206 protein-coding genes, 1 tRNA gene and 5 pseudogenes (2 of these 212 cut by a window edge) are annotated in these 225,847 nt (G+C 73.6%); 127 read left to right on the forward strand and 85 right to left on the reverse strand.

Annotation, left to right across the window (positions count from 1 at the left end):
* On the forward strand, positions 1-397 hold the 3' portion of the coding sequence (locus RMN56_RS16745) for a TetR/AcrR family transcriptional regulator (RefSeq protein ID WP_313718365.1). 89 nt of this gene lie to the left of the window's left edge; 397 of the gene's 486 nt are visible here — the last part of the coding sequence; the start codon falls outside the window, past its left edge; its stop codon occupies positions 395-397.
* 37 nt (positions 398-434) lie between these two features.
* Here RMN56_RS16745 and RMN56_RS16750 read toward each other — a convergent pair whose 3' ends face one another.
* The gene (locus RMN56_RS16750) at positions 435-938 is read right to left on the reverse strand and encodes a GNAT family N-acetyltransferase (protein WP_313718366.1); all 504 of its coding nucleotides are present in this window, start codon (positions 936-938) and stop codon (positions 435-437) included.
* 49 nt (positions 939-987) lie between these two features.
* Here RMN56_RS16750 and RMN56_RS16755 point away from each other — a divergent pair, with 49 nt between their 5' ends.
* Positions 988-1,557 carry a TetR/AcrR family transcriptional regulator gene (locus RMN56_RS16755; protein ID WP_313718367.1) on the forward strand — a complete coding sequence of 190 codons (570 nt, stop codon included), beginning with the start codon at positions 988-990 and terminating at the stop codon, positions 1,555-1,557.
* A gap of 9 nt (positions 1,558-1,566) precedes the next feature.
* On the opposite strand, the gene RMN56_RS16760 is transcribed toward RMN56_RS16755, so the two are convergent.
* The 5 genes from RMN56_RS16760 to RMN56_RS16780 all read right to left on the reverse strand — a co-directional run bounded on the left by RMN56_RS16760 (position 1,567) and on the right by RMN56_RS16780 (position 8,413).
* Positions 1,567-1,746: a DUF6104 family protein gene (locus RMN56_RS16760; RefSeq protein ID WP_089009804.1), complete on the reverse strand. Its 180-nt coding sequence runs from the start codon at positions 1,744-1,746 to the stop codon at positions 1,567-1,569.
* A gap of 92 nt (positions 1,747-1,838) precedes the next feature.
* Positions 1,839-5,576: a multifunctional oxoglutarate decarboxylase/oxoglutarate dehydrogenase thiamine pyrophosphate-binding subunit/dihydrolipoyllysine-residue succinyltransferase subunit gene (locus tag RMN56_RS16765; protein WP_313718369.1), complete on the reverse strand. Its 3,738-nt coding sequence runs from the start codon at positions 5,574-5,576 to the stop codon at positions 1,839-1,841.
* A 256-nt stretch (positions 5,577-5,832) separates the two neighbouring features.
* A complete protein-coding gene (locus RMN56_RS16770) occupies positions 5,833-6,657 on the reverse strand; it encodes a DUF2705 family protein (protein ID WP_313718371.1) in 825 nt (274 codons plus the stop codon).
* A complete protein-coding gene (locus RMN56_RS16775; RefSeq protein ID WP_313718373.1) occupies positions 6,654-7,592 on the reverse strand; it encodes an ABC transporter ATP-binding protein in 939 nt (312 codons plus the stop codon). The genes RMN56_RS16770 and RMN56_RS16775 overlap by 4 nt, the downstream gene beginning before the upstream one ends.
* 164 nt (positions 7,593-7,756) lie before the next feature.
* Positions 7,757-8,413, reverse strand: a complete 657-nt coding sequence (locus RMN56_RS16780) for a hotdog fold domain-containing protein (protein WP_313718375.1) — start codon at positions 8,411-8,413, stop codon at positions 7,757-7,759.
* Between the two features lie 171 nt (positions 8,414-8,584).
* On the opposite strand from RMN56_RS16780, the gene RMN56_RS16785 reads away from it, so the two are divergent.
* The 10 genes and pseudogenes from RMN56_RS16785 to RMN56_RS16825 all read left to right on the forward strand — a co-directional run bounded on the left by RMN56_RS16785 (position 8,585) and on the right by RMN56_RS16825 (position 17,794).
* Entirely contained in the window at positions 8,585-9,367 is a 783-nt protein-coding gene (locus RMN56_RS16785) for a GNAT family N-acetyltransferase (protein ID WP_313718377.1), read from the forward strand.
* A complete protein-coding gene (locus RMN56_RS16790) occupies positions 9,364-10,275 on the forward strand; it encodes a lysophospholipid acyltransferase family protein (RefSeq protein WP_313718379.1) in 912 nt (303 codons plus the stop codon). Before RMN56_RS16785 ends, RMN56_RS16790 begins: the two co-directional genes overlap by 4 nt.
* Before the next feature lie 110 nt (positions 10,276-10,385).
* Positions 10,386-11,225 (forward strand): DUF4097 family beta strand repeat-containing protein, encoded by an 840-nt coding sequence (locus RMN56_RS16795; protein WP_313718380.1) that lies wholly within the window; start codon positions 10,386-10,388, stop codon positions 11,223-11,225.
* Entirely contained in the window at positions 11,222-11,851 is a 630-nt protein-coding gene (locus RMN56_RS16800) for a PadR family transcriptional regulator (protein WP_313718381.1), read from the forward strand. Before RMN56_RS16795 ends, RMN56_RS16800 begins: the two co-directional genes overlap by 4 nt.
* Before the next feature lie 124 nt (positions 11,852-11,975).
* Complete coding sequence (locus tag RMN56_RS16805; RefSeq protein ID WP_313718382.1) at positions 11,976-12,677, forward strand: response regulator transcription factor; 702 nt, start codon at positions 11,976-11,978, stop codon at positions 12,675-12,677.
* Positions 12,674-12,839, forward strand: a pseudogene (locus RMN56_RS32675) (two-component sensor histidine kinase); the annotation flags it as partial. The gene RMN56_RS16805 and the pseudogene RMN56_RS32675, both read left to right, overlap by 4 nt.
* Before the next feature lie 272 nt (positions 12,840-13,111).
* Positions 13,112-14,227: pseudogene (locus RMN56_RS16810) on the forward strand (HAMP domain-containing sensor histidine kinase); the annotation flags it as partial.
* Between the two features lie 62 nt (positions 14,228-14,289).
* Positions 14,290-15,795: a S1C family serine protease gene (locus tag RMN56_RS16815; RefSeq protein ID WP_313718384.1), complete on the forward strand. Its 1,506-nt coding sequence runs from the start codon at positions 14,290-14,292 to the stop codon at positions 15,793-15,795.
* A gap of 133 nt (positions 15,796-15,928) precedes the next feature.
* Complete coding sequence (locus tag RMN56_RS16820; protein ID WP_313718385.1) at positions 15,929-16,600, forward strand: BON domain-containing protein; 672 nt, start codon at positions 15,929-15,931, stop codon at positions 16,598-16,600.
* A gap of 75 nt (positions 16,601-16,675) precedes the next feature.
* On the forward strand, positions 16,676-17,794 hold the full coding sequence (locus tag RMN56_RS16825) for a glycosyltransferase family 4 protein (RefSeq protein ID WP_313718387.1): 1,119 nt from the start codon (positions 16,676-16,678) through the stop codon (positions 17,792-17,794).
* A 4-nt stretch (positions 17,795-17,798) separates the two neighbouring features.
* Here RMN56_RS16825 and RMN56_RS16830 read toward each other — a convergent pair whose 3' ends face one another.
* Positions 17,799-19,250, reverse strand: coding sequence for a serine/threonine-protein kinase (locus RMN56_RS16830; RefSeq protein WP_313718388.1), 1,452 nt, complete (start codon positions 19,248-19,250; stop codon positions 17,799-17,801).
* Between the two features lie 176 nt (positions 19,251-19,426).
* Between RMN56_RS16830 and RMN56_RS16835 the strand changes: the two genes are divergently transcribed.
* From RMN56_RS16835 to cutA, 3 genes are read left to right on the forward strand one after another with little or no spacing between them, the layout of a single operon-like run.
* The gene (locus RMN56_RS16835) at positions 19,427-20,260 is read left to right on the forward strand and encodes a patatin-like phospholipase family protein (protein WP_313718389.1); all 834 of its coding nucleotides are present in this window, start codon (positions 19,427-19,429) and stop codon (positions 20,258-20,260) included.
* On the forward strand, positions 20,260-21,288 hold the full coding sequence (locus RMN56_RS16840) for a 1-acyl-sn-glycerol-3-phosphate acyltransferase (RefSeq protein ID WP_313718391.1): 1,029 nt from the start codon (positions 20,260-20,262) through the stop codon (positions 21,286-21,288). Before RMN56_RS16835 ends, RMN56_RS16840 begins: the two co-directional genes overlap by 1 nt.
* A gap of 54 nt (positions 21,289-21,342) precedes the next feature.
* Complete coding sequence (cutA, locus tag RMN56_RS16845; RefSeq protein WP_313718392.1) at positions 21,343-21,663, forward strand: divalent-cation tolerance protein CutA; 321 nt, start codon at positions 21,343-21,345, stop codon at positions 21,661-21,663.
* 61 nt (positions 21,664-21,724) lie between these two features.
* On the opposite strand, the gene RMN56_RS32680 is transcribed toward cutA, so the two are convergent.
* A complete protein-coding gene (locus RMN56_RS32680) occupies positions 21,725-22,171 on the reverse strand; it encodes a hypothetical protein (protein WP_376787190.1) in 447 nt (148 codons plus the stop codon).
* A 102-nt stretch (positions 22,172-22,273) separates the two neighbouring features.
* Entirely contained in the window at positions 22,274-22,690 is a 417-nt protein-coding gene (locus RMN56_RS32685; RefSeq protein WP_376787191.1) for a hypothetical protein, read from the reverse strand.
* 26 nt (positions 22,691-22,716) lie between these two features.
* Here RMN56_RS32685 and RMN56_RS16850 point away from each other — a divergent pair, with 26 nt between their 5' ends.
* From RMN56_RS16850 to RMN56_RS16860, 3 genes are all read left to right on the forward strand, one after another.
* Positions 22,717-25,395, forward strand: a complete 2,679-nt coding sequence (locus RMN56_RS16850; protein WP_376787192.1) for an SCO7613 C-terminal domain-containing membrane protein — start codon at positions 22,717-22,719, stop codon at positions 25,393-25,395.
* 121 nt (positions 25,396-25,516) lie between these two features.
* Positions 25,517-26,572: a fatty acid desaturase family protein gene (locus RMN56_RS16855; RefSeq protein ID WP_313718393.1), complete on the forward strand. Its 1,056-nt coding sequence runs from the start codon at positions 25,517-25,519 to the stop codon at positions 26,570-26,572.
* Between the two features lie 169 nt (positions 26,573-26,741).
* Positions 26,742-27,890: an FHA domain-containing protein gene (locus RMN56_RS16860; RefSeq protein ID WP_313718394.1), complete on the forward strand. Its 1,149-nt coding sequence runs from the start codon at positions 26,742-26,744 to the stop codon at positions 27,888-27,890.
* A gap of 61 nt (positions 27,891-27,951) precedes the next feature.
* Here RMN56_RS16860 and rocD read toward each other — a convergent pair whose 3' ends face one another.
* The 3 genes from rocD to RMN56_RS16875 all read right to left on the reverse strand — a co-directional run bounded on the left by rocD (position 27,952) and on the right by RMN56_RS16875 (position 31,015).
* A complete protein-coding gene (rocD, locus tag RMN56_RS16865) occupies positions 27,952-29,166 on the reverse strand; it encodes an ornithine--oxo-acid transaminase (protein ID WP_313724763.1) in 1,215 nt (404 codons plus the stop codon).
* Positions 29,166-29,981 carry a dimethylargininase gene (ddaH, locus tag RMN56_RS16870; RefSeq protein WP_262284897.1) on the reverse strand — a complete coding sequence of 272 codons (816 nt, stop codon included), beginning with the start codon at positions 29,979-29,981 and terminating at the stop codon, positions 29,166-29,168. Before ddaH ends, rocD begins: the two co-directional genes overlap by 1 nt.
* Positions 29,982-30,277: 296 nt before the next feature.
* Positions 30,278-31,015, reverse strand: a complete 738-nt coding sequence (locus RMN56_RS16875; RefSeq protein WP_313718395.1) for a DMT family transporter — start codon at positions 31,013-31,015, stop codon at positions 30,278-30,280.
* Positions 31,016-31,153: 138 nt separating this feature from the next.
* On the opposite strand from RMN56_RS16875, the gene RMN56_RS16880 reads away from it, so the two are divergent.
* Positions 31,154-31,963, forward strand: coding sequence for an Fpg/Nei family DNA glycosylase (locus RMN56_RS16880; protein WP_313718396.1), 810 nt, complete (start codon positions 31,154-31,156; stop codon positions 31,961-31,963).
* A 52-nt stretch (positions 31,964-32,015) separates the two neighbouring features.
* On the opposite strand, the gene RMN56_RS16885 is transcribed toward RMN56_RS16880, so the two are convergent.
* Positions 32,016-32,855: a helix-turn-helix domain-containing protein gene (locus RMN56_RS16885; protein ID WP_313718397.1), complete on the reverse strand. Its 840-nt coding sequence runs from the start codon at positions 32,853-32,855 to the stop codon at positions 32,016-32,018.
* A 114-nt stretch (positions 32,856-32,969) separates the two neighbouring features.
* On the opposite strand from RMN56_RS16885, the gene RMN56_RS16890 reads away from it, so the two are divergent.
* Positions 32,970-33,563, forward strand: coding sequence for an NADPH-dependent FMN reductase (locus RMN56_RS16890; protein WP_313718398.1), 594 nt, complete (start codon positions 32,970-32,972; stop codon positions 33,561-33,563).
* A gap of 39 nt (positions 33,564-33,602) precedes the next feature.
* Here RMN56_RS16890 and RMN56_RS16895 read toward each other — a convergent pair whose 3' ends face one another.
* A complete protein-coding gene (locus RMN56_RS16895) occupies positions 33,603-34,469 on the reverse strand; it encodes an aminoglycoside phosphotransferase family protein (RefSeq protein WP_313718399.1) in 867 nt (288 codons plus the stop codon).
* A gap of 87 nt (positions 34,470-34,556) precedes the next feature.
* Between RMN56_RS16895 and RMN56_RS16900 the strand changes: the two genes are divergently transcribed.
* Both RMN56_RS16900 and RMN56_RS16905 read left to right on the forward strand, forming a co-directional pair.
* On the forward strand, positions 34,557-35,078 hold the full coding sequence (locus RMN56_RS16900; protein WP_313718400.1) for a SigE family RNA polymerase sigma factor: 522 nt from the start codon (positions 34,557-34,559) through the stop codon (positions 35,076-35,078).
* Positions 35,075-36,322: a hypothetical protein gene (locus tag RMN56_RS16905; RefSeq protein WP_313718401.1), complete on the forward strand. Its 1,248-nt coding sequence runs from the start codon at positions 35,075-35,077 to the stop codon at positions 36,320-36,322. The genes RMN56_RS16900 and RMN56_RS16905 overlap by 4 nt, the downstream gene beginning before the upstream one ends.
* A gap of 44 nt (positions 36,323-36,366) precedes the next feature.
* Here RMN56_RS16905 and RMN56_RS16910 read toward each other — a convergent pair whose 3' ends face one another.
* The 3 genes from RMN56_RS16910 to RMN56_RS16920 form a co-directional block, all read right to left on the reverse strand.
* Positions 36,367-37,788 carry a WGR domain-containing protein gene (locus RMN56_RS16910; protein ID WP_313718402.1) on the reverse strand — a complete coding sequence of 474 codons (1,422 nt, stop codon included), beginning with the start codon at positions 37,786-37,788 and terminating at the stop codon, positions 36,367-36,369.
* A gap of 83 nt (positions 37,789-37,871) precedes the next feature.
* Entirely contained in the window at positions 37,872-39,251 is a 1,380-nt protein-coding gene (locus RMN56_RS16915) for an FAD-dependent oxidoreductase (RefSeq protein WP_313724764.1), read from the reverse strand.
* Positions 39,252-39,291: 40 nt separating this feature from the next.
* Positions 39,292-40,440, reverse strand: coding sequence for a carboxylate-amine ligase (locus tag RMN56_RS16920; protein ID WP_313718404.1), 1,149 nt, complete (start codon positions 40,438-40,440; stop codon positions 39,292-39,294).
* A 314-nt stretch (positions 40,441-40,754) separates the two neighbouring features.
* Between RMN56_RS16920 and RMN56_RS16925 the strand changes: the two genes are divergently transcribed.
* From RMN56_RS16925 to RMN56_RS16940, 4 genes are all read left to right on the forward strand, one after another.
* Positions 40,755-41,024 carry a DUF6412 domain-containing protein gene (locus tag RMN56_RS16925; RefSeq protein ID WP_313724765.1) on the forward strand — a complete coding sequence of 90 codons (270 nt, stop codon included), beginning with the start codon at positions 40,755-40,757 and terminating at the stop codon, positions 41,022-41,024.
* Positions 41,025-41,142: 118 nt separating this feature from the next.
* Positions 41,143-41,886 (forward strand): YidC/Oxa1 family membrane protein insertase, encoded by a 744-nt coding sequence (locus tag RMN56_RS16930; RefSeq protein WP_313718405.1) that lies wholly within the window; start codon positions 41,143-41,145, stop codon positions 41,884-41,886.
* Positions 41,887-41,964: 78 nt separating this feature from the next.
* Entirely contained in the window at positions 41,965-43,389 is a 1,425-nt protein-coding gene (locus RMN56_RS16935; protein ID WP_313718406.1) for a carbohydrate-binding protein, read from the forward strand.
* Positions 43,390-43,526: 137 nt separating this feature from the next.
* Entirely contained in the window at positions 43,527-45,092 is a 1,566-nt protein-coding gene (locus tag RMN56_RS16940; protein WP_313718407.1) for a cellulose binding domain-containing protein, read from the forward strand.
* Positions 45,093-45,105: 13 nt separating this feature from the next.
* On the opposite strand, the gene RMN56_RS16945 is transcribed toward RMN56_RS16940, so the two are convergent.
* Together RMN56_RS16945 and RMN56_RS16950 are read right to left on the reverse strand one after the other, a co-directional pair.
* Complete coding sequence (locus RMN56_RS16945) at positions 45,106-45,768, reverse strand: DedA family protein (RefSeq protein ID WP_313718408.1); 663 nt, start codon at positions 45,766-45,768, stop codon at positions 45,106-45,108.
* Between the two features lie 92 nt (positions 45,769-45,860).
* Positions 45,861-46,460: a DUF1349 domain-containing protein gene (locus tag RMN56_RS16950; protein ID WP_313718409.1), complete on the reverse strand. Its 600-nt coding sequence runs from the start codon at positions 46,458-46,460 to the stop codon at positions 45,861-45,863.
* Positions 46,461-46,532: 72 nt separating this feature from the next.
* On the opposite strand from RMN56_RS16950, the gene RMN56_RS16955 reads away from it, so the two are divergent.
* On the forward strand, positions 46,533-48,185 hold the full coding sequence (locus RMN56_RS16955) for an alpha-amylase family protein (protein WP_313718410.1): 1,653 nt from the start codon (positions 46,533-46,535) through the stop codon (positions 48,183-48,185).
* 55 nt (positions 48,186-48,240) lie between these two features.
* Positions 48,241-48,999 carry a 3-oxoacyl-ACP reductase FabG gene (fabG, locus tag RMN56_RS16960; protein ID WP_313718411.1) on the forward strand — a complete coding sequence of 253 codons (759 nt, stop codon included), beginning with the start codon at positions 48,241-48,243 and terminating at the stop codon, positions 48,997-48,999.
* Here the strand turns inward: fabG and RMN56_RS16965 are convergent.
* Positions 48,972-49,435, reverse strand: a pseudogene (locus tag RMN56_RS16965) (hypothetical protein). The gene fabG and the pseudogene RMN56_RS16965 sit on opposite strands and share 28 nt — an antisense overlap.
* The gene (locus RMN56_RS16970; protein ID WP_313718413.1) at positions 49,428-49,823 is read right to left on the reverse strand and encodes a hypothetical protein; all 396 of its coding nucleotides are present in this window, start codon (positions 49,821-49,823) and stop codon (positions 49,428-49,430) included. Before RMN56_RS16970 ends, RMN56_RS16965 begins: the two are co-directional and overlap by 8 nt.
* 168 nt (positions 49,824-49,991) lie before the next feature.
* Here RMN56_RS16970 and RMN56_RS16975 point away from each other — a divergent pair, with 168 nt between their 5' ends.
* Both RMN56_RS16975 and erm read left to right on the forward strand, forming a co-directional pair.
* Positions 49,992-50,891: a Gfo/Idh/MocA family protein gene (locus RMN56_RS16975; RefSeq protein WP_313724766.1), complete on the forward strand. Its 900-nt coding sequence runs from the start codon at positions 49,992-49,994 to the stop codon at positions 50,889-50,891.
* Between the two features lie 368 nt (positions 50,892-51,259).
* The gene (erm, locus tag RMN56_RS16980) at positions 51,260-52,078 is read left to right on the forward strand and encodes an ErmE/ErmH/ErmO/ErmR family 23S rRNA (adenine(2058)-N(6))-methyltransferase (protein WP_313718414.1); all 819 of its coding nucleotides are present in this window, start codon (positions 51,260-51,262) and stop codon (positions 52,076-52,078) included.
* 6 nt (positions 52,079-52,084) lie between these two features.
* Here the strand turns inward: erm and RMN56_RS16985 are convergent, their stop codons facing one another.
* Positions 52,085-52,276, reverse strand: a complete 192-nt coding sequence (locus tag RMN56_RS16985) for a DUF2795 domain-containing protein (protein WP_313718415.1) — start codon at positions 52,274-52,276, stop codon at positions 52,085-52,087.
* A gap of 81 nt (positions 52,277-52,357) precedes the next feature.
* Here RMN56_RS16985 and RMN56_RS16990 point away from each other — a divergent pair, with 81 nt between their 5' ends.
* Positions 52,358-53,614, forward strand: a complete 1,257-nt coding sequence (locus RMN56_RS16990; RefSeq protein ID WP_313718416.1) for an erythromycin esterase family protein — start codon at positions 52,358-52,360, stop codon at positions 53,612-53,614.
* A gap of 21 nt (positions 53,615-53,635) precedes the next feature.
* Here the strand turns inward: RMN56_RS16990 and RMN56_RS16995 are convergent, their stop codons facing one another.
* From RMN56_RS16995 to RMN56_RS17005, 3 genes are all read right to left on the reverse strand, one after another.
* A complete protein-coding gene (locus tag RMN56_RS16995; protein ID WP_313718417.1) occupies positions 53,636-55,816 on the reverse strand; it encodes an MMPL family transporter in 2,181 nt (726 codons plus the stop codon).
* A gap of 32 nt (positions 55,817-55,848) precedes the next feature.
* On the reverse strand, positions 55,849-56,394 hold the full coding sequence (locus tag RMN56_RS17000) for a TetR/AcrR family transcriptional regulator (RefSeq protein ID WP_262284773.1): 546 nt from the start codon (positions 56,392-56,394) through the stop codon (positions 55,849-55,851).
* A gap of 80 nt (positions 56,395-56,474) precedes the next feature.
* A complete protein-coding gene (locus tag RMN56_RS17005; RefSeq protein ID WP_313718418.1) occupies positions 56,475-56,870 on the reverse strand; it encodes a winged helix-turn-helix transcriptional regulator in 396 nt (131 codons plus the stop codon).
* A gap of 81 nt (positions 56,871-56,951) precedes the next feature.
* Here RMN56_RS17005 and RMN56_RS17010 point away from each other — a divergent pair, with 81 nt between their 5' ends.
* Entirely contained in the window at positions 56,952-58,451 is a 1,500-nt protein-coding gene (locus RMN56_RS17010) for an MFS transporter (protein ID WP_313718419.1), read from the forward strand.
* Between the two features lie 438 nt (positions 58,452-58,889).
* On the opposite strand, the gene pdxR is transcribed toward RMN56_RS17010, so the two are convergent.
* Positions 58,890-60,290 (reverse strand): MocR-like pyridoxine biosynthesis transcription factor PdxR, encoded by a 1,401-nt coding sequence (pdxR, locus tag RMN56_RS17015; protein WP_313724767.1) that lies wholly within the window; start codon positions 60,288-60,290, stop codon positions 58,890-58,892.
* A gap of 53 nt (positions 60,291-60,343) precedes the next feature.
* Between pdxR and RMN56_RS17020 the strand changes: the two genes are divergently transcribed.
* The 5 genes from RMN56_RS17020 (at position 60,344) to RMN56_RS17040 (ending at position 67,609) form a co-directional block, all read left to right on the forward strand.
* Positions 60,344-61,132 carry an isocitrate lyase/PEP mutase family protein gene (locus tag RMN56_RS17020; RefSeq protein WP_313718420.1) on the forward strand — a complete coding sequence of 263 codons (789 nt, stop codon included), beginning with the start codon at positions 60,344-60,346 and terminating at the stop codon, positions 61,130-61,132.
* Entirely contained in the window at positions 61,129-61,608 is a 480-nt protein-coding gene (locus RMN56_RS17025; protein WP_313718421.1) for a cupin domain-containing protein, read from the forward strand. Before RMN56_RS17020 ends, RMN56_RS17025 begins: the two co-directional genes overlap by 4 nt.
* 94 nt (positions 61,609-61,702) lie before the next feature.
* On the forward strand, positions 61,703-62,662 hold the full coding sequence (gene ligD / locus RMN56_RS17030; RefSeq protein WP_313718422.1) for a non-homologous end-joining DNA ligase: 960 nt from the start codon (positions 61,703-61,705) through the stop codon (positions 62,660-62,662).
* Positions 62,663-62,771: 109 nt separating this feature from the next.
* Positions 62,772-66,536 (forward strand): S8 family serine peptidase, encoded by a 3,765-nt coding sequence (locus RMN56_RS17035; RefSeq protein WP_313718423.1) that lies wholly within the window; start codon positions 62,772-62,774, stop codon positions 66,534-66,536.
* Between the two features lie 89 nt (positions 66,537-66,625).
* Positions 66,626-67,609, forward strand: coding sequence for a helix-turn-helix domain-containing protein (locus RMN56_RS17040; protein WP_313718424.1), 984 nt, complete (start codon positions 66,626-66,628; stop codon positions 67,607-67,609).
* A 65-nt stretch (positions 67,610-67,674) separates the two neighbouring features.
* On the opposite strand, the gene RMN56_RS17045 is transcribed toward RMN56_RS17040, so the two are convergent.
* From RMN56_RS17045 to RMN56_RS17060, 4 genes are all read right to left on the reverse strand, one after another.
* Positions 67,675-67,746 (reverse strand) — tRNA-Arg (locus RMN56_RS17045).
* 60 nt (positions 67,747-67,806) lie between these two features.
* Positions 67,807-68,502, reverse strand: coding sequence for a winged helix-turn-helix domain-containing protein (locus RMN56_RS17050; protein ID WP_313724768.1), 696 nt, complete (start codon positions 68,500-68,502; stop codon positions 67,807-67,809).
* A gap of 179 nt (positions 68,503-68,681) precedes the next feature.
* A complete protein-coding gene (locus tag RMN56_RS17055) occupies positions 68,682-69,356 on the reverse strand; it encodes a DUF305 domain-containing protein (RefSeq protein ID WP_313718425.1) in 675 nt (224 codons plus the stop codon).
* Positions 69,357-69,366: 10 nt separating this feature from the next.
* Complete coding sequence (locus RMN56_RS17060) at positions 69,367-70,173, reverse strand: thioredoxin-like domain-containing protein (protein ID WP_313718426.1); 807 nt, start codon at positions 70,171-70,173, stop codon at positions 69,367-69,369.
* Between the two features lie 99 nt (positions 70,174-70,272).
* Here RMN56_RS17060 and argS point away from each other — a divergent pair, with 99 nt between their 5' ends.
* The 10 genes from argS to RMN56_RS17110 all read left to right on the forward strand — a co-directional run bounded on the left by argS (position 70,273) and on the right by RMN56_RS17110 (position 88,431).
* Positions 70,273-71,937, forward strand: coding sequence for an arginine--tRNA ligase (argS, locus tag RMN56_RS17065; protein ID WP_313718427.1), 1,665 nt, complete (start codon positions 70,273-70,275; stop codon positions 71,935-71,937).
* Positions 71,937-73,322 carry a diaminopimelate decarboxylase gene (gene lysA, locus RMN56_RS17070; RefSeq protein ID WP_313718428.1) on the forward strand — a complete coding sequence of 462 codons (1,386 nt, stop codon included), beginning with the start codon at positions 71,937-71,939 and terminating at the stop codon, positions 73,320-73,322. The genes argS and lysA overlap by 1 nt, the downstream gene beginning before the upstream one ends.
* The gene (locus RMN56_RS17075; protein ID WP_313718430.1) at positions 73,319-74,629 is read left to right on the forward strand and encodes a homoserine dehydrogenase; all 1,311 of its coding nucleotides are present in this window, start codon (positions 73,319-73,321) and stop codon (positions 74,627-74,629) included. The genes lysA and RMN56_RS17075 overlap by 4 nt, the downstream gene beginning before the upstream one ends.
* Positions 74,630-74,743: 114 nt before the next feature.
* Positions 74,744-75,793 (forward strand): threonine synthase, encoded by a 1,050-nt coding sequence (thrC, locus tag RMN56_RS17080; protein WP_313718432.1) that lies wholly within the window; start codon positions 74,744-74,746, stop codon positions 75,791-75,793.
* A 121-nt stretch (positions 75,794-75,914) separates the two neighbouring features.
* Complete coding sequence (locus RMN56_RS17085; RefSeq protein WP_313718433.1) at positions 75,915-79,178, forward strand: efflux RND transporter permease subunit; 3,264 nt, start codon at positions 75,915-75,917, stop codon at positions 79,176-79,178.
* A gap of 171 nt (positions 79,179-79,349) precedes the next feature.
* Positions 79,350-80,171, forward strand: coding sequence for a polysaccharide deacetylase family protein (locus tag RMN56_RS17090; RefSeq protein WP_313718434.1), 822 nt, complete (start codon positions 79,350-79,352; stop codon positions 80,169-80,171).
* A 9-nt stretch (positions 80,172-80,180) separates the two neighbouring features.
* Complete coding sequence (locus RMN56_RS17095; RefSeq protein ID WP_313718435.1) at positions 80,181-81,425, forward strand: MFS transporter; 1,245 nt, start codon at positions 80,181-80,183, stop codon at positions 81,423-81,425.
* A 69-nt stretch (positions 81,426-81,494) separates the two neighbouring features.
* Positions 81,495-82,439, forward strand: coding sequence for a homoserine kinase (thrB, locus tag RMN56_RS17100; protein WP_313718437.1), 945 nt, complete (start codon positions 81,495-81,497; stop codon positions 82,437-82,439).
* Between the two features lie 294 nt (positions 82,440-82,733).
* Positions 82,734-84,845 (forward strand): transcription termination factor Rho, encoded by a 2,112-nt coding sequence (gene rho, locus RMN56_RS17105; RefSeq protein WP_313718438.1) that lies wholly within the window; start codon positions 82,734-82,736, stop codon positions 84,843-84,845.
* A gap of 139 nt (positions 84,846-84,984) precedes the next feature.
* Positions 84,985-88,431 (forward strand): phosphodiester glycosidase family protein, encoded by a 3,447-nt coding sequence (locus RMN56_RS17110; protein WP_313718439.1) that lies wholly within the window; start codon positions 84,985-84,987, stop codon positions 88,429-88,431.
* Between the two features lie 101 nt (positions 88,432-88,532).
* Here the strand turns inward: RMN56_RS17110 and RMN56_RS17115 are convergent, their stop codons facing one another.
* Positions 88,533-89,429, reverse strand: a complete 897-nt coding sequence (locus RMN56_RS17115) for a phosphatase domain-containing protein (RefSeq protein WP_313718440.1) — start codon at positions 89,427-89,429, stop codon at positions 88,533-88,535.
* A 240-nt stretch (positions 89,430-89,669) separates the two neighbouring features.
* On the opposite strand from RMN56_RS17115, the gene rpmE reads away from it, so the two are divergent.
* Both rpmE and prfA read left to right on the forward strand, forming a co-directional pair.
* Entirely contained in the window at positions 89,670-89,894 is a 225-nt protein-coding gene (gene rpmE / locus RMN56_RS17120) for a 50S ribosomal protein L31 (protein ID WP_091262200.1), read from the forward strand.
* Between the two features lie 112 nt (positions 89,895-90,006).
* Positions 90,007-91,095, forward strand: coding sequence for a peptide chain release factor 1 (prfA, locus tag RMN56_RS17125; protein ID WP_313718442.1), 1,089 nt, complete (start codon positions 90,007-90,009; stop codon positions 91,093-91,095).
* Positions 91,096-91,116: 21 nt separating this feature from the next.
* Here prfA and RMN56_RS17130 read toward each other — a convergent pair whose 3' ends face one another.
* Positions 91,117-92,670, reverse strand: coding sequence for a GGDEF domain-containing protein (locus RMN56_RS17130; protein ID WP_313718443.1), 1,554 nt, complete (start codon positions 92,668-92,670; stop codon positions 91,117-91,119).
* A 73-nt stretch (positions 92,671-92,743) separates the two neighbouring features.
* Between RMN56_RS17130 and prmC the strand changes: the two genes are divergently transcribed.
* The 4 genes from prmC (at position 92,744) to RMN56_RS17150 (ending at position 97,171) form a co-directional block, all read left to right on the forward strand.
* Positions 92,744-93,691 carry a peptide chain release factor N(5)-glutamine methyltransferase gene (gene prmC / locus RMN56_RS17135; protein ID WP_313718444.1) on the forward strand — a complete coding sequence of 316 codons (948 nt, stop codon included), beginning with the start codon at positions 92,744-92,746 and terminating at the stop codon, positions 93,689-93,691.
* Complete coding sequence (locus RMN56_RS17140) at positions 93,691-94,335, forward strand: L-threonylcarbamoyladenylate synthase (RefSeq protein WP_313724769.1); 645 nt, start codon at positions 93,691-93,693, stop codon at positions 94,333-94,335. Before prmC ends, RMN56_RS17140 begins: the two co-directional genes overlap by 1 nt.
* Positions 94,336-94,947 (forward strand): arsenate reductase/protein-tyrosine-phosphatase family protein, encoded by a 612-nt coding sequence (locus RMN56_RS17145; RefSeq protein WP_313718445.1) that lies wholly within the window; start codon positions 94,336-94,338, stop codon positions 94,945-94,947.
* Between the two features lie 112 nt (positions 94,948-95,059).
* Positions 95,060-97,171, forward strand: a complete 2,112-nt coding sequence (locus tag RMN56_RS17150; protein WP_313718446.1) for a transglycosylase domain-containing protein — start codon at positions 95,060-95,062, stop codon at positions 97,169-97,171.
* A 24-nt stretch (positions 97,172-97,195) separates the two neighbouring features.
* Here RMN56_RS17150 and RMN56_RS17155 read toward each other — a convergent pair whose 3' ends face one another.
* The gene (locus RMN56_RS17155) at positions 97,196-98,665 is read right to left on the reverse strand and encodes an SDR family oxidoreductase (protein ID WP_313718447.1); all 1,470 of its coding nucleotides are present in this window, start codon (positions 98,663-98,665) and stop codon (positions 97,196-97,198) included.
* A 35-nt stretch (positions 98,666-98,700) separates the two neighbouring features.
* Between RMN56_RS17155 and glyA the strand changes: the two genes are divergently transcribed.
* From glyA to RMN56_RS17225, 14 genes are all read left to right on the forward strand, one after another.
* The gene (glyA, locus tag RMN56_RS17160; RefSeq protein ID WP_313718448.1) at positions 98,701-99,990 is read left to right on the forward strand and encodes a serine hydroxymethyltransferase; all 1,290 of its coding nucleotides are present in this window, start codon (positions 98,701-98,703) and stop codon (positions 99,988-99,990) included.
* Positions 99,983-100,414: a hypothetical protein gene (locus RMN56_RS17165; protein WP_313718449.1), complete on the forward strand. Its 432-nt coding sequence runs from the start codon at positions 99,983-99,985 to the stop codon at positions 100,412-100,414. The genes glyA and RMN56_RS17165 overlap by 8 nt, the downstream gene beginning before the upstream one ends.
* A 211-nt stretch (positions 100,415-100,625) precedes the next feature.
* On the forward strand, positions 100,626-100,862 hold the full coding sequence (locus tag RMN56_RS17170) for an AtpZ/AtpI family protein (protein WP_313718450.1): 237 nt from the start codon (positions 100,626-100,628) through the stop codon (positions 100,860-100,862).
* A gap of 11 nt (positions 100,863-100,873) precedes the next feature.
* Entirely contained in the window at positions 100,874-101,671 is a 798-nt protein-coding gene (atpB, locus tag RMN56_RS17175; protein WP_313718451.1) for a F0F1 ATP synthase subunit A, read from the forward strand.
* 66 nt (positions 101,672-101,737) lie between these two features.
* On the forward strand, positions 101,738-101,974 hold the full coding sequence (locus RMN56_RS17180) for an ATP synthase subunit C-like protein (protein ID WP_151461930.1): 237 nt from the start codon (positions 101,738-101,740) through the stop codon (positions 101,972-101,974).
* Between the two features lie 28 nt (positions 101,975-102,002).
* Complete coding sequence (locus RMN56_RS17185; protein ID WP_154228419.1) at positions 102,003-102,542, forward strand: F0F1 ATP synthase subunit B; 540 nt, start codon at positions 102,003-102,005, stop codon at positions 102,540-102,542.
* Positions 102,542-103,363 carry a F0F1 ATP synthase subunit delta gene (locus RMN56_RS17190; RefSeq protein ID WP_313718452.1) on the forward strand — a complete coding sequence of 274 codons (822 nt, stop codon included), beginning with the start codon at positions 102,542-102,544 and terminating at the stop codon, positions 103,361-103,363. The genes RMN56_RS17185 and RMN56_RS17190 overlap by 1 nt, the downstream gene beginning before the upstream one ends.
* A gap of 85 nt (positions 103,364-103,448) precedes the next feature.
* Positions 103,449-105,101: a F0F1 ATP synthase subunit alpha gene (atpA, locus tag RMN56_RS17195; protein WP_313718453.1), complete on the forward strand. Its 1,653-nt coding sequence runs from the start codon at positions 103,449-103,451 to the stop codon at positions 105,099-105,101.
* A 2-nt stretch (positions 105,102-105,103) separates the two neighbouring features.
* Positions 105,104-106,033 (forward strand): F0F1 ATP synthase subunit gamma, encoded by a 930-nt coding sequence (locus tag RMN56_RS17200; protein WP_313718454.1) that lies wholly within the window; start codon positions 105,104-105,106, stop codon positions 106,031-106,033.
* Positions 106,033-107,469 carry a F0F1 ATP synthase subunit beta gene (gene atpD / locus RMN56_RS17205; RefSeq protein ID WP_262284740.1) on the forward strand — a complete coding sequence of 479 codons (1,437 nt, stop codon included), beginning with the start codon at positions 106,033-106,035 and terminating at the stop codon, positions 107,467-107,469. The genes RMN56_RS17200 and atpD overlap by 1 nt, the downstream gene beginning before the upstream one ends.
* A 216-nt stretch (positions 107,470-107,685) precedes the next feature.
* Positions 107,686-108,828, forward strand: a complete 1,143-nt coding sequence (locus RMN56_RS17210) for an LCP family protein (protein WP_313718455.1) — start codon at positions 107,686-107,688, stop codon at positions 108,826-108,828.
* 136 nt (positions 108,829-108,964) lie between these two features.
* Positions 108,965-109,243 carry a F0F1 ATP synthase subunit epsilon gene (locus RMN56_RS17215; RefSeq protein ID WP_091318756.1) on the forward strand — a complete coding sequence of 93 codons (279 nt, stop codon included), beginning with the start codon at positions 108,965-108,967 and terminating at the stop codon, positions 109,241-109,243.
* Between the two features lie 12 nt (positions 109,244-109,255).
* Positions 109,256-109,711 (forward strand): DUF2550 domain-containing protein, encoded by a 456-nt coding sequence (locus RMN56_RS17220; protein WP_313718458.1) that lies wholly within the window; start codon positions 109,256-109,258, stop codon positions 109,709-109,711.
* Positions 109,712-110,185: 474 nt separating this feature from the next.
* The gene (locus RMN56_RS17225) at positions 110,186-110,776 is read left to right on the forward strand and encodes a hypothetical protein (RefSeq protein WP_313718460.1); all 591 of its coding nucleotides are present in this window, start codon (positions 110,186-110,188) and stop codon (positions 110,774-110,776) included.
* A 68-nt stretch (positions 110,777-110,844) separates the two neighbouring features.
* Here RMN56_RS17225 and RMN56_RS17230 read toward each other — a convergent pair whose 3' ends face one another.
* Entirely contained in the window at positions 110,845-111,264 is a 420-nt protein-coding gene (locus RMN56_RS17230; protein WP_313718461.1) for a VOC family protein, read from the reverse strand.
* Entirely contained in the window at positions 111,240-111,812 is a 573-nt protein-coding gene (locus tag RMN56_RS17235) for a cob(I)yrinic acid a,c-diamide adenosyltransferase (protein ID WP_313718462.1), read from the reverse strand. Before RMN56_RS17235 ends, RMN56_RS17230 begins: the two co-directional genes overlap by 25 nt.
* Here RMN56_RS17235 and murA point away from each other — a divergent pair.
* Positions 111,811-113,250: a UDP-N-acetylglucosamine 1-carboxyvinyltransferase gene (murA, locus tag RMN56_RS17240; protein ID WP_313718463.1), complete on the forward strand. Its 1,440-nt coding sequence runs from the start codon at positions 111,811-111,813 to the stop codon at positions 113,248-113,250. The two genes, RMN56_RS17235 and murA, sit on opposite strands and share 2 nt — an antisense overlap.
* A gap of 77 nt (positions 113,251-113,327) precedes the next feature.
* Entirely contained in the window at positions 113,328-114,176 is an 849-nt protein-coding gene (locus RMN56_RS17245) for a 3-hydroxyacyl-CoA dehydrogenase family protein (RefSeq protein WP_262284733.1), read from the forward strand.
* A gap of 40 nt (positions 114,177-114,216) precedes the next feature.
* On the opposite strand, the gene RMN56_RS17250 is transcribed toward RMN56_RS17245, so the two are convergent.
* From RMN56_RS17250 to RMN56_RS17260, 3 genes are all read right to left on the reverse strand, one after another.
* The gene (locus tag RMN56_RS17250; RefSeq protein WP_313718464.1) at positions 114,217-115,029 is read right to left on the reverse strand and encodes an alpha/beta hydrolase; all 813 of its coding nucleotides are present in this window, start codon (positions 115,027-115,029) and stop codon (positions 114,217-114,219) included.
* Positions 115,030-115,111: 82 nt separating this feature from the next.
* Complete coding sequence (locus RMN56_RS17255) at positions 115,112-115,957, reverse strand: ABC transporter permease (protein ID WP_313718465.1); 846 nt, start codon at positions 115,955-115,957, stop codon at positions 115,112-115,114.
* On the reverse strand, positions 115,957-116,802 hold the full coding sequence (locus tag RMN56_RS17260) for an ABC transporter ATP-binding protein (RefSeq protein WP_313718466.1): 846 nt from the start codon (positions 116,800-116,802) through the stop codon (positions 115,957-115,959). The genes RMN56_RS17255 and RMN56_RS17260 overlap by 1 nt, the downstream gene beginning before the upstream one ends.
* A gap of 152 nt (positions 116,803-116,954) precedes the next feature.
* Between RMN56_RS17260 and RMN56_RS17265 the strand changes: the two genes are divergently transcribed.
* The gene (locus tag RMN56_RS17265) at positions 116,955-118,961 is read left to right on the forward strand and encodes an ethylmalonyl-CoA mutase (RefSeq protein ID WP_313718467.1); all 2,007 of its coding nucleotides are present in this window, start codon (positions 116,955-116,957) and stop codon (positions 118,959-118,961) included.
* Positions 118,962-119,173: 212 nt separating this feature from the next.
* Here the strand turns inward: RMN56_RS17265 and RMN56_RS17270 are convergent, their stop codons facing one another.
* On the reverse strand, positions 119,174-119,470 hold the full coding sequence (locus RMN56_RS17270) for a DUF1540 domain-containing protein (RefSeq protein WP_151465152.1): 297 nt from the start codon (positions 119,468-119,470) through the stop codon (positions 119,174-119,176).
* Between the two features lie 752 nt (positions 119,471-120,222).
* On the opposite strand from RMN56_RS17270, the gene RMN56_RS17275 reads away from it, so the two are divergent.
* The gene (locus RMN56_RS17275; protein ID WP_313718468.1) at positions 120,223-120,771 is read left to right on the forward strand and encodes a hypothetical protein; all 549 of its coding nucleotides are present in this window, start codon (positions 120,223-120,225) and stop codon (positions 120,769-120,771) included.
* A 71-nt stretch (positions 120,772-120,842) separates the two neighbouring features.
* Here the strand turns inward: RMN56_RS17275 and RMN56_RS17280 are convergent, their stop codons facing one another.
* A complete protein-coding gene (locus RMN56_RS17280) occupies positions 120,843-121,460 on the reverse strand; it encodes a DUF4126 domain-containing protein (RefSeq protein WP_262284725.1) in 618 nt (205 codons plus the stop codon).
* 71 nt (positions 121,461-121,531) lie between these two features.
* On the opposite strand from RMN56_RS17280, the gene nucS reads away from it, so the two are divergent.
* A complete protein-coding gene (gene nucS, locus RMN56_RS17285; protein WP_151460944.1) occupies positions 121,532-122,191 on the forward strand; it encodes an endonuclease NucS in 660 nt (219 codons plus the stop codon).
* Positions 122,192-122,210: 19 nt separating this feature from the next.
* Here nucS and RMN56_RS17290 read toward each other — a convergent pair whose 3' ends face one another.
* Positions 122,211-123,713, reverse strand: a complete 1,503-nt coding sequence (locus RMN56_RS17290; RefSeq protein ID WP_313718471.1) for an aldehyde dehydrogenase family protein — start codon at positions 123,711-123,713, stop codon at positions 122,211-122,213.
* A 252-nt stretch (positions 123,714-123,965) separates the two neighbouring features.
* On the opposite strand from RMN56_RS17290, the gene RMN56_RS17295 reads away from it, so the two are divergent.
* The 7 genes from RMN56_RS17295 to RMN56_RS17325 all read left to right on the forward strand — a co-directional run bounded on the left by RMN56_RS17295 (position 123,966) and on the right by RMN56_RS17325 (position 130,363).
* Complete coding sequence (locus tag RMN56_RS17295; protein WP_313718472.1) at positions 123,966-124,424, forward strand: FHA domain-containing protein; 459 nt, start codon at positions 123,966-123,968, stop codon at positions 124,422-124,424.
* A gap of 86 nt (positions 124,425-124,510) precedes the next feature.
* Positions 124,511-125,575, forward strand: coding sequence for an alpha/beta fold hydrolase (locus RMN56_RS17300; protein WP_313718473.1), 1,065 nt, complete (start codon positions 124,511-124,513; stop codon positions 125,573-125,575).
* A gap of 122 nt (positions 125,576-125,697) precedes the next feature.
* Complete coding sequence (locus RMN56_RS17305) at positions 125,698-127,488, forward strand: 3-hydroxyacyl-CoA dehydrogenase family protein (RefSeq protein WP_313718474.1); 1,791 nt, start codon at positions 125,698-125,700, stop codon at positions 127,486-127,488.
* 41 nt (positions 127,489-127,529) lie between these two features.
* Complete coding sequence (locus tag RMN56_RS17310; protein ID WP_313718476.1) at positions 127,530-128,024, forward strand: SigE family RNA polymerase sigma factor; 495 nt, start codon at positions 127,530-127,532, stop codon at positions 128,022-128,024.
* Positions 128,021-129,094, forward strand: a complete 1,074-nt coding sequence (locus RMN56_RS17315; protein WP_313718477.1) for a hypothetical protein — start codon at positions 128,021-128,023, stop codon at positions 129,092-129,094. The genes RMN56_RS17310 and RMN56_RS17315 overlap by 4 nt, the downstream gene beginning before the upstream one ends.
* A gap of 66 nt (positions 129,095-129,160) precedes the next feature.
* Positions 129,161-129,487 carry an Rv1322 family protein gene (locus RMN56_RS17320; protein WP_512699737.1) on the forward strand — a complete coding sequence of 109 codons (327 nt, stop codon included), beginning with the start codon at positions 129,161-129,163 and terminating at the stop codon, positions 129,485-129,487.
* A gap of 66 nt (positions 129,488-129,553) precedes the next feature.
* The gene (locus tag RMN56_RS17325; RefSeq protein ID WP_313718479.1) at positions 129,554-130,363 is read left to right on the forward strand and encodes an alpha/beta hydrolase; all 810 of its coding nucleotides are present in this window, start codon (positions 129,554-129,556) and stop codon (positions 130,361-130,363) included.
* A 3-nt stretch (positions 130,364-130,366) separates the two neighbouring features.
* Here the strand turns inward: RMN56_RS17325 and RMN56_RS17330 are convergent, their stop codons facing one another.
* From RMN56_RS17330 to mce, 5 genes are all read right to left on the reverse strand, one after another.
* Positions 130,367-131,461 carry an AI-2E family transporter gene (locus RMN56_RS17330; RefSeq protein ID WP_313724770.1) on the reverse strand — a complete coding sequence of 365 codons (1,095 nt, stop codon included), beginning with the start codon at positions 131,459-131,461 and terminating at the stop codon, positions 130,367-130,369.
* Between the two features lie 293 nt (positions 131,462-131,754).
* Positions 131,755-133,737, reverse strand: a complete 1,983-nt coding sequence (locus tag RMN56_RS17335; protein WP_313718481.1) for a coiled-coil domain-containing protein — start codon at positions 133,735-133,737, stop codon at positions 131,755-131,757.
* 172 nt (positions 133,738-133,909) lie between these two features.
* Complete coding sequence (locus tag RMN56_RS17340; protein WP_313718482.1) at positions 133,910-135,166, reverse strand: DivIVA domain-containing protein; 1,257 nt, start codon at positions 135,164-135,166, stop codon at positions 133,910-133,912.
* Positions 135,167-135,409: 243 nt separating this feature from the next.
* Positions 135,410-136,765, reverse strand: a complete 1,356-nt coding sequence (gene ccrA / locus RMN56_RS17345; protein WP_313724771.1) for a crotonyl-CoA carboxylase/reductase — start codon at positions 136,763-136,765, stop codon at positions 135,410-135,412.
* Between the two features lie 291 nt (positions 136,766-137,056).
* On the reverse strand, positions 137,057-137,533 hold the full coding sequence (gene mce, locus RMN56_RS17350) for a methylmalonyl-CoA epimerase (RefSeq protein ID WP_313718483.1): 477 nt from the start codon (positions 137,531-137,533) through the stop codon (positions 137,057-137,059).
* Between the two features lie 318 nt (positions 137,534-137,851).
* On the opposite strand from mce, the gene RMN56_RS17355 reads away from it, so the two are divergent.
* The 8 genes and pseudogenes from RMN56_RS17355 to RMN56_RS17390 all read left to right on the forward strand — a co-directional run bounded on the left by RMN56_RS17355 (position 137,852) and on the right by RMN56_RS17390 (position 145,667).
* Positions 137,852-138,184 (forward strand): hypothetical protein, encoded by a 333-nt coding sequence (locus RMN56_RS17355; protein ID WP_313718484.1) that lies wholly within the window; start codon positions 137,852-137,854, stop codon positions 138,182-138,184.
* A gap of 95 nt (positions 138,185-138,279) precedes the next feature.
* A complete protein-coding gene (locus RMN56_RS17360; protein ID WP_313718485.1) occupies positions 138,280-138,603 on the forward strand; it encodes a hypothetical protein in 324 nt (107 codons plus the stop codon).
* A 142-nt stretch (positions 138,604-138,745) separates the two neighbouring features.
* Positions 138,746-139,939: an acetyl-CoA C-acetyltransferase gene (locus RMN56_RS17365; protein ID WP_313718486.1), complete on the forward strand. Its 1,194-nt coding sequence runs from the start codon at positions 138,746-138,748 to the stop codon at positions 139,937-139,939.
* A gap of 2 nt (positions 139,940-139,941) precedes the next feature.
* Positions 139,942-140,945, forward strand: a pseudogene (gene meaB / locus RMN56_RS17370) (methylmalonyl Co-A mutase-associated GTPase MeaB).
* An 85-nt stretch (positions 140,946-141,030) separates the two neighbouring features.
* Positions 141,031-141,444 (forward strand): Asp23/Gls24 family envelope stress response protein, encoded by a 414-nt coding sequence (locus RMN56_RS17375; protein ID WP_313718487.1) that lies wholly within the window; start codon positions 141,031-141,033, stop codon positions 141,442-141,444.
* 95 nt (positions 141,445-141,539) lie between these two features.
* Complete coding sequence (icmA, locus tag RMN56_RS17380) at positions 141,540-143,228, forward strand: coenzyme B12-dependent isobutyryl-CoA mutase large subunit (RefSeq protein ID WP_313718488.1); 1,689 nt, start codon at positions 141,540-141,542, stop codon at positions 143,226-143,228.
* 138 nt (positions 143,229-143,366) lie between these two features.
* Entirely contained in the window at positions 143,367-144,287 is a 921-nt protein-coding gene (locus tag RMN56_RS17385) for a tetratricopeptide repeat protein (RefSeq protein WP_313718489.1), read from the forward strand.
* Between the two features lie 66 nt (positions 144,288-144,353).
* Entirely contained in the window at positions 144,354-145,667 is a 1,314-nt protein-coding gene (locus RMN56_RS17390) for an arginase family protein (protein WP_376787194.1), read from the forward strand.
* A gap of 6 nt (positions 145,668-145,673) precedes the next feature.
* Here the strand turns inward: RMN56_RS17390 and RMN56_RS17395 are convergent, their stop codons facing one another.
* Complete coding sequence (locus tag RMN56_RS17395; RefSeq protein ID WP_313718491.1) at positions 145,674-147,641, reverse strand: penicillin-binding transpeptidase domain-containing protein; 1,968 nt, start codon at positions 147,639-147,641, stop codon at positions 145,674-145,676.
* A gap of 287 nt (positions 147,642-147,928) precedes the next feature.
* Here RMN56_RS17395 and RMN56_RS17400 point away from each other — a divergent pair, with 287 nt between their 5' ends.
* Positions 147,929-152,995, forward strand: coding sequence for an NAD-glutamate dehydrogenase (locus tag RMN56_RS17400; RefSeq protein WP_313718492.1), 5,067 nt, complete (start codon positions 147,929-147,931; stop codon positions 152,993-152,995).
* 163 nt (positions 152,996-153,158) lie between these two features.
* Here RMN56_RS17400 and RMN56_RS17405 read toward each other — a convergent pair whose 3' ends face one another.
* A complete protein-coding gene (locus tag RMN56_RS17405) occupies positions 153,159-153,920 on the reverse strand; it encodes a class F sortase (RefSeq protein ID WP_313718493.1) in 762 nt (253 codons plus the stop codon).
* Positions 153,907-154,959 (reverse strand): hypothetical protein, encoded by a 1,053-nt coding sequence (locus RMN56_RS17410; RefSeq protein WP_313718494.1) that lies wholly within the window; start codon positions 154,957-154,959, stop codon positions 153,907-153,909. Before RMN56_RS17410 ends, RMN56_RS17405 begins: the two co-directional genes overlap by 14 nt.
* Positions 154,960-155,559: 600 nt before the next feature.
* Here RMN56_RS17410 and RMN56_RS17415 point away from each other — a divergent pair.
* Entirely contained in the window at positions 155,560-157,341 is a 1,782-nt protein-coding gene (locus RMN56_RS17415) for a glycoside hydrolase family 6 protein (RefSeq protein WP_313718495.1), read from the forward strand.
* Positions 157,342-157,439: 98 nt separating this feature from the next.
* Here the strand turns inward: RMN56_RS17415 and RMN56_RS17420 are convergent, their stop codons facing one another.
* The 5 genes from RMN56_RS17420 to RMN56_RS17440 all read right to left on the reverse strand — a co-directional run bounded on the left by RMN56_RS17420 (position 157,440) and on the right by RMN56_RS17440 (position 161,600).
* Positions 157,440-157,823, reverse strand: coding sequence for a hypothetical protein (locus RMN56_RS17420; RefSeq protein WP_313718496.1), 384 nt, complete (start codon positions 157,821-157,823; stop codon positions 157,440-157,442).
* Between the two features lie 96 nt (positions 157,824-157,919).
* Positions 157,920-158,240, reverse strand: a complete 321-nt coding sequence (locus RMN56_RS17425) for a hypothetical protein (protein ID WP_313718497.1) — start codon at positions 158,238-158,240, stop codon at positions 157,920-157,922.
* A gap of 16 nt (positions 158,241-158,256) precedes the next feature.
* Positions 158,257-159,912: a sodium:solute symporter family protein gene (locus RMN56_RS17430; RefSeq protein WP_313718498.1), complete on the reverse strand. Its 1,656-nt coding sequence runs from the start codon at positions 159,910-159,912 to the stop codon at positions 158,257-158,259.
* 133 nt (positions 159,913-160,045) lie between these two features.
* Positions 160,046-160,993: a hypothetical protein gene (locus tag RMN56_RS17435; protein WP_313718499.1), complete on the reverse strand. Its 948-nt coding sequence runs from the start codon at positions 160,991-160,993 to the stop codon at positions 160,046-160,048.
* Between the two features lie 13 nt (positions 160,994-161,006).
* The gene (locus RMN56_RS17440; RefSeq protein ID WP_313718500.1) at positions 161,007-161,600 is read right to left on the reverse strand and encodes a hypothetical protein; all 594 of its coding nucleotides are present in this window, start codon (positions 161,598-161,600) and stop codon (positions 161,007-161,009) included.
* Between the two features lie 436 nt (positions 161,601-162,036).
* On the opposite strand from RMN56_RS17440, the gene RMN56_RS17445 reads away from it, so the two are divergent.
* From RMN56_RS17445 to RMN56_RS17475, 7 genes are all read left to right on the forward strand, one after another.
* Complete coding sequence (locus tag RMN56_RS17445; RefSeq protein WP_313718501.1) at positions 162,037-164,457, forward strand: sensor histidine kinase; 2,421 nt, start codon at positions 162,037-162,039, stop codon at positions 164,455-164,457.
* Positions 164,457-164,873 (forward strand): roadblock/LC7 domain-containing protein, encoded by a 417-nt coding sequence (locus RMN56_RS17450; RefSeq protein ID WP_313718502.1) that lies wholly within the window; start codon positions 164,457-164,459, stop codon positions 164,871-164,873. The genes RMN56_RS17445 and RMN56_RS17450 overlap by 1 nt, the downstream gene beginning before the upstream one ends.
* Positions 164,863-165,249 carry a DUF742 domain-containing protein gene (locus RMN56_RS17455; protein ID WP_262284692.1) on the forward strand — a complete coding sequence of 129 codons (387 nt, stop codon included), beginning with the start codon at positions 164,863-164,865 and terminating at the stop codon, positions 165,247-165,249. The genes RMN56_RS17450 and RMN56_RS17455 overlap by 11 nt, the downstream gene beginning before the upstream one ends.
* Positions 165,230-165,832 (forward strand): GTP-binding protein, encoded by a 603-nt coding sequence (locus RMN56_RS17460; protein ID WP_107078959.1) that lies wholly within the window; start codon positions 165,230-165,232, stop codon positions 165,830-165,832. Before RMN56_RS17455 ends, RMN56_RS17460 begins: the two co-directional genes overlap by 20 nt.
* Positions 165,833-165,947: 115 nt before the next feature.
* Positions 165,948-166,982: a lactonase family protein gene (locus RMN56_RS17465; RefSeq protein ID WP_313718504.1), complete on the forward strand. Its 1,035-nt coding sequence runs from the start codon at positions 165,948-165,950 to the stop codon at positions 166,980-166,982.
* 177 nt (positions 166,983-167,159) lie between these two features.
* On the forward strand, positions 167,160-168,914 hold the full coding sequence (locus RMN56_RS17470) for a VWA domain-containing protein (RefSeq protein ID WP_313718505.1): 1,755 nt from the start codon (positions 167,160-167,162) through the stop codon (positions 168,912-168,914).
* A 203-nt stretch (positions 168,915-169,117) separates the two neighbouring features.
* On the forward strand, positions 169,118-170,602 hold the full coding sequence (locus RMN56_RS17475) for a sugar transferase (RefSeq protein WP_313718506.1): 1,485 nt from the start codon (positions 169,118-169,120) through the stop codon (positions 170,600-170,602).
* Positions 170,603-170,624: 22 nt separating this feature from the next.
* Here RMN56_RS17475 and RMN56_RS17480 read toward each other — a convergent pair whose 3' ends face one another.
* Positions 170,625-171,755, reverse strand: coding sequence for a PP2C family protein-serine/threonine phosphatase (locus RMN56_RS17480; RefSeq protein ID WP_313718507.1), 1,131 nt, complete (start codon positions 171,753-171,755; stop codon positions 170,625-170,627).
* 95 nt (positions 171,756-171,850) lie between these two features.
* Here RMN56_RS17480 and RMN56_RS17485 point away from each other — a divergent pair, with 95 nt between their 5' ends.
* Positions 171,851-172,375, forward strand: a complete 525-nt coding sequence (locus tag RMN56_RS17485) for a MarR family winged helix-turn-helix transcriptional regulator (protein WP_313718508.1) — start codon at positions 171,851-171,853, stop codon at positions 172,373-172,375.
* On the opposite strand, the gene RMN56_RS17490 is transcribed toward RMN56_RS17485, so the two are convergent.
* Together RMN56_RS17490 and RMN56_RS17495 are read right to left on the reverse strand one after the other, a co-directional pair.
* Positions 172,340-173,998 (reverse strand): PP2C family protein-serine/threonine phosphatase, encoded by a 1,659-nt coding sequence (locus RMN56_RS17490; RefSeq protein WP_313718509.1) that lies wholly within the window; start codon positions 173,996-173,998, stop codon positions 172,340-172,342. The two genes, RMN56_RS17485 and RMN56_RS17490, sit on opposite strands and share 36 nt — an antisense overlap.
* Positions 173,999-174,128: 130 nt before the next feature.
* The gene (locus tag RMN56_RS17495) at positions 174,129-175,388 is read right to left on the reverse strand and encodes an ROK family protein (protein WP_313718510.1); all 1,260 of its coding nucleotides are present in this window, start codon (positions 175,386-175,388) and stop codon (positions 174,129-174,131) included.
* 52 nt (positions 175,389-175,440) lie between these two features.
* Here RMN56_RS17495 and xylA point away from each other — a divergent pair, with 52 nt between their 5' ends.
* Genes xylA through RMN56_RS17515 form a run of 4 tightly spaced genes read left to right on the forward strand, consistent with a single transcriptional unit; the run spans position 175,441 to position 180,709 of the window.
* Complete coding sequence (gene xylA, locus RMN56_RS17500) at positions 175,441-176,628, forward strand: xylose isomerase (protein WP_313718511.1); 1,188 nt, start codon at positions 175,441-175,443, stop codon at positions 176,626-176,628.
* Positions 176,629-176,639: 11 nt separating this feature from the next.
* Complete coding sequence (gene xylB, locus RMN56_RS17505; RefSeq protein ID WP_313718512.1) at positions 176,640-178,085, forward strand: xylulokinase; 1,446 nt, start codon at positions 176,640-176,642, stop codon at positions 178,083-178,085.
* A gap of 44 nt (positions 178,086-178,129) precedes the next feature.
* Entirely contained in the window at positions 178,130-179,239 is a 1,110-nt protein-coding gene (locus RMN56_RS17510; protein WP_313718513.1) for a DUF5925 domain-containing protein, read from the forward strand.
* Positions 179,240-179,293: 54 nt separating this feature from the next.
* Entirely contained in the window at positions 179,294-180,709 is a 1,416-nt protein-coding gene (locus RMN56_RS17515) for an MFS transporter (RefSeq protein WP_313718514.1), read from the forward strand.
* Positions 180,710-180,793: 84 nt separating this feature from the next.
* On the opposite strand, the gene RMN56_RS17520 is transcribed toward RMN56_RS17515, so the two are convergent.
* From RMN56_RS17520 to RMN56_RS17540, 5 genes are all read right to left on the reverse strand, one after another.
* Positions 180,794-182,437 (reverse strand): glycoside hydrolase family 13 protein, encoded by a 1,644-nt coding sequence (locus RMN56_RS17520; protein WP_313724772.1) that lies wholly within the window; start codon positions 182,435-182,437, stop codon positions 180,794-180,796.
* A 36-nt stretch (positions 182,438-182,473) separates the two neighbouring features.
* Positions 182,474-183,544: a LacI family DNA-binding transcriptional regulator gene (locus tag RMN56_RS17525; RefSeq protein ID WP_313718515.1), complete on the reverse strand. Its 1,071-nt coding sequence runs from the start codon at positions 183,542-183,544 to the stop codon at positions 182,474-182,476.
* 63 nt (positions 183,545-183,607) lie between these two features.
* A complete protein-coding gene (locus RMN56_RS17530; protein ID WP_313718517.1) occupies positions 183,608-184,567 on the reverse strand; it encodes a carbohydrate ABC transporter permease in 960 nt (319 codons plus the stop codon).
* A 1-nt stretch (position 184,568) separates the two neighbouring features.
* Positions 184,569-185,615: a carbohydrate ABC transporter permease gene (locus RMN56_RS17535; RefSeq protein WP_313718518.1), complete on the reverse strand. Its 1,047-nt coding sequence runs from the start codon at positions 185,613-185,615 to the stop codon at positions 184,569-184,571.
* 71 nt (positions 185,616-185,686) lie between these two features.
* Positions 185,687-187,027: an ABC transporter substrate-binding protein gene (locus RMN56_RS17540; protein ID WP_313718519.1), complete on the reverse strand. Its 1,341-nt coding sequence runs from the start codon at positions 187,025-187,027 to the stop codon at positions 185,687-185,689.
* A 262-nt stretch (positions 187,028-187,289) separates the two neighbouring features.
* Between RMN56_RS17540 and RMN56_RS17545 the strand changes: the two genes are divergently transcribed.
* On the forward strand, positions 187,290-188,063 hold the full coding sequence (locus RMN56_RS17545) for a peptidoglycan DD-metalloendopeptidase family protein (protein ID WP_313718521.1): 774 nt from the start codon (positions 187,290-187,292) through the stop codon (positions 188,061-188,063).
* A gap of 36 nt (positions 188,064-188,099) precedes the next feature.
* Here the strand turns inward: RMN56_RS17545 and RMN56_RS17550 are convergent, their stop codons facing one another.
* The 5 genes and pseudogenes from RMN56_RS17550 to RMN56_RS17570 all read right to left on the reverse strand — a co-directional run bounded on the left by RMN56_RS17550 (position 188,100) and on the right by RMN56_RS17570 (position 190,511).
* Positions 188,100-188,594, reverse strand: coding sequence for a TspO/MBR family protein (locus RMN56_RS17550; RefSeq protein ID WP_313718523.1), 495 nt, complete (start codon positions 188,592-188,594; stop codon positions 188,100-188,102).
* Positions 188,595-188,738: 144 nt separating this feature from the next.
* Positions 188,739-188,885 carry a GPGG-motif small membrane protein gene (locus RMN56_RS17555; RefSeq protein WP_165949678.1) on the reverse strand — a complete coding sequence of 49 codons (147 nt, stop codon included), beginning with the start codon at positions 188,883-188,885 and terminating at the stop codon, positions 188,739-188,741.
* Positions 188,876-189,650 (reverse strand): annotated as a pseudogene (locus RMN56_RS17560) (metallophosphoesterase family protein). The gene RMN56_RS17555 and the pseudogene RMN56_RS17560 overlap by 10 nt, the downstream one beginning before the upstream one ends.
* A 13-nt stretch (positions 189,651-189,663) precedes the next feature.
* Positions 189,664-189,873 (reverse strand): hypothetical protein, encoded by a 210-nt coding sequence (locus tag RMN56_RS17565; RefSeq protein WP_313724773.1) that lies wholly within the window; start codon positions 189,871-189,873, stop codon positions 189,664-189,666.
* Between the two features lie 56 nt (positions 189,874-189,929).
* Positions 189,930-190,511, reverse strand: coding sequence for a nucleotidyltransferase (locus RMN56_RS17570; RefSeq protein WP_262284675.1), 582 nt, complete (start codon positions 190,509-190,511; stop codon positions 189,930-189,932).
* A gap of 152 nt (positions 190,512-190,663) precedes the next feature.
* Here RMN56_RS17570 and RMN56_RS17575 point away from each other — a divergent pair, with 152 nt between their 5' ends.
* Positions 190,664-191,395: a dTMP kinase gene (locus tag RMN56_RS17575; RefSeq protein WP_313718528.1), complete on the forward strand. Its 732-nt coding sequence runs from the start codon at positions 190,664-190,666 to the stop codon at positions 191,393-191,395.
* On the opposite strand, the gene RMN56_RS17580 is transcribed toward RMN56_RS17575, so the two are convergent.
* Positions 191,380-192,120 (reverse strand): SDR family NAD(P)-dependent oxidoreductase, encoded by a 741-nt coding sequence (locus RMN56_RS17580; protein ID WP_313718530.1) that lies wholly within the window; start codon positions 192,118-192,120, stop codon positions 191,380-191,382. The two genes, RMN56_RS17575 and RMN56_RS17580, sit on opposite strands and share 16 nt — an antisense overlap.
* Before the next feature lie 302 nt (positions 192,121-192,422).
* Here RMN56_RS17580 and RMN56_RS17585 point away from each other — a divergent pair, with 302 nt between their 5' ends.
* From RMN56_RS17585 to RMN56_RS17595, 3 genes are all read left to right on the forward strand, one after another.
* Positions 192,423-193,337 carry a MurR/RpiR family transcriptional regulator gene (locus tag RMN56_RS17585; RefSeq protein WP_151461072.1) on the forward strand — a complete coding sequence of 305 codons (915 nt, stop codon included), beginning with the start codon at positions 192,423-192,425 and terminating at the stop codon, positions 193,335-193,337.
* On the forward strand, positions 193,334-194,281 hold the full coding sequence (gene murQ, locus RMN56_RS17590) for an N-acetylmuramic acid 6-phosphate etherase (protein WP_313718531.1): 948 nt from the start codon (positions 193,334-193,336) through the stop codon (positions 194,279-194,281). The genes RMN56_RS17585 and murQ overlap by 4 nt, the downstream gene beginning before the upstream one ends.
* A 460-nt stretch (positions 194,282-194,741) precedes the next feature.
* A complete protein-coding gene (locus RMN56_RS17595; RefSeq protein WP_208602949.1) occupies positions 194,742-195,731 on the forward strand; it encodes a sigma-70 family RNA polymerase sigma factor in 990 nt (329 codons plus the stop codon).
* A 68-nt stretch (positions 195,732-195,799) separates the two neighbouring features.
* Here RMN56_RS17595 and RMN56_RS17600 read toward each other — a convergent pair whose 3' ends face one another.
* Positions 195,800-196,768, reverse strand: a complete 969-nt coding sequence (locus tag RMN56_RS17600) for a C40 family peptidase (RefSeq protein ID WP_313718532.1) — start codon at positions 196,766-196,768, stop codon at positions 195,800-195,802.
* 493 nt (positions 196,769-197,261) lie between these two features.
* Between RMN56_RS17600 and RMN56_RS17605 the strand changes: the two genes are divergently transcribed.
* Entirely contained in the window at positions 197,262-197,777 is a 516-nt protein-coding gene (locus RMN56_RS17605) for a DUF6232 family protein (protein ID WP_313718533.1), read from the forward strand.
* A gap of 9 nt (positions 197,778-197,786) precedes the next feature.
* On the opposite strand, the gene RMN56_RS17610 is transcribed toward RMN56_RS17605, so the two are convergent.
* Positions 197,787-198,116, reverse strand: coding sequence for a DUF3817 domain-containing protein (locus tag RMN56_RS17610; RefSeq protein ID WP_313718534.1), 330 nt, complete (start codon positions 198,114-198,116; stop codon positions 197,787-197,789).
* A 25-nt stretch (positions 198,117-198,141) separates the two neighbouring features.
* Entirely contained in the window at positions 198,142-198,561 is a 420-nt protein-coding gene (locus tag RMN56_RS17615) for a hypothetical protein (protein ID WP_313718535.1), read from the reverse strand.
* A 122-nt stretch (positions 198,562-198,683) separates the two neighbouring features.
* Here RMN56_RS17615 and RMN56_RS17620 point away from each other — a divergent pair, with 122 nt between their 5' ends.
* From RMN56_RS17620 to RMN56_RS17630, 3 genes are read left to right on the forward strand one after another with little or no spacing between them, the layout of a single operon-like run.
* Positions 198,684-198,983, forward strand: a complete 300-nt coding sequence (locus RMN56_RS17620) for a DUF6158 family protein (protein WP_313718536.1) — start codon at positions 198,684-198,686, stop codon at positions 198,981-198,983.
* Positions 198,983-199,306: a hypothetical protein gene (locus RMN56_RS17625; protein ID WP_313718537.1), complete on the forward strand. Its 324-nt coding sequence runs from the start codon at positions 198,983-198,985 to the stop codon at positions 199,304-199,306. The genes RMN56_RS17620 and RMN56_RS17625 overlap by 1 nt, the downstream gene beginning before the upstream one ends.
* Positions 199,307-199,337: 31 nt before the next feature.
* Positions 199,338-199,877 (forward strand): DUF1360 domain-containing protein, encoded by a 540-nt coding sequence (locus tag RMN56_RS17630; RefSeq protein ID WP_313718538.1) that lies wholly within the window; start codon positions 199,338-199,340, stop codon positions 199,875-199,877.
* 58 nt (positions 199,878-199,935) lie between these two features.
* On the opposite strand, the gene RMN56_RS17635 is transcribed toward RMN56_RS17630, so the two are convergent.
* The 3 genes from RMN56_RS17635 to RMN56_RS17645 are packed head-to-tail and all read right to left on the reverse strand — an operon-like array spanning position 199,936 to position 201,546.
* On the reverse strand, positions 199,936-200,145 hold the full coding sequence (locus RMN56_RS17635; protein WP_313718540.1) for a hypothetical protein: 210 nt from the start codon (positions 200,143-200,145) through the stop codon (positions 199,936-199,938).
* Positions 200,146-200,187: 42 nt separating this feature from the next.
* The gene (locus tag RMN56_RS17640; protein ID WP_376787325.1) at positions 200,188-200,421 is read right to left on the reverse strand and encodes a hypothetical protein; all 234 of its coding nucleotides are present in this window, start codon (positions 200,419-200,421) and stop codon (positions 200,188-200,190) included.
* Positions 200,422-200,460: 39 nt separating this feature from the next.
* Positions 200,461-201,546, reverse strand: coding sequence for a 3-deoxy-7-phosphoheptulonate synthase (locus RMN56_RS17645; protein WP_313718544.1), 1,086 nt, complete (start codon positions 201,544-201,546; stop codon positions 200,461-200,463).
* Between the two features lie 265 nt (positions 201,547-201,811).
* Here RMN56_RS17645 and RMN56_RS17650 point away from each other — a divergent pair, with 265 nt between their 5' ends.
* Complete coding sequence (locus RMN56_RS17650) at positions 201,812-202,027, forward strand: hypothetical protein (protein WP_313718545.1); 216 nt, start codon at positions 201,812-201,814, stop codon at positions 202,025-202,027.
* Here RMN56_RS17650 and RMN56_RS17655 read toward each other — a convergent pair.
* The gene (locus tag RMN56_RS17655) at positions 201,994-202,716 is read right to left on the reverse strand and encodes a phosphodiesterase (protein WP_313718547.1); all 723 of its coding nucleotides are present in this window, start codon (positions 202,714-202,716) and stop codon (positions 201,994-201,996) included. The two genes, RMN56_RS17650 and RMN56_RS17655, sit on opposite strands and share 34 nt — an antisense overlap.
* 81 nt (positions 202,717-202,797) lie before the next feature.
* Between RMN56_RS17655 and RMN56_RS17660 the strand changes: the two genes are divergently transcribed.
* The 7 genes from RMN56_RS17660 (at position 202,798) to RMN56_RS17690 (ending at position 210,271) form a co-directional block, all read left to right on the forward strand.
* A complete protein-coding gene (locus tag RMN56_RS17660; RefSeq protein WP_313718548.1) occupies positions 202,798-204,090 on the forward strand; it encodes a M16 family metallopeptidase in 1,293 nt (430 codons plus the stop codon).
* Positions 204,087-205,433 carry a M16 family metallopeptidase gene (locus RMN56_RS17665; protein WP_313718549.1) on the forward strand — a complete coding sequence of 449 codons (1,347 nt, stop codon included), beginning with the start codon at positions 204,087-204,089 and terminating at the stop codon, positions 205,431-205,433. Before RMN56_RS17660 ends, RMN56_RS17665 begins: the two co-directional genes overlap by 4 nt.
* A gap of 280 nt (positions 205,434-205,713) precedes the next feature.
* Positions 205,714-206,739, forward strand: coding sequence for an aspartate-semialdehyde dehydrogenase (locus tag RMN56_RS17670; protein ID WP_313718550.1), 1,026 nt, complete (start codon positions 205,714-205,716; stop codon positions 206,737-206,739).
* Between the two features lie 4 nt (positions 206,740-206,743).
* Positions 206,744-207,184 carry a PPOX class F420-dependent oxidoreductase gene (locus RMN56_RS17675; protein WP_313718551.1) on the forward strand — a complete coding sequence of 147 codons (441 nt, stop codon included), beginning with the start codon at positions 206,744-206,746 and terminating at the stop codon, positions 207,182-207,184.
* Between the two features lie 75 nt (positions 207,185-207,259).
* Positions 207,260-207,676, forward strand: a complete 417-nt coding sequence (locus tag RMN56_RS17680; RefSeq protein WP_313718553.1) for a CBS domain-containing protein — start codon at positions 207,260-207,262, stop codon at positions 207,674-207,676.
* Between the two features lie 163 nt (positions 207,677-207,839).
* Positions 207,840-208,208, forward strand: a complete 369-nt coding sequence (locus RMN56_RS17685) for an SCP2 sterol-binding domain-containing protein (RefSeq protein WP_313718555.1) — start codon at positions 207,840-207,842, stop codon at positions 208,206-208,208.
* Positions 208,208-210,271 (forward strand): amylo-alpha-1,6-glucosidase, encoded by a 2,064-nt coding sequence (locus tag RMN56_RS17690; RefSeq protein ID WP_313718557.1) that lies wholly within the window; start codon positions 208,208-208,210, stop codon positions 210,269-210,271. The genes RMN56_RS17685 and RMN56_RS17690 overlap by 1 nt, the downstream gene beginning before the upstream one ends.
* A 41-nt stretch (positions 210,272-210,312) precedes the next feature.
* Here the strand turns inward: RMN56_RS17690 and RMN56_RS17695 are convergent, their stop codons facing one another.
* Positions 210,313-210,705, reverse strand: a complete 393-nt coding sequence (locus tag RMN56_RS17695) for a VOC family protein (protein WP_313718559.1) — start codon at positions 210,703-210,705, stop codon at positions 210,313-210,315.
* A 19-nt stretch (positions 210,706-210,724) separates the two neighbouring features.
* A complete protein-coding gene (locus RMN56_RS17700; protein WP_313718560.1) occupies positions 210,725-211,372 on the reverse strand; it encodes an alpha/beta hydrolase in 648 nt (215 codons plus the stop codon).
* A 111-nt stretch (positions 211,373-211,483) separates the two neighbouring features.
* On the opposite strand from RMN56_RS17700, the gene RMN56_RS17705 reads away from it, so the two are divergent.
* Positions 211,484-212,233 (forward strand): lysophospholipid acyltransferase family protein, encoded by a 750-nt coding sequence (locus RMN56_RS17705; protein ID WP_313718562.1) that lies wholly within the window; start codon positions 211,484-211,486, stop codon positions 212,231-212,233.
* Positions 212,234-212,349: 116 nt separating this feature from the next.
* Here RMN56_RS17705 and RMN56_RS17710 read toward each other — a convergent pair whose 3' ends face one another.
* The 5 genes from RMN56_RS17710 to RMN56_RS17730 form a co-directional block, all read right to left on the reverse strand.
* Positions 212,350-213,093 carry a hypothetical protein gene (locus tag RMN56_RS17710; RefSeq protein ID WP_313718563.1) on the reverse strand — a complete coding sequence of 248 codons (744 nt, stop codon included), beginning with the start codon at positions 213,091-213,093 and terminating at the stop codon, positions 212,350-212,352.
* 74 nt (positions 213,094-213,167) lie between these two features.
* Entirely contained in the window at positions 213,168-213,884 is a 717-nt protein-coding gene (locus tag RMN56_RS17715) for a response regulator transcription factor (RefSeq protein ID WP_313718564.1), read from the reverse strand.
* A complete protein-coding gene (locus tag RMN56_RS17720; RefSeq protein ID WP_313724774.1) occupies positions 213,854-215,014 on the reverse strand; it encodes a hypothetical protein in 1,161 nt (386 codons plus the stop codon). The genes RMN56_RS17715 and RMN56_RS17720 overlap by 31 nt, the downstream gene beginning before the upstream one ends.
* A gap of 37 nt (positions 215,015-215,051) precedes the next feature.
* Positions 215,052-216,227, reverse strand: coding sequence for a sensor histidine kinase (locus tag RMN56_RS17725; protein ID WP_313718565.1), 1,176 nt, complete (start codon positions 216,225-216,227; stop codon positions 215,052-215,054).
* A 277-nt stretch (positions 216,228-216,504) separates the two neighbouring features.
* Positions 216,505-217,305 (reverse strand): class I SAM-dependent methyltransferase, encoded by an 801-nt coding sequence (locus tag RMN56_RS17730; RefSeq protein ID WP_313718566.1) that lies wholly within the window; start codon positions 217,303-217,305, stop codon positions 216,505-216,507.
* Positions 217,306-217,477: 172 nt separating this feature from the next.
* Here RMN56_RS17730 and RMN56_RS17735 point away from each other — a divergent pair, with 172 nt between their 5' ends.
* The gene (locus RMN56_RS17735) at positions 217,478-218,635 is read left to right on the forward strand and encodes a hypothetical protein (RefSeq protein ID WP_313718567.1); all 1,158 of its coding nucleotides are present in this window, start codon (positions 217,478-217,480) and stop codon (positions 218,633-218,635) included.
* Positions 218,636-218,655: 20 nt separating this feature from the next.
* On the opposite strand, the gene RMN56_RS17740 is transcribed toward RMN56_RS17735, so the two are convergent.
* On the reverse strand, positions 218,656-219,507 hold the full coding sequence (locus RMN56_RS17740) for an alpha/beta fold hydrolase (protein WP_313718569.1): 852 nt from the start codon (positions 219,505-219,507) through the stop codon (positions 218,656-218,658).
* A 73-nt stretch (positions 219,508-219,580) separates the two neighbouring features.
* On the opposite strand from RMN56_RS17740, the gene RMN56_RS17745 reads away from it, so the two are divergent.
* The 5 genes from RMN56_RS17745 (at position 219,581) to RMN56_RS17765 (ending at position 222,770) form a co-directional block, all read left to right on the forward strand.
* Entirely contained in the window at positions 219,581-220,225 is a 645-nt protein-coding gene (locus RMN56_RS17745; RefSeq protein WP_313718570.1) for a class I SAM-dependent methyltransferase, read from the forward strand.
* Positions 220,226-220,337: 112 nt separating this feature from the next.
* The gene (locus tag RMN56_RS17750; RefSeq protein ID WP_313718571.1) at positions 220,338-220,946 is read left to right on the forward strand and encodes a dihydrofolate reductase family protein; all 609 of its coding nucleotides are present in this window, start codon (positions 220,338-220,340) and stop codon (positions 220,944-220,946) included.
* Positions 220,947-221,069: 123 nt separating this feature from the next.
* Positions 221,070-221,630 (forward strand): hypothetical protein, encoded by a 561-nt coding sequence (locus tag RMN56_RS17755; protein ID WP_313718572.1) that lies wholly within the window; start codon positions 221,070-221,072, stop codon positions 221,628-221,630.
* Positions 221,631-221,663: 33 nt separating this feature from the next.
* Positions 221,664-222,218 (forward strand): GrpB family protein, encoded by a 555-nt coding sequence (locus RMN56_RS17760; RefSeq protein ID WP_313718573.1) that lies wholly within the window; start codon positions 221,664-221,666, stop codon positions 222,216-222,218.
* Positions 222,219-222,335: 117 nt separating this feature from the next.
* On the forward strand, positions 222,336-222,770 hold the full coding sequence (locus RMN56_RS17765) for a hypothetical protein (RefSeq protein ID WP_313718574.1): 435 nt from the start codon (positions 222,336-222,338) through the stop codon (positions 222,768-222,770).
* Between the two features lie 293 nt (positions 222,771-223,063).
* Here the strand turns inward: RMN56_RS17765 and RMN56_RS17770 are convergent, their stop codons facing one another.
* Both RMN56_RS17770 and RMN56_RS17775 read right to left on the reverse strand, forming a co-directional pair.
* Complete coding sequence (locus tag RMN56_RS17770; protein WP_376787326.1) at positions 223,064-223,600, reverse strand: hypothetical protein; 537 nt, start codon at positions 223,598-223,600, stop codon at positions 223,064-223,066.
* 138 nt (positions 223,601-223,738) lie between these two features.
* Positions 223,739-224,716, reverse strand: a complete 978-nt coding sequence (locus RMN56_RS17775; protein ID WP_313718576.1) for a phosphotransferase family protein — start codon at positions 224,714-224,716, stop codon at positions 223,739-223,741.
* A 557-nt stretch (positions 224,717-225,273) separates the two neighbouring features.
* On the opposite strand from RMN56_RS17775, the gene RMN56_RS17780 reads away from it, so the two are divergent.
* Positions 225,274-225,519: a hypothetical protein gene (locus RMN56_RS17780; RefSeq protein ID WP_313718577.1), complete on the forward strand. Its 246-nt coding sequence runs from the start codon at positions 225,274-225,276 to the stop codon at positions 225,517-225,519.
* Between the two features lie 82 nt (positions 225,520-225,601).
* A protein-coding gene (locus tag RMN56_RS17785; protein WP_313718579.1) for a DUF8453 domain-containing protein crosses the window boundary here: on the forward strand, positions 225,602-225,847 show its start. It continues 471 nt past the right edge of the window; only the first 246 of its 717 coding nucleotides appear in the window; its start codon is at positions 225,602-225,604; the stop codon falls past the right edge of the window.

The following is a 225,847-nucleotide window of genomic DNA, read 5'->3' on the forward strand; positions in this document are numbered from 1 at the left end:
GGAGATGGGCATCCAGGCGCCCTCGTTGTACAAGCACGTCGCGGGAAAGCCCGAGATCCAGGGCGCCCTGCAGGAGCGGGCGCTGCACCGGCTCGCCGCCGCTCTGGAGCCGGCGCCGGACCTGCCGTCCCTCGCCGCGGCATACCGCGACTGGGCCCGCCGGCATCCCCGGTTGTATGAGATCGCCACCCGGATGCCGCTGGCGCGCGAGCGCCTCGCACCCGGCGTGGAAGCGGCCGCTGCCGGACCGCTGCTGCGGATGACCGGCGGTGACCTGGCCGCGGCACGCGCGCTCTGGGGCCTGGCCCACGGGCTGGTCGATCTGGAACTGGCCGGCCGGTTCCCGCCGGGCGCGGACCTCGACGCGGTCTGGGCACACGCTTTCGCGGGGACGTGACGGGCGCCGTCCGTGTCAACGGTCGCTCGCCGCCGCGTCACCCGCCGGCCGGTGCCAGCTCCCGTTCGTACACCTGCCCGGTCAGCTCGGCGCCGAAGCTGTGGTGGGCCTCCTCCTCGACCAGGCGGAAGCCCCGGGAGAGGTAGATCCGGCGGGCGGCGACCAGCGGGTGGTTGGTCCAGAGCCGGATGCGGGCGTATCCGGCCCGCCGGGCGAAGGCGAGGCACTCGTCGACCAGTCGCTCGCCGAGCCGCCGACCCCGGGCCGCCGGGTCGACCAGCAGGATCCGCAGCTGGGCGGTCCGCTCGTCGGCCGCGACGCAGAAGACGCAGCCGGCCCGCTCGCCGTCGACCTCGGCGATCCAGGCGGCCTCCCGTGCCGGGTCGTGGCCGGCGGCGTAGTCGGCGACGATCCGTGCCACGAGCGCCTCGAAGCTGGTGTCCCAGCCGAACTCGGCCGCGTACGTCTCGCCGTGGGCCAGCACCACCCAGCCGAGGTCGCCGGGGCGACCCAACGGACGAATGAGAACCTGCGCGCTCATCGTCAACCCTCCACTACTGAAACAGTCGTTTCAGTGGCAGAGTAGCGCTGTGAGCCAGCACGAGCGACCCGGGAGCCCCCGCCGCGACGAACTCCTGGAGCGGGCGTACCGGTACGCCCTGGCGCACGGGCTGGCCGAACTCTCGCTGCGCCCGCTCGCCGCCGCCATCGGCAGCAGCCCCCGGGTCCTGCTGTTCCTCTTCGGCTCCAAGGACCAGCTCATCCGTGCCCTGCTCGGCCGGGCCAGGGCCGACGAGCTGGCCGCGCTCCGACAGGCCCGGGAGGCCGGCGGCGCCGGCGACTTCGCCGCGGCGGTACGGGCGACCTGGGGCTGGCTCGTGGACCCGGCGCACCGGCCGATGCTGGTCCTCTGGGTCCAGGCGTACGCCCGCTCGCTGGGTGAGCCGGACGGGCCGTGGGCGGGATTCGCCCGGCAGACCGTGGAGGACTGGCTCGGGCTGCTGGCCGACGTCGACGGCGGAGCGGCCGGCGGGGATCCGGCGCTCGGCCTGGCGGTGCTGCGCGGCGCCCTGCTCGACCTGCTGGCCACCGGCGACGCCGAGCGGGCCACGGCGGTCGTCGAGCGCTACCTGCGCCTGGTCGCGGCGGCGGCCCGCTGAACCGCCGACCTACTCGTCGTCCTCGTCGTCGAGTCGCGCCAGCCAGGTGGCGAACCGCTCGATCGGGGTCTCGAACTCCGGGTTCAGGTCGACGAAGTCACGGAGCCGCTCGCCCAGCCACTCCAGGCTGACCTGCTCGTCGCCCCGGCGTTCGACCAGTTCCTCGATGCCACGGTCGGTGAAGTACATGTGCGTCCTCTCGCGGAAGAAGGGGCCGCCACGGGACGAGGGGCAGCGGCCGTCGTACGGTCGCTGCCCCTCGTGCCGGCGGTGCGGTCAGGTCACGAGCGGGGGAGAGCCGCCTCGATCAGCGCGTTCTGCTCGACCTCGTGCATCTTCGCCGAGCCGACCGCCGGCGCGGCGGCGGTCGGGCGCGAGATGCGGCGCAGCCGGACCTCGGGCAGGTGCTCCAGCAGGTTGAGCGCCACGAACGACCAGGCGCCCTGGTTGGCCGGCTCCTCCTGGACCCAGGCGAAGTCCTCGGCGTTCGGGTACTGCGACAGGGCGGCCCGGACCTCCTCGACGGGGAGCGGGTAGAGCTGCTCCATCCGCAGGATCACCGTGTCGGTCACGCCCCGCTCCTGCCGGGCCTGGAACAGGTCGTAGTAGACCTTGCCCGAGCAGAGCAGCACCCGCTTCACCTGCTCCGGCGCCGGGGCGGCCGTGTCGGCCAGCACCGGCTGGAAGGTGCCGGTGGTGAAGTCCTCCACCTGCGAGATGCAGAGCTTGTGCCGCAGCAGCGACTTCGGGGTGAACACCACCAGCGGCTTGCGCTTCGGCGACAGGGCCTGGCGGCGCAGCAGGTGGAAGTAGCTCGCCGGGGTGGTCGGGATGGCCACCCGCATGTTGTCCTCGGCGCAGAGCTGGAGGAACCGCTCCGGGCGACCGGAGGTGTGGTCCGGGCCCTGGCCCTCGTGGCCGTGCGGCAGCAGCAGGGTGACCGCGGAGCGCTGGCCCCACTTCACCTCGCCCGACGAGATGAACTCGTCGATCACCGACTGGGCGCCGTTGACGAAGTCACCGAACTGGGCCTCCCAGGCGACCAGCGCGTTGATGTTCTCCACCGAGTAGCCGTACTCGAAGCCCATGGCGGCGTACTCGGAGAGCAGCGAGTCGTGCACGAAGAAGCGGGACCGCTCGCCGTCGCCGGTGAGCGACTTCAGCGGCAGGTAGTCGTCGCCGGTCTTCGCGTCGACCACCGACGCGTGCCGCTGGACGAAGGTGCCCCGGCGGGAGTCCTGCCCGGCGAGCCGGACGGTGACCCCGTCGTGCAGCAGCGCGCCGAACGCGATGATCTCGCCGAAGCCCCAGTCGATGCCGCCCTCGACGGACATCTTGCGCCGCCGCTCCAGCAGCTGCTGGATCCGCTTGTGCGGGGTGAAGCCCTCCGGCAGGTTGACGTGCGCCTCGCCGATCGCCTTGACCACGGCGGCGTCGGTGGCGGTGTCGACCTGCGGCTCCGGCTCCTCCTCGCGGCGCGGCCGGCTGAGCTGGCGCGGCGTGGTGGCGGCGTCCCGGGTGGCCTTGAAGACCCGCTCCAGCTGCGACTGGTAGTCGCGCAGCAGCTCCTCCGCGTCCTCCACGGTGATGTCGCCCCGCCCGATGAGCTCCTCGGTGTAGAGCTTCCGGACCGAGCGCTTCGAGTCGATGATCTTGTACATCTGGGGGTTGGACATCGACGGGTCGTCGCCCTCGTTGTGCCCGCGCCGGCGGTAGCAGACCATGTCGATGACGACGTCCTTGTTGAACGCCTGCCGGTACTCGAAGGCGAGCCGGGCCACCCGGACGACGGCCTCGGGGTCGTCGCCGTTGACGTGGAAGATCGGCGCCTGGATCATCCGGGCGACATCGGTGCTGTAGAGGCTGGACCGGCTGTATTCCGGGGCGGTGGTGAAGCCGACCTGGTTGTTGACCACCACGTGCACGGTGCCGCCGGTGCGGTAGCCGCGCAGCTGCGACAGGTTGAGGGTCTCTGCGACCACGCCCTGGCCGGCGAAGGCGGCGTCACCGTGCACCGCCAGCGGCAGCACGGTGTAGCCCTCCAGCTTGAGGTCGATCCGGTCCTGCTTGGCCCGGACGATGCCCTCCAGCACCGGGTCCACGGCCTCCAGGTGCGACGGGTTGGCCACCACGGAGACCTTGACCGAGTGCCCGCCGTCCGGGGTGGTGAACTTGCCGTTCTGGCCGAGGTGGTACTTCACGTCGCCCGAGCCCTGGGTGGAGCGCGGGTCGAGGTGCCCCTCGAACTCGGAGAAGATCTTCTCGTACGGCTTGCCGACGATGTTGGCCAGCACGTTGAGCCGGCCGCGGTGGGCCATGCCGATGACGACCTCGTCCAGGCCGCCCTCGGCGGAGCACTCCAGCACCTCGCCGAGCAGCGGGATCAGCGACTCGCCGCCCTCCAGCGAGAAGCGCTTCTGGCCGACGTACTTGGTCTGGAGGAAGGTCTCGAACGCCTCGGCGGCGTTGAGCCGGTTGAGCACGTGCTTCTGCTCGTCCGCGCTGGGCTTCTCGTACTTGCGCTCGACCCGCTCCTGGATCCAGCGCCGCTCCTCCGGGTCCTGGATGTGCATGTACTCGATGCCGACGCGGCGGCAGTAGGAGTCGCGCAGCACGCCGAGGATCGAGCGCAGCTTCATCCGCTGCCGGCCGGCGAAGCCGTTGACCGGGAAGACCCGGTCCAGGTCCCACAGGGTCAGCCCGTGCTGGAGGACGTCCAGGTCCGGGTGCTTGCGGATCTTGAACTCCAGCGGGTCGGTGTCGGCCATGAGGTGGCCGCGCACCCGGTACGCGTGGATCAGCTCGTGCACCCGCGCGGTCTTGTTGATCTGGCCCTCGGAGTCGACGGCCACGTCCTGCACCCAGCGCACCGGCTCGTAGGGGAGGCGCAGCGAGGTGAAGATCTGGTCGTAGAAGCCGCGCTCGCCGAGCAGCAGCTCGTGCATCACCTTGAGGAACTCGCCGGACTGCGCGCCCTGGATGATCCGGTGGTCGTACGTGCTGGTCAGCGTGATGATCTTGCTGACCGCGAGGTCGGCCAGGGTCGCCTCGCTCATGCCCTGGTAGGGCGCCGGGTATTCCATGGCGCCGACGCCGATGATGGCGCTCTGGCCCTGCATGAGGCGCGGGATCGAGTGGACCGTGCCGATGCCGCCCGGGTTGGTCAGCGAGATCGTGGTGCCGGCGTAGTCCTCCATGGTCAGCTCGTTGCGGCGGGCGCGCCGGACCACGTCCTCGTACGCTTGCCAGAACTGCCGGAAGTCCATCTGCTCGCAGCCCTTGATGGAGGGCACCACCAGGTTGCGGGAGCCGTCCGGCTTGGCCAGGTCGATGGCGATGCCCAGGTTGACGTGCTCGGGGCGGACCATCGCGGGCTTGCCGTCGACCTCGGCGAAGGAGTTGTTCATCTCCGGGTGCTCGACCAGCGCCCGGACCAGCGCGTAGCCGATCAGGTGGGTGAAGCTCACCTTGCCACCGCGCCCGCGGGCCAGGTGGTTGTTGATCACGATGCGGTTGTCCACCAGCAGCTTCGCCGGCACCGCGCGGACGCTGGTCGCGGTCGGCACGGCGAGCGAGGCGTCCATGTTCTGCACGATCTTGGCGGCGACCCCGCGCAGCGGGGTGGTGCCGGCGGCGCTCGCGGTCGGCGCCTTCGCGGCCGGCTTGGCCGGGGCGGCCTTCTTCGCCGGAGCCGGCTCCGGGGCCTTCGCCGCCGGCTTGGCGGCCGGCTTCGCGGGGGCGGGCGCGGGCTTGGTGGCGGGCTGCTGGGTGACCGTGGCGACGGCCTCCTGCTGCTCGCCCGGCTCGGGACGGACGGCCGGCTTGGCCGGGGCGGCCTGGGCCTCGGGGCGCGGGGTGGCGGCACCGGGCGCCGGCCGGTAATCGGCGAAGAAGTCGTGCCAGGCCGAGTCGACGCTCGAGGGGTCGGCGAGATAGCGCTGGTACATCTCCTCGACGATCCACTCGTTCGGGCCGAAACCCGCCAGTGGGTTCTCCTGCGAAGTCTGCTGGGTCGACACGGCCGCTAATCGCCTCTTTCACGCGGTTGTGAATGTCACGCGGGCGCTCCCGAGCCCGTTCCCGGGCGCACGAGAGACGGGTCCCAGGCTACGCCGTGCGATCGACACAGGCATTCTCGCCTCCGGCTGGTGGTCCGTTTCACAGAAGATGCCAGAAGTTCGGCAAACGCTGCGTGTCCCGCCCACTCCTGCTAGACAGCGACGGCCCCGGCCGGTGACAGAGGGTCACCGGTCGGGGCCGTGTCGGGTAGCCGACTCAGGAGATGTCGCGGCGCCGGATGGTCAGCACGCCGATCACCCCGGCCACCACGGCGTAGCCGACGAGCACGGCCGCCCCCGCCCAGCGCGGCGGGTTGCCCGGGATCTCGACGCCGCTCACCATCAGCGACGAGGCCAGCGAGGGGACGAGCAGCTGGAGCTGGTTGATCCAGTCACCGAACTTCGCGGCCAGCAGCCCGATCGCGATGGCCGCGCCGATGGCACCGCCCAGGTAGAGCAGGATGCCGGTCACCGTGGCGCCGATCTGGCTGCGGATGAGCACACCGAGCCCGACGCCGAGCACCGACCAGAGCAGGTAGGCCAGCCCGTTGAGGGCCACCGCCCGCCAGACCGCGCCGCTGCCGAATTGGGCGCCGACGTCCGTGGCGTTCAGGATCAGCGGCGCGAAGATCAGGTTCAGCAGCGTGGTGCCCAGCCAGAAGAGCAGTGCCAGCACGCCGGCGGCGACCAGCTTGGCCAGCATCACCGCGGTGCGGTGGGGCGCGGTGAGGAACGTGGTGGTCACCGTCTGGTGGAAGAACTCGCTGGTCACCACCACGATGCCGAGCAGCATCACGATGAGCAGGCCGAAGAACTGGCCGTTGGTGTAGAGGTTGGCGGCCAGGCTGTCGACGCTGGAGACGGCCTGCACCTGGTCGGCCTGGTCGGCCGGTACATCACCCATGTTGCCGCTGGTCAGGGCCTCGGTCTGCAACCAGTTGAAGGCCATGGCGAGGGCCCACAGCGGCACCGTGATCAGCGCGAAGATCCACCAGGTGTTGGTGGAGCGGATCTTCAGGAGCTCGGATCGGACCAGATTCATCGGATATCCGCCTTTCCGGCCGTCAGCTCCAGGAAGACCCCTTCGAGGTCGGGACGTTCGGTGGTCAGCTCGTGCAGCTCCACCTTGGCGGCCAGGGCCACCCGGCCGACCGTCGGCGCGTCCACCCCGGTCACCAGCAGCGCGCCGTGCCCGTCGGCGTCCACCGTGGCCGCCTGCTCGCGCAGCGCCGCGGTAAGCTCGTCGGCCTGCGGGGTGCGCACCCGGATCCGGGCGCCGTGCGTCATCGAGCCGATCACCTGGTCGACCGTCCCCTGCCGGACCAGCTTGCCGGCCGCGATGATCACCACGTCGTCGGCGAGCAACTGCATCTCGGAGAGCAGGTGGCTGGAGACCAGCACCGTACGCCCCTCGGTGGCCAGCCCCTTGAGGAAGCCGCGCATCCAGCGGATCCCCTCCGGGTCCAGGCCGTTGGCCGGCTCGTCGAGGATCAGCACCCGCGGGTCGCCGAGCATGGCCGCGGCGATCCCGAGCCGCTGCTTCATGCCCAGCGAGTAGCCCTTGAACTTGCGCTTCGCGGCCGGGGTCAGCCCGACCAGGGCGAGCGCCTCGTCGGCCCGACCGCGGGGCAGGCCCGCCGCCGCGCAGATCACCCGCAGGTGGTTGATCCCGGTGCGGCCCTTGTGCGCGCTCGACGCCTCCAGGACCGCGCCCACCGTACGCAGCGGGTCGGGCAGGTCGGCGTACCGGTGGCCGCCGATCGTGGCCTCACCCGCGGTCGGCGTGACCAGGTTGAGCAGCATGCGCAGGGTGGTCGTCTTGCCGGCGCCGTTCGGGCCGAGGAAGCCGGTGACCCGGCCCGGCTGGACGGTGAAGGACAGGTTGTCCACCGCCCGGACGTTCTTGTATACCTTCGTCAGTCCCGACACCACGATCTGGCCGGTACCGGCACTGGGGCTTGGCTGCCCGTCGGACATCGTTCTCCTCTCCTGCCCCGGCGGGCTCGACGCACGCCGGTGGGTGCGCCGTTGCGGGGGCGCCGTGCACAGCCTTCCAACCCGGCGCAAGGGGGTCAATCAGGCGGGATGCGTACGCCCTCCTCCCCCGGAGGCAGGAGCGGATCATCCGCAGGGAGGAGAGATCAGGCCGGCGGCAGCGCGATCCAGGTGGCGCGCGCCTGGCCGAGCAGCGCGCCGTCCGGGCCGTAGAGGCTCGAGTGCACCTCGGCCTTGCGTCCCGCGCCGCCGACCATCGCCCCGGTCACCACGCACTCGTCGCCGGGCCGCGGCAGCGCGGTGACCTGCGCGGCGATCCGGCCCAGCACGTACGGGCGGCCGGGCGCGATCACCGCCCAGCCGCCGGGGCAGTCCAGCGCCGCCCACACGGTCGCCGGTACCACCCCGGCCGGGACCCGGAACGGCGCGGCGGTCCGCCCGTCGGGCAGCCGGCCCGGGAAGATCCGCAGCCCCGCCGGGTTCGTCGGCCCGCAGACGTAGCAGCCGGGGAAGGGATGGTCCACCAGGCCCGGGTACGCGGCGGACGCCGCCTCGGCCGTCGACCGGTCCACCGGCGGGACCACGGCGCTGACCGGCTCGACCCGGCGTACCTGGGCGATCACCTGGCCGTCCGGGTCGCGGACCTCGCCGTCGACGGCGGCGAGCGGGGTCTCCAGCGGCGGCGGTTTGCGCAGCGTGACCTCCACCGGGCCCCGGTCGTCCACCGCGGCGGCGAAGATCCCGGCGCTCCAGCCGCCGTTGCCCGAGCCGTCCGGTCCGTGGAAACGGGACTCGATGATCACGTGGCACCTCCGGGGGGTCGGCCGGCCTCGTCGCCGGGTCCGCCCGGGCAGCCTCGCACGCCGGTGCCGGCCCGCCGTGGGTGAGGGGCGTGCCGGAGCGCCGACCGGCGTTCACCGGATCGACACCCCTCATCCCCGGTGCCGGCACCCGGGCACCCTACACAGATACCCATGGCCGTTCTGCACGCCGCTGGCGCACCCCTCACGACCAGCGGATACACCCTGCTGATCGCCGACGACCCGACCCTGGTCGCGGCCGCGCAACGCCTGCGTCACGAGGTGTTCGCCAGTGAGCTCGGCGCCACCCTGCACCCGGGGGCCGCCGGGCTCGACACCGACGAGTTCGACGCGTACTGCGACCACCTGGTCGTGCTGCGCGAGGGCACCGACGAGGTGGTCGGCACCTACCGGCTGCTGCCGCCCGGGCGCACCGACCGCCGGTACGCCGACGGCGAGTTCGACCTGACCCCGCTGGCCCCGCTCCGCGACGGCCTGGTCGAGGCGGGCCGGTCCTGCGTGCACCCGGACCACCGCTCCGGCGCCGTGATCAACCTGATGTGGGCGGGGATCACCCGCTACCTGCACCTGCGCGGCTCCCGGTGGCTGGGCGGCTGCGCCTCGGTGCCGGTGGCCGACGGCGGGATCGCCGCGGCCGAGGTGTGGTCCCAGGTCGCCGCGCGGCACCTGGCCCCGCCGCCGCTGCGCGTGACGCCCCGCCGTCCCTGGTTCGCCGAGCCGGCCGCCGCCGGACGCGCCGAGCTGGAGTTGTCGCCCGCCGAGCGGCGCGCGCTCGTCCCGCCGCTGCTCCGCGGCTACCTGCGGCTCGGCGCCTGGGTCTGCGGGGAGCCGGCGTACGACGCGGACTTCGGCTGCGCGGACTTCTACGTGCTGTTCTCCCTGGACCGGATGAACCCGCGCTACCTGAGGCACTTCCTGGGCGGGGCGGCGTCGTGACCGGCGACGGGCTCTGGCGCCCCGCCTCGGGCTGCGGGCCGGGCTGCCTGCCGGCGGCCCAGGCGCCGGACGTGTCGCTGCCGCGTCGGGTGGGGCGGCTGCTCGCCGTACTCGGGATGCTGTCGGCCGGGGTCGGCCTGGCCGCGCTGCTCCCGCTGCTGCCGGCCCGCGACCGGCGGGCCGCGCTGCGCGGCTGGGCCCGGGGCACGCTGCGCGCCCTCGGCGTGCGGCTGGCGGTACGCGGCCGGCTGCCGCGCCTTCCGGCGCTGCTGGTCGCCAACCACGTCTCCTGGCTCGACATCCTCGCGGTGCTCGCGGTCGCCCCGGCCCGGATGCTGGCGAAGCGGGAGGTCCGTGACTGGCTGGTGCTGGGCCCGCTGGCCGCCGCGGCCCGCACGGTCTTCGTCGACCGGTCCCGGCCGCGTGACCTGCCGGCCACCGTCGGCCGGGTGGCTGGCGCGCTGCGTGCCGGCCACTCCGTGGCGGTGTTCCCGGAGGGCACGACCTGGTGCGGGGTGGCGGCCGGCTGCCGGCCGGGCCGGGGCTTCCGCCCGGCGGTGTTCCAGGCCGCGGTGGACGCGGGCGCGCCGGTGGTCCCGCTCCGGCTCGCCTACCGGTACGCGGGCGACGCGAGCGCCCTGCCCGCCTTCCTCGGCGAGGAGACGCTCTGGGCGTCGATCCGCCGGGTGCTCGGCGCGCGGGACCTGAGCGTCGCCGTGACCGTGGCCGCCGCGCTGCACCCGGCCGCCGGGGCGGACCGGCGGATGCTGGCCCGGGCGGCCGAGTCGGCCATCCACCCGAGGCCGGTCCGGACGCCCGTCCGGCGGGCGGCGACCGGCGTACGGATCGTCCGGCCGGTGGCGCCGGTCCGGGTCGCGGCGGAGACGGAGCTGGACCTGGCCGCCTGACGCGTACGCGACACAGTCGCGACAGTCTTGTTCAGTCGCGATGTATCGCGTTATGCTTCTCCCGTCACTCGACGCGCCGCCGATCGGCGCGTCACCGAGGGGAGGACGCCATGACCACCTGGATGGTCGACAGCCCGCAACGGCTCACCCTGGACGAGCCGGTCACCCGGCTGGACGTCCGACTCGTCAGCGGCCGGCTCAACGTGGTCGGCACCGACGGACCGGCCCGGGTCGACGTCACCCGGATCAGCCGCCGGCCGGTCCGCGTCGAGCTGCGCGACGGCCGGCTCACCGTCGGCCACGAGCGGATGCCCCGCTGGCCGGGGATGCTCTGGTGGCTCGGCCAGCTCGGCCGCCGGTTCCGCGCCGAGGTCTCCATCGCCGTCCCCGCGCACGTGCTGGCCGACCTGCAACTGGTGGACGGCTCGCTGGTCGCCTCCGGCCTGCGCCGCGACACCCGGGTCGACGTCACCTCCGGCCAGGTCACCCTCATGGGGCTGCGCGGCCACACCTCCGCGAAGGTCATCTCCGGTCCCGTCGAGGCGCTCGGCGTCGGCGGCGACCTCAACCTGGAGACGGTCTCCGGCGAGCTGATCCTCGCCGACAGCGCACCCGAGCGCGTCCGCGCCCACGCCGTCTCGGGCTCGATCACCTGCGACCTGGACAACCCGCGGGGCAGCGACATCCGGCTCAGCGCCATCTCCGGCAGCATCACGGTCCGGGTCCGCGAGGACAGCGACCTCACCGTCCACCTGCACACCACCTCCGGCCGGATCACCAGCGGCTTCCCGCAGATCTGCGGCGGCCAGCACGGGTTCGGCGCGGTGAAGGACAGCCACGGGGTGCTCGGAGGCGGCGCCGGTAAGCTCTGGGCGTCCGCGACGTCCGGCAGCATCGCGCTGCTCGCCCGCCCCGTCGAGGACGCCGACGACCTGGAGGAGCTGCCGTGACCGCCGTGTTCAGTCACGGGCGGCTCCGGCTCTACCTGCTCAAGCTGCTCGACGACGGCCCGAAGCACGGGTACGAGCTGATCCGCCTGCTGGAGGACCGCTTCCTCGGCCTGTACGCGCCCAGCGCCGGCACCATCTACCCCCGGCTGCAACGGCTGGAGGTGGAACGGTTGGTCAGCCACACCGCCGCCGGTGGCCGCAAGGTCTACGAGATCACCGAAGCGGGCCGGGCCGAGCTGCGGCAGCGCGCCGACGAGCTGGCCACCCTGGAGTCCGACATCACCGCCTCGGTGGAGGACCTCTCCGCGCTGGCCGGCGACATCCGCACCGAGGTACGCGGCTCGGTGCGCGACCTCAAGCGGGAGCTGCGCGAGGCGGCCCGGCAGACCCGGCAGGCCCGCTGGGCGCCCCCGCCGCCGACCACCCGACCACCCGCCAACGGCGGCCCGGGCCGGACCACCGAGTCGCCCCTGCTGGCCGAGTTCGACCAGCGACTGGCCGCGTTCACCGTCGAGGTCGGCGCACTGGTGCGGGCCGGCCGGCTCACCGACACCCAGCTCCGCACGGCCATCCGCCTGCTCGACGGGGCCCTGGACGGGCTCCGCCGGCTGCTCCGCCAGACGTGACTCCGCGGGTGTCTCCCGGTGTGGAGACACCCGCGGCGGCCGGGCCGGCGGGGCGCGGCGGCTCACAGGTTGTTTCCAGGATCCACCCAGCGAGGCCGCAGCCGGAGCGCGGATGATGGGTGCCATGGTGGCTACCCAGACCGAGGCGCGACTGCTCGTCGTGGAGGACGATCCCAACATCCTCGAACTGCTCTCCGCGAGCCTGCGCTTCGCCGGTTTCGACGTCGCCACCGCGACCAGCGGCAGTGCGGCGATCCACGCCGCGAAGGACCACCGGCCCGACCTCGTCGTGCTCGACGTGATGCTGCCCGACCTGGACGGCTTCGAGGTCATCCGGATGCTCCGTGAGGGTGGCACGCGCACCCCGGTGGTCTTCCTCACGGCCCGGGACGCCACCGACGACAAGATCCGCGGGCTGACCCTGGGCGGCGACGACTACGTCACCAAGCCGTTCAGCCTGGAGGAGTTGACCGCCCGGATCCGGGCGGTGCTGCGGCGCACCGCCACCGGCGAGCACGCGCCCTCCCGGCTCACCTTCGCCGACCTGGAGCTGGACGAGGAGACCCACGAGGTGCACCGGGCCGGGCAGCGGGTGCAGCTCTCGCCCACCGAGTTCAAGCTGCTGCGCTACCTGATGCTCAACGCCAACCGGGTGCTCTCCAAGGCGCAGATCCTCGACCACGTCTGGAACTACGACTTCCGCGGCGACGACAACATCGTCGAGTCCTACATCTCCTACCTGCGGCGCAAGGTCGACAACACCCAGCCCCGGCTGATCCACACGCTGCGCGGGGTCGGGTACGTGCTGCGCAAGCCGGCGGCGTGAACGCCGTCCACGACGCGAAGGGCCGGCTGCGCAGCGTCCCGCTGCGGGTGAAGCTGGTCGCCTCGGTCCTGGCGCTGGTCGCCGTAGCGCTGGTGGTGATCAGCTCGCTCACCGCGTTCTTCCTGCACAGCTACCTGGTCGGGCGGGTGGACGACGAGCTGACCTCCTACCTCGCCCGGGTCGAGGGCTCGCTTCCCAGCGCCTCCGCCACCGAGAACGCGCTGCCGAGCGACTACATGGTGGTGGTCGCCAGCCAGCGGGCCGGCGGCGGCGACCTCGCCTACGACCGTTCCTTGAAGCGGGAGGACCTGCCCGGCTCGCTGAACCAGCTGTCCTGGTACCAGCAGCACGCGAACCAGGGCGCCTTCACCACCGACGCCGCCGACCGGAACCTGCGCTGGCGGGTGGTGATCAAGGAGATCGACAACGGGCAGTACATCGCGGTCGGCCAGAACATGATCGACATCGACATGGCCGTGAAGCAGCTCGTCTGGATCGATCTGCTGGTGGGTGGGGCGGTGCTGATCATCCTGGCTTCGGTCGGGGCCGGCATCGTGCGTACCAGTCTCAAGCCCCTCGTGGAGATCGAGCGGACCGCGGCGGCCATCGCCGGCGGTGACCTGACCCAGCGGGTGCCCGACCCCGAGGAGGGCCGGCCCTGCCCGACCTCCGAGCTCGGCCGGCTCTCCCGGGCCCTGAACGCCATGCTGGCCCAGATCGAGGCGGCGTTCACGGCGCGGGCGGCCTCCGAGGCGGCGGCGCGCAGCGCCGAGGTGAGCGCCCGGGACGCCGCCGCCGCGGCGCAGGCGTCCGAGGCGCGGGCCCGCCGCTCCGAGGAACGGATGCGGCAGTTCATCGCGGACGCCTCACACGAGCTGCGCACGCCGCTGACCACCATCCGGGGCTTCGCCGAGCTGTACCGGCAGGGCGCGGCCCGGGCGCCGGAGCAGACCGCCGGGCTGCTGCGCCGGATCGAGGACGAGGCGTCCCGGATGGGCCTGCTCGTGGAGGACCTGCTGCTGCTGGCCCGGATGGACCGCGAGCGGCCGATCGCGCTGGCGCCGGTCGAGCTGCCCGTGCTCGCCTCGGACGCGGTCCAGGCGGCGCGGGCCGTGGAGCCGGACCGGAGCATCACGCTGGAGATCGAGCCCGGCTCCGGCCCGCTGGTGGTGCTCGGCGACGACGCCCGGCTGCGCCAGGTGATCGGCAACCTCATGACCAACGCGCTCACGCACACCCCGCCGGACACCGCGGTGACCCTGCGGCTGCGGACGGAGCCGGGGAACCTGGCCGTGGTGGAGGTGGCCGACACCGGTCCCGGGCTCACCCCGGAGCAGGCCGAGCGGGTGTTCGAGCGGTTCTACCGGGTGGACGCGGCGCGCACCCGGCGGGCGGGCGGGCCGACCAGCACGGGTCTCGGGCTGGCCATCGTCGCCGCGCTGGTGGCCGCGCACCACGGCACCGTCGAGGTGGCCGAGACGCCGGGCGGGGGTGCCACCTTCCGGGTGAAGCTGCCGCTGCTGCCCGAGGCGCCCGAGCCCGGCGAGTGACTTTCAGAAAACATTCAGGCGGGTTCCAGCCTGGTCGCAGTGCCGAGGGAGAAGGTGGAGTCATGACCGACCACGAAACCGATCCGCAGCGGTCGCCGGTTCCCGCCGACGCCGAGCCGTCGCAGCCGACCGCCGAGCTGCCCCGCGCCGAGAGCGGGCAGTCGGAGCCCACCGTCACCCCGGCCGCCGCGCCGGTTCCGGCCGACTCCCCGGCCGCCGGAACCACCGCCCCCGCCGGACACACCGAGGCGGGCACGCCCGCCAGCCCGTACGCGCCGCCGGCGCCCACGCCGTACCCGGGGTCCGGGCAGCCGCAGCAGCCGCACCCCTGGTACGGGGCGCAGCAGCAGGGCGGCTGGGCGCACCAGGGCGGCACCGGCTACCCGTCGCAGACCGGCGGGCCGGTTCCGCCGTACCAGACGCAGCAGCCGTACCAGCAGCACCAGGCCGGGCAGCAGTACCCGCAGCACCAGGCCGGGCAGCCGGTCCCGCCGTGGGGCCCGCAGCAGCCGGCGCGGCCCAGCCGGGCCGGGAAGTTCATCGGCGCCGGGGCGCTCGCGCTGGCGCTGATGCTCGGCTCCGGCGTGGCCGGGGGCGCGCTCGCCCTCGCCCTCGACGGCGACGGGACCGTGACCCGCACCTACACGGCCGCTCCCGTGCTCAACAGCGCCGACCTGCCGAAGATCGCGGCCGCCGTCCAGGACAGCATCGTCACGATCATGACGGACAGCGGTGAGGGCTCCGGGGTGATCCTCAGCGCCGACGGGTACGTCCTGACCAACAACCACGTGGTCGCCTCCGCCAGCGGCGACACGGTGAAGGTGGTCTTCGCCGACGGCAAGACCGCCCAGGCGAAGATCGTCGGCACGGACCCGAAGACCGACCTGGGCGTGGTCAAGGCCAGCGGCGTGAGCGACCTGAAGGCCGCCAAGTTCGGCGACAGCGACGCCATGCAGGTCGGCGACCAGGTGCTCGCCCTGGGCAGCCCGCTCGGCCTGCAGGGCTCGGTCACCGCCGGCATTCTGAGCGCCCGCGACCGCACCATCCAGGCCGGCGAGGGCGGCCAGCAGCAGGCCCCGCAGCAGGGCGCCAGCTCGATCTCCGGCCTGCTCCAGACCGACGCCCCGATCAACCCGGGCAACTCCGGCGGCGCGCTGGTCAACACCCGGGGCGAGGTGATCGGCATCAACACCGCCATCGCCACGGCCGGGCAGGGCAGCAACGGCAACATCGGGGTCGGCTTCGCCATCCCGAGCAACAAGGCCAAGGACGTGGCCGAGAAGCTCCAGCGCGGCGAGAAGGTCAGCCACCCGTCCCTCGGCGTCAGCGTGGCCGCCGCGGAGGACGGCGGCGCGCTGGTCTCCGACGTGGTCGCGGGCAGCGCCGCCGACAAGGCCGGGCTCCAGCGGGGCGACGTGATCACCAAGTTCGGCGACAAGGTGATCAACGACTCCAACGACCTGGTGGGCGCCGTGCAGGCCGGCAAGGTCGGCGACCGGGTCGAGGTCCAGTTCAAGCGGAACGGTTCGGCCGAGACGGCAACCGTGACGCTCGCCGAGACGTCATAACACCAGACCTGCCTCCTCCACGGGCGGCGGGTGACGGAGCCAAGGGGGTTGGTTCCGTCACCCGCCGCCTATTTTCGTGCCTCACCCGGTCCGGGTGAGCCGGGCTCACCCCGTCCGGCGGCACCCTCGGGACATGACGACCACCTCCGCCGTCCGCACCGACCAGGACATCCAGCGGGACGTGCTCGCCGAGCTCGACTGGGACGCGCAGACCCGGCCTACCGAGATCGGGGTGACCGTCGCCGACGGCGTGGTCACGCTGACCGGTCAGGTGGACAGCTACGCCCGGCGCTGGGCCGCCGAGCGCTGTGCGCACCGCGTCCGCGGGGTCCGCGCGGTCGCCAGCGACCTGGAGGTGCAGTTGCCGGTCGCCGACGAGCGCACCGACGCCGACATCGCGATCGCCGCCAGCCGGGCCCTGGAGTGGGACAGCTTCGTCCCCGCCGAGCGGCTGGACCTGACGGTCGCCGACGGCTGGGTCATGCTCCGTGGCCAGGTGGAGTACGGCTTCCAGCGCCGCACCGCCGAGCGGGAACTGCGCCGGCTGCGGGGCGTACGCGGGGTGACCAACCTCGTCGAGGTGCGCCCGCCGACCCCGCCCAGCGACGAGCAGAACCGCCGGGACCTGCAGCGCCTGCTGTTCCGACGGACCGGCACCGAGCGCATCGAGGTGCGGGTCAGCGGCGACACGGTGGTGCTGGACGGGGTGGTCCGCCGGTGGTGGCAGCGGGAGGAGGCGGAGCGGGCGGCCTGGGCCACGCCGGGCGTGCGCGAGGTGCACGACCGGCTCGTGGTGGCCGGCTGAGCCGCCGTTTACCGCTCGGAGCGCCGGGAAACCGCCGCCGGTCACGTACGCCGGGGGACCCATCGGGGAGGACTCGTGGCCGTGAACCAGCCGCCGTCGGACCGTACCCGGACCGGGCACCTGCGGCTCGCCATGGTGGTGCCGCCCTGGCTGTCCGTGCCGCCGGCCGGGTACGGCGGCCTGGAGCACCTGGTGGCCGGGCTGGTCGACGCCCTGGTGGACCGGGGGCACGCGGTGACCCTGTTCGGCGCCGGCCGGGAGAACGGCACCGCCGGTGACTTCGTCTCCACCTGCGCGGACCTCCAGTTCCACCGGCTCGGCGAGTCGCTGCCCGAGCTGGCCCACCTGGCCCACGTGAACCGGCTGGTCGACCCGGCCGACTTCGACCTGGTGCACGACCACAGCACCATCGGCCCGCTGCTCGCCGGCCGCCGCCGGGTGCCCACGGTGGCGACCGTGCACGGCAACCCGGTGGGCGAGTACGGCACCGTGCTGAGCAACACCGACGAGGGGGTGGGCCTGGTGGCGATCTCCCACGCCCAGCGCGAGGCCAACCCGGACCTGCCCTGGGTGGGCACGGTGCACAACGCCATGGCGCTGCGGGAGGTGCCGCGCAAGCGGGGCCCCGGCCGCGGGCCGGTGCTCTGGCTGGCCCGGTTCAGCCCGGACAAGGGCCCCGACGTGGCGATCCGCGCCTGCCGGGCGGCCGGCCTGCCGCTCACCCTGGCCGGCAAGTGCAACGAGCCGGCCGAGCGCCGTTACTTCGAGCAGGTGGTCGAGCCGCTGCTGGGCGAGGACGTCACCGTGGTGCTCAACGCCGACCGGGAGGCCACCCAGCGGCTCCTGTACGACGCCCGCTGCCTCATCATGCCGATCCAGTGGGCGGAGCCGTTCGGCATGGTGATGGTGGAGGCCATGGCGACCGGCACACCGGTGGTGGCGTTGCGCCGGGGCGCCGTGCCGGAGCTGGTCCGGGACGGGATCACCGGGTTCGTCCGCGACCGCGCGGAGGAACTGCCGGCCGCGCTGCGCGATGTGGCCGGCCTCGACCCGGCCGACTGCATCATGCACGTGGCGCAGCACTTCTCGGTCGAGCGGATGGCCGCCGGTTACGAGGCGGTCTACCGGTCCTTCCTCGCCGACCGGGCCGCGTTCGCCGGGCGGCCCGAGGCCGCGCCGGTCACCGCCGGCTGACGTCTCAGGTGCGTCCCGTCGCCAATTCCGCGGCGGCGTCGTCGAGCTGGCGGGCGTACTCGGGGCTGATGCTGCCCTCGCGCCGCCGGTCGGCGATCTTGTCGCGGAGCCGGTCCACGGCGCCGGTGAGGGCGCCCTCGCCGGTCGCGGCGCTGGCGTTGCGCAGCAGGTTGCGCAGGTCCACGCCCACGTCGTCGCGGATCTGGCCGGCCGCCAGCCCGGCCTCGATGAGCCCTTCCACCCGGTGCGCCGCCTCGCTGAGGTCGCCGCCGGCGGGCGGGGTCGGCGCGCCGGTCGCGGGCGGGCGGCCGGTCGGCCCCGGCGGCTGGCTGGTGGCCGGCCCGTCGCGGCTCGGCGTCGCGGTGGACGGCACCACCACGGGCCCGGCGGTCGGCGCCGACCGCGACGGCGCCTGCCCGTCGGGCAGCAGCGCGGGCACCAGCAGGGCGGCGCCGGCGACCACCACCACGCCGGCCGCGACCAGGGGCAGCGCCCGGCGAGGTCGGGACGCCCCGGTGGGGACGGGCGTGGGGTGCGCGGGCTCGGCCGGTGGTCGGGGCGGGGCGGGCAGCGCGGGCAGGGTCACGGTCGGGGAGAGCATGGTGGCGGCCTGCGGGTCGGCGGGCAGCAGCTGGTCGCGGAGCACGGCCGCCACCTGGTGCGCGGTGGGCCGCCGGCGCGGGTCCCGGGCCAGGCAGCGCAGGCAGATCTCCGCGACCGGCGCGGGCAGCCCGGGTACGCCGTCCAGCGTGGGCGCGGCATCCTCGGCCAGGGCGGCGCTGAGCTGCTCCCAGGTGTCCGCCGCGTACGGCGGCTGCCCGGTCAGCGTCTCGAACAGCAGCACACCCAGCGAGTAGACGTCGGTGGCCGGTTGCGCCGGCGCCCCGTCCAGCCGCTCCGGCGCCACGTACGCCGGGGTGCCGAACGTGCCGCCGTCCTCGTCCTCGTCGGGCGCGCCGACCCGGGTGGCGATGCCGAAGTCGAGCACTTTCGCGCCGACCCGGGTCATCATCACGTTCGACGGGGTGATGTCCCGGTGCACGATGCCCAGCCGGTGCGCGGCGGCCACCGCCTCGGCCACCTGCGCGCCCGTCTCCACCGCCGCCGGCCAGGGCAGCGGCCCCTCGGTGAGCCGGTGTTCCAGCTCCTCGCCGCTCAGCAGCTCCATCACCACGAACGAGGTGATCGAGCCGTCCGGCGCCACCGTCTCGCCGTAGTCGTGCACGGCGGTGACGTGCGGGTGGACGAGCTGGGCGGCGGAACGGGCCTCCTCGCGCACCATGTCCCGGAACCGGGCGTCGGCGGCGAGCGAGGGGGCGAGCACCTTCACCGCCACCACCCGGTCCAGCACCTCGTCGCGGGCCCGCCAGATCACCGACATGCCGCCGGCCCCGATCTGGTCGATGAGCCGGTACCTGCGGGCCAGCAGCCGGCCGGCGTGCAGCGTCGCCTTCACATCGCACCTGCCTGGGCTTGGGAGCGCTATCAGGTTGCGGGAATGTGTCCGGCCTGTCAACGGGTGTCCGTTCTCCGGTCGCGATCCGCGCCGTGCCGGTCGCGCGCGGTGACGGGGCGACCGGCCCCGACCGGCTCGGCGGGGCGGACTGTGCGGGGCGTGCCAGGATGAACGGCATGGCAGGCGGTCCGGTGGCGTTCGTGCTCGGCGGTGGGGGAGTGCTCGGCGCCGTCGAGGTGGGCATGCTCCGGGCCCTGTTCCGGGCCCGGATCCGGCCCGACATGGTGCTCGGCACCTCGATCGGCGCGGTCAACGGCGCCCTGGTCGCCGCCGACCCCAGCGAGGCGGTCACCGACCGGCTGGTCCGGCTCTGGGCCTCGCCCGAGGCGAGCGAGGTGTACGGCGACTCGGTCGCCCGGCAACTGCGGCGTTTCGCCGCGCGTACCCACCTGCACTCGCCCCGGCCGCTGCGCCGGCTGCTGGAGAGCGAACTGGGCGAGGAGACCACCTTCGCCGACCTGAAGGTGCCGTTCCGCTGCTGCGCCGCGAACATCGAGCGCGCCGCCGAGCACTGGTTCCACAGCGGACCGGTGGTGCCGGCCGTGCTCGCCTCCGCCTCGGTGCCGGGCCTGCTCCCGCCGAAGGAGATCGACGGCCAGCACTACATCGACGGCGGGGTGGTGAACTCCATCCCGGTCGGGGAGGCGGTGGCCCTCGGCGCGCAGCAGATCTTCGTGCTGCAGGTGGGCCGGATCGAGCGCGAGCTGAGCCCGCCCCGCCGGCCCTGGGAGATCGCCCAGGTGGCCTTCGAGATCGCCCGCCGGCACCGGTTCGCCCGGGAGATGGCGGCGCTGCCGGAGGGGGTGGAGGTGCACGTGCTGCCGACCGGCGGCCTGGAGCCGCGCGACGACAGCCCCTGGGCGTACCGGGACATCGCGGCGGTGGGGCGGCGGATCAGCCGGGCGTACACGGCCTCCCGCCGCTACCTGGACACCGCGCTGGAACGCTGATGCCGCTGCCGCCACGGTGGGTACGCCGGATGCTGCTCGCGCCCGGCGTGGTGCTGCTCGCCGTCGCCGTGGTGACCACCCTGCCGGCCTGGGCGCTGCTGGCCCTGGCCGCGTCGCCGCTGGTGCCGGGGCACCTGCGCCCGCTGCGGCTGCTCTGGATCGGCACCGTCTACCTGATCTGGGACGCGACCGCGCTGCTCGCCCTCTTCGTGCTCTGGCTGGCCTCGGGCTTCGGCGCGCGCAAGCGGTCGCCGGCCTTCCAGCGGGCCCACTACGTGCTGGCCGGCCACTTCCTGCGGGTGCTGTTCTGGCAGGCCCGCTGGACCCTGCGGCTGCGCATCGACGTGGTCGGCACCGACCCGGACACCGCCCTGCCCGGCCGGCCCGAGCTGGTGCTCTGCCGGCACGCCGGGCCGGGCGACTCGTTCATCCTGATCCACGCGCTGGTCAACTGGTTCCACCGCGAGCCCCGGATCGTGCTCAAGGAAACCCTCCAGTGGGACCCGGCGATCGACGTCCTGCTCAACCGGCTGCCCAACCGGTTCATCGCACCCGGGCCCGACGGGCGGGAGTCCGCGATCCGGCAGATCGGCCACCTCGCCACCGGCCTGGACGACGACGACGCGTTCGTGATCTTCCCGGAGGGCGGCAACTTCACCCCGAAGCGCCGGCTCCGGGCCATCGCCCGCCTGCGCACCCTCGGCCTGGAGCGGATGGCACGGCGCGCCGAGCGGATGCGGCACGTGCTCGCCCCGCAGCCGGGCGGGCTGCTCGCCGCCCTCGACGCCGCCCCGGACGCCGGGGTGGTCTTCGTGGCGCACACCGGGCTGGACCAGATGCTCACCGTCGCCGACGTGTGGCGCGAACTGCCGATGGACAAGCGGATCGTGATGCGATTCTGGTCGGTGCCGCCCGAGGAGGTGCCGGTCGGCAAGCAGGAGCGCATCGACTGGTTGTTCGACTGGTGGGCCCGGATCGACACGTGGATCGCCGCCAACCGCAACGGGGCGCCCGCGGCCGCTGACTGACACCGGTTCGGTGCGCGTGCAGCGACCGGCCCGAACGCCACGTAGGGTGCGCTGGTGGAGCAGATCTGCGTGGTGACGACGGTGGTGGACGCCCGCTCCGTCGCGGACGTGCTGGCGGCCGCGGCCGTCGCCGGTCGGCTGGCGGCGTGCGCCCAGGTCGGCGGGCAGGTGGACAGCACCTACTGGTGGCAGTCGGCGATCCAGACCACCGCCGAGTGGTCGATCCAGTTCAAGACCGCGCCGGACCGGGTGGACGCGCTGGTCGACCAGCTCCGCGCCAACCACCCGTACGAGGTGCCGGAGATCCTGGTCACCCGGGTGGAGAGCGGCAACCCCGACTACGCGGCCTGGGTGCACGACCACACCCGTCCCTAGGTACGCCTACTCTGTCTCCCCGCCCCGCCGCTCAGGATGCTGGCGGGGTGGAGAACACCGGCTACCCCTGCCCCGGCTGCGGCGCCCCCGCCGACCTCGCCTCCGGCTGTCCCGGTTGCGGCCGTCCGCCGTACCCGCCCGCCGCCGAGGTGGTCCGGCTGGACCACGAGATCGCCGAGCTGGCGCCGCGGGTCGAGGCGGCCCGTTCCGCGTACCAGGAGCTGTCCGGCCGGCTGTCCACGGCCCGGCAGCGGCGTGCCGACCTGGCCGCCCGGATCCGCCTGGAGATCCCGGCCCCGCGCCCGGTCCCGGTCGCGCCGGCGGTGCGCCCGCAGCCGGCCGCCGTCCCGGCCCGCCCCGGCGGGGCGGAGACCTCCACCCGGGCCGTGCAGAGCCTGCTCTTCGTCCTCGGTGGACTGCTGCTCGGCGCCGCGGCGGTGGTCTTCACCGCCGTCGCCTGGGCCGCGTTCGGGGTCGCCGGGCGGGCGCTGATCCTGCTCGCCTTCACCGCCCTGGCCCTCGCCGCGCCGCTGGTGGCCCGGGCGCGCGGGCTGCGCGGCGCCGCCGAGACCTTCGCGGCGGTGGGGCTGCTCCTGGTGCTCCTCGACGGCTACGCCGCCTGGTCGGTGGACCTGTTCGGGGTGGCCGGCTGGCCGGGGAGCCGGTACGCGGCGCTGGTCGGGGGGATCGGCGCGGCGGTGGCGGCCGGGTACGCGCGCCTGAGCCGGTTGACCGTGCCATGGTTCGCGGCGCTGCTGACCGCCCAGCCGGTGCTGCCCCTGGCCGCGGCGGCCGCCGAGCCGTCCGCCGCCGGCTGGGCGCTGGTCCTGACCGCGCTGGCGCTGGGCGACCTCGTGGTGGTGGTCGCCCTGCGCGGCCGGGTCGGGTCGGCCGGCCCGTCGGGTCCCGGTGCCGGTCCGGTGGCCGGTCCGGTGGTCGGGGTCGGGTTGGCCGGTGGGGGGCCGGTCCAGCCCGACCCGGGGGCGGGGACCGGGGAGCGGCGGCCGGCGGGGGCCGGCCGCCGCACCGCCGCCCCTCCCGGTCCGGCCCGGTGTGCCGTCCGCGCTGCTGGCCGGGTGGGTGCTCGCCTGGGCCGGGCACGGCGTCGCGCTGGCCCTGGCGGCGGGCTGCGCGCTGGTGCCGCTGGCCCTCGGGCGGGCGGCCGGGACGCCGCTGCTGGCCGGCGGTCCGCTGCTGGTGGTGGCGCTCGCCCTGGTCGCCGGGGCCCGGGCGGCGGGCGGCCGGACCTACCGGGTGGTCACCGCCGGGCTGCTGGTGCCCGTGCTGGCCGCCGCCCTGATCCGGCCGGTCGCGGCGCTGCGGCCCGGGTTGCTGCTGCTGGCGGCGGGTCTGGTGGTGGTCGCGCTGGCCGGCGCGGTCCGGGCCCTGCCGGCCGGGCCGCGGACCGGCCCGCGACTGGGCGCCTTCCTGGTGGCCGCCGGTCTCGGCCAGGTCGCCACCGTCCTCACCGGACTGGTCGCCACGGCCACCGCGGCCGCCTCCTTTCCCGCCTGGCAGGGCGGGCGGGCCGCCGCGGTCCCGTCCTGGGGGTGGCAGCTGCCGGTCGCCGTGCTCTGCACGGCCGGCGCGGTCGCCCTGCTGGCACCCCGGGCGGCCCGGCCGCTGATCGGGGTGGTCGGTGGCGCGCTGGCCGTGCTGGCCGCGCCGGCCGTGGCGGCCACCCCGTGGCCGCTGGTGCTGGTCGCAGACCTGGTGGCGGCCACCGCGCTGCTGCTGATGGCCGTGGCCCGGCCCCGCCGCCGGTACCTCACCGTGCTGGTCACCGCGTTCACCGCGGCCGTCCTGCTCGGGCACGCCCTGCTGGTCGGCTGCGCCGCCCCGGGCGGCGCGGGCGCCGTGCTCGCCGTCCTGGCGGCGCTCGGCCCGGTCGTGGCGGCGCGGGGCCGCCGGGGCCGGGGCGCGCAGCCGGTCGTCGCCGGGGTGGCGCTGGCCGTGGCGCTGCTCGCCGTACCGGCGGGGGCGGCCGTGGCGCTCTTCGGCCTCGGCGCGCCGCCCTGGTGGCAGCTCCGGGGCGCCACCGCCGCCGTCGCGGTGCCGGTGGTCGCCGTCCTCGCCGTCCGTCGCCACTGGCCCGACCTGCACGGGTACGCCTCGACCGGCCTCGCCGTGGCGCTCGCGGCGGTCGGCCTCGGGCCGCTGGCCCTGGTGGCGGGGGAGCCCGTGGCGCTCTACGCGGCCGCCGGTGCGCTGCTGGCGCTGGCCGCCGGCGGCGGCGTCCGGCCCGGTCCCGCCCCGCGGGCGGTCGGCTCCGTGCTGGCCGGCCTGGCACTGCTCGCCGCCGCCCCGGCCGCCCTGGCCGTGCTCCTGGACCTGCCGGTCCGGCCCTGGTCCGGGGTGCCCGCCGTCGAGCCGGCGCCGGGGGCGGGGCGCGCCGGGCTGGTGTTGCTGCTGCTCGGGGCCGCCGCGGCGGCGTACGCCTGGATGGCGCCCGCGCCGGGTGACCGCGCGGCGGCGGACGCGCCGAGCTGGATCAGCCGGAGCGGCGACCGGTGGCTGGCCGCGCTGGCCGGGCTGCCGTTCGGCGCGGTGGCCCTGCCGGTGCTGCTGGCGGCGGCCGGCGCGCCGTGGCCCGTGGTACCCGCGCTGGTCTTCGGGACCGGGGTGGCCGCGCTGCTGCTGGCCACGCTCGCCGGCCCGCGCCCGGCCGCGCCGCTGGTGCTCCTGCCGCTGTGGGTCGCCCTCACCGCTCCCGGGCTGGGTGGGCTCGTCGCCACCCGGGCCGGAACCCTCGCCGGGCTGGGGGTGCTGGTCGTCGCGGCGGCCGTGGTTGGTGCGGCCGGCCGGCCGGCCGAGGCCCGGCTGGCCGGCTGGCTGAGCGCCGTGGCGACGGCCACCGGCTTCGCGGTCACCGCGGCGCTGGCCGGCGGGTTGCCGCTGCGTACCTCCGGGTTCGCGGTGCTGGCCGTCGCGGCGGTGACCCTGCACGCGGTGCCGGCGCTGCGCGCCCGGACCGCCGGCGCGCCCGGACCGGCCCAGCCGGCGGGTGGGGCGGCGGCCGGGCCGGCGGAGGCGGCGCGGGCGGCCGCTCCGGCCCGCGCGGGCGTGGCGGTCGGGGCCGTGGCGCTGGAGGCGGCGGCGCAGGCGGTGGCGCTGCTGGCGCTGCTGCTCACCGGCGGCGCGCTGCGGCACGCGGCGGCCGTCTGCGTGCTGTGGGGCGTGGTGGTGGCCGTCCGGGTGCTGCGCCGGAGCGAGACGCCGGCCCGGCGGTGGGCCCTCGCGGCGGTCGCCGGGGGCAGCGAGCTGCTCGGCGGCTGGCTGCTGCTGGCCGCCGGCGGGGTGGCGGTGCTGGAGGCGTACACCCTGCCGGCGGCGGCGCTCGCCCTCGGCGCGGGCCTGCTGGCGCTGCGGACCCGGCCGGGGCTGAACAGCTGGCTGGCGCTCGGCCCGGGGCTCGGCGCGGCGCTGCTGCCCAGCCTGGTGTCGGTGCTGGCCGCGCCGGACGCGCAGCCGGCCCGCCGGCTGACCCTCGGCCTGGTGGCGCTGGGCGCGGTGCTCGGCGGGGCGGTCCGGCGCTGGCAGGCGCCGGTCCTGCTGGGGACGGCGACCCTGGTCCCGCTGGCCCTGCACGAGCTGGCCCGCGGCTGGGACCTGCTGCCCCGCTGGATCTTCCTCGGCCTGGGCGGCCTGGCGCTGATCGCGCTCGCCGCGACCTACGAGCGGCGCCGGCGGGACCTGGCCCGGCTCCGGGCCGCGGTGGGCGGGATGAGGTAGGGCTAGCACCACCCCGGGCTGGGGGGTTGCCAGGATTACTTACCGCAGTCATTCCCCGAAGAATCGGTTACACAGAGTCGTGTCGCCGGCGTGGCGCGCGAACCGAGGAGCGGGGGAGCGGATGACCTCATCGACGTTGACGGCACCGGCGGAGACCCGGCGGGGCAGCGACTACGCGCGGCTGTCCCGCCGGGTCGCCGCCGCCGGCCTGTTCGACCGGCGACCCGGCCGGTACGCGGCCCGGATCGCGCTCACCCTGGGCGCCTTCCTGGCCGGCTGGGCCGTGGTGGTGGCGGTCGGCGACTCCTGGTGGCAGGTGCCGCTGGCGGCGCTCATGGCGGTGGCCACCACCCAGGTGGCGTTCCTCGGGCACGACGCCGGCCACCGGCAGATGTTCCGCCGGCGCGGGCCGAGCGAGGCCGCCGGCCTGGTCACCGGGAACCTCGCGGTCGGGCTGAGCTACGGCTGGTGGGTGGACAAGCACAACCGGCACCACGCCAACCCGAACCACGCCGACGAGGACCCGGACGTCGGGGCGGGCGCGCTGGTCTGGACGTACGAGCAGGCGGCGGCGACCCGCGGCCTGAGCCGGTGGATGGCCCGGCGGCAGGCGTGGCTGTTCTTCCCGTTGCTGCTCCTGGAGGGGCTGGCGCTGCACGTGGCCAGCGTGCGGGCGCTGGTCGGCCGGGAGCCGGACGGCCGGTGGCGCACCCCGGTCCGCCACCGCGCGGTGGAAGGGGTGCTGCTCCTCGCGCACACCGTCGGCTACCTCGGTCTGCTGTTCGCGGTGATGTCGCCCGGCAAGGCGCTGCTCTTCGCGGCCGTCCACCAGGCGCTGTGGGGCCTGTACATGGGCTGCGCGTTCGCCCCGAACCACAAGGGCATGCCGATGCCCACCGCCGAGGACGAGCTCGACTACCTGCGCAAGCAGGTGCTCACCTCGCGCAACGTGCGCGGCGGGCGGTTCGTCGACGTGGCGCTGGGCGCGCTCAACTACCAGATCGAGCACCACCTCTTCCCGAACATGCCCCGGGCCAACCTGCGGCGTGCCCGGCCGATCGTCCGCGCCTACTGCGCCGAGCAGGGCATCCCGTACGCGGAGACCGGGCTGGTCGAGTCGTACCGGCAGGCGCTCGCGCACATGCACGAGGTGGGCCGGCCGCTGCGGCAGGGCTGAGCCGCCGGTGAGCGACGAGGCTCGATTTCCGGCGTGCGTCGCGGGGCGCCGGTCGGGGCTGCCGGTAGGGTCGTCGCATGGCAGACCTGCTCACCGCGGCGGCGGTGCGAGCCGAGGCGGGGCGGCCGGCCCCGGCCCGGCGGACCCACGACACCGTCCGGAGCGCGGCATGAGATTCGAGATCAGCAAGGTGCTGGACGCCATCGAGGGTCGGGTCTGCACCGATCCCTCGCTGGCCCGGGCGGTGGTCGACCTCGCCGAGGTGATCCGCTGGCAGGACCTGGACGGCGGGCGGCCGGCCAGCCTGCTGCGGCTCGGCATGGTGATCGACGCGCTGTCCCGGCAGATGGAGGAGGACAGCGTCCCGGTCTACGCGATCGTGCACCGGGCCCTGCTCTCCGACGCGGACCTGACCTCCAACGAGCGGATGGTCGTCCGGCGGTGGGCCGACGACGGCCTGGTCGAGGTGCTCGACCACCCCGGTGACCGGATGCTGGAGGTGGCCGACCTGCTCGGCCTGCCGGTGCTCACCCGGGTCCGGTTCGACGGGCTGGGCGGCCGGTGGCCGTGGCTCGGCCAGGCCGGCCGGGTGCTCGCCCCGGTGCCGGGCGCCGGCGGTCCCGTCTTCATCGCCCATGTCGGCGGCGGGCAGACCCCGGCCACCGGCAGCCGCTCGCCGGTCGGCGCGAAGCTGCTCGCCCGCCAGTGGCGCTGCCCCGAGCCGGGCTGCGCGCTGTTCGGCGGCGGCGGGGGCGGGGGTGCCTTCGCCGACCTGGCCCGGGTGGACCGCGCCCCGGCCGGGCAGCCGCCACCCACGCTGCGCAACGGCGTGCCGACCTGCCCCCGGCACGGCACCCGGCTCGGTGACGCCGGGCCGCGGCCGCGTACCGCCGTGCTGGCGGTGCGGATCGGCGGGCTGGTCCGGCAGCGGTTCGCGCTCACCGAGAACCAGCCGGTCGCGGTCGGGCGGGCGCCCGAGGCGACCGGCGGGATCGTGCTCGGCCAGTGGCTCAACGACGAGGCGCGGCGCTGGATCAGCCGCAACCACATCCGTCTCGAACTCCGGGTGGGCGAGGTGGTGGTCACCGACACCAGCACCAACGGCTCGGGCGTGCGGCCGAACGGCTCGATGGCCGAGCCGGACCGGGTCGCGCTGGCCCCGCAGCAGTCCCGGGTGCTCGGCGAGGGCGACCTCGTCGAGCTCTATCCAGGCGTGCAGATCGGCCGCGCCGACGCGATGGCCAGCGACGCGAAGTTCAGCCCGACCTCGGTGATGGCCGAGGCGCCCACCATGGCGATGCGGCTGCCGCGCCCCTGACGCGACGCGGAAGGGCGCCGGGACCGTCGTGGTCCCGGCGCCCTTTACTCGCGTACGCGGATCAGCCGGCCAGCACGGCGGCGAGCTGCGCCACCGCGTGGTCGATCTCCTCCTCGGTGATCACCAGCGGCGGGGCGAGCCGGATGGTCGAGCCGTGGGTGTCCTTGGCCAGGACGCCCCGCTCCATGAGCCGCTCGCAGGCCTCCCGGCCGGTCATCAGCGCCGGGTCGATGTCCAGCCCGGCCCAGAGGCCCCGGCCCCGGACCGCGACCAGGCCCTTGCCGATCAGACCGCGCAGGCCGGCGTGCAGCCGCTCGCCCAGCTCGGTCGAGCGGCGCTGGAACTCGCCGGTGGCCAGCAGCCGGACCACCTCGGTGGCGACCGCGCAGGCCAGCGGGTTGCCGCCGAAGGTCGAGCCGTGCTGGCCCGGCTTGAGCACCCCGAGCACGTCGGCGTTCGCGGCGACCGCCGAGACCGGCACGATGCCGCCGCCGAGCGCCTTGCCCAGCAGGTACATGTCCGGGACGACACCCTCGTGCTCGCAGGCGAAGGTGGCGCCGGTGCGGCCCAGGCCGGACTGGATCTCGTCGGCGATGAAGAGCACGTTCCGCTCGGTGCAGACCTGGCGGACGCCGGGCAGGTAGCCCTCCGGCGGCACCACGACGCCCTGCTCGCCCTGGATCGGCTCGAGCAGCACGGCCACGGTGTTCTCGTCGATCGCGGCGGTCAGCGCGGCCAGGTCGCCGTAGGGGACCACGGTGAAGCCCGGCGTGTACGGCCCGAAGTCGGCGCGGGCGTCCTCGTCAGTGGAGAAGCTGACGATGGTGGTGGTCCGGCCGTGGAAGTTCCCCTCGGCGACCACGATGTTGGCCTGGCCCGGGGTCACGCCCTTGACCTGGTAGCCCCACTTGCGGGCGACCTTGATGCCGGTCTCCACCGCCTCGGCGCCGGTGTTCATCGGCAGCACCAGGTCCTTGCCGCAGAGCGCGGCCAGCTCGCGGCAGAAGTCGGCAAACTGGTCGTGGATGAACGCGCGGCTGGTCAGGGTGAGCCGGTCGAGCTGCGCGTGCGCGGCCTCGATCAGCTTCGGGTGGCGGTGGCCGAAGTTCAGCGCCGAGTAGCCGGCCAGGCAGTCCAGGTAACGCCGGCCGTCCACGTCGGTCAGCCAGGCGCCCTCGGCCGACGAGATCACCACGGGCAGCGGGTGGTAGTTGTGCGCCGTGTGACGCTCCGCGTCCCGTACCGCGGCGGGCGTCCGCAGCATGTCGTCGATGATCACTTGAGTGCCTTTCCCTGACGGAGTCGCAACGTGCAGCACTTCGGTCCGCCGCCGGCCTTGCGCAGCTCGGACAGGTCGATACCGATGGTCTCGTAGCCCCGGTCGCGCAGCTTCGCGGCCAGGTCGGTGGCCTGCGCGGGCAGCACCACGTGCCGGCCGTCGCTGACCGCGTTCAGCCCCAGCACCTCGGCGTCGGCCATCGTGGCGTGGATCGCGTCGGGGAAGAGCCGGCGGAGCACCGCGCGGCTGCCCGGGGAGAACGCCTCCGGCAGGTACGCCACGGTCCGCTCGTCGAGCACGGTGAGCGCGGTGTCCAGGTGGTAGAAGCGCGCGTCCACCAGCTGCATGGTGATCACCGGGTAGCCGAAGACCTCCTGGAGCTGCGCGTGCGAGGCGTGCGCGGTGCGGAACCCGGTGCCGGCGAGCAGGTGGTCGCCGACCAGCAGGACGTCGCCCTCACCCTCGTTGACGTGCTTCGGGTCGTACATCTCGAAGCCGGCGGCCTCGAACCAGGCCCGGTAGGCGGGCGCCTCGTCGGCGCGCTGCGGGTCGCGGAACTGCACGGCCATGGCCTTGCCGTCGATCACCGTGCCGCCGTTGGCCGCGAAGACCATGTCCGGCAGGCCGCTGACCGGGTCGATCAGCTCGACCTCGTGGCCCAGGTCCAGGTAGGTGCGGCGGAGCTGCTCCCACTGCCGGATCGCCAGGTCGGCGTCGACCGGTGCGGTGGGGTCCATCCACGGGTTGATCGCGTAGTCGACGGCGAAGTACGTCGGCCGGCACATCAGAAAGCGCTGGCGGGTCGCGTCCATCGTCATGTCGTGCTCCCAGGGTCGGGCGCGCCCGGCCACCGTGGCCCACGGGCTGGCGCCGTGGTCCAACGGTATGCGGCCCGGGTAGACGACATCCACCGCCGGAAGTTGCGTTGAGCGACGGATCGTTGCGTCTGCCCGACACTGCACGACCGATCGTTGCGTCCGGGGGCGGCGGACCCCGGACATACTTCGGGGGCGGCGAACCGCCGCCCCCGAAAGAGGTTGCCCGGCCGGTGAACCACCAGAGCTGATCGGGCGTGCCGGCGCTGCGCCGGCGACCGGGAAACTGCCCGTCAGAAGAGATCCGCAAACTGTGAGTCGAGCCACTCCCGGAACCGGCCGACCCAGTCGCCGTCGGTGGTCGGCCAGTCGAACTGGCCGGTCATCGCCACGATGCCGAGCACCACGGCGGCGAGCCCGACGACGATGCCGATCAGCGCGTCGGTCTTGCCGGCCACGTGCCGGCGGCGGGTGGCGATCAGACCGAGCACGGCGAGCACCGCGCCGACCGCGCCGAGGCCGATGCCGTAGCCGGCGAGGGTGCCGGAGAGCACGAACAGCGCGCCGACCACCGAGACGATCAGGCCCAGGGTGGCGAGCAGGCTGGCCCGGGGCCGCTTCGTGGTGACCGGCTCGACCCGCTCCACGGCCGGGTCCCGGTCGACCGGCCGGTCCGGCCGGCCGTCGCGGTCGAGGTCGACGGTGCGCTCCGCGGCCGGTTCCGGGTCGGCCGCCGGCTCCACGGGTCGGGAGCCCACGTCCGGCCGGTGGCCGGTGGCCGCGCGGGCCGCCGCGGCCCGGTCGGCCGCGCGCCGCCGCGAGTCCGTGGCGGGCTCGCCCTCGACGGGCGGGACGGCGTCGCGGGCGCGCTCGCCGTCGGTCGCGGTGGCGGCGCTGCGGTAGGTGGTCCGCTCCGCGTCCCGGTCGGCGACCACCGGCCGCTCGTCCACCCGGTCGCGGTCGTCGACCACCCCGTCGCCGTTGACGTCATCGGTACGCGCCGGACCGTTCCGGCGGGACAGAATCTTCACTGGGACACCTCCTGATCTCCGGCGCGGAGACCGCGCGTGACGCTCCTGAGGTACCCCGTGGCGGACACGTCGACACCCGTCGACATCGCCGCCGCTCCTGGTCGGCGGTGTCCCGCCCGGCGGGCTACCGTTGCCGTCGTGCCAGAGGGACACACCATCCACCGCCTGGCGGCCCGGCACGCCGAGCTCTTCGCCGGTGACAAGGTGCACGCCGCCAGCCCGCAGGGCCGCTTCGCCGAGGGCGCGGCCCGGCTCACCGGCACCGTCCTGGACGGCACCGAGGCGTACGGCAAGCACCTGCTGCACCACTACGCCGGCGAGCTGACCCTGCACGTCCACCTCGGGCTCTACGGCAAGGTCACCGACGGCCCGGGTGAGCCGCCGCCCCCGGTCGGGCAGATCCGGCTTCGGCTGACGAGCGACCGGCACTGGCTGGATCTGCGCGGGCCGACCGCGTGCGAGCTGCTCACCCCGCCCGAGGTGGCCGCCCTGCGCGACCGGCTCGGTCCCGACCCGCTGCGCGCCGACGCCGACCCCGAGCGGGCGTACGCCCGGATCCGGCGCAGCCCCACCCCGCTGGCGGCGCTGCTGCTGGACCAGTCGGTGGTGGCCGGCACCGGCCTGATCTTCGTGGTCGAGGCGCTGTTCCGGGCCGGGCTGCCGCCGCTGCTGCCCGGGCGGAACCTCACCCCGGCCGGCTGGGCGGAACTCTGGGCCGACCTGGTCGCGCTGATGACCGTCGCCGTCGAGCGGGGCCGGATCGACACCGTGCGCGACGAGCACCTGCCGGAGGCCATGGGGCGGGCGCCCCGGGTCGACCGGCACGGCGGCGAGGTCTACGTCTACCGCCGGCCGGGCGATCCCTGCCACGTCTGCGGCACCGAGGTGAGCCGGGGTGCCCTCGCCGGCCGCAACCTCTACTGGTGCGCCACCTGCCAGGCCCGCTGACCGGTCCGGTCAATTGACGTGTGCCACCTGCCGGCCGGGCTGACCGGCCCGGTCAGCCGACGGCGCGAAGGGTGCCGTGCCGGCGGTGCCGGAGCCCCTCGACGGCCTGCGCGGTCGCCTCGTCGGCGGGCAGGAGCACGACCAGTTCCTGGGCGTCGGTGCTCGGCAACTCCAGCTTCTCCCGGTGCCAGCGCAGCTCTCCTACGGCGGGATGGTCGAGCCGGAGCGGAACCTGTGGCGGCGGCAGGTGCCGTTGGAGCCGCCGGGTGAACTCCGGCCCGGCGACGGGGGCGAGTTGGACCCTGAACCACTCGGAGCTTTCCGCGGAGGGCCCGAGCCACAGGTCGAAGGCCCGCTCGTCGGCCACCTGGTCCCAGTCGGGGAACACGCTCCGGGCGCGCGGATCGGTGAACACGAAGCGGGTCAGGTTCGGTTCGTCGGTGTCGAGCAGCCCGATCCCGCCCATGACCAGCCCGAACCCGCCCGTGTGCGCGAGCACGTCGCCCAGCCGGTTGGTGACGAACGCCACCCCGGGTTCGAGCAGCCGGAGGGTCTCCCGCACGGTGGGCCGTACCTCGCGGTTGGGCGGCGCCGGCGGCCGGTGCCCGGGGCAGCCCCCGCCGGTGATCTTGGCGAGATAGCGCAGGTGGTGGCGCTCCCCGGCGTCGAGGCTCAGCCCGTCCGCGAGGGCGTGCAGCACCGCGTGCGAGGGGTTGCGGTCCCGGCCCTGCTCGATGCGGGTCAGGTACTCCACGCTGATCCCCGAGCGGGTGGCCACCTCCGCCCGGGTCAGGCCGGGGGAGCGGCGCCGGCCCCGATCGGGCAGGCCGAAGGACTCCGGCTGGATGCTGTCGCGCTTGGCACGGACGAAGTCGCCCAGTGGCGTACCCATGGGTGGGGAGTCTAGGCCGGATTCCGGCCGCACCGGCCGGCGCAGCGTGGCCCTGCGGGGGCCAGCCTGCGCCCGGTCTGGTTGCCGCCGTCGCGACGGCGGACCGTGGACCGCATGAACGAGAAGCACAGGTTGGTCATTGTCATCGGAAGCGTCCGCGAGGGCCGGTTCGGGCCGGTCATCGCGTCCTGGGTCGCCGAGCGGGCGCGCGAGCACGGCGGGTTCGACGTCGACGTCGTCGATCTCGCCGAGGTCGAGATCCCGCTGGCGCTGCCGGAGGTCTCCCCGAAGTACGCCGGCGACGCGTACCCGCGCCCGGCGGCGATGGCGCCGCTGACCTCCCGGCTGGCGGAGGCGGACGCGTTCATCATGGTCACCCCGGAGTACAACCACAGCTACCCGGCCGCGCTGAAGTCGGCCATCGACTGGCACTTCAGCCAGTGGACGGCCAAGCCGGTGGCCTTCGTCAGCTACGGCGGGGCGGCCGGCGGCCGGCACGCCGTCCTGCACCTGGAGAACGTGCTCACCGAACTGCACGCCGTGACGATCCGCGACGGGCTGGCCTTCCCGAACTACTACACGTCGTGGCAGGAGGGCCAGCCGCTCGATCCGGCGGCGGCCGGCTACGCCAAGACCCTGCTGGACCAGCTCGCCTGGTGGGCCGGGGCCCTGCGGGCGGCACGCGAGGCGGTCCCGTACCCGGCCTGACCGTGGCGTCCCGTGGCGTGGCCGGTCCCCGCGGACCGGTCATGCCACGTCGAGCAGCCAGCGGACCGTCTCGATTTGCTGGGGGAACACCTGGTCCTCCCCGATGCTCCAGGCCAGCGTCTGCCCGACCGCCCAGCCGCGGACCCGTTCCCGGTCCAGACCCAGCTCGGCGCTGAGCCGGTCGAGCCGGTGCCGCACCGCCGCCGGCGAGTGACCCAGCTCGGGACCGCGCACCAGCGGCACCACGGCGAACTCCGGCTCGCCGACCAGCGGCTTCGGGTCGATGACCAGCCACGGCTCGCGGCCGGCCGCCAGCACGTTGCCGGCGTGCAGGTCCTGGTTGACCAGCACCTGCGCGCCCTGGCTGGGCGCCAGGTCGGCGAGCATCCCGAGCGCGGCGTCGAGCAGCCGCCGCTCGTACGGCCGGTTCAGGCGTTCCCACTTGGCCGGCAGCCGCTCGGCCCAGCCGGCCGCCTCCTCGGCGAGCGGGGTGAACGGCGGGCCGGCCGGCACGCCGAGCCGGGGGAGCAGCCCGATCGCCACGTCCAGCGCCGCATCGGGGGACAGGCCGTGCAGCGGGGTGCCGGGGTCGCACCGCTCGACCAGCAGCGCGCGCCGCCTCGCGTCGTGGTCCAGCAGCCGGATGGCGCCCCGGCCGGCCCAGTGCACCAGCGCGGTCGCCTCGTGCACGCTGTCGTCGTCCGGGTACTGGAGCTTCAGCACCGCCCGGGTGCCGTCGGGCAGCTCCGCCGGGAGGGCCAGCGACGCGAACGCGTACGCGAAGGGTGGGCCGACCCGCAGCTCCCAGCGCGTGACGCACTCGGCCAGCCGGTCCGGCAGGGTGGCGAGCCACTCCCGGCCGGCCGGATACCGTTCGGTCCAGCGCAGCCCCTCGGGGATCTCCATCCGGCCATCCTGGGTTCCGGTGGCGGTCGCGTACAACCGATTCCGGCGCGATGCCGTCTGGAACAGCGAACCCACGGAGGTGGCCGGATGCCGGACGCATCGGACCAGGAATACATCGAGTACGTCACCGCCCGCCTGCCGGCGCTGCGCCGGCTCGCGTACGGACTGTGCGGCGACCGCGACCAGGCCGACGACCTGGTGCAGGAGACCGCCACCCGGCTCTACCTGCGCTGGGCGCGGATCGGCGAGGTCGAGCAGCTCGACGCGTACGTCCGCACGGTGCTGGTGCGGCACTTCCTCGACACCCGGCGGCGCGGCTGGTGGCGGGTGCACCTGTTCGGCGGCCCACCGGACGTGCGGTCCACCGAGGACCGGGGCGTCGAGGAACGGACCGTGCTGCGCGACGCCCTGGCCGAGGTGCCGCCCCGCCAGCGGGCGGTGCTGGTGCTGCGCTTCCTGCACGACATGCCGGTCGAGGAGGTGGCCCGGACGCTGGGCTGCTCGGCCGGCACGGTGAAGAGCCAGACCTCGCACGGCCTGGCGGCGATGCGACGGCTGCTCGGAGATCGTGAGATGGCAGGCCGGACCGGAGAGGAGCGGTGGGCATGAGGACCGATGACGAACACGTCGCCGAGCAACTGCGGTGGCTGGACGACGAGCCGGCCGGCCCGCCCCGGGTCGACCTGCCGGGGGCGATCCGGGAGGCCCGCCGGCGCCGCCGCAACCGTCGGGTGGCGGCGGCCGGTGCCGTCGCGCTGGGTGTGCTGGCGGTGGCCGCGCTGCCGACGGCACTGGGCGGGAACGGGCGGGCGGCCCCCGCGCCGGCCGCGAGCCCCACCTCGTCGTTGCCCGGACCGCAGCCGACGGGCCCGTGGCAGGGGGTGTGCAGGGCCGAGCTATTGCCCGTGCCGGGCGATCCACGGGCCGCGGTCACCGGCGGCGACCCGGACGGCCGGTGGCTGGTGGGCCGTCGGGCCCCGCAGGGGCAGGGCCTCACGGATCTCGGCCTGCTGATCTGGGAGGGGGACCGGGTCCGGGAGGTCGAGCTGCCGGGATCGATGCAGGAGTTGACGGATGTGAACCGGGCCGGCCTGGCGGTGGGTTCGTCGTGGGGGGCCGGCATGGAGTCGCGGGCGTGGGCGGTACGCAACGGCGAGGTCATCGGCCTGCCCGGGGGGACGGCCCGGGGCGCGACGGCCGTCAACGAGGCCGGGCGGATCGTCGGCTACCGCAACCTGGTTCCCGGGAAACCCTGGATCCAACGGCCGGTGGTCTGGGACTCCTACCAGAGCCGGCCGGTCGACCTGCCACTGCCCGGCCCGGAGTGGGAGGGCGCGGCCATCGGCATCGACGAGGACGGCACGATCCTGGCCGCGATGTCCGACGGGCACCCGGACAAGCCCGCCCGCGCGGTGGTGTGGCGTCCGGGCGCCGCTCGGCCGGAGGTGCTGCCGTTGCCGCGGGTGCCCGGCGGGAAGGCCGACCGGTTCTCGCCCCTGTCGTTGGCCGGTGGATGGGTGACCGGCACCGCCGAACGGGACACCAAGGTGGTTCCCCGGAGCGGCATACCCAGCTACCCGGTGCGGATCGACCTGCGGACCGGGCGTGCGGAGGTGCTGACGGGCGTGCTCTGGGCCGGGACCGGCAACGGTCGGGGCTGGCTGGCCGGGTGGGTCGCCGATGACGTCCCCGGGGTGATCACCGATACGAGGTCGGTGCGGCTGCCCGTGCCGGACGGCTGGCGCGGCGATCGGCAGGGCAGCGTGACCAGTTTCAGCGACGACGGCCGGGTCCTCGGCGGGAAGCTCGGCTCCGACGACCAGGTCCGGCCGGTGCGCTGGACCTGCCGGTGACCGGTCCGGGGGGCGGTCCCGCACCGCCCCCGGACCGGAGCCGTTCAGCGCAGCCGGCGGATGTCCCCGTACGCCCGGTAGAAGCCGCCCCGGCCGGCCTCCCGGACCTCGGCGACCAGGTAGCGCGCGCCCGGCTCCCGGATGCCCTTCGGGAACTGCACCGACCAGTCCCGCCGGTAGCCGTCGGAGAGCACCCGGATGCGCGTCCGGCCGCCCTGCTCGACGCACTGCACCACGACGCCGGCCCGGTCGTCGGTGGTCACCTCGACGGTGGTCCAGGCGGCCGGCTCGGGCAGCCGGGCCGGGGCCTTCACGTCGACCACCTCGGGCACGCTGCCCGCCTCGGCCGCCCGGATCGCCGGCTCGCTGGCGTCGATGCAGGCCAGGTAGCCACCGGTGGTCACCACGTACAGCCGCTCGTCGTGGTACTGCATGGAGTAGGCCGAGCCGCACCCGGTGCCGAGCTTCCACAGCCGGTTGCCGGCCTCGTCGAAGCAGTAGATCGAGGAGGCGCTGTCGCCTGCGAAGACGTACCGGCCGCCCTCGGCGGTGGCGCAGGAGAAGACCGCCGAGTCGCACCGGTAGGTGCGTTCGGCGCGCCCGTCCTTGCGCAGGCGCACCACCTCGCGGGTGCCGGTGCCGGCGAACACGGCGTCGCGCTCCTGCCAGCCGAAGAGCACCGCGCCGGTGCGGGTGTGCCACAGCTCACGCCCGGTCCGCCAGTCGTAGCCGGTGACCCCCTGAGAGTGGCCGTGGTAGAGGGCGTCGGGGTCGCACCGCACCATCCAGGCGGAGCGGCCGCGCCCGGGCCGGCGCCAGAGGAACTCGTCCTCGTGGTCGACCGCGGCGATGCCGCCCTCGCGGTCGGAGACACCCAGCACGCCGTCGTGGATGTCCAGCCAGTAGATGTCGATGTCCGGGGCGATCGCGTACGCCACGCGGGGCACCTTGCCGGAGAGGTCGTAGACGTTGCCGTCGTCGCAGCCCGCGTAGATCCAGGCGTCGTCGGCGACGATGCACTTCACCCCGTCGGGGAGGCGGACCTGGTGGAGCACCCGGGCGTCGTGGTCGAGCGTGGTGATCACGCCGTGCTCGTTGCCCACCATGCAGGTCCGCCCGTCGACGAAGATGCCGAACGCGGGCGCACCCGAGGCGTAGCGCCAGAGGACCGGTGCGGTGCGGGCGGTGGACCGGGTGCTGACGATCTGCCGGCGGGAGACCGCCCGCTTCTGGCGTACGCCGGGCACCGCCGGCGCGTAGCCCTTGCGGACCTTCTCGCCGATCTTCTTGGCGGCGGCGGCCCGGGCGCGGGCGTTGTCCGGATGGTTGCTGATCTTGACCTGGCCCTGGTCGCCGATCCGGCCGTAGCGCACGGTCATCGTGGTGTCGTCGACCACGACCTCGTAGAACTTGTGCGCTCCTCCGTCCACTTCGGACAGTTCGAGGTAAGTCGTCTCCTGCGACATGAAAGCCTCCGAGGGGAAGGGCCGGAACCGGCGACAGCGCCCACACGCTAACGACGCCCCCCGACAAAGATCGGGTCGTTCGGTCAGCGGCCGGCGTGGGAGAGGGCGTCGACGGCCTTGCGGGCGGCGATCAGCACCGGATCCCAGACCGGGGCGTACGGCGGCGCGTAGCCCAGGTCGAGCGCGGTCATCTCGTCCACTGTCATGTTGTTCCACAGCGCCACGGCCAGCGCGTCGATCCGCTTGGCCGCCTCGGACCAGCCGACGATCTGGGCGCCCAGCAGCCGGCCGCTGGGCCGCTCGGCGATCAGCTTGACCGTCATGGGCCGGGCTCCCGGGTAGTAGCCGGCCCGGTTGGTCGACTCGGCGAGCACGGTGACGAACTCGAAGCCGGCCGCGGTGGCGTCCCGCTCGCGCAGGCCGGTGCGCCCGACCTCCAGCTCGCAGACCTTCGTCACCGCCGTGCCGATCACGCCGGGGAACGTCGCGTATCCGCCGCCGATGTTGATGCCGGCGACCCGGCCCTGCTTGTTGGCGTGGGTGCCGAGCGGGATGTGCATCGGCAGGCCGCTGACCCGGTGCAGCGTCTCCACGCAGTCACCGGCCGCGAAGACACCGGGCGCCCCGGGCACCCGCATCCTCCGGTCGACGCGGATCGCCCCGGACGGGCCGACCGGCAGGCCGGCGGCCTCGCCGAGCGCGGTGTTCGGGCGTACGCCCAGGCCCAGCACCACGACGTCGGCCGGGATCGGCCCCTCGTTGGTGACCACCGCGGCGATCCGGCCGTCCCGCTCGTCGAGGCCGGTGACCGTCAGGCCGGAGCGGATGCCGATGCCGGTGCCGCGCATGGCCTCGGCCACCAGTTCGCCCATGTCCGGGTCCACGGTGGACATCGGCTGGTCGGCCTGCTCGACCAGGTCGACCGAGAGCCCGTGGTGCAGCAGCGCCTCGGCCATCTCGACCCCGATGTAGCCGCCGCCGACCACCACGGCGCGGCGGGGGCGGGGATCGCGCTCCAGCCAGTCCAGCAGGGCGGTGCCGTCGTCGAGGGTCTGCATGCCGAACACGCCGGCCACGCCGCCGAGGGCCCACTCGGGCTGGACGGGGCGCGCGCCGGTGGCGTACACGAGGGTGTCGAAGCCGGTGCGGACCTCGCCGCCGCCCTCCAGATCCCGGGCGACCACCTCGCGGCGGTCCAGGTCGATCTCGGTGACCTCGTGACGCAGCCGGACGTCGACGTCGAACTTGTCCCGGAACGTGGCCGGGTCGCGGGCGACGAGCTGGTCCCGCCCCGGGACCAGCCCGCTGACCCAGTAGGGGATGCCGCACGCCGAGTAGGAGGTGAAGTGGCCGCGCTCGAAGGCGACGATCTCCAGGTCGGCCCGGTCGCGGAGGCGCCGGGCCTGGGAGGCCGCCGACATGCCGGCGGCGTCCCCGCCGACGACGACCATCCGCTCCGCCACGACGCTCATCCTGTCACGCCGGCCCGGTCGGCGGGGGCGCTCAGCCCCGGGTCTGCCGCGCCACGTCCGCGACCACGTCGACCATCTTGCCGGTACGCGCGAAGACCGCCCGTTGCCGGGCCGCGCCGCTGCCGTGCCGGCGCAGCCCACCCAGCAGGTCGGTCACCCGGTCGAGGTCGCCGTGCCGCTCCAGTTCCGGGCGGACCCGCTCGACCAGCCCGTCCAGCAGCTCCCAGGCCGGGCGCAGCTCGCCGTCGGTCAGGTCGACGCCCTCGCCCTCCAGCCCGTCGTGGGCCGCCCGCCAGTGCGCGGCGACCAGCAGGTGGTGGTCGGTGTTGATGGCCGGCCGCCCCTCGGCGATCTCCGTCATGGCGGTGGCCACCAGGGCCCGGACCAGGGCGGCGACCAGCACCGCGTCGTCCACCGACGGGCAGACGTCACCGATCCGGATCTCCACGGTCGGGTACTTGGCGGAGAGCCGGGCGTACCAGTAGAGCATTCCCTCGTCGAGCATCATGCCGCTGGCGATGAGCTGCCGGATCAGCCGCTCGTAGTGCTCGTGCGACTCCAGCCAGGGGGTGGGCGCCACCGACGGCCAGCGCTCCCATTCCACGGAGCGCCAGCTCGCGTAGCCGGTGTCCTCGCCCTTGGCGAACGGGGAGTTGGCGGTGACCGCGTGCAGGATCGGCAGCCAGGGCCGGACGTGGTTGAGCACCTGCACCCCGATCTCCGCGTCCGGGATGCCGACGTGCACGTGCATGCCGTTGTTGCCCGGGCCGGGCACCAGCAGCCGGAACCGCTCGATCATCCGGTCGAAGCGGGGCTTGTCCACCACCGGCGGCACCGGCCCGTCCACCGGGCCGGTGCCGATGGCCAGCAGCTGGACGCCGGCCCGCTCGGCGGCGGCCGACAGCTCGGCGCGGAGCATGCCGAGCGAGTGCCGGATCGAGGAGAGTTCCAGCCCGGGTGGGCTGCCGATCTCGATCTGGCTGGTCTGGAACTCCCGCTCGACCTGGCCCCGCAGCTCGGCCGGCACCTGTTCCATGACCAGGTCGACGGCGGGCACCGCGGTCCCGGTGTGCGGGTCGACGAGAAGGAACTCCTCCTCCACGCCGACTGTCAGCAGGTCCGTGCCGCCCGGTGCGGCGCTCCGTTCCCGCTCCGCCACTGACCCGCTCATCGAGACCACCGTCCACTCCGTACCGGCCGCGGCACCGTGCCGCGCGGTCGACGCTCTGTTACCCACCGTGTCGGCGGGGGGAAACGCCCCGGACGGCGTGTCGTCGGCTACGCGCCGGTTCACGTCCCCCGTTCGGGTGGTCGCCGAGCCCCGGCGGGGACAGGGATTTCGCCCGCGCGGGCGGGCCGGCGGGCCGCGTGCCCGCGGTCGGGCCCGCCCCCGGCGCCCCGTCGCGGACGGTGACGACGGGGCCGAGAGGGCGGCGGCGTCGCGATCGTGTCCCGGGACGTGACAGCGGGTTCTAGAGTCAGCGTGTGATCGGGATGCTGGTGAGCGGGACGTGGGCGTACGCCCTCACCCTGCTCGCGGACCGCCCGGCCGGCCTGCTGGCCGGCGCGGCGGTGGCCGCGGCGCTGCTGCTGGCGACGCTGCTCGCGCTGCGGGTCCGGGCGCTGCCCGCGCCGCCCGCCGGCCCGCTCGCCGTCGCCCTGCGGGCCCGGGCCCGGCACCGCCGGGTGCCCCGCCAGGTCGACCCGGACGCACCGGGGCGGCCGCGTCCCCGCGCGCCCGGGCCGCGCCCCTCGGCCGCGTAGCCACCTCGCCGGGTCCTCCTCCGGCGCATGCTCGCCGCGCGGCCGGTTCCGTCGTCATCCGTCCCGCGGGACGCGCCGTCCCGCCGGGGCATCCGGAATCGGACCGAGGGGTCTTCCCATGCTCGCCTTCGCACCACTGCACGCCGCGGCGTCCGCCGCCGGCGCCGTCGTCACCTGGCTGGCCGACTCGCTCGCCCCGCTGGCCGGCGGGGCCGCCACGGCCGCCGCGATCGTCCTGTTCACCGTCGGGGTCCGGCTGCTGATCTCGCCGCTCACCCTGGCCCAGGTCCGCGGGGAGCGGCGCCGCGCGGCACTCGCCCCCGAGGTCCGCGACCTCCAGCGGCGGTACGCCGACGATCCCGGCCGCATGCAGAGCGAGTTGTTCGCGCTCTACCGGCGGGCCGGGGCGAGCCCGGTCGCGGGCTGCCTGCCGGCGCTGTTGCAGGCGCCGTTCTTCCTGGTCATGTACCGCCTCTTCGCCACCGGTGACGGCTACCCGCGGCTGCTGGACGAGAAGCTGGCCGGCGTACCGCTGGGGTGGCATCTCGGCGACGGGCTGACCGGCCCGGTGGTGGCGGTCTTCGGCGTGCTGCTGGGGGTGCTGCTGGTGCTGGCCTGGTGGTCGTCCCGGCGGGCGCGCCGGGCGGCCGCGGCCACCGGCACCATCGCCGGCGCGCCCACCGAGGGCCCGGGCGCCGCGGTGCTGGGCCGGCTCGTGCCGCTGCTGCCGTTCACCACGGTGCTGGTGGCGCTGGTGGTGCCGCTCGCGGCGGTGCTCTACCTGGTCACCACGACGGCGTGGACCGCGCTGGAGCAGGCGGTTCTGCGCCGGCCCCAGCCGGAAGGCATCGACGCACGTTGACAAGTGTGGGGACGGGCGCGTAGAAATCGCTCTCAAGAGAGCGCTCTCTCCTGCCCGTCCCCGCAGAGAGGCACCCCGATGAACCCTGTTCCGGCGGCCGCGGCCGCCCCCTCCGCCGTGCGCCGGTCCCGCCGGCGGCTCTCCCTGGCGGCCGCCGTGCTCGCCACCGCCACCGCCCTCGCGACCGTCACGATGACCGCGCACGCCGCCGTGCCGCCGCCGCCCACCGGCTGGAATCTGGTGTGGAGCGACGACTTCACCGGCGCGGCCGGCACCCTGCCCTCGTCGGCCAACTGGATCATCGACACCGGCACCAGCTACCCGGGTGGCCCGGGGAACTGGGGCACCGGTGAGATCCAGACCTACACCGCCAGCACCGCCAACCTGGCCCACGACGGTGCCGGCAACCTCCGGATCACCCCGCTCAAGGACGCCTCCGGGCGGTGGACCTCGGCCCGGATCGAGACGGTCCGCGCCAACTTCAAGCCACCGGCCGGGGGAGTCCTGGCCCTGGAGGGCCGGATCCAGATGCCCAACGTGACCGGGGCGCAGGCCGCCGGCTACTGGCCGGCCTTCTGGGCGCTCGGCTCCCCGTACCGGGGCAACTACCAGAACTGGCCGGGCATCGGCGAGTTCGACATCATGGAGAACGTCAACGGGATCAACTCGGTCTGGGGAGTGCTGCACTGCGGCGTCGCCCCGGGCGGGCCGTGCAACGAGTTCAACGGCATCGGGGCCTCCCGCGCCTGCCCGGGCAGCACCTGCCAGTCGGCGTTCCACACCTACCGCTTCGAGTGGGACGCCTCGATCAGCCCCCAGCAGTTGCGCTGGTACGTGGACGGTCAGCTGTTCCACACCGTGAGCCAGAACCAGGTCGGCGAACCGTACTGGGGTCAGATGACCAACCACGCCGGCTACTTCCTGCTGCTCAACGTGGCGATGGGCGGCGGCTTCCCGGACGGGGTGGCCGGCTCCGCGACCCCCACCGCGTCGACCGTCTCCGGCCGGCCCATGGTCGTCGACTACGTGGCCGCCTACACCCGCGGTGGCGGCGGCACGCCGTCGCCGACCCCGACCACGCCCCCGCCCGGCGGGGTGGTGGACGCGTACTCGACGATCCAGGCCGAGGCGTTCAGCGGGCAGAACGGGGTGCAGGTGGAGACGTGCGCCGAGGGCGGCCAGGACATCGGCTGGCTGGCCAACGGCGACTGGGCCCGCTACGACAACGTCGACTTCGGGGCCACGCCGCCGAAGGACTTCGTGGCCCGGGTCGCCTCCGGCGCGCCCGGCGGGGTGAGCGGGCTGGTTCAGGTGCGGGTGGACAGCCCGACCAACGCGCCGATCGGCAGCTTCGCGGTCGCCAACACCGGCGGCTGGCAGAGCTGGCGCTCGGTGCCCGGCAACCTCGCCGCCGTCACCGGTCGGCACACCGTCTACCTGACCTTCAGCAGCGGCCAGCCGGCCGACTTCGTCAACGTCAACTGGTTCACCTTCCGGCGCTGAGCGGCCGGCCCGGGGGTCCCCCGCGGGGGACCCCCGGTCTGCCTCTGGACAGAAACAGTTAACAGTCTTAATAATGAGCGCACGTCGACGGTCGTAAATGCCCACCCTCCACCACAACGGTCCCCCTGGAGGACGCCGTGAGACTCCGCTCCACCCGCCTGGCGACATTCGCCGTCGCGCTCGCCACCGCTCTGGTCGCGGGCACCGTGCTGGCCGCGCCGCCCGCCTCCGCCGCCACCGCGGCCTTCCTCCGCACCTCCAGCTGGAGCAGCGGGTACGAGGCCAAATTCACCGTCACCAACAACAGTTCGGCCGGCATCTCCTCGTGGAACGTCCAGTTCGACCTGCCCGCCGGCAGCACCCTCGGCTCCTTCTGGGACGCCCGGCTGACCACCTCCGGCCAGCACGTCACCGCCGTGAACCAGTCCTGGAACGGCGCACTCGCCCCGGGTGCCAGCACCAGCTTCGGCTTCATCGTCAGCGGCACCGGCGACCCGGTCAACTGCACGGTCAACGGCGGCTCGTGCACCGGCGGGGGCGGCGGCAACCCGGGCGCCCCGGCAACCCCGGGCGGGCTGCGGGTCACCGGCACCACCAACACCTCGGTCTCGCTGGCCTGGAACGCCGTCTCCGGCACGGTCACCGGCTACCGGCTCTACGAGGGCGGCACCGTGCGGGCCACCGTCACCGGCACCTCGGCCACCGTCTCCGGGCTGGCCGCCTGCACCGGGCACAGCTACACCGTGGCCGCGTACAACGCCAGTGGTGAGTCGGCGAAGTCGCCGGCGGTGTCGGCCACCACCACCGGCTGCACCGGCGGCGGTGGCGGCGCGATGGCCGCCGCGCCCTACCTCTACCCGGGCTGGGGCGACCCGCCCGCGCCGTCGACCGTGATGGGCGCGACCGGGATCAAGTGGTTCACCATCGCGTTCGTGCTCTCCGGCGGCGGCTGCACCCCGGCCTGGGACGGCAGCGGCCCGCTCACCGGCGGCGCGCACGCCAGCACCATCGCCGCGATCAAGGCGGCCGGCGGCGACGTCATTCCGTCCTTCGGCGGCTGGAGCGGCAACAAACTCGGCCCGAACTGCGCCTCCGCGAGCGCGCTGGCCGGCGCCTACCAGCAGGTCATCAACGCGTACGGCCTCAAGGCGATCGACATCGACATCGAGAACAGCGACGAGTTCGAGAACGAGGTGGTGCAGGACCGGATCCTGGACGCCTTGAAGATCGTCAAGCAGAACAACCCCGGGATCAGGACGATCGTCACCTTCGGCACCTCGACCACCGGGCCGTCGTACTACGGCACCCGGCTGATCAACCAGGCCGCCGCCAAGGGCGCCAACATCGACGTCTTCACCATCATGCCGTTCGACTTCGGCGGCGGCGCGAACATGTACCAGAGCACGGTCAACGCGGCGGAAGGCCTGAAGAACGCGCTGAAGACGGCCTTCGGCTGGTCCGACGCCACCGCCTACGCCCACATGGGCATCTCCGGCATGAACGGCCTCTCCGACCAGCAGGAGCTGACCTCCCCGGCCACCTGGACGCAGATCCGGGACTGGGCCAAGGCCCGCGGCCTCGCCCGGTTCACCTTCTGGGCGGTCAACCGGGACCGGCCCTGCCCGGGCGGCGGCGTGGTCTCCAACTGCTCCGGCATCGCCCAGAACACCTGGGAGTTCACCAGCATCACCGCGGGATTCTGATCCCGAGCCGCGGTCAGCGCCCGGCGGTCATCGACTGCCGGGCGCGCCGCCGGCGTACCTTCTTGACCACCCAGGCCGCGATGGTCACGCCGAAGACCGCGAAGATCGCGTAGTTGAACCACTGGCTGTAGCGGTCGACCTCCCGCCAGCGGGAGCCGAGCGCGAAACCCGCCCCGACGATCAGCGCGTTCCACACCCCGCTGCCCAGCGTGGTGAGCAGGATGAACTCGCCCAGCGGCATGCGGTTGGCGCCGGCCGGCACGGAGACCAGGCTGCGCACCACCGGCACCACCCGGCCGAACAGCACCGCCCACCGGCCGTGGCGCTCGAACCAGCGGTCGGCCTTCTCCAGGTCCTCCCGGTCCACCAGCGGAATGTGGTCCAGCCAGCGCTTCAGCCGTTCCTCGCCGAGCGCTGCCCCGAGCCAGTAGAGCACCAGCGCGCCGAGCAGCGAGCCGGCCGTCGCGGCCAGCACGATCAGCACCACGTTGAACCGGCCCTCGGCGGCGAGGTAACCCGCCATGGCCAGCACGACCTCGCTCGGGATCGGCGGGACGATGCTCTCCAGGGCGACCAGCAGGGCCACCCCCACCGCGCCGAACGAGTCGATCACGGTCGCCACCCAGCCGGTCAGCCCGGTGAACTGGTTCGGATCGACGTCTTGGGCGTGTGCCATGGGCGTCCTTCCGCGCGGTGCCGGGGATCCGGAACAGGTACCCCGACCCGGGCCGGTCACACCTGCCGGTGATCGGCCCCACGGGCGTGGGCTCAGCCCTCCGGGTGCAGCGCGGCGTCCGCCGGCCCCCGCCGCCAGCCGGTGAAGCGGACCACCAGGCCGCCCCGGCTCGGCGAGCAGCAGTACGGCCCGGCCGCCGCCCCGGCCCCCGGGTCCAGCGGGGCCACCCGGACCAGCCGCCACGGCTCGGCGTCCACCCGCGCGCGGACGGTCAGCGCGTCCCCGGCCCGGCTGACCCGGACCGTCACGTCCCGCCCCGACCATTCCGGCACCGGCGCCACCGACCAGTCCGACCGCTCGTCGGTGACCACGGCGCCGACCTGCGGCTGCCCGTCGCTGACCTCCACGCCGGCCTTGGTCCACCGCCGCTCGTCCACCCGGACCAGCACCCCGGCCTGGTCGAACTGGGCGGCGTAGTCGAGCCGGAAGCTCACCTCCACGGCACTGTCCACGGGGAACGGGGCGAGCAGCGCGGAGCCGTCGTCGTGCACGAAGCCGTAACTGGTCCGCCGCCAGAAGTCGCTGCCTCCGCGCGGCTGCACCAGCAGCGCGTCACCGGCGGGCTCAGCCCGCTCCGGCGGGTTGAGCCAGGTGCCCACGGACCAGTCGAGGACGTGCGCGTCGGCGTTCATGCGGGCACCGTACCGGCCGGGCGGCGGGCTGTGGGGTTTGCCGCAGCCGCGCGCCGGAGAAGTAGACGGAGCATGAGTGACAGGTGGTATCAGGAGGCGGTCGTCTACTGCCTCGACGTGGACACGTTCGCCGACTCCGACGGCGACGGGGTGGGTGACTTCCGGGGCCTCATCGGCCGGCTGGACTACCTGGCCCGGCTCGGGGTGACCTGCCTCTGGCTGCACCCGATCCACCCGTCGCCGAACCGGGACGACGGCTACGACGCCACCGACTTCTACAACGTCAGCCCTCGGCTGGGCACCCTCGGCGACTTCGCCGAGCTGCTGCACCAGGCGCGGAACCGGGGCATCCGGGTGATCATCGACCTGGTGGTCAACCACACCTCGGACGAGCACCCCTGGTTCCAGTCCGCGCGCTCCTCGCCCGACTCGCCGTACCGCAACTGGTACGTGTGGAGCGACGAGGCGCCGCCGGACCGGCACCAGGGCATGGTCTTCCCCGGCGAGCAGAGCGAGACGTGGAGCTACGACCGCACCGCGAAGGCCTGGTACTACCACCGCTTCTACAAGTTCCAGCCGGACCTGAACGTCGCCAACCCCGAGGTCCGCGCCGAGATCAAGAAGGTCATGTCGTTCTGGCTCCAGCTCGGCGTCTCCGGTTTCCGGATGGACGCGGTGCCGTTCATCATCGAGCTGACCGAGCCCGGCAACCCGGACTCGCCCAAGGACCTGGAGTTCCTCACCGAGCTGCGCCAGCACGTGCAGTGGCGGCGGGGCGACGCGGTCCTGCTGGCCGAGGCGAACGTCGAGCCCGACCAGCTGCCGGTCTACTTCGGCGACAGCGGCGGCTCGGCCAACCGGATCCACATGCTGTTCGACTTCATGATGAACGGGCGGCTGATGCTGGCCCTGGCCCGGCAGGACCCGGAACCGGTGATCGAGGCGCTGCGCGACACCCCGGCCCTGCCCGAGGGCGGGCAGTGGGCCACCTTCCTGCGCAACCACGACGAGATCGACCTGTCCCGGCTCACCGCAGAACAGCGCAACCAGGTGTACGCGCAGTTCGGCCCGGACGAGGACATGCGCCTCTACGGCCGGGGCATCCGCCGCCGGCTGGCCCCGATGCTCGGCAACGACCGCCGCCGCATCGAGCTGGCGTACGCGCTCCAGTTCTCGCTGCGCGGCACGCCGGTGCTGCGCTACGGCGAGGAGATCGGGATGGGCGAGGACCTGTCGCTGCCCGGCCGGGAGGCGATCCGCACGCCGATGCAGTGGTCGTACAAGGAGAACGGCGGTTTCTCCACGGCCGACCCGGAGAAGCTGGTCCGCCCGGTGCTCGACAAGGGCGAGTACGGCTACCAGAAGGTCAACGTGACCGCCCAGCGCAAGGACCCGAGGTCGCTGCTGGGCTGGTTCGAGCGGATGATCCGTACCCTCCGGGAGGCCCCGGAGATCGGCTCGGGGAGCACCAGCCACATCGACGTGGCGATGCCACCCGGGGTGCTCGCGCACCGGGCCGACGGGCCGACCGGGACGATGGTCTTCCTGCACAACCTGGGCACCGAGGACGCCGAGGTCGACCTGAGCGTCCTCGCCCCGGAGGCCGACCTGCCGATCGACGTGCTCACCGACCGCAACTACGAGGAGGTCGGCAAGCTGGACCGGCTGAAGCTCGCCGGCTACGGCTACCGGTGGATCCGGATCCGCCGGGGCAGCGGCCTCTGACGGCCGGCCCGGCGTTAAGCTCCTTCGATCGAGCCCAAGTTACCGGGAGGTAATCATGTCGGAGGAGCCCCGCGTCGCCATCGTGACCGGAGCCGCGCGCGGCATCGGCGCGGCCACCGCCCGCCGGCTGGCCGCCGACGGCATGGCCGTCGCCGTGGTCGACATCGAGGAGTCGGCGACCAAGGAGACCGTGGACGCCATCGCCGCCGCCGGCGGACGGGCGCTCGGCGTCGGCGCCGACGTGTCCGACCGGGCCCAGGTGGAGGCCGCCGTCGAGCGGGTCGCCGCCGGGCTGGGCGCGCCGACCGTGCTGGTCAACAACGCCGGCGTGCTCCGCGACAACCTGCTGTTCAAGATGACCGACGCCGACTGGGACACCGTCATGGGCGTGCACCTGCGCGGCGCGTTCCTGTTCAGCCAGGCCACCCAGAAGCACATGGTCGAGCGGAAGTGGGGCCGGATCGTCAACCTCTCCAGCACCTCGGCGCTGGGCAACCGGGGCCAGGCGAACTACTCGGCCGCCAAGGCCGGCCTGCAGGGCTTCACCAAGACCCTCGCCATCGAGCTGGGCCCGTTCGGGGTGACCGTCAACGCGGTCGCGCCGGGCTTCATCGTCACCGACATGACCGCCGCCACGGCGGCCCGCATGAAGGTCGACTTCTCCGCCCTCCAGGAGCACGCCGCCGCGGAGATCCCGGTGCGCCGCACCGGCCGGCCGGAGGATGTTGCGCACACCATCTCGTTCCTGGCCAGCGAGGGCGCGTCCTTCGTCTCCGGCCAGGTCATCTACGTCGCCGGCGGTCCCAAGGACTGACCCGGGCGAGTTCCACCCCGGCGCGGCCCCCTCAGGCGGGGTCGTGCCGGGTGCGCCAGAGCCAGAGCAGGCCGAGCACCGGCAGCACCAGCGGGATGTAGCCGTAGCCGCTGCCGAAGCCCGACCAGACCGTCTCGTCCGGGAACAGCTCCCGGTCGGCCAGGCTGAGGATGCCGACGCCGACCACCCCGACCAGCTCCACCGAGCAGCAGGCCAGCGCGACCCGGCGGCCGGCGTGCCCGGCCCGGGCCAGCCCGACCGCCGCCACGATGTAGATGAGCGCGGCCAGCGCGGAGAGCAGGTACGCCACCGGCGCCTCGTCGAACTTCGTGGCGATCTGGAGCCCGGCCCGCGAGGTCGCGGCGATGGCGAAGAGGATGTAGACCGCGATCAGCAACCGGCCCGGCCCCCGGTTCGTCGCCCGCTGCTCAGCCACCGACGACCTCCCAGGTCTGCTGCAACCGGACCACGACCACGGGGGTGACCAGGCAGACGGCGCAGACGATCGCCGAGCCCCACCGGGTCGGCTCCATCCGGGCCAGCACCCAGGCGAGCGGCGGCAGGCAGACCAGCGTCACCAGGTAGCCGAAGAACGCCCCCGGCTCGCCCGGCCGCTCGCCGCCGCCGATCGCGACCAGCGCGACCACGGCGAGCGCCAGCAGGGCCACCTCCAGCACGGCCAGGCCGACGAACTGGAGCCGGTCGGGCGCGCGGTGGCGTACGGCCGCCACCAGGGCCCAGACCGCGATGAGGAGCGACAGCACGATCGAGGCCGTCGCGAGGATCCCGTCCACCGGCGAGCCGGCCGCCGCGGCGGTGGTCATCGACGCCGTTCCGGCGCAGTCGAGTTCACCGGCACAGCCTACTAATCGGCGTAGTAGCCACCGTCGCCCGGCTCTCCGGCGGGGTCGCGGCGCGCCGGCCGGGCCGGGCGACTAGCGTGGATCACGGCCACCGGCGTACGCCGTGGCGGAGGACGACAGCAGGGGGTCCTGGTGCGGTTCGGCTTGTTCGGCACGGGTCACTGGGCGGCGGAGACGCACGCCGCGGCCATCGACGCGCACCCGCGGGCCGAGCTGGCCGGGGTCTGGGGGCGTGACGCGGCGAAGGCCGCCACGCTGGCCACCCGGCACGGCGTACCGGTCTTCGAGGACGTGGACGCGCTGCTCGCCGCCTGCGACGCCATCGCCGTGGCGCTGCCGCCGGACGTGCAGGCCGAGATCGCCGTCCGGGCCGCCACCGCGGGGCGGCACCTGCTGCTGGACAAGCCGCTGGCGCTGAGCCTCGCCGACGCCGACCGGGTGGTCGCCGCCGCGCAGGCGTCCGGGGTGGCCTCGGTGGTCTTCTTCACGCAGCGGTTCCACCCGAACGTCACCGGCTTCCTCGCCTCGACGGCGGCGGCCGGGGGCTGGCAGCACGCCCGGGCGACCATGTTCGCCTCGATCTACCAGCCGGGGAACCCGTACGGGAACTCGCAGTGGCGGCGCGACCGGGGCGCGCTCTGGGACATCGGCCCGCACGCGCTGTCGCTGATCCTGCCGGTGCTCGGCCGGGTCACCCGGGTCGCCGCCATGGACGGCCCGAGTGGCCTGGTGCACCTGCTGCTCACCCACGACGGCGGCGCGACCAGCACCCTCTCCCTCACCCTCGACGCGCCGGCCGAGGCGGTCACCCGGGACTTCGTCTTCTTCGGCGAGAACGGCACCGAGACCGTCCCGCCCGGCGACGGCAGCGTGCTCCAGGCGTTCGGCACGGCCATCGACCAGCTGCTGGAGGAGGTCGACGCGGGCACCCGCGACCACCGCTGCGACGTCCGGTTCGGGCGTGAGGTGGTGGCGGTGCTGGACGCCGCCGAGACCGCCCGCAGCGAGCGGCGCACCGTCGACCTCTGAGGAATTCCGTCGCGGGCCGGCCGGGTCGCCGCTAGCCTGGCCGGCATGTTCACGCATGCCCTGATCGACGTGGCCGTCGCGCCGGCCGCGCGGGGGCTCCTCCTGGTCGCCCGCCCGCGGGTCCGGCGCCCGGCCCTGGCCGGCCGGGACGCCCACCGCGCCTGACCTGACCGTCCGCACCGCCGGCCCCTGACCGGGCCGGCCGCCGCCGGCTGCCCGGTGCGCCGCCGCCCGCCCCGATCCGGGGTGTGGCCGCCGCGTCCCCGCCGAATCTCCAGGGTCGTCCGAGTCCCGATCCGCTCGGACAGGCCCGCCTCCGCGCCGCCTGTCCGTTCCCGTCGCCGTTAGGCGACAGACAGGACGATCCCGTGGCGCCCCGCCGATTCCGTACCACCGCACGCGACCGGTCCCGTCGCGCGCTGTCCCAGAACTTCCTCGCCGACCCGGCCGCCGTCGCGCGGGTGCTCCGGGCCGCCCGCCCCGGCCCGGACGACCTGCTGCTGGAGGTGGGCGCCGGGCGCGGCCAGCTGACCCGGCCGCTCGCCGCCCGGTGCGGCCGGCTGGTCGCGTACGAGGTGGACCCGGCCGTGCTGCCGGAGCTGACCGCGGCCTGCGCCGACCTGCCGCACGTCGAGGTCCGGGCGGCCGACTTCCTGGCCGCCGCCCCGCCCGCCGAGCCGTTCGCGGTCGTCGGCAACATTCCCTGGTCGCTGACCGCCGCCGTGGTCCGCTGGTGCCTCGCCGCGCCTCGCCTGCGGTCGGCCACCCTGCTCACCCAGCTCGACTACGCGCGCAAGCGCACCGGTGACCACGGCCGGTGGAGCCGGCTCACCGTCCTCACCTGGCCCGAGCACCACTGGCGGCTGGCCGGCCGGGTGCCCCGGGCCGCGTTCCGGCCGGTGCCCGCCGCCGACGGTGGGCTGCTGCGCGTGGAGCGCCGCCCGGAGCCGCTGCTGCCCCGGGCGGCGCTGCCCGCGTACCGGCGGATGGTGGAGCTGGGCTTCGGCGGGGTCGGCGGCTCGCTGGCCGCCTCCCTGCGCACCGGCTACCCGCGCCGGCGGGTCGACGGCGCGCTGCGGGCCGCCCGGCTCGCGCCGGACACCCCGGTCGGGCTGGTCTGGCCCGAGCAGTGGCTCGTGCTGTTCCGGCTGCTGCACGCCGGGCACCCCGACCGGGGCGGGTGGTGACCCGGCTCAGACCAGGGTGTTGAGCGCCTCGCCCAGCTCGGCGGGGCTGTCGAACTCCTCCGCCGGCAGGGCCCTGAGCATCTGCAACATCTCGGTGCTGGCGCCGTTCTCCTGGCCCCAGCGGACCAGGTCCGCGCGGGAGACCGGGTAGTCGAGCCCGGCCAGGAACTCCTGCAACTGCGCCCCGGTGACGGTCATGCCGGCGGGCTACCCGCTGTGCCGGGCACCATGCCCGCCGGCGTGGCCGTTTGTCCGGACGGGGCCCGGGTAGCCGCTCGCATGCTGGTACAGCGGCTCGGCGCGCCGAGCGACTTCGACCCGCTGCTGGAACGCGTCCGGGACGCGCGGATCGTCATGATCGGCGAGGCGACGCACGGCAGCTACGACTACTACCGGCTGCGCGAGCAACTGACCCGGCGGCTCATCGCCGAACAGGGCTTCGACTTCGTCGCGGTGGAGGGGGACTGGCCGGACTGCGACCGGGTGAACTGCTCGGTGGTGGGCGCACCGGGCGCGTCGGCCGACCCGCAGACCGCGCTGGAAGGCTTCGAGCGCTGGCCGACCTGGATGTGGGCCAACGCCGAGGTGGCCCGGTTCTGCCGCTGGCTGCGGGCGTGGAACCTGGAACGCCCCGAGGGGGAGCGGGCCGGCTTCCACGGCCTCGACGTCTACAGCCTCTGGGAGTCGATGCAGGCCATCTTCGACTACCTGGGCGAGGAGGAACCGGCCTCACTGGAGGCAGCGCAGGAGGCGTACCGGTGCTTCGAGCCGTACGGCAAGCGGATCGAGGACTACGGGGCGGCCAGCCGGTTCGTCTCGGCCCGGTGCGAGGAGGAGGTGGTCCGGCTTCTGGCGCGTACCCGGGAACAGGCCGCAGTGGACGGCGCGGACCGCTTCGCGGCCTGGCAGAACGCGGAGGTGGTGGCCGGCGCGGAGCGCTACTACCGGGCCATGGTCGGCGGCGGCCCGGAGTCCTGGAACATCCGCGACATCCACATGGCCGACACGCTGGACCGGCTGCTCGACCGCTACGGCCCGCAGGCGCGCGGGATCGTCTGGGCCCACAACACGCACGTCGGTGACGCCCGCGCCACCGACATGGCGGCCGACGGGTTGGTGAACATCGGCCAGCTCGGCCGGGAACGGCACGGCCGGGAGGCCGTGGTGCTGGTCGGCTTCGGCAGCTACCGGGGCACGGTGGTCGCCGCGCCGCGCTGGGGTTCGCCGGCCGAGGCCATGACGGTGCCGCCGGCCCGGGAGGGCTCGGTGGAACGGCGGCTGCACGAGCTGATGCCGGAGCGGGCGGTGCTGGTCTTCGGCGGCGAGGACCAGCCGGAGTGGGTTACCGGCGAAGCCGACCACCGGGCCATCGGGGTGGTCTACGACCCTAGCTTCGAGTCCTGGGGCAACTACGTGCCGACCCGGTTGGGCGAGCGCTACGACGCGTTCATCTGGTGCGACGAGGCGACCGCGCTGCACCCGCTGCCGGCGCTGGCCACCCCGGGCGAGATGGAGACCTACCCGGCCGGCGTCTGACCGGCCGGGCAGGTCCCCGCGTCACACCTGGGCGGGCTCGCGCTCGGCGAGGTGGGCGCGCAGGCCCTCGCCCTCGACGTCCACGTTGGGCAGGATCCTGCCGAGCCAGCGCGGAAGGCACCAGGCGGCGTTGTCGAGCAACGACATCACCGCCGGCACGATGGTCATCCGGACCACGAAGGCGTCGATGGCGACACCGATCGCGAGCGCGAAGCCCATCGACTTGATGACCGGGTCGTCCAGGAAGACGAAGCCACCGAACACCGAGATCATGATCAGCGCGGCGGCGGTGACCACCCGGGCGCCGTGGCCCATCCCGTTGATGGTGGCCTGGCGGGCGGTGTCGCCGTGCACGAAGTCCTCGCGCATCCGGGAGACCAGGAAGACCTCGTAGTCCATGGCCAGGCCGAACAGGATGCCGATGAGCAGGATCGGCAGGAAGCTGACCAGCGGGCCCGGGGTGTCCAGCCCGACCAGGTCGGCCAGGTGGCCCTGCTGGAAGACCGCGACCGTGATGCCGAAGGTGGCCGCCACGGTGAGCAGGAAGCCCAGCGCGGCCTTCACCGGCACCAGGATCGACCGGAACACCAGCATGAGCAGCAGCACCGACAGGCCCACCACCAGCAGCAGGTAGACCGGCAGCGCGTCGGAGAGCTTCTCCGACACGTCGATGCCGATGGCGGTGACGCCGGTCAGCAGCACGTCGGCGTTCTGGATGTCGCCGACCTGCGCGCGGATGTCGTGCACCAGCGTCTCGGTGGCCGCGTCGGTCGGCCCGGTCTTCGGGATCACCCCGAGCAGCGCGGTGCGGCCGGTCTGGTCGAGCTGCGGCGGCGCCACCGCCAGCACCCCGTCGGTCTTCTGGATCAGCGCGGTCACCTGCGGCACGGCGGCCTGGGTGGCCTGCGGCGAGTCGGCGGTGACGACCACCGCGAGCCGGCCCGTGAAGCCCTCGCCGAAGCCCTCCCGGATCAGGTCGTTGCTGACCCGGGCCGGGCTGCCCTCGGCGGCCGTGGCCGCGTCCGGCAGGGCCAGCCGCATGTCCTGGGCGGGGATGGCGAGCAGGCCGAGGCCGAGCAGGCCGACCAGGATGACCGGGATACGCAGCCGGGTCACCCAGTGCGCCCAGCGGAAGCCGAAGCCCGAGCGGTCCTCCGAGCCGGTGCCCGGATCCTCGACCGCCCTGCGGTCGCGCAGCTTGCGCGGAAGCACCTTCCGGCCGGCGAACCCGAGCAGCGCCGGGGCCAGGGTGATCGCCACCAGCACGGCCACGCTGACGGTGCCGGCGGCGGCGAGGCCCATCACGGTGAGGAACGGGATGCCCACCACGGCAAGGCCGGCGAGCGCGACCACCACGGTGGCGCCGGCGAAGACCACGGCGGAGCCGGCCGTGCCGACCGCCCGGCCGACCGCCTCCTCGGGGGAGAGGCCGTCGAGCAGGTTCTGCCGGTGCCGGGAGGTGATGAAGAGCGAGTAGTCGATGCCGACCGCGAGGCCGAGCATCAGGGCCAGGATCGGCGCCGTGCTGGTCAGCTCGACCGCGCCGCTGAGCGCGTACAGGCCGGCCATGCCGACGCCGACGCCGATCAGCGCGTTCAGCATGGTCATCCCGGCCGCGACGAGCGAGCCGAAGGTGACGATCAGGACGATCGCCGCGACCAGCACGCCGAGCGCCTCGGTGGAGCCGACCTCCGGTTCGCCGTTGAGCACCTCGCCGCCGGGGGCGATCTGCCAGCCCTGCGCCTCGGCCTGCGCGCCGACCTTCTCGTACGCGTCGCGCTGGGCGTCGGTCACGTCGTCGGCCCGGCCCTGGAACTGCACCTGGATGAGGGCGAACCGGCCGTCCGGGGTGAGCGCCTGCGCCTGGTACGGGTCGACCGCGCCGACCACACCGGGCAGCGTGGCCGCCTCCTGGGTGACCTGCTTGACGATCGCCTGTCCCTCGGGCGTGGTGAGCTGGCCCGCCCGGGGGGCCTTGACGGCGATGGTGCCGGTGGCGCCGCTGGCCGCCGGGAACCGGTCGGCGAGCAGGTCGATCGCCTTCTGCGACTCGGTGCCCGGCATGGTGAAGTTGCTCGCCGTCGGGCCCTTGAGGGTGGCCGCGGCGAGGCCGAGGCCGACGAGTACGACGAGCCACACGACGGCGACGAGTCGCCGTCGGCGCAACGATGCCCGGCCGAGCCGGTACAGCAGGGTCGCCATGGGTTTCCTTGTCCTCGGGGTCGGAACGGGGATCAGGTGACGGGTTCGAGGGCCCGCCGGACGACGGCCAGCAGGGCGGGCCGCAGTTCGTCGTCGGGGATGTCGATGAACTCGGCGCACGTCTCGGCGATGCCGGCGAGCACCACGAGCGCGGCGATCCGCGCGGAGGGCCGGTCGGAGTGGCCGGCGAAGGCCGCGACGAGCCGTTCGGAGATCTGCTGGATGTGCGCGAAGGCGGGCTGCTGGAGCAGGTCGGGGAACTCGCCCCGGAGCAGCGCGATCTGCCGGCGGAAGCGCACCGCCAGGTCGACGAAGCCCTCGCCGGCGATCTGCTGCGCCGCCGCGCCGGTGGTGCCGGCGAGGCGGGCGTCGAGCGCCTCCAGCACCGCGATGGCGGGTGCCATCAGCTCACCGAGGAGCGCTTCCTTGTTGGCGAAGTGGTAGAGCACGGTCGCCTTCGAGCAGCCCACCGCACGGGCGATGTCCTGGAGCGACGTGCCCTTGTAGCCGGTGACGGCGAAGCGTCGCGCCGCCGCCGCGAGGATCTCGCCGTGGGTCTCCGGTACCGCCCGTGCCATGCCCTCCAGCATGCCTGACCGATCGGTCAGCACCTGACCGATCGGTCAGACGGATCGGGTGGCCTTCGCCACAGCGGCACTCAGCCGACCGGCGCCCCGTGCTCCCGGTCGTACGCCGCCCGCGCCGCGCTGATCCCCTCGCGGTGCCGTTCCGCCCAGCGGGTGAGCGCCACCAGCGACTCGTAGAGCTCCCGCGCCATCGGGGTGGCCGTGTACTCGACCCGGGGCGGCACGGTGGGGTGGACGCGCCGGTGCAGCAGGCCGTCCCGCTCCAGGTTGCGCAGGGTCAGCGTGAGCATCCGCCGGCTGATCCCCTCCACCTGGCGCTCCAGTTCGGTGAAGCGGATCGGGCCCTGGGAGGCGGCGATCAGGATGCCGATGCTCCACTTCCCACCGACCCGGTCCAGCGCCTCCCGCACGGTGCAGGCCCGCGCCTGGTCGGCCTGGACGGACACACACCTGTTCCCCTGGGACATCAAAGTGCCTCCTTCCGCTCGGCCTCATGGTCACAGACGATGGCCTCAGTAACAAACCGTGCACCAAGGAGGCGCTCCATCATGACGGGGACCAACCGCTGGCCCGCGCTGCTCGTGCTCAGCGCCGGCAGCCTGATGATCATCCTGGACGGCAGCATCGTCGCCGTCGCGCTGCCGGCCGTCCAGGCCGACCTCGGCTTCCCGGCCGCCGGGCTGGCCTGGGTGGTGAACGCGTACCTGGTCGCCTTCGGCGGGCTGCTGCTCCTGGCCGGGCGGCTGGGCGACCTGCTCGGCCGGCGGCAGGTGTTCCTGGCCGGGGTCGCCCTGTTCACCCTCGCCTCGCTGCTCTGCGCGGCCGCCACCGGTCCGGGCACCCTGGTCGCCGCCCGGTTCGCGCAGGGCGTCGGAGGCGCGCTCGCCACCGCGGTCAGCCTCGGCATGATCGTCCGGATCTTCCCCGAGCCGGCCGAGCGGGCCCGCGCCATCGCCGTGTTCAGCTTCACCGGCGCGGCCGGGGCCTCACTCGGGCTGCTGGTCGGCGGAGTCCTCACCGACCTGACCGGCTGGCGGTCGATCTTCCTGATCAACCTGCCGATCGGCGCGGCGATCGTGGCCGGCGCCGTACGGCTCATCGCGCCGGACCGCGGCGCCGGGCTGCGGGCCGGGTTGGACCTGCTCGGCGCGGTGCTGGCCACGGCCGGGCTGATGGCCGCGGTGCTGGCCATCGTGGGCGCCGGGGAGCACGGCTGGACCTCACCGCGCACCCTCGGCGCGGGCGCGCTCGCCGCCGCGCTGCTCGCCGGCTTCGCGGTCCGACAGCGGCGTGCCGGCACGCCGCTGTTGCCGCCCCGGGTGCTGCGCGCGCCCGGCCTGGTCGCCGCGAACGCCACCCAGTTCCTCATGGTGGCCGCCTACTTCGGCTTCCAGTTCCTGCTCGCCCTGCACCTGCAACTCGTCCTCGGGCTGGACCCGGCCGCCACCGGCTTCGCCTTCCTGCCCACCCCGCTGGTGATCGCGGCCGTCTCGCTGGGGCTCGCCGGTCGGCTGGTGGCCCGGTTCGGCGCCCGGACCGTGCTGGTCGGCGGGCTGGCGCTCGCCGTGGTCGGGTTCCTGCTGCTGGTCCGCCTCCCGGTGGACGCCCGCTACGCCGCCGACGTGCTGCCCGCGATGCTGGTCTTCGGCGTGGCGGGCGGGCTCACCCTGCCGGCGGTCACCACCCTGGCCATGGCCGGTGCGGAGCCCGCCGACGCCGGGCTCGCCTCCGGGCTGGCCAACACCACCCAGCAGGTCGGCGGGGCGCTCGGGCTGGCCGTGCTGGCCACCCTGGCGGCGAGCCGCACCGACGCGCTGCGCGCCGCCGGCACCGACCAGGTCGCGGCCCTCGCCCTGGGCTACCGGTCCGCCTTCGCGGTCGCCGCCGCCCTGGTGGCCGCCGCCCTCCTGGTCGCGCTCCTGACCGCCCGCCCGGCCCGCGCCGCCGGCCCCGCCGGCACCGCCGGCCCCGCCGGCATCTTCCGCGCCGCCCGCCGGCCCGCCGCGCCTTCCACTTCCGCGGTCCCGGAGGCGCGCTCCGCCCGCTGACCCGTCGGGCGTCGTCACACCCGGCCGCGGAGTCGTGACGCGATCTTGGCGAGTTTCCGTTCCCAGCCGACGGAAACTCGCCAAGATCTGTGCGAGCACGGAGCCTGTTCGCACGGCGTCGGGGCCGGTGGCATGGTGCCCTTCGGTCGCTACAAACTTGATGTCGTAAATGGATCGGCTGGGTCGGGTCGGGGCGCGGAGGTCGGGGTCTTGTCGGGTCGGGGATTGTGGGCGGTCCGGGTCAGTGCCACGGCCTGAGCCGGGCCAGGACCGGAGCAAGGCCAGGGCCGCGACGGGCGCAGAGCGGTGCCGGTGAATCGCTCACGTCATCAAGTTCGTAGTCGGTGCGAAGCCATGCCGGTTCCACGGCCGCGACCGGGGGAGCCGCGTCGTGCCGATTCCCCGGCCGCGCGGGGCGAGGGGCGTCGTCGCGCCAGGTCAGGCGTCCAGGTCGTGCAACACCCCGGCCAGCAGGTCCACGGCGGCCGGATAGGCGTGCGCCGGTGGGTGGGCGTAGCCGACCACCAGGCCGGGACGCCCGCTCTCCGGGTGGTGCCGGTGCATCGCCAGCCCGCTGACGGCGAGACCGCGCGCGGCGGCCACGGCCAGCACCTCCGCCTCGGTCGGGCCGCCCGGTCGGAGGTGGACGGTGGCGTGCAGGCCGGCCGCCACCCCGTCGAGGGCCGACCGGCGGGCCAGCCGGTCCAGTAGCAGGTCCCGCCGCTGCCGGTAACGGCGCCGGACCGTGCGGATCTGCCGGTCGTAGCCGTGCCCGTCGATCAGCTCGGCGAGGGCGAGCTGGCCGATCGTCTCGCTCTGCAGATCCAGGTGGCGCTTGGCCTCCACCACCGGCTCCACGAGCCGGGCCGGCAGCACCAGCCAGGCCAGGCGGAGCGCCGGCCCCAGCGTCTTCGCCGCCGTGCCCACGTACGCGACCTGCTCCGGTGCGGTGCCCTGGACCGCGCCGACGGGCTGCCGGTCGTAGCGGAACTCGCCGTCGTAGTCGTCCTCGACCACCAGCCCGCCGGTGGCCCGGGCCCACTCCGCCAGGGCGTGCCGGCGGGTCGGGTGCAAGGTCACCCCGGTGGGGAACTGGTGCGCCGGGGTCACCACGGCGGCCCCCACCCGGGCCAGCGACCCGGCGCCGAGCAGGTCGGTGCGCGCGCCGAGCCCGTCGACCGGCAGCGGCAGCACGGTGCCGCCGTGCCGGCGGACCACCTCCCGGTGGAAGGCCAGCCCGGGGTCCTCCATGGCCACCGCCGGGCTGCCGGCGTCCCGGAGCACTCCGGTGAGCAGCACGAGGGCCTGGACGTACCCGGTGGTGACCACGATCCGTTCCGGGTCGGCCAGCACGCCGCGGGCCCGGCCCAGGTAGCCGGCGAGCGCCCGGCGCAGCTCCGGGCGGCCGCGCGGGTCGCCGTAGCCGTACGCCTCGGCGGGGGCGACGGCCAGCGCCCGCCGGGTGGCCCGCAGCCAGGCGGTGACCGGGAAGAGCCCGACGTCGGGGCTGCCCGGGCGCAGGTCGTACCGGAAGGTGGCGGACCCGGGCGGCGGCGCGGCCGGCGGCGGCGCGGCCCGGCGCAGCCCGCTGACCTCCGTGCCCGCGCCGATCCGGGCCACCAGCCAGCCCTCGGCGACCAGCTGGTCGTAGGCGGCGCTCACGGTGCCCCGGGACAGGCCCAGCTCGGCGGCGAGGACGCGGGTGGCCGGCAGCCGGGTGGCCGGCGGGAGCCGCCCGTCGCGGATGGCGTCCCGCAGCGCCCGTTCCAGGCCGGCACGCCGGCCGCCGGTGGCGTCCAGCTCCAGGTGCAGGTCGACGCCGAAATCGGCCCAGTCCATCGGCACGGAATTGGAGCTTACGGGCGGGCCGCCGGCGCGGCGAGACTGGCCGCATGACCGAGCTGAGCCCGCGGGCCGCCGCGCTGCGCGCGCTGCACCGCCCCGGGGACCCGCTGATCCTGCCGAACGCCTGGGACCCGGGATCCGCCCGGGCGGTGGTCGCGGCCGGCTTCCCGGCCGTCGCCACCAGCAGCGCCGCGGTCGCCGAGGCGCTCGGCCACGCCGACGGCGAGGCCACGCCGGTGGCCGAGATGTTCGCGGCGGTCGGCCGGATCGCCGCCGCCGTGCCGGTCCCGGTCACCGCGGACCTGGAACGGGGGTACGGGCTGCGCCCGGCCGAGCTGGTCGAGCGGCTGCTGGCGGCCGGGGCGGTGGGCTGCAACATCGAGGACTCCGACCCGCGTACCCGCGAGCTGTACGACGTCGAGGAGCAGGCGGACCTGCTCGCCGGCATCCGGGCGGCGGCCGGCGCGGCCGGCGTGGACCTGGTGCTCAACGCCCGGGTCGACGTGCACCTGCGGGCGTACGGGCCGGCCGAGGGGCGGCTCGCCGAGGCGGTGCGCCGGGCCCGCCGCTACCGGGCCGCCGGAGCGGACAGCGTCTACCCGATCCTGCTGGCCGACCCGGAGCAGATCCGCCAGGTCGTCACCGAGGTGGACGCGCCGGTCAACGTGATGGCCCGGCCCGGCACCCCCACCCCGGGCGAGCTGACCGCCCTCGGCGTGGCCCGGATCAGCTACGGCTCGGGCCTGTACGCGGCGGCCCGCGCCCGTATCGTCGGGATGCTCGCCGCGATCGCGGCGGGCCACGAGGCGTTCCCGACCGGAGAGGAGGCCCGGTGACCTACCCGCCGCCGCGTTACCCGGGCGACCAGGGCGAGCAGTCGGCCACCTACCGCCCGGCGGACCAACCCCCGGAGCTGGTCTATCCCTCCGGCGGCACGGCGCACTACCTGGCCACGGGCGCGTCGACCAACGGGCAGTTCGGCCTGTACCGCTGGGAGATGGGTCCGCAGCCGAGCGGCCCGTCGCCGCACTTCCACCGGTCCATCTCGGAGTCCTTCTTCATCCTCTCGGGCGCGGTACGCATCTACGACGGCCGGCGGTGGATCGACACCGGGCCCGGGGACTTCGTGCACGTCCCCGAGGGCGGCGTCCACGCGTTCCGCAACGAGTCCGGCGAGTCGGCGTCGATGTTGCTGCACTTCGCCCCGGGCGCGCCCCGGGAGGGCTACTTCGAAGGCCTGCTGGACCTGGCCGACCGGAGCGAGGAGGAACAGGCGGAGTTCTTCCTGCGGCACGACACGTTCTGGGTCTGATCCGGCGCCCCGCCGGCCGGGCCGGAGCCACCGCACCCCGCCGGGAATCCGTGTCGGGGTTGCCGACCCGGGCGCTGCCCGGGAAGGTGGGCGGATGGGTGCCGCTGACGAGACCCGGGCCGGGGTGTCACTGACCAACCTGGACCAACCGCTGTTCGACGGGGCCGGGGCCACCAAACGTGACCTGGTCGACTACCTGGACGCCGTCCACGAGCGGATGCTGCCCGGGCTGCGGGACCGGCCGCTGTCGGTGGTCCGGGTGCGGCCCGGCCAGGACCCGTTCATGCAGAAGAACCTGCCGAAGTACACACCGGACTGGGTGCGCCGCACCTCGGTCTGGGCGGAGGCCTCGCACCGCGACATCTCGTACGCCCTCTGCGACGACCGGCGCACGCTGCTGTGGTTCGCCAACCAGCGGGCGGTCGAGTACCACCCGACGCTGGGCCACGCCGGCAACCCCGAGCACCCCACCCACCTGGTGCTCGACCTGGACCCGCCGCCGGGCGACTCGTTCGGCGTGGCGGTCCGCACCGCGCTGCTGGTCCGGCAGGCCCTCACCGACGCGGGGCTGGCCGGTGCCGTGAAGACCAGCGGGGCGAAGGGCCTGCACGTGATCGTGCCGGTGGACCCGGCGACGACGGCCGAGGAGGCCGCCGCGGCGACCCGCGCCCTCGCGGCCCGGGCCGAACGGCTCGACCCGGCGCTGGCCACCACCGCCTTCATCGTCGAGGACCGGGGCGGCCGGGTCTTCGTCGACTCCACCCGGTCGTACGGTGCGACAGTGGTGGCCGCATACAGCCCGCGCATCCGGCCCGGCACGCCGGTGTCGTACCCGGTCGGCTGGGCCGATGTCGAGGCGGCGACCACGGCCGACTTCACGGTGAAGACCGTGCCGGGGCTGCTCGGCGACCGGGACCCGTGGGCGGAGGCGCTGCCCGCGCCGCAGCGGCTGCCGGAGGAGCTGGTTGCCGAGGGGCGGACCATCCCGGTGGCCCGGGTGCAGGCCATGCACGAGGGCAAGCGCCGCGCGAAGGCCCGCCGCGAGGCCGGCTGACCAGCCCCTGACCACGGCCGGCGGCAGCGCCGGCTGATCGCTGCCAAGTCAGCAGCCCGCCATCGGCGAAGTCTTCCGCGGTGCCCGCGGGGGCCGGTACTCCTTCACCATGCTCCCCCACACACCCCTGCGCCGAGCCGCCGCCACCGGTGTCGCCGGCGCCGTGCTGGCGACGACCCTCTTCGGCCCGCCGGCACCGACCGCGGGCGCCGCCGCGCCGTCCACTCCGGGCCGGGCGGCCCCGGCCAGCACCGTCACCCTCATCACCGGTGACGTCGTCACGGTCACCGAGATCGGCGCGGGCCGGTACTCGACCGACATCCGGCGCCCGACCGGCGCCCGGGGCGGCGTGCACGCGCAGACCATCGGCAAGGACCTCTACGTCATCCCCGACGAGGTGCTCCCGTACCTCGCGTCCGGGCGCCTCGACCGGCGGCTCTTCGACGTCACCGGCCTGATCGAGGACGGCTACGACGACCGGCACTCCGACGGCATCCCGCTGATCGTGAGCTACGCCGACGCGGCGTCCGCCCGGCGTCCCGCGCCGGCCGGCACCACGAAGGTCCGGCCGCTGGCGAGCGTCCGCGGCGCGGCGGTCCGGGCCACCAAGCGCCAGGCCCGCCGGGTCTGGGACGCCGTCACCCCGGACGTCGCCACGGTCGCTCCGGCCTCGGCCGCCGCGACCCCGGTGCTGGCCGACGGCATCAGCCGGATCTGGCTGGACGGCAGAGTCCACGCCCAGCTCGCCGACAGCACCGCCCAGATCGGCGCCCCGGCGGCCTGGGCGGCCGGGCGCGACGGCTCCGGCGTGAAGGTCGCCGTCCTCGACACCGGGTACGACACCGACCACCCCGACCTGGCCGGCCGGGTCAGCGCGAGCGCCACCTTCGTGCCCGACGAGACGGTTGAGGACGGCAACGGCCACGGCACCCACGTCGCCTCGACGGTCGGTGGCAGCGGCGCCGCGTCCGGCGGCCTGGAGAAGGGCGTCGCCCCGAAGGCCGACCTGATCGTCGGCAAGATCCTCGCGGACGAGGGCTACGGCGCCGACTCGTGGGTGATCGCCGGCATGGAATGGGCCGCCGGCCAGGGCGCCCGGGTGGTCAGCATGAGCATCGGCGGCGACCAGTCGACCGACGGCACCGACCCGCTGAGCACCGCGGTCAACCAGCTCACCGCCCAGACCGGCGCCCTGTTCGTGGTGGCCGCGGGCAACGCCGGCGCCGAGGGCGTGATCAGCTCACCGGGCGCCGCGGACGCCGCGCTCACCGTCGCCGCCGTGGACTCCGCCGACGAACTCGCCGAGTTCTCCAGCCGGGGACCGCGCTTCGGCGACTACGCCCTCAAGCCGGACATCGCCGCCCCGGGCGTGGACATCCTCGCCGCGAAGGCGGGCGGGACCGCGGCGGACGGCTGGTACCAGTCGATGAGCGGCACGTCGATGGCCACGCCGCACGTTGCGGGCGCCGCGGCGGTCCTCGCCCAGCAGCACCCGGACTGGCGCGCGGAGCAGCTGAAGAACGCGCTCATGAGCACCGCGAAGAAGCGGGACGGCCAGACCGCCTACCAGGTGGGCGCGGGGCGGGTCGACATCCCGGCCGGCCTCGGCGCCACGGTGACCGCCACCGGCTCGGCGTACTTCGGGTTCCAGGGCTGGCCCCACGACCATCCCGCACCGATCGACCGCACCATCACCTACACCAACACCGGCGACGCGGCCGTGACGCTCGACCTGTCGGTGACCGGCGAGATCGCCGGCGGCCCGATGGACGCCGACCCGCACGCCGACGAGGGCACGCCGGCGCCGGGGATCTTCACCCTGGCCGCGGAGACGCTCGTGGTGCCCGCGCACGGCACGGCCTCGGTCACCGGGACCGCCCACCCAGAGCTGGCCGCGGCCGGTCGCCGCTACCTCGGCGAGATCACCGCGACCGCCGCGGGTGGCACCCGCACGCACACCACGCTCGGCCTCTACGTGGAGGAGGAGCGGCACGACCTGACCTTCTCGATCAAGGACCGCGCCGGCCGGTACGCGTCGACATTCCTCGCGGTGCAGCGCTTCGGTGAGGCCGACCCCTACTTCCTCACCAGCAGCGACACCGGGCCCACCACGGTACGGCTGCGGCCGGGCACCTACAGCGTCTGGAGCTTCCTGGACGTGCCGGGCAACCACGGCCCCGACTCCCGTGGCACCGCCCTGCTGGGCGACCCGGAGATCGTGCTGGACCGGGACCGGACGATCAGCCTCGACGCCCGCAGGGCGGTGGAGGCCACCGCCACGGTGCCGAAGCGGACCGAGGACCGGATCCTCATGATGGACTGGTACCGGTCGGACGGCGCAATCAGCAGCATCGACGACAAGTACATCCTGGCGCCGTGGGCCGACACCATGTACGTCCTGCCGACCAAGCAGGTCACCCGGGGTGCCTTCGAGTACGAGACCCGCTGGCGCAAGGCGTATCCGCTGCTCACGATCACCGACCGGGGTCGGGAGGTGCGCTTCCTCGGCCAGCCGGGCTCGGCGCTGCACGAAGGCCGCAGGCAGGCCGACGGCGTCTTCGCCGGTTTCGGGCGCCCGGCGGACTACGCGGGCCGCGACGTGCGGGGCAAGGTCGTGCTGGTGAACCGCTCCGACGAGCTGAGCAACGCCGAGCGCGCGAAGGCGGCCGCCGATGCGGGAGCCGAGCTGCTCATCGTCGTCAACGACGCGCCGGACCCGTACTCGCAGTGGGTGGGCGACGACGAGGGCGGGCTCAGCGGCGTGCCGGTCGTCGGCGTCACGTCCACCACCGGTGGTCCGCTGATCGACCGGGCCAGCCGGGGGCAGTTGCGGCTCGGACTGGAGGGCACTCCCAGTTCGCCGTACACGTACGACCTGGTCGACCCGCACCCCGGCCGGATCCCGGCCGACCTCGCGTACCGGCCCCGGCCGGCGGACCTCGCCGTGGTGGAGATGCGGTTCCACGGTGACGCCCCCACCCAGGGCGGCGAGTTCCGGGAGGACTTCCGTCCCTACCGCACCTACTCGGCCGGCTTCCCGCTCTGGCAGGGCATGCAGCGGACCCGAACCGACTACGTCTCGACCCAGCCGGGCACCACTTGGCGGGAGAGCGCCATCGGCGGCCGGGAGATGGAGCTGGCCTCGGTCGGCGAGCAGCGGGCCTACCGGCCGGGCAGCCGCAGCACCGTCTCCTTTTTCGGGCCGGTCACCCGGCCCCGGGACAACGCCTCGTTCTACGCGTCCGAACGCAACGCGGGCTGGCTGACCTTCAACGTCCAGCCCTGGTCGGACGGCGACCGGGGGCACGCCGGGTTCATGCAGTGGGGCAGCGATCTCGCCTTCACCGTCCGGCGGGACGGCGCGGAGGTCGCGAAGGTGGACGGCTGGGCCCAGGCGACCATTGAGGGCAACCCGGACGGCGTCGGCCACTACACGCTCGACCTGGTGGCCAGCCGCGCCGGGTACCGGCTGTCCCCGCGTACCCACACCACCTGGGAGGTGAGCTCCCCGCACGTCGAGAGCGTGGACGACCTCGACGTCGTGGCGGTGCTCCAACTGGACTATGCGGTCTCGACCGACCTGCTCGGGAACGCCCCCGGCGGCGGCCAGCACCTCACCGTCACCCCGTCCCACCTGCCGGGTGCCGCCGGCGCCGGGACGATCGCCGGGACGGGGCTCGCCGTGTCGTTCGACGACGGGGCCCACTGGCGGGACGTGCCCCTGGTCCGCCGGGGCGGGACCTGGGTGGCAGACTTCGTGGCCCCCGACACCGGCTACGTCTCGCTGAAGGTCACTGCCTGGGACGACGCCGGCAACCGGGTCAGTCAGGAGATCACCCGGGCCTACGGCCTCACCACCCGCGGTCCGCGGTAGCGGTCCGCGAGGAGCGGCGGCCCCGGGGGACCCCCTCTCCGGGGCCGCGCTCCGGTCCGCGCCACACCGTCGCAGGAGATGAGACAGGCATGCTGGCACCGCTGGGACTCGACCCCGTCGAGGAGGAGACGTACCGCCAGCTCATCGCGTCACGGAGGGCGTGCGCCGCGGAGGTCGCCGCGGCCACGGGACGCTCCGACGCGGCGGTCCGGGCCGCCCTCGACGGTTTGGTCGAGCGCGGGCTGGTGGCCACGGCCACCGGCGCTCCGGCCGACGGTGGCTCGGTGTTCGTGCCGGCGCCGCCCGCCGTCGCCCTCAACGCCCTGCTCCGCCAGCGGCAGCACGACCTGCGGCAGGCCGAGTCCGACGTCGCCGCGCTGGCCGAGCAGTACCGCACCGCCGACCAGGCCCCGGGCGTCATCGAGGTGATCGCCGACGTCGACACCGTCCGGCGCCGCTTCTTCCAGATCCAGGAGGCGGCGCGCCACGAGGTGCTCTCCATGGTGCCGCCCAACCTCCGGGTCGTCCCGCACCGGGAGAACACCGCCGAGCGGGCGAGCATGCGGCGGGGGGTCCGCTACCGGGCCCTGCTGGACCGGCGGGCGCTGACCGGGCCCGGGATGCAGGCCGACATCCGCGCCAGCATGGCGCTCGGCCAGGACATCCGGATCGTCGACGCCGTGCCGGTCAAGATGATGATCGTGGACGGTGAGATCGCCATGCTGCCGCTGCACCACGACGCCGACGGAACGCCCGCGTCCATCCTGGTGCACCGCAGCGGGCTGCTCGCCGTGCTGGTGGCGTCCTTCGAGGCCGCGTGGGAGCGGGCGTATCCGCTGCGGCCCGCCCCGGCGCCGGACGAGGTGACCGAGTTGACCAGCGGCGAGCTGGGGGACGGGCACATGCAGGTGCTGGCGCTGCTGCTCTCCGGGCAGACCGACCAGGCCATCGCGACACAGCTCGACATCTCGCTGCGTACCGTGCACCGCCGGATCCGCCAGCTCATGGACGCGGCCGGTGTGGACAGCCGGGTCCAGCTGGGCTGGGCCGCCGCCCGCAACGGCTGGGCCTGACCCCCGAGCAGGCCATCCACCATGCCAGGAAGCCCGGGCCAGTGGCCCGGGCTACCTGGTGTCTGTGCCCCCGGCAGGATTCGAACCTGCGCCCCCGCCTCCGGAGGGCGGTGCTCTATCCCCTGAGCTACGGGGGCTCAGCGACCCGAGAAGAGTAGCAAACCCCTTCCCGGATCACCGAATCGGCACCCGGCGGGTCAGGCGGCGGCGACGGGGCGGCCGCAGCTCGGCAGCGGGTGGAGGACGATGCGGCGCGGCAGGCGGCGGGGCCACTCGTTGCGCGGCCAGGAACCGTCGACGATCAGGTGCACCGTGCGCTCCTCGGCGCCGCTGAGCCGCAGCACGAAGTCGCGGGGGAGCGGCGGGTCCACCGACGGAGTTGTGATCATGAAGCGCACCCGGCCGCGCGACGAGACCGCGGAGATCACGTCGGCCGCCGGCATGGTGCCGCGCAGGCGTACGCGGCCGATCCAGTAGACCTCCGCGGCGTGCTCCTGGGCGGCCCGGGTGATCGACGGGTACTCGCTGCGTACCCAGCGTTCGACCGCGCCGACGCAGAGCCCGCAGGCCCGCTCCCGGGGCTCGCGCGGACCCAACCCCCAGGCCCGCAGGTACGCCCCGACCGTGCCGGCGTCCATGGTCAGCTCGAACCGGCGCTCGATGAGGGTGGTGAGGCTCTGTCGCGTCCAGAGCTCCTCGTCCAGGCCGAACTCGTCGGGGTGGACGCCCCGGAGCGCGTCGATCAGTTCGAGTTCCTGCTCGCGGCTGAGCGTTCCCGGCTCGCCCTGCCGCAGTCCGCGACGGACGGCTGCCACCGCCCCGTCACCGCCGATGGTGTGACGTCGGCACCAACTGGTCACCGACCGCCCTGCGTCTCTGAGTGCAACCCCCACGTCCTGCGCAACGAGCCCGAATCGCAACTGGTCACGATATGTGTGGAGAAAAGTCTCCAAGCAGTGCAATGGGTTGTATGACCCAAACCGTTATAAACCGGCATAACGGGCATCGCCCGCTCCCGGTACGCGAAGGGCCCGCGTCGCGCACGACACGGGCCCTCCAGGACGATCAGGCGTTACACCGTGCCGCCCAGACGCTTGAGCGCCGCCGAGAGGTTGGCCAGGTCCTTCTGCTGGGTGTTCTTCATGACCTGCGCGACCGCCAGCACGTCGTCGTCGTGCCCCTGGTCGAGGATCCCGTCGATCATGTGCACCCCGCCGACGTGGTGGCGGATCATCATCTGCAGGAAGAGCACGTCGAACTCGCGCCCGGTGGCGCCCCGCAGCTTCGCCATCTCCTCCGGCGTGGCCATGCCCGGCATGAGGCCGTTCTTCACCAGCCCGGAGCCGTCCGACATCCAGGCCATCGGCGGCTGGTCGCCGGTCGGATCCAGCTTCCAGGAGCGCAGCCAGGTCTGCATGGTGCCGATCTCGCCCTGCTGCCCGGTGGCGATGTCGCCGCCGATCTGGCGTACCTCCGGGTCCTGGCCCTGCCGGAACGCCAGCAGTCCCATCGCCACGGCCTGGGCGTGGTGGCTGGTCATGTCCCGGGCGAAGCCGGCCTCCGCCGAGTTGTCGCCCGGACGGGTGAGCGTCGGGGTGAGCAGACCGCCCGCGTACCCGAGGAGGAGACCGACCACGACGGCGGCCGCCAGCGCCAGGACGCCGAAGCGCCGCGCGCCCCTCCGGTCACCGGGGTCGGTGACCGGGGCCTCGTCGAGGTCGGTGTCCGTGGTCGCGGCGGCGGTCATCGCGGCGTCCTCACTGGGTCGGCTGCTCGGGCATGTTGTTGCCCAGGTTGTCGCGCGGGGTGGTGCCGGTGGCGGTGACACCCTGGTCGCAGAGCGCCGTCGGGCCCTCGACGGAGGCGTTCACGCGCAGCGTCTTGATGAACTCGTCGATCCGGCCGTCGTCGGCGTTGTCGACCTTGAGCTGGAAGCCCCAGGCCTGGAGGGAGATCGGCTTGTCCAGCCCCTCGAACGGGCTGAGCATCATCTTCTCCTTGCCCTGCACCTTGGCCTTGAGCTTGGCCACCTGGTCGGCGGGCAGGTCGGGGCGGTAGGTGATCCAGACCGTGCCGTGCTCCAGGCTGTGCACCGCGTGCTCGTTGGCGATCGGGGCGTCGTAGACGTCGCCCATGCAGTTCTGCCAGGCCTGGTTGTGCGGGCCGCCCACCGGCGGAAGCACGTCGTACTTGAGCGGGCCGGCCTGGTGCTGACCGCCCTTGACGAGGTCCTTGTCCTTCTTGCGGAAGTCGACGATGCCGTTGATCGCGTCGGCCCGCTTCTCCCACGGCTGGGCGCCCTGGTAGACCGCCCACGCGCCCACGCCGATGATGCCCACCGCCAGCACGCCGACCGCGACGAAGAGCGCGATCGGACCCCACGCGCGACCCTGGCTCACCTTCACCGGGGTGACCGGCTTGCGGCCCTTGCCGCCGGTCGGCCGCGGGGTGCCCTTGCCGCCGGAGGGCTTGTCGGCAGCCGCGGGCCGGCCGGCAGCCGGCTTCTTGCCGGTGCTGACCACGGTGGGACGGCGTTCCGGGCCGCCCGGGGTGCTGATGCTCATCGTGCCTCGTCAGGTCGGTCGGTCAGGGGAGCCGCGGGGCCGGTGCACGTGCTGGGTCGCCGCCGCGGGGACCGAGTCTACCCCCGATAACATGGTTCGGTGACTCCCGCAGAACTCGCCGAGGTCGTCCTCGCCGCAGCCCACGCCGTCTTCGAAGACCGGGGCCTGGACCGCTCCGCGCTGCCCGCGCAGACCACGGTCGAGCGACCCCGCAGCCCCGAGCACGGCGACTACGCCTCGACGCTGGCGCTGCAGCTCAGCAAGAAGGTCGGCGTACCCCCGCGGGAGCTGGCCGCCGCCCTCGCCCACGAGCTGGGCAAGGCGTCCGGGATCAAGTCGGTGGAGATCGCCGGGCCGGGCTTCCTCAACATCCGGCTCGACGCGGCCGCCGCCGGCCAGCTCGCCCGGGTCATCGTCGAGGCCGGCCCGGCGTACGGCCGCAGCGACACCCTGGCCGGCCAGCGGATCAACCTGGAGTTCGTCTCGGCGAACCCGACCGGCCCGGTGCACATCGGCGGGGTCCGCTGGGCGGCCGTCGGCGACGCGCTCAGCCGGCTGCTCCGCGCCACCGGCGCCGACGTGGGCACCGAGTACTACTTCAACGACGCCGGCTCCCAGATCGACCGGTTCGCCCGCTCGCTGCTCGCCGCCGCGCAGGGCCAGCCGGCCCCGGAGGACGGCTACGGCGGCGCGTACATCGCGGAGATCGCCGCCGAGGTGGTGAAGCGCCGGCCCGAGGTGCTGGACCTGGCCGAGGACGCCGCCCAGGAGGTGTTCCGGGTCGAGGGCGTCCAGCTGATGTTCGCCGAGATCAAGTCGTCCCTGCGCGACTTCGGCGTGGAGTTCGACACCTACTTCAACGAGAAGGACCTGCACGACCGGGGCGAGCTGGACAAGGCGCTCGACCGGCTGCGTGAGCAGGGTCACCTCTACGAGTCCGAGGGCGCCACCTGGCTGCGCACCACCGACTTCGGCGACGACAAGGACCGGGTGCTGCGCAAGTCGAACGGCGAGTGGACCTACTTCGCCGCGGACTGCGCCTACTACCTGGACAAGCGCGAGCGCGGCTTCGAGCGCGTGGTGATCATGCTGGGCGCCGACCACCACGGCTACATCGGCCGGATGAAGGCCATGGCCGCCTGCTTCGGCGACGACCCGGACCGCAACCTGGAGATCCTCATCGGCCAGCTGGTCAACCTGCTCCGCGACGGCGCCCCGGTGCGGATGAGCAAGCGGGCCGGCACGGTGGTCACCCTGGAGGACCTGGTCGACGCGATCGGCGTGGACGCCTCCCGCTACGCGCTGGCCCGCTACTCCAGCGACTCGCCGATCGACATCGACGTCGAGCTGTGGACCCGGGCGACCCGCGACAACCCGGTCTACTACGTGCAGTACGTCGCCGCCCGCACGGCCAGCGTCGGTCGCAACGCCGCCGAGGTCGGGCTGACCCGGGGCGAGGCCGACGGCTTCCACGCCGAGCTGCTCTCCCACGAGAAGGAGAACGAGTTACTCAAGGCCCTCGCCGAGTTCCCCGCCGTGGTCTCCTCGGCGGCCGAACTGCGCGGTCCGCACCTGGTGGCCCGCTACCTGGAGCGGCTGGCCGGCGCCTACCACCGGTTCTACGACAACTGCCGGATCCTGCCGCGCGGCGACGAGGAGACCACCGACCTGCACCGGGCCCGGCTCTGGCTCAACGACGCCACCCGGGTGGTCATCGCCAACGGCCTGCGCCTGCTGGGCGTCTCGGCCCCGGAGCGGATGTAATGCGGGCGCACGAGGCCGGTGCCCTGCACGGCGACATCGGCAACCGGGGTCCGGCCTGGCTGCGTCCGCCGGTCGACGTCAACGAGCTGGTCCCGCAGCTGTGGCCGCGCAACGTGGCGCGCGGCGCGGGCGGCGCCCTGACGGTCGCGGGCCTGGACGTCCGCGACCTGGCCGCCGAGTTCGGCACCCCGGTGTACGTGCTGGACGAGGACGACCTGCGCACGCGCAGCCGCGAGTTCCGGGACGCCTTCCCGGACGCCGACGTCTACTACGCCGGCAAGGCGTTCCTCTGCCGGGCGGTGGTCCGGATGATCGCCGAGGAGGGCCTGTTCCTCGACGTCTGCACGGGGGGCGAGCTGGCCACGGCGCTGTCGGCCGGCATGGAGCCCGCGCGGATCGGCTTCCACGGCAACAACAAGTCCGTGGCCGAGCTGACCCGGGCCGTGGACGCCGGGGTGGGCCGGATCATCGTCGACTCGTTCGCCGAGATCGACCGGCTCACCGCGATCGCCCGCGAGCGCGGGGTGCGGCCGAGGGTGCTGGTCCGGGTGACCGTCGGCGTGGAGGCGCACACCCACGAGTTCATCGCCACCGCGCACGAGGACCAGAAGTTCGGCTTCTCCCTCGCGGGCGGCGCGGCCGCGGCGGCCGCCTTCAAGATCCTCGACGAGGACGTGCTGGAGCTGCGCGGGCTGCACTCCCACATCGGCTCGCAGATCTTCGACGCCAGCGGCTTCGAGGTGTCCGCCCGCCGGGTGCTGGCCCTCCAGGCGCAGATCCGCGACGCCCGCGGGGTCGAGCTGCCCGAGCTGGACCTGGGTGGCGGCTTCGGCATCGCGTACACGACGCAGGACGACCCGGCCGCGCCGCACGAGCTGGCCAAGCGGCTTCGCAAGATCGTCGACGGGGAGTGCGCGGCGGAGAACCTGGCCGTGCCGCACCTGTCCATCGAGCCGGGCCGGGCCATCGTCGGGCCCGCCGTGTTCACCCTCTACGAGGTGGGCACGGTCAAGGACGTGGACGGGATCCGCACCTACGTGAGCGTCGACGGGGGGATGAGCGACAACATCCGCACCGCGCTCTACGACGCGTCCTACTCGGCGACGGTGGCCAACCGGGCCTCGGCCGCCGAGCCGATGCTCGCCCGCGTGGTGGGAAAGCACTGTGAGTCCGGGGACATCGTGGTGAAGGATGAATTCCTGCCCGCCGACGTGCAGCCCGGAGATCTTGTCGCGGTGCCCGGCACCGGGGCGTACTGCCGGAGCATGGCCAGCAACTACAACCATGTCCCGCGGCCCCCGGTCGTCGCCGTCCGCGACGGTCGAGCCCGGCTGATCGTCCGCCGGGAGACCGAAGACGACCTGCTCGCATTGGATGTGGGATGACCTCACCCGTTCGCTTGGCGCTGCTCGGCTGCGGCACGGTCGGCAGCGACGTGGTGCGGCTGCTGCACGAGCAGTCGGCCGACCTCGCCGCCCGGATCGGCGCCCCGCTGGAGATCGCCGGCATCGCCGTCCGCCGGCTCGGCCGGGACCGCGGCAACCTGCCGGTCGACCCCGCCCTGTTCACCACCGACCCGCTCGGCCTGATCAAGCGGGACGACGTGGACGTCGTGGTCGAGGTCGTCGGCGGGATCGAGCCGGCCCGCACCTGGCTGGTCGAGGCGCTGCGCGCCGGCAAGAGCGTGGTCACCGCCAACAAGGCGCTGCTCGCCGAGGACGGCGCGACGCTGCACGACGCGGCCGCCGAGGGCGGCGCGGACCTCTACTACGAGGCCAGCGTCGCCGGGGCCATCCCGCTGCTGCGCCCGCTGCGCGAGTCGCTGCACGGCGACCGGATCAACCGGGTCACCGGCATCGTCAACGGCACCACCAACTTCATCCTCTCCGCCATGGACGCCACCGGCGCGGGCTTCGCGGAGGCCCTGGAGGAGGCCACCGAACTGGGGTACGCGGAGGCCGACCCAACGGCCGACGTGGAGGGCTTCGACGCCGCGGCGAAGGCCGCCATCCTGGCCTCGCTGGCGTTCCACACCCGGGTCACCGCCGCCGACGTGCACCGGGAGGGCATCACCGAGGTGACCGCCGCCGACGTGGCCAGCGCCAGGGCCATGGGCTGCACCATCAAGCTGCTCTGCATCGCGGCCCGGGGCGTCGACGCGGCCGGGCGCGAGACGGTCAGCGTCCGGGTGCACCCGGCCATGATCCCGCTGACCCACCCCCTCGCGGGCGTCGGCGACGCGTTCAACGCGGTGTTCGTCGAGGCCGAGGCGGCCGGGCAGCTCATGTTCTACGGCCGGGGCGCGGGCGGCGCGCCGACCGCCAGCGCGGTCCTCGGCGACGTGGTGGCGGTGGCCCGCAACCGCCTCGCCGGGGTGCACGCGGCCAGCGAGTCGGCGTACGCGGACCTGCTGGTCCGGCCGATGGGTGAGGCGCTCACCCGCTACCACATCAGCCTGGACGTGGCCGACCGCCCGGGTGTCCTGGAGGCGGTGGCGGGCGTCTTCGCCCGGCACGAGGTCTCCATCGCCACCGTGCGGCAGGGCCCGGCCGGCGGCGGCCCCGACGCCGAGCTGGTCATCGTCACCCACGTGGCGCCGGACGCCGCGCTCGCCGCCACCGTGGGCGAGCTGCGCGGGCTGGACATCGTCCGCTCGGTGACGAGCGTGCTGCGGGTCGAGGGCGGGGCGTAGCCGACCGTCCCGCCTGATGGTTATCCAAGGGTGTGCCGGCGGCCGGTCCGGGAGGCTGGTCCACGCTGGTAGGGGCCCCGCGGCGATCGGGGCGGCAGAGGCGAGGAGCACGACATGTGGCGGGGTCTGATCGAGGCGTACCGCGACCGGCTGCCGGTCACCGGCGCCACTCCCGTCGTCACCCTGCACGAGGGGAACACGCCGCTGCTGCCGGCGCCGGTGCTCTCCGCCCGGGTGGGCGCCGACGTGTGGCTCAAGGTCGAGGGGGCGAACCCGACCGGCTCGTTCAAGGACCGGGGCATGACCGTCGCCGTCTCCAAGGCCGTCGAGGCCGGTGACAAGGCGATCATCTGCGCCTCCACGGGCAACACCAGCGCCTCCGCCGCCGCGTACGCGGCCCGCGCCGGGATCACCTGCGCGGTGCTCGTGCCCCAGGGCAAGATCGCGCTGGGCAAGCTGGCCCAGGCGCTGGTGCACGGCGCCAAGCTGCTCCAGGTGCAGGGCAACTTCGACGACTGCCTGGCGCTCGCCGGCAAGCTCGCCCAGGACTACCCGGTCGCGCTTGTCAACTCGGTCAACATCGACCGCCTGCACGGGCAGAAGACCGCCGCGTTCGAGATCGTCGAGGCGCTCGGCGACGTGCCCGACATCCACTGCCTGCCGGTGGGCAACGCCGGCAACATCTCCGCCTACTGGATGGGCTACTCCGAGGACCTGCGCGACGGCAACGCCACGAAGGCCCCGAAGATGTACGGCTTCCAGGCGGCCGGCGCGGCGCCGATCGTCACCGGGCAGGTGGTGCCGGAGCCGTCCACCATCGCCACCGCCATCCGGATCGGCAACCCGGCGAGCTGGACCAAGGCGATCGACGCCCGGGAGGCGTCCGAGGGGCTGATCTCGGCGGTCACCGACCGGGAGATCCTCTCCGCGTACCGGCTGCTGGCCCGCGAGGTCGGGGCCTTCGTCGAGCTGGGCAGCGCGGCCAGTGTGGCCGGTCTGCTCCAGCAGGCCGCCGCCGGTCGGGTGCCGGCGGGCGCCACCGTGGTCTGCACGGTGACCGGCCACGGTCTCAAGGACCCCGAGTGGGCCATCTCCACGGCCCCCGCCCCGCTGACGATCGCCAACGACGCCCTCGCCGCGGCCCGCTCCCTCGACCTGGTCTGACCGGCCCGCAGCGGCCGGAGCGGGCGGCGTCACGCCGGCCGGGGCCAGTGGGTTCGAGCGTGATCGCGTGCGGCAGACTCATCCCACCCCGTACACCCCTTTCCAGGAGTGCGTAACGCCCATGTCGCTGCTCGCCAGATTCAGTCTCGCCAACCGGGGCCTGATCGCCCTCATCGCGCTGGTGACCACGGCGTTCGGGGCGTTCGCCGTGCCGTCGCTGAAGCAGCAGCTGCTGCCGTCGCTGGAGTTCCCCGCCGCGTTCATCGTGGCGCCGTACCCGGGCGCCGCGCCGGAGATCGTCGAGTCCCAGGTCGCCGAGCCGATCGAGAACAGCCTCCAGGGCATCCCGGGGCTGGAGAAGGTCACCTCCACCTCGCGCGAGGGCTCCGCCACTGTCCAGGTGCAGTACGAGTTCGGCACCGACCTCGACGACGTGGTCAACAAGATGCAGACCGCGCTGAGCCGCATCGACGCCCAGCTCCCCGAGGGCGTCGACCCGCAGGTGATCGCCGGCAGCACCGACGACCTGCCGGCCGTGGTGGTCGCCGCGACCGGCGGCGCCGACGAGCAGGCCCTGGCCGAGAAGCTGCGCGCCACCGTCGTACCCGAGCTGGAGGGCCTGGACGGGGTCCGCACGGTCGACGTGACGGGCGCCCGCGACCAGGTCGTGACGATCGTTCCCGACCCGGCGAAGCTGGCCGCGGCCCGGCTGGCCCCGACCGCGATCGCCCAGGCGCTGAAGACCAACGGCGTGGCGCTGCCGGCCGGCGCGGTGATCGACGGCGGCCGCTCGCTGCCGGTGCAGGTCGGCACCCCGATCCGCAGCGTCGACGACCTGCGCGGGATCGTGCTCAGCACCGCCCCCGCCGCCCCGGTGAGCCTCGGGGACGTGGCCCGGGTGGAGCAGCAGCTCGCCCCGGCCACCGGCTTCACCCGCACCAACGGCAAGCCCAGCCTCGGCATCGCCGTCACGGCCTCGCCCGACGGCAACGCGGTGGCCATCTCACACGACATCCGGGACCGCCTGGACGAGCTCGAGGCGGCCTCCGGCGCCGACCTGACCGTGGTCTTCGACCAGGCCCCGTTCGTCGAGCGGTCCATCGAGAGCCTCACCACCGAGGGCCTGCTCGGCCTGCTCATGGCCGTCGTGGTGATCCTGGTCTTCCTGCTCTCGGTCCGCTCCACCGTGGTCACGGCGGTGTCCATCCCGCTGTCGGTGCTGGTCGCGCTGATCGTGCTGTGGGCCGGCGACTACTCGCTGAACCTGCTCACCCTCGGCGCACTGACCATCGCCGTCGGCCGGGTGGTCGACGACTCGATCGTGGTGCTGGAGAACATCAAGCGACACCTGGAGTACGGCGAGCCGAAGCGGGACGCCATCCTGGCCGCGGTCCGCGAGGTGGCCGGCGCGGTGACCGCCTCGACCCTCACCACGGTCGCCGTCTTCGCGCCGATCGCCCTGGTGGGCGGCTTCGTGGGGCAGCTCTTCGCGCCGTTCGCGATCACCGTGACGGTGGCCCTGCTCGCCTCACTGCTGGTCTCGCTGACCGTGATCCCGGTGCTGGCGTACTGGTTCCTCAAGCCGCCGCGCGGCGGGGCCGACGAGGCCGCCGCCCGGCGCGCCGCCGCCGAGAAGGAGCTGCGCAGCCCGTTGCAGCGGGGCTACCTGCCGGTGATCGGCTTCGCCACCCGATCCCGCGGCACCCGCTGGGCGACCGTGGCGCTCGGCCTGCTGGTGCTCTTCGGCACGTTCGGCCTGGCCCAGAAGCTGGAGACCAACTTCCTCGACGACTCCGGCCAGGACACCCTGGCCATCCAGCAGGAGCTGCCGGCGGGCACCGGGCTGACCGGCACCGACCAGGCCGCCGCCCGGGTGGAGGAGATCCTTCGGCGCACGCCGGGGGTGGAGACGTACCAGGTCAGCGCGGGCGGCGGCGACAACCCGTGGGCCGGCGGCGGTAACGACACCGCCTCCTGGTCGCTGGCGCTCAGCGACGACACCGACGCGGCCGAGGTCCGGGAGAAGCTGCGCACGGAGTTCGACCGGCTCGGCCCGGAGGCCGGTGAGCTGACCTTCGGCGGTGGGCAGAACGCCAGCGCCAACCAGCTCGAGGTGGTCGTGCAGGCCGCTGACCAGGACACGCTGACCCGGGCCGCCGAGGCCGTCCGGAGCGCGATGGCCGGCACGGCGGGCGTCGAGGACGTCACCACCGGCCTGGCCACCCGGGTGCCCCGCGTGGAGGTGACCGTCGACCGGGTCGCCGCGGCGCGCGCCGGGCTGACCGAGGCGGCGGTGGGTCAGGTCGTCGCGCAGGCGTACCGGGGGGCGCCGCTCGGCCAGGTCACCCTGGACGGCACCCCGCAGGACGTGGTGCTGAGCACCGGGGCCCGGCCGCCGCTGAGCGTGGCCGAGCTGCGGGCGCTGCCGGTCGGCCCGGTGAAGCTGGACGACATCGCCGACGTCAACCAGGTCGAGGGCCCGCAGCAGGTGACCCGGATCGACGGCGAGCGGAGCGTGTCGGTGACCGGCACGGCGACCGGCTCGAACCTCGGCGCCACCACCCAGGAGCTGCAGAAGAAGCTGGACGCGCTGGACGTGCCGGGTGCGACGTTCGTCATCGGCGGCGTCAGCGCGGACCAGGCCGACGCCTTCGCCGACCTGGGGCTGGCCGTGCTGGCCGCGATCGCGATCGTCTTCCTGATCATGGTGGGCACGTTCCGCAGCCTGACCCAGGCGCTGATCCTGCTGATCTCCGTGCCGTTCGCGGCGACCGGCGCGATCGGCCTGCTGCTGCTCACCGGCACCCCGCTGGGCGTGCCGGCGCTGATCGGCGTACTCATGCTGGTCGGCATCGTGGTGACCAACGCGATCGTGCTGCTCGACCTGATCAACCAGTACCGGGGGCAGGGCATGGGCGTGACCGAGGCGGTGGTCGAGGGCGGCCGGCGCCGGCTGCGACCGATCCTGATGACCGCGGTCGCCACCGTGTTCGCGCTGCTGCCGATGGCGTTCGGCCTGACCGGTGAGGGTGGCTTCATCTCCAAGCCGCTGGCCGTCGTGGTGATCGGTGGTCTGCTCAGCTCGACGCTGCTCACGTTGATCCTGGTGCCGACCCTCTACACGATGGTGGAGCGCACCAAGGAGTCCTTCCGCGAGCGCCGGGCCCGCCGGCGGGGCACGCCGGCGCCCGCCGAAGCGCCGGCACCGGCGCCGGGGCCCGTCCCGGTGACCGTCGGGGGCGGAGCGGGCCGGGCCGAGGCCGCCGGCCCGGTCGCCGAGCCGCCGGCCCGCCCGGCGCCGTCGGCCGCGCTGGTCGACGGTACGGACCAGTTCGAGGTGCTGCGCCTACCGAAGAGCCGCCGGTCCCCGCTGCCGCCGGAGTAACCGCCGGAGTCCCGAGAGAGGTGGCCGTCCCCCGCCGGGGGCGGCCACCTCTCCCTTTCGGGGGACAGTGGAAACCATCTCGCGGGCGGTACGGTGAGTGAGCCGAGACTCACGGTGGGTGCCGGCCCGTCCCGCCGTGCCGGGGCGGCCGGCCGGACCGGGAGCGGGGCGATGGCGGACGGCGTGGCCCGGTGGGGCAGGCGCAGGGTGCTGCGCCGCACCGCGCTGCTGGCCGGGGGCGCCGCGCTGGGTGTCGCCGGGACCGCGCAGATCACCTGGATCGCCGACCGCCGGCTCCCGCTCGCCGGCGGACCGGCCAGCGCCACCCTGGGCAGCCGCTACCAGCAGGTGGGCGGCGGCGGGGTCGAGGTCGTCTGGGCGGTCCGCACCGGCGACCCGCTGGTCGCGCTGACGTTCGACGACGGGCCGCAGCCACAGTGGACCCCGATGGTGCTGGACACCCTGGCCGAGCACCGGGTGCCGGCCACCTTCTTCCTGGTCGGGGAGCGGGCCCGCCGGCACGCCGCGCTGGTCCGCGACCGGCTGGGTGGGCACGAGGTGGGCAACCACAGCTGGGCGCATCACGACCTGGCCCGGATGGACGCCCACACCGCGTACGACGACCTGCGCCGCAGCCATGAGGCGATCGCGGCGGCCACCGGGGTGGCGCCCCGGCTGCTCCGCCCGCCCTGGGGGCACCTGGGCGGCGCGGTGCTCCACGCCGCCGCCCGGCTCAACTACCGGCTGGTCCTCTGGACGCTGCAGATGGTCGAGGCGGAATACCCGCACGACCCGGCCGGGCACGCCCGGCGGATCGTGGCCGACGTGCGGCCGGGCACCATCCTGCTCGGTCACGACGTCGGCCCCGAGCGGCGGCTCGTCGCGCTCGGCGGCCTGCCCGACATGATCACCGGACTGCGCGCCCGCGGCTACACCTTCGTCACCGTCTCCGAACTGCTCCGCCGCGCGACCGTCCTGGGAGCGGCCCGATAGGGTTCCGGCGTGTCACCCACCGTCTCGGTCCTCGTCCGCAACCGCGACTTCCGCAACCTCTTCCTCGCCGAGCTGGTGGTCTTCGGCGCCGACTGGTTCGTCATGGTGCCGCTGCTGGTGCTCCTCCCGGAGCTGACCGGCAGCGGGGTGTGGGGGGCACTGGTGCTCGCCGTGGACACCGGCATGACCGCCCTGCTGCTCCCGTACACCGGCACCATCGCCGACCGGTTCGACCGCCGGAAGATCATGATGGCGGCCAACCTCGCCGCGCTGGCCGGCATCCTGCTGCTGCTCGGCGTCCGGAGCGCTGGCACCGCCTGGCTGGCCCTGGTGTCGATCGCCGCCGTGGCGGTGGCGAAGGCGTTCTACTCGCCGGCCGCCCAGGCCGCCCTGCCCAACGTGCTCGACCCGGACGACCTGGCAGCCGGCAACGCGATCGCCGGCTCGGCCTGGGGCACCATGACCGTGGTCGGCGCCTCGCTCGGCGGCATGCTCAGCGCCGCCGCCGGCCCGTACGCCAGCTTCTGGGTGGCGGCCGTCGGCCTGGCCGGGGCGGCGGCCCTGGCCGCGCGGATCCGCCGGCCGTTGCAGGCGCCCCGCGACCCGGCGGTGGCCGTCCCGCGCACCTGGGCGGCGATCCGCGAGGCGCTGGGCTACATCGCGCACCGGCCGCGGGTGCTCGCCCTGGTGACCGTGAAGTCGGCGGTGGGCCTGGGCAACGGCGTGCTGACCGTCTTCCCGCTGCTCGCCGGGCTGTACGGGGTCGGCGCGATCGGCACCGGCCTGCTCTTCGCCTTCCGCGGCGCCGGGGCGCTGGTCGGCCCGATCCTCATGCGGCGGGTGCTCAGCAACCGCGCCTGGCTGCTCACCGGCCTGGCCCTGTCGATGTCCCTCTACGGCCTGGCCTACGTCGGGGTGGCGGTGGTGAACTGGTTCCCGCTGGCGCTGATGCTGGTCTTCCTGGCCCACCTGGGCGGTGGCAGCAACTGGGTGCTCTCCAACTACGCGCTGCAGGGCGAGGTGCCGGACCGGTTGCGTGGCCGGGTCTTCGCCACCGACATGATGCTGGCGACGCTCGCCATCTCGGTCAGCCAGCTGGTCGTGGCGCTCGCGGTCGACACGATCGACGAGCGCATCGTCCTGGCCGGCTGCGGCCTGGTCACGGTGGTCTACGCGGTGGGCTGGCGGCTCGCCACCCGGCGGCTGTCGCTCACCGACCCGGTCGAGGAGTCGGAGGCCTGCCGGACCCCCTGAGCGGGGGATGCCCTTCCCACGGTCCGGGCGATCCGGCGGGCTGTCGGCGCCGGGACCTAGCATGAGCCCGTGCCGACGACTTTCACCTCCGGTCCGGTCCGGGTCCGGGTGCCCGCGACCAGCGCGAACCTCGGCCCGGGCTTCGATGCGCTCGGGCTGGCCCTCGGCTTGCACGACGACGTGGCGGCCGAGGTGACCGCCGGCGGCGTACGGGTCGCGGTGACCGGGGAGGGCGCCGGCGAGCTGCCCGGCGACGACCGGCACCTGGTGGTGACCGCCATGCGGGCGGCCTTCGACGTGCTCGGCGCGCAGCCGGCCGGGCTGGCGCTGGAGTGCGTGAACCGGATCCCGCAGGCGCGTGGCCTCGGGTCCTCCTCGGCGGCCATCGTGGCCGGGGTCCTGCTGGCCCGGGCGCTGGTCGCCGACGGCGCCGCGCGGCTGGACGACGACGCCGCGCTCCGGCTCGCCTCCGAGCTGGAGGGGCACCCCGACAACGTGGCGCCCTGCCTGCTCGGCGGCTTCACGGTCGCCTGGACGGAGCCGGCCGGCGCGCGGGCGGTCACCCTGCCCGTGGCCGAGGCGGTCCGGCCCACCGTCTTCGTCCCGGGCGAGCGCGGGCTGACCTCGGTCGCCCGGGCGGCGCTGCCGGCCATGGTGCCGCACGGCGACGCGGCGCTGAACGCGGGCCGGGCCGCGCTGCTGGTGCACGCGCTGACCGCCGACCCGGCGCTGCTGCTTCCGGGCACCGTCGACCGGCTGCACCAGGACTACCGGGCCGAGGGGATGCCGGGCACCGCCGCCCTCGTGGCCGCGCTCCGTGCGGCCGGTGTGGCGGCTGTGGTCAGTGGTGCGGGGCCGACCGTGCTGGCGTTGTCCCAGGTCCCCGCGGGATTCCAGGCGGGAACAGATTGGCGTCGGTGGGAGTTGCCGATAGACGTCAGCGGTGCCCGGGTCACCCGGGGTAGACTGGGACACGCCGAGCGGGACCCTGTTGCCGCAGGTCGGAAGAGTTGATTACGCTCTACACCTAGCACAGCCGCGAAGCATGCGATCTCCTGCGGGTCGGCGCACCCCCGAAGCTCTCGGCGGTCAGCCCGTCACCCCTGCCAAAGGCCCACGCCGCGCCGCAGTTTCCACAGGTCGCCGCAGACGGCGAGACCTGCTCACCGATGTTGGTGAGTCGGGATACCGACCGGCTGCTGTGTCACAGACTCCCGCGACGCGTCCATGCGAGGCGGGTGCACCGAGGCCGCCCGGCCACCTGTTCTCGACTCCGGGCAGCCCCGGCCTATCGAGGGAAGGAATCCATTGAGCGACACCACCGACGTGACGTCGGATGTTTCCAACGTCGCTGGCGATGCCACCACTGCCGCCCCCACACGCCGTCGGCGCAGCGGCACCGGCCTGTCGGCGATGCTGCTGCCTGAGCTCCAGAGCCTGGCCGCGTCGCTCGGTATCTCCGGTACGGCTCGCATGCGCAAGGGCGAGCTGATCAGCGCGATCACCGAGCGGCAGGGCGGCGCCGCCGCCGGAACCCCTCGACCGCGGGCCGAGGTCGCGGCCGCGGCCGCTCCCGCCCGTGAGGAGGTGCACGCCGAGGTCCGCGAGGAGCGGGCCGAGACCGAGCGTCGCGCCGCCGAGCCGGCGCCGGCCGCCGAGGCGACCGAGGGTCGCACCCGCAGCCGCCGGAGCCGTGCGGCCGCCGCGACCACCGAGGCCCGACCGGCCGAGACGCGGACCGAGGAGGCTCCCGCCGAGACCGGCGAGCGTGCCGATCGGGCCGAGCGGCCGGAGCGTGCCGAGCGTGGCGAGGGCCGGGGCCGCGAGCGGGCCGAGCGTGGCGCCGAGCGGGCCGAGCGGGCCGAGCGTGGCGCCGAGCGGGCCGAGCGGGCCGAGCGTGGCGCCGAGCGGGCCGAGCGCGGCGGCGAGCGGGCCGAGCGCGGCGGCGAGCGGGCCGACCGTGGCGGTGACCGGGCCGAGCGCGGCGAGCGCACCGACCGGGGCGAGCGTGCCGACCGGGGCGAGCGCAACGAGCGGGGCGAGCGTGCCGATCGGGGCGAGCGCAACGAGCGGGGCGACCGCAACGAGCGGGGCGAGCGCGGTGACCGGGGCGACCGCAACGACCGCGGCCAGCGCGCCGAGCGCAACGACGACGGTGACGACGACGGCGAGGGCGGCGGCCGGCGCGGCCGGCGCAGCCGGTTCCGGGACCGCCGGCGCGGCCGCGGCGACCGCCCCGAGGGCGGCGACGGTGGCGGCCGCGAGCCGCAGGTCGGCGAGGACGACGTGCTCGTCCCGGTCGCCGGCATCATCGACGTGCTCGACAACTACGCCTTCGTCCGGACCACCGGCTACCTGGCCGGCCCGAACGACGTGTACGTCTCGATGTCCCAGATCAAGAAGTACGGCCTGCGCCGCGGTGACGCGATCACCGGTGCGGTCCGGGCCGCCCGTGACGGTGGCAGCGAGCAGCGGCGCGACAAGTACAACCCGCTGGTCCGGCTCGACACCATCAACGGGATGGAGCCGGACGAGGCGAAGCGCCGGCCGGAGTTCTACAAGCTCACTCCGCTGTACCCGCAGGAGCGGCTGCGGCTGGAGACCGAGCCGCACATCCTCACCACCCGGGTGATCGACCTGGTGATGCCGATCGGCAAGGGCCAGCGGGCGCTGATCGTCTCGCCGCCGAAGGCGGGTAAGACGATGGTGCTGCAGGCGATCGCGAACGCGATCACCCGCAACAACCCGGAGTGCCACCTCATGGTGGTGCTGGTCGACGAGCGGCCGGAAGAGGTCACCGACATGCAGCGGTCGGTGAAGGGCGAGGTCATCGCGGCCACGTTCGACCGTCCGCCGCAGGACCACACCACGGTGGCGGAGCTGGCGATCGAGCGGGCGAAGCGCCTGGTCGAGCTGGGCCACGACGTGGTCGTGCTGCTCGACTCGGTGACCCGGCTCGGCCGGTCGTACAACCTGGCGGCGCCGGCCAGCGGCCGGATCATGTCGGGTGGTATCGACTCCACCGCGCTCTACCCGCCGAAGCGCTTCCTGGGCGCGGCGCGGAACATCGAGAACGGTGGCTCGCTGACCATCCTCGCCACGGCGCTGGTGGAAACCGGCTCGATGGCCGACACGGTCATCTTCGAGGAGTTCAAGGGCACCGGCAACGCCGAGCTGAAGCTGGACCGGAAGATCGCCGACAAGCGGGTCTTCCCGGCGATCGACATCAACCCCTCCGGCACCCGCAAGGAGGAGGTCCTGCTCGCGCCGGAGGAGCTGGCGATCATCCACAAGCTCCGCAAGGTGCTGCACTCGCTGGACTCGCAGGCGGCGCTCGACCTCCTGCTGGACCGGCTCAAGCAGTCCCGCACGAACATCGAGTTCCTGATGCAGATCGCGAAGTCCACCCCGGGCGAGTGACCTGACGGAACTCCGGAGAGGGGCACGACCTGCGGGCCGTGCCCCTCTTCACGTCCACGGTCGAGGAGTGCTGAAGTTTTTCTTCGGTTAAGCCGGAGGGTATTGAAACTTCTGTTCAGTCTCGGGTTGACTGTGGTCCATGCGAATCCGCAGTCGATCCGCCCGTCTCGCCGGCGTCCTGCTGCTGACGCCGCTGCTCACCCTCACCGCTCCGGTCCCGCCCGGTGTGGCGGCCGCGGCCCAGCCGCGTACCCCGGCCGAGGACGCGCCGGCCGCCTCCTCCCGTCCCGACTCCGCGGTCGCCCTCGCCGGCCAGGCCGGTGTGGAGCCGGCCGACGGCCTGGAAACCGCGAAGTCCACCCGTCCGGTCGCCCCCGGACTCGACCTGACCTCCTTCGACCGCTACGACGCCGACGGCTGGCTGCGGGCCGACGCCCTCACCGCCGACCTCTCCGGCGGCCTCGCCGTCGACTACGTGAATTCCGGCGCCGTCACCCGCGACGAGCCGCTGCGCGCGGCGGTGGACCGCTCCCGGGCGGTGGCCGCGGTCAACGGCGACTTCTTCGACATCAACGCCTCCGGCGCCGCCCAGGGCATCGGCATCCGCTCCGGCGAGCTGGTCCAGTCGCCGGTGGCCGGCCACACCAATGCCGCCGCGGTCAGCGCCGAGGGGATCGGCCGGGTCATCCAGGTCGGCTTCGAGGGCACCGCCACCCTGCCCGCCGGGCCGGTGCCGCTGACCCAGTTCAACAACATGGTGCAGCGCGACGGCCTGGGCGTCTTCACCCCGCTGTGGGGCTCGTACACCCGCAAGCGGGCCGTCGAGGGCGCCGCGCGGGTGGTCGAGGTGACGGTGACCGGCGGCCGGGTCGCCACCGTGGCCACCACGGCGGGGGAGGGCCCGATCCCGGCCGGGACCACTGTGGTCCTCGGCCGCGAGGCCGGGGCCGACGCGCTCGCCGCGCTGCGCCCCGGCGACCCGGTCGACCTGACCTGGCGGCCGAAGGCGTCCGACGGGAGCAGCCCGCGCGCCGCGGTCGGCGGCGGCAGCGTGCTGGTCCGCGACGGCGTGGTGCAGACCATCGCCGACGCAAGCCTGGCCCCGCGCACCTCGGTCGGCTTCTCCGCCGACGGCCGCCGGATGATCATGCTGACGGTGGACGGCCGGCAGGTGGACAGCCGGGGCGTCACCCAGACCGAGATGGGCCGGATGATGGTCGAGCTGGGCGCGTGGAGCGCGCTCAACCTCGACGGCGGCGGCTCCTCCACGCTGCTGGCCCGGGAGCCGGGCGCGGCGGCGGTCCAGGTGGAGAACAGCCCCTCCGACGGCAGCGAGCGGCCGGTGCCGAACGGCCTGGCCATCTACGCCCCGCAGGGCAGCGGCCGGCTCACCGGCTACTGGCTGGAGACCGCGAGCGACCCGACCGCCGCGCCGGGCGTCGCCCCGATCCGCGGCGGCCGCCCGGACCGGGTCTTCCCCGGCCTGACCCGCCGGCTCACCGCGGCGGGCTACGACGAGACGTACGGGCCGGCCGCCGGCGCGCCGCACTGGCGGGCCAACCCGGCCGCCCAGGGCACCGTCGACGACGGTGTGTTCCGGGCCGGTGAGGCCGGGCGCAGCACCGTCACGGCCTGGCGCGGATCGGCGCGCGGCACCCTCGACCTGACCGTCCTCGGCCCGCTGCAGCGCGTCGACTCCACGGTGGACCGGCTCGGCCTCAACCAGCAGGGCGACAGCGGCCTGTTCGGCGTGGTCGGCTACGACGCGGAGGGCAACACCGCGCCGATCGAGCCGGCCGACCTGAAGCTCGAGTACGACCACGACCTGCTCAGCGTCACCCCCACGGCCGACGGCAACCTGGCGGTCACCGCGCTCGGCGGCACCGGCTCGGCGCTGGTCACCGTCCGGGTCGGCGCGAAGACCACCGTGCTCCCGGTCACCGTCGGGCTCACCGACGTGCCGGTGGCCGGCTTCGACGACGCCGCCTCCTGGAAGTTCAGCCAGGCGCGGGCCAGCGGCGCGGTCGCGCCGGCCGAGGGGCACACCGGCACCGGCCTCAAGATGTCGTACGACTTCGGCCAGTCCACCGGCACCCGCGCCGCGTACGCGGACCCGCCGGCCTGGATCGACGTGCCCGGTCAGCCGCAGGCGTTCGGCATGTGGATCAAGGCCAACGGCACCGGCGAGTGGCCCAGCCTGCACCTGCACGACGCCCAGGACACCCAGTTCGTGCTGCGCGGCCCCTACCTGACCTGGACCGGCTGGCGGTACGTCGAGTTCACCGTCCCGCCCGGCGTGCAGTACCCGGTGCGGGTGCGCCGGTTCTACGTGGCCGAGACCGACCCGGCCAAGCAGTACACGAGCGAGGTCGTCATCGACGACCTGGTGGCCCGGGTGCCCCCGACGGTGCAGGCGCCGGAGGAGCCGAACATCACCGACCGGGTGGTGCTGCGCGACGGCACGGTCGACGGGGCGCCCTGGCGCTTCGCCGTCATGTCCGACGCCCAGTTCGTGGCCGCGAACCCGGACAGCGACCTGGTCGCCCAGGCCCGCCGTACGCTCCGCGAGATCCGCGCGGCGAAGCCCGACTTCCTGGTCATCGACGGGGACTTCGTGGACACCGCCTATCCGGCGGACTTCGCACTGGCCAAGCGGATCCTCGACGAGGAACTGGGCGGCGAGCTGCCGTACTACTACGTCCCCGGCAACCACGAGATGATGGGCGCGCCCATCGACAACTTCCGGAGCGTGTTCGGGGACACCTCACGGGTCTTCGACCACCGGGGCACCCGCTTCGTCACCCTGAGCACGGCCACGGGATCCCTGCGCGGCGGCGGGTTCGACCAGGTGGAGCTGCTGCGCAAGACGCTCGACGCGGCGGCCGCCGACCCGGCGGTCGGTTCGGTCACCGTGCTCTTCCACCACCCGCCCCGCGATCCCAGCCCGGCCAAGGCCAGCCAGCTCGGCGACCGGAAGGAAGCGGCCCTGGTGGAGCAGTGGCTGGCCGACTTCCAGCACCGCACCGGCAAGGGCGCGCTCCTGGTCAACGGGCACGTCGGCACCTTCCACGCCGACCGGGTGGACGGCGTGCCGTACGTGATCAACGGCAACTCGGGCAAGGACCCGTCCACCCCGCCCCAGCTCGGCGGCTTCACCGGCTGGACCGAGTTCGGCGTCGACCCGGTGACCGGGCAGGAGGCGGAGCAGGCCCGCCGGGACCCGCTGGCCGAGGGGCCCGGCTGGATCGCGGCGGAGTTCCACGCCCACGTCGACCGCCTCGCCCTGGCCGCCCCGGCCGAGGTCGCGGTCGGCGCCCCGGCGACCGTCACGGCCACGCTCACCCAGCCCGGTGGCCGTACCGTCCCGGTGGCCGCCCCGGTCAGCGCCGACTGGTCCGGCTCGCCCAACCTGCTGATTGGCGGCGCCGAAGGGGTGAAGCCCTGGCACGTGGCCCGGTTCGACCCGGAGACCGGCCGGCTGACCGCGCTGCGTCCCGGCGGGCGGGTGCTGCTCGTGGTCACCGTCAACGGCGTCCGCGCCGAGGCGGCGGTGACCCTCACGGCGGCGGAGGCGCCCGCCGCCTGACCGCCCCGCCGGCGGGCTCCTCGACCTGGGGGAGGAGCCCCCGGCGGGTGCGGCGGTCGAGGAGGGGCCCCCGGGCTGACCCGGGGGCCCCTCCTCGCGTCTCAGAAGTCGCCCTCGGCGACCTGGAAGACGGTCAGGCCGAGCGAGCGCCACATCCGGACCACCTGCTGCCGGTCGTCGAAGACCCCGACCACCCGGTAGCGCTCCCGGATCTCCCGCTCGTAGATCTCCCGCTTGACGACGGCGTCCTTGCGCTGGTCGCCGACCGCCCGCAGGTGCAGCGCCAGGTAGGGGACCCGGACGTGCCGGGCCAGCCAGGCCTCGGTGTCCGCCCGGGCCGTGGCGTCCCGCCCGGAGCAGAAGACCACCGCGTGCCCGGCCGCGTGCATGGCCCGGACCGCCGCGATCACCGCCTCGTTCGGCGCGTCCTCGCCGACCCGGGTCATGTCGTACGGGCTGCGCGACACGTTCAACGCCACCGTGCCGTCGATGTCGACCAGCACGATGTCGGGGCGCTCGGCGGCCTCCCGCTCGACCCGGGCCGGGCCGCCGGTCCGGACGGTCGGCACCGGCAGCGGTAACGGGCGGTTCGCCAGGTAGCGCTCGTGCAGCCGGCGGATCGCGGCCTCGCCGACCCGGTCCACCTCGGGACGCGCGGCGTCCCGGCGCAGGCACTCCTCCAGCGGCACGTCGGTGAAGTCGTGCACCTCGAACGCCGCGCCGTACCGGGCGGCCAGCTCGGCCCAGTCCCGCAGGGTGCGTGAGCGCAGGTTGGTGTCGTCGACGCAGACGCTCACCCGGGCCGCCAGCAGCGCCTCCACCTGGGCCCGCTGCACGCGGGTGACCTGCCCCTCGGCCCACTGGGTGAAGAGCCGTTCGCCGTGCATCATCCGGCGCAGGTCGTCCCGGTTGATCCGGACCACGCCCGGCTGGAGCCGGCGGGCGAAGGTGGTCTTGCCGGAGGCGGGCAACCCGCGGGTGGCGATCAGGCGGAACATCCCGTACCTCCCGTTCGTGCCTCTGCAGTCTCCACGAATGCCCGCGGGACGGGCGGGAATGCGTACCGGGAGGTGAGTGTTGCGTCTGCCGGACCTGGTGTGCGGCCCGCTCGACGGGTCGGCGGAAGCCCATGGCACACTGGTCAATCGGCCACCGGTTCCGGTTCACGCCCGAGCCCGTCGCGACGACGGGGAGCACGACGGCGACCCGGCGACCACCGACGAAAGGACCGAGGCGACATGAAGCCCAACATCCACCCGGAGTACGTGACCACCGAGGTCCGCTGCTCCTGCGGCAACACGTTCACGACCCGCAGCACCGCCAAGGGCGGTTCGATCAGCGTCGAGACCTGCAGCGCCTGCCACCCGTTCTACACGGGCAAGCAGCGCGTGCTGGACACCGCCGGCCGGGTCGCGAAGTTCCAGCAGAAGTACGCCAAGGTTCAGGCCAAGAAGGCCAAGTAGCTCCGTCGACGACGCCCGTGTCCGGCTCCGTGCCGGGCACGGGCGTTCGTCCGTTTGTGCCCGGTTCCGCCCGCCCCCGCCCGGTCGTCGTCGTCGAAGGAGCACCCGCAGCATGAGCAGTGAGCGCCTGGCCGCCCTCCTCGACGAGTACGCCGAGCTGGAGCGGCGGCTGGCCGACCCCGCCATCCACGCCGACCAGGGCACCGCCCGCCGCGTCGGCCGGCGCTACGCGGAGCTGGTCCCGCTGTACAAGGCCGCCGGCGAGCTGGAGCAGGCGCGGGCCGACCTGGCCGCCGCCCGGGAGCTGGCCGCCGAGGACCCGGCCTTCGCCACCGAGGCCGAGGCGATCGCGTCGTCCCTGCCGGCGCTGGAGGAGCGGCTGGCCGAGCTGCTCATCCCGCGCGACCCGCACGACGCCAAGGACGTCATCGTCGAGATCAAGGCCGGTGAGGGCGGTGAGGAGTCGGCGCTGTTCGCCGGCGACCTGCTGCGGATGTACACCCGCTACGCCGAGCGGCGCGGCTGGGTCACCGAGGTGATCGACGCGCAGGACTCCGACCTCGGCGGGGTCAAGGACGTCTCCCTGGCGATCAAGACCAAGGGCGTGCCGGAGGGTGGCAACGGCGTCTGGTCCCGGCTCAAGTGGGAGGGCGGCGTGCACCGGGTGCAGCGCGTCCCGGTCACCGAGTCGCAGGGCCGGATCCACACCAGCGCGGCCGGCGTCCTGGTGCTGCCCGAGGCCGAGGACGTGGACGTCACCATCGACCCGAACGACCTGCGGATCGACGTGTTCCGCTCGTCCGGGCCGGGCGGCCAGTCGGTCAACACGACCGACTCGGCGGTGCGGATCACCCACGTGCCCACCGGCATCGTGGTGTCCTGCCAGAACGAGAAGTCGCAGCTGCAGAACCGTGAGCAGGCCATGCGGATCCTGCGGGCCCGGATCCTCGCCGCGGCCCAGGAGCAGGCCGACGCGGCCGCCTCGGACGCCCGCAAGGCGCAGGTGCGCACCGTGGACCGGTCGGAGCGGATCCGCACCTACAACTTCCCGCAGAACCGGATCACCGACCACCGGATCGGCTACACGGCCTACAACCTCGACCTGGCGCTGGCCGGCGAGCTGGACGGGGTGCTCGACGCCCTGGGCGAGGCCGACCGCGCCGCGCGGCTGGCCGGCGAGACGGAGCTGGCCCGGCGCTGACCCCCGGCCGGGCGCCCGCGCTCAGGAGGCGCGGAGGCGGTCCTTGGCGCGCAGCATCTCCCGGTCGGCCAGCTCGAACGCGGCGCCCAGCGCCTCCCGGACGCTCACGCCGGCGCCCCCGTCGACCTCGGCGAAGCCGATGCTCACGCCGACCGGGGTGCCGGGGACCAGCGACTCCCAGTCCTCGGTGTGCACGGCGGCCTGGATCCGCCGGGCCACCTCGGCCGCCTCGGCCATGCCGGTCTCCGGCAGCACCACGACGAACTCGTCCCCGCCGTAGCGGGACACGAAGTCGCCCCGCCGCATCACCCGGTTGATCACTCCGGCGATCCGTTGCAGCACCAGGTCGCCCGAGTGGTGGCCGTGCCGGGTGTTGACCGCCTTGAACCCGTCGAGGTCGCAGACGCCGATCACCACCCGCTCGCCCCGGGCCACCACCGCGCCGATGTAGCGCTCCAGCCGGCGCCGGTTGGGCAACCCGGTGAGCGGATCGGTGAGGGCCTCGCCCTCGTAGCGCGCGGCCTCGCGGCGCATCTCCTCGTGGTCGATCCGGGCGGCGATGCCGTCGATGTAGACGTCCCGCAGCCGGTCGCTGCGCTGCGCGGCCAGCCGGAAGGCGTGCCGGTCGGCCCGGTGCGCGGCGGCGTGGTCGCCGGCCCGGGCGAGCGCGACGCTGCGCAGCCGGGGCGCCTCGGCGGCGCCCAGCGTCTCGTCGGAGACCCGGATGGTGTCCAGCCGGGTGACCGCCTCGATCGGCCGGCCCTCGGCGACGGCCAGGCAGACCTGACCGAGCTGGCGCAGGTCGCGGGCGCGGGCGCTGTCCCCGCCGTGCGCGAGCAGCCGGGCCGGGTCGGCGTCCCCGCCGGAGTCCACCCGGTCGCCGAGGGCGGCCCGGCGGGCCGCGGCGTAGCCGTAGGCGGCCAGGCTGCTCGGCCGGAGGCTGTCGGCGCGCCCCCGGCGCAGGAACCGGGCGAGGTCGCCGGCCACGTCGCGGAGCACCCGCAGGCAGCCGTCGCTGTCGCCGTTGTGGTCCAGCGCCACCGCGTTGCGCAGCCGGATGCCGGGCGCGGCGAAGGTCTCCTCCGGGATGCCGGCGGTCAGCCCGACCTGCCGGGCGCGTTCGATCGCACCGAGCGCGTGGCCGTGGAAGCTCAGGTAGGAGTAGGCCATCGCGAGGTCGTGCCAGCCCCAGGCGGTGTCCCGGTCCGGGTCGTCGTCGGCGCCGAGTGCCCGGGCGGCCCGGACCAGGTGGCTGACGCAGCGGTCCAGCGCGCCCTGGTGGTGCGCGGCGAGCGCGGCGAGGGCGTGGAGGTGCCCGTGCAGGTAGGGCTCGGCCAGGTCCCGGACGGCTGCGGAGGCGTCCTCGATGGCCCGGGTGAACTCCGCCGTCCGACCGAGATTGATCAGTGCGGAGAGGCGCTGCACGAGGGCGTCCGCCCGCGCGCACGGGTCGTCGGTGGTGCGGATGACCCGGTCCAGCAGCGCGCACGCCTCCGCCGAGCGGCTGACCTCCTGCAACGCCCGGGCGCGCCGGAGGGCGTCAACCTGGTCCTCGACCCGGTCGAGCCAGCCCACTCGCGACCTCCTGTCGGTGTGCTCCCGGACGCACCCGCTCGTGAGGTGACCCGCGACGCTTCATGATTATGTCGTGACCTCCCTCCCGCAACACCCGTCCGAAGGGTCAGAACGCGAGCGCCCCTCACGGGTGGTCGCCCGGGCGGCCCGGGCCCTGGCCGCGGCGGGGGTGGAGGCGGCCCGCGCCGAGGCCGAGCAGCTGGCCGCGTACGTGCTGGACGTGCCGCGCGGCCGGCTGGCGCTGGCCGACGGCTTCACCCCGGCGCAGCGCGACCGCCTCGACACACTGGTCGACCGGCGGGTGGCCCGGGAACCCCTCCAGCACCTCACCGGCGTCGCCGGCTTCCGCCACCTGGAGCTGGCGGTCGGCCCGGGCGTCTTCGTGCCCCGCCCGGAGACCGAACTGCTCGCCGGCTGGGGGATCGAGCAGGCCGGCCGGTGGGCCGCGCCGGTGGTCGTCGACCTGTGCAGCGGGTCCGGTGCGATCGCCCTGGCGGTCGCCCAGGAGCTGCCGTCGGCCCGGGTGGTGGCCGTGGAGCGGTCCCCGGCGGCGCTGGACTGGCTGCGCCGCAACGCCGCCGAGCGGGCCGCGGCGGGGGACCGGCCGATCGAGGTGGTCGCCGCCGACGTCACCGACCCGGCGCTCCTCGCCGACCTGGTGGGCCGGGTCGACGTGCTGCTGTGCAACCCGCCGTACGTGCCCCGGTCGGTGGTGGTGCCGCCCGAGGTGGCCCGCCACGACCCGGACGAGGCGGTGTTCGGCGGCGCGGACGGGCTGGACGTCATCCGCCCGGTGGTCGGCCGCGCCGCCGCGCTGCTGCGCCCCGGCGGCGTGCTCGGCGTCGAGCACGACGACACCCACGCCAGGGCGGTGCCCGCGCTGCTCGCCGCCGACGGCCGGTACGAGCGGGTCGAGGAGCACCGTGACCTGGTCGGCCGGCCCCGCTGGGCGACCGCGTCCCGCCGGGCGGACGGCCAGCACGCCGATGCCGCCCCGGCGTGGCAGACTGGCTCCTCGTGATGCTCTACGACTGTCGGTCGCCGGCAGACCGGGACCGCGGCGTCGAGGCGGCCATCGAGGCGGTCAAGAACGGTGAACTCGTCGTCCTGCCGACCGACACGGTCTACGGCGTCGGGGCCGACGCCTTCACGCCGTACGCCGTGAAGGCCCTCGCGGACGCCAAGGGTGGCGCGCGGCAGGCGCCGCCGGTGCTGATCGGTTCCCGGCACACCCTCGACGGCCTGGTCTTCTCGCTGCCCCGTTCGGCCCGGGAGCTGGTCGAGGCGTTCTGGCCGGGCGCGCTGACCATCGTGGTGGAGCACTCGCCGAGCCTGGCCTGGGACCTGGGCGACTCCAGCGGCACGGTGGCGGTGCGGATGCCGCTGCACCCGGTGGCGCTGGAGGTGCTGCGGGAGACCGGCCCCATGGCGGTGGCCTCGGCCAACAAGGTCGGCCAGCCCGCGGCGCTCACCGCCGAGGAGGCCCGCGACCAGCTCGGCTACGGCGTCCGTGCCTACCTGGAGGCCGGCCCGGCGCTCGACCCGGTGCCGAGCACCATCGTCGACCTGACCGGCGAGGTGCCCCGGGTGCTGCGCCAGGGCGCGGTGACGCTGGAGAAGCTGCGCGACGTGGTGCCGGACATCCGCGACGAGCGGGGGGTCTGAGTGCCGCCGTTCACCGTGCTGCACGTCTGCATGGGCAACATCTGCCGGTCCCCGATGGCCGAGCGCCTGCTGGCGGTCGCCGTGCGGGAGCGGCTGGGCCGGCTGGGCGTCGACCCGGCCCGCTCCGACGAGCTGGTGCACAGCCACAGCGCCGGCACCGGCGGCTGGCACGCCGGCGAGGAGATGAACCCGCCCGCCGCCCGGCAGGTGATCTCGCGCGGTGGTGCGGTCGACGGGTTCGCCGCCCGCCGGCTCCGCTCCGACCTGATCGACGCCGCCGACCTGGTCCTCACCGCCACGGCCGACCAGCAGGAGTACGTGGTGGCGCTGCGCCCGGACGCGGCCGCGCGCACCTTCGTGCTGGGCGAGTTCGGCCGGCTGCTCGGCGCGCTGGACCGGGCCGGGCTGCCCCCGGTGGAGGCCACCCCGGACGCGGTGTACGCCCGGGGCGTGGCGCTGGTGGCGGCGGCGGACGCGGCCCGCCAGGGCAGCACCGCGCTGCCCACCGACGACCTCGACGACCCGTGGGGTCGCGGCGACCAGTGCTTCAGCCGGGTGGCCGACGAGATCGAGGAGACCGTCCAGCCGCTGGCCACCGCGCTGCTTCCCTGAGGTTCATCCTTCCTCGCGAACTTCCTGCGCATTTCGCCGAAGATGGCGGCGAAACCGCCGATTCCGGTCATTCTGAACGGGTCCGTACGGCCGGCTCCTGCGGGGAGAGCTGATGAACCGGGCCCATCTCGACAAGCTGTTCACCGTCCTGCTCGCCGGCGTACTCGCCGGGCTGGCCCTGGCCGCTGCCGCGCTGCCGGCCGCGCTGGTCTTCGGGCTCGGCTTCAAGAACCTCATGCCCTACGCCGCGCTGCCGGAGTCGCTGAAATCGCCGCAGCCGGCCCAGCGTTCCAACCTCTACGCCAGCGACGGCCGCACGCTGATCACCTCGTTCTACACCGAGGACCGGGTGGACGTGCCGATCGGGGAGGTGGCGCCGGTGATGCGGCAGGCCATCGTGGCCGCCGAGGACGTCCGGTTCTACCAGCACCACGGCGTCGACGTGCGCGGGGTGGCGCGGGCCTTCACGGCCAACCGGCGGGAGGGCACCCGGCAGGGCGCGTCCACGCTGACCATGCAGTACGTGCGCAACGCGCTGGCCGGTGACCCCCGGCTCACCGAGGAGCAGCGGGCCAGGGCCACCGAGATCACCGTCGGCCGCAAGATCCGCGAGATGCGGTACGCGCTGGCCCTGGAGCGCCGGGTCAGCAAGGACGAGATCCTCGGGCGCTACCTGAACATCGCCTACTTCGGCGCCGGCGCGTACGGCATCGCGGCGGCCAGCAAGCGCTACTTCTCCACCACGCCCGACAAGCTCACCCTGGCCCAGTCGGCGCTGCTCGCCGGGCTGGTCCGCTCACCCGACACCGACGACCCGATCAACGGCGACGCCGACTCGGCGCTGGGCCGCCGGGCGTACGTGCTGGACCGGATGGTCGAGACCGGCCAGGTGACCGAGGCGGACGCCGCCCGGGCCCGGGCCGAGCAGCTCAACCTCAAGCCCAGCGCCACCCCCAACGACTGCACCGCGGTGCCCGCCGCGCACAACGACTGGGGCTTCTTCTGCGACTGGTTCACCCAGTGGTGGAACGCCCAGCCCGCCTTCGGCAACACGGCCGACGAGCGGCAGCGCACGCTGCGCCGGGGCGGCTGGTCGATCGTCACCTCGCTCGACGCCGACGTGCAGGCCAAGGCCACCGAGCAGGTGCAGCGGATCTATCCGAACACCAACCAGCGAGCCGCGCCGACCGCGGTGGTGCAGCCGGGCACCGGCCGGGTGCTGGCCATGGCGGTGAACCGCGCCTACAGCGTGGCCCCGAACCCGACCGCCGGGCAGAACTACCCGAACACGGTCAACCAGCTGGTCGCCGGCGGCGCGGGCATCGAGGGCTACCAGGCCGGCTCGACGTTCAAGCTCTTCGCCGTCCTGGCCGCGCTGGAGTCCGGCCTGCCGCTGAGCACCGAGTTCGACGCGCCCAGCGTCTTCGTCACCAGGTACCCGATCGACGGTGGCCCGGCGAGCTGCGCCGGGCACTGGTGCCCGGAGAACGCCAACCCGACGTGGATGGACGGCGACCGCACCATGTGGGACGCGTTCGGCCGTTCGGTGAACACCTACTTCGCCTGGCTGACCGAGCGGGTCGGCGCGGACCGGGTGGTGGAGATGGCCCAGCGGCTGGGCATCGTGTTCCGCTCGCCGGAGGACGCCAAGCTGGCCCGGGACGGCGCGAAGAACTGGGGGCCGTTCACCCTCGGGGTCTCCTCCACCACCCCGCTCGACCTGGCCAACGCGTACGCCACGGTGGCCGCCGAGGGCACCTGGTGCCGGCCCACCCCGATCACCTCGATCAGCGACCCGACCGGCCGGAAGGTGGCCGCCGGCGACCCGGACTGCCGGCAGGTGCTCGACACCGAGGTGGCCCGGGCGGCGGCGGACGCGGCCCGCTGCCCGGTCGGTGACCAGTCGATGTACCGCCGCTGCGACGGCGGCACCGCCGAGGAGCTCCAGCCCGGGCTGCGCCGGCCGCTGGCCGGCAAGACCGGCAGTTCCGAGCGGAACGCCACGGAGACCGTGGTCGCGTTCACGCCGCAGCTCTCCGTGGCCACCATCGCCGCGAACCCGGACAACCCGCGGGACGCCGTGGGCGGCGGGGTCCAGGTCCGCCAGATCGAGGCCGTGGGCCGCCTTCTCGCGTGGGCCCTGCGGGACCAGCCCGTCCTGGACTTCGTCCCGCCGAGCCAGACGGTGGCCTTCGAGCGCACCAGCCCGCGCACCGGCAACTGACGGTCGGCGGGGCCGGGCCGGCCGTCAGCGGGGGCCGGGCCGCTCGGCGCCGCGGGCGATGTTGCGGGCCATGCCGCCGAAGACGACGGCGTGGAACGGGGCGACCGAGGCCCAGTAGAGGTGACCGGGGAGGCCGTGGGGGAGGAAGACGGCGCGCTGGACGTACCGGCTGCGGCCGTCGCCGGCCGGCTCGACGCGCATCTCCAGCCAGGCGCGGCCGGGCAGCCGCATCTCGGCGCGCAGCCGCAGCAGCTCACCGGGCACGATCTCCTCGACCCGCCAGAAGTCCAGCGCCTCGCCGACCTGGAGGTGGTGCGGGTCGCGCCGGCCCCGGCGCAGCCCCACCCCGCCGATGAGCCGGTCCAGCCAGCCCCGCACCGACCAGGCCAGCGGGAACGAGTACCAGCCGTGCTCGCCGCCGACCCCCTCGACGACCCGCCACAGGGCCGCCGCGGGGGCGCCCACCGCCCGTTCCCGCACATCGGTGTACGCCGTCCCGCCGGACCACTGCGGATCGCTGGGCAGCGGCTCGGCCGGGGCGTCCGGCCCGCTCGCGGTCGACCATCGGGTCTCGACCCGGCCGTCGCGCACCTTGGCCAGCGCCAGCGCGACCGCCTCGTCGAAGCCGGTCAGCCCACCGGGTGGGTCGGGCACGTACCGGGCGATGTCGTGCTCGTGGGCCACGGCCTCGTGGACCAGGCTCTCCACCAGCGGCCGGGCGATCGCGTTCGGCACCGGCGTCACCCAGCCGACCCAGTGCGAGGACAGCGACGGGGTCAGCGGCCGCACCCGCAGGATGACCCGCCGGCGCAGCCTGGCGACCCGCGCGTACCGCTGCATCATCTGCTCGAAGGTGAGCACCTCCGGGCCGCCGATGTCGAACCCCCGGTTCACGTCGGGCGGCAGGTCGGCGCAGCCGGCCAGGTAGCGCAGCACGTCGCGGACGGCGATCGGCTGGATCCGGTTGCGCACCCAGCGCGGGGTGACCATCGCCGGCAGCCGCTCGGTCAGATGCCGCAGCATCTCGAACGAGGCCGAGCCCGAGCCGATGATCACCGCGGCCCGCAGCACGGCCGTCGGCACCCCGCTGTCCAGGAGGATCCGGCCGACCTCCGCGCGGGACCGCAGGTGCGGCGACGGGACCTTCTCGTCCGCCGCCGGCTCCGGCCCACCCAGGTAGACGATCCGGCGTACGCCCGCGGCGCGGGCCGCCGTGGCGAAGTTGATCGCGGCCTCCCGGTCGGCCGCCTCGAAGCCCCGCTGGCCGAGGGAGTGGACCAGGTAGTAGGCCACGTCCACGCCCTCGAACGCGGCCGGCAGCGTCTCCGGTCGGCGCAGGTCCCCCTCGGCGATCTCGGCCCGGGACACCCAGGGCACGTCGCGCAGCCGCCCGGCCTTGCGGGCCAGGCAGCGCACGGTGTGCCCGTCGGCCAGCAGCCGGGGCGCGAGGCGGCCGCCGATGTAACCGGTGGCGCCGGTGACGAGGCATCTCACGGCTTCCAGTCTGCGGCTCCGTAGACTCCTTCGCTGTGGAGAACGCGAGGAACGCCTTCTGGGGGCCGGACTTCCAGCAGCTCAGCACCACCGATCCGGAGATCGCCGAGGTGGTGCTGGGGGAGTTGGCCCGGCTGCGCGGCGGCCTGCAACTGATCGCCAGCGAGAACCTCACCTCGCCGGCCGTGCTGGCCGCCCTGGGCTCCACGCTGACGAACAAGTACGCCGAGGGCTACCCGGGCCGGCGCTACTACGGCGGCTGCGCCGAGGTGGACCGCGCCGAGGAGCTCGGCATCGCCCGGGCGAAGGAGCTGTTCGGGGCCGAGCACGCCAACCTCCAGCCGCACTCCGGCGCGAGCGCCAACCTGGCCGCGTACGCCGCCCTGGTGCAGCCGGGCGACACCGTGCTGGCCATGGACCTGCCGCACGGCGGGCACCTCACCCACGGCAGCCGGGTGAACTTCTCCGGGAAGTGGTTCCACCCGGTCGGCTACACCGTCCGGCCGGACACCGAGCTGATCGACTACGACGAGGTCCGTGACCTGGCCCTGGCGCACCGGCCGAAGCTCATCATCTGCGGCGCGACGGCGTATCCGCGGCTCATCGACTTCGCCCGGTTCCGGGAGATCGCCGACGAGGTCGAGGCCTACCTGATGGTGGACGCGGCGCACTTCATCGGGCTGGTCGCCGGCCGGGCGATCCCGTCCCCGGTCCCGCACGCCGACGTGGTCACCTGCACCACCCACAAGGTGCTGCGCGGCCCGCGCGGCGGCATGATCCTCTGCCGGGAGTCGCTGGCCGCCCGGATCGACAAGGCCGTCTTCCCGTTCACCCAGGGCGGTCCCCTGATGCACGCGGTCGCCGCCAAGGCGGTCGCCCTGCGCGAGGCCGCCCAGCCGGACTTCCGGGCGTACGCCTCCCAGGTGGTCAGCAACGCCCAGGCGCTCGCCGACGGGCTGGCCGCCGAGGGCATGCGGCCGGTCTCCGGCGGCACCGACACCCACCTGGCCCTGATCGACCTGCGCGACACCGGGGTGACCGGAGCGGCGGCCGAGGCGCGCTGCGACGCCGCCGGCATCACCCTGAACAAGAACGCCATCCCGTACGACCCGCAGAAGCCGATGGTCGCCTCCGGCATCCGGGTCGGCACGCCGAGCGTCACCACCCAGGGCATGCGCGAGGGGGAGATGCGCCGAGTCGCCACGCTGATCGCGCGGGCGGCGCGCACCGACCCGGAGTCGCCCGGGGGCGCGGACGAGCTGGGCCGGATCGCCGGCGACGTGACCGAGCTGGTCGGGACCTTCCCGGCGTACCCCCGTGGCTGAGCCGGGGACGCGCGCGGCGGAGGCGGTGGCGGACCGGGGCTGGCGGCTGCGCCACCTGCCGGTGCTGGTGGTCGCCTCGGTGCTGATGGCCGCCGTGGCGGCGGTGGCCGGCGGGCTGGCCCGCGGCGCGGACGGCGCCCTCGGGGCGGCGGCCGGGGTGGCGGTCACGGCGGTCAGCTACACGCTCACCACGGTGGTGCTGGCCTGGGCCGACGCCCGGGATCCGCAGCTCGTGCTGCCGTTCGGGCTGGGTGTCTACATCGCCAAGATGACGCTGCTCGGCGGCGTGATGGTGCTGGTCGCGTCGACCGGCTGGCCGGGGCTCGTCCCGTTCGCGCTGGGCATCGCCGCGGGCGTCGTGGTCTGGACCGGGGTGCACATCTGGTGGCTGGCCGCCGTGCACGCCCGCAGGGCCCCGCGCTGACCACAGCAGGCGGGCGCCTGCGGCGTCGACCGACGGCGCTGTCCCATTCTCCGGACGGCACGCCGCGCTGTCCGCGATCGGTCATTCTCTCAGTGGCGGGAGGGGAGTAGCGTGCCTCCAGACGACTTCGCCCGCCCGTGTCCCACACAACAAGGTTGTGCGGGGGGTGAGGCACAGCCTCTTCGGCTCGACTGATATCGTTCGCCCCGTCATGGCCGGTGACCAGAAACCCCCCAGCACTGGCGGCCCGGGCGACGTTCCGTCCGGTGCCGGCCAGGGTTGGACCGCGCTCTCGTACCTCATCGGGGGCATGCTCGTCTGGGGCTTCGTCGGCTGGCTGGTCGACCGTTGGCTCGACACCGGCGGCATCGCCACCGGGATCGGGATCGTGCTCGGCATGGCCGGGGGAATCATCCTGGTCGTGCGCAAGCTCGGCACGCCTCAATAGGAAGGGACGCGGTGTTCGGACAGGCGAACGTCCTGGCTCAGGGCCAGGCGGAATTCCCACCCAGCGTGGAGGACTTCTACCTGCCCAGCATCCTGCCCTGGGGTGCGCACGACTCGTTCTGGTTCACCAAGATCACTGCGATGGTCTGGATCGCCGTCGGCGTCCTGATCATCTTCTTCCTGGCCAGCTACCGGAACCCGCAGCTGGTGCCGACCAAGAAGCAGTGGTTCGCCGAGTCCATCTACGGCTTCGTCCGCAACAACATCGCGGTCGACATGATCGGGCACCAGGGCGTGCGCTTCGCGCCCTACTTCACGACGCTGTTCTGCTTCGTCCTGCTGACGAACGCGTTCGCGATCATCCCGTTCTTCCAGATCTCGCCGAACTCGCACATCGCCTTCCCGGCGTTCCTCGCCGTGATCAGCTACGTGCTGTTCAACTGGATCGGCATCCGGCACCACGGCTTCGTCAAGTACTTCAAGAACTCTCTGGTCCCGCCGGCGCCCTGGTACATCCTGCCGCTGCTGATCCCGATCGAGTTCTTCTCGACGTTCCTGGTCCGGCCGTTCTCGCTGGCCGTCCGTCTTTTCGCGAACATGTTCGCCGGCCACATGCTCCTGCTGGTCTTCACGCTCGGCGGTTTCGCGATGCTCAGCGCCAACGCCTGGCTCGCGCCGGTCTCGGTGCTGTCCTGGGCGATGACCATCGCGCTGACCTTCCTCGAGTTCCTGGTGATCTGTCTGCAGGCGTACGTCTTCACGGTGCTGACCGCCAGCTACGTGCAGGGTGCGCTCGCCGAAGAGCACTGATCCACTTCAGTACCAACCGTTGTCGTCCCGCGTGACCGTCACGCGTGATAACCAGGAGGAACACCAATGAGCATCCTTGCCGAGGTAACGGGCAGCACCGCTGCTATCGGTTACGGCCTGGCCGCCATCGGCCCCGGCATCGGCGTGGGCCTGGTCTTCTCGGCCTACATCCAGTCGACCGCCCGCCAGCCGGAGTCGTCGCGGATGACCCTGCCGTACGTCTGGATCGGCTTCGCCGTGATCGAGGCGCTCGCGCTGCTGGGCATCGCCTTCGGCTTCATCTGGGCCGGCACCGCCGCCTGATCCACCCCCTCTGACCGGGAGGTTTCCCATGTACTTCCTCGCCGCTGAGGGTGGTGAAGCGGCCCACAACCCGATCATTCCCGCCTGGGAAGAGATCGTGGTCGGTGGCATCGCCTTCATCGTGCTCTGCTTCGTGCTGATGAAGTTCGTCTTCCCGCGCATGGAGCAGACGTTCCAGGCCCGGGTCGACGCGATCGAGGGCGGCATCAAGCGCGCCGAGGCCGCCCAGGCCGAGGCGAACCAGCTGCTCGAGCAGTACCGGGCCCAGCTCGCGGAGGCGCGTACCGACGCCGCCAAGATCCGCGACGACGCCCGGGCCGACGCCGAGGGCATCCGCCAGGACATCCTCGCCAAGGCGCGCGAGGAGTCCGACCGGATCATCGCGGCCGGCAAGGAGCAGCTCGCCGCGGAGCGGGCCACGATCGTGCGCGAGCTGCGCACCGAGGTGGGCACCATCGCGGTGGACCTGGCCAGCCGCATCGTCGGTGAGTCGCTCGCCGACGAGGCACGTCGCAAGGGCACCGTGGACCGGTTCCTGAGCGGTCTCGAGAGCACGGGGGCCCGCTGATGCAGGCCGCCAGCCGGGAGTCGTACAAGGTCGCGGCGGACCGCCTCGACGAGTACGCCCGCGGCGCGGAGCCGTCGGCGGTGTCCACCACCGCCGACGACATCCTCTCCGTCGCCGCCCTGCTGCGGCGCGAGCCGCGGCTGCGCCGGGCGCTCTCCGACCCGGCCCGGTCCGGGTCGGATCGGGCCGGCCTGCTCGGCGAGATGCTGCGCGGCAAGATCGGCGCCGACGCGCTCGACCTGCTCGCCTCGCTGGTCTCCGGCCGCTGGTCGGCTCCGTCGGAACTGCTCGACGCCGCCGAGCGGCTGGGCGTCGAGGCGCTCCTGGCGAGCGCCGACAAGGCCGGCGAGCTGGGCGAGGTCGAGGACGAGCTGTTCCGTTTCGGGCAGGTCGTCTCCGGCTCCCCGGACCTGTCCAACGTGCTCTCCGACCAGATGGCGCCGGCCGCGCAGCGGGCCACCCTGGCCGACCAGCTGCTCGCCGACAAGGCCCGGCCGATCACCGGTTACCTCGTCGGGGCGGCGCTCGCCGGCTTCGGGGGACGCTCCTTCACCGGAGCACTCACCCGGCTGGTCGAGCTGGCCGCCGAGCGGCGGGACCGCCAGGTCGCGTACGTGACCGTGGCGGCTCCGCTGGATGACGCGGAGGAGCGACGCCTGGGTGCCCGCCTCTCGGAGATGTACGGTCGGGAGGTGTCCGTCAAGCAGACGGTGAACCCCGACGTGCTCGGCGGGGTGAGTGTCCGGGTCGGTTCCGACCTGTACGACGGCACCGTCCTGCGCCGCCTGAACGAGACCCGCAACGCGCTCGCGAAGCGCTGATCAGCGACTGAGCAGCCCTGATTCGATGCCATCGGACCGGTCGGTACTAGGTATCCCGGGCCCCTGATACTTAAGGAAGCAGAGGATGGCCGAGCTGACCATCTCGACGGAGGAGATCCGCGGCGCCCTGGAGCGCTACGTCTCCTCCTACACGGCCGACGTCTCCCGCGAGGAGGTCGGCACCGTCGCCGACACCGGTGACGGCATCGCCCACGTCGAGGGGCTGCCCTCGACCAAGACCAACGAGCTCCTGGAGTTCGAGGACGGCACGCTCGGCGTGGCGCTGAACCTCGACGTCCGGGAGATCGGTGTCGTCGTTCTCGGTGACTCCGCCAAGCTGGAGGAGGGGCAGCGGGTCAAGCGCACCGACCGGGTGCTCTCCGTGCCGGTCGGCGACGCGTTCCTCGGCCGCGTGGTCAACGCGCTCGGCCAGCCGATCGACGGCCTCGGCGACATCGCCGACGAGGGCTACCGCGAGCTGGAGCTCCAGGCTCCGAACGTGATGTCGCGGCAGTCGGTCTTCGAGCCGCTGCAGACCGGCATCAAGGCGATCGACGCCATGACGCCGATCGGCCGGGGCCAGCGGCAGCTGATCATCGGTGACCGGAAGACCGGCAAGACCACGGTCGCCCTGGACGCCATCCTCAACCAGCGGGAGAACTGGCGCTCCGGCGACCCGAAGAAGCAGGTCCGCTGCATCTACGTCGCCATCGGCCAGAAGGCCTCCACGATCGCCTCGATCAAGGGCCAGCTGGAAGAGGCGGGCGCGATGGAGTACACCACCATCGTGGCCTCCCCGGCGTCCGACCCGGCCGGCTTCAAGTACATCGCCCCGTACACCGGCTCGTCCATCGGGCAGCACTGGATGTACGGCGGCAAGCACGTCCTGATCGTCTTCGACGACCTGAGCAAGCAGGCCGAGGCGTATCGGGCCGTGTCCCTGCTGCTGCGCCGCCCGCCAGGCCGCGAGGCCTACCCGGGTGACGTCTTCTACCTGCACTCCCGGCTGCTGGAGCGCTGCGCGAAGCTCTCCGACGAGCTGGGCGGCGGCTCGATGACCGGTCTGCCGATCATCGAGACGAAGGCGAACGACATCTCGGCCTTCATCCCGACCAACGTCATCTCCATCACCGACGGCCAGATCTTCCTCGAGACCGACCTGTTCAACCAGGGCGTCCGGCCGGCCATCAACGTCGGCACCTCCGTCTCCCGGGTCGGTGGCGCCGCGCAGGTGAAGCCGATGCGGAAGGTTGCCGGCTCGCTGCGGCTCAACCTGGCCCAGTACCGCGAGCTGGAGGCGTTCGCCGCCTTCGCCTCCGACCTGGACCGGGCCTCCCGGGCCCAGCTGGAGCGCGGTTCCCGCCTGGTCGAGCTGCTCAAGCAGCCGAACTACTCGCCGTACCCGGTGCAGGAGGAGGTCGTCTCGGTCTGGGCCGGCGTCGAGGGCAAGCTGGACGACATCCCGGTGGGTGAGGTCCGGCGCTTCGAGTCGGAGTTCCTCCAGTACCTCCGGCACAAGCACGAGGGCGTCCTGGCCGGGATCGCCGACAACAAGTGGGACGACGACATCATCGGCTCGCTCGACTCGGCCATCACCGAGTTCAAGAAGGTCTTCCTCGGCAAGGAGGACGAGACCCGGCTCAACGAGGCCCCGGCCGCGCCGCTCGAGGGCGAGGAGAACCGCGAGACGGTGACCCGCTTCCGCGACGGCTCGACCGACCGCCCGGCTGAGAGCTGACGATGGCCGCGCAGGTTCGCGTTCTTCGTCAACGGATCCGCTCGGCGAAGTCGATGAAGAAGATCACCAAGGCGATGGAGCTCGTCGCGACGAGCCGCATCGCCAAGGCCCAGGCCCGGGTGGAGGCTTCGCTTCCGTACGCCAGGGCCATCACCGGCGTGCTCACGGCGCTGGCCTCGAACGCGCGGATCGACCACCCGCTGCTCACCCCGCGCGAGCGGGTGCGGCGGGCCGGCGTCCTGCTCGTCACGGCCGACCGTGGCCTGGCCGGTGGCTACAGCACCAACGCGATCCGGGCCGCCGAGTCGCTGATCGCCCGGCTGCAGGCCGACGGCAAGGAGCCGGTGCTCTACGTCATCGGCCGCAAGGGCGTGACGTACTACCGGTTCCGCAACCGGGACATCGCGGCGAGCTGGACGGGCTTCTCCGAGCAGCCGGGCTTCTCCGACGCCCGCGAGGTGGGTGAGACGCTGATCAAGGCGTTCACGGCCGGCGCGGACGACGCGGAGGGCAACGCCGGGGCGGACGGGGTGCTCGGGATCGACGAGCTGCACATCGTCTACACCGAGTTCAAGTCCCTGATGACCCAGACGCCGGTCGCGAAGATCATCGGCCCGATGCAGGTCGAGGACCGGCCGCGGTCCGAGGGCCTGCTGCCGGCGTACGAGTTCGAGCCGGAGGCCGAGGCGCTGCTCGACGCGCTGCTGCCGAAGTACATCAACACGCGGATCTACGCGGCGTTGATCGAGTCGGCGGCCAGCGAGTCGGCCTCCCGGCGGCGTGCGATGAAGAGCGCCACCGACAACGCCGAAGAGATGATCGAGAAGTACACGCGTGAGATGAACACGGCCCGCCAGGCCGGGATCACCCAGGAGATCAGCGAGATCGTCGGCGGCGCGAACGCGCTGGCCGCGTCGGGAAGTGAAGTGTGATGACTGCCCCAGTAGAGACCAAGACGGCCACGGGTCGCGTGGTCCGGGTCATCGGCCCGGTCGTCGACGCCGAGTTCCCGCGCGACGCCATGCCGGCCCTGTTCAACGCCCTGCACGTGGACGTGACGCTCTCCGGCGGCCAGAAGACGCTGACCCTCGAGGTCGCCCAGCACCTGGGTGACAACATGGTCCGCGCCATCTCGATGCAGCCGACCGACGGCCTGGTCCGCGGCTCCGAGGTCCGGGACACCGGCTCGCCGATCACCGTGCCGGTGGGCGACGCGGTCAAGGGCCACGTGTTCAACGCGATCGGCGAGGTCCTCAACCTCACCGAGGGCGAGACGCTCACGCCGGACGACCACTGGGGCATCCACCGCAAGGCCCCGGCCTTCGCGGACCTGGAGCCGAAGACCGAGATGCTGGAGACCGGCATCAAGGTGATCGACCTGCTCGCCCCGTACGTCAAGGGCGGCAAGATCGGTCTGTTCGGCGGCGCGGGTGTGGGCAAGACGGTGCTCATCCAGGAGATGATCACCCGGGTGGCCCGGAACTTCGGTGGTACCTCGGTCTTCGCCGGCGTGGGTGAGCGCACCCGTGAGGGCAACGACCTCATCGCCGAGATGACCGAGTCCGGCGTCATCGACAAGACCGCGCTGGTCTACGGCCAGATGGACGAGCCGCCGGGCACCCGGCTGCGGGTCGCCCTCTCCGCGCTGACCATGGCGGAGTACTTCCGCGACGTGAAGAAGCAGGAGGTGCTGCTCTTCATCGACAACATCTTCCGCTTCACCCAGGCCGGTTCCGAGGTCTCCACGCTGCTCGGCCGCATGCCGAGCGCCGTGGGTTACCAGCCGACCCTGGCCGACGAGATGGGCGAGCTCCAGGAGCGGATCACCTCCGTCCGGGGCCAGGCCATCACCTCGATGCAGGCGATCTACGTGCCCGCCGACGACTACACCGACCCGGCGCCGGCCACCACGTTCGCCCACCTGGACGCGACCACCAACCTGGAGCGGTCGATCTCCGACAAGGGCATCTACCCGGCCGTGGACCCGCTGGCGTCCTCGTCCCGGATCCTCGCCCCGGAGTTCGTCGGCCAGGAGCACTTCCAGGTCGCCACCGAGGTGAAGCGGATCCTGCAGCGCTACAAGGACCTGCAGGACATCATCGCCATCCTCGGCATCGAGGAACTCTCCGAGGAGGACAAGGTCACGGTGGGCCGGGCCCGCCGGATCGAGCGCTTCCTGTCGCAGAACACCTACGCGGCCGAGCAGTTCACCGGCGTGCCGGGCTCGACGGTTCCGATCAAGGAGACCATCGAGGCGTTCAAGAAGATCAGCGAGGGCGAGTACGACCACTTCCCCGAGCAGGCGTTCTTCATGTGCGGCGGTCTCGAGGACCTGGAGAAGAAGGCCAAGGAGCTGATGGAGGGCTGAGAGCCCGCTCACACTCCACGGAGGCCGCCCCGACACATGTCGGGGCGGCCTCTGCCTGTTGAGGGCCCCTCGCTACCAGGTGCCCGGTTCGCTGGCAAGCGGTTCGCCATACCGCGCGGTACCGTTCGTGACACGACGTTCACATCATGAGCGTTGATCTCTGCAACGAAACGGATCCGGGCGCCCGTCTACCAGTCGTGGGCGTGACGATGGGAGATGCTCGTGGGTGAGGCCGGCACGGACCGCGGCAAGCGGGCCCGGTGGCGCGGCGTGCCGCGGTGGGCCCGGGTCTGCACCATCCTCGGCGTCGTCATGATGGTGCTCAGCGGCTCCGTGCTGGTGGGCTACCACGCGCTGGTCGCCCGCTACGAGGGCGCGGTGGGCAAGGGCGACCTCTTCGGTGACCAGGCGGCCGGGGCCAAGGAGAAGAAGAGCGACATCAAGGGCCCGCTGAACATCCTGCTGGTGGGCATCGACCCCCGCAACGCGAAGACCCGCCCGCTCGCCGACTCGATCATGATCCTGCACGTGCCGGCCGGCATGGACCGGGGATACCTCTTCTCCCTCCCGCGCGACCTGCGGGTGGAGATCCCCGAATTCACCAAGGCCGACTACGCCGGCGGCACCGACCGGATCAACGCCGCCATGTCCCACGGCAGCGCGGTGCCCGGGCGGAACCCGAGCGCCGCCCAGGGCTTCGAGCTGCTCGCCAACACCGTGCAGCAGGTCACCGGGATCGAGCGCTTCGACGCCGGGGCGATCATCAACTTCACCGGCTTCAAGAAGATCGTGGACGCCATGGGCGGCGTCGACATGACCATCGAGCGCGAGGTCAAGTCCGAGCACCTGCAGCCCGACGGCACGCCGCGCCAGCTCAAGCCGGGCGGTGGGGGCTACCTCGGCCCGCAGGCCGTCTACAAGAAGGGCAACGCCCACCTCAAGGGTTGGCAGGCGCTGGACTACGTTCGGCAGCGCTACCCGAAGAACGGTGTGCCGGACGCCGACTACGGCCGGCAGCGGCACCAGCAGCAGTTCATCAAGGCGATGGTGAGCCAGGCGTTCAGTGCCGACGTGGTGGCCAACCCGGTGAAGCTGGACCGGGTGCTCCGCGCGGCGGGCCAGTCGCTGGTCTTCAACGGCCGGGGCAACAGCGTGGTCGACTTCGCCCTCGCCCTCAAGGGCATCCGGGCCGACTCGATCGAGACGATCAAGCTGCCCGGCGGTCCGGTCGAGACGAGCCGGGGCTACCAGGGTGAGCGCCTGCTGCCGCCCGCCGAGGACTTCTTCGCGGCCCTGCGCAACGAGCAGGTCGACGCGTTCCTGCTGGAGCACCCCGACTTCAAGCAGAAGAGCAAGTAGCGTGAGCGCCAACGGGCTCCGGCGGGCGCCGGGGCCGGTTGGCGTGACCGTGGCGCAGCTCTCGCCACCCGCGTTGGGTCGGCTCCGGGGGCGCGACTAGACTTTCGGCAATCCGCCGCCGCAGCAAGGAGACAGCGTGGCACAGCAGCTTCACGTCGAGCTCGTAGCCGTCGAGGAGAAGGTCTGGTCCGGCGAGGCCGAAATGGTGGTCGCCCGCACGACCGAAGGTGAGCTGGGTGTGCTGCCGGGGCACGCGCCCCTGCTCGGCCAGCTCGCGGAGCCCAGCCAGGTACGCATCAAGCAGGCCGGCGGCGAGCAGCTCGCGTACGACGTGGCGGGCGGGTTCCTGTCGGTGTCCGGTGAGGGCGTGACCGTCCTCGCCGAGAGCGCCACCCCGGCTACTCCGGCCCGCTGAGCCGACCCGCCGATGGAGATCGTGGAAGGGATCGGAATCGGCGTCGCGGTCATCTTCGCGGCGCTTCTGATCCTCTTCATCCGGCGGGCTCTGTTCACCCGCAGCGGAGGCATCATCCGGCTCAGCGTCCGGGTGTCCACGATGCTCGACGGCCGGGGCTGGTCACCCGGCTTCGGCCGTTTCGTCGGCGACGAGCTCCGCTGGTACCGCATGTTCAGCTTCGCCCTGCGCCCCAAGCGGGTGCTCTCCCGTAAGACCCTCGCGGTGGAGCGGCGCCGGCTGCCCGAGGGCCAGGAGCGGCTCTCCATGCCGGCCGACTGGGTGATCGTGCGATGCACCAGCAACCACGCCCCGGTCGAGATCGCCATGGCGCGATCCACGGTCACCGGGTTCCTCTCCTGGCTCGAGGCCGCCCCACCCGGGGCGGCCTCGCCGCGTCTGGCCTCCCAGGACTGGCCCGCCGCCTGACCCCCGCTAGGGCACGAACCGGACATTTCACGGCCCTCTGCCCGCTCCCGGGCTCGTCGCGGGTCGCTCCCGTGCGAGCTGTCCGGTTGCGGATCCGTCGAGTGGAACGTCATGGCTGTCTCCGCGGTCCGGACGCACCCATCCTGTTCCGCTGACCGACTGTCGCCGGGCGGTCTGTCCGTTTCGGGGGTGGTCGGCGGCACTCTGGTGGCGGAATGGCGGGCGGGTGGGGGTCGTTGTATGCCCGTGAACGCCCGAGGAAGACGCCCCGCCAGCCGGGGTGGCCAGGCCCGGAATGATGGTGGGCCGCCGGTCGTTGTACATGGTCCCGGCGCCGTGAAGAGGCATCGCCCCGCGCGCCGGATGACCCCCTGAGACTTTTCGCTTTGTTGAGCGCCTGACGGTGCTTGCGCACATCCGATAGCCGATCCCCGTCGGTGGATGTCGCGCCAACCCCCGAATGGAGCTACCCCCATGAACACGATGCTGCGTAAGAGCGTGCTGGGTATCGCTGGTCTGGCCTTCACCGGTGGCGTGTTCGCCGGTCCGGTCGCCGCCCACGCCGCCGAGCCGGTGAACAGCACCAAGCCGGTCGCGGTGGCGGTGGAGGCCGACAAGCCGGACACCAGCAAGCTGGTCCCGCACGGTGTCCAGGGCGCCCAGTCGAAGATCACCCTGAACGACGAGCAAATCGCGAACGCCAAGGCGATCATCGCGGCGACGAAGAAGGCCGGTCTGCCGGAGCGCGCCGCGGTCATCTCGATCGCCACGTCGCTGCAGGAGTCGAAGCTGGAGAACCTGGGTCACCTCGGCGACAAGAACGACCATGACTCGCTGGGCCTGTTCCAGCAGCGCCCGTCCAGTGGTTGGGGCACGCCGGAGCAGATCACCGACCCCGAGTACGCGACCCTGGCGTTCGAGAAGGGTCTGAAGCAGGTCGACGGCTGGCAGGACATGCCGCTGACCGAGGCCGCCCAGACCGTGCAGGTCTCGGCCTACCCCGACGCGTACGCGCAGTGGGAGCAGCAGGCCGCCGACATCGTCGCCCAGTACTGGAACAGCTGACCTGAAACAACGCGCTGGCCGGCACCCCGAACATGGGGTGCCGGCCAGCGGCGTATCCGGAGCGGAATTCAACCGACGTCGGCGACCAGCTCGACCTCGTACCCCTGGGTGTCGGACAGGTAGGCGGCGTAGGTCCGCGGTCCGCCGGCGTGGGGGTGGCGGTCCGGGAACAGCAGCTCCCACCCGTGTCCGGGCGCGGCGGCGACCAGCCGGTCCACGGCGGCCGGCGGGCCGGCGTGGAAGGCCAGGTGGTTGAGGCCCGGCGCCCGCCGGTCGTGGGTGCGCCCGGTGAGCGCCGGGGACTCCTCCAGGACCAGGTAGGTCGGGCCGAGCCGCCAGGACCGGCCGGCCGGCCAGTCCTGGTACGGCGTCCAGCCCAGCTCGCCGAGGAGCCAGCCCCAACTACGCCTGGCAGCGGCGAGATCGGGTACCCAGACCTCCACGTGGTGCAGCGCGCCGACGGTCAGCGCTTCCCGCCCGGCACCCATAGCACATCTCCGTCTGGATTTGCCGTTCTTGACAGGATAAAGAGCAGATCGGAGAGCCGGTTGAGATACTTTGCCGGGAGCGTGCTGGTCCGGTCCGGGTCGTGGGTGACCAGCGCCCACGCCGCACGCTCGGCGCGCCGGGCGGTCGTCCGTGCCACGTGCAGCAGCGCCGCGCCAGCGGTGCCGCCGGGGAGGATGAAGGAGTCGAGCTTGCTCAGGCGCGCGTTGAACTCGTCGCACCAGCCCTCGAGGCGCTCCACGTACTCCTCGGTGACCCGCAGCGGCGGGTACTTGGGATCCGGCTCCACCGGCGTCGCCAGGTCCGCGCCGACGTCGAACATGTCGTTCTGGATCGACTCCAGCACCACCCGCAGCTCGTCGGGGAGCTGCCCCAGGGCGAGCGCGACGCCGATGGCGGCGTTGCACTCGTCCACGTCCGCGTACGCGGCGATCCGCGGATCGGTCTTCGGCACCTGCTCGTTGTTGCTCAGCCTGGTCATGCCGGCGTCGCCGGCCTTGGTGTAGATGCGCGTGAGGTGGACGGCCATGACGCACAGCCTACGGATACCGGACCTGACGATCCCGGCGCGGCCGGCCCGCACCGCCTGGCCGGCGGGGGTCGGGCCGGGTGATGCCGGCGACCCGGCGGTCAACGACGTCGACGTCATCCGGGTGCCCGGTGAGGCCCGGCTGGCCGGCACCGTGCACGTGGTCGGGGCGAAGAACTCCGCGTTGAAGCTGATGGCGGCGGCACTGCTCGCCCCGGGGCGCAGCGTGATCACCAACGTCCCCCGGATCACCGACATCGCCATCATGGGCGAGGTGCTGCGCCGGCTCGGCTGCGCCGTACGCTTCGCCGCCGACGACCCGGTCGACCCCATGGTGGCCCGCGGCGGGGTGGAACGGTCCCGGTCGGTGGTGATCGACGTGCCGGAACAGCCGGGCGCGGAGGCCGACTACGACCTGGTCCGCCGGCTGCGTGCGTCGATCTGTGTGCTCGGTCCGCTGCTGGCCCGCCGGGGGTACGTGCGGGTGGCCCACCCCGGCGGGGACGCCATCGGCTCGCGCGGCCTGGACATGCACATCGCCGGGCTGTCCCGCATGGGCGCGGAGATCTCCGGCGAGCACGGCTTCGTCATCGCCGAGGCCCCCGACGGGCTGTACGGGGCGGACATCCCGCTGGACTTCCCGAGCGTCGGCGCCACCGAGAACCTCGTGATGGCGGCGGTGCTGGCCCGGGGCACCACGACGATCGACAACGCGGCGCGGGAGCCGGAGATCGTCGACATCTGCACCATGTTGAACCGGATGGGAGCCCGGATCGAGGGGGCAGGCACGTCGACCCTGCACATCGTCGGGGTGCCCGGGCTGCGCCCGGTGCGGCACGCCACGGTGGGGGACCGGATCGTCGCCGGAACGTGGGCGTTCGCGGCCGCCATGACCCGCGGCGACGTGACCGTGACCGGCGTCGACCCGGCCTACCTGGAGGTCGCGCTGGACAAGCTGGTCTCGGCCGGCGGCCTGGTGGAGACCCGCGGCGGCGCCTTCCGGGTACGCATGGACGACCGGCCGAAGGCCGTCGACGTGGTCACCCTGCCCTTTCCGGGCTTCGCCACCGACCTGCTGCCGATGGCGATCGGGCTGGCCGCGGTCAGCGAGGGCGGCTCGCTGATCACCGAGAACATCTTCGACGGCCGGTTCATGTTCGCCAACGAGATGATGCGGCTCGGCGCGGACATCAAGACCGACGGCCACCACGCCCTGGTGTGCGGCCACGAGCGCCTCTCCGGCGCCCCGGTACGGGCCACCGACATCCGGGCCGGCGCCGGCCTGATCATCGCCGGGCTGTGCGCCGACGGGGTCACCGAGGTCTCGCACGTGCACCACGTGGATCGCGGCTACCCGGACTTCGTGGCCGACCTGCGGGCCCTCGGCGTCGAGGTGGCGCGCGGCACCGCCCCCGAGGAGCCCGACCTCGCCATCTGAGAGGGAGGCCTTAGCAGCCGTTCAGCCTCGCGGATTAGGGTGCTCGGAGACACTCATTCGCAGCGAGGGAGAAGCAGATGGCGGGTCGACTCGCGGTCGTCGGTGCCGGGTTGATGGGCTCGGGCATCGCCCAGGTGGCGGCGCAGGCGGGCTGGCAGGTGACCCTGCGCGACCTGGACGACGCGGCCACCAAGCGGGGCGTCGACGGCATCCGGAAGTCGCTTCAGAAGTTCGCCGAGAAGGGGAAGATCGAGGCGTCCGAGGTCGAGGCGACCCTGGCCCGGATCACCCCGACCACCGAGCTGGAGGCGGCGGCCGACGCGGACATCGTCGTCGAGGCGGTCTTCGAGAAGATCGAGATCAAGCACGAGGTGTTCCGCGCGCTGGACAAGATCTGCAAGTCCGACGCGGTGCTGGCCACCAACACCTCGGCCATCCCGGTCACCCAGATCGCCACCGCCACCGAGCGCCCGGAGTCGGTCGTCGGCACCCACTTCTTCTCGCCGGTGCCCATGATGAAGCTCTGCGAGCTGGTCCGGGGCTACAAGACCAGCGACGCGGCCCTGGCCACGGCCAAGGCGTTCGCCGAGGAGATCGGCAAGACCGTCGTGGTGGTGAACCGGGACATCGCCGGCTTCGTCACCACCCGGCTGATCTGCGCCCTCGCCATGGAGGCGGTCAAGCTGGTCGAGTCCGGTGTGATCTCCGCCGAGGATCTGGACACGGCCTGCAAGCTGGGCTTCGGACACGCCATGGGCCCGCTGGCCACGGTCGACCTGACCGGCGTGGACGTGCTGCTGAACGCCAGCAAGAACATCTACACCGACACCGCCGACGAGAAGTTCTTCCCGCCGGAGCTGCTCCAGCGCATGGCCACCGCGGGCGACCTGGGTCGCAAGACCGGCCAGGGCTTCTACAGCTACTGATCCGCGCGCGTGACGCCCCCGGCCGCTCCGGTCGGGGGCGTCACGCTTTCCGGGGTGGGGTCAGGGCCGCGCCGAGCAGGGCGAACGCGTCGGGGATGACCGTGCCCCAGTAGGCGAAGTTGTGCCGGCCGTCGGCCCAGGCAGCGCGTACCGGGGGTTCGGGCAGCGCCCGGGCCAGCGCGCGGACGTCCTTGAGGAAGTTGTCCTGCCGGCCGCACCAGAGGCCGACCGGGGTGCCGCGCAACCGGTCCACACCCGTGAAGACCGCGTCGCCCGGGCGGACGGCGGGGGAGAAGGCGGCCACCGCGCGCAACCATCCGGGGTACGCCTCGGCGAGCAGCAACGCCCCGAACCCGCCCATCGACCAGCCCCAGACGGCGAGCCGGCTGCTGTCGAAGCCGCGCCGGGCGCACCAGGTGGGCAGCTCCTCGCGGACCATCCGCTGCGGGTCGTCGTCCCCGGAGCGGCGCCAGGAGAGTCGGCCGCCGGTGGATCCGGCCAGCGCGAAGGGCGGGGCGCCACGGCGTACCGCCTCGGTGAGGAAGCGGGCCAGCCCGAAGCGGCCGTAGTCCCGGGGTGTGGCCGAGGCGCCGTGCAGCACCAGGCAGACGGGGAGGCCGCGGCCGTCGCCGTACCCCTCGGGCACGGCCGTCCAGAAGTCCACCTCGCGGCCGCGGGCCCCGGAGGCGATCCGGATCAACCGCTCGTCCCCGGCCGGCGCGTCCGGCACGGCGGGCCCCGGCCCGGGCCGGGGCTCGGCGAGCTGCCGGGCGGTGAGCCCGCCGACCACCGCGACGCCGGCCACGCCGGCGGCGGCCCCCAGCAGCGTGCGCCGGGTCAGATTGTGCGCCATGCCGGCGAGTGTGCCACCCGCGACGTGAGGAAGGGCCCCCTGCTATACGCGAGGCGTTGACAGGGGGCCCTTCCTTGCGCTCTCAGCCGTCGCGCTTCGTGGTCCAGCGGAACGTGGTCAGGCAGAGGACCAGGCCGATCACGCACCACAGCCCGAGGACCAGGGCGACGCGGCCCAGCTCGAACGAGCCGCCCGGTTCCTGCGCGCCGAAGCTGTCCGGCAGGAAGACCGACCGCAGCCCCTGGCACATCCACTTGAGGGGGAAGAGCGCGGCGACCTGCTGCATCCAGCTCGGCAGGCTGGTGAAGACGAAGAACACGCCGGAGATGAACTGGAGGACCAGGGCCACCGGGGTGACCACGGCCGAGCCGCTGCGGGCCGTGCGGGCGAGGGACGAGATGGCGATGCCGCACAGGGTGCAGGCGGTGACGCCGAGGACGGCGACCCACCCGAAGGTGAGCCACCGGGCGGCGGTGTCCGGCAGCGTCAGGTCGAACAGCGCGACCGACACGGCGAGCAGCAGCGCGGTCTCCGCGATGCCGATGGCCACCACCATGAGCACCTTGCCGGCGAACCACACCCACTTCGGCATCGGCGTGCCCCGGTAGCGCTTCAGGACGCCCCGGTCCCGCTCGATGGGGATCCAGATGCCGAGGTTCTGGAAGCTCACCGTCATGAGGCCGGTCGCGATCATGCCGGTGATGAAGTACTGCGTGTAGCTCACGCCCGGCGCGATCTCGTCGTTGAAGATCGCCGCGAAGATCAGAATCATGATGACCGGGAAGCCCATCGTGAACACGACGGACTCCCGGGAGCGCAGGAACTGGGTGATCTCCAGCCGGCCCTGCCGCAGGGCGAGCGTGCCCCCGCCCGGCCGGCGGCCTGGGGCGGCGGCGACCGGGGCGGCCGGCTTCGTCGTGGTGGTCATCAGTGTCCGATCATCCGCAGGTAGACGTCTTCGAGGGTCGGCCGGGTCACGGTGAGGCCGGGGACCTCGCCGCCGAAACGCGCGGCCAGCTCCGCCACCAGCGCCGTAGGCGTCGCGGTCTCCGCCGTCTCCGGCGCCCCCTCCGGGGTACGCCAGGAGACCGTCGCCAGCGCCTCCTGGCGGTTGCCCAGCCGGTCCGGCGGGGCCACCTCGACCACCCGGCCGGCGGCGATCACACCGACCCGGTCGGCCAGGGCCTCGGCCTCGTCCAGGTAGTGGGTGGTGAGCACGATGGTGGTGCCGGCGGCGGAGAGGTCCCGGATCAGCTCCCAGAACTCGCGGCGGGCCTCCGGGTCGAAACCGGTGGTGGGCTCGTCGAGGAAGAGCAGCTCGGGGCGGCCGACGATGCCGAGCGCCACGTCGAGCCGGCGCTTCTGCCCGCCGGAGAGGGTGTGCGTGCGCGCCCGGGCCTTGGCGCCGAGCCCGACCCGCTCGATCACCTTCTCCGGGTCGTCGGAGTCGGGGTAGAAGCCGGCGAAGTGCCGGACCACCTCGCCGACGGTCAGCTCGTCGAACTCGCCGGTGCCCTGCAGCACGATGCCGACGCGGGAACGCCAGCCCGCGTCCGGGTGGGCCGGGTCGGCGCCGAGCACCCGCACCTCGCCGGCGTCGCGTCGCCGGTAGCCCTCCAGGATCTCCACCGTGGTGGTCTTGCCCGCGCCGTTCGGGCCGAGCAGGGCGAACACCTCACCGCGGCGGACATCGAGGTCCACCCCCGCCACCGCGAGGTTGTCGCCGTACGCCTTGCGCAGCCCCCGTACGGAGATCGCGAGCTCGTCATCCATGACGTCCAGTGTGCGACTCCGGCGGGCCGGGCGGCGGCCCGGGGGTGTGGTGGTGTCGCCCATGTCGCGCCGCTCGTGCCCGTCGGTCCGCTCCATGGACCTGTGTGGTTTTCCACAGCCCGTTTTACTGAACGGTAACTTAAACTCCGGCCATGGATGAGAAGGCTCCTTCGGGGCGGTTGCCGGAGCGCGACCGGCCCTGGGTGATGCGCACCTACGCCGGGCACTCCTCCGCCACGGCCACCAACGCGCTCTTCCGCCGCAACCTGGCGAAGGGGCAGACCGGGCTCTCGGTCGCCTTCGACCTGCCCACCCAGACGGGCTACGACCCGGACCACGAGCTGGCCGCCGGCGAGGTGGGCCGGGTCGGTGTGCCGGTGGCGCACCTCGGCGACATGCGGGCCCTCTTCGAGGGCATCCCGCTCGCCGAGATGAACACCTCGATGACCATCAACGCGCCGGCGATGTGGCTGCTCGGCCTCTATGGCACGGTCGCCGCCGAGCAGGGCGCCGAGCTGTCCCGGTGCGCCGGCACCACGCAGAACGACATCATCAAGGAGTACCTGTCCCGGGGCACCCACATCTTCCCGCCGGCCGCCTCACTGCGGCTCACCGCGGACGTCATCGCGTACACGCTGCGCGAGATGCCGAAGTGGAACCCGGTCAACATCTGCTCGTACCACCTCCAGGAGGCCGGCGCGACGCCGGTGCAGGAGGTCGGCTTCGCCCTGGCCACCGCCGTCGCCGTGCTCGACGCGGTACGCGACTCCGGCCAGGTGCCCGCCGAGCGGATGGGCGACGTCGTCCAGCGGATCTCCTTCTTCATCAACGCCGGCGTGCGCTTCGTCGAGGAGATCGCCAAGATGCGCGCGTTCGGCGCGCTCTGGGACGAGATCACCCGCGACCGGTACGGCGTCGAGAACGCGAAGCAGCGCCGCTTCCGGTACGGCGTCCAGGTCAACTCGCTGGGCCTCACCGAGGCGCAGCCGGAGAACAACATCCAGCGCATCGTGCTGGAGATGCTCGGCGTCACCCTGTCCCGCGACGCCCGCGCCCGCGCCGTGCAACTGCCCGCCTGGAACGAGGCGCTCGGCCTGCCCCGCCCCTGGGACCAGCAGTGGTCGCTGCGCATGCAGCAGGTGCTGGCGTACGAGTCGGACCTGCTGGAATATCCGGACCTGTTCGAGGGCTCGCACGTGATGACCGCGCTGGTCGACGACCTCGTGGCCGGGGCCCGGGTCGAGCTGGAGAAGGTGCTGGAGATGGGCGGCGTGGTCACCGCCGTGGAGACCGGCTACCTGAAGAGCGCCCTGGTCGCCTCGCTGGCCGACCGGCGCCGGCGGATGGAGGCCGGCACCGATGTGGTCGTCGGCGTCAACCGCTTCACCGAGACCGAGCCGTCACCGCTGACCGCGGCCGGCGCCGAGGCCATCGAGCAGGTCGACCCCGCCGTCGAGGCGGCCGCCACCACCGCCGTACGCGAGTGGCGGGCCGGCCGGGACGCGGCGGCCGTGGACGCGGCACTCGCCCGGCTGCGCGCGGACGCCGCGACCACCACGAACCTCATGCCGGCGACGCTGGAGTGCGTGCGGGCCGGCGTGACCACCGGCGAGTGGGCCGGCGCGCTGCGCCAGGTCTTCGGCGAGTACCGGGCGCCCACCGGCCTGTCCGGCGCGGCCGGCGCGGGCGGCGACGCCGGCCTGGGCGCGGTCCGGGAGCGGGTCGCCGCCACCGCGCGCGAACTGGGCAGCGGCCGGCTGCGGCTGCTCGTGGGCAAGCCCGGCCTGGACGGGCACTCCAACGGCGCCGAGCAGATCGCGGTACGCGCCCGCGACGCCGGCTTCGAGGTGGTCTACCAGGGCATCCGGCTGACCGCCGGGCAGATCGTGGCGGCCGCCGTGGAGGAGGACGTCGACCTGGTCGGCCTCTCGGTGCTCTCCGGGTCGCACCTGGCCGCCGTGCCGGCCGTGCTGGACGGGCTGCGCGCCGCCGGGCGGGCCGACCTGCCCGTGGTGGTCGGCGGCATCATCCCGGCGGCCGACGCGGAAGCGCTCCGGGCCGCCGGCGTGGCCCGCGTCTTCACCCCGAAGGACTTCGCGCTGACCGGCATCATCGACGACCTGGTCACCGTGATCCGCGAGTCCAACGGCCTGTCCTAGGCTCCCCGGCTCCCCGGCTCCGGGACTCGGGTCCGTGTCCGGAGACCGGTCGGGTTTCTGGCTCGCGGCCCTGGTCGGCCCGTTGCCGGCTGGACCGGGCCCGCTCGGATTCGCAGTTCGCGGCTCGGTCGCCGTTGCCGGTAGGACCGGGGACTCGGTCGGATCTGCAGTTACCGGGCTGGGGCGTCGCGTTGTCGGCGAGCGCGCCCCGGTCAGCGGCTCGCGTAGGTCTGGCAGTCGGCCATGTCCATCTCGGGCCCGACGGTGATCGCCGGTGCGTGACACTCCAGGTCGGAGTTGTGCCGGCAGTCCGCGCGCTGGCAGGCGCCGACCTGGGCGATCAGCTGCTCGACGCCGCCGCGTACCGGCAGCTCGATGAAGGTGTGGCAGTGCGCGTGGTCGCTGCTGCCGATCGTGATGGCGAACGCGTGGCAGTCGTTGGTGTGGTTGTAGGCGCAGGACCTGACGGCGCATTCCTGGACCCGGGGCATCTCCATCGACGCGGTCATCTTTGCGGCCTCCTCTGGACGTCTGTCCTGAACGTAGGCGTTCGTCCGGGTCGTCGTCCCTGGATCCGGGGGCGGGTCATGCGGTCGGGTAGCCGCCGCTGCCGTCAGCCGCCCAGCGGAGGCACGCGCCCCACCACCGCCTTTGCTCTGCAGCCATCCACGCAGCGGGCGCGGAGCGGAGGTGGTGCGTGGATGGCTGCAGAGCAAAGCGGGCCGGGCTGGGTGGGCGGGTGGCTGGGTGGCTCGTGGGTGGGTCTGGGGCCAGCGCGTCGATCCATCCACGTCATCACGCTGCGCCGACACGGGCAGTTCCAGCCTGGGGTGGATGTCCGTTTCGGGCGCTGGCGCGGGCGGTGAGTGGAACGCTATGGGTGTCTCCGGGGCCGGGATACACCCATACCGTTCCACCGACCGTCCCGCCTTGGGTGTGGTGTCCGGTTCGCGGGGTGACCGGCGGCATCCCGGCGGTGGAATGGCCGCCGGGTGGGGGTCGTTATACCCGGTGCACGACCGAGGACCACGCCCCGCCCGACGGGGCGCCCCGCCCCGCTACCCGTGCCCGACCCCCGGGAATGATGGTGGCTGGTCGGTCGTTGGACATGGTCCCGGCGCGACGAAGAGGCCCCCGCCCCGTCCGCTGGATGATCCCCCTTGAGACTTTCTTGAGCGCCTGACGTGGTGCTTGCGCACACCCCCTTTGCCGACCCCCGTCGGTGCGTGTGTGCGCCAACCCCCGAATGGAGCCATCCCCCATGAACACCATGCTGCGTAAGAGCGTGCTGGGTATTGCTGGTCTGGCCTTCACCGGTGGAATCTTCGCCGGTCCGGTCGCCGCCCACGCCGACGCCCGCCCCGTCGAGGGCAAGCCGGCCGCCGTCGCGACCGTGCAGGGCGCCCAGTCCCACATCGACCTCAACGACGAGCAGCTCGCCAACGCGAAGGCGATCATCGCGGCGACGAAGAAGGCCGGTCTGCCCGAGCGGGCCGCGGTGATCTCGATCGCCACGAGCCTGCAGGAGTCGAAGCTGGAGAACCTCGGCCACCTCGGCGACGCCAACGACCACGACTCGCTGGGCCTGTTCCAGCAGCGCCCGAGCTCGGGTTGGGGTACGCCGGAGCAGATCACCAACCCCGAGTACGCGACCCTGGCCTTCGAGAAGGGTCTGAAGCAGGTCGACGGCTGGGACAAGATGCCGCTGACCGAGGCCGCGCAGACCGTGCAGGTGTCGGCCTACCCGGACGCCTACGCCCAGTGGGAGCAGCAGGCCACCGACGTCGTTCACCAGCACTGGAACAGCTGACCCGAACAACGACCGCTGGCCGGCACCCCCAACGGGGTGCCGGCCAGCGGCGTATCCGGAGCGTGAGGGACTCAGACGCGGAAGCCGGCAGCCCGGGCCGCCCGCCGCTCCCGCCTCCGTTCACGACGCCGTCGCAGGAACCAGAAGAGGAACGCCACGAACCCGAGGAGGAACACCAGCACGAGCACCGGCAGCAGGATCGCCACCACCGACATGACGGCGCTGGTCGCGTCCTCGGCGGTACTGGCCACCGGCGCGCCGAAGCCCGCGGTGGTCGCGTTGATGACCGGGCGGGCCGCGGACTTGAGCAGGTGCACGCCGAGCGCGAGGAGCACGCCGACGACCACCGGCACCCACTGGTGCGTGGAGAAGAAGGTGTCCGGGTCGCTGACCGTCACCGTCTCGGAGCTGGAGCCGGCCCCGAAGGCCAGGCCGCCAGCGGTGGGCCGGACCACCGTCTGCACCACGTCGTTGACGTGGTCGACCACCGGCACCTTGTCGGCCACGACCTCGACGGCGAGCAGCACGGCGAGGATCAGCAGGACCCACCCGTTGCCCAGCCACTGCCAGCCGCTCGGCAGCTCCATGAGGTCGGTGTAGCGCGCGAGCAGACCCATCAGCAGAAGGGGGATGTAGGCGTTCAAGCCCGCCGACGCGGCGAGCCCGGAACCGGTGAGGACTTCGAGCACGATCTCAATATGGCACCGGTACGCCAGTGGCGCTCGTCGGCGACCGCGGGGTGCTCCGCTACCCTCGTCGGGTGCGGTTGGTGATTGCGAAGTGCTCGGTGGACTACGTCGGACGACTCTCGGCACACCTGCCGTTGGCGACCCGGCTCCTGATGGTCAAGGCGGACGGCTCGGTGTCGATCCACGCCGACGACCGCGCCTACAAGCCGTTGAACTGGATGAGCCCGCCGTGCCGGCTGGAGGAGGCCCCCGGTGTGTGGCGGGTGGTGAACAAGGCCGGTGAGGAGCTGCGCATCACCCTGGAGGAGATCTTCCAGGACACCTCGTACGAGCTGGGTGTCGACCCGGGCCTGCGCAAGGACGGCGTCGAGGCGCACCTGCAGGAGCTGCTGGCCGCGAACCCGGAGACCCTCGGCGAGGGTTTCACGCTGGTACGGCGCGAGTACATGACCGCGATCGGCCCGGTCGACCTGCTGTGCCGGGACGCCAACCAGCGCGCGGTCGCGGTCGAGGTGAAGCGGCGCGGCGAGATCGACGGCGTGGAGCAGCTCACCCGCTACCTCGAACTGATGAACCGCGACCCGCTGCTCGCCCCGGTCGCCGGGGTGTTCGCCGCGCAGGAGATCAAGCCGCAGGCGCGGGTGCTCGCCACCGACCGGGGCATCCGGTGCGTGGTGGTGGACTACGACAAGCTGCGGGGCATCGAGCGCGACGAGCTGACCCTGTTCTGAGCCGGGCGGGCCGGGGCGGTCAGCGGCCGCGGCCGTACATCAGCTTGGCGGCCTTGACCAGGCGGGCGACGTCGGCGGGGGTGCGTTCGAAGGTCATCGACGGCAGCAGCGAGCGGGCCCGGCGGCGGGTGATCGACTTGGCCCGGCCGAACTCGCGCAGGCCGTCCTCGCCGTGGATCCGGCCGAAGCCGGAGTCGCCGACGCCGCCGAACGGCAGTGTCGACATGCCGGCGAAGGTCAGCGTCGAGTTGACCGCGGCCATCCCGGAGCGCAGCCGCCGCGCGACCGCCACGGCCCGCTTGCGGCCGAAGACCGAACCCCCGAGGCCGTACGAGAGGGCGTTGGCCCGTTCGACGGCCTCGTCCACGTCGCGGACCCGGTTGACGGTCAGCGTCGGCCCGAAGGTCTCCTCGCGCATTGCGGCGGAGTCCTCCGGCACGTCCACGAGCACGGTCGGGTGCACGTACGGCGGCTGGACCGCCTCGGGGCCGCCGAGCACCGGCCGGCCGCCGGCGGCGACCGCGTCGTCGATGTGCCGCCGGATGACGTCGACCTGGGACGGCATGGTGATCGGCCCGATGTCGGCGCCGTCGGGGCCGACGGTGAGCCGGCCGGCCCTGGTGACCACCTTGTCGACGAAGGCGTCGAAGACCTGGTCGACCGCGTAGACGCGCTCGATGCCGATGCAGGTCTGCCCGGCGTTGGTCAGCGCGCCCCAGACGCACGCCTCGGCGGCGGCGTCCAGGTCGGCGTCGGAGTCGACGATCATGGCGTCCTTGCCGCCCGCCTCCAGCAGCACCGGGGTGAGCGTCTCGGCGCAGGCGGCCATCACCTTCTTCGCGGTGGCGGTCGAGCCGGTGAAGGCCAGCTTCGCCACCCCCGAGCGGCACAGGGCCGCGCCGACGTCGCCGAGCCCGTGCACGGCCTGGAGGACCGGCTGCTCCGGCACCACCTCGGCGAACCGGTCCACGAGCCACTGCCCGACGGCCGGGGTGTACTCGCTCGGCTTGAACACCACGGCGTTGCCGGCGGCGAGGGCGTAGGCGGCGGAGCCGATCGGGGTGAAGACCGGGTAGTTCCACGGCCCGATCACGCCGACCACCCCGTACGGCTGGTATTCCAGGTGGGCGGTGAACTCGGCGAGGATGAGCCGGGAGCGGACCCGGCGCGGCCCGAGCACCCGCCGGGCGTTGCGGGCGGCCCAGTCGATGTGCTCCAGCGCGGTGAGGATCTCCACCACGGCGTCGCCGACCGGTTTGCCGCCCTCGGTGTGCACCAGGTCGGCCAGCTCCTCCATCCGGCGGGCGAGCACACCGCGCCAGCGCAGCAGCCGGTCGCGCCGACCGGCGAAGCCGAGCCCGGCCCACCAGTCGGCGGCGACGCGGGCCTGCTCCACCGTGGCCCACACGTCCGCCTCGGTCGCGACGGGAAGCCGGCCGGCCTCCGCGCCGGTCGCCGGACTGGTCGACACCAGTCGGCCGTCGGAGATGAGCGGGGCCCCCGGGACATGCACAGCCGTCATGGCCGGAGTCTAGACCCGAGCGTTACTCACCGGTAGGCCCCGCAGGAGCCGTACCCTCTGCCCAGGTCGTGGTGTCGCGGGCCCGGCGCGATCGACGGATGTGCCCCCGGTTGAACCGGCGGTGCCCGCCGAAACGGCCAACGGGAGATGGCCGGCCGGGGTCCCGGGGGTGACCACGCGGTGGTGGGACCGATTACGGTGAGGTGGCAGGCTGACGCCGCGGAGCGACGGTGGGGTGGAGGTCGACTGTCCATGGAGGAGCATCCGGAACTGATGCCGCTGTTGACGGTGTCAGGTGGGGTGATGCGGGGGCTGAGCTTCCGGGTCGGCCGGGATCCACAGCTGGTCGGCCGGGCGCCGAGCGCCGACATCGTGCTCGGCGATCCACACCTGAGCCGGCGGCACGCGACGGTGCAGGCCACCGTCGACGGGGTGCTGCTCACCGATCTCGGCTCGACGAACGGCACCTGGCTCAACGACCAGCGGATCGTCGGCACCGTGCCGCTCACCGACGGCGACGTGATCCGGCTCGGCCGCACCGACCTGCGCTTCTTCGACCCGGGCGTGGCCCGGACCGACCCGGTGGGGATGAGCTTCGGGCAGCCGCGCCGCGACCAGCGGCCCACCCTGCCGCTGCCGGTCCCGCCCACGCCGCGGGCTCCGATCGAGGCGCGTGGCACGCTGCCGCTGGCGGTCGACGCCCACCGCTGAGCCGGGGCCTGGCCACACCGGCCGCCGGCCTCGCATGGGGGCGGCACACATGGACCGGTCGCGGCCGGCCGTGCCAGCATGCGCGGATGGGGAGCGAGCGACACACCGTCCGGGCCAACGGCATCGTCCAGGCGGTCCGGGTGGCCGGCCCGCCGGACGGCGTTCCGGTGCTGCTGGTGCACGGCAACGTGTCGTCCGCCGCCTTCTGGGAGCCACTGCTGCCCCGGCTGCCCGGGACGCTCCGGGTGGTCGCCCCCGACCTGCGCGGATACGGCGACACCGACACCGCCCCGGTCGACGCCACCCGGGGCCTCGGCGACTTCGCCGACGACGTGGCCGCCCTGCTCGACGCCCCCGGCCTGTTCGCCCCCGGGGCCCGGCCGGTGGTGGTCGGGCACTCGCTGGGCGGTGGGGTGGCGATGCGGCTGCTGGTCGACCACCCCGACCGGGTGGCCGGGCTGCTTCTGGAGGCGCCGGTCTCCCCGTACGGCTTCGGCGGCACCCGGGACCTCGACGGCACCCCCACCACGCCCGACTTCGCCGGCACCGGGGCGGGCACCGCGAACCCGGACTTCGTGGCGCGGCTGGCGGCGCGCGACCGGAGTGCCGACGGCCCGACCAGCCCGCGCGCCGTGCTGCGCTCGGCGTACGTGGCCGACCCGGCGTCGCTGGGCGGGGACGAGGAACTGCTGCTGGAAAGCATGCTGACCACCGCCGCCGGCGAGGACAACTATCCCGGCACGGCGGCCGCCTCGGCGCACTGGCCGGGCATGGCGGCGGGGGAGCGCGGCGTGCTCAACGCGCTGGCGCCCGCCCACTTCCGGCTCGCCGACGAGCTGGTCGCCGTCCCGGTCAAGCCGCCGGTGACCTGGGTACGCGGCGACGCCGACGTGATCGTCTCGGACACCTCGCTGTTCGACCTGGCGTACCTGGGGTCGCTCGGGGTGGTGCCGGGCTGGCCGGGGGCGGCGGACTGCCCGCCGCAGCCGATGGTCGGCCAGACCCGGGCGGTGCTCGACCGGTACGAGGCGGCCGGCGGGACGTACCGGGAGGTGGTGCTGCCCGGCTGTGGGCACAGCCCGCACCTGGAGCGGCCGGCCGAGTTCGTCGCCGAGCTGCTGGCGCTCACGGAGGTGCCCTCCGGGGTCTGAGCGACGCGGCGTGAAATATCCCACGGCGTCTCGACAACGCAGCGTCACATGGCAGACTCCGGCGCATAACCTTAGCCGCCGTTCATGTCGGCGACGGCGGAGTCAACCAGGGGAGGCCGGTCGTGGCGCGCGAGTTCACCAGTGTGGGTGTGGTGGGTCTGGGCACCATGGGTGCCGGCATCGTCGAGGTGTTCGCCCGCAACGGCATCGACGTGGTGGCCGTCGAGATCTCCGCGACCGCCCTGGAGCGTGGCCGGGCCACCCTCACCGGCTCCACCGACCGCGCCGTCGCCAAGGGCAAGCTCGCCGAGGCCGACCGGGACGCGCTGCTGGCCCGGATCGACTGGCAGGTCGGCCTGGACGCCCTGCACTCGGTGGACCTGGTGATCGAGGCGGTGCCGGAGCACCTGGACCTGAAGCAGCGGATCTTCGCCGAGCTGGACCGGGTCTGCCGGCCCGAGGCGATCCTGGCCACCAACACCTCCTCCCTGAGCGTCACCGAGATCTCCGTGGCCACCACCCGGCCGAACCAGGTCATCGGCATCCACTTCTTCAACCCGGCGCCGGTCATGAAGCTGGTCGAGGTGGTCCGCACCGTGGTCACCTCCGCCGACGTGGTGGCCGACGTGGAGGCGCTCTGCGCACGGCTCGGCAAGGTCGACGTCACCATCAACGACCGGGCCGGCTTCATCGCCAACGCCCTGCTGTTCGGCTACCTGAACCACGCGGTCGGCATGTTCGAGTCCCGGTACGCCACCCGCGAGGACATCGACGCCGCCATGAAGCTCGGCTGCGGCCTGCCGATGGGCCCGCTCGCGCTGATGGACCTGATCGGCCTCGACACCGCGTACGAGATCCTGGACACCATGTACCGGCGCGGCGGCCGCGACCGCCGGCACGCCCCGGTGCCGCTGATCAAGCAGATGGTCACGGCCGGCCTGCTCGGCCGGAAGTCCGGCCGCGGCTTCTACACCTACGAGCGGCCGGGCTCCCCGGTGGTCGTACCCGACGAGCACACGCCGGTGAGCACGGGCGCCGCACTCGCCGACGGTGCCCGGGCGATCGCCAAGGTCGGCGTGGTCGGCTCCGGGACCATGGCCACCGGCATCATCGAGGTATTCGCCAAGGCCGGCTACGAGGTCATCTCGGTGACCCGGGGCGCGGAGAAGTCCGCCAAGGTCTGCGAGGCGGTCAAGACCTCCCTGAACAAGGGCGTGGTGCGGGGCAAGCTGAGCGAGGACGACCGGGACGCCGCGCTGGGCCGGGTCACCTGGTCGGCCACCCTGGACCACCTGGCCGACGTCGACCTGGTGGTCGAGGCGGTCGTCGAGGAGCTGAGCGTCAAGAAGGCCCTGTTCGCCAGCCTCGACGAGATCTGCAAGCCGGGCGTCGTGCTGGCCACCACCACCTCGTCGCTGCCGGTGATCGACGTGGCTATGGCCACCCAGCGGCCGGCCGACGTGATCGGCCTGCACTTCTTCAACCCGGCGCCGATCATGCCGCTGGTGGAGATCGTGCGGACCATCCGCACCTCGGCGGAGACCGCCGCCACCGCCCGGGCGGTCTGCGCGGGGCTGGGCAAGACCGGCGTGGTCTGCGGCGACCGGTCCGGGTTCATCGTCAACGCGCTGCTGTTCCCGTACCTGAACGACGCGGTGAAGATGCTGGAGGCCAGCTACTCGACCGCGGACGACATCGACCACGCCATGAAGCTCGGCTGCGGCTACCCGATGGGCCCGTTCGAGCTGCTCGACGTGGTCGGCCTGGACGTGTCGCTGGCCATCCAGCGGGAGCTCTACCTGGAGCTGCGCGAGCCGGGCTTCGCCCCCGCGCCGCTGCTGGAGCACCTGGTCACCGCCGGCTACCTGGGCCGCAAGAGCGGCCGCGGTTTCCGCGACCACACCGGGCGCTGATCCGGGTCAACGCCGGGCGCCGGTGACGGCGTCTTCAGGACGTGACCTTCGAGGAGTACGTCGGCAGCCGCGGCCCGGCCCTGTTGCGCCTGGCCCGGCTGCTGACGGGGGACGCGCACCGTGCCGAGGACCTGACGCAGGACGTGCTGGCCCGCGCGTACGTGCACTGGCGGAAGATCGCCCGGGCCGACCGGCCCGACGTGTACGTGCGGCGGATGCTGGTCAACGCGAACAGTTCCTGGTGGCGCCGGCGGTCCAGCCGCGAGCTGGCCGTGGACACCTTCGCCGAGCGGCCGGAGCGCGGTGACCTCGGCGGCGAGGCGGCCGACCGGGACGAGATGTGGCGGTTGATCCGTGCCCTCCCGGACCGCCAGCGCGCCGTGCTGGTGCTGCGCTACTACGAGGACCTGGACGACGCGACGATCGCCCAGATCCTCGACTGCTCGCCGGTCACCGTCCGCACCCACGCGATGCGGGCGCTCGCCCAGCTCCGGGAGCGCTGCGGCGCCCCGACGACGAAGGGGAGCCGGCAGTGACCGACCTCGACCAGCGGATCACCTCGGTGCTGCGGGAGCACGCCGAGGGGGAGACGGATATCCACCAGCTGATTCGGCAGTCCCGCGCCCGGGGCCGCCGCCGGCAACTGCGTCGCCGTGCCACGACCGGAACCGCGCTGGCCCTGGTCGGCGTCCTCGGCTTCGTCGGGGTGACCGGTACGGACCTTCCCGGGCTCGCCGGGCGGAAGCCGTTGACCGCTGCCTCGCCGGCCGACGCCGCGCCGGTGCCGCCCCGCGCCGACGGGGTGGCGGGTGCCGCCCAGCACCCCGAACTGGTCGGCACCGACCCCCAGGTGCTGCATTTCTCCGTCGACCCGGCAAAGGGCCGCTACCTCGGCTGGTCGGTCCAGGCGCGACAGGTCGAGTTGATCCGGTTCGACGCCGGTGGCGGTCGAGCGGTGACCGTCGAGGTGTCCCGTTCCGCGGCGTTCGCCCGGAGCGGCATCGAGGGATGGCCGGTGGACGCGCTGCCACAGCCCACCTTCGACGGCAGCGTCCAACGCGTGTCGTTGGGCAGCGGCAGCCACGGGTCTGTCACCTGGTGGCGGCCGGCTGCCGGGCTCTACGCGCGGGCGAGCATGCGTGGAGGGGACGTGTTCACGCTCACCCGCGCGCTCACCGCGGTGCGGTGGAACGAGGCGCGCCGGTGCGCCTCGCCGCTGCGGCTGACCTCGTTGCCGGTGGGTGCGTCGGTCGGCTTCTGCTCCGTCGACGCCACCGTCTTCCCGAGAAGTCTCCAGGTCCAGTTCACCATCAGCCGGGAGCCGTCGGCGACCATGTGGGTGCAGTTGCTCTACGGGTCGCAGATTTCCGGAAGCTCCACGGAGAGCAACCGCACGGTGGGAGGTCGGCCCGCCTACCTCTACCCCGCCGGGACGAAGATGGAACTGCGCGGTATCCCGAAAGCGCACCTGACCGCCGATGTCGGGGGGCCGTGGACGGACGGAGTTCTCAAGGACCAGCCGACTTTCACCGAGGCCGACATGGCAAGCGTGCTGGCCGGGGCTCAGGTGGCGAAGGACCTGACCGATCCGGAGACCTGGGAGTGACCCGGTCCGCCGGCCCGGCCGCCCGACCTGGGCCGGCCCGGCCGGCGGACCGTACGCTTGTTGACCGTGAGCCCCCGTCGCAACCGTCCCCGCCGGGATGACACCACCCACCTCGACGCCGAGCGGGCGCGCCAGGGCGTGCCGACCGTCCAGCAGTGGCGCGACGGCGACTGGCAGGTGCGCGGGATCACCGGCGGGGCGTCGGTGAAGACGTACCGCTGCCCCGGCTGCGACCAGGAGATCCGCCCGGGGGTGGCGCACGTGGTGGCCTGGCCGGCCGACGACCGGGGTGACCTGACCGACCGCCGGCACTGGCACAGCGGCTGCTGGCGGGCCCGGGACCGGCGCGGGCCGAACCTCCAGCGCGGCCGGGGCGCCCCACGGCACGGCTGAGCGATCTGGATCACCCTGTTTCCGCCCCGGCGGGCGGCGCGGACGGCGGCGCGGGAGACTGGTGCGGTGAGCACACCGATCCGTGCGTCGTCGATCCTGCCCGGCCGCCGGGAGGACATCGAGCTGCACACCGCCGACGGCCTGACGCTGGTCGGCGAGCTGGCCCGGCCGCTGGAGCGGGAGCCGGCCGGCACGCTGGTCTGCCTGCACCCGCTGCCCACCCACGGCGGGATGATGGACAGCCACGTGTTCCGCAAGGCGGCCTGGCGGCTGCCCGCGCTGGCCGACCTGGCCGTGCTCCGCTTCAACACCCGGGGCACCAGCAGCGTCCGCGGCACCAGCGAGGGGGCCTTCGACGGCGCGGTCGGCGAGCGCTTCGACGTGGCCGCCGCCATCGAGTACGCCGAGTTCCACGAGCTGCCGAACATCTGGCTGGTCGGCTGGTCGTTCGGCACCGACCTGGCGCTGAAGTACGGCTGCGACCCGGCCGTGGCCGGCGCCATCCTGCTCTCCCCGCCGCTGCGCTACTCCGCGCCCGCCGACCTGACCGTCTGGGCCGAGTCCGGCCGGCCGCTCACCGCCCTGGTCCCCGAGTTCGACGACTACCTGCGCCCCGAGGAGGCCCGGCAGCGCTTCGCCGCAGTGCCGCAGGCCGAGGTGGTCGGGGTGCCCGGCGCCAAGCACCTCTGGGTCGGCGACGCCGAGACCGTGCTCAACGAGATCGTCAGCCGCGTCAACCCGGCCGTGCCGGTCCCGCTGCCGACCACCTGGGACGGCCCCATCGAGACCGGCGACGTCAGCGCGTACGCCGACCGGACGGTGGCCGCCTTCGCCGACACCCCGGTGCCCGGCCCGGAGCAGCGCCGCGCCGGCTGACGGTCAGCGGGACTCCTGCCGCGGCAGCACCACCTCGCGCAGGATGAGCTGGAGCGCGGCCACCGTGGGGATGGCGATCAGCGCGCCCACCACGCCCAGCAGCGACACCCCGAGCAGGGCGGCCAGCAGCGCGGCCACCTCGTTGACCGAGACCGCCCGGCGCATGATCTTCGGGTAGATCAGGTAGTTCTCGACCTGCTGGTAGATCAGGAAGAACACCAGGCAGGCGATGCCGACCGGCAGGTCGGTGGCGAGCCCGACCAGGGTCACCACCACGGCGCCCAGGGTCGCCCCGATCTGCGGGATCAGGTCGGTCACCGCGACCACCACGGCCAGGGCGAAGGGGTACGGCAGCCCGACCACCAGGGCGAACACGAAGGTGCTCGCCCCGGCCAGCACCGCGATGGCCAGCGCACCGACCATGTACGCCCCGACGCGCGCCAGGATCTCGTCGCCGATGAGCCGGACCCGCTCCCGGCGGGTGCGGGGCACCAGCGCGTACCCGAGGTCGCGCAGCTTGTTGAAGTAGGCCAGGAAGTAGATCGTCAGCACCAGCACGGTCAGCGCCCGGAAGATGGTGCCGAAGATGAGCTGCGCCCCGCCCAGCACGCCGCCGAGGGCCCGGCCGATGGTGTCCGCGTTCGCCGCCGACTGGACGCGCTGCATCACGTCGTAGCGCTCGACGAAGTCGTTGACGGTGGGGTTGCGGCGCAGCTCGTCGACGTAGCCGGGCAGGTGATCGATGAACTGCCCGGACTGGGTCACCACCGGCGGCACCAGCGCCAGCAGCCCGCCGACGATCAGCAGCACGACGGTCAGCGTCACCACCGTCACGGCCAGCCCCTGCGGCACCCCCCAGCCGCGCAGGCGCACCACGGCGGGGTGCAGGCCGACGGCGAGGAAGAGCGCGATCACCACCAGGACCAGGATGCCGGCCGAGTTCCGTACGCCCAGGAACACCGGGTACGCCAGCAGCACGCCGAGCGCCCCGGTGAAGCCGATCAGGAAGCTGCTGCGCCGCAGCGGCCGCCCCGGCACGCCGAAGCGTCCGCTCGGCTCGAACTCGGTCGGCTCGGTCTCCGCGCCGACCTCGGCCAGCGGGGGCTTGCCGGCCAGGGCGGGGTTGGGTTCGGGGCGCGATGCGTCGGGCCGGTCGTCGCCCGGGCCGGCGGATCCCTCCTGCGACACCCGTGCCTCCCCGGCTCCCGCTCCGGCCCGGCGGAGCGCCCTGCGGCGGACCGTGCGCACCGGAGGAGGTCCTCGGTGGCGCAGCCCCTGCACCCGCAGGTTATCGGTCGGCGCCTGACCCGACCATCCCCCTCCGCCTCGATCCCGCCGCTGCGGCGGGGTGCGACGCCGGCGGCCGGGCGACCGGAAGACCGACCCCCGGGTCAGTCCTTGTCGACGGTGACGGCGCTCGGCTTGGCGCTGCGCTCGTCGGTGGTCGGCTTCGTCGGGCGCTTGCCGTTCTCGCCGGTGCTGGTGATCTTCGTGGGGGTGGCGCCCCGGCCGCCCTCCCCGGGCACGGCGGCCACGGTCGGCTCGCCCTCCACACCGGCGCTGGCCTCGGAACCGTCCACGGTGGTCACGGGTTCGGCGACCGGACGGGCCTTCGCGCCGTCCGCCGCGGGCTCCCCGGCCTCGGCGGGAGCGCCGCCGTCGGGGGAGACCGTCGCGGTGCCCCTGGCGGCGGCGGGGACCGGGGTCCGGTCGTCCGCCGACGTGCCGTTCGCGCCGCGGCCGCCCGCCGCCGTGGCCAGCTCGGCCGGGTCGACGGGAGTGGTGGCGAGGCCGGCCGGCCCGGCCTCCGTGTGCAGCTCCGCGAGCCGGCGCTGGAGGTCATCGGACTCCTGCCGAGACTTCCAGGTCTCCGTGCGCAGGTCGGCCAGCTCCTGCTGGGCGTTGGCGATCTCCAGCATCACCTGGGCGAGCTGCTGCCGGCCGGCGGCCACCTCCTGCTGGGTGGCCGCGAGGTGCTGCTGGGTGGTGGCCAGGTGCTGCTGGGTGGTGGCCGCGTACTCCTCGAACTGCCGCCGCGAGGCGGCCACGTGCTCGTCGGCCTTGCGGCGCCTGCCGGCGGCGTCCGCCTCGGCCCGGCGCAGCAGCTCGGCGGCCTCCTCCTCGGCCCGCTGGCGCATGGTGAGCGCGTCCTGCTCGGCGGCCTGCCGGAGTTCCGCCGCGCCCTGCTCGATCTCCGTGCGCCGGGCCGTGTACGCCTTCTCCAGCTCGTCCTGCCGCCTGGTGTGCTGCTTGTCCAGCTCGTCGCGGCGCTTGGCGAACTCCTGCTCGGCGGTGGCGCGGCGCTGGGCCAGCTCCTTGTCCACCGTCTCCTGCCGGGCCTTGACCTCCTTCTCCACGCCGGCCCGCCAGGCGCCCAGCTCCTGCTGGGTCTGTGCGCGGGCCTGCTGGACGTAGGCCTCGGTCTCGCTCCGCATCCGCTGCACGTACGCGTCGACCTCGGCGCGGTTGCGCTTGCCGGCCTCGGCGGCCTCGGTGGTGAGCCGGTTGGCCTCGGTCCGGGCCCGGCCGCGGGTGACCTTCGCCGCCTCCTCCGCGTCGTCGACGATCTTCTTGGCCTCGGCGAGCGCCTTGGCGTGGGTGGCCCGGCCGGCCTCGGCGGCGGAGTCGGTGAGCCGCTTGGCCTCCTGCTGGGCCTTGGCGTGCACCTCCTTGGCCGCCTCGCGGAGCTGGGTGGCCTCCTGCTGGGCCTTGGCGAGCGCCTCCTTTGCCGCCTCGCGCAGCCGGGTCGACTCCTGCTGGGCGCGGGTGTGGATCTCCTTGGCGGTGTCCCGGAGCTGGGTGGCCTCCTGCTGCGCCTTGGCCAGCGCGTCCTGGGCGGTCTTGCGCAGCTTCTCGGCCTCGGCCTGGGCGGCGGAGAGGGTGGCCTCCGCCTCGGCCTTGCGGGCGGCGGTGTGCCGCTCCTCCTCGGCCCGGCGGGCGGCGAGGGCGATCTCGAAGTCCTTGAGGGCCTGGGCCGCCTGCTCCCGGGCCTCCTCGATGATGTGCTCGGCGGCCGCCCGGCGGGCCTCGATCTCCTCGTTGGCGGCGGCCAGGATGTCGTCGGCCTGTTCCTCGGCCATGGTGAGGATCTGCTCGACCCGGGGACCGAGGTGCCGGAACGAGGCGCGGTCCACCACACCCACCTGCTTGCGCACCTGGGCGAGGTCGCGTTGCAGCACCTCGACCTGGCCGGCCAGCTTGTGGATCTGGGTGTACGCCTGTTCCCGCTCGGTCGTCAGCGCGGAGATCTCGTGCTCCGCACGAGCGACGTAACGGTCGACCTGTCGTTTGTCGTACCCCCGCAGAGCGGACTCGAAGCTGGGCTCCGTGGTCACGTCCCCGCCGAGGGCGAACAGTTCCTCGCCGTGCGACATGCCCCCATCCTCACACGCATCCGGCCCTGCTGGGGCGATACGGACGCCCCTGTTGGGAGGTGCACTTCACTGAACAGGCGAAACGGACGGGAAAGCATGACGGCGCGGGGCGGCACCGGTCACCCGGTGTCACCCCGCGCCGCGGCTCATGCCCCGTCAGCGGGTGGTGGGGTCAGCTGGCCGACTCGGCCGTGACCTTCTTGTCGGTGCCGTCGGCCTTCGGCGCCTCCGGCTTGTTGGCGCCCGCGGCCGGCACGCCCGGCACGATGCCGGCGAGACCGGAGAGCATCTGCCCGAGCTGCGAGGTGACCGCGTCCTTCTGCCGGGTGAGGTCCTCGACCTCGCGGCGGGCCGCCTGGGTGGTCAGCTCGGCCTCGGTGCGGGCCTCGCTGAGCAGCCGCTGCGCCTCGGCCCTCGCCTCGGACACCGTCTTGTCGGCCAGCGCCTTGGCCTTCTCGACCGTGTCGGTGGCGGTGCGCTCGGACTCGACCCGGCGGGCCTCGGCCCGCTGCTCGATCTCCTTGGCCCGCTCCTGGGCGGCACGGGCGCGCTGCTCGGCCTCGCTGACCAGCTTCTGGGTCTGCGCGACCTGGGCGGCGTGCCGCTCCGACTCCTCGCGCTCGGCCTTCTCGCGCCGCTCGGCGAGCTGGAGTTCCAGCGCCTGGAGGTCCTTGTCGCGCTTGTCCCGCGCGTCGGTGAGCAGCTTGGTGGCCTCGGCCCGCTTCTCCTCGGCCTCGCGGGCGGCCTTCGCCCGCTGCTGGGTGATCTCCCGCTCGGCGGTGGCGCGCAGGGTGGCGACCTCGCGCTCGACCGTGGACTTCAGCTCGGCCACCTCGTGGGCGGTGACCGTGCGCAGCTGCTTGGTCTCCCGGTCGGCGTCGGCGCGCAGGGTGTCGGCCTCGCGGCGGGCCTGCACGCGGACCTCGGCGGCCTCGCGCTCGGCGGCGGTGCGGACGCTGCCGGCCTCGCGCTCGGCGGTGGCCTTCATGGCGGCCGCCTCGGCGCGCGCCTTGTCGGTGATCTCCCGCGCCTCGAGGCGGGCGGCGGAGAGGATGCCCTCCGACTCGCGCTTGGCCTCGTTGCGGTGGTCGTTGGCCTGCTCCTCGGCGAGCCGGAGGATCTGCTCGACGCGGGTGCCCAGGCCGGAGAGGGTCGGCCGGCTGTTCTCCTCGAGCTGCTTGTTGGTCTCGGTGAGCTTCTGCTCGAGCGCGCCCTGGCGCTGCTCGGCCTGGCGCAGCCGGCGCTGCGCGTCGTTCATCCGCTGCTCGGCCTCGGCGCGGGCCTGCTCGGACTGGCTCAGGGCGGCGGTCAGCCGGCCGATGAAGTCGTCGACCTGGTTGGTGTTGTAACCACGCAGGCCGACGGTGAAATCGGGCTGTGAGTTCGCGTTATCGAAGAACGCAAGAGGGGAGGACTGCTGCTGGGGCATTGGGACATACTCGCAGACGCCCCAGGGTGCTTCGCAAGAGCGGTCCGCACCTTTCGTGTCCTGTTTACATGGTCAACTTCGCCGCGTGTGGGGACCGGACCAACTGGCGATCTTGGCAGGTCCCGGGCGGGTCGGGCGACCCCGCGGGAAGGGCGCGAAAAGGGCCGCGGGTCGGCGCCCGCGGCCCTTTGTCGTACGGCAGTCGAATGGTGTTGCGGCCTACCGGAAAGGCAATGCCGTCGGTCAGTGCCCGCGGAACCGGTTGATCGCGGTTTCGTGCCGGGCGCGCAGCTCGGTGTCCCGGACGCCGAGACCGTCCTCGGGCGCCAGGCAGCGCACGCCGACCTTGCCCTGGTGCGCGTTGCGGTGCACCTCGTACGCGGCCTCGCCGGTCTGCTCCAGCGGGTAGGTCTTCGACACGGTCGGGTGCACCTTGCCGAGCGCCACGAGCCGGTTGGCCTGCCACGCCTCGTGATAGTTGGCGAAGTGGCTGCCGACGATCCGCTTGAGGTGCATCCACAGGTAGCGGTTGTCGTACTGGTGCAGGTAGCCGCTCGTGGAGGCGCAGGTGACGATGGTGCCGCCCTTCTTGGCGACGTAGACGCTGGCGCCGAAGGTCTCCCGGCCGGGGTGCTCGAAGACGATGTCCGGGTCCTCGCCGCCGGTCAGCTCGCGGATGCGCTCGCCGAAGCGGCGCCACTCGTCCTGGTCCTGGGTCTCCTCGTCCTTCCAGAACCGGAAGCCCTCGGCCGTGCGGTCGATGACCAGCTCGGCGCCCATCTTGCGGCACAGCTCGGCCTTCTCCGGCGAGGAGACCACGCAGACCGGGATGGCGCCGCCGCCCAGCGCCATCTGGGTGGCGTAGCCGCCCAGGCCGCCGGAGGCGCCCCAGATCAACACCACGTCACCCTGCTTCATGTTCGCGCCGTGGTGGGACACCAGCTGCCGGTACGCCGTGGAGTTGACCAGACCCGGGCTGGCGGCCTCCTCCCAGCTCAGGTGGCGCGGCTTCGGCATGAGCTGGTTGGCCTTGACCACGGCCAGCTCGGCCAGCCCGCCGAAGTTGGTCTCGAAGCCCCAGATGCGCTGCTGCGGGTCGAGCATGGTGTCGTCGTGGCCGGCGGCGTCCTCCAGCTCGACGGAGAGGCAGTGCGCGACCACCTCGTCGCCCGCCTTCCACCGGGTCACGCCCGGCCCGGTCCGCAGCACCACGCCGGCCGCGTCCGACCCGACCACGTGGTACGGCAGGTCGTGCCGGCGGGTCAGCTCGGAGAGCCGGCCGTAGCGCTGGAGGAACTTGAAGGTGGGCAGCGGCTCGAAGATGCTGGTCCACACGGTGTTGTAGTTGATGGCGCTGGCCATCACGGCCACCAGCGCCTCGCCCGGGCCCAGCTCGGGGACGGGCACCTCCTGGACGTGCAGCGCCTTGCGCGGGTCCTTGTCCCGGGTGGCCATGCCGTCGAACATCCGGGTGTCCTCGGCGCGGACCACCACGCCCCGGTAGGTCTCCGGTACCGGCAGGCCGGCGATGCCGGCGAGTTCCCTCTCCGGCTGCGCGGAGCCCTCCGCCGCCATGATTGCTTCGAGGATGTCCTGCACGGTGACCTCCCGTTCGTCACGCACCCGCACCGGGCGGGCAGGGGTGCTGCCATCGTCGGCGCCGGTGCGACGGGACCGCCATGTCGGCAATCGACACATCCGGCACCGGTCGCACTCCTGTGGGCCCGGACGTTACTGAACGGTAGCTAGGGCGGGAAGTCCTCTGTGAAAAACTGCATCCGCCGATGCGTGGAGGTGTCCGTGGGAACGTGAAACCGCGCAGTGCCGCGCTGTGTCCCAGGTAGTAGGAAGGGGCTCCGGCCGAACTCGGCCGGAGCCCCTCCGCACGGCTCAGTGGGCGGTGGCGGCCGGCTCGACCAGCTCGACCAGGACGCCGCCGGCGTCCTTCGGGTGCACGAAGTTGATCCGGGAGTCGGCGGTGCCCCGCTTCGGCTGCTCGTAGAGCAGGCGCACGCCCCGCTCGCGCAGCGCCGCGCAGGCCGCGTCGATGTCGGTCACCGTGTACGCGACCTGCTGCACGCCCGGCCCGTTGCGGTCCAGGAACCTGGCGATCGTCGAGGACGGCGACAGCGGGGCGAGCAACTGCACGCAGCCGCCCTCGGCGGTCGGTCCGACCGCCAGCATCGCCTCGCGTACGCCCTGCTCCTCGTTGGTTTCGGTGTGCACGCAGCGCATGCCGAAGGTGCGCTGGTAGAAGTCGATCGCGGCGTCCAGGTCGGTCACGGCGATCCCGACGTGGTCGATGCGGCGCAGGCCGATGTCGGTGACGGAGTCGGCAGCGGGCTCGACGGGGGAGTTCTCAGCCATGGCGTCAGTCTGACCGAACGATCGTTCGGGGGACCTCCCCAGTCGGGCATCTCACTCCGCTGAACGGACCACGCGCGAACGTCCTCAATGTCGGCCTCGGTCGAACGGCCGACCCCCGAACCGGGTCACCCGGCCCGCCTCCTCCGTACGCCCGAACGGCAGCCGGCGCCGCTCCAATCGTCCTGCTGGACGGGCGATGCACCGATGACCAGGTCGCGAGCAGGATTCGAACCGGCACGCACATCAGCGATGGTCATCCCCCGGCCGGCGCTCGCGGCCCGGGCACGGGGGCCTCGACCGGACTCGGGAGCGGTCGGCATGACGCTGGAGCAGTGGGCGGCGGCAGGCGTCGTGTTGGGCGCGATCCTCAGCGCGCTGACCCTGGCCGTGACGGTGAGCCGGCCGCTGCGCCGCCTGGCCCGGCAGAACGAGGAGTTCCGGCAGGACTGGTACGGGGTGCCGGCGCGACCGGGCCACGACGCCGTCCCGGGGGTGCCCGAGCGGTTGCGGCGGATCGAGACGGAGTTGCACCCGGACGGCTGCGGGACGCTGCGGGACGCGGTCAACGATGCCGAGCGCCGTCTCAAGGACGTGGAGAGCCGCCTCGACGACCACCTTCGGGCGCAGTCGGGCCGAACGCCCGGCCGCTGACCCGGTATCGGCCCAGCTCATCGATCGTTCGGCATATGCGAACCCGGACGGCGCACGGTTGATCTGCAACTTGCACACGGTGGAGAGTACGGATGGTGAGTTCACCGTCACGCCCCGTCGCCGCCATCTGGATCCCCTCCCACGTCGACCCGATCGAACCCCACCTCATGGCCTGCCTGGACCACGCGAAGCGCTGCCGCTACGGCCTCCTCGGGATCATCACCACGGCACCGTGGGACGAGGTCCGGCAGATGATGATCGACGGGAAGGTCGACGTGGTGGTGGTGGCGAAGCGGGAGCACCTCCCGCCGGACCGGACGCCGCGGATCGAGGTGGCCGCCCGGTGGGCGCACCCGTCGCCGGCGTCGTCGCCCAGGGGTCCGGTGCCGCCGCGCCGGCGCCGCCCGCGCCAGGGCTGAACGCTCCGACGGCCATCGACTGTCACGAGTGGATTGCATTGCGGACGTGCTCGGGGTCACCGTACTGTCGCTCTTCCCGGCAGATATGGTGCGTCCTAACAATCGTTAAGGCGTACAGGTCGGCACCCCCTCGGAGGCAGGCATGGCTTCGGTGATCGTCAGCGGCGCGCGGACCCCGATGGGGCGCCTGCTGGGCAACCTCAAGGACCTCCCCGCGACGAAGCTCGGCGGCGTCGCGATCAAGGCGGCGCTGGAGCGCGCCGGCGTGGCACCGGACCAGGTGCAGTACGTGATCATGGGGCAGGTGCTCCAGGCCGGCGCGGGACAGATCCCGGCCCGCCAGGCCGCCGTCGAGGCGGGCATCCCCATGTCCACCCCGGCGCTGACCATCAACAAGGTCTGCCTCTCCGGCCTGGACGCGATCGCCCTGGCCGACCAACTCATCCGGGCCGGCGAGTTCGACATCGTGGTGGCCGGCGGCATGGAGTCGATGACCAACGCCCCGCACCTGATGCTCGGCCAGCGGGCCGGCTACAAGTACGGCGACGTGACGATCAAGGACCACATGGCCCTGGACGGTCTCACCGACGCCTGGGACTGCTGCTCGATGGGTGAGTCCACCGAGCGGCACGGGGCGAAGCACGGCATCAGCCGCGAGGAGCAGGACGCGTTCGCCGCGACCAGCCACCAGCGCGCGGCCGCCGCCCAGAAGAACGGGCACTTCGCCGACGAGATCACCCCGGTGATCATCCCGCAGCGCAAGGGCGATCCGCTGGTGATCAGCGAGGACGAGGGCATCCGCCCGGACACCACCGCCGAGTCGCTGGGCAAGCTCCGGCCCGCGTTCACCAAGGACGGCACCATCACGGCCGGCAGCTCCTCGCCGATCTCCGACGGCGCCGCCGCGGTGGTCGTCATGAGCAAGGCCAAGGCCAAGGAGCTGGGGCTCACCTGGCTGGCCGAGATCGGCGCGCACGGCAACGTGGCCGGCCCGGACAACTCCCTGCACTCGCAGCCGTCGAACGCCATCCAGCACGCGCTGAAGAAGGGCGGGCTCAGCGTCTCCGACCTCGACCTCATCGAGATCAACGAGGCGTTCGCCCAGGTCGGCATCCAGTCCGCGCGGGACCTCGGGGTCAGCACCGACAAGGTGAACGTCAACGGCGGCGCCATCGCGCTCGGCCACCCGATCGGCATGTCCGGCGCCCGGCTGGTGCTCACCCTGGCGCTGGAGCTCAAGCGGCGGGGCGGCGGCACCGGCGCGGCCGCGCTCTGCGGCGGCGGCGGCCAGGGCGACGCGCTCATCATCCACGTGCCGAACGGTGCCGAGAGCTGACCGTGGGCGACAGTGTTCAGAACGTCCCGGCGGCGGCTGCCGGTTCGGTGCGCCGCAGCCGGGACGTACCCCTGCTGGTCGAGCGGGCCCGCGCGGGTGACCCCGCGCGGTGGCCCGGCTGATCACCCTGGTCGAGTCCGGCGACGAGGTGCTGCCGCAGGTCGCGGCGGCGCTGGCCCCCTACGCCGGGCACGCCCAGGTGGTCGGCCTGACCGGCTCGCCGGGGGTGGGCAAGTCGACCACCACCAACGAGCTGGTCCGGGCGCTGCGCGCGCGTGGCCACCGGGTGGGCGTGCTGGCCATCGACCCGTCGAGCCCGTTCACCGGCGGGGCGATCCTCGGTGACCGGGTCCGCATGCAGGACCACGCCACCGATCCCGGCGTCTACATCCGTTCGATGTCCAGCCGGGGTCACCTCGGCGGGCTCTCCGCGGCCACGCCCCAGGCGGTGCGGGTGCTGGAGGGCGCCGGCTGTGACGTGGTGCTGGTGGAGACCGTCGGCGTCGGTCAGGCCGAGGTCGAGGTGGCCTCGCTGGCCGACACCACGCTGGTGCTGCTCGCCCCGGGCATGGGCGACGCCATCCAGGCCGTCAAGGCCGGCATCCTGGAGATCGCCGACGTCTTCGTGGTCAACAAGGCCGACCGGGACGGCGCCGACGCCACGGTGCGCGACATCCAGGGCATGATCGCGCTGGGGGAGCGCGGGCCGGGCGAGTGGCGACCGCAGGTGGTCCGCTCCATCGCCGCCCGCGCCGAGGGCATCGACGACATCGCCGCCGCGATCGACAAGCACCGCGACTGGCTGGAGCGCCACGGCGAGCTGCGCCGCCGCCGGGAGGCGCGGGCCGCCGCCGAGATCGAGGCGATCGCGCTGGGCACCCTGCGGAACCGCATCGGCTCGCTGCGCGACGGTACGCAGCTGCCGACCCTGGCAGCCAAGGTGGCCGAGGGCGCCATCGACCCGTACGCGGCGGCCGGCGAGCTGCTGGCCCAGCTCGGCGCCTGACGGGTCCACTGCGGAGCATCCCCGCCTAGTACGCTCGCACCGCCTCACGGACCCGTGGGGCGGTGCGCGTCTGTGGTGGGAGAGCATGGCTGACGAGGCGACCCAGGAGCTGTCGGTGACCCCGAACGCGGTGGTGGGCGGTGCGACACACGTCTCCGACGAGGTGGTGGAGAAGATCGCGGTGGCCGCCGCGAAGTCGGTGCCCGGGGTGGCCGAGCTGGGCGGCGACGTGGCCCGCTTCTTCAACGCCGTGCTGGACCGCGTCGGGCTGGACCAGGTCGGCGACGCCCGGCGCGGCTGCTCGGCGCACGTCACCGATAGCGCGGCGGTGGTCAACCTGGTCATCGTCATCGGCGGCGGCCGGCCGGTGCCCGAGGTGACCGAGGCGGTCCGTGCCGCCGTGACCTCGGCGGTCGAGGGGTACGGCCTGCGGGTCGACGAGATCAACATCCGGGTCGACGACGTGGCGCTGGGCGGCCCGGTCGCACCCTCGGCCTGATCAGGTTACCGCTCGGTAGGCGCAAGCTTAGCGATCGTTCAGGCTGGCGTTCTACACTCGGTCTGCACCCCAGGACTCGAGGAGGAGCTCCGCGCATGGACGCCGACGAGATCGCCGCCGGTCGGGCCCGCTGGCAGGCCCGCTACGACGCCGCCCGCAAGCGCGACGCGGACTTCACCACGCTCTCCGGGATGACCGTCGACCCGGTCTACGGGCCGCCGGAGGGGATGCCGTACCCGGGCTTCGAGCGCATCGGCTGGCCGGGCGAGTTCCCGTACACCCGAGGGCTCTACCCGACCGGCTACCGCGGGCGCACCTGGACCATCCGGCAGTTCGCCGGGTTCGGCAACGCCCAGCAGACCAACGAGCGCTACAAGATGATCCTCGGGGCCGGCGGCGGCGGGCTCTCCGTGGCCTTCGACATGCCGACCCTCATGGGGCGCGACTCCGACGACCCGCAGTCGCTCGGCGAGGTCGGCCACTGCGGCGTGGCCGTCGACTCGGCCGCCGACATGGAGGTGCTCTTCGACGGCATCGACCTGGCCGGCGTGACCACCTCGATGACCATCTCCGGCCCGGCCGTCCCGGTCTTCTGCATGTACCTGGTCGCCGCCGAGCGGCAGGGCGCCGACCTGTCCACCCTGGACGGCACGCTCCAGACCGACATCTTCAAGGAGTACATCGCGCAGAAGGAGTGGCTCTTCGACCCGGAGCCGCACCTGCGCCTCATCGGCGACCTCATGGAGTACTGCGCCCGGGAGATCCCGCGGTACAAGCCGCTGTCGGTCTCCGGCTACCACATCCGCGAGGCCGGCTCGACCGCCGCGCAGGAGCTGGCGTACACCCTGGCGGACGGGTTCGGCTACGTCGAGCTGGGGCTCTCGCGCGGACTGGACGTCAACGTCTTCGCCCCGGGGCTGAGCTTCTTCTTCGACTCGCACGTGGACTTCTTCGAGGAGATCGCCAAGTTCCGGGCCGCCCGCCGGATCTGGGCCCGCTGGCTGCGCGACGTCTACGGCGCCACCAGCGAGAAGGCCCAGTGGCTGCGGTTCCACACCCAGACCGCCGGGGTGTCGCTGACCGCCCAGCAGCCGGTCAACAACGTGGTGCGGACCGCCGTGGAGGCCCTGGCGGCCGTGCTCGGCGGCACCAACTCGCTGCACACCAACGCCCTGGACGAGACCCTGGCCCTGCCCACCGACGAGTCCGCCGAGATCGCCCTGCGCACCCAGCAGGTGCTCATGGAGGAGACCGGCGTGGTCAACGTCGCCGACCCGCTCGGCGGCTCCTGGTACGTCGAGGCGCTCACCGACAAGATCGAGGCCGAGGCGGAGGAGATCTTCGCGCGGATCCGGCAGCTCGGCGGCGAGGGCCCGCACAAGATCGGCCCGATGACCTCGGGCATCCTGCGCGGCATCGAGGACGGCTGGTTCACCGGCCACATCGCCGAGTCGGCCTTCGTCTACCAGCAGGCGCTGGAGAAGGGCGACAAGCGGATCGTCGGGGTCAACTGCCACACCGGCACGGTCGCCAAGGACCTGGAGATCCTGCGCATCTCGCACGAGGTCGAGCTGGAGCAGCGCCGGATGCTCGCCGAGCGCAAGGCCGGCCGCGACGACGCCGCGGTCAAGGCCGCCGTGCAGCGGATGGTCGACGTCAGCCGGACCGGGGAGAACATGATCCCGGCCATGCTGGACGCGGTGCGGGCCGAGGCCACGCTGGGCGAGATCTGCGACGCGCTGCGGGGCGAGTGGGGCATCTACCGCGAGCCCGCCCGCTTCTGACCGTTAGGAAGGGCCCCTTGTTATACGCCAGGCGTTAACAAGGGGCCCTTCCTTGCATCCCGAGCAGGCGTGAGAGTCGCAACTGCGGCCGTGGCGGTTGATCCGAGTTCCGCGGGCCACGTGCGAGACTAGATAACCATGAGCGACCCACGGATCACCTCGTCGATCTTCACCCGCGGCGCGGTCGACCTCAGCGCGCTGCGCGGCACCCCGGAACCCTCCCGTCCCACCGCCCCGAGCCAGGCCGGGCCGCCGGCCGGCGTGCCCGGCGGCCCCCCGACGGGTGGCGGCGTGGCCGTCATCGACGTGACCGAGGCGACCTTCCAGTCCGAGGTGTTGGAGCGGTCGCTGACCACGCCGGTGGTCGTGGACTTCTGGGCCGAGTGGTGCGAGCCCTGCAAGCAGCTCTCGCCGGTGCTGGAGCGCCTGGCCGCCGAGGGCGAGGGCGCGTGGGTGCTCGCCCGCGTCGACGTCGACGCCAACCCGCGGCTCGCCCAGATGTTCCGGGTCCAGGGCATCCCCATGGTCTACGCGGTGGTCGGCGGGCAGCCGATCGACGCCTTCTCCGGCGTGGTGCCGGAGGCCCAGCTCCGCCAGTGGATCCAGGCCATCCTCAAGGCCGGAGGCGTGACCGTCGCCGAGCCGGAGGACCCCCGGCTCACCGAGGCCGACGACGCCCTGATGTCCGGCGACCTGGAGGCCGCCGAGGCGGCGTACCGGAAGATCCTGGCCGAGAGCCCGGCGGACGCCGCGGCCGAGGCCGGCCTGGCCCAGGTCGGGGTCGCCCGGCGGGTGGCCGGCGCCGACCCGCGCGCCGCGCTCGCCGCCGCCGAGCAGGCCCCCGACGACATCGAGGCCCAGCTCCTCGCCGCCGACATCGAGGTGCTCAGCGGCCTGGCCGAGCAGGCGTACGCCCGGCTCGTCGGCCTGGTCCGCCGGTCCGCCGGCGACGACCGGGAAAAGGTCCGCCAGCACCTCGTGTCGCTGTTCACCATCGCCGGCCCGGACGACCCCGCCGTGGCGTCCGCCCGACGTGCCCTGGCCAGCGCCCTGTTCTGAGTTCACCGCACGCCAGCGCGGGCCGGCGTTCCGGCCGGCCCGCCCGACCACCGAGGACGGGAGCCCATGATGCGCCGGATCGCCGTCCTCGACGCGCCGACGAACCTCGGCCTGCGCCCACCCACGTCCACCTCCGTTCCGGGCTGCGGCAAGGCGCCCGGCGCGCTGCGCGACCACGGCCTGCTCGCGCGGCTGCGGGCCCGCGACGCCGGCTGCCTCACCCCGCCCCGGTACGACCCCGGTGACTGGCGCCCCGGCGACGGGGTCTGCCACGCCCCGGAGATCTCCGGCTACTCGGTGGCGCTGGCCGACCGGATCGGCGCGATCATCGACCGCGGCGAGTTCCCGCTGGTGCTCGGCGGGGACTGCTCGGTCCTGCTCGGCTCGGCGCTGGCCATGCACCGGCTCGGCGAGGCGGTCGGCGGGCGGATCGGGCTGGTCTTCGTCGACGGCCACTCCGACTTCCGGCACCCCGGCAACGCCTCCTACGTGGGCGCGGCGGCGGGGGAGGACCTGGCCCTGGTCACCGGCCGGGGTCAGGCCGACCTGGCCGCCATCGAGGGGCGGCGCCCCTACTTCCGGGACATCGACGTGGTGGTGCTCGGCATCCGGGCCCAGGACGAGTACCGGCTCGACCTCCAGGCCGCCGGCATCACCACCCGCCCGGTGCCGGCGCTGCGCGCCGAGGGCGCGGCCCGCACCGCCCAGTGGGCGCACGAGCAGCTGGCCGACTGCGCCGGCTACTGGGTGCACATCGACGTGGACGTGCTCGACCCGGCCGTGATGCCCGCGGTCGACGCGCCGGACCCGGGCGGGATCGCCTTCGCCGAGCTGGAGATCCTGCTCGCCGGCCTGGTGGACACCCCGCACTGCCTCGGTGTCGAGCTGACCGTCTTCGACCCCGACTACGACCCCGACGGGTCGTACGCCGCCGAGATCGTCAACACCGTGGTGGCCGGGCTCGCCCCGGTCGCCGCGCCGGGCGCCATGCCGCCCCGGTTGCTGCCGGCCGGCCCGGTCGCGCCGGCGCCCCGCCCCGGCAACGGCCGGCCACCGGCGCGCGACGTGCTGCCCGGCCCGGCGGCCGTCCCCGCGCCCGCGGTGGCCGTGGAACCGATCGGCCCGGCCCCGACCGAGGCCGGGGACGAACCCGTCGGCGTCAACGGCGACGGGCCGGCGCCCGACCAGGCCGCCGAACCGTCCGGCCCGGGCCTGCTGCGCCCGGCGGCGGAACCGGACGGGCCGGCCCAACCGGAGCCGGTCGGCCCGCGCGCGTCGGCCGGGCCCGGGCGGCTCCGGCGGGTGCCCGGCGGCGAGGAGGAGCCCCCGACGCCAGTGGGCGACGCCGGGCCGGCGCGCCCGGGTGCGGACATCGCCTGAGCGACCTCAGCGGGCCGTGAGGCCGCGGAGGAAGCGTTCGGCGATCGGGACCGCGCTGGTGGTGCTCGACCCGCCCTGCTCGACGAAGACCGCGAACGCGACGTCGCCCTGCCAGCCGACGAACCAGGCGTGGGTGTGCGCCGGGTTGTTGTCGTACTCGGCGGTGCCGGTCTTGCCGTACACCGGCTCGCCCGGGACGTCCGCCAGGGCGCTGGCCGTGCCGCCGGTGACCACCGCGCGCATCATCGTCTTCAGCGCCGTCACCGACTCCGGCTTGAGCGCCGCGCCGGCCGGGGCGGGCTTCGCCGGGGCGGGGTCGAGCAGCAGCCGGGGCTGCTCCCAGTGGCCGCGGGCCACGGCGGCGGTGGCGCCGGCCATGGCGAGCGGGCTGACCACGGTGGTGCCCTGACCGATGGCCGCGGCGGCCTGCTCGGTGGCCGAGCCGTTGGCGGAGACCTTCCCGGTGAAGACGTCGGTGCCGAGGTCCCAGGGCGCCTCCAGGCCGAGCGTGCGGCCGGCCTGCGCCAACCCGTCCGGACCGAGCTTCGGGGCGAGCGAGGTGAAGGCGGTGTTGCAGGACTTGGCGAAGTCGGTGGTGAAGGGGACGTCGCCCAGCTCGAAGTTGTCGGAGTTCTTGAACGACCGCCCGTCGACCTCGAACGTCTTCGGGCAGGGCACGGTCGCCTCCGGGGTCACCGCGCCCCGGTCGAGCAGGCCCAGGGCGCTGACCATCTTGAAGGTCGAGCCGGGCGGCACCTGGGCCGTGAAGGCGAGGTTCTCGCCGGCCGCACCGGGGCCGTTGGCGGCGGCCAGCACCGCGCCGTCGCTGATGCGGACGGCCACCAGGGCGGAGCGCCGGGCCTGCCCGCGCAGCGCCGCGTCGGCGGCGTTCTGGGTGGCCACGTCGAGGGTGGTCTTCAGCGGCTGGCCGGCCCGGGGTTCGCTGCGGAACGCCTCGACCCCGCTGGGCGCGGTGGTGCCGTCCGGGGCGGGGCGCTCGGTGATCACGGTGACCCCGGGGGTGCCGCGCAGGCGGTCGTCGTAGCGGCCCTGGAGACCGCCGTGGCCGACCAGGTCGCCGCGGGCGTACTTGTCGGGGTGGGCCTTGAGGTCGTCGGCCTGCGCCGGGTCGACCGAGCCGAGCAGGGCCCGGGCGAACTCCCGCGTCGGCGCCAGGAAGAGCTTGTCGGACTGGAACTGGGTGCCGGGCAGGTCGTAGATCCTGGGCTTGATCTGCCGGTACGCCTCGTCGCGCAGGGTCACCACCTCGACGAGCGCCCCCCGGTCCGCCTCGCTGAGGCGTTCCGGCAGGTCGGAGACGTCGACCGGCGGCGTGAGCGCCGGCCGGACCGCCTTGAACGCGGCGTCGAGCTGCCGGGCCAGGGCCTTGGCGTCCTTGACCCCGGCGGGGTTCACCTGCACCCGGACCACCGGGCGGGGCGCGACGAGCGGGGCACCGGCGCCGTCCAGCACGCCGGCCCGGGGTGCGGCCTCCCGGCGCAGCGCGAGCCGGTCGCCGGACTCGAGCTTCTCGTGCACGACAGTCGGCTCCCAGATGACCTGCCACTGGTCGTCGGAGCCGTGCCGGAGGCGTACCGGATTCTCGTAGGTCCAGGTGGTGGCCCCGGGCAGCGGCCAGGTGAGCCGGACCCGCGCGGTGGCGATGTCGCCCTCGACCTTCACCTCGCCGGTGCGCTTGAGCTGCGGCGGACTGTCGACCAGCTCGCCGGCGAGCGATCGGAGCTCCTTGGTCACCTCGGCCGCCGGCACCTTGGCGCCGGTCGGGTCGATGAAGCCGACCGCCTGGAGGTCGCCGGAGCGCCAGCCCTTCAGAAAGGCGTCGACGGTGCGCTCCGGGCCGTCCTCGCCCGAGCACCCGGTCAGCGCTCCCGCCGCCAGCACGGTGGCGGCCAGCGCCGCGAGGGCGCGACGGGGAGGGGAGAGGCGGCGGTGGACGGGGTACGACAGGAGCATGAAGCGGTCCCTCCGGTACGAAACTGCCCTGAACGCTAGTACGACGCGCGGCTCCCCACCGTCCCGGCACGGCCCTTGCGCAGGCAAAGAGTGCCGTGTGGCAGTGTGATGAACATCGCCAGTCCGGGTACTCCGCGACCGGCCGACCACGGACCCGCAACGGGTGAAAGGACAGAGTCCCGATCCGGACGTCCGGCCAGTGGTCCGCCGACGAAGGGGCACAGCGGCAGGCCTAGGCTGGGCGGCAGAGTGACCCACAACGCGGTGGGTCGAGGGGAGTGGCACCGATGGACCGGCGTCCGGCGATCAAACCGGGACCCGACCTCCGGCAGGCTGACACCAGCCGGGACGATGACAGCTTCGATTCGGCGACCGACGGGGACGGTTTCAGCCGTCTCGACACAGGAGTGACCGGGATGACCGGTTCCAGCATCGACACCCTCTACGACCTGGGCCTGCCCGGGCAGGCGCTGGGCGACGAAGCCGAGGACGGCGAGCTGGACGAGCCGGTACCGAACGCGGAGCGCCTGGTCGCCCAGGCGGTCGCGCTGGCCGGTGACGACCACGGCGCGGCTACCCTGGTGAGCCGTTTCTGGCGGTTCGCGCCGGACGAGGAGCTGATCGGCTTCACCGCCGAGGAGATGCTCGACGCGGCCCGGGCCCACCGGGACCTCGCCCAGCAGCGGGTACCGGGCGAGCTGAAGCTGCGCATCCACGAGCCCGACGCCGAGCAGCACCACACGGTGGTCGAGATCGTCACCGACGACATGCCGTTCCTGGTCGACTCGGTGACCGCGCTGCTCAACTCGCACCACCTCGACGTGCACCTGCTGGTGCACCCGCTGGTGGTGGTCCGCCGGGAGCCGCTGGGCCGGCTGACCGAGGTCTCCGCGGACGTGGAGCCGGACGACGCGATCGCCGGTGACCTGGTCGAGAGCTGGATGCGGATCGAGATCGACCCGGTCCGCGACGCGGCCGAGCGGGAGAAGCTGCGCCGGGAGCTGCAGCGGGTGCTCACCGACGTGCGGGAGGCCGTCGAGGACTGGCCGAAGATGCGGCAGCGGGCCCTGGCCCTGGCCGACGAGCTGGCCTCGGCGCGTACCTCGGACAACCGCCCGCCGGTGCCGGAGAAGGACATCACCGACTCGGTGGAGCTGCTGCGCTGGCTGGCGCACGACCACTTCACCTTCCTCGGCTACCGGGAGTACCGGCTGGTCGACACCGACGGCGCGGACGGCGGCCAGGCCCTGGAGGCCGTCCTCGGCACCGGGCTGGGCATCCTGCGGTCCGACTCGCCCGAGGCCCGGTCGCTGAACTCGATGACGCCCGAGGCGCACGAGAAGGTGCTGGAGAAGCGCCTGCTCATCATCACCAAGGCCAACTCGCGGGCGACCGTGCACCGCTCGGCCTACCTCGACTACATCGGCTTCAAGATCTTCAACGAGGCCGGCGAGGTGGTCGGGGAGCGGCGCTTCCTGGGCCTGTTCTCCACGGCGGCCTACCGGACCAGCGTGCAGGAGCTGCCGGTGGTCCGGCGGAAGGTCGCCGAGGTGCTGGACCGCTCGGGCCTGAGCCTGCGCAGCCACTCCGGCAAGGACCTGCTGCAGATCCTGGAGACCTACCCGCGCGACGAGCTGTTCCAGATCAAGACCGACGACCTCTACCACGCGGTGATCGGTGTGCTCCGCATGGCCGGCCGCCGGCAGTTGCGGGTCTTCCTGCGCCGGGACGGCTACGGGCGGTTCATCTCCTGCCTGATCTACCTGCCGCGGGACCGGTTCACCACCCAGAACCGGCTGCGCATGCAGGACATCCTGCTGCGCGAGCTGAACGGCGTCGGGGTGGACTACACCACCCGGGTGACCGAGTCGATGCTGGCCCGGGTGCACTTCATCGTCCGGACCGACCCGAACAACCCGCCCGGCGAGATCGACGCCGACCTGCTCGCCGAGGAGCTGGCCGACGCGACCCGGCTGTGGGACGACGACTACCGGCTGGTGCTGGAGCGCAAGCTCGGCGACGAGCAGGCCAAGCACCTGTTCAGCCGGTACGCCGACGCGTTCCCGGAGGGCTACAAGGACGGGCACACCCCGTACGAGGCCATGAAGGACCTGGCCAAGCTGGAGCTGCTCGAGGAGCCGGGCCAGCTCGAGATGCACCTGTTCCGCAAGCAGCTCGCCCCGCGCACCAACGGCGCCGGCCGGCCCGTCCAGGCCGACGAGACCATGGACGTCCGGTTCAAGGTCTACCGGTACGGCGAGCCGATGATGCTCTCCGCCGTGCTGCCGGTGCTGCACTCGCTCGGCGTCAAGGTGGTCGACGAGCACCCGTACGAGGTGGAGCGCGTCGACGGCCGGATCTGGCTCTACGACTTCGGGCTGCAACTGCCGGAGTCGCACCAGGAGCTGGCCGAGGTCCGCCCGCACGTGGAGAACGCCTTCGCCGCCGCCTGGCGGGGCGAGGCAGAGGTGGACGGCTTCAACGAGCTGGTGCTCCGGGCCGGGCTCACCTGGCGGCAGGTCGTGGTGCTCCGGGCGTACGCGAAGTACCTGCGGCAGGCCGGCGCCGTGTTCTCGCAGGAGTACATGGAGCAGACCTTCATCGCGTACCCGCGGATCGCCACCCTGCTGGTGGACCTCTTCGAGACCCGGTTCCGGCCGGGCGCGTCCACCCTGGACGAGCGCCGCGAGCGCAGCGGCGAGCTGGTCACCGCGATCGGCGAGGCGCTGGACGACGTGGCCAGCCTCGACCAGGACCGGATCCTGCGCTCGTTCCTGACGTTGATCCAGGCCACCCTGCGCACCAGCTTCTACCAGCGGCCGGTCGGCGGGCGGCCCAAGCCGTACGTCGCGTTCAAGCTGGACCCGCAGGCGATCCCGGAGCTCCCGGCGCCGCGACCCAAGTTCGAGATCTTCGTCTACTCGCCCCGGTTCGAGGGCGTGCACCTGCGGTTCGGGCCGGTGGCCCGGGGCGGCCTGCGCTGGTCCGACCGGCGTGAGGACTTCCGCACCGAGGTGCTCGGCCTGGTCAAGGCGCAGATGGTGAAGAACGCCGTGATCGTGCCGGTGGGCGCCAAGGGCGGCTTCGTGCTCAAGCAGAAGCCGGGCGACCGGGACGAGGCGGTGGCCTGCTACAAGGAGTTCGTCGGCGCGCTGCTCGACGTCACCGACAACATCTCCAGCGGCCGGATCGTGCCGCCGGAGGACGTGGTCCGGCACGACGCCGACGACCCGTACCTGGTGGTGGCGGCGGACAAGGGCACCGCGACGTTCTCCGACATCGCCAACGAGATCTCCGCCGCGCACAACTTCTGGCTGGGCGACGCGTTCGCCTCCGGCGGTTCGGCCGGCTACGACCACAAGAAGATGGGCATCACGGCCCGGGGCGCCTGGGAGTCGGTGAAGCGGCACTTCCGGGAGCTGGGGCACGACACCCAGACCCAGGACTTCACGGTGGTCGGTGTCGGCGACATGTCCGGCGACGTGTTCGGCAACGGGATGCTGCTCTCGAAGCACATCCGGCTGCTGGCCGCCTTCGACCACCGGCACATCTTCCTCGACCCGGATCCGGACGCGGCCACCTCGTGGGACGAGCGGAAGCGGCTGTTCGACCTGCCCCGGTCGTCCTGGGAGGACTACAACACCGAGCTGATCTCGGCGGGCGGCGGGATCTACCCGCGTACCGCCAAGTCGGTGCCGGTCTCGCCGCAGGTGCGCGCGGTGCTCGGCCTCGACGACGACGTCACGCAGCTCAGCCCGCAGGAGCTGATGAAGGCGATCCTCACCGCGCCGGTGGACCTGTTCTGGAACGGCGGCATCGGCACCTACGTGAAGGCGTCGACGCAGACCAACGCCGAGGTCGGCGACAAGTCCAACGACGCCATCCGGGTGGATGGCAAGGGCCTGCGCTGCCGGGTGGTCGGTGAGGGCGGCAACCTGGGCTTCACCCAGCACGGCCGGATCGAGTACGCGGCGGCCGGCGGCCGGATCTACACCGACTTCATCGACAACGCGGCCGGGGTGGACTGCTCCGACCACGAGGTGAACATCAAGATCCTGCTCAACACGGCGGTGGCCGACGGCGTGCTCGACACGCCGCACCGCGACGAGCTGCTGGCCCAGATGACCGACGAGGTCGCCGAGCTGGTGCTGCGAGACAACTACGACCAGGCCCGGGCGCTGAACAACGCCCAGGCCCAGGCCGCCTCGCTGCTCCCGGTGCACCGCCGGATGATCAACGAGCTGGAGCGGGCCGGTCAGCTGGACCGGGCACTGGAGGCGCTGCCGCCGGACGAGGAACTGGCGGTGCGCGGCGAGACCGGGTTGACCGCGCCGGAGTTCGCGGTGCTGCTGGCGTACGTGAAGATCGTGCTGGAGCGGGAGATCGTCGCCGAGGGGCTGGCGGACGAGGAGTGGACGACCGACGTCCTGGTCAACTACTTCCCGACCCCGCTGCGGGAGCGGTTCGCCGATCGGATGGGCCAGCACCGGCTGCGCCGGGACATCGTCACCACGGTCCTGGTCAACGAGGCGATCAACCGGGGCGGCATCACGTTCGTCTTCCGGGTGGTCGAAGAGACGGCCGCCTCGGCGGCGGACGTGCTGCGGGCGTACGTGGTGGTCCGTGAGGTGTTCGGGCTGCGCGAGCTGTGGGACGCGGTCGAGGCGCTGGACAACAAGGTCTCGCCGGACCTGCAGACCAGCGTCTACCTGGACACCCGGCGGCTGCTCGACCGCGCGGTGCGCTGGCTGGTCACGAACCGGCGCTCGCCGATCGACGTGCCGGGGGAGATCGCCCGCCTGCGCGACGGGGTGGCCCGGCTCCTGCCGGGCCTGGAGAACCTCTTCTACGGCACCGAGCGGGAGGCGATCGCCGCCCACATCGACTCGCTGATGGGCAAGGGGCTGCCCCGCGACCTGGCCGAGCAGGCGACCCGGCTGATGTACAGCTTCGGCCTGCTCGACGTGGTGGAGACCGCCCGGTCGACCGGCCGGGACGTGGGCGAGGTGGCCTCGGTCTACTTCGTCCTCTCCGACCGGTTCCGGGTGGACGCCCTGCTGTCGAAGATCTCCCTGCTGCCGCGGGAGGACCGCTGGCAGACCCTGGCCCGGATGGCGTTGCGCTACGACCTGTACGCCGCGCTGGCCGCGCTCACCGCGGAGGTCCTCGGCTCCACCCCGGACAGCCTCCCGCCGGTCGAGCGGGTGCAGGAGTGGGAGCAGGCGAACGCCACCTCGATCCACCGGGCGCACCGGGCGATGGGGGAGTTCGACGAGTCCCGGGCCGACCTGTCCGCCCTGTCGGTGCTGCTGCGGCAGATCCGTACCCTGGTGCGGACCTCGGCGGCGGCCTGACGCGGCACGCACGTCGGGCGCGGCCCGGTGGTCGGGTAACCGACCAGCGGGCCGCGCCCATTCGCGGCGCCCACCTCGGCCAAGCGGGTCGGGTGACCGACCACCGGGCCGCGCCCATTCGCGGCGGAACAGGTCGGGTGACCGACCACCGGGCCGCGCCGCCTCACGACAGGCTGGCGAAGGCGATGACGTTGTCGACGTAGCTGCGGCTGCTCTCGTCGAACGCCCCCCCGCAGGTGACCACCCGCAGGCCGGGCTCGTCGGACGGGCCGTAGACCAGTTCGGTGGGGAAGGCCGCCTTCGGGTACGACCTCACCTCGGTCACCGTGAACGTGGCGGCCGAGCCGTCCTCTCGGGCGATCGAAATGGTGTCGCCTTTCTGGAGCGCGCCGAGGTTGAAGAAGACGGCCGGCCCGAGCTTGGCCGAGTCGACGTGGCCGACGATCACCGAGTTGCCGGCCTCACCGGGGCTGGGCCCAGGGGAGTACCAGCCCGCCTTCATGGCCTGCTCCAGCGGGGGCACCTGGACCGTGCCGTCCGGGTTCAGGCCGAGGGTCATGATCTCGGCGTGCACGCCGATCCGGGGGATCGAGATGGACGTCGGGGTCGAGCGGGGCAGTCCGGCAGGGGTGAGGTCCGGGTGCGGCGCCACCGCGGAGTCGTCGTCGGCGGACGCCTGGTCGGCGGTTTCCGTGCCGATGCCGCCGGTGGGGCCCGGGATGGTGGTCGGCGACGGGGACGGATCGGCGGGCTGGGCCTGGGCGAGCGGCTGGGGCGGGCGGGCTGGCGGCACGGTCCGCACCGATGCCCCGATCATGCCGGCGCCCACCATGGCGAGCAGGACGACGACAGCGGCGCCGGCGGCGCGCCACGGTTTCCCGTGACGGCCGCCGGCCCGTGTCGCCGTCCGGTCAGACGAGGTCATCGCCCCGGCGCCGGCGCAGCAGGATCATGCCGCCCAGGGCGGCGGCACCGATGACGCCCACCCCGCTGGCGGCCATGTTGCGGTCCAGGCTGGTGGTGGTCATGCCACCGTCACCGCCGTCGACGTGGCCACGCGGCATGCAGTCCTTGCGGTCCTCGTCCTTGCGGTCGTGGTCCTTCTTGTTGTCGTCCTTGCTGTCCCAGCTCCGGTTGTCCCAGTCCTTGCGGTCCTCGTCCTTGCGGTCGTGGTCCTTCTGGTCCTCGTCGTGCCGGTCCCGGTCCTTGGCGTCGTGCTCCTTGTTGTCCCGGTCGTTGCGCTCGTCGTCCTTGCGGTTCTCGTCCTTGCGCTCGTCGTCCTTGCGGTTCTCGTCCTTGCCGTTCTCGTCCTTGCGGTTCTCGTCCTTGCGGTCCTTCTCGTCGCCCGGCTGGTCGGCGACCAGGCCGCCGCCCTGGCCGTCAGCTCCCGACTGCCAGGACTCGCTGCCCTGCCAGTCCTTGTGCTCTTCGCCCTTGCCGTCGTCGTGCTTGCCGTTCTGGTCCTTGCCGTCCTGGTAGTCCTTGCCGTCGTCGTGCTTGCCGTTCTGGTCCTTGCCGTCCTGGTAGTCCTTGCCGTCGTCGTGCTTGCCGTTCTGGTCCTTGCCGTCCTGGTAGTCCTTGCCGTCGTCGTGCTTGCCGTTCTGGTCCTTGCCGTCCTGGTAGTCCTTGCCGTCGTCGTGCTTGCCGTCGTCGTGCTTGCCGTCCTGGTAGTCCTTGCCGTCGTCGTGCTTGCCGTCCTGGTCCTTGCGGTCGTGGTCCTTGCGGTCCTCGTCCTTGCGGTCGTGGTCCTTGCGGTCCTCGTAGCTGCGGTCCCAGTCCTTGCGGTCCCAGTTCTTGTGGTCCCAGTCCTCGTGCTCCCCAGAGCAGGTACCGGGAAGGCTGATCTGCGGCTTGGCGACGGCGTTCGCGCTGGCCGCGTTCGCCGCGCCGGGCGAGAACAGCAGCAGGGACGCGCCGCCGAGAGCGGCACCCGCAACGAGCTTCCCGAGCATCTTCTTAGCCATGACCTGCGTCACTCCATCCCTTTTTGTCCTGAGCCCGCCTTCAGTCGAGCTACGACCGACGTTAGACCGATTCATGACTTATACGGGAGAAGATTCGTATTTAGGAGTTTATAGGCGGTGGGAGCGTTGCGGGTGCTACGCCGCTTTTGTGGCTCGCCGGGCTGGCAAGGCCCGCCTGTGTCGCCCCGGCCGGTGCCGCGTCGCCTGCGTGCGGCCGTACCCTGGCGTTCGGACTCCACCGGCGTGCCGGCTTCCGGCTTTCGGCGCCACTTTCGGGCGCCGCCTGGGTGTTCGATCCCGGCTGTCCGGACGGAGCGCATCGAGGCATTGCCATGGAAGCGCTCCCATGCAAGAATCGCTGCACGCGGTTCGGGGAGCCACACCGCGAGCTCAGACGCCGAGGGCAGCCGGGTCACCGGTCGGCGTCCGACTCCCCGGCCGGTCCCGTGCGGGCCGGTCGCACCACCACCATGACGCCCGTCCGGGTCGGGCACCCCCCGAATACACCCTGGCGCCGACGGATCCGTCCCCTGGCGGACGCCCGAGCGCCCTTCCACCGGGCCGTACGCGGATCCGGTCTCGCCCAAGGAGATCAGTGGCATGAATCTGTGGAGAAGGCTGTCCGGCCGCAGCCGGGCGCTTGCGCTGACCGGCGCGGGCGTCCTGGTCGCCGGTGGACTGGTGACCCTCCCGGTCACCGCGGCGCAGGCCACGACGCAGTGCAGCGTGGACTACACCACCAGCGACTGGCCCGGTGGCTTCACCGCCACGGTGAACATCAGGAACCTCGGCGACCCGCTCAGTTCGTGGAACCTCGGCTTCACGTTCCCGAACAGCAGCCAGAAGGTGCAGCAGGGCTGGTCGGCGAAGTGGTCGCAGAGCGGCCAGAACGTCACCGCCCAGAACGAGTCCTACAACGGGGCGCTGGGCACCGGCGCCAGCACCAGCATCGGGTTCAACGGCGCCTGGAGCGGCAGCAACCCGAAGCCGACCCAGTTCACGTTGAACGGCACGGTCTGCAACGGCGGCACCACCAGCCCGACGCCGACCAGCCCGACCCCGACGCCGACGAGCCCCAGCCCCACGCCGACCAGCCCCAGCCCGACGCCGACCACGCCGGGCCAGAAGGTCGACAACCCGTACGCCGGGGTGAAGGGGTACGTGAACCCCGAGTGGAAGGCCAAGGCCGAGTCGGTGTCCGGCGGCAACCGGGTGTCGAACAACCCGACCGCCGTCTGGCTGGACCGGATCGCCGCCATCGAGGGCACCGACGGCAGCAGCTCCAACGGCTCGATGGGGGTCCGTGACCACCTGGACGCCGCGCTCGCCCAGGGCGCCGGCTACATCCAGTTCGTCATCTACAACCTGCCCGGCCGCGACTGCTCCGCGCTCGCCTCGAACGGTGAGCTGGGCCCCGACGAGCTGCCCCGCTACAAGGCCGAGTACATCGACCCCATCGCCGCGATCCAGGGCGACGCGAAGTACAAGAACCTGCGCATCGTCAACATCATCGAGATCGACTCGCTGCCCAACCTGGTGACCAACACCTCGGGCAACGCGGGCGGCACCGCGATGTGCGACACGGTCAAGGCCAACGGCGCGTACGTCAACGGGGTCGGCTACGCCCTGGCGAAGCTGGGCGCGATCGGCAACGTCTACAACTACATCGACGCCGCGCACCACGGTTGGATCGGCTGGGACAGCAACTTCGGCCCGGTCGCCGACCAGCTCAAGGCCGCCGCCGTCGCGTCCGGCAGCACCGTCCACAACGTGCACGGCTTCATCGTCAACACCGCCAACTACTCCGCGCTGAAGGAGCCGTACGTCAAGGTCACCGATTCGGTGAACGGCCAGACCGTGCGGCAGTCCAAGTGGATCGACTGGAACCAGTACGTCGACGAGCTCTCGTTCGCCCAGGCCTTCCGGCAGAAGCTGGTCTCGGTCGGCTTCGACAGCGGTATCGGCATGCTGATCGACACGTCCCGCAACGGCTGGGGCGGCACCGCCCGGCCCACCGGTCCGGGCCCGATGACCAGCGTCGACGCCTACGTCGACGGGGGTCGGATCGACCGGCGCTACCACACCGGCAACTGGTGCAACCAGTCCGGCGCGGGCCTCGGCGAGCGGCCGCGGGCCAACCCGGAGCCGGGCATCGACGCGTACGTCTGGGTGAAGCCCCCGGGTGAGTCGGACGGCTCCAGCACGGCCATCCCGAACGACGAGGGCAAGGGCTTCGACCGGATGTGCGACCCGACCTACACCGGAAACGCCCGCAACGGCAACAACCTGTCCGGCGCCCTGCCGAACGCGCCGATCTCCGGTGCGTGGTTCCCGGCCCAGTTCCAGCAGCTCATGCAGAACGCCTACCCGCCGCTCTCCTGATCCGGCGGCCGGCCCACCCGCGGCGGCGGGAGTGAGGCACCGCCGCGCGGGTTCCCCGGGCCCCTGGTCGACCCACGTCGACCAGGGGCCCCGGGCGCTCAGGGGACCGTGCGCTCGATCGCCGCCCGGCCCAGCTCGGCCAGGTCGCGGCGGGCCTGCTCCAGGTTCTCCGGGGTGAGGTCCTGACCCCGGGCCGCCACCAGGTCCTCGGGATCCCACGGCTGCTCGGCACCGGTCCGGATGTTGTCCCCGCCCGCGCCGGTGCCGGTGCCGGTCGCCCCGGTCCCGGCCGCGTACGGGTCACCGAGGATGTCCGGCGAGCCGGTGTCGGGCACCGCGCCGTCGGGCTCGGTGAAGACGGGATTGTTCGGGTCGGTGCCACCGGTGCGCAGCTGCGGCACCGTGCTGTCGTCGTCCACCGCGGCGGCCACCTCGGGGGTCTCCTCCAGCGGCCGCTCGCCACCGCGGTCACGATCCGTCATGCTGCTGCCCTCCTGTCCCTTTCCGTGATCCCCACGGCGTACCCCGTGCGGCCCCGGCCATGCCGACGGCCCCGGGACGGACGCCCGGGGCCGCGGTCAGCGCTCGTCGGCGGCGCGTGGCTCCGGCGGCTCGGTCGGGCGCAGCCACTGCCAGAGCAGCATCAGCAGCCCGAAGGCGAGCATCACCAGGCCCGCCCAGAGGTTGATCCGGACGCCCTGCGCCTTGTCGATCTCGGCGGACGAGTCGAAGAGGCCCATGAGGCCCACGATCAGCCCGTACGCGACGAACAACCCGCCGATCACCCGGCGGATGTCGAACAGCCGCGCCGCCGCCGACCGGGCCTCCTCGGCCTCGGTCTCCTCGACCAGCGGGTCGTGGGCCTCACCCCGGGAGTGGCGTTCGGGGTTGTCTGCCATGGCGTGCCTCCCTTTCTCAGAAGACCGGGATGTAGAACAGGGCGGCGAGGACCACGGCGATCACGCCGAGCAGCACCGGCGAGCGGTACCAGGCGGCGTCGCCGGCCAGCGAGTCGTCCTTCAGCGTGGCGTCGCTCAGGCCGTAGACCAGGCCGGTCAGCTCGTCGTTCCGCTTCGGCCGGGTCAGCGGGGTGAGGATCGCCGCCACGACGGCGACGGTCACGAAGGCGAGGCCGGCGCCCCAGAAGCTCTCCTCCAGGTCGGAGTTGAAGCGGACGACGTGGCCCAGGTGCAGCAGGTAGGTCCCGATCGCCACCACGGTGCCCGCCAGCAGCGACCAGAAGCCGGCGAGCGGGCTCATCCGCCGCCAGAACATGCCGATGATGAAGGTGCCGAAGAGCGGGGCGTTGAACACGGAGAACAGGGCCTGGATGTAGTTCATGATGTTGCTGAACCCGGCCGCGATGAACGCCGTGCCGATGCCGACCACCACCGCCACCACCGTGGCGATCCGGCCCACCTTCACGTAGTACTCGTCCGGGCGGTCCCGCTTGAAGTACGCCTGCCAGATGTCGTACGTGAACACCGTGTTGAACCCGCTGACGTTGGCGGCCATGCCGGCCATGAACGAGGCCACCAGCCCGGTGACCGCGATGCCGAGCACCCCGTTGGGCAGCAGGTCGCGCATGAGCAGCGGGATCGCGTTGTTGTAGACCAGGTCGCCCTCCTCGGCGCCGAGCCCCTTGACGGTGACCAGGGCGATCAGGCCGGGGATCACGGTGACCAGCGGGATGAGCAGCTTCGGGTACGCGCCGATGATCGGGGTCCGGCGGGCGGCGCTCATGTTCCGGGCGGACAGGGCGCGCTGCACCTCGGCGAAGTTGGTGGTCCAGTAGCCGAACGAGAGCACGAAGCCGAGGCCGAAGACGATGCCGAGCCAGTGCGCGCCGAGCGGGTTGTCCGTGCTGCCGGTGTCCTGCCAGGCGTGCAGCCCGGCCTCGCCGAGCTTCGAGTCGCGGACCGCGTCCATCAGGCCGTTCACGCCGCCGACCTTCACGAGGCCGATCACGGTGATCGGCACCAGGCCGGCGATGATCACGAAGAACTGGAGCACCTCGTTGTAGATCGCGCCGGACAGGCCGCCGATGGTGATGTAGGCCAGCACGATCAGCGCGCCGATCACGATCGCCACCCAGAGCGGCCAGCCGAGCAGCGCCTGCATGATCAGCGCGAGCGCGTAGAGGTTGACGCCGGCGATGAGCACCTGGGCGACCGCGAAGCTGATCGCGTTCAACAGGTGCGTCGGCCGGTTGAAGCGCAACCGCAGGTACTCGGGGACGCTGCGGACCTTCGAGCCGTAGTAGAAGGGCATCATCACGATGCCCAGGAAGACCATCGCCGGCACGGCGCCGATCCAGTAGTAGTGGACGGTCATGGCGCCGTACTGGGCGCCGTTGGCCGCCATGCCGATGATCTCCAGGGCGCCCAGGTTCGCCGAGACGAACGCGAGGCCGGTGACCCAGGCGGGCAGCGACCGTCCGGAGAGGAAGAAGTCCACGCTGGTCCGGATGGCCCGTCGTGCGGCGAAACCGATGCCGAGGACCGTGATGAAGTAGAGCGCCAGGATCAGATAGTCCAGGGCGTTCATGTCCAACCGAAGACCGTCACCCATCCCGTGCTCCCTCCGTGGCGAGGCTGCGCCCGCACGTACCCACTTGGGGGAAATTTCATGCCGGGAGTGCGGTCTGTCGCACATGGCGGAGCCCCGGCCGTTTTACCGGCCGGGGCTCCGCGGAGCGGTGTCGTCAGCGGCCCAGGACCCGGTCCAGGAAGTCCCGGTAGCCGCGCACGGCGACCCTGAGCTGCTCGGTGTCGGTCGAGCCGGACTCCTGCCAGCTGCCCAGCCTGGTCTTCTGCTCGCGCAGCGCGGCGGAGAGCGCCTCGATGGCCTCCTCGACCAGCGACTGCGCCTCGCCGACCGCCGCCTGCGGGTCGTCCACGAAGCGGAGCTGGACGTCCCGCCAGCGGTCCCGGAAGTCCTGGGCGGTCTCCTCGGCGAAGAGGGTGGCCGCGTCGGCCGGCACGGCGCCCGGCGTGGGCCGGGCCGCACCGGCCAGGGCGCCGGCCGCGCCCGCGCCGGCCGCGGCGGTGCTCGTGTCCGGGTCGACCATCGCCGGCTCGGCGCTGCCGTACCCGGCCCCGGCGGCGGCCGGTGCGTCGTCGGACGCCCCGCCAGGGTGGGCCGCCTCCCAACGGTCCGGGTCGTGCAGCCGGTCGCCCGCCGTCGGGTCGGCCCGCTCGTCGTCGAACGCGTCGGTCCGGCCCGGCGCGCCGTCGCCCGGCACGGCGGTGTCCTCGCCGCGCGGGTCCCGCTCGTCCTCGGGCCGGCCGCTGGCCATCGCGGAGGCGGCCACCGCGTCGCCCACCGAGGTCGCCCCGAAGGCGGTCGGCAGCGGCGCGGGGTCGTGGTACACCGGCCGGTCGTCGGCGTCGGCGGCCTCCGCGTCGCTGAGCTCCCCGGCGTCGTACGCCCGGGTCTCGTCGGATTCCGCGTCCCGGCGCTCGGCGCGCTCGTCGGCGACCGCCGGGTCGTCGAAGGTGCCCCGGTCGTCCAGAGCGTCCTCGGGCACGTCGGCCCGGTCGGCCCCGGGCCCGTCGCCGACGGTCCGGTCGCCGGAGGGCGGGACCGGCACCGGAGTGGACCGGACGGCCTCGGGGTGGTCCTGCGTGACCTGCTGCTCTTCCTGACGCATGGCGGCGGCCTCCTCAGCGGCTCGTGGCGTCGTGCTCGTGGTCGGGGTGGCGCTGCTCCGGCGGCTGGTGCCCGACTGGGTCCTCGCCGAGCAGGTCGGCGAAGAGGGCGCGGTAGTGCACGAGCGCCTGCCGGAGATCCTCGGTGCCGGCCTCGCCGCGCTCGTTGCGCAGCCGGATGTCGTGGGCGTCGCGGTAGTGGGTGAGGGTTTGGGCGTGCTCGACGGAAAGGTGGGCGATCTGTTCGGAGAAGTCCCCGGTGGGGTACCCGCGCTCCGCGATCAGCCGGGTGACCAGTTCGTCGGCGTCGCCGACGGTTTCCGCGGGGGAGTCGACGAAACGCACCTGGAGTTCCTCCCAGGCGGCGGCGTACCGGGCCCGCGACTCCGGGCTGAGCGGGGTCAGCTCCAGCTCGGCGTGGCGGCGTTCCCGTTCCCGCAGCTCCCGCTCGGCGGCGCCGCGGCTGTCCTGCTCGGCGACGGCCCGGTCGTACTCGGGGCCGAAACGCTGCCTGAGGGCCCGGCGGCGGCTGGCGACCACGGCGACCGCGGCGAGCGCCGCGAGCACCAGAACGACGATGACTATGACGACTACCTGGGTGGGCGACATGGCTCCTCCTTCGCCCGCTGGTATTCCCTCCGGTCCGTGATCGTCAATCCCGATCGGGGGTACTTTCCTGCGCGATCGTGCCCCCGGCGCCTGCCCACGGCACGGCCGGGCACACGTCCGTTTCGCGCCGCGAAAGGTGGACCGACCCCAGAAGCGGCGTCCGGGTGACGAACCGGGCGGCGCGCGGCGCGGCCGGCGAGCGGCCTCCGGTACGCCCCTTGTGGACGAAATCCCGCCGGTCCCTTCCGGCGGTGCCGTGCCGTCCAACGGTGTCCACAGCGAACATTCCGGACCGTAGTGAGGGGCGAGACGGCCGGTAGTGCATCCGGCTGGGATTACGTATCCTGCCCAAGGCGCCCGGGCCGGGGCCCGGCGTCGCGGCCCTCCGGCCGGTGCCGGCGCCACCCCTGCGACACCTTCCCCCGGGCGAGGTTGGATGAACACCCGAGACTGGCCGATCCGCGCCAAGCTGACCGCGCTGGTCATCGGTCCGGTGACCGGGCTGCTGGCACTGTGGATCTTCGCCACCACGCTGACCTTCGGGCCGGCCCTCGACCTGCTCGCCGCACGCACCCTCCTCTATGACCTGGGCCGGCCCGGTGAGAGCGTGGTCGCCGAGCTGCAACGGGAACGCCGGCTCTCGGTCGTCCAGCTCGCCGGCGACACCGCCCTGCCCGCTCTGGCCGAGCAGCGCGTCCGCACCGACCGGGCGATCGCCGAGCTGCGCCGCCGGGTCGACGGGGACAAGCTCCGCGACGCCGCCGACGACCTGCTCGACGCCCGGCTCGACCAGCTGGTCTCGGCCCTCGACGCGCTGCCCGCCGGGCGGGGCTTCATCGACGGCCGGAAGGTGGACCAGGCCGGCGCCGTCGGACTCTACAGCGGGATGATCGGCTCCGCCTTCCAGACCTTCGCCGCCATGGCCACGCTGCCCGACGCCCAGCTCAACCGGCAGGCGCTGGCGCTCACCGGGCTCGGCCGGTCCCGGGAGCTGCTCGGCCAGGCCGACGCGCTGCTGGCCGGCGCGGTCACCGCGGGCCGGTACGCCGAGGGTGAGCACGAGCAGCTGGTCCGCACCATCGAGAACCAGCGCTTCCTGGCCGAGAACGCGGTGGCCGACCTGCCGCCCGCCGAACGGACCGGTTACCAGCGACTCACCGAGGGGGAGGCGTTCGTCCGGCTGCGCGCCCTTCAGGACACCCTGGTCCGCGCCCGCGACCTGCCGGCCGGGTTCGACATCCGGGCCTGGGAGACCAGCCACGCCGCGGTCTCGCAGGGCCTGCGGGACTTCGAGCTGCGCGGCGCGGACACCCTCACCGAGCGGTCCGTGCCCATGGCCGTCCAGATCCTGGTCCGGCTGGCGGCCGCCGGGGTGCTCGGCCTGGTCGCCATCGTGGTCTGCGTGCTGGTGGCGCTGCGGGTCGGCCGGTCCCTGGACCGCCGGCTCACCGGGGTCCGCACCGCCGCGCTGGAGATGGCCGAGCACCGTCTGCCCGACGTGGTGGCCCGGCTGCGCCGCGGCGAGGAGGTCGACGTCGCCCGCGAGGCGCCCGAGCTGGACCACGGCGGCGACGAGATCGGCCAGGTGGGGCGCGCCTTCAACGAGGTGCGCCGCACGGCCGTGCAGGCCGCCGTCGACGAGGTCACCCTGCGTCGCGGCCTCAACGAGGTCTTCCTGAACATCGCCCGGCGCAGTCAGGGCCTGGTGCACCGGCAGCTGGCGCTGCTGGACCGGCTGGAGCGGCGGACCGAGGACCCGGACGAGCTGGCCGGGCTGTTCCAGGTCGACCACCTCGCCACCCGGCTCCGGCGGCACGCCGAGGACCTGGTCATCCTGGCCGGCGCGGCCCCCGGCCGGGGCTGGCGCAACCCGGTCGCCGCGGTCGACGTGGTGCGCGGCGCGATCTCCGAGGTCGAGTCGTACGACCGGGTCGACGTGGGCGAGGTCCGGCCGGCCGGTGTGCTCGGCCGTGCCGTCGGCGACCTGATCCACCTGCTCGCCGAGCTGGTCGAGAACGCCACCGTCTTCTCCCCGCCGGGCAGCCGGGTGACCATCACCGGCCGCACGGTGCCCGGCGGCTACACCGTCGAGATCACCGACCGGGGGCTCGGCATGTCGCCGACGGCCCTGGCGGACGCCAACCGCAAGCTGTCCCACGCCCCGGAGTTCGACCCGACCGACAGCGCCCGGCTCGGCCACTTCGTGGTCGCCCGGCTGGCCGCCCGGCACGGCGTCCGGGTCGAGCTCCGCCCCGCCGCGCCCGGCGGGATCACGGCCGCCGTGTTCGTCCCGTCGGACCTGATCACCGCCGAGCCGGCGATCGGCCCGACCGGCCCGGACGCCGACCGGCCCGGGCGGGACGACCGGCGGATGGCCAAGGTGACCCGGTTGGCCACGGTCCCCCGGACGCGGGCTTCCCGGCCCGGCCGGGACCGCCCCGAGTCGGCGGTCGTGCCGCTGCCCGCCGGCCGACCCTCCGCCGTCGAGACGCCGGCGGACGCCGACGGCCTGCCCCGCCGGGTCCGTCGGCGCGGGCCGGCGGCCCGCCCCCGGCCGGTCGTCGCGGACAACCCGGCCCACCGCCCGCCCGAGGAGGCCCGGCGCGCCATGTCCGCGCTCCAGGCCGGCACCGCCCGGGGCCGCCGCGACGGCTCCCGCGCCGCCACCGACCCCGGCGCCGCCCGCAGCCGGCCCGCCCCGGCGGCGGCGGGCGGTCCGGCCGCCGACCCCACCGCCGCCCCGGGCCGGGCCGGCGCTCCGCCCACCGACGCGGCCCGTACCCGGGCCACCGAGCCCTCCCCGCCCGAACCGGCGGCGGCTCCGGACCAACGAACCGCGACTGAGAGGGACGCCTAGTGGTGCACACGACGCGGCAGAACGCCGATCTCGACTGGTTGCTCGACGACCTGGTGGAGCGGGTGCCGGGCGCCCGCCAGGCGGTGGTGCTGTCGGCGGACGGCCTCATGCTCGGCGCGTCCGCCGAGCTGGACCGCACCGACGCGGAACACCTCTGCGCCCTGGCCTCCGGTTTCTCCAGCCTCGCCAAGGGGGCCACCCGGCACGTGGGTGGCGGCGCGGTCCGGCAGACCGTGGTGGAGATGGAGTCGGCCTACCTGTTCGTCACGGCCGCCGGGCAGGGCGCCTGCCTGGCCGTGGTGAGCGACGCCGACGCCGACATCGGCCTGGTGGCGTACGAGATGGCCATGCTGGTCATCCGGGTCGGCGAGAACCTCAGCGCACCGGCCCGCACGGCGGCGACCGATGCGGGCTGAGTCGCCGGGCCCGCAGCACGAGTGGCTGGACGCCGCCGCCGGCCCCGTGGTCCGCCCGTACACCGTGACCGGTGGCCGGGTGCGCCCGCCGGTCGACGGCTTCGACCTGGTGGCGTTCGTGCTGACCACGCCGGGGGCCGACCCGGCCGGCGTGCCCGGTCTCCAGCCGGAGCACCGGCGCCTCGCCGAACTGGCCCGCCGACCGGTGGCCGTGGCCGACCTCGCCGCCGACCTGGATCTCGCCGTCGGCGTGGTCCGGGTGCTGCTCGGCGACCTCCTCGCCCGGGGGCTGGTCACCGTGCGCCGGCCGGCCGCCGCCCACCTGCCCGACGACAACATCCTCAAGGCGGTGGTCAGTGGACTCCGTGCGCTTTGACCGGGAGCCGGCCGCGCCGCGGGTGCCGCTGGCTCTGAAGATCCTCATCGCCGGTGGCTTCGGCGCGGGCAAGACGACGCTGGTGAGCGCGTTGAGCGAGGTCCGGCCGTTGCAGACCGAGGAGGTGCTGACCGGCGCCGGCATCGGCACCGACGACGTCTCCGGGGTGGAGCAGAAGTCGACCACCACCGTGGCGATGGACTTCGGCCGCATCACCATCAACGACGACCTGCAGGTCTACCTCTTCGGCACCCCGGGGCAGGACCGGTTCTGGTTCCTCTGGGACGAGCTGGCGTTCGGAGCGCTCGGCGCCGTGGTGCTGGCCGACACCCGGCGGCTGGCCGACTGCTTCCCCTCGATCGACTACTTCGAGCAGCGGGGCATCCCGTTCGTGGTGGGTGTGAACTGCTTCGACGGGTCCCGCCGGTTCAGCCTGGAGGCGGTCCGCGACGCCCTGGACCTGGACCCGGACGTGCCGCTGGTGCTCTGCGACGCCCGGGACCGGCAGTCCGGCAAGCTGGTGCTGATCTCGCTGGTCGAGCACGTCGCGCGGCAGCGCGGCGAGCCGGTGCCGGTGGGCTGACCCGCCGCGCCCGCCGGCTCGGCCGGAAAGCCGGCGCCGGGAATGACGCCTAACCTGCCGGCTCACCGGGAAGGCTCTGGTTGGATCAACGATGGGACGGCGGAAGGTGGGAGCGGTGACCGGGCAGGACGCGATCGTCCACATCGGGGGCTACACGGCGGAGTCGGGCGGGCGGGCCGAGGGCATCGTCGCCGCCCGGCGCGACCCGGCGACGGGGGCGCTGACCCCGCTCGGCACGGTGGCGGTCACCCCGTCGCCGTCGTTCCTCGTCCGGCATCCGGCGCTGCCGGTGCTCTATGCGGTCAACGAGCTGGCCGAGGGGCAGGTCAGCGCCTTCCGGACCGGTCCGGACGGCGACCTCGACCCGCTCGGCGCACGCCCGACCGGCGGGGCGGAGCCCTGCCATCTGGCGGTGGCACCGGACGGCCGGCACCTGTTCGTGGCGAACTACGGCGGCGGAAGCGTGGCGGTCTTCCCTCTCGACGCCGACGGCACGCCGGGGGAGCGCAGCGACCTGGTCCGGCACGAGGGGCACGGCGCCGACCCGGAGCGGCAGGAGCAGGCGCACTGCCACATGGTCTCGCCCGACCCGGCGGCCGGTCCGCTGCTCGCCGTCGACCTGGGCACCGACTCGGTCTACCGGTACGACCTCGACGTCCCCTCGGGGCGGCTGGTGCCCCGCGCCCCCCGACTGCGGACGCCGGCCGGCACCGGGCCCCGGCACCTGGCCCGGCACCCCGACGGGCGGCGCTGCTGGCTCGTCGGCGAGCTGGACGGGACGGTCACCGCGTACGACCTGACCCCGGACGGGCTGCACCAGCGGGTCCGGGTGGACGCCAGCGGCCGGGCCGGGCACGTGCAGCCCTCCGAGGTCGCCGTCGGGCCGGACGGCCGTTTCCTCTACGTGGGCAACCGGGGTGTGGGCACGGTCGCGGTGTTCGCGCTAAACGGCGAGGCGCCCGAGCTGGTGGCCGAGGTGGACACCGGCGGGGAGTGGCCCCGGCACTTCGCCCGGACCGGCGAGCACCTCTACGTGGCCGACGAGCGGGCCGGCATGATCAGGATCTTCCGGGTGGACCCGGGCACCGGCGTGCCGGAGCCCGTGGGCGAGCCGGTGCCGGTGGCGAGTCCCACCTGTGTCCGTCCGTGACGGGGCAGTCACCGGAACACCGTCCGCAGTGGACTTTGATCACCTGGGATGACTGACCACTCACTCAATGTGATGATTTGGCGATCAACTGTTTCTCCTGCGTAACTTTCGTCCGAACGGTTGTGGCACTAACCCCACGAGATACGCAAGATGGTCACCGTGTCTGGCCGCCATCGCATGCGTTCGAACCTCCGTGGGGCAGGTGCCGTTGCCGCGGCCACCGCGCTCGTCGTCGTCGTAGCCGGCTCCTGGTTCGGTTATCAGCAGCTGGCCGGCCCGAACTGCTCGGGGCGGATCGAGCTGTCCGTCGCGGCGGCCCCGGAGATCGCCCCCGCCGTGCGCGGAGCGGCCGACCAGTGGGTCGCCGACGGCGCGGCCGTCGGCGAGACCTGCATCGCCGTGAACGTCTCCTCCGCCGAGCCGGTCGACGTCGCCGCCGCGGTGGCGAGCAAGCACGGCGCCACCCTGGCCGGGGTCGGGCAGGCCAGCGGCACCGTGGTCACGCCGGACGTCTGGGTGCCCGACTCCTCCACCTGGCTGCTGCGGCTCAAGAGCGGCGGCGCCACCGCGTTCGCGCCGGCCAACGGCGCCTCGATCGCCCGCAGTCCGGTGGTGGTCGCCCTGCCCGAGCCGGTGGCCTCCCGGGTCGGCTGGCCGGACAAGGAGCTGCGCTGGACCGACCTGCTGGGCCAGGTCACCAGCGGCAAGCCGTTGCGTGCCGGGATCGTCGAGCCGACCCAGGACGCCGCCGGCCTGTCCGGGCTGCTCTCGCTGACCGCCGCCGCGAGCGCCACGGGCGCCGCCGGCTCGCCGAAGGCCCAGGAGGCGATGGTTGGTGCCCTGCGGGCGCTGGCCACCAACCGCTCCTCGCTGCGGGAGGACCTCCTGGCCCGCTTCCCGCGCTCGTCGGACCCGACGGCCATCGCCAACGCGCTGGGCGCGGCGGCGCTGTCGGAAGAGGACGTGATCGCGTACAACAACACCAAGCCGCCGATCCCGCTGGCGGCGCTCTACCTCAAGCCCGATCCGATCGCGCTGGACTACCCGTTCGCCGTGCTGCCCGGCATCGAGCCGACCAAGGCGTCGGCCGCCCGGGTGCTCTTCGAGGTGCTGCGCACCCCGGGCTTCAAGAACCGGCTGGCCGGTCAGGCCCTGCGGGCGCCGGACGGCAACTGGGGCGACGGGTTCAAGGCGCCGCAGGGTGCGCCGAGCCCGGCGAACGGCGGCGCGACCGCCATCCCGGCGGCCGGGCAGGGCGGCGCGGCCGACCTGGACCCGGTCGCCATCCAGAAGGCGACCACCACCTGGTCGGTGGCGACCCAGTCCGGCCGCATGCTCTGCGTCATCGACGTCTCCGGCTCGATGAAGAAGCCGGTGGCGACCGCCGGCGGCGCCAGCCGGGAGCAGGTCACCGTCGCCGCCGCGAGTCAGGGCCTGGGGCTCTTCGACGACTCCTGGTCGATCGGCCTGTGGACCTTCTCCACCAATCTGAACGGATCGCAGGACTACCGCGAGCTGATCGGGATCAAGCCGCTGTCGAGCAACCGCGGCCCGATCCAGCAGCGCCTGGCCGCGATCCGGCCCTCGAGCGGCAACACCGGCCTCTACGACACGATGCTGGCGGCCTACAAGAAGGTCCAGCAGGACTGGGAGCCCGGCAAGGTCAACTCGATCGTGCTGTTCACCGACGGCAAGAACGAGGATGACCACGGCATCTCCCAGAAGGCCCTGCTGAGCCAGCTCAAGCAGCTGCGCGACGAGGAGCAGCCGGTCCAGGTGATCATCATCGGCATCGGCACCGAGGTCAGCCTCGCCGAGCTCACGTCGATCACCAAGGAGACCGGCGGTGGCGCCTTCGTCACGACCGACCCGAGCAAGATCGGTGAGATCTTCCTGCAGGCGATCGCGCTGCGGCCGCCGGCGCCGCGCTGATCCGGCACTCAGTGAGGGTGTTCCGCCGTACCGGCAGATCCGGTACGGCGGAACGCTTCTCGGTAGAAGAGAACTGACGGCAATGTGTCCGAAGCAATCGGTAACCATAATTGTCGAGGCAAGATGACCGGGTGCTCCGAACCGCGGGATCCCCACCGGGACCGCGCGGCGCGGGGTCGTCCTGAGCGAAGTGGGGAGGGCCGGTGACCTCGGCGACGCTGTTGACCCCCGCCAGCACGTCGTCGCGACCCGGTGGCGACCGCCCCGGACCGACGACGCGCGCCGCGGAGCGGGCCTACATCCGGGTCCTGGCGGTGCTGGACACCGCCGTGCTGACCGTCGCCATCCTGATCGGGTACGTGGCCCGGTTCGGCGACGAGGAACCGAGCGGCTCCGAGATCCCCTACGTGGTGGTCGCGCCCGCCCTGCTGCTGGTCTGGCTGGTTTCGCTCAAGGCGATGCGCTGCTACGACGACCAGGTGCTGGGCTACGGCGCCGACGAGTACCGGCGGGTCAGCGCGGCGAGCCTGCGGCTGGCCGGCGGCATCGCCATCGCCGGCTACATCGCCGACGTGGGGGTCTCCCGCGGCTTCCTGGCCATCTCCTTCGCGGTCGGCACGCTCGGCCTGGAGGTGGCCCGGTTCGCCGCCCGCAAGCGGCTGCACCGCGCCCGCGACCGGGGCGCCGGCTGGTCCCGCAAGGTGCTGGTGGTCGGCGACACCGCGCACGTGCTGGAGCTGGTGCACACGCTGCGCCGCGAGCCCTACGCCGGCTACCAGGTCGTCGGCGCCTGCATCCCGGACGCGCTGCTCGCCCCGGTGCCGCAGCGGCTGGGCGACGTGCCGGTGGTGGGCTCCTTCCGGGGCATCCCGGAGGCGGCCACCGCGATCGGCGCGGACACCGTGGCGGTCACCGCCTCGGGCGAGCTGACCGCGGCCCGGCTGCGCCGGCTGGGCTGGCAGCTGGAGGGCACGGGTGTCGACCTCGTGGTGGCCCCGGCGCTCACCGACGTCGCCGGCCCGCGCATCCACACCCGGCCGGTGGCCGGCCTGCCGCTGATCCACGTCGAGGCGCCCGAGTTCCGGGGCGCCCGCAAGCTGGTCAAGGGTTTCGTCGACCGGTCGATCTCGCTGATCGCCCTGCTCCTGCTGTCGCCGCTGCTGGCGGTGATCGCCCTGGCCATCAAGCTGGACAGCCGCGGCCCGGTGCTGTTCCGCCAGACCCGGGTCGGTCAGGGCGGCAAGGAGTTCGGCGTCTTCAAGTTCCGCACCATGGTCGTCAACGCCGACGCCCTGCTCGCCGAGCTGGCCGCACGCAACGAGACCGACGGCCTGATGTTCAAAATGCGCGACGACCCCCGGGTGACCCGGGTGGGCCGGCTGCTGCGCAAGTGGTCCCTGGACGAGCTGCCCCAGCTGGCCAACGTGCTGCTCGGCCAGATGAGCCTGGTCGGTCCGCGCCCGCCGCTGCCCTCCGAGGTGGCCCGCTACGACGGCGACGTGGCCCGCCGGCTGCTGGTCAAGCCCGGCATGACCGGCCTCTGGCAGGTCAGCGGCCGGTCCGACCTGAGCTGGGAGGACGGCATCCGGCTCGACCTCTACTACGTGGAGAACTGGTCTCTGGCCGCCGACCTCACCATCCTCTGGAAGACGTTCGGCGCGGTGGTCAACAGCCGCGGCGCGTACTGACCCGGCGGGCGGCCGGGGCCGGTCAGGGCTGCGGGCCGAGCCAGTCCAGGCAGACCACCACCGCGTCGTCGACCAGGTCGCCGGCCACGAAGGCGCGCAGGTCGCCGATCAGCGACCGGACGGCGTCCAGCGGCTCCATCGGCCCGGTGCGCCGCAGGAAGCGGTCCAGCGCGGTCTCGCCGTAGCGGATCCGCTCCTGGGTGGCGTCGATGACCCCGTCGCTGACCACGAAGAGCCGGTCCCCGCGCTGCAGCTCGAAGCGCTGCTCCCGGTAGTCGGTGCCCTCGAACATGCCGAGCGGGAACTGCTTGTCCAGGACCTGCTCGGTCACCTCGCCGTCGCGCAGCAGCACCAGGCGGGGCGAGCCGGCGTCGACCACGTTCAGCGTCCCGGTCGCCAGGTCCAGCTCCAGCAGGAGCGCGGAGAGGTGCTGCTCGCCCCGGTGCAGCGCGTAGATCGCCTGGTCCGCGAGGGCGGCCTGGTCGGCCAGCCCCAGCTGGGCGCGGCGGGCGTTGCGCAGCGCGTGGGTGGCCAGCGAGGTGAGCATCGAGGCGGCCACCCCCTCGCCCGAGCCGTTGATCACCGACAGCCAGAGCCGGTGGCCGTCGTCGGACCAGTCGAAGCCGTCGCCGCGCACCGCGTACGCGGGCTCCAGCTGGCCGGCCAGGCTGAAGGAGGGGCGGATCCGGCTGCGGCCGGGCAGCAGCTCCCACTGCATCTCGGCGGCCAGGGTGAGCCGGCGGCTGCGCCGGGCGGTCAGGTAGATGTCCGTGGTGGCCGCCACGGCGGCCAGCTCGTGCCCGAGAGCGGTGGCGACGGCGTCCAGCTCGGCCAGGGCGGCCGGGTCAGCCGGCACCGGTGCGATCCGGAGCACCCCGCGCCGCTCGCCGCGCATCCCGACCGGGAACCAGCCGGTGCCCTCCGACACGATGGGCTCCTGGTGGTCGAAGCAGCGCCAGGCCGGGTGGCCGGGGGTGACGATCGACTCACCCCCGCCCAGCGGCAGCAGCGCGGCCAACCGGTAGTCGACCTGGTACAGCTCGGTGCGGGTGATCCCGTACGACCGTTCCAGCTCGGCGGCGAGCCGGTCGACGAGCTGGTCGGTCGGCGCCTCGGTGAGGCTCCGCCGTGCCCGATCCTCCGGTCCGCTCATCTTTGCTCCTTTGCACAGGTCGTCGGCCTGGTGAGGCGGGTAGTCTCGGGCCCACCATGGCCGAAGAACGCGGTCCCCAGGGACCTGATGCGAGTATGGCCGCCGACCTCGACGAGGCGGCGGGCACCCTGCTGGCTGTCTGGGAGGCGGCCCGGGAGCGGACCACGAGCCGGCTCTCCGGTGCCCAGTTGCGCGCGGTCATGGTCGTCGAGCAGTACGACGGGATCAACCTCCGCCGGCTCGCCACGCTGACCGACATGCTGCTCTCCTCCGCCAGCCGGCTCTGCGACCGGCTGGTGGCGGCCGGCATGCTGGAGCGGGAGCCGGGCCGGTACGACCGGCGCGAGATCGCCCTGCACCTCACCCCGGCGGCCACCCGGCTCCTCGGCGAGCTGCGCGCCGACCGGCGCCAGCGGCTGGACCGGATCCTGGTCGGCATGAGCCCGGAGGGGCGGGCGGCGCTGGTGCGCGGGATGCGCGAGTTCGACGAGGTCGCCCGACGCGGGGAGGCCGCCGCGGCGGAGGGCTGGCCGGTGCTCCAGCCATCGGGGGAGCGGATCGGCGACCCGCAGCCCGAGCCGGAGTCACCCGGCGAGCCGCCGGTGGCCCGCACCGCCTGACCGGCCCGGGCCGGGCCCTCCCGCCGCCACGACCAGCATGGCGACGTCGTCGTGCACCTGGCCGTCGAGCCACTCGTCGACGAGCTGGAGCAGCCGGTCGACCAGCGCGGCGGGCGGCAGCCCGGCTCCGGACGCGAGCGCCCGCCGCAGCCGGGCGTCGCCGAACATCTCCAGCCGGCTGGGCCCGCCCCGGGCCTCGGTCACCCCGTCGGTGTACGCCACCAGCACGTCGCCCGGGGCCAGGCGTACCTCCGCCTCGACGAAGCGGGCCGCGGTCAGCGCGCCGACCGGCATGCCGCCGACCCGGACCGGCTCGATCCGGCCGTCGGTGCGGACCACCAGCGGGGCCGGGTGGCCGCCGCCGGCCACCCGGACCAGCAGCCCGCCGCCCGGCTCGCGGGTCAGGGCGCCCAGCAGGAGGGTGGTGAACTGGGCCCGGCGGGCCGCGTCGGGTGCGTCCAGCAGCGCGTGGTTGAGCAGTTCCATCAGCTCCCGCGGGCGTTGCTCGACCAGCCGCAGGGTCTGCAGCGACTGGCGTACCCGCCCGGTCAGCACGGCCGCGCCGACCCCCTTGCCGCACACGTCGCCGAGGGCGAAGAGGCCGCCGCCGGGGGTGGGGAAGAGGTCGTAGAAGTCGCCCCCGATGCGCAGCGTGTCCCCGGCGGCACGGTAGCCGCCGGCCAGCGTCATCCCGGGAAGCGGCGGCAGGTCCGGGGGGAGGAGGCTGTTCTGGAGCACGCGGGCCAGGTTCGCCTGCTCCCCGTAGAGGTCGGCCGCCGCCAGCGCGGCGCCAGCCCGGGCCGCGAACTCCCGCGCCAGCTCGACCTCGCGCGGGTCGAAGCCGCTCCGCCCGGGACGGCGGGCCAGGATGAGCGCGCCGGCCGGGCCGCCGGCGCTGCGCATCGGGCTGATCAGCACGGCGCCGGGCCGGCCGAAACCCGCGGGCAGCAGCTCGCCCAGCTCGGCCAGCTCGGCGTCGAGCCAGGGGCCGGACTCGGTGGCGTCGCCGTCGAGCGCCTCGACCAGGCCGGGCGCCGACTCGACCACCGGCCAGCCGGCGACGCCGGTGACCGGGCCGGGCTCGTCGGCGGCGTACCGGACCCAGTGCGGCAGGTCCTCGGCGGGCGGGGACGGGCGGTGCACGGCCACGGCGGCGTCGGCCAGGTGGGGCACCGGGAGGGTGACGGCGGCGCGCAGCGTCTGGTCCCGGTGCAGGGAGAGCCCGAGGCGGCTGCCCGCCTGGGCCAGGAAGGCGGTGCGGGACCGCTCGGCCCGCAGCGCGTCGTCGCGCGCCTGCTCCTCGGTGACGTCCCGCACGTACCAGGCGCAGGTGCCGGCGGCCAGCCGGCGCCGGACGCCACGCAACCGCCGGCCGTGGTGCTCGGCGTCGAAGGTCCCGCCGTCGCCGCGCACGGCGTCCGCCAGCGCGGGCACCGGGCAGTTGGCCAGGTCGACGCCGGGGGAGAGCTCGGGGAGGAGTTCCGCGGCCGCGGCGTTGACCAGGGTGACGACGCCGGCCCGGTCGGTGGTCACGACGGCCTCGGCGAGCCCGTCCAGCAGTTCGCGGGCGAGCCGGGAGTCGTCCGGCAGCGCGGCCCCGGCCGACGGTCGGGCGGTCCTCATCGCCGGGGGCGGGGCGCTTCGGTCTGTCGAACCGTGCGCATGCTGTCGGTGCACTCCTCGATCGCGATCCGTTGCCTGGCGGCAAGCGTACCGAGCGGGGGCGCCGGAAGCCCACGGAGGAGCGCCGCGGTCAGCCGGAACGGGCCAGCCAGGCGACCGGACGGTCCACCACCCGGCGGACCACCGAGGCGGCCCCACCGACCGCCGCGGAGCGCGCCCCGAGCGCCGCCGGGCGCACCGTCACCGGGGACCAGGCGGCGGTGAGCACCCGCCGGGAGATCTCCGCGACCACGGGCGGGCGCAGCCAGGGGGCGAGCGGGGCGTATCCGCCGCCGAGCACCACGGTGTCCAGGTCCAGCAGGTTCACCACGCCCGCCACGGCCACCCCGAGGGCGGTCCCGGCATCCGCCAGGGCGGTCAGCGCGGCCGGGTCGCCCGCCCCGGCCAGGTCGGCCAGCCGGGTGGCGGCGGTGTCCGCGGGCAGGTCCGCGCCGGTCAGGCCGGCGGCGGCCAGGATGGCCTCCTGGCCCGCGTACCGCTCCAGGCAGCCCTGGCCGCCGCAGCGGCACGGCCGCCCCTGCGGCTGCACCGGGATGTGACCGATCTCGCCGCTCCAGCCGCGCGCGCCCCGGTAGAGCACCCCGTCCAGCACGATCCCGGCGCCGATGCCGATCTCGCCGGTGATGTGCAGGAAGCTGGTCGAGCCCGGTGGGCCGGCGTGCAGCTCGCCGAGGGCGGCCAGGTTGGCCTCGTTGTCGACCACCAGCGGGGGGATGCCGGCGACCGGCTCGGCGAGCGGGCGCCCGGCGAGCAGGGCGGGCACGTCGACGTCCCGCCAGCCGAGGTTGGGGGCGAGCCGGACCAGGCCGCCGCCGTCGACCAGGCCCGGTACGGCGAGCGCCGCGCCGGCCAGGGTCAGCCCGTCGCGTGCGGCGGCGGCGCGGGCCTCGGCGGCCAGGGCGGCGAGCCGCTCCAGGGCGTCGGCGGGGGAGACCGGGCGCAGGTCGGCGCGGCGCACCAGGTGGTGCCGGACCGCCCCGGTGAGGTCGACCACGCAGGCGGCCAGGTAGTCGACGTTCACCTCCAGGCCGAGCCCGGCCGGGCCGTCGGCGGCCAGCACCAGCCCGCGGGCGGGCCGCCCGGCCCCGGTGCGCGGCGCGGGTTCGGCCTCGGCGACCAGCCGGCCGGCGATGAGGTCGTCCACGACGGCGGAGACGGTGGCCCGGGTCAGCCCGGTTTCGGCGGCGATTCCGGCGCGGGACGGCGGTCGGTCGGCGGTGGCGATCCGCCGGAGCACGACGGCGAGGTTGAGCTCGCGCAGGCTGCCCTGGCGGACCGCGCCGGCGGTGCTGGGGCTGGTCACCCCTTGACAGTGCCACAGCGTGGTCATTTAATTCAACCACTGAACAAATTGCGGACGACACCACCACCCGGAGGTCCCCATGGCGCCCCGTCCCACCCCCGCGGACAAGTTCTCGTTCGGTCTCTGGACGGTGGGCTGGACGGCCCGCGACCCGTTCGGCGACGCCACCCGACCCGAGCTGGGCGCCGTCGAGGCCGTCCACCGGCTGGCCGAGCTGGGCGCGTACGGGATCACCTTCCACGACGACGACCTCGTCCCGTTCGGCGCGGACGCCGCCACCCGCGACGCCCACCTGTCCCGGTTCCGCAAGGCCCTCGACGAGACCGGCCTGGTGGTGCCCATGGTCACCACCAACCTCTTCACCCACCCGGTGTTCAAGGACGGCGGCTTCACCAGCAACGACCGCTCGGTACGCCGCTACGCGCTGCGCAAGGTGCTGCGCAACGTCGACCTGGCCGCCGAGCTGGGCGCCCGCACCTTCGTCATGTGGGGCGGCCGGGAGGGCGCCGAGTACGACCTGGCCAAGGACATCCGCGCCGCGCTGGACCGCTACCGCGAGGCGGTCGACCTGCTCTGCCAGTACGTCGTCGACCAGGGCTACGACCTGCGCTTCGCCATCGAGCCCAAGCCGAACGAGCCGCGCGGCGACATCCTGCTGCCCACCGTCGGCCACGCGCTCGCGTTCATCTCCACCCTGGCCCGCCCGGAGCTGGTGGGCCTCAACCCCGAGGTCGGCCACGAGCAGATGGCCGGGCTGAACTTCGCGCACGGCATCGCCCAGGCGCTCTGGCAGGGCAAGCTGTTCCACATCGACCTGAACGGCCAGCGCGGCATCAAGTACGACCAGGACCTGGTCTTCGGCCACGGCGACCTGCTCAACGCGTTCGCCCTGGTCGACCTGCTGGAGCACGGCGGCCCGAACGGCGGCCCCGCGTACGACGGCCCCCGGCACTTCGACTACAAGCCCTCCCGCACCGAGGACATCAGCGGGGTGTGGGCCTCCGCGGCGGCGAACATGAGCACCTACCTGCTGCTCAAGGAGCGGGCCGCCGCGTTCCGGGCCGATCCGGAGGTGGCCGAGGCGCTGGCCGCCAGCAAGGTCTCCGAACTCGCCGCCCCGACGCTGGGTGCGGGCGAGAGCTACGCCGACCTGCTCGCCGACCGCGCCGCGTTCGAGGAGTTCGACCCGCAGGCGGCCGGTGCGCAGGGCTACGGTTTCGTCCGGCTCAACCAGCTCGCCGTCGAGCACCTGCTCGGCGCGCGCTGAGGCGGGTCGCCATGCCGCTCGTCGCCGGGATCGACTCGTCGACCCAGTCCTGCAAGGTGGTGATCCGGGACGCGGAGACCGGCGCGCTGGTCCGGCGGGGCCGCGCGCCGCACCCGGAGGGCACCGAGGTCGACCCGCACGCCTGGTGGGACGCCCTGCGGGCGGCCGTCGCCGAGGCCGGCGGGCTGGCCGACGTGGCCGCCGTCTCGGTCGGCGGCCAGCAGCACGGCATGGTCTGCCTGGACGAGGCGGGGCAGGTGGTCCGCCCGGCGCTGCTCTGGAACGACACCCGCTCCGCCGACGCCGCCCGGGAGCTGGTCGAGGAGGCCGGCGGCGGGGAGGCCGGCCGCCGATTCTGGGCCGACGCGACCGGCTCGGTGCCGGTGGCCAGCTTCACCGCCACCAAGCTGCGCTGGCTGGCCCGGCACGAGCCGGCCAACGCCGACCGGGTGGCCGCCGTCTGCCTGCCGCACGACTGGCTCACCTGGCGGCTGGCCGGCGCACCCGGGCTGGCCGCGCTGCGCACCGACCGCGGCGACGCCAGCGGCACCGGCTACTGGTCGCCGCGTACCGGGGAGTACCGCCTCGACCTGCTGGAACGCGCCTTCGGCCGGCGGCTGCGGGTGCCGGTCGTGCTGGGCCCGGCCGAGGTGGCCGGCCACCTCGACCCGGCGGCGTTCGGCGCCGGCGCGAGCCCCGGCGGCCCGGTCCTGCTGGGGCCGGGCACCGGCGACAACGCCGCCGCCGCGCTCGGCGCCGGGGCCGGCCGGGGCGACGTGGTCGTCTCGATCGGCACCTCGGGCACCGTCTTCGCGGTCGCCGACACTCCGGCCGCCGATCCGAGCGGGGCGGTGGCCGGCTTCGCCGACGCGACCGGCCGGTTCCTGCCGCTGGTCTGCACGCTCAACGCCGCGCGCGTGCTCGACGCCGCCGCCACGCTGCTCGGCGTCGACCTGGCCACCCTGAGCGAGCTGGCGCTGGCCGCCCCGCCCGGCGCCGGCGGGCTGGTCATGGTGCCGTACCTGGAGGGGGAACGGACCCCGGACCGGCCCACCGCCACCGCCGCGCTGCACGGGCTCACCCTGGGCACCTCGACCCCGGCGCACCTGGCCCGGGCCGCCGTCGAGGGCATGCTCTGCGCGCTCGCCGACGGCCTCGACGCGCTGACCGCGCAGGGCGCCCGCGCCGACCGGATCATCCTGGTTGGCGGCGGGGCCCGCTCCGCCGCCGTGCGGCGGATCGCCCCGCAGGTCTTCGGCCGCCCCGTGGTCGTGCCCCCGCCCGGGGAGTACGTCGCCGACGGGGCCGCCCGCCAGGCCGCCTGGGTCGCCCTGGGTGGCGCGGCGCCGCCCACCTGGCCGGCGGGCGACACCGAGGAGTACGCGTCGCCGGGCGTTTCCGCCATCCGCGAGCGCTACGCCCTGGCCCGGGACCGGGTGGTCGACCGGGCGGGGTGATAAAAGGGGATGCCGGGCGGCCGACCGGTAGGGATCATCGGGGCGTGCCATCGACTTCCCCGCCCGGAGACGCCGCCCGGCGCAGCCCGCTGCCCGTCTTCCAGTACGACGACGTCGACAGCCCGGGCGACGTCATCGACACGCTGCTGCTGACCGACTTCGTCACCGGCCGCCACCCCTGGGCGCGTACGGTCCGCCTGGCCAAGGTCCGGGCCGGGGCCCGGCTGGTGCCCGAGCGGGCGACGCTGACCCGGACGGCCATCGAGCGCAACCGGGAGGCCCGCCTCGCCGGTGGCGACGGCTGGACGGTACGGGTGGTGAGCTGGCGCGGCCGGGGCGCGGAGGTGACGGTCACCGCCGTCGACGAGGCGACCGGCGCGGCCGTCCTCGACGAGATCGTCACGGGCGGGGCCGAGCCGGTGCAGCGGGACACCGGCCCGATCGGCTTCTGGCACCAGAACCCCCGGCGCGGTGCCCAGCGGGACACCCGGCGGATCACCACGCCCACCTGGGCCGAGATCCGGGCCAACTATCCGGCCGCGGCGGCGACCCGGCTGGACGCCCTGATGGTGGCGACCCCCGAGACGGTCGCCGGCCGGCTGCTGCTCATGCACGGGCCCCCGGGCACCGGGAAGACCACGGCGTTGCGCGCGCTCGCCCGCGAGTGGCGCGAGTGGTGCCAGGTGGACTGCGTCCTCGACCCCGAGGTGCTCTTCGGCGATCCCGCCTACCTCGCCGAGGTGGCGGTGGGGGAGCACGAGGAGGGCGACGACGGCGAGGACCGGCGCCGGTGGCGGCTGCTCGTCCTCGAGGACTGCGACGAGCTGATCCGGGCGGAGGCCCGGCAGACGACCGGGCAGGCCCTGTCCCGCCTGCTGAACCTGACCGACGGGCTGCTCGGCCAGGGGCGCAACGTGCTGGTGGCGATCACCACCAACGAGGACCTGTCCCGGCTGCACCCGGCGGTGACCCGGCCCGGGCGCTGCCTGGCCCGGATCGAGGTGGGCCCGCTGTCGCACGCCGAGGGGGCCGACTGGCTTGGCACCTCCGCCGGCGTCCCGGCACAGGGTGCCACCCTCGCCGAGCTGTACGCGCTCCGCGCCGGGACGGCGCCGGCCGGCGCGGTGCCGGTCGAGATCGGCGGCTACCTCTGACCGGAACGGGGGTCCGTGTTCCGGCCGTGACCCGCACCTGATTGGCTGCCCGGCATGAGCAGCGGCACGAGGGTCTCCCGGCGGGGGAACGCGGCGCACCGGTTCTACAGCGTGGTGGTGTTCGTGGTGCTCGCCTCGCTGGACAACGTGGCCATCGGCCTGGTCCCGCCGCTGTACGGGCCGATCTCCGGCGCGCTCGGGGTGTCGCAGCGGCTGCTCGGCCTGGTCACCGCGGTCAGCTTCCTGGTCAGCGCGGTCGCCGCGGTGGCCTGGGCGTACGTCGGCGACCGCACCGACCGCAAGCCGCTGCTCATGGTCGGCACGCTGATCTGGGCGGCCGGCACCGGGGGCAGCGCCCTGGCCCAGCACTACCCGGCGTTCCTGGCCGCCCAGCTCGTCGCCGCGATCGGGTTGGGCGCGGTCGGCTCGGTCGGCTTCTCCGTGGTCACCGACCTGATCTCGCCGCGCCGCCGGGGCCTGGTGATGAGCTTCTGGGGCCTGTCCCAGGGCGTCGGCACGCTCGCCGGCACGCTGACCGGCGGCCTGCTCGGCGCCACGGACTGGCGGCGGCCGTTCCTGGTGCTCACCGCGGTCGGCCTGCTCGCCACGGTGGCGTACCTGTTCACGTACGACATCCGGCGCGGGCAGAGCGAGCCGGAGCTGGCCGCGGCGCTCGACGCGGGTGGCGAGTACGACTACCGGATCAGCCGCGCCGACCTGCCCCGGATCCTGGCCCGGCGGACCAACCGCTGGTTGGTCCTCCAGGGGCTGACCGCGCAGGCCGCCTTCGGCTCGCTGGTCTGGCTGCCCGTGCTGTTCAGCCAGCGGGCCGAGGCGCAGGGCTACTCGGCGGCCACCGCCGTGGTGGTGGGCAGCGTCTTCGCCACCCTGTTCCAGCTCGGCGGGGTGCTCTCCATCGTGGGCGGCCTGGCCGGCGACGCGCTGCAACGGCGTACGCCGAGCGGCCGGGCCCTGGTCGCGGCCGTGGGCATCCTCGCGGCCGTGCCGTTCTACCTGGTCCTGTTCTTCGTGCCGATCCGGATCGACGTGCCGGACGGCGGCAGCTCCGGCGCGATCATCGCGGCGGTGCTGAGCAGCGTGCTCACCGAGCCCACGGTGGGGCTGAGCCTGCTCACCGCCGTGCTCGCCCTCGCGCTCACCTCGGCCAACTCGCCCAACTGGTTCGCGCTGATCGCCGACGTCAACCCGCCGGAGCACCGGGGCACGGTCTACAGCCTCGGCAACCTGGTCAACGGGGTCGGCCGGGCGGCCGGCAACGGGCTGGTCGGGGTGGCCTTCGGGGCGCTGCGGGCGGCCTTCCCGCCGCCGCTGAACTACGCCGTCGGGCTGGCCGCGTTCCAGCTCTTCTTCATCCCGACCGGGTTCATGTACTGGCTGGCCGCCCGCACCTCACCGGGGGACATCGAGTCGGTCCACGACCTCCTGCACACCCGCGCCGACCGCCTGTAAGGAAGGGCCCCCTCTTAACGCCTCGCGTATAGCAGGGGCCCCTTCTTAACGCCCAGCGTTAAGAAGGGGCCCCTGCTTGCATGGTCAGGCGCGCAACCAGACGGTCACGTCGGTGGGGACGCCGTCGCCCGCCAGCGGGGCGCTCGACGCCAGCACCTCGGCGCCGGCGGGCAGCGGCACCGGCTCCGCGCCGAAGTTGGTCAGCACGGTGAGCCCGCCGTTGGTGAAGGTCAGTACCTCGTCGCCGGAGGAGAGCCAGCGCAGCGGCCCCCGCGCCAGGCCGTGCTCGCGGCGCAGCCGCAGGGCCGTCCGGTACAGCTCGTAGGTGGAGCCGTCGACCCCGCGCTGCCGGTCGAGCGCGTACTCGGCCCAGCTCGGCGGCTGCGGGAGCCAGCTCGCGTCGGTCGGCCCGAAGCCGTACGACGGGGCGTCGGCCTCCCACGGGATCGGCACCCGGCAGCCGTCCCGGCCGCGCTGGGTGTGCAGGCTGCGCTCCCAGGTCGGGTCCTGCCGGGCCTCGTCGGGCAGCGTGGTGTGCTCCGGCAGCCCCAGCTCCTCACCCTGGTAGAGGTAGGCGGAGCCGGGCAGGGCGAGCATGAGCAGGCTGGCCGCGCGGGCCCGGCGCAGGCCGAGCGCGGCGTCGGGCTGCGGGTCGCCGATGCCGATCCCGTTCGGGCGGCCGCCGCCGACGGCGAGCCCGAGCCGGGAGGCGTGCCGGACCACGTCGTGGTTGGACAGCACCCAGGTGGTCGGGGCGCCGACGCTGTCGGTGGCCTCCAGCGAGCGGGTGATCACCGCGTACTGGGCGGTGGCGGTCCAGGCGGCCAGCAGATATTCGAAGTTGAACGCCTGGTGCATCTCGTCCGGCCGCACGTAGCGGGCCAGCCGCTCGGCCGGCTCCACCCACGCCTCCGCGACCAGGATCCGCTCCCCGTCGTAGGAGTCGAGCAGCCGCCGCCACTCCCGGTAGATGTCGTGCACGCCGTCCTGGTCCCACATGGGCGGGCGCGGCTTGTCCACGTCCGGACCGGAGAGGATCTCCTGCGGTTCCTGCCAGTCGGCCAGGTCGGCCTGCTTGATGAGGCCGTGCGCCACGTCGACCCGGAACCCGTCGACGCCCCGGTCCAGCCAGAACCGGAGGATGTCCAGGAACTCGGCGCGCACCTCCGGGTTGTCCCAGTTGAGGTCGGGCTGGCCGGTGTCGAAGAGGTGCAGGTACCACTGGCCGTCCGGCAGCCGGGTCCAGGCCGGCCCGCCGAAGACGCTCTCCCAGTCGTTCGGCGGCTCGGCGCCCTGCGGGCCCCTGCCGTCGCGGAAGATGTAGCGCTGCCGCTCCGGGCTGCCCGGCGCCGCAGCGACGGCGGCCTGGAACCAGCGGTGCCGCGACGAGGTGTGGTTCGGCACCAGGTCGACGATCACCCGCAGGCCGCGCGCCCTGGCCTCGGCGATTATCTTGTCGGCGTCCGCCAGCGTGCCGAAGAGCGGGTCGACGTCCCGGTAGTCGGCCACGTCGTAGCCGGCGTCGGCCTGCGGGGACGGGTAGAACGGCGACAGCCAGACCGCGTCGACGCCCAGCTCGCTGAGGTGGTCGAGGCGTGCCGTGATGCCGGGGAGGTCGCCGATCCCGTCGCCGTTCGCGTCGGCGAACGAGCGCGGGTAGATCTGGTAGATGACGGCCTCGGTCCACCAGCCGGTGGCCGGGGTCTCCTGCGTCGCGTCGGTGTTCAGCGCCTTCTCCCTGTCGTGCGTACGGGACGAATCTGATCAGTTTGCCCGGGGCGGCGCGGTCGATTCGCGCACCACCAGGCGAGTGGGCAGGATCACCGAGGCCGGCGACCGGGGGTCGGCGTCCGGGCCCCGCGGCGCCGGCACCAGCCCGGCGTACGGGCTGGCGACCCGCCCGCCCAGCGGGTCGAGCAGCATGCGGGCGGCGAGCAACCCCTGCTCCGCCGCCGGCTGGGCGATGGTGCTCAGCCCGAGCACCCCGGCCAGGTCGTGGTCGTCGATGCCGATCACGCTGACGTCCTCGGGCACCCGCAGCCCCGCGTCGCGCAGGGCGGTCATCGCGCCCATCGCCATCTCGTCGCAGGCGGCGAAGATGGCGGTCGGCGGCTCGCCCCGGGCCAGCAGCTCGGCGGTGGCCCGGGTGCCGCCGTCGACGTTGAACTGCGACTCGACGTCGAGGCTCGGGTCGGGCCGGAGCCCGGCGGCGCGCAGTGCCTCCTCGTAGCCGCGCCGCCGGTCCAGGTGGGTGGTGAAGGCCAGCTCGTCGTCCGGGTCGCCGGAGATGTGCGCGATCCGGGTGTGGCCCAGGTCGAGCAGGTGCCGGGTGGCGGTCCGCGCCGCGGCCACGTCGTCGATGCGGACGCAGGGCCAGCCGGGCACACCGCTGCCGGAGCTGATGGTCACGCCGGGCAGGGCCAGCTTGGTCAGGGCGGTCAGGTCGGCCGGGCGCAGCGGGGTGGCGACCAGGATGATCGCGTCCACCCGCTTGTGCAGGCTGGCCGGGTGCAGCACCCGCTGCCGGATCTGCTCCCGCCCGCCCAGGTTGTAGAGCAGCAGGTCGTAGCCGTTCTGGTGGAGGTAGTCCTCGACCGCCTCGACCACGGTGCCGAAGAACCAGCGGGTGATCCGGGGGACCACCACGGCCACCGTGCCGGTCTTCCCGCCAGCCAGCCGGGAGGCGCTCGGCGAGACCGCGTACTGGAGCTGCTCGGCGGCGGCGAGGACCCGGCGCCGCGTCGCGGCCGAGACCGTCGGCAGGCCGCGCAGCGCCCGGGAGACGGTGGCCGTGGACACCCCGGCCAGGCGGGCGACATCGTCAATCTTCGTCATCGGCTCCCCGCTCCGACCCCGCGCCCGCCGCCGCCGGGGGACCGGCGGCGGCGGAGCAGCGGATCAGCCCTTGACGCTGCCGGCGAGCAGACCCCGCACGAAGAAGCGCTGGAGGGACAGGAACACGATCAGCGGTACGACGATCGACACGAATGCGCCGGCCGTAAGCCGCTGCCACTCGTTGCCCCGCGTGCCGGCCAGCTCGGCCAGCCGGACGGTCAGCGGGGCGGTCTCGTCGCCGCCACCCGCGAAGATCAGCGCGACCAGCAGGTCGTTCCAGACCCAGAGGAACTGGAAGATGCCGATCGCGGCCAGCGCCGGGGTGATCAGCGGTAGGACGATGGTCCGGAAGATCTTGGGGTGGGTGGCGCCGTCGACCCGGGCCGACTCCATCAGTTCGCCGGGCAGCTGCGAGATGAAGTTGTGCAGCAGGTAGACGGCGAACGGGAGCGCGAAGCAGGTGTGCGCGAACCAGACCTGGGCGAACTTCTGCTCGTCGACCAGGTCCCAGGCGGGGAGCACCTGGATCCCGGCGATGGTGACGCCGGTGGAGAAGAACTTCAGCAGCGGCACGAGCGCCATCTGCAGCGGCACGATCTGCATCGCGAAGATCGCGATGTAGACCCAGTCCCGCCCCTTGAAGTTGATCCACGCCAGCGCGTACGCGGCCAGTGAGGCGAAGGCGATCGGGAAGAGCACCGACGGGATGGTGATGGCGAGGGAGTTGATGAAGTAGCTGGCGAGCTGCCCGGATGAGCCGGTGCTGAACAGCACCTCCTGGTAGTTCTCCAGCGTGAACTGCGGGTCGCTGAAGAACGTCCACCAGCCGGTGGTCTTGATCTGGTTCTCGGGCCGGAACGAGGAGATGAACAGGCCGAAGGTCGGGACCGTCCAGAGCAGCGCGAGCACGATCGAGACCAGTGTGGCGGTGCGGCTGTTCAGCCGCTTGCGGACCCGGGCGGCCCGGCCGGGCGTCGCAGTGGCCTGGACGCCGGCTCCGACGGTGGGGGTGGCGGTGGTCATGTCAGCCCTCCCGCTGCTGGCGCAGGTTGCGGATCTGGTAGATCACGATCGGGATGACCAGGACGAAGAGGACGACCGCGAGAGCGGAGCCCTGCCCGGGCTCGCCGTAACGGAACGCCTGGTTGTACATCTCGTTCGCGATGACGCTGGTGTCGTAGTTGCCGTTGGTGGCGGTACGGACGATGTCGAAGACCTTCAGCGTGGCGATCGACAGCGTCACCACCACGACGATCACCGCCGGCCGGATGCTCGGCATGGTGATCTGCCAGAACATCTGCCAGGGGCTGACGCCGTCGAGCCGGGCCGCCTCCACGATGTCCGCGGGGATGGCCTTGATGGCGGCGGAGAGCACCACCATGGCGAAGCCCGCCTGGATCCAGATCATGATCACGATGAGCAGGAAGGTGTTCAGCGGCGACTCCAGAAGCCACTGCTTCGGCTCCCCGCCGAGACTGACCACGATCTGGTTGAGCAGGCCGATCTGGTCACCGTCGCCGCGGTACGCGTAGACGAACTTCCAGATGATGGCGGCGCCGACGAAGGAGATCGCCATCGGCAGGAAGATCAGGGACTTGGCCACCGACTCGAACCGGGCCTTGTCCACGAGGACGGCGTAGATCAGGCCGAACGCGGTGGCCACCAGCGGAACCAGCAGCACCCAGATCAGGCTGTTGATCAGCACCCGGACGATCGAGTCCTCGGAGAACAGCCAGCTGTAGTTGGCCAGGCCCACCCAGTCGCTGCTGTCCTTGTCCATGAACGAGAGGAGGGTGGTGCGGATCGCCGGCACCACCAGCCCGACGGCGATCAACAGCAGTGTCGGCAACAGGAAGAAGAGCGCGAACAGGCCTTCCCGTGGCTTGCGCCGGCGGGGCAGGGGCGCGCCGCTGGCCACGGCCGCGATCAGCCGCTCCTCCCGGCGGCGGTCGAACCAGGCCGGCACCACGTCGAGGAGCAGGAGCAGCCCGCCCACCACCGCGACGAAAGCGATCAGCCCGTACATCAGCATGAGGAACTTCGGCTGTTCCGCCGCGAAGTCGAACTCCATCGACCCTCCCTCAGGGGTTCGGTTGCGGGCGGTGGCCCGGTCCGCGACGCGGACCGGGCCACCGCCTCAGATCACTTCCAGCTGCCTTCGATGCCGTTCAGCACCGTGGTGGTGTCCTTGCCGTTGATCCAGTCGACCATGCCCTTCCAGAAGGTGCCCGCGCCGACCGCGGCCGGCATCAGGTCCGAACCGTCGAACCGGAACTCGGTCTTCGGGTCCTGGAGGATCTGCACGGAGAGCTTGTCCACCGGGTTCGGGACGTTGTTGATGTCGAGCTTCTTGTTCGCCGACAGCCAGTCACCGATCTTGGCGCGGCTGTTGACGTACTCGCCGGAGGCCAGGTAGGTCTGCACCGCCTGGACCTCGGGACGGTCCGCGAAGGCCGAGACGAACTCACCGGCGCCCAGCACCGGCTTGCCCTTGGCCGGGTCGACGGCCGGGAAGTAGAACGCGAAGACGTCGCCGTCCTCGGCCACCTTGGTGCCCTCCGGCCACTGGTTGGCGTAGAAGGACGCCTGGCGGTGCATGGCGCACTTACCGGTGGTGATCGGCGTGCCGGCCTCCTGGAAGGAGGTGGTGGCGATGCTCTTCACGCCGCCGAAGCCGCCGTTGACGTACTTCTCGTTCTTGAGGATGGTGCCGGCCTTGTTGACCGCGTCGGCGACCTTCGGGTCGTTGAACGGGATGCCGTGGGTGGTCCACTGGTCGTAGACCTCCACCCCCTGGGTGCGCAGCAGCACGTCCTCGATCCAGTCGGTGGCCGGCCAGCCGGTGGCGTCACCGGACTCGATGCCCGCGCACCACGGCTTGGTGCCGCTCGCCGCGATCTTGTCGCTGAGGGCGATGAGCTCGTCCCAGGTGGTCGGGACGGACCAGCCCTTCTCCTTGAAGGTCTTCGGCGAGTACCAGACGTAGGACTTCACGTTGGAGCCGAGCGGCACGCCGTAGAGCTTGCCGTTGACAGTGCTGTACTTCAGCCAGTCGGGGGAGAAGTTCTGCTCGGCCAGCGCCTTGGTGTCGGCGCCGACCTCCTTGATCTTGCCCGAGTCGACGAACCGCTTGAGCAGGCCCGGCTGCGGGATGAAGGCCAGGTCGGGGGCGTTGCCGCCGTCCACCCGGACGCCGATCTGGGCCTCGAACTCGCCCGAGCCCTCGTGGTCGATGTCGATGCCCGTGCAGTCCTCGAACTGCTTCCAGGACTGGTCCAGGCGGTCGGCCTCGATGTCCCGGATCGACGAGTAGATCGTGACCTTCTTGCCGTCGTGACCCTGGTACTTCTCGTAAGCGGCGCACTCGGGCGAGCTCGCCTTGCTGCTCTTCTTGTCGTTTCCGGTGCCGCAGGCGGTGACGCCGAGCGCCAGCCCCAGCACGCCGGCGATCGCGAGCGCCTGGCGCGATCTGGCAAACGCCATGCCGATCTCCTTCCTTGCCGGCGCGTGGGGGAAATCGAACCCGCGCCGGTCCGATGGTCGTCCCCACATGTAAGCGCTTGCATCCCGCCGGGTCCACCCCCTGCCGGACACGGCCCGGTAACAATCCCGAAACCCGCTCACCGGCCGTGGGCACGCTCCCACGCTGCGCTGACCGATCCCAGGTGGGACCCCTTCCCATCGATGGAACTTTCTGCCACCCTGTCCCTACCAGATCGAAAGCTTTCAACATAGGAGGCAGTGGATGCGCAAACGCTGGTTCAGCCTCGCGGCGGTGACCGCCGTCCTCGTGGCCCTGATCCCGGCGGCGCCGGCCATGGCCGCGCCGACGTTCAAGGTTCCGTTCCCCTGCAACCAGGCCTGGTCCGGCCAGACCCGCTCGGACCACAGCCCGGCCTACGCCGTGGACTTCAACCGCACCGACGACCTGGGCGACCCGGTGGTGGCCAGCGCGCCCGGCACCGTCGACCGGGTGACCGACCTGGGCGGCACCAGCTACGGCAAGTACGTGCGGATCGACCACGGCAACGGATACACCACCTACTACGCCCACCTGAGCAGCTTCAACGTCTCCGTCGGGCAGACCGTCGGCTACGGCCGGGTCATCGGCTACGTGGGCAGCACCGGCGGCTCCACGGGCCCGCACCTGCACTACGAGCAGCGGCTGAACGGCAACGACATCCAGGTCCGGTTCAACGGGGCGCTCGCCCTCTACTGGGGCACGAAGACCTACACCAGCGACAACGGCTGCTCCGGGTCGAACACCGGGGCGGGCACGGTGAACACCGCGGGCGCGGCCCTGACGGTGCGCTCCGGCCCGGGCACCGGCTACAGCGCGGTCGGCTCGGTGGCCGACGGCGCCGGCGTCACCATCTACTGCCAGACCAGCGGCACCAGCGTCACCGGCACCTACGGCACGAGTTCGATCTGGGACCGGATCGGCTCCGGCCGGTTCATCTCCGACGCGTACGTCTACACCGGCTACGACGGCTACATCCCCGGCGTGCCGCGCTGCTGACCCGTGGTGGGCGCGGGGCCGACCGCCCCGCGCCCCTCACCCGTTGAGCCGCCAGATGGCGAGGTTGAGCGCGCCGGCGAAGGTCACCCAGGCCCCGTACGGGAGCAGGAGCAGCGCCGCCGGCCGGGACACCCGCCAGGACAGCGCCCCGGTCACCCCGATGGCCAGCCACATCAGCACGAGGTCGGCGAACGCCAGCCCGTAGCGGCCGGCGCCGAAGAAGAGCGGGGTCCAGAGCGCGTTCAGCACGAGCTGGGTGACCCAGGCGCCGAGCGCCGGCCCCCAGCCGGTCCGCTGCCAGACGAGCCAGCCGGACACCGCGATGAGCCCGTAGAGGACGGTCCAGACCGGGCCGAAGAGCCACGGCGGCGGTGCCCACGCCGGTTGGGCGAGATCGGCGTACTCCTCCTGGGTGTTGCGCACGCCGAGCGCGCCGACGGCCGCTGCGACGGTCACCGCGGCGCCGAAGCCCAGCAGCGCCCACCACCTCCGGCCGCGCCCGACCCGCCGGATGGTCCCCGAGATCGTCATGCCACGGGATGCCCGCCGGTTCGGGGAGGCAAACCGGCCGGCAGCATGGCGCCGGGGTCGCCGGGTCCGGATGCCCCTGTCTGGGAGGACGGAGCTTCCGGACCCGACGACCCCGGCGGGTCAGGGGTGGTGGGAGGTCGACGGCTAATTGTTGAAGATGCTGACGCCTCCCGGCCCCACCAGCAGGCCGACGACGATGAGGACGATGCCCCAGAGGATCTGCCGGCGGAACAGCGCGAGGATGCCGGCGACCACCAGTACGACTGCGAGAATCCAGAGAATCAGCTCCATGTCGGCCGGATACCCGTTCGTCGGATCCGGGAAACCTGCTTCTCAGTCCAGTTGATCACCGAGGTGGAAGATGCTGTAGGCCTGCTTGATGACCGGGTGCGCGACGTTGCGGACGCGGACGCCGCCCGGGGTGGTGCCCCGCTCGGTGCCGTGGTGGGCGTGCCCGTGCAGGGCCAGCGCGGTGGGCGCCGAGTCGATGGCCTGGCCGAGCTGGTAGCAGCCGAGGAACGGGTAGATCTCCAGGGGCTCGCCGGCGAGGGTGTCCGGCACGGGGGAGTAGTGGGTGAGCGCGACCAGCACGTCGCAGTCGAGCCCGCGCAACGCCGCGGCCAGGGAGTCCGCGCTGTCCTTGGTCGTCTGGACGAACGCCTTCATCTCCGGCTCGCCGAAGTCGCTGGCGCACCGCCCGGCGAACCCGCCGCCGAACCCCTTCACCCCGGCCACGCCGAGCCGGCCGCCGGCGCACTCCACCACGACGCCGGTTCCCTCCAGGACGGTGATCCCGGCGTCCTCCAGCACCTTCACCACCTGCGGCACCTCGTCGCAGTGGTGGTCGTGGTTGCCGAGCACGGTGATGACCGGCACGCCGAGGTCGCCGAACTCCTGGGCCACGCAGCGCGCCTCGGACTCGGTGCCGTGCCGGGTCAGGTCCCCGGCGAGCAGCAGCGCGTCGGCGCAGTCGGGCAGCTCCTCCAGTGCCGGCCGGAACCGGCCGACCACGTCCTCGTCCAGGTGCACGTCGCCGACGGCGGCGATGCGGATCACGGTCGAACCTCCCTCACGGCAGCTCCTCCACCTGGGTGGGCGCCTGCTTACGGATCACGCCGATGTCGCTGGTGACCGGCAGGTCCGGAAAGCGCTCGGCCACCCGGCGCAGGATCTCCTCGCGCCGGTGCGGGCTCTCCACCTCGCCGTACAGGACCAGGCCGCGCTCGCGGCGCACCACGGTGATGCCCTGTTCGGCGACGTCCGGGTCCTCGGCCAACATGCTCTGGATCTCCGCCTCGACGTACTCGTCGGGCGGCGGATCGCCGTGGTGTGCGGTCACGGGTTCTCCCTCACTCCGGACGCGCCGCCGGGCAGCACGTCGAGCCGGTCGAGCAGCACCAGGAACGCCTCGGCGTACGGCGAGTGCTGCGTCTCCTTCCGTACCCGTTCCCAGTCGATCTGTTCCCGCAGCGAGCGGGCGAGCGGCAGGGCCCGGGCGAAGTCGCAGTAGTGCTGGGAGAAGCTCAGCAGCTTGTGCACCATGAGCTGGCTGGCCGAGAGCACCGGCATGTGGATGGCGTCGACCGGCCGCACGATGGTGTCGGCGAACGTCTCCTCGGTGACCGGAGTCTCGATCGGCCGGTGGATGAGGTCCACCATCCGGCCCTCGTCGTAGACCTTGACCAGCCAGTCCTCCGGCGGGCGCTCGGCGGTGAAGCCGGCCTCCACCAGGGCCTCCAGGGCCCGGTCCACGTCCTGTTGCCGGATCAGGAAGTCCACGTCGTGGTCGCTGGAGTGGCCGCCGTGGGCGTACACGGCGAAACTGCCTCCGAGCGCGAAGGGAATCTCGGACTGCTTGAGCACGGCGGCGACCTTCTTGAGCGTGTGCACCAGGGTCTCGTCCCCGCGCTCGGCCATTCTGGGTCTCCCGTCGTCGTAGGTGGCGGTGGGAATGAAGTTGCGTACCCGGCGAACGGTTCGGCCACACCTGTTGAGGGCGCGCCCCGGCGTGCCAGTGACAATCCGGACAAACCACCGAAGGCGAGCACGGGTCGGATAACCTCGGGAGGGTGGTCAGGTCACTGCGGGTGCGGCGCGGCAGGGCCCGACTGCGCGCCGTCGCCCTGATCGGCATCGACGGCTCGGGCAAGACCACCCAGGCCCACCGGCTCGCCGAGGCGCTCACCGCCGCGGGCCATCCCGCCACCTACCACCGCAACGCCGGCGGTCGCCGCTGGCTCGGCCGGCTCGCCCAGCGGGTCGGCCGGCCCGACGCGCAGCGGCTCGTCGGCCGCAACGGGCTGCTCGCCGTGGAGTCCGTGCTCCGCTGGCTGGCCATCGCGCTCGCCCTGGTGACCTGCCTGGTCACCGGCCGGACGGCGGTGATGGACCGCTGGTCCGCCTGCCAGTACGCCAGCATCCGGGCGCACGGCGGGCAGCGCTGGGAGCGGCTGGCCCGGGCCGGCTACCGGGTCTTCCCGCCGCCCCGGGTCACCTTCCTGCTCACCCTGGACCCGGCCGAGGCGTACCGGCGGATCGAGCGGCGCGGTACCGACCACGAGAGCATGCGGTGGCTCAGCGCCGCGGCCACCGCGTACCGGACCCTGCCGGAGTACGGCAGCTTCGTAGTGGTGGACGGCAGCGGCACGCCGGAGGAGGTGTCCCACCGGATCCGGGCGCACCTGACCGAGTGGCTCCCGGGCGACCCGCCGGCCGCGGCCGGGCCGGGCCGGGACGGCACCGGGCCGCCGTCGGGCGGGGCCGGGCGCGGCGAACCGGTGCCGGCTCAGGCCCGCCCGTAGACCGGGATGCTCGCCCCGCTGGTCGGCGCCGACTCGTCGGAGGCCAGGAAGCGGATCACCGCGGCGATCTCGGCCGGCGGGACCCAGCGGCGGTGGTCGGCGTCGGGCTGGGCGGCCCGGTTGGCCGGGGTGTCGATCACGCTGGGCAGCACGGTGTTGCTGCGTACCCCGCGCTGCCGGTACTCCACGGCCACGGCGTTGGAGAAGGCCTGCACGGCCGCCTTGGCGGTGACGTAGCCGGCGGCGCCCGGGAACGGCGCCACCGCGGCCCGCGCCGCCACGCAGACCACCGCGCCGCCGCCGGCCGCCAGCAGGTGCGGCAGCGCGGCCTGGGTGACCAGGTACGTGGGCCGCAGGTTGAGCCGCAGCATCCGGTCGAACTCCTCGATCGGGGTCTCGTGCACCAGGCCGCCGCTGGCGTACCCGCCGACCAGGTTGACCACGGCCCGCAGCGGCGCGGCCGGCTCTCCGGTGGCGACGGCCACGGCCCGCGCGACCCCGTCGGGGTCCAGCAGGTCCGCCGTGACGGCTTCCGGTCGCGGCGCGGCGTCAGGCGCGCCGGGCTGAGGTTGCCGTCCGGCCGGGACCGGTCCGGCCGCCGGCGCCGTCCCGCCACCCGCCCGGCCGGGTACGACCACCCGCCAGCCGGCCTCCAGGAAGGCGGCGGTGACCGCACCGCCCAGCCCGCCCGTGCCCCCGGTCACCAGCACCGTGCGCTCCGCCATGCGCCCACGCTAGCCGCCCGGCCGGCCGGGCGGTGACCGGGGCAGGCATCTGGGCTGGTCAATGCTCCTCGCCCCGGCGGGCCCGTCCGACCGGTGACCTCGGCGAGGCCGTCCGGCCGACCCGGCGGGCGCGACGGCCGAGCCGGCCGCCGGCCGGCGCGAGGGAGTCGACCGGAGCGGGGGAGGCGGCCGGGCTGCGGGAATGGGACCCTTGGCACGGGAAGCGGGCGCGGAACGCGGTACTTTTCCGGATACGCGCCGTCATGGTTGACGGTCACGCCTCATGAAAGTAAGTTTCATCCGTGGCGAAGAGTCCGAAGATTTCTGCGAGTCACGAGCCCGGTGGACTGATCGTCCACATCAGCGGCCTGCTGCCCTCGCTGTCCCCGGCCGAGCAGCGGGTGGCCCGGCTGGTCGTCTCCGATCCGGCCGACGCCGCCCGGCGCACCATCACGGATCTCGCCACCGCCGCCGAGACATCCGAGGCCACCGTCATCCGGTTCTGCCGGTCGGTCGGCATGGACGGCTACCCGCAGCTGCGAATCCGGCTCGCCGCCGAGGCCGCCCGCCGGATCGAGCCACCGGACGCCCGGGTGGTGGGCGGCGACATCCCGCCCGGCGCCGACCTCGCGCAGATCATCGCCACCATCGCGTTCAACGACGCGCGGGCCGTCGAGGAGACCGCCGAGCAGCTCGACCCCGCCGTCTGCGAGCAGGTGGTCGAGGCGATCGTCGCGGCCGGCCGGATCGACGTATACGGCGCCGGCGCGAGCGGTTTCGTCGCGTCGGACTTCCAGCAGAAGCTGCACCGCATCGGCCGCACCGCCTTCTACTTCCCCGACGTGCACACCGCCCTCACCTCGGCCGCCCTGCTCGGCCGCGGCGACGTCGCGGTCGGGATCTCGCACACCGGCACCACCTCGGACGTCATCGAGGTGCTCGAACAGGCCCGCGCCCGGGGCGCCACCACGGTCGCGCTGACCAACTTCCCCCGCTCGCCGATCACCGAGGTCGCCGACCACGTGCTGACCACCGCGGCCCGGGAGACCACCTACCGCTCCGGCGCGATGGCCAGCCGGCTGGCCCAGCTGACCGTGGTCGACTGCCTCTTCGTCGGGGTGGCCGCCCGGAACCGCGCCAAGGCCAGGAAGGCCCTGGAGGCGACCGCCGAGGCGGTCCAGTCGCACCGGGTGGGTGCCGGCCGGAGGCGGGCATGACCGCGGGCCGGGTGGAGCCGGAGGAGATGGCCGCCGTGCGGCCCGTGGTCCGGGTGGGCGCCCCCACCGAGCGGCGCAACCCGCACAGCGTCGACCTCGATCTCATGTCGACCCGGGACGTCCTCACCGTCATCAACGAGGCGGACCGGCGGGTGCCCGCCGCGGTGGCCGCCGTCCTCGACGAGATCGCCGAGACCGTCGACCTGGCCGTCGCCGCGCTGCGCGCCGGGAACCGGGTGCACTACTTCGGCGCCGGCACCTCCGGCCGCCTCGGGGTGCTCGACGCCGCCGAACTGGCACCCACCTTCAACTCGCCGCGGCACTGGTTCTGCGCCCACCTGGCCGGTGGCCCGGAGGCCATGTGGCGGGCCGTCGAGGATGCCGAGGACGACGAGCGCGGCGGCGCCGCCGAGGCCGCCGAGTGCGTACGCCCCGGCGACCTGGTGGTGGGGCTGGCGGCCAGCGGGCGCACCCCGTACGTCCTCGGGGCGCTCGCCGCATCCCGGACGCAGGGGGCCGCGACCGTGCTGCTCTGCGCCAATCCGGAGGCCGACGCCGCCGGGTCGGTGGACGTCTTCATCGGGGTGGACACCGGACCCGAGGTGGTCACCGGGTCGACCCGCATGAAGGCGGGCACCGCGCAGAAGCTGGTGCTGAACACCTTCTCCACGGCGGTCATGGTGCGCCTCGGCCGGGTCTACTCGAACCTGATGATCGACATGGTGGCCACCAACGCGAAGCTGCGCGGCCGGATGATCTCGATCCTCATGGAGGCGACCGGGTGCGCCGAGGAGGTGTGCCGCGGCGCCCTCAACGAGGCCGACGGCGACCTGAAGACCGCCCTCGTCTCGCTGGTCTCCGGCGCCGAGGTCTCCGCCGCCCGGGCCGCCCTGGCCCGCTCCGCCGACCAGGTGCGCGGCGCGCTCGCCCTGCTCGCCTCCTGACGCCTCCGCCGGCCGGATCCCCTCCCGGCCGCCTTCGCACCACGGGTGCGACGCGCGTCACGTGGCGGGCGGGGACGGCTCCGGCCCTGCGGATTGTTCAACCTGCCGTGGGGTAATCCTCACCCGTGGCTGAACCGACCGGCCTGCGAGCGCGTATCTCGCAGTGACCAGGATCGCAATGACGCGGTGACGCGGGTCGCTGTGTTCATGGAATTCGCAATGGTGCGATTCCCTGAGCGGACGGCGATTCCGCTGCTCCGACGCCCTCCGACCGGGGCGTACGCGAGCCACCCGGGCAGGGGTCCTGACAGCAAACATGGACCGGGCTCTCAGCTACTACTCAGGCATTCGTGACAGTTTCGACTCACGACATGGAATCCCCGACGCGTCTCATCTGTTGTGTAGGTGTCAGCACCTACGGGCACAGCGGAGGTTACGGGGAGGGCTGATGAACGTGGGGATGGCAAGGAACCGGGCAACCGGCGCGAGCGAGGGGACCGTGGCAATCGTGGACAAGAACATCGGCATGCGTACCGACGAGGTCGCCGAGGAGCGGGACCTGGTCGGCGTCTACCTGCACGAGATCTCCCGGACGCCGCTGCTGGACGCCGCCAAGGAGGTCGATCTCTCCAAGGCGATCGAGGCCGGCCTCTACGCCGAGCACCTGCTCGGCGAGGACCGCGTCCCCGCCGGCGTCGACCGGGAGGACCTGGAGCGGCTGGTCGTCGAGGGGGAGCGCGCGAAGGACCTCTTCATCCGCGCCAACCTGCGACTGGTCGTCTCGATCGCCCGCCGCTACGTGCGGTCGGGCATGCCCATGCTGGACCTGATCCAGGAGGGCAACACCGGCCTGGTCCGCGCGGTCGAGAAGTTCGACTACGAGCGGGGCTACAAGTTCTCCACCTACGCGACCTGGTGGATCCGCCAGGCCATCAGCCGGGCGATCGCCCAGCAGGAGCGCACCGTGCGCCTGCCCGTGCACCTGGTCGAGGACGTCAACCGGATGCGCAACGTGGCCCGGCAGCTCACCCGTGAGCTGGGCAGCGACCCGGAGCCGGAGCAGATCGCGGCGGCGCTCGGCGTCACCGTCGAGCGGGTCAACGAGCTGCGGCGCTGGTCGCAGGACACCGTCTCGCTGGACACCCCGGTGGGCGACGACGGCGACACCAACCTCGGCGACCTGGTCGCCGACAGCGACGCCCCGTCGCCGGAGGAGATCGTCCTCACCGGCCTGGAGCGGCAGCGGATCGAGGGTCTGCTCAACCACCTCGACGACCGTTCGGCCGGCATCATGCGGGCCCGCTACGGCCTGGAGGACGGGCGCGAGCACTCGCTGACCGAGGTCGCCTCGCGGTTCTCGCTCTCCCGGGAGCGGATCCGCCAGCTGGAGATCCAGGCCCTCGGCCGGCTCCGCGAGCTGGCCCGGGCCGAGGGGCTGCAGGCGGCCTGAGCTGGTAGTAATGGACTGAACGAACGGCCGGCGTCCGATAGGGGGACGCCGGCCGTTCGCCGTCCGGGTCAGCGCACCCGGCCGTAGCCGGCGATGGACATGATGTCCATGTCGCGCTTGTTGACGTTCCGGCCCGCGCTGGGCGCGTCGATGATCTGGCCGCCGCCCACGTAGAGGGCCACGTGCCCGAGACCGGAGTAGAACACCAGGTCGCCCGGTTGCAGCGAGCCGCGGCTGATCCGGGAGGTGGCGTTCCACTGCATGGCCGCGTTGTGCGGCAGGGACTTGCCGGCGGCCCGCCAGGCCGCCAGGGTCAGACCCGAGCAGTCGTAGCTGCCGGGGCCGTCGTCGCCGTAGCCGTACGGCTTGCCGATCGCGCCGTAGGCGTAGCGCACGGCCACGCCGGCGGAACCGGAGACGGCCGGGGCGCTGCCGGCGGAGCTGGACCGCGCGGGCGCCTCGGTGGCCCGGCCGTACGCCTTGCGGCGCAGCTCGTAGAGGCGGGCCAGGTCCGCCTCGATCTTCTTCTTGCCGGCGGTCAGCTGCCTGGCCTGCGCGGCCTCCCGGGCCAGCGTGGCGTCGAGCCGGGTCTTCTGGTCGATGAGCCGGCGCTGGCTCTCGGTGAAGCCGCTGATGGTCTGCTGCCGCTGGCGGGTCAGCTGGTCCAGGGTGCCCAGCCGGTCCGGCAGGGTGGCCGGCCCGCCCGGCTCCAGCAGGGCCTGCACGGTGCGCATGCCCCCGGTCTTGTACGCCGTCGCGGCGAGGACGCCCACGTCGGCGCGGCTCCGCTCGGCCTGCTCCTGCAACGGGCCGATCTTGGCCTGCAACGTGGCTGCGGTGGCCTTGTTGGCCTTGATCTCCTCGTTGAGCTTGTTGTACGACTCGACGATTCGCTCCAGCTCAGTCGAGGACTTCTCGATCTGCTTCGTCAGCTCGGCGGGGGTGGGCTCGGCCCGAGCCACCGACGCCGGGGCGAGCAGCGCGGCCGACAGGCCCGCCACCGCCAGCGAGCGCAGCAGGATCCGTAAGGACGACAAGAGCGGAAAGCTCCTCTCCGACTCTCGCCGGTGCGGCGCGTGCCACCCGGCGACACCGGCCCGGGGCCATCCGGGTGGATGGCGGTCGACCGGACCGGCCTGCCCAACCTAACCCGTGACCGGAGTGACGGGGAGTTGAAGCAGGGGCGAAAGTTGGCAAAGTGTCAGGAAGTGCCGCCGATGCCGGTGACGCTTCGTGACCGTTTCGCAGGCGCGCCGTCGCGGCGCCGGAGCCGGGTGGGCGGATCGCACCAGTGGCCCGATTCGTCGTTCTGGGCGGATGTCGCCAGGCAACGCGCCGCCAAATGATGACAAAGATGGAAATCGCTCCCGTTTTCCGGCGACTGCCGGGTCCGGCTCCAGGCGCGTGGCCAGGGAGAACGCCCGGTCCGGTGGCGCGCCCCCAACACAATGAAGCGCGGAGTTCGGGAATCCCGCCGTGCGGCAACGCCGACGGCGCGGCGGCCCGACCCGCGAATCCTGGGAGGCCGCCGTGCAGACCGATGGCTCCACCACCCGCCCGCCCCGGTCCCCGGGCGCGCCCTCCGCCACCCTGCTCTACGCCCGGCCGGGCATCGTCGTCACCGGCGAGCGCTTCACCGTGGGCCGCAACAGCTGGCCGGTCGCCGAGATCACCCAGCTCTGGACCGCCCGCGGGCCGCACGACCGCCTCGCCCTCCGCGCGGTCGCCGTGTCCGCGGCCCTGATCGGCGGCGTCGGTGTGCTGCTCGGTTTCACCGGCGGGCTGCAACGGCTCACCGCGGCCGCGTACCTCACGCTGGGCGCGGTCGGGTTGCTGCCGCTGCTGCTCGTGCTGATCGGGGACCGCTGGCGGCCCCCGTCGTACGAGCTGTGGGGCCGGCTCCGCGGCACCGAGGTGCTGCTGTTCAGCAGCGACAACGAGCGGCAGTTCGGCCAGGTCACCCGGGCCCTGCAACGCGCCCGGGAGGGCGCGCGCCACGGCGGATGGGCCCCGCCGGCGGCCGACGCGTGGCGGCCGAACCGCTGACCGGCCGGGTCAGCCGGCCACCGGCTCCGGGGTCCGGGTCGCCCGCTCGGCGGCCATCCAGTGGCTCACCCGGCGCTCGGCGTAGAACGAGACGAACGGCACGGTGCCCGCGAGCATCACGAGCAGCATCCGCTTGAGCGGCCAGTCGGCCCGGCGCGACAGGTCGAAGGTGAGCGCCAGGTAGATCATGTAGAGCCAGCCGTGCGCGGTGCCGACCACGGCCACCACGGTCGGGTTGTCGAAGCCGTACTTCAGCGGCATGCCGATCAGGACCAGCACCACCAGCGCCACGCCCACGATCCAGGCGATCACGCGGTACCGGGTAAAGGCTCCGCCCACCGTCGTCCGTCCTTCCGCACCGGCCTCAGCCGGGATAGTCGCCGGGCCTCGCGCCCGGGTTGGCGTTCAACCATGCAAGGTAGCGGTTGTACGCGGCCAGCTCGCCGTCGTCGGCCCCGCCGGTCGGGGCGACCGGCACCCGGCTGACCCGCACCGGACGGCGTACCGCCGGGGTGGCGGCGGCCGGCTCGGCGTCGGCGGCCGCCGGCGGCGCCGGGGTGGCCCCCTCCTCGCGCGCCGCCCGCACCGTGTGCCGCAGCTCACGCCACCAGACGAAGACCACGAAGGCGGCGAACACCGGCCACTCGATCGCGTAACCGAAGCTCAGCGTGTTGCCCCCGGCGGCCCGGGTCACCTGCCACCAGCCCAGCCCGAGAAAGCCCACCACCAGCACGACCATGGCCACGTGGCGAGCGATCCACGCCGGTGTCCAGAGCCGCCTCATGCCATCGAGGGTACCGGGCCCACCGGCCGTCTCCGACGCGGTGTCGTAGCCGCGTCGGGTTTGGTGGCACCCCGGCTGGGCATCCGTCTAGACGCCAGCCCGAACGAGACGAGGGGGCGACGATGACCGAATCAGTACGCCGTGACGCCAGCCCGGAGCAACGGGTGACCGAGTGGGACGGCGATCACGCGCGCACCCACGAGGTCGACGGTGAGCTGCTCGGGGTGGACCCCGCCGAGCTCGGCGACGAGGACCTGATCCGGGAGATGCAGAGCCTGCACCGGACCCGCCTGGACACCCTCCGGCACGCCACCGACTCGGCGCTCGCCAACCACCTGCGACGCACCGCCGAGCTGGAGACCGAGTACCTGGCCCGCAACCCGGGCCGGGAGGTCGACCCGAGCCGGCTCCGGGACGCCTGATGAGCAACCACGCCGAGCGCGGCATGTCCGCGCCCCCCGAAGTGGTGTTCAACACCGCCACCGACCCGGACCGGTCGTCGGCCTGGCTGCCCGAGGAGCTGCGCCGCTCCGGCACCCACCAGGTGGAGGTGGTCGACGCCGAGGACATGCGGGCCCGCTGGAGCTCCCAGTCCGCCGGCTGGTCCGCGGACATCGACGTGGAGCCGGCCGACGCCGGGGGCGCCCGGGTCCGGCTCGACCTGAACGGCACCGACCACGGCATGGCCGACGAGATCCTGTCCAACCTCGCCCGCGAGGTGTCCGACAACCTGAACGCCGGCTGAGCCGGTCGCCACGACGAGCAGAGGAGGCCGGGTGACCGGGAGTGGCCTGAAGCAGAAGGTGGCGCGGCTGCGCCAGGCGTACGCGCCGCACGAGCACCGGCCGCTGGGCGGCTACCTGGCGGCCATGGGCACGTACGGCGCCGTCACCGCGTCGCTGGTCGGCCTGGTCAAGGCGACCGGCCGCCCGGTGCCGGAGCGGCCCGCGCCCGCGGACGTGGTGCTGCTGTCCATCGCGACCCACAAGCTGAGCCGGCTGCTCTCCAAGGACGCGATCACCAGCCCGCTCCGCGCGCCGTTCACCCGCTACGACCACCCGATCGGCAGCGGCGAGGTGATGGAACAGGTGCGCGACCAGGGCAGCCCCACCCGGCACGCCGTCGGCGAGCTGCTGAGCTGCCCGTTCTGCCTGGCGGTCTGGGTCGCCACGGGCCTCACCGGCGGGCTGGTGCTGGCGCCCCGGCTGACCCGGCTCGTCGCCACCGCGCTGACCGCGGTGGCCGCCTCCGACTTCCTCCAGATGGGGTACGCGGTGGCCCAGCAGGCCGCCGAGGGCGGGCACCGCAAGGAGTGACCGCACGACGAAGAAGGGGGCCGGCGCACCGCGCCGGCCCCCTTCTCACGTTCCCGCCTCAGGTCGGGGTGGTGCCGTGGTCCTCGCCGGCCCAGCCGCGCGACGCCTCGGGCTCCCGCTCGTCGCGGTCCTCGCCGGTGATGACGTCGTCGGAGACCGCCGTCTGGTCGTGCTCGCCGGCGAAGTCGGGATCGGGCAGCGTGTCGGTGCCCTCGGGTGGCTGGCCGAGCGCCGGGGGGTGCTCGTGTTCCTCGTTGCGGTCGGTCATCGCGCTGTCCTCTCCGTCCTCGGGCCGCGTCCGCCGGATGGCTCAGGCCACGGTCCCGCCGAGCAGGTCGGCCGCCTCGTCGACCGCGTACTCGCCCTCGGGCAGCGAGTCGATCCGGGACAGCAGATCGGCGGGGAGTTCGGCGGCCACCGCCCGGCGGTAGATGTCCGCCTGGCTCATCCGCTCCTGGCCACGGAAGATGTCGTCGAGCAGTTCGTCGAGCTGCCGGGTGTCCGGCTGCTCGGTCACGGGCGCGTCGTCGGTCACGCCGACCAGCTACCCGGGCCCGAATCGGTCAAACGTCCCCACCACCGCTCAGGCGGGGGCGGGGAGGGTGGCCCGGCGGGCGCGGACCGCCTGGGCGAGGTGGTCGAGGACGTCGGCCGTGGTGTCCCAGCCGATGCAGGCGTCGGTCACCGACTTGCCGTACTCCAGCTCGCGGGTGGGGTCGAGGTCCTGGCGGCCGGGCTGGAGGAAGCTCTCCAGCATGATGCCGACGATGCCGCGCTGGCCGGCGGCGAGCTGGGCGGCCACGTCGGCGGCGACCACCGGCTGGTTGCGGTGGTCCTTGCCGCTGTTGGCGTGGCTGGCGTCGATCACCACCCGCTCGGGCAGCCCGGCCGCGCGCAGCAGGTCCAGCGCCCCCGCCACCGACTCCGCGTCGTAGTTGGGCCGGCCACCGCCGCCCCGCAGCACCAGGTGACCGTCGGCGTTGCCCCGGGTGTGCATGATCGCCGGGATGCCGGAGACGTCGATGCCCGGGAAGACGTGCGGCACGCCGGCCGCCCGGATCGCGTCCACCGCGGTGGAGATGCTGCCGTCGGGGCGGTTCTTCATGCCGATCGGCATGGACAGGCCGGAGGCGAGCTGGCGGTGCACCTGGCTCTCCACGGTCCGGGCGCCGATCGCGCCCCAGGCCACCGTGTCGGCGATGTACTGCGGGGTGATCGGGTCGAGGAACTCGCAGCCCACCGGCAGGCCCAGCCGCAGCACGTCGAGCAGAAGCGCCCGGGCGGTGCGCAGGCCGGTGTTCACGTCGCCCGAGCCGTCCAGGCCCGGGTCGTTGATCAGGCCCTTCCAGCCCACGGTCGAGCGCGGCTTCTCGAAGTAGACCCGCATCACCACGAGCACGTCGTCGGCGAGCCGGTCGGCGACCTGGCGGAGCCGGCCCGCGTACTCCAGGGCCGCGGCGGGGTCGTGCACCGAGCAGGGGCCGACCACGACCAGCAGCCGGTCGTCGGCGCGGTCCAGCACCCGGCCGACGGCACGCCGGCCGGCCACCACGGCCTCGGCGAGGGAGTGCTCCAGGGGCAGGTGGTGGTGCAGCAGGGCCGGGGTGGTCAGCGGCACGACACGGTCGATCCGCTGGTCGATGACCCGATGGGCGTCCGGGGTCGTCACGGTGGGGTTCCTTCCGCCGACCGTGCCCGGGGCCGGCGCCCGGGATCGAGCCGGCTGCTCGAAAAGCGAAAGGGCAGGGAATCATCCCTGCCCGGCCGGCTCGAAGAGGAAGTGACGTCAGCTCATGGTCGAGTCACCGGCTCCTCCAGCCGGCTGCCTAAACCATCGATACGACCGCGTCACGCCCGTCAGCGTACCCGACGGGCCGGGCGGGTCCCACCCGCTCGTCGGGTACGGCACGCCCCGGCGGGGGTATGAGGACGGCATGAGCCACGACCAGAGCGACCAGGACCGCATCGAGTCCCGCGCCCACCTGCTGCCCGAGGAGGCGGCGGTGGGCAGCGAGGATCCCGAGGCGCAGGCCGACGCGATCCTCGCCGAATCCGACATCCGGGAGGAGGACCGGAACGCCGCGCCGGACACGCTCCTGGAGCACCGGACCTCCGATCAGACCGTCACCCCCGTCGAGCCTCCCGACTGAGCGGAGGCGCCGCGGGCCCGCCGCGACCCCCGGTAGGTGGTGGCCCGCAACCAGGCCAGCGGGCCGGTCAGCCGCACCCCCGGCGGCACGTTCCCGATCGGGTCGAAGGCCAGCGCTACGTCCTCACGGGCGCCGCGCCGGCCGTCCAGGCGTACCTCGCCGAACGGCCGCCACGGCCCGACCGCGGAGGCCACCGCCAGCACCAGCCGCGGCCCGTCGTCGCCGGCCACCGCCGGAAGCCCGGCCAGGCCGCGGCCCAGGTCCGGCGAGTCCGGGTCGGCCAGCACCGCCAGGTACAGCCGCCGGCGGCCGGCCCGGAAGGACATGATCGAGCTGTACGTCCCGGTGAAACCGCGCCGGGGCAGCGGCAGGTGGCGCAGCACCGGCGGGGCGGCGCTGGAACTGGCCAGCAGGTCCACCGGCGGCTCCGGGTCGCGGTGCAGCCGGATGCCGACACCCAGCACGTCCGGCCAGCTCCCGGGCGTGGGCACGCCCTTCGACAGGCGGACCGTCGCCGGCCACCGGCTCGGCAGGTCGAGCAGCGGCACGCCGGTGGGCGGTCCCGGCGTACCCCAGATGAGGACCTCGGCGGAGAAGGTGCGGCCGGCCGGGTGCAGCAACCGGCCACGCCGGAGCCGCGCCAGCGCGGCGGCGGCGCGTTCGACCGCGGACGATGCGGGGGAGGACATGCCGGGCGAGTACCCCGCCGCGCGGCGGCGATGCTCCCCGCACGTCACCTTTCCGCCCGCGAGATCGGATAGCGTCGTGCCATGCCCGACAGCGGTTACCCCTGGCCGATCGAGACGACCCGACTGGACAACGGTCTGCGCGTGGTGGTGAGCGAGGACCGCACCGCTCCCGCCGTCGCCGTGAACATCTGGTACGACGTGGGTTCCCGCCACGAGCCGGCGGGCCAGACCGGCTTCGCGCACCTCTTCGAGCACCTGATGTTCGAGGGCTCGGTCAACGTGGCGAAGACCGAGCACATGAGGCTTATCCAGGGCTCCGGCGGCTCGCTCAACGCCACCACCAACCCGGACCGGACCAACTACTTCGAGACGGTCCCGGCCGAGCACCTGGAGCTGGCGCTCTGGCTGGAGGCCGACCGGATGGGCGGGCTCGTCCCGGCGCTGACCCAGGAGACGCTGGACAACCAGCGGGACGTGGTGAAGAACGAGCGCCGCCAGCGCTACGAGAACGTGCCGTACGGCGACGCGTGGCTGCGGCTGCTGCCGCTGCTCTATCCGCCCGGGCATCCCTACCACCACGCCACGATCGGCTCGATGGCCGACCTGAACGCCGCCGACCTGGCCACGTTCCAGGCGTTCCACCGCACCTACTACGCGCCGAACAACGCGGTGCTCACCGTGGTCGGCGACACCACCGCCACCGAGGTGTTCGCGCTGGCCGACAAGTACTTCGGCGGGCTGCCGCCGCGCGAGGACATCCCGGCGGCCCCGGACGGGCGTACCGTCGCGGCCACCGGGCGGCCCGCCGTGGAGACGGTCACCGCCGACGTGCCCGCCCCCCGTGTCTACGTCGCGCACCGCACCCACCCCTACGGCACCCCGGGATACGACGTGACGACCGTGCTCGCCACCGTGCTGGGCACCGGCCGGGGGAGCCGCCTCTACCAGCGCCTCGCCGACGGGGAACGGATCGCCCAGCCGGACCTGGTCGGGGCGTACGGGGTGGACCTGGCGCACGCCCCGGCGCCGCTGATCGCCACCGCCACGGCCCGTCCCGGGGTGTCCGGCGACCGGCTGCGCGAGGGGCTGACCGAGGTGGTGGACGAGCTGACCACCGTGCCGGTGACCGGCGCCGAGCTGGACCGGGCCAAGGCGCTGCTGAGCACCCAGTGGTGGCGGCACATGTCCACGGTGGATGGCCGGGCCGATGTCCTCGGCCGGTACGCCACCCAGTTCGGCGACCCGGCGAAGATCGGTGAGCGGCTGCCCGCCTGGCTCGCCGTCACCGCTGAGGAGATCGCCGAGCAGGCCGCCGAGCTGCTCGGCCCGGCCGACCGGGCGACCCTCACCTACCTGCCCGAGGAGACCTCATGACGCTGATCGCCGCCCGTCCCGGGCCGGGTGCCGCGCGCCCTTACCGGTTCCCGCAGGTGGTCCGCCGGTCCGCCGCCGGTGGGCAGGTCGTCGCCGCGCACCTGCCCGGGCAGAACCTCGCCGTCGCGCTGCTGCTGCTCGACGGCGGCGCCGGCCGGGAGCCGGTCGGCAAGGAGGGGCTCGGCGGGGTGCTGGCCAAGGCGCTGGAGGAGGGCACCGCGCAGCGGGACGCCACCGCGTACGCCCTGGCCATCGAGGCGCTCGGCACCGAGCTGGTGACCGGCCTGGACTGGGACTCGTTCCAGGTCAGCGTGCAGGTGCCGGTGGACCGGCTGGGCGCGGCCGTGGAACTGCTCGCCGAGGCGGTGCGGACGCCGAAGCTCGACCCGGCCGACGTGCGGCGGGTCCGCGACGACGAGGTGACCGCCCTGCGGATGGACTGGGCCAACCCGGGCCCGCGGGCCGACGCCGTGCTGCGCGCCGAGCTGTTCGGCGCGGACAACCGCTGGGGCCGCCCCATGTACGGCGACCCGGAGAGCGTGGCCGGCCTGGACGTGGACGACGTGACCGTCTTCCACTCCGAGTGGTTCATCCGCCCCGGCACGCTGATCGTCGCCGGTGACCTGGATCGGATCGACCTCGACGCGCTCGCCGCGACGGTGTTCACCGGGGCCGGTGGCGCGGCGGCCGACAAGGGCGGCCCGATCGGGGTGACGCTGTCCGACCGGCGGCGGATCATCCTGGTCGACCGTCCCGGCTCGGTGCAGTCCACGCTCCGCCTCGGGCACCCGTCGCCGCACCGCGCCCACCCGGACCACGTGCCGATGACGCTGGCCGGCACGGTGCTCGGCGGGGCCTTCACCTCCCGGCTCAACCACCTGATCCGCGAGGTGCGCGGCTACACGTACGGGATCCGGGGCGACTTCGCGTCGTCCCGCCGGTTCGGCCGGTTCGCCATCAGCTCCGGGGTGCAGACCGCGGTGACCGCGCCGGCCCTGGTCGAGGCGGTCGGCGAGGTGTCGCGTACCCGGTTGACCGGGGTGACCGAGGACGAGCTGGCGGTGGCCCGCTCCTGGCGGGCCGGTCAGCTCTCCGTGGAGCTGCAGAGCCCCCGGGCCATCGCCTCGGCGCTGACCACCCTGGTCGTGCACGACCTGCCGGACGACTACCACGCCCGGCTGCGCGAGGCGCTGCTCGCCGCGACCGTCGAGGAGGTCTCCGCGGCGGCCGCCGCCCACCTGCACCCGGAGTCGCTCACCCTGGTCGTCGAGGGCGACGCGGCGGTGATCCGGGACGAGCTGGTGGCCGCCGGCCTCGGCGACGTGGTCGACCACCGGTCCTGACCCGCTCGGGTGCGTGGCGGTGTCGGCCGGACACCGCCACGCCTGGGCCCCCGGGATGTGATTCGCGTCGCGTCGCGCGGCTGCCGCGCGTGCGGCCGGTGGACGCGGATGCTGCGGCCCGGACCCCGGTTGGCGGGGGATTCTCCACCCGCGGCCCACCGCCGGCCGGTGCGGTTGCAGGTCGACGGCCCGATCGGCGAAGGGCCCGGCCGGCGGCCGGCGGCCCGCGCGCTGGGAAAGGCTTCCCGCCGCCCCCGCCCGGCTGGGTAGCCTCGCGGGCATGAGGATCGGCATTGTGGGGGCCACCGGCCAGGTCGGTGGCGTGATGCGGCAGGTGCTGGCGGAGCGCGACTTCCCGGCGGAGGAGCTGCGGCTGTTCGCCTCGGCCCGGTCGGCCGGGCGCACGCTGCCCTGGCGCGACGGCGAGGTCACCGTCGAGGACGCGGCCACCGCGGACTACCGCGGCCTGGACATCGTGCTCTTCTCGGCGGGCAAGGGCACCGCGAAGGAGCTGGCCCCCCGGGTCGCCGAGGCCGGTGCGGTCGTCATCGACAACTCCTCGGCGTACCGGATGGATCCCGCGGTGCCGCTGGTGGTCGCCGAGGTCAACCCGCACGCCGTCGCCGACCGGCCCAAGGGCATCGTGGCCAACCCGAACTGCACCACCATGGCCGCCATGCCGGTGCTGCGCCCGCTGCACCGGGAGGCCGAGCTGGTCAGCCTGGTGATCGCCACCTACCAGGCGGTGTCCGGTGCCGGCCTGGCCGGCGTGGCCGAGCTGGACGAGCAGGTCCGCAAGGTCGCCGAGCACGCCGCCGGGCTCGCCTTCGACGGGGCGGCCGTGGAGTTTCCCGCGCCGCGCTCGTTCGCCCGCCCGATCGCCTTCAACGTGCTCCCGCTGGCCGGCTCGATCGTCGACGACGGCTCCTTCGAGACCGACGAGGAGCAGAAGCTGCGCAACGAGAGCCGGAAGATCCTGGAGATCCCCGGGCTCAAGGTCAGCGGCACCTGCGTCCGGGTGCCGGTCTTCACCGGCCACTCGCTCCAGATCAATGCGCGCTTCGCCCGCCCCATCACCCCGGCCCGGGCGCGTGAGCTGCTCGACGGCGCGCCGGGCGTGGCGTTCTCCGAGGTGCCGACCCCGCTGGAGGCGGCCGGCCAGGACCCGACCTACGTCGGGCGGATCCGGGCCGACGAGACCGTCGAGCACGGCCTGGCCCTGTTCTGCTCCAACGACAACCTGCGCAAGGGCGCGGCCCTCAACGCCGTGCAGATCGCCGAACTCGTCGCGGCGGAAGGGCGCTGACCCCGTGGCGGACGAGCGGACCCGGCAGGCCCTGACCGATCTCGTGGCGAGCCGCCGGCTCGGCGTGCTCGCCACCCTGAAGCGCGACGGCCGGCCCCAACTGTCCACGGTGGTCCACTCCTTCGACCGGGACGCCGGGCTGATCCGGATCTCGGTCACCGACGGCCGGGCGAAGACCGCGAACCTGCGCCGCGATCCCCGGGCCAGCTTCCACGTCAGTAGCGAGGACGGCTGGGCGTACGCGGTGGCGGAGGGCCGGGCCGAGCTGACCCCGGTGGCCGAGCGGCCGGACGACCCGACCGTCGAGGAACTGGTCGGGCTCTACCGGGCGGTGCAGGGCGAACACCCGGACTGGGACGACTTCCGGCGCGCCATGGTGGCCGAGCGCCGGCTGGTGGTGCGGCTGCACGTCGACCGGCTCTACGGGATGCCACCGCGCGGCTGACCGCCGGCCGCCCCCCGGGTTACCTCGCCCGCGCGGCCGGGTAGACCGCGGTGCCGACACCGAGAGGGGAGCACCATGACAACGGTCGGAGAATTCATGACGACCCGGTTGGTGACGATGGACGGCAGCGACACCCTCACCGCCGCGGCGCAGGAGATGCGTGACAGCGCCATCGGCGACGTGGTGGTGACCGATGGCGACAAGGTGGTCGGGATCGTCACGGACCGGGACATCACGGTCCGGGGCGTGGCCGAGAGCCTGGATCCCAACACGACGAAGCTCGACCAGATCACCAGCAAGGACGTGGTGACGGTCAGCCAGTACGACGACGCGGTGGCCGCCGCCGACCTGATGCGCACCTACGGGGTCCGCCGGCTGCCGGTGACCGAGGACGGCCGCCTGGTCGGCCTGGTGTCGATGGGTGACCTGGCCGTCGAGCGGGAGCCCCAGTCGGTGCTCGCGGACGTCAGCGCCGACGACCCGAACAACTGACCCGTCCGCCTCGGTGAACGCCGGCCCCCGGTTCGGGGGCCGGCGTTCACGCGTCCGGGCCCCTGGTGGGTGACTCACCCGAACCGGGCGAGGTTGGGCCCGTACGCGGCGGGGACCCGTTCTCGGACGTCGGAGGGCCGCCGATCGCGGGAGGAGTCGCCCGATGGATGTGACCACGAGATTCTTCGAGGACCTGGACCGGCGGGAGTTCGAACCGCTGCTGGTCAAGGCCTCCGGAACCCTCCGGTTCGACCTGCATGAGGGGCCGCGCACCACGCACTGGCTGCTGGAGATCGACCGGGGCAAGGTCCGGGTCCGCCAGGAGGACCAGGAGGCCGACACGGTGGTCGGCGCCGACCCGCGGCTCTTCGAGGAGCTGGTGACCGGCGAGGAGAACACCATCGCCGCGCTGCTGCGGGGGGACATGACGGTCTCCGGCGACCTGCGCCTCGTGTTGCAGGTCGAACGGACCTTCCCCGGCCCGGCGGAGTCACGGGGGCCGCACCACGCGTTCCAGAGGAGGGCTGCCTGATGGCCTCGAACAGCACCGTCCGCATCCTGGACGGCAACACCTTCGTGGTCTCCGAGGACACCGGTGACATCGAGGCCACGCCGAGCGAGCCGACGGGCCTCTTCTCCCTCGACATGCGGTTCCTGTCGAAGTGGGTGCTGACCGTCAACGGCGAGCGGCTCAACGCGCTCTCCTACGACGACCTCCAGTACTACGAGGCCCGCTTCTTCCTGGTGCCGGGGATGGCCACCCACTACATCGACGCCAAGCTGTCGATCATTCGGGAGCGGGCGGTGGGCGGCAGCTTCCGGGAGTCGCTGACCATCCTCAACCACGACGAGAAGGCCGTGGACCTGGAGATCCGGATGGACGCCGGCGCCGACTTCGCCGATCTGTTCCAGGTCAAGGACGAGATCCTGAACAAGAAGGGCGAGACGTACGCCGAGGCCGAGTCGGACAAGCTCCGGCTCGGCTACCGGCGCGGCAACTTCCGGCGCGAGACGGTCATCTCGGCCTCCCGGCCGGCCCGCTACGACCGCAACGGCTTCGCCTGGACCCTCCACCTCGAACCGAACGAGCAGTGGGACGCCGCCATCGACGTGCAGACCTACGCCGTCGGGCCGGGCGGCCGGGACCTGCGGATGGGGCTCCGGGCGCACGGCACGGAGCGGCTGGCCCTCCAGCACGACCTCGAGCGGTGGGTCGCCAAGGCGCCGAAGGTGAACAGCGAGCACGGCCAGGTGTCCTCGACGTACCGGCGCAGCCTCATCGACCTGGCCGCGCTGCGGTTCTCGCCGCTCTCGCTCGGCGGGCAGACCCTGCCGGCCGCCGGCCTGCCCTGGTTCATGACCATGTTCGGCCGCGACAGCATCCTCACCTGCCTCCAGGTGCTGCCGTTCGCGCCGGAGATGTCGAAGACCACGCTGCGCATCCTGGCGGCGTTGCAGGGCACCCGGTTCGACGACTTCCGCGACGAGGACCCGGGCCGGATCCTGCACGAGATGCGCTACGGCGAGACCGCCGCCTTCGAGGAGCAGCCGCACTCGCCGTACTACGGCTCGGTGGACGCCACGCCGCTGTTCATCGTGCTGCTCGACGAGTACGAGAAGTGGAGCGGCGACGTCCCGCTGGTCATGGAGCTGGAACGGGAGTGCCGGGCCGCGCTGAAGTGGATCGACGACTACGCCGACCTGGTCGGCAACGGCTACATCTGGTACGAGCGGCGCAACAACGACACCGGCCTGGAGAACCAGTGCTGGAAGGACTCGTGGGACTCCCTCTCGTACTCCGACGGCACGCTGCCGCCGTTCCCGCGGGCCACCTGCGAGGTGCAGGGGTACGCGTACGACGCGAAGATGCGGGCCGCCCGGCTGGCCCGGGAGTTCTGGGGCGACCCGGGGTACGCCGACCAGCTGGAACGCGAGGCCGCGGACCTGAAGGAGCGTTTCAACCGGGACTGGTGGGTGGCCGACGGCGGCTACTACGCCCTGGGCCTGGACCCGAACGGCCGGCAGTGCGACGTGCTCAGCTCCAACATCGGCCACCTGCTGTGGAGCGGCATCGTGCAGGAGGACCGGGCGGCGCAGATCGCCGAGCACCTGGTCGGCCCGCGGCTGTTCTCCGGCTGGGGGGTGCGCACGCTGGCCGAGGGCGAGGTGCGCTACAACCCGATCGGCTACCACAACGGCACGATCTGGCCGTTCGACAACTCGTTCATCGCCTGGGGCCTGCGCCGGTACGGCTTCGCCGAGGAGGCCGCCACCATCGCGAGCGGCATCCTGGACGCGGCGCGGTACTTCGACGGGCGGCTGCCGGAGGCGTTCGGCGGCTACCAGCGGGAGCTCACCAAGTTCCCGGTGGAGTATCCGACGGCGTGCAGCCCGCAGGCCTGGTCGACCGGCGCTCCGCTGCTGCTGATCCGGACCATGCTGGGGCTGGAGCCGCACGAGGGGCACCTCGCGGTGGACCCGCGGCTGCCGCTCGGCATGGGGCGGATCGAGGTGCTGGACATCCCGGGCCGGTGGGGCCGGGTGGACGCCTTCGCCCGGGGCCGGCTGGAACTGGAACACCAGCCCACCTCCTGACGCGCGGGACCGGCTCCCGCCAGCCGGGAGCCGGTCGCGGCTCAGTGCCCGGGCAGCAGCGTGTCGCCGTGCGCCTCACTCCGGGGGAGCAGGCAGAACTCGTTGCCCTCCGGGTCGGCCAGCACGGTCCACCGGGGCAGCTCGCGGACGACGGTCGCGCCCGCCTCCAGCACCGCGGCCCGCTCCTCCGCGTCGCCGATCAGGTCCAGGTGGATCCGGCCGGCGCCGGGGAGGTCGTCGACCGGGCTGATCCAGACGTCCGGCCGCCGGCCGGCGGGGTCGCGCAGCAGCACCGACTCGTCCGGCTCCAGCGACCGGCCGGCGAGCTTCGCCCGGTCGTCCTCGACCACGGGCAGCCCGGTCACCGTGCTCCAGAACGGGGCGAGCAGGTAGGGGTCGCGGCAGTGGATGACGATCGCGGTGAGATCGGGCATGTTCTGCACCGTAGTCGGCTCAGGCCGGTGGGAGGACGCTGTCCAGGAACGCGGCGGTGATCGCCCGGATGTCCGGGCGGGCGAGGTCCAGGGCGTGCCCGCCGTGGGTGAGCCAGAGGTGCGCCGGGTGGCCGGCGGCGAGCAGCCGGCCGGCCAGCCCGACCGACTGGGCGGCCGGCACGGCGGCGTCGTCGCGGCCCTGCACCAGCAGCACCGGCACGCCGGAACCCAGGTGGCTGGCCACGGTGGCGTCGACTGTCGCCGGGTCGCCCTCAGCCGGCGGGTGACCGAGCAGGCCCGCCCAGGGGTCGTCGTGCCGGCGCCGCCGCCGCCACTCCGGGTCGAGCGGGTCGACCGGCGCCCAGTAGGCCAGGACTCCCCGGACGTCGCCCGGCCGGTCCACCCCGCGCAGGCCCAGGTGCAGGGCCAGCGTCGCGCCGGCCGAGTCGCCGCCGACCAGCAGCGGCAGCCCGCCCGCCGTGGCGCGGGCGGCCCGCGCGGCGGCGCGTACGTCGTCGAGCTGGGCCGGCCAGCAGGCCTCGGCCGCGAAGCGGTAGGTCGCCGGCACCACCCGCAGCCCGAGCGGGGCGAGCGCGGCCCCGTCCTCGTCGGAGCGGGCCCGCCACCCGCCGCCGTGGATCCAGAGCAGTACGGCGCGATCGGTCATCCGGCCATGCTGGCCCCGGTGCCCGCGCCACCGCCAGCCGCTCTGCCAACGGCAGAGCGAGGCGACTTTCGCCCCTACGGTCGCGTAACCTACTCGGGGTAAAGTTGGCGGATGTCGGAACTCGTGTACCCGCCCGTCATCCTCGCCGCCAAGACGATGTTCCGCGCTCTCGACCTGCGCCTGCGCGTCGAGGGCAGCCACCACGTGCCGCGCACCGGCGGCGCGGTGCTGGCCTCGAACCACGTCAGCTACCTCGACTTCATCTTCTGCGGGTACGGCGCGCACGAGTCCGGCCGGCTGGTCCGGTTCATGGCCAAGGACTCGGTCTTCCGGCACAAGGTCTCCGGCCCCCTCATGCGGGGCATGAAGCACATCCCGGTGAACCGGGCCGCCGGCGCCGGCTCGTACGCCTCGGCGGTGAGCGCGCTGCGCCGCGGCGAGGTGGTCGGCGTCTTCCCGGAGGCGACGATCAGCCGTTCCTTCACGGTCAAGGACCTCAAGAACGGCGCGGCCCGGATGGCCCAGGAGGCCGCCGTGCCGCTGCTGCCGGTCGCGCTCTGGGGCACCCAGCGGCTGTGGACCAAGGGCCGGCCGCGCACCCTCACCCGCCGGCACACCCCGATCACCATCCTGGTGGGCGAGCCGATCGACCCGGCCGCCCACCCGGACGGCAACGCCCTGACCGCCGAGCTGCGCACCCGCCTCACCGCGCTGGTCGACCAGGCCCAGCGGGACTATCCGGACCAGCCCGCCGGCCCGGACGACGCCTGGTGGCAGCCGGCCCACCTGGGCGGCGCCGCGCCCACCCCGGAGCAGGCCGCCGAGCTGGACCGTCCGGGTCGCCGGACCGCCGCCTCCTGATCCCGTGCCGGGCAACCGGCACGTCGCCGGACCGGTCCGCGTCCGGGCCTGACGGTGTCTGCCGTCTGCCGGCCGCACCGCCCCGGCCGCGCCGCGGCCGGCCGGCTGAGCGCCGGTCAGCAGGCGGAACCGGGGCGGTCCCGCGCCGGGACGTCCTGGCGGGGCCAGGCCGGCGGGTCCGCCATCGCCGGTCGGTAGTAGTCGTCCCGGGACAGGAACTCGACTGGCAACGAACCCGGCAGGGTCGCCGCGCCCCGGGTCGGGCCGGGCGTCGGACCCATCCGGACCGTCAGGATGTCCCGCTCCGGCGGGGAGAGGTCGACCAGTTCGGGGCGGGCCAGCCGGAACGCGGCCACCGAGCGGCGTACCTGCCGGGCCAGCGCGGCGACCAGGTCGACCGGGCCGGCGAGTGCCAGCGCCGGCTGCCGGATGGTGCGCAGCGCGTCGCAGACCACCCGCAGCTCGCCGGTGCCGTCGGGGCTCTCGGCCAGCTCCAGCCGGGACGGCCACTGCCACCGGATCTGGCCGCTGACCAGGCGGGACAGCCGGACCGGACGCCGGTGCCGGGCGTCCGGCCGGCCGTCCCGCCCGGAGACCAGGGACAGCTCGGAACCGGTGCAGACGTACGCCAGCCGCCGGTCGGTCACGGTGACCGTCGCCGGGTCGGGCAGCGCCCAGGACCGGAGGTCGTCGCTGGGGCCGAGCAGGTGACCGGCCACCAGCAGCCGGTGCTGCCCGAGCAGGTGCTCGCCCGGCTCCGGGAGCAGCGCGTGGCGCCGGTCGAGCAGGGGACGGGTGGGGTCGTCATCCGCGTCGAAGCGGTGGGGCCCGATGAAGAAGGGCGCGGCGTCCTCCGGCACGGTTCAGGACCTCCCGGTGGCGGTTGGCGATACGTCGAGCCTGGCCCACCCGGGGGCGGCTGTCATGACACCCGTTAGGGGGTCGGCCGGTCGGCGGACGCCTGTGACCGGTAGATGCCGATATCTTCCGGCCGGACGAGGCCGTCCTCAATCGCCCGGGCGAGCAGGGCCGCCTTGGTGGCCGCCGGGCGCCCCGCCCGGGTGTACTTGATCCGCGCCCGGTCCACGTACTGCTTCACGGTGTGCTCGCTGATCCGCATCCGGCGGGCCACCGACGCTTTGGACATCGACTGGAACCACAGCAGTAGCGCCTCCCGCTCCTTGTCCGACAGGGCCGGCCGGTCCGGGCGTGGATCGCCCACGATCGCACCGGCCAGCGCGGGCGGCACGTACGGGCGGTCGCTGGCCGCGGCCAGCACCGTGGCCACGCAGTGCTCCCGACCCTCGTGCTTGGCCAGGAACGCCACCGCGCCGGCGTCCAGCGCGGCCAGCATGATCTCCGGGTCGGTGTGCTCGGAGTAGATCACCACCCGGCGGCCCGCGGCGCTCAGCTCGGCGAGCTTGTCGAGCACCATCCGCCCGTGCAGCCGCAGGTCGAGCAAAACCACCGCGGCCTCCGGAGCGGCCCGCAGCACCACATCCGGGTCGTCCCCGGTGGCCAGCACGCGCAGCCGCGGCTCGCCGGCCAGCCAGGCCCGTACCCCGTCGATCACGACCGGATGGTCGTCCACGATCGCCACGCCCACCGGCGGCCCGCCGGTCACGTCCTCCGCCACCGCGTCTGCGTCCATCTGATCTCCCCGTCCCGCTCGTGCAGGTGTTCCACCGGCCCGTCCCCGTTCCCGTCCCCGCCGGGCGGGCCGGTCGCGTCCGGCCCGTCGTGGTCGGGCGTGACGAGGCTGACCACCACCTCGTCCGGCCCGGACACCACGGTCAGCCGGGCCCACCCCCGGGCGCCGGCGAGCGCCGCCGTCGCCGGGTCGGCCAGCCGCCGGCGGACCTCGACCGGCAGCTCCGGCGGCGCCCCGACGGCGACCAGCTCGATCGGCAGGCCGTTCCGTTCCGCCAGGTCCGCGGCGGCGCGCAGCTCGTGCAACAGGGGATCCGGCACGTCGTCCGACTCGGCGATCAACCGGCGCAGCCGGCCCGCCGCCAGCACGGCGCGGCGGCGTACCGCCGGGTCGCCCGGGTCGGCGTCGCCGGCCGCGAGGGCGGCCAGCACCTCCTCGGCGGTGCCGCTGGCCAGAGCCAGGCGCGCCTGTCGCTCTCGCTGGGCCCGTTCCGCAGCGTCCCGCTCCGCCACCACGGCCAGGGCCGACGCGGCGGTGGAGGCCCGGTCCCGGGCCAGCGCGGCGATCCCCGCCGCGCCCGCGAAGACCGCCACCGGCAGCGACGAGGTGCCGTAGACGTACATCGCGTAGCGGCTGAGGTCGGCCGAGGCGGTCGCGCCGTGCAGGACCACCGCGACCAGGGCGATCGCCGCGTGCGCGCCGAGCAGCGCGAGCAGCCAGCCCACCGGGCGCCGCCAGAGCACCAGCAGGAAGAACCACGCGAGCCCGCCCCACACCCAGTTGCCCGTGGTGAACAGCTGCCGCTCACCGGCCGCCGTGAAGACCACCCCGTCGACGACCAGCAGCGCCACCGCCAGCAGCCGGGCCGGCGGCAGCCCGCCGCGCAGCAGGCGTACGCCGGACCCGACGCCGATCGCCGCGGTCACCAGCCAGCCCGCGGCGACCACCGACGGGGCGGCCAGCCGGGACCACGAGTCGAGCAGCGCCGGCAACCCGATCGCCAGGTGCCAGGCCAGCGCGATGAGCACCGCCGCGATCCGGGCGCCCCGGTCCGAGGCGTCGCCCACCGCGTGCGCCGCGGTCGCCGCCGCCCCCGGGCCGGCGCGCTCCGGCGCCCACTGCCGCACGATCGCCGGAACCGCCGTGCCGGTCCCGACCGCTCCCGACTCAGTGGACACCGGGCCACTCCAGCCGGATCCGGGTGCCGGCGCCGGGGGCGGAGGTCACGACCGCGCGGCCGCCCACCGAGGCCATCCGGCCGTGGATCGACTCGCGCAGCCCGTACCGGTGGGCCGGGACGGCGGCCGGGTCGAAGCCGGGGCCGTCGTCGGCCACCTCGACCACGACGGCCTCCGCGTCCCCCGCCAGGCGCAGCGTGGTGGCGGCGCCCGGCGCGTGCCGGACCACGTTGGCCAGCGCGGCGGCGGCGCTGTCGGCGAGCGCCGCGGCGATCGCCGCGGGCACCCGGCACGGCGCGAGCGTCGCGTCCACGGCCAGCTCCGGCAGCCGGGCCAGGACCGTCCGCAGGTGCTCGTCCAGGGCCACCGCACCGGCCGGCGTGGCGCGCGCGTCGGCCAGGGCGGTGAGGGTACGCAGATCCGCCGCGCACCGCGCGCGCAGCGCGGCGGACGGACCGGGCACCGCGCCGAGCCCGACCATGGTCAACGTGGCGAGGACGGTGTCGTGCAGGTCCCGGTTCTGCCGCCGTTCGGCCTCCCGGGCGGCCCGCCCCACCACGGCCTCCCGCGACAGCCGCTGGTAGTCCGCGAAGGTGGCGTCGGCGCGCCCGATCCGGCCCCGCATCACCGCGGTGATCACCGCCGCGCAGCCGATCTGGACCAGCAGCGTCCCGGCGTGCGCACGCGCCTCGACCGGGTTGCCGGCGAGCGAGGCGCCGGTCGCGTATCCGGCGGTGACCAGCAGCCCGGCCGGGACCGACCAGCGGGCCGGGGCGGTGGCCTGCGCGTTGATCACGGTCGTGCTGGCCAGCACCGCCATCCAGCTCCCCTCGCCGGGCAGCACCTCCGGCGCGACCAGCCAGGGAATCGCCAGCCCGGCCGCGGTGGTCAGCGCCACGTCGCCGGCCACCAGGACGCCGGTGAACCCGTAGCGGAGCGATCGGACGGCGTACCAGACGGACCAGGCGGTGAGCGCGACGATCGTCGGGACCAGCAGGGACACCCGGACCGGCGGGGTGCGCACGGTCAGCGCGACCACCGCGGCGACCAGCCCGCAGGTGAGCCGGAGCAGCGCCGGCAGGGTCGTGAAGATCAGGGTGAACGCACCGCCCGCCGGCCGGTCCAACGGGGACGGCGGCAGGGTCGTGGCGGCTACGACCGGCATCGGGGGAGGTGTCCTTCCGGCAGCGACCCGGTCGGGTCCGCACGGTAGATCGACGCCGGAGAATAACATGCCCGTCGGCAACTGGTCACCGTCGGTACGCGGCGTGTCGCTTTCGGATCTCGAAGGGTCGATAGGCGGGGCACGACCAGCCGCATCGCCCACCGGTTCACCCGTCACCCCGGTGCTGGGCCCGGGCCTTCTGCCCGCGTCTGCCGGGCCGAGGCCTCCAGCGCGGCATCGCCGAACGCCCGGATCTGGGCGCTGGTGGCGCCGCCGCTCAAACGCGGGCGACGGCGAGCAGGTGCGAGCTGGCGCCCAGCACCGCCGGGTCGCGTTCGAACACCTCAGCGCAGGCCACCGCGTCGGCGAAGAGCCGCTCGGCCGGGCCGGCGCCGAGCGCGTTCAGCACCGGCCAGAGCGGACCCTCCACCCCGTACAGCGCGGGCGCCGGCAGGCCGGCCGCGACGAACTCGTCCACCACCTGCTCCGGGCGGTGGAAGTAGGCCGTGGTGAACCCGGTCCGCGGGTCGTTCACCCCGGTGGCGTACGTCTCCCGCAGCAGCGGGCCGTTGTGCTCGTCCACCAGTCCCTTCGCCGTCAGGTCGATCAGCGCCGCGTTGCGGCTGATCACCGCCGCGAGCACCGGACCGCCGGGCCGGGTCAGCCGGGCCGCCTCGCGCAGCGCGGCCACCCGGTCGGCCCGGTCGGTCAGGTGGTAGAGCGGACCGAGCAGCAGGGTCGCGTCGGCCGAGCCGTCGGGCAGCGGCAGCTCCCGGGCGTCGCCCACGCTCGCGGTGATCCCCGGATGCGCCGCCCGGGCCGCCTCCACGTGCGCCGGGACCAGGTCGACCAGGTGCACCCGGTGCCCCGCCGCGGCGAGCCAGCCCGCGTACGCGCCGGGCCCGCCGCCGATGTCCAGCACCTCGGCCGGCGGTGCGGGCAGCAACCGGGCGAGCAGGTCCCGGGTCCGGTGCGCCTCCAGCCGTCCCTCCGGCGACCGGTCCAGCCGGTCCGCCTCGACGAAGACCTCGGTGTAGTAACGCCGGATGTCCGGCTCGGCGGGTCGATGCTGCGGCATCCGTCGATGGTGGATGTTCCGCCGCGGCCCGTCACCCGGTTTACGCCTCACCCCGCAGAGCGGCGCCACCGTGACGCAGGCGTCCGTCCTGGCCAAGGAGGACGGTGGGTGGCGGATCTGCGAGTGACACCGGTGCCGGCCCGGCGTGCGGGGCTGTCCTAACCTCGCTGCCATGTCGAGCAGCACGGGCGGTCGCCGCCGGTCGGAGGATCTGGTCGCGCGGGCCCGCGAGGAGATGACGGCCGGATCGGAACGCCCGGACGCCACCACCACCGCGGCGGACCCGGATCCGGTCCGCGACGGCGAGCATGTCCCGCCACCCGCCGGCACCGCCCGGTTCGGTCCTCTCGCGCTGCTCGTGCCCGCCGGCATCGTCGCCTTCGTGGCGCTGCGCGTCGTGTCCGGCGACGCCCTGCGGGCGCGGATCGACGAGAGTGCCTGCGCCTGGACCGGCTGCACCGGCACCGGCATGGCCGCCGTCGGCTGGCTGCTGATCACCCTCCCGGTGCTGTGGGCGGTGGTGGCCGTCGTGCTGTGGGCACGCTTCAGCGCGCCGGCCCGGGTCGGCGCCGTGCTGCTCGGTCTGGCGTTCCTGCTGGTCGCCTGGGTGCACGTGCCCGGCCGGCGATCCGCCCTGGACCTGCTCCTCGACGGGCCGGCGGCCGGGGCCATGGCCACCGGGATCCGCTGGGGCGGGGTCGGCGCCGGCGTGGCCGTGGTCGCCGTCCTCGTCCGGACCGTCCGGGCCGACGGCGGGCGGCGGCCGGATCGCGGACCCGTCGGGCCCGCCCTCGTCGCGGTGGCCCTGCTCGGCACCCTCGCGGTGGCGCTGGTCCGGGCCGAGGCGCCGCCGGTGACCGTGGCCGAGGCGATGCCGGAGCGCACGTTCGAGGCGGCGGGGGACACCCTGCGCCGGACCGGCGGGAAGGACCTGCGCGGCTGCGCCGGCGTCCTCGCCGGCGACGTGCTCGACGGCTGTGTGCGGACGGTCCGGGTCACCTACACCACCGACGACAGCGACGCCGTCGTCCACCTGGCGGCGGTGCTCTACCCCGGCGAGCGGGCCGCCCGGGAGCGGCGCGGCCGGCTTCCCCGCGGCACCGCCCAGCTCGGGATCCCCGCCGGCGAGACCATCACGGTCAGCTCGACGACCGGAAGCTGGGTGCTGCTCAGCAGCGTCGGGCACGCCGACGGGCGGAGCATCGCCGGCGCCGAGCGGGGCTACCTGCTCTGGGCGGCCAAGCAGGTGGCGTACCGGTTCATCGGGCGGCAGGTGGGACTGCTCGTCGCCCCCTCGGCCGGCGACGGCGTCGGCCCGCGTACGCCCTGACCGTCCCGGCGCCTCACCCGCTACCGGGCGGGCGCCTCGTCGGCGCGCCGGCGCAGCCACTCCAGCGCCGGCCCGGCGTGGCGCAGCACCGAGATGTGCCCGTCCTCCGGGTAGCGGCGCAGCTCGGCGGTGGGAACGCGGCCGGCCACCCACTCGGCGTGGGCCACCGGCGCGACGCCGTCCCGCTCGCCGTGCACGAACAGCACCGGCGGCGCCACGTCGGCGGGGTCGAAGCCCCACGGGTGCACGTACGCGAGGTCGTCGTCGATCAGCCCGCCCGGCCCGGCCCGCATGGCCGGCCCCACCACACTGTCGAACCAGGACCACTCGCCGTGCAGCGCGGCCAGGTCCGCCGGGGTGAACTCCGGGTCGTACGCGACGCCCGACGCCTCGTGCGCCTCCTTGGCGGCGCGTCCCGCGGCGGCCGCCCGCAGCGACGCCACCCCGGCGGGCACCATGCCGGCGAACCAGTCCAACCCGGCCGCGCCGTACGGAGCCAGGCCGGCGCCGACCACCACCGCGACCACCCGGTCCGGCCGGAGCGCCCCGCAGGCCAGGGCGTGCGGGCCCCCGCCGGAGTGGCCCATCACCGCGAACCGGTCGAGGCCCAGCGCGTCGGCCACCGCGGCGACGTCGGCGGCCGCGGAGGCGATGTCGCGCCCCGGCAGCGGCGTCGACCCGCCGTACCCGGGGCGGTCGTGGGAGACCCAGCGGAGGCCGAGCCGGTCGGCCGCCGCGAACAGCGGCGCGGGCGGCGCGCCGATGTTCGGGGTGCCGTGGTGCCAGAACACGGGGAGCCGGTCCCGCCCACCGGTGTCGTAGACGTGCAGCGTGCGGCCGTCGCCCAGGCGGAGATCCGTCTCGGTCACCATGAGCGGAGACTACGTCGGCTCCGCGCCCGCCGCCGACCGGCCGGAACCGCGCAGCCGCCGGTACGGTCGGGGTATGACCGAGTCCGCCCACCTGACCGAAACCCGGGCCGCGTACGACACCGTCGCCGCCGACTACGCCGCGCTGGTCAGCGCCAAACTGCCCGAGCTACCGCTGGACCGGGCGCTGCTCGGCGCCTTCGCCGAACTGGCCCGCGCCGCCGGCGGGCCGGTGGCGGACCTCGGCTGCGGCCCGGGCCACGTCACCGCCCACCTGGCGGCCCTGGGCGTGGACGCCTTCGGCGTCGACCTGTCGCCGCGGATGGCCGAACTGGCCCGGCGGGCGTACCCGGAACTGCGCTTCGAGGTCGGCTCGATGACCGCGCTGGACCTGCCCGACGGGCGGCTCGGCGGGGTGCTCAGCTGGTGGTCCATCGTGCACACGCCGCGCGAGCTGCTGCCCCGGGTGATCGCCGAGTTCCACCGGGTGCTCGCCCCCGGCGGCCACGCGCTGCTCGGCTTCCACGGTGGCGACGACGAGCACGTCCGGCGCGACCAGGCCTACGGCCACCCGGTGTCACTCGATGTGCACTTCGCCCGGCCGGAGGGGATCGCCGCGCTGCTCGCGGCGGCGGGTCTACCGGTGACCGCGACCGTGTGGCAGGCGCCGGGCGAGAGGCAGCGACGCCCGGCGGCGTACCTGTTCGCCCGCAAGCCCTGACTGTGTCCCAGGTCACAAACTCTGTCCGGCCGGGTTGTCGAATCGGTTGTTCACCGGCCGTCGGCAGGGTGGAAGCCGGCGCGGGGCCGGTCTCGGAGAAGGAGGCACCACCATGCGACTCACCATCACCACGTTCCTGACCCTGGACGGCGTCATGCAGGCCCCCGGCGGGCAGGAGGAGGACCGCACCGGCGGGTTCGACCTGGGCGGCTGGCTGCCGCCGCACTTCGACGAGACGGTCGGCGGGTGGATGGGCGAGACCTTCGAGCGCGCCGAGGCGCTGCTGCTCGGCCGCCGCACCTACGACATCATGGCCGGCTACTGGCCGCACGTCACCGACCCGGCCCAGGGCGGACCGGACAACCCGCTCAACCGGCTGCCGAAGTACGTCGCCACCACCCGGGACGACGAGCTGACCTGGTCGGGTTCCCACCGCCTCGGCGGCGACCTGGCCGCCGCGGTCACCGAGCTCAAGAACCGCCCCGGCGGCGAACTCCAGGTGCACGGCAGCGGCGCGCTCGCCCGGTCGCTGATGCGGGAAGGGCTCATCGACACGTACCAGCTGCTGGTCTTCCCGGTGGTGCTGGGGCGCGGGCAGCGACTCTTCGCCGACGGCGTGCCCCCGGCGGGCCTGCGTCTGACCGGCACCCGCGCCTCCGGCACCGGGGTGACCCTGCTGACCTACGACAGCACCGGCGCGCCGACCTTCGGCAACGTCTGACCGCGCGGGTGGGCCGGGTCGCAATCGAGTACGTGGGAAGCGCGGCGGCTCCGGACCTGGCGGCGGCGGACCACGCTCGGGTGCGGAGGTCCCTACGCTGACGCTCATGTCGCGGAGCACGCAATGATCGACCTGGACGAGCAGGGCCACCGGCCGGCCGGGTCGCGGAGTGCCACTCCCGACCGTCTCACTGCGAGACGGAAGCGGACCGTGCGGCTCGTCGCTGCCTTCGTGGCCGGCGTCGTGCTCGGCGGCCTCGCCGTCGGCGAGCTGCACGACTCGCGTGCTGTGCGGGAGCGGAACGGCGTGGTCGCTCTCGTCGCCCTGCCGGTGTCGGCCAACCTGGGCGGCTCGTCCGCCCAGGGAACCGTCGAACTGTCGGGGCAGTTGCTGGTGATCAATGCCGGCCCCGCGCCCGTCACGGTACGGGGGGCTCACGGCGAGCGGCCGGGCGTCGTGGTGCGCAGCACCGGAGAAGGACCGGAGCTGCCTCCGGGCAGCACCCGTCAGATCCTGGTCGAGCTGAGATTCGACTGTTCGATCGCGTCTCGGCAGGAGCCGTTGTCGCTGCGGTTCTCGGTCGAGACCGAGGACAGGCGAGTCCGGGAGGTGGACTACCCGGTCGCGATCGCGGGCAGCGACTGGGCACGCGACGCCCAGAGCATGTGCGCGCCCCACGCGTAGTCGCGCCGGCGCACGCGCCGCTACGGTGACGACGTGGAGGACGACGCACGCGTGGTCGAGGTGGTGCCCTACGACCCGGCCTGGCCGGAGCTGTTCGAGGCGGAACGGCGGCTGTTGTCGAAGGCCCTGCCCGGGGCCCTGAGCGTCGAGCACATCGGATCCACCAGTGTTGCCGGCCTGGCCGCCAAGCCCATCATCGACATCATGGCGGTGGTGCCGGAGGTGGACGCGATCGTCGCCGACCTCCGGCCGCTCGAACAGCTCGAATACGTCTACCGCCCGTGGGTCTTCCCCGAGGACCGCGATCACCTGTTCTTCCCGAAGGACACCGCCGGGAAGCGGAGCCACCACCTGCACGTCTTCGGCGTCCGGTCGCCGGTGCCGGGAGAGAACCGGGTCTTCCGCGCCTACCTCGAGGCCAACCCCGCCGCCGCCCGCCGGTACGAGGCGGCGAAGAAGCGCGCGGCCGACCTGCATCCGCACAGCCGGGCCCGGTACGGCGCCGCGAAAGAGGAGACGATGGCGCAGTTGTCGGCTGAGGCCCGGAGGTGGAGCGAATCAGCGCGGCGGCAGTCGCCGGAGGGCTGACGGCACCCGGTGGTGGCGTCGTCGGAGGGCACCCTGCGCGGACAGAAGCTCCGGCCGCCGGTGCAGAGGCTCGCTGTGCGGCCCGGTCCTTCGAGGGCGCTGATAGCCTCCCGGGTCGTGACGGCCGAAGCAGCGGGGGTCTTTCGCCGGACGGCGATCGAGCGATCCGATCAGCGAATTTCCTGGGAACGGACGGACCAGGCCTTCTTCGCCGCCGGAGCGTGCCACATCCTCGCCTGGGTCTGCCGGGAGTCCCATCCCGACCGGCCCATCGAGATAGCCGGGGTGCGCATGGCGGGAGACTGGCAGGTCTTCCACGTCTACGCGCTCTGGGAGGGCTGGGCGTTCGACCACTCGGGCTGGAATCCCGAGCCGCAACTGATGGCGGCGAACACGGCCTTCGAAGGTCGCCCGCTCGAACGCATCACGATCACGGAAGGCCTCGCCCAGTTCTGCGCGACCCACCACTCCCGCATGCCGGACCAGTACTGGCGGGACCCGCTCCCGCGCGCCCGCGACTACGTGAGCCGATACACCCCACCGTGGACGTAACACCGTTGACGCCGGTCGGGCTTGGCGCATCGACTGAGATGGGTTCCATGGAGGGCGCCAGGGACGGGCCGAGCTGGCGGGTCGGTACGCCCGGCGACGTCGCCTGGATCGCTGGCAAGACCACCGCCCTGCACCGCGATCCGCTGGTCAAAGCTCGGCGGGTCGGGACCGAGGAAGACGCCCTTCCGCCAGGACTCACGCGCGACTGATCACGCGCGCCTCCCACGGGCTCCGCTGCTGGCTGACTTGGCTGTACAGGGCGGTGGCTGGCCGTCTTGGCCGTACGGAACCCGCTAGAGGAAGTCTCTCCAGAAGGCGACGGTGGCATGCGGTTCCTGGCCTCGGTCCGGTGCTGGTCCACCGAACTCCGAATGGATGTAGTCCTCCAGGTCGTCGCCGTAGTAGATGACGTCGGTCTGATACATCGACAGGACCGGGTGCCCGTACGAGCCGCGGCCGGAGGGCAGGAAACGGTGGCCGAACACGGGCACCATCTGCGGCACCTTCCGGAGATGCGGCTCGGCGTTCGCTACCGCCTCACGGCGGTTGTCTGGCCGTTCTCCCCAGCTCTCATGCCAGTAGCCGTTGTGCTCGACGTCGAACAACACGCCATGGACGGGCCAGGCAAGGCGGTCACGGAGGTCCTTCCGCTCTCCTCGTCGCCAGTCAGGCCACGAAGGGCCGGTCGGTAGCCCGGCGGCCAGAAACGCGCGGTGGTCATCGGCGAACTGGAAGTCGAAGATGTGCTCCACGCGAGCAAGCTCCGCTTCCGTCAGACCGCGCTGAATCGTGACGTGTCCGAGTTTCCTCAGCCTGTTGGCCGCTGCGATACCGAGGGCAGCGCCTTCCGGGCTGCGGCCCGGAGCAGGCTCACCTCGCTCGAGCTTGCGAAACCGGTCCAGGAACTTGCCCACGGCTTCCTCTCTTCCAGGTCGCGGAGCGTAGCAAGCAGGGCGGAGCAGGATGCGTCAGGCGGCGGCCAGCGCCTTGGTGATGTTCCACTCGGCCAGGTCCAGCATCCACTTCCGATCCGGGAAGTCGGTGTTCGCGATCCGCAGTGGCCCTTCGATCAGGGACAGCGTCTGCGCGTATCGAAAGAGCTCCAGCCGGTGGGGGTCGAGATCGACCGGATGCAGCGCCGAGTAGGTGTCGCCGAAGCGCATCTGCAGCCAAGCGTGGTCCCATTCGACGTCGAAGTACGCCAGGCCCTCGAAGTCGATGATGACGGCCTCACCTGCCGGCGTGACGAGCACGTGATCCGGGCCGAGCTCACCGTGTACCAGCCCGTATTCCTCGCGTGCGGTAACCGCGCTCCTGAGGTGGCGTACGTGGGCGGTGATCCGGTCATGCGCGTCGGCCAGTCGAGGGTCGCGGGCGGCTGCAGCGTCAAGGTGGCCGAGCGCGCGGTGGACGATCATGTCCTCCGTGCGCCGAGTCTGGGACGCCTCGCCGCGGGCAATGGCCGCGAGCTTGCCATAGTGCGGGTTTAACGTGGTGTGCATGCGCCGCAAGGCGTCACCGAGCGCGGACAGCGGCGTGGCGGCCGCGGCGGGATCGCGTTCCAGTAACGCGTCCAGCCGTAGCGCGCCGGCGTCTTCGACCAACGCGATGTCGGCATCGAGGTAGCGGCCGTCGCGGTCGAGCATCATCAGATGCGGGACCCGCACTCCTGCCGCGGTGAGCGCCGCGTGGTTGGCGGCGAACAGATCGGCGCCCGAAGCGTCTGTGAACGGGTCGTCCGGGACCGTCGGTGACGGTGGCCAGTAGTTCTCGCCCGCGGCCCACACGTACAGCATCACGGTCGTCTGGTCGTTCAACCGAAGCCGGTAGACGCCCTTCTTGCTGCCGCCTGTCAGCCGGTCCAGGGCAGCAAGTCGCCAGTCGGAGCCGAACTGTTCCGCTACGAGGCCGTGCAGATCATCCGGCTGCAGGAACGTCCGCGTCATGGTCGCCTCTCGTCAGTTCGAGCGGTCACGCTGCCAGGCCAAGCAGCCGCGCACCACGGAGTTGACGGGCACGCCGCCCGCGACCTGCACGGCACGCGTGTCCGGACCGCCGTCGACGAGGACGCGAAGAACCACTTCGGCTGACCTGGCTGTGCGAATGGCTGTACCGGAGCTGTGGTGATCAGATTGACGGAAAGCCGCTGACCTGGGGAGACGGTGGTGCGCCCGGCAGGATTCGAACCTGCGGCCTTGGGATTAGAAGGACTTTAACGTGGCTCTCCGGCCTCGCGTGACGGGTGGCCGTCCGGGCTGGTCGCGGCTCCGGGTTTTGCAGTTTCCGCAGGTCAGAGGCCATTTCTGCAAATCGAGACGCGTCACCTGCACCCACCCCTAGCTGCGCGGACTACCGGCCTGCCGACGGACTCTCCCCGGACTCTCGACCTCTCCGCCCGACTACCGGGGTAGGGGGTATCCGTGCATGAATATGTAGCTTTTTGCATAAAGACACAAGAGAATCGGTCTGTCCTTTTCGCACAGTTCGGAGGAGGCGCAGACCGATGCTCAACGGACACCACCGCTGGTGCAACCGGGCAGGGTGCACCCCGCTCGCTCACACGGGGCGGATCGTCACCGTCAACTCGCTCGACGGGTACCCGCCGGTCACGTTCCAGCTCCTCCAGGGCCACGACCCGCGAGCTCTCCCGCTCATAGTCCTCAAGGGTGGCCAGGGGTCCGTCCTGCTAACCGTCCAGCAGGCGCGAGCCGTCGCCCACGTCCTCCGCTCCCAGGTCCGCCAGGCCTAGCTCCACGCCTCGTGGGCCGGGAGCGGTCCGGCGTGTCCCCGGCAGGGTCCCGCCCGCCGGCAGCGTAGGAGCCACGAGAGACGTGGCGGTTGCGGCCGGGTGGTACAACCTCATCGAGGTCGATGGGGGAGGCCACTTGAGCACGTCGGAAGCCATCACGCTACTGGTCGCGGTCGTCAGCGCTGCGGCTGCGATCGTCGCGGCACTCTTCGCTGGCTCGCAGGCGGTAGCCGCAACCCAGCAGTCGCGCTACTCACAAGAACAGCTCATGCTCGCGGAACAGGTCCGCAAGGACCAAGCCCAGCCGTACGTATTCGCGGACCTCCGG

The sequence above is a fragment of the Micromonospora halotolerans genome, assembly GCF_032108445.1.
Classification (GTDB): domain Bacteria; phylum Actinomycetota; class Actinomycetes; order Mycobacteriales; family Micromonosporaceae; genus Micromonospora; species Micromonospora halotolerans.

Excerpts from the sequence above, each read along its gene's own strand:
- RMN56_RS16750 (WP_313718366.1), bottom strand. The coding sequence starts at position 938 with ATGAGCGCGCAGGTTCTCATTCGTCCGTTGGGTCGCCCCGGCGACCTC.
- RMN56_RS16760 (WP_089009804.1), bottom strand. The coding sequence starts at position 1,746 with ATGTACTTCACCGACCGTGGCATCGAGGAACTGGTCGAACGCCGGGGC.
- RMN56_RS16770 (WP_313718371.1), bottom strand. The coding sequence starts at position 6,657 with ATGAATCTGGTCCGATCCGAGCTCCTGAAGATCCGCTCCACCAACACC.
- RMN56_RS16775 (WP_313718373.1), bottom strand. The coding sequence starts at position 7,592 with ATGTCCGACGGGCAGCCAAGCCCCAGTGCCGGTACCGGCCAGATCGTG.
- RMN56_RS16785 (WP_313718377.1), top strand. The coding sequence starts at position 8,585 with ATGGCCGTTCTGCACGCCGCTGGCGCACCCCTCACGACCAGCGGATAC.
- RMN56_RS16795 (WP_313718380.1), top strand. The coding sequence starts at position 10,386 with ATGACCACCTGGATGGTCGACAGCCCGCAACGGCTCACCCTGGACGAG.
- RMN56_RS16805 (WP_313718382.1), top strand. The coding sequence starts at position 11,976 with ATGGTGGCTACCCAGACCGAGGCGCGACTGCTCGTCGTGGAGGACGAT.
- RMN56_RS16815 (WP_313718384.1), top strand. The coding sequence starts at position 14,290 with ATGACCGACCACGAAACCGATCCGCAGCGGTCGCCGGTTCCCGCCGAC.
- RMN56_RS16820 (WP_313718385.1), top strand. The coding sequence starts at position 15,929 with ATGACGACCACCTCCGCCGTCCGCACCGACCAGGACATCCAGCGGGAC.
- RMN56_RS16835 (WP_313718389.1), top strand. The coding sequence starts at position 19,427 with ATGGCAGGCGGTCCGGTGGCGTTCGTGCTCGGCGGTGGGGGAGTGCTC.
- RMN56_RS16840 (WP_313718391.1), top strand. The coding sequence starts at position 20,260 with ATGCCGCTGCCGCCACGGTGGGTACGCCGGATGCTGCTCGCGCCCGGC.
- RMN56_RS16855 (WP_313718393.1), top strand. The coding sequence starts at position 25,517 with ATGACCTCATCGACGTTGACGGCACCGGCGGAGACCCGGCGGGGCAGC.
- RMN56_RS16860 (WP_313718394.1), top strand. The coding sequence starts at position 26,742 with ATGAGATTCGAGATCAGCAAGGTGCTGGACGCCATCGAGGGTCGGGTC.
- ddaH (WP_262284897.1), bottom strand. The coding sequence starts at position 29,981 with ATGGACGCGACCCGCCAGCGCTTTCTGATGTGCCGGCCGACGTACTTC.
- RMN56_RS16885 (WP_313718397.1), bottom strand. The coding sequence starts at position 32,855 with ATGGGTACGCCACTGGGCGACTTCGTCCGTGCCAAGCGCGACAGCATC.
- RMN56_RS16890 (WP_313718398.1), top strand. The coding sequence starts at position 32,970 with ATGAACGAGAAGCACAGGTTGGTCATTGTCATCGGAAGCGTCCGCGAG.
- RMN56_RS16895 (WP_313718399.1), bottom strand. The coding sequence starts at position 34,469 with ATGGAGATCCCCGAGGGGCTGCGCTGGACCGAACGGTATCCGGCCGGC.
- RMN56_RS16900 (WP_313718400.1), top strand. The coding sequence starts at position 34,557 with ATGCCGGACGCATCGGACCAGGAATACATCGAGTACGTCACCGCCCGC.
- RMN56_RS16905 (WP_313718401.1), top strand. The coding sequence starts at position 35,075 with ATGAGGACCGATGACGAACACGTCGCCGAGCAACTGCGGTGGCTGGAC.
- RMN56_RS16910 (WP_313718402.1), bottom strand. The coding sequence starts at position 37,788 with ATGTCGCAGGAGACGACTTACCTCGAACTGTCCGAAGTGGACGGAGGA.
- RMN56_RS16925 (WP_313724765.1), top strand. The coding sequence starts at position 40,755 with ATGCTGGTGAGCGGGACGTGGGCGTACGCCCTCACCCTGCTCGCGGAC.
- RMN56_RS16930 (WP_313718405.1), top strand. The coding sequence starts at position 41,143 with ATGCTCGCCTTCGCACCACTGCACGCCGCGGCGTCCGCCGCCGGCGCC.
- RMN56_RS16935 (WP_313718406.1), top strand. The coding sequence starts at position 41,965 with ATGAACCCTGTTCCGGCGGCCGCGGCCGCCCCCTCCGCCGTGCGCCGG.
- RMN56_RS16945 (WP_313718408.1), bottom strand. The coding sequence starts at position 45,768 with ATGGCACACGCCCAAGACGTCGATCCGAACCAGTTCACCGGGCTGACC.
- RMN56_RS16950 (WP_313718409.1), bottom strand. The coding sequence starts at position 46,460 with ATGAACGCCGACGCGCACGTCCTCGACTGGTCCGTGGGCACCTGGCTC.
- RMN56_RS16955 (WP_313718410.1), top strand. The coding sequence starts at position 46,533 with ATGAGTGACAGGTGGTATCAGGAGGCGGTCGTCTACTGCCTCGACGTG.
- fabG (WP_313718411.1), top strand. The coding sequence starts at position 48,241 with ATGTCGGAGGAGCCCCGCGTCGCCATCGTGACCGGAGCCGCGCGCGGC.
- RMN56_RS16970 (WP_313718413.1), bottom strand. The coding sequence starts at position 49,823 with ATGACCACCGCCGCGGCGGCCGGCTCGCCGGTGGACGGGATCCTCGCG.
- RMN56_RS16985 (WP_313718415.1), bottom strand. The coding sequence starts at position 52,276 with ATGACCGTCACCGGGGCGCAGTTGCAGGAGTTCCTGGCCGGGCTCGAC.
- RMN56_RS16990 (WP_313718416.1), top strand. The coding sequence starts at position 52,358 with ATGCTGGTACAGCGGCTCGGCGCGCCGAGCGACTTCGACCCGCTGCTG.
- RMN56_RS16995 (WP_313718417.1), bottom strand. The coding sequence starts at position 55,816 with ATGGCGACCCTGCTGTACCGGCTCGGCCGGGCATCGTTGCGCCGACGG.
- RMN56_RS17000 (WP_262284773.1), bottom strand. The coding sequence starts at position 56,394 with ATGGCACGGGCGGTACCGGAGACCCACGGCGAGATCCTCGCGGCGGCG.
- RMN56_RS17005 (WP_313718418.1), bottom strand. The coding sequence starts at position 56,870 with ATGTCCCAGGGGAACAGGTGTGTGTCCGTCCAGGCCGACCAGGCGCGG.
- RMN56_RS17010 (WP_313718419.1), top strand. The coding sequence starts at position 56,952 with ATGACGGGGACCAACCGCTGGCCCGCGCTGCTCGTGCTCAGCGCCGGC.
- pdxR (WP_313724767.1), bottom strand. The coding sequence starts at position 60,290 with ATGGACTGGGCCGATTTCGGCGTCGACCTGCACCTGGAGCTGGACGCC.
- RMN56_RS17020 (WP_313718420.1), top strand. The coding sequence starts at position 60,344 with ATGACCGAGCTGAGCCCGCGGGCCGCCGCGCTGCGCGCGCTGCACCGC.
- ligD (WP_313718422.1), top strand. The coding sequence starts at position 61,703 with ATGGGTGCCGCTGACGAGACCCGGGCCGGGGTGTCACTGACCAACCTG.
- RMN56_RS17035 (WP_313718423.1), top strand. The coding sequence starts at position 62,772 with ATGCTCCCCCACACACCCCTGCGCCGAGCCGCCGCCACCGGTGTCGCC.
- RMN56_RS17040 (WP_313718424.1), top strand. The coding sequence starts at position 66,626 with ATGCTGGCACCGCTGGGACTCGACCCCGTCGAGGAGGAGACGTACCGC.
- RMN56_RS17055 (WP_313718425.1), bottom strand. The coding sequence starts at position 69,356 with ATGACCGCCGCCGCGACCACGGACACCGACCTCGACGAGGCCCCGGTC.
- RMN56_RS17060 (WP_313718426.1), bottom strand. The coding sequence starts at position 70,173 with ATGAGCATCAGCACCCCGGGCGGCCCGGAACGCCGTCCCACCGTGGTC.
- lysA (WP_313718428.1), top strand. The coding sequence starts at position 71,937 with ATGCGGGCGCACGAGGCCGGTGCCCTGCACGGCGACATCGGCAACCGG.
- RMN56_RS17075 (WP_313718430.1), top strand. The coding sequence starts at position 73,319 with ATGACCTCACCCGTTCGCTTGGCGCTGCTCGGCTGCGGCACGGTCGGC.
- thrC (WP_313718432.1), top strand. The coding sequence starts at position 74,744 with ATGTGGCGGGGTCTGATCGAGGCGTACCGCGACCGGCTGCCGGTCACC.
- RMN56_RS17085 (WP_313718433.1), top strand. The coding sequence starts at position 75,915 with ATGTCGCTGCTCGCCAGATTCAGTCTCGCCAACCGGGGCCTGATCGCC.
- RMN56_RS17090 (WP_313718434.1), top strand. The coding sequence starts at position 79,350 with ATGGCGGACGGCGTGGCCCGGTGGGGCAGGCGCAGGGTGCTGCGCCGC.
- RMN56_RS17110 (WP_313718439.1), top strand. The coding sequence starts at position 84,985 with ATGCGAATCCGCAGTCGATCCGCCCGTCTCGCCGGCGTCCTGCTGCTG.
- RMN56_RS17115 (WP_313718440.1), bottom strand. The coding sequence starts at position 89,429 with ATGTTCCGCCTGATCGCCACCCGCGGGTTGCCCGCCTCCGGCAAGACC.
- rpmE (WP_091262200.1), top strand. The coding sequence starts at position 89,670 with ATGAAGCCCAACATCCACCCGGAGTACGTGACCACCGAGGTCCGCTGC.
- prfA (WP_313718442.1), top strand. The coding sequence starts at position 90,007 with ATGAGCAGTGAGCGCCTGGCCGCCCTCCTCGACGAGTACGCCGAGCTG.
- RMN56_RS17140 (WP_313724769.1), top strand. The coding sequence starts at position 93,691 with ATGCTCTACGACTGTCGGTCGCCGGCAGACCGGGACCGCGGCGTCGAG.
- RMN56_RS17150 (WP_313718446.1), top strand. The coding sequence starts at position 95,060 with ATGAACCGGGCCCATCTCGACAAGCTGTTCACCGTCCTGCTCGCCGGC.
- RMN56_RS17170 (WP_313718450.1), top strand. The coding sequence starts at position 100,626 with ATGGCCGGTGACCAGAAACCCCCCAGCACTGGCGGCCCGGGCGACGTT.
- RMN56_RS17180 (WP_151461930.1), top strand. The coding sequence starts at position 101,738 with ATGAGCATCCTTGCCGAGGTAACGGGCAGCACCGCTGCTATCGGTTAC.
- RMN56_RS17185 (WP_154228419.1), top strand. The coding sequence starts at position 102,003 with ATGTACTTCCTCGCCGCTGAGGGTGGTGAAGCGGCCCACAACCCGATC.
- RMN56_RS17190 (WP_313718452.1), top strand. The coding sequence starts at position 102,542 with ATGCAGGCCGCCAGCCGGGAGTCGTACAAGGTCGCGGCGGACCGCCTC.
- atpA (WP_313718453.1), top strand. The coding sequence starts at position 103,449 with ATGGCCGAGCTGACCATCTCGACGGAGGAGATCCGCGGCGCCCTGGAG.
- RMN56_RS17200 (WP_313718454.1), top strand. The coding sequence starts at position 105,104 with ATGGCCGCGCAGGTTCGCGTTCTTCGTCAACGGATCCGCTCGGCGAAG.
- atpD (WP_262284740.1), top strand. The coding sequence starts at position 106,033 with ATGACTGCCCCAGTAGAGACCAAGACGGCCACGGGTCGCGTGGTCCGG.
- RMN56_RS17210 (WP_313718455.1), top strand. The coding sequence starts at position 107,686 with ATGCTCGTGGGTGAGGCCGGCACGGACCGCGGCAAGCGGGCCCGGTGG.
- RMN56_RS17220 (WP_313718458.1), top strand. The coding sequence starts at position 109,256 with ATGGAGATCGTGGAAGGGATCGGAATCGGCGTCGCGGTCATCTTCGCG.
- RMN56_RS17225 (WP_313718460.1), top strand. The coding sequence starts at position 110,186 with ATGAACACGATGCTGCGTAAGAGCGTGCTGGGTATCGCTGGTCTGGCC.
- RMN56_RS17230 (WP_313718461.1), bottom strand. The coding sequence starts at position 111,264 with ATGGGTGCCGGGCGGGAAGCGCTGACCGTCGGCGCGCTGCACCACGTG.
- murA (WP_313718463.1), top strand. The coding sequence starts at position 111,811 with ATGACGCACAGCCTACGGATACCGGACCTGACGATCCCGGCGCGGCCG.
- RMN56_RS17235 (WP_313718462.1), bottom strand. The coding sequence starts at position 111,812 with ATGGCCGTCCACCTCACGCGCATCTACACCAAGGCCGGCGACGCCGGC.
- RMN56_RS17245 (WP_262284733.1), top strand. The coding sequence starts at position 113,328 with ATGGCGGGTCGACTCGCGGTCGTCGGTGCCGGGTTGATGGGCTCGGGC.
- RMN56_RS17250 (WP_313718464.1), bottom strand. The coding sequence starts at position 115,029 with ATGGCGCACAATCTGACCCGGCGCACGCTGCTGGGGGCCGCCGCCGGC.
- RMN56_RS17255 (WP_313718465.1), bottom strand. The coding sequence starts at position 115,957 with ATGACCACCACGACGAAGCCGGCCGCCCCGGTCGCCGCCGCCCCAGGC.
- RMN56_RS17260 (WP_313718466.1), bottom strand. The coding sequence starts at position 116,802 with ATGGATGACGAGCTCGCGATCTCCGTACGGGGGCTGCGCAAGGCGTAC.
- RMN56_RS17265 (WP_313718467.1), top strand. The coding sequence starts at position 116,955 with ATGGATGAGAAGGCTCCTTCGGGGCGGTTGCCGGAGCGCGACCGGCCC.
- RMN56_RS17270 (WP_151465152.1), bottom strand. The coding sequence starts at position 119,470 with ATGACCGCGTCGATGGAGATGCCCCGGGTCCAGGAATGCGCCGTCAGG.
- RMN56_RS17275 (WP_313718468.1), top strand. The coding sequence starts at position 120,223 with ATGAACACCATGCTGCGTAAGAGCGTGCTGGGTATTGCTGGTCTGGCC.
- RMN56_RS17290 (WP_313718471.1), bottom strand. The coding sequence starts at position 123,713 with ATGACGGCTGTGCATGTCCCGGGGGCCCCGCTCATCTCCGACGGCCGA.
- RMN56_RS17295 (WP_313718472.1), top strand. The coding sequence starts at position 123,966 with ATGGAGGAGCATCCGGAACTGATGCCGCTGTTGACGGTGTCAGGTGGG.
- RMN56_RS17300 (WP_313718473.1), top strand. The coding sequence starts at position 124,511 with ATGGGGAGCGAGCGACACACCGTCCGGGCCAACGGCATCGTCCAGGCG.
- RMN56_RS17335 (WP_313718481.1), bottom strand. The coding sequence starts at position 133,737 with ATGTCGCACGGCGAGGAACTGTTCGCCCTCGGCGGGGACGTGACCACG.
- RMN56_RS17340 (WP_313718482.1), bottom strand. The coding sequence starts at position 135,166 with ATGCCCCAGCAGCAGTCCTCCCCTCTTGCGTTCTTCGATAACGCGAAC.
- mce (WP_313718483.1), bottom strand. The coding sequence starts at position 137,533 with ATGGCTGAGAACTCCCCCGTCGAGCCCGCTGCCGACTCCGTCACCGAC.
- RMN56_RS17355 (WP_313718484.1), top strand. The coding sequence starts at position 137,852 with ATGACGCTGGAGCAGTGGGCGGCGGCAGGCGTCGTGTTGGGCGCGATC.
- RMN56_RS17365 (WP_313718486.1), top strand. The coding sequence starts at position 138,746 with ATGGCTTCGGTGATCGTCAGCGGCGCGCGGACCCCGATGGGGCGCCTG.
- RMN56_RS17375 (WP_313718487.1), top strand. The coding sequence starts at position 141,031 with ATGGCTGACGAGGCGACCCAGGAGCTGTCGGTGACCCCGAACGCGGTG.
- icmA (WP_313718488.1), top strand. The coding sequence starts at position 141,540 with ATGGACGCCGACGAGATCGCCGCCGGTCGGGCCCGCTGGCAGGCCCGC.
- RMN56_RS17385 (WP_313718489.1), top strand. The coding sequence starts at position 143,367 with ATGAGCGACCCACGGATCACCTCGTCGATCTTCACCCGCGGCGCGGTC.
- RMN56_RS17390 (WP_376787194.1), top strand. The coding sequence starts at position 144,354 with ATGATGCGCCGGATCGCCGTCCTCGACGCGCCGACGAACCTCGGCCTG.
- RMN56_RS17395 (WP_313718491.1), bottom strand. The coding sequence starts at position 147,641 with ATGCTCCTGTCGTACCCCGTCCACCGCCGCCTCTCCCCTCCCCGTCGC.
- RMN56_RS17400 (WP_313718492.1), top strand. The coding sequence starts at position 147,929 with ATGGACCGGCGTCCGGCGATCAAACCGGGACCCGACCTCCGGCAGGCT.
- RMN56_RS17405 (WP_313718493.1), bottom strand. The coding sequence starts at position 153,920 with ATGACCTCGTCTGACCGGACGGCGACACGGGCCGGCGGCCGTCACGGG.
- RMN56_RS17410 (WP_313718494.1), bottom strand. The coding sequence starts at position 154,959 with ATGGCTAAGAAGATGCTCGGGAAGCTCGTTGCGGGTGCCGCTCTCGGC.
- RMN56_RS17415 (WP_313718495.1), top strand. The coding sequence starts at position 155,560 with ATGAATCTGTGGAGAAGGCTGTCCGGCCGCAGCCGGGCGCTTGCGCTG.
- RMN56_RS17420 (WP_313718496.1), bottom strand. The coding sequence starts at position 157,823 with ATGACGGATCGTGACCGCGGTGGCGAGCGGCCGCTGGAGGAGACCCCC.
- RMN56_RS17425 (WP_313718497.1), bottom strand. The coding sequence starts at position 158,240 with ATGGCAGACAACCCCGAACGCCACTCCCGGGGTGAGGCCCACGACCCG.
- RMN56_RS17430 (WP_313718498.1), bottom strand. The coding sequence starts at position 159,912 with ATGGGTGACGGTCTTCGGTTGGACATGAACGCCCTGGACTATCTGATC.
- RMN56_RS17435 (WP_313718499.1), bottom strand. The coding sequence starts at position 160,993 with ATGCGTCAGGAAGAGCAGCAGGTCACGCAGGACCACCCCGAGGCCGTC.
- RMN56_RS17440 (WP_313718500.1), bottom strand. The coding sequence starts at position 161,600 with ATGTCGCCCACCCAGGTAGTCGTCATAGTCATCGTCGTTCTGGTGCTC.
- RMN56_RS17445 (WP_313718501.1), top strand. The coding sequence starts at position 162,037 with ATGAACACCCGAGACTGGCCGATCCGCGCCAAGCTGACCGCGCTGGTC.
- RMN56_RS17455 (WP_262284692.1), top strand. The coding sequence starts at position 164,863 with ATGCGGGCTGAGTCGCCGGGCCCGCAGCACGAGTGGCTGGACGCCGCC.
- RMN56_RS17470 (WP_313718505.1), top strand. The coding sequence starts at position 167,160 with ATGCGTTCGAACCTCCGTGGGGCAGGTGCCGTTGCCGCGGCCACCGCG.
- RMN56_RS17480 (WP_313718507.1), bottom strand. The coding sequence starts at position 171,755 with ATGAGCGGACCGGAGGATCGGGCACGGCGGAGCCTCACCGAGGCGCCG.
- RMN56_RS17485 (WP_313718508.1), top strand. The coding sequence starts at position 171,851 with ATGGCCGCCGACCTCGACGAGGCGGCGGGCACCCTGCTGGCTGTCTGG.
- RMN56_RS17490 (WP_313718509.1), bottom strand. The coding sequence starts at position 173,998 with ATGAGGACCGCCCGACCGTCGGCCGGGGCCGCGCTGCCGGACGACTCC.
- RMN56_RS17495 (WP_313718510.1), bottom strand. The coding sequence starts at position 175,388 with ATGACCACGCTGTGGCACTGTCAAGGGGTGACCAGCCCCAGCACCGCC.
- xylA (WP_313718511.1), top strand. The coding sequence starts at position 175,441 with ATGGCGCCCCGTCCCACCCCCGCGGACAAGTTCTCGTTCGGTCTCTGG.
- xylB (WP_313718512.1), top strand. The coding sequence starts at position 176,640 with ATGCCGCTCGTCGCCGGGATCGACTCGTCGACCCAGTCCTGCAAGGTG.
- RMN56_RS17515 (WP_313718514.1), top strand. The coding sequence starts at position 179,294 with ATGAGCAGCGGCACGAGGGTCTCCCGGCGGGGGAACGCGGCGCACCGG.
- RMN56_RS17525 (WP_313718515.1), bottom strand. The coding sequence starts at position 183,544 with ATGACGAAGATTGACGATGTCGCCCGCCTGGCCGGGGTGTCCACGGCC.
- RMN56_RS17530 (WP_313718517.1), bottom strand. The coding sequence starts at position 184,567 with ATGACCACCGCCACCCCCACCGTCGGAGCCGGCGTCCAGGCCACTGCG.
- RMN56_RS17535 (WP_313718518.1), bottom strand. The coding sequence starts at position 185,615 with ATGGAGTTCGACTTCGCGGCGGAACAGCCGAAGTTCCTCATGCTGATG.
- RMN56_RS17540 (WP_313718519.1), bottom strand. The coding sequence starts at position 187,027 with ATGGCGTTTGCCAGATCGCGCCAGGCGCTCGCGATCGCCGGCGTGCTG.
- RMN56_RS17545 (WP_313718521.1), top strand. The coding sequence starts at position 187,290 with ATGCGCAAACGCTGGTTCAGCCTCGCGGCGGTGACCGCCGTCCTCGTG.
- RMN56_RS17550 (WP_313718523.1), bottom strand. The coding sequence starts at position 188,594 with ATGACGATCTCGGGGACCATCCGGCGGGTCGGGCGCGGCCGGAGGTGG.
- RMN56_RS17555 (WP_165949678.1), bottom strand. The coding sequence starts at position 188,885 with ATGGAGCTGATTCTCTGGATTCTCGCAGTCGTACTGGTGGTCGCCGGC.
- RMN56_RS17565 (WP_313724773.1), bottom strand. The coding sequence starts at position 189,873 with ATGTTGGCCGAGGACCCGGACGTCGCCGAACAGGGCATCACCGTGGTG.
- RMN56_RS17570 (WP_262284675.1), bottom strand. The coding sequence starts at position 190,511 with ATGGCCGAGCGCGGGGACGAGACCCTGGTGCACACGCTCAAGAAGGTC.
- RMN56_RS17580 (WP_313718530.1), bottom strand. The coding sequence starts at position 192,120 with ATGGCGGAGCGCACGGTGCTGGTGACCGGGGGCACGGGCGGGCTGGGC.
- murQ (WP_313718531.1), top strand. The coding sequence starts at position 193,334 with ATGACCGCGGGCCGGGTGGAGCCGGAGGAGATGGCCGCCGTGCGGCCC.
- RMN56_RS17595 (WP_208602949.1), top strand. The coding sequence starts at position 194,742 with ATGGCAAGGAACCGGGCAACCGGCGCGAGCGAGGGGACCGTGGCAATC.
- RMN56_RS17615 (WP_313718535.1), bottom strand. The coding sequence starts at position 198,561 with ATGAGGCGGCTCTGGACACCGGCGTGGATCGCTCGCCACGTGGCCATG.
- RMN56_RS17620 (WP_313718536.1), top strand. The coding sequence starts at position 198,684 with ATGACCGAATCAGTACGCCGTGACGCCAGCCCGGAGCAACGGGTGACC.
- RMN56_RS17625 (WP_313718537.1), top strand. The coding sequence starts at position 198,983 with ATGAGCAACCACGCCGAGCGCGGCATGTCCGCGCCCCCCGAAGTGGTG.
- RMN56_RS17635 (WP_313718540.1), bottom strand. The coding sequence starts at position 200,145 with ATGACCGACCGCAACGAGGAACACGAGCACCCCCCGGCGCTCGGCCAG.
- RMN56_RS17650 (WP_313718545.1), top strand. The coding sequence starts at position 201,812 with ATGAGCCACGACCAGAGCGACCAGGACCGCATCGAGTCCCGCGCCCAC.
- RMN56_RS17655 (WP_313718547.1), bottom strand. The coding sequence starts at position 202,716 with ATGTCCTCCCCCGCATCGTCCGCGGTCGAACGCGCCGCCGCCGCGCTG.
- RMN56_RS17660 (WP_313718548.1), top strand. The coding sequence starts at position 202,798 with ATGCCCGACAGCGGTTACCCCTGGCCGATCGAGACGACCCGACTGGAC.
- RMN56_RS17665 (WP_313718549.1), top strand. The coding sequence starts at position 204,087 with ATGACGCTGATCGCCGCCCGTCCCGGGCCGGGTGCCGCGCGCCCTTAC.
- RMN56_RS17670 (WP_313718550.1), top strand. The coding sequence starts at position 205,714 with ATGAGGATCGGCATTGTGGGGGCCACCGGCCAGGTCGGTGGCGTGATG.
- RMN56_RS17680 (WP_313718553.1), top strand. The coding sequence starts at position 207,260 with ATGACAACGGTCGGAGAATTCATGACGACCCGGTTGGTGACGATGGAC.
- RMN56_RS17685 (WP_313718555.1), top strand. The coding sequence starts at position 207,840 with ATGGATGTGACCACGAGATTCTTCGAGGACCTGGACCGGCGGGAGTTC.
- RMN56_RS17690 (WP_313718557.1), top strand. The coding sequence starts at position 208,208 with ATGGCCTCGAACAGCACCGTCCGCATCCTGGACGGCAACACCTTCGTG.
- RMN56_RS17695 (WP_313718559.1), bottom strand. The coding sequence starts at position 210,705 with ATGCCCGATCTCACCGCGATCGTCATCCACTGCCGCGACCCCTACCTG.
- RMN56_RS17700 (WP_313718560.1), bottom strand. The coding sequence starts at position 211,372 with ATGACCGATCGCGCCGTACTGCTCTGGATCCACGGCGGCGGGTGGCGG.
- RMN56_RS17705 (WP_313718562.1), top strand. The coding sequence starts at position 211,484 with ATGTCGGAACTCGTGTACCCGCCCGTCATCCTCGCCGCCAAGACGATG.
- RMN56_RS17715 (WP_313718564.1), bottom strand. The coding sequence starts at position 213,884 with ATGGACGCAGACGCGGTGGCGGAGGACGTGACCGGCGGGCCGCCGGTG.
- RMN56_RS17725 (WP_313718565.1), bottom strand. The coding sequence starts at position 216,227 with ATGCCGGTCGTAGCCGCCACGACCCTGCCGCCGTCCCCGTTGGACCGG.
- RMN56_RS17730 (WP_313718566.1), bottom strand. The coding sequence starts at position 217,305 with ATGCCGCAGCATCGACCCGCCGAGCCGGACATCCGGCGTTACTACACC.
- RMN56_RS17735 (WP_313718567.1), top strand. The coding sequence starts at position 217,478 with ATGTCGAGCAGCACGGGCGGTCGCCGCCGGTCGGAGGATCTGGTCGCG.
- RMN56_RS17740 (WP_313718569.1), bottom strand. The coding sequence starts at position 219,507 with ATGGTGACCGAGACGGATCTCCGCCTGGGCGACGGCCGCACGCTGCAC.
- RMN56_RS17745 (WP_313718570.1), top strand. The coding sequence starts at position 219,581 with ATGACCGAGTCCGCCCACCTGACCGAAACCCGGGCCGCGTACGACACC.
- RMN56_RS17750 (WP_313718571.1), top strand. The coding sequence starts at position 220,338 with ATGCGACTCACCATCACCACGTTCCTGACCCTGGACGGCGTCATGCAG.
- RMN56_RS17755 (WP_313718572.1), top strand. The coding sequence starts at position 221,070 with ATGATCGACCTGGACGAGCAGGGCCACCGGCCGGCCGGGTCGCGGAGT.
- RMN56_RS17775 (WP_313718576.1), bottom strand. The coding sequence starts at position 224,716 with ATGACGCGGACGTTCCTGCAGCCGGATGATCTGCACGGCCTCGTAGCG.
- RMN56_RS17780 (WP_313718577.1), top strand. The coding sequence starts at position 225,274 with ATGCTCAACGGACACCACCGCTGGTGCAACCGGGCAGGGTGCACCCCG.